Source organism: Parvimonas parva, assembly GCF_045866535.1.
Taxonomy (GTDB): domain Bacteria; phylum Bacillota; class Clostridia; order Tissierellales; family Peptoniphilaceae; genus Parvimonas; species Parvimonas parva.
Genome location: NZ_AP038371.1, coordinates 57,672 through 288,357, shown reverse-complemented (window position 1 = coordinate 288,357; position 230,686 = coordinate 57,672). Strand labels below are relative to the sequence as shown.

Genomic DNA, 230,686 nt, shown 5'->3' with positions numbered 1-230,686 from the left:
CTGTAATAAGAGATAAAATTATTCCATTGACCGCCCAAAAGAATCCTGAGCTAAGTCCTATAAATTCGTTTTTAAATTTTTTCATCTATGGCTTTACTCCATTAGGAAAAATTTCTTTATCCAATTCTCTCAAATTATAAGTATCAATTATATTAAGTAACTTTGAACCATAATTTGGGTCAGTAGCATAAGTTCCGGTTAATGCTTTTGCAGCTTGTTCCGGAGTCTTAGCAGCTACAACATTTCTATACCAGTTAGTAAGCCACTTAGTTCTAGTAAATAACTTAGCATAGTATTCAAATGCCTCATCATATCCTGAAAACTTCATAAACTTATCTGTAATATAATACTTTTTTCCATTTTTATCATATTCAGCAGTTCTTATTTCATAATATCTTTCAGGAGGTGTATCATCAGCTGCCTTAATACCGAACAAATTATATATTGGCGCCGGGGATAATCCGTCAGTTCCAAAACCAGTTTCTAAACAAGCTTGAGCGACAGCTATTGAAGGAAATAATCCCTTACCTTTAACAGCCTTTAAAACTCCAGGTGTTACTTTCTTTATAAACTCACTTCTACTACCTATAGGTTTGGATGCGCTCCTAGCAACTCCATTTTCATCTATATTATATCCATTTATTTTGGTATTTACAGCCATAGCTCCGCTTTCGCCTAAATAATATTTGTCTCCGTTATAGTTTATAAATTGACTTGATAACATCTTTCCATCTACAAAATAATACCAATAGCCGTTTACTTTTTCCCAGCCATTTTCTTTCATTTCTCCATTAGATAGTAGATAGTACCATACGCCATTATATTTTATCCACTTATTCTTATATAAGTTTCCATCTTCTCCATAATAGAACCACTTATTATTTTTTTGTTCCCAATGTTCTTCTAATTTTTTCGCTATGCCTTCTTCATCTATATAATATCCATTTATTTTGGTATTTACAGCCATAGCTCCACTTTCACCTAAATAATATTTGTCTCCGTTATAGTTTATAAATTGACTTGATAACATCTTTCCATCTACAAAATAATACCAATAGCCATTTACTTTTTCCCAGCCATTCTCTTTCATTTCTCCATTAGATAGTAGATAGTACCATACGCCATTATATTTTATCCACTTATTCTTATATAAGTTTCCATCTTCTCCATAATAGAACCACTTATTATTTTTTTGTTCCCAATGTTCTTCTAATTTTTTCGCTATGCCTTCTTCATCTATATAATATCCATTTATTTTGGTATTTACAGCCATAGCTCCACTTTCACCTAAATAATATTTGTCTCCATTATAGTTTATAAATTGACTTGATAACATCTTTCCATCTACAAAATAATACCAATAGCCGTTTACTTTTTCCCAGCCATTCTCTTTCATTTCTCCATTAGATAGTAGATAGTACCATACGCCATTATATTTTATCCACTTATTCTTATATAAGTTTCCATCTTCTCCATAATAGAACCACTTATTATTTTTTTGTTCCCAATGTTCTTCTAATTTTTTTGCTATGCCTTCTCCGTCTATATTATATCCATCTATTTTGGTATTTACAGCCATAGCTCCACTTTCGCCTAAATAATATTTGTCTCCGTTATAGTTTATAAATTGACTTGATAACATCTTTCCATCTACAAAATAATACCAATAGCCATTTACTTTTTCCCAGCCATTCTCTTTCATTTCTCCATTAGATAGTAGATAGTACCATACGCCATTATATTTTAGCCACTTATTCTTATATAAGTTTCCATCTTCTCCATAATAGAACCACTTATTATTTTTTTGTTCCCAATGCTCTTCTAATTTTTTCGCTATGCCTTCTCCGTCTATATTATATCCATTTATTTTGGTATTTACAGCCATAGCTCCGCTTTCGCCTAAATAATATTTGTCTCCGTTATAGTTTATAAATTGACTTGATAACATCTTTCCATCTACAAAATAATACCAACAGCCGTTTACTTTTTCCCAGCCATTCTCTTTCATTTCTCCATTAGATAGTAGATAGTACCATACGCCATTATATTTTAGCCACTTATTCTTATATAAGTTTCCATCTTCTCCATAATAGAACCACTTATTATTTTTTTGTTCCCAATGCTCTTCTAATTTTTTCGCTATGCCTTCTCCGTCTATATTATATCCATTTATTTTGGTATTTACAGCCATAGCTCCGCTTTCGCCTAAATAATATTTGTCTCCGTTATAGTTTATAAATTGACTTGATAACATCTTTCCATCTACAAAATAATACCAACAGCCGTTTACTTTTTCCCAGCCATTCTCTTTCATTTCTCCATTAGATAGTAGATAGTACCATACGCCTTTATATTTTGTCCACTTATTCTTATATAAGTTTCCATCTTCTCCATAATAGAACCACTTATTATTTTTTTGTTCCCAATGTTCTTCTAATTTTTTTGCTATGCCTTCTTCGTCTATATTATATCCATCTATTTTGGTATTTACAGCCATAGCTCCACTGTCGCCTAAATAATATTTGTCTCCGTTATAGTTTATAAATTGACTTGATAACATCTTTCCATCTACAAAATAATACCAATAGCCATTTACTTTTTCCCAGCCATTCTCTTTCATTTCTCCATTAGATAACAGATAGTACCAATTTTCTTTATAATCAACCCAATTTGATTTTACTCTTTTTTCATTTTGTATAAATATCCATTTACCATTATTTAACTTTTCCCAATTTCCTTCCGTATCAGCTCTCAATATATTAGAACTTAATAACGAAAATCCTAAAATTCCTAAAAGTAAAATTCTTTTTTTAGTTTTCATATTTGCCTCCTAATAATTATTCAAAAATAATTATTCACTATGGTCAATTTTAACATATTTTTTATATAATATCAACAAATAGCTAAAAATAAGGATAAAAAATTACAAAATTATTACAAAAGTGTTACAAAATTATTAAAAATTTAATTTGTTTAAAACTAAAAACAATTTTCCAAATGAAAAAGGAGAGATAACTCTCTCCTTAAAAATCAAATTTAACTAATCAATTATTTTACTTCATAATCATAATGAATATCGCCATTTAGTAAGCATTGGTTATAATCCTTCATAATAGCTTTAGCTTCAAATGATAACCAAAGAATTGCAACTAAGTTTGGTAATACCATTAAAGTATTGAAAATATCTGCTAATGACCAAACGATAGCAACTTCTCCAAGAGAACCGGCTACGATACAGATAAGAACTATAACTCTATATGGCCATAATCCAGCTTTACCAAATAAGTATTTGATATTTGATTCTCCGAAATAGTACCAACCAACGATTGTTGTAAATGCAAAGAATGATAAACAAACAGCTAAGAAAATAGCTCCACCTGATCCAAATGCAGTTCTAAATGCTTGTTGAGTTAATTGAGCTCCGGCTAAGAATTTTCCATCTGCTCCCTTTACATTGTAAGCACCTGTTACTAAAATAGAAAGTGCTGTTGCAGAACATACTAAAACTGTATCAATGAATACACCGATAATAGCTGTTAAACCTTGTTCAGCAGGGTGTTTTACGTTAGCAACCGCATGAGCATGTGGTGTAGAACCCATACCAGCTTCGTTAGAGAATAATCCTCTTGCAACCCCTTTTTGAACAGCCGCTTTAACTGCTGCCCCAGCGATACCACCTGCTACTGCTGTACCACTAAATGCACTCTTGAAAATCCATGCGAAAGTTGGTCCAATTTTGTTAGCAAACATAATTAAAATAACAATACTTCCTAAGATATAAACAGCTGCCATCACCGGAACTACTAATTCAGCAAATTTTGCAATTCTGTCGATACCACCGATGAAGATTAAAGCTGCTAAAATAGCAATAACAACACCAATAATAGCTGGGTTAATTCCTTCAAGTCCTTGAACACCTTTAATACCTGATGCTATTGAGTTTGATTGAACGGCATTTCCCATAAATCCTAAAGCTAATACGATTGCAATAGCGAAGAATCCGGCTAAACATTTCGCGAATGCTCCAGTATTTTTCATACCTTTTGATATGTAATATGCAGGTCCTCCTACGAATTCTCCATCAATTTTAGATCTATATTTTTGAGCTAAAACTGCTTCTACGAAGATTGTTCCCATTCCAAAGAATGCTGATAACCACATCCAGAAAATTGCTCCAGGTCCCCCTGCAGTAATAGCAGTTGCAACCCCTGCAACGTTACCAGTACCAACTTGAGCAGCTACTGCTGTTGCTAGTGCTTGGAATGAAGACATTGAACCTTCTTCTTTAGGTCCTTCTTTTTTCTTGAAAAGTCCACCAAAAACTAGTTTGAAAGCCTTTCCTAATTTTGTAATTTGAGGGAAGCCCAAAATAAATGAAAGGAATAGTCCCGCAAATAACAATCCATACATTAATATATTACCAGCGATAAAATCGTTTATTTTGTTGATAGTATCAACAAGTGCTGAATCGCTAAGTAATACAAAGCTTGATAATAAGTTCATATAATACCTCCTATAAAATTTATTAACTATATTATACTCTTAATTAATAAATAAGTCAATACATTTTCGGGAAAACTTTTGTTTTTTTTTATTATCATTAAAAAAAATCTCCAAAAAAATATCTATAAATATGTTATAATAAATACAGTTTTATGGTTATTGTATAAAAGTGTATTTATTTAATCATATTTGTCATTTAAAGATTATTTAAAGTGAAAATATATTATATTATTTCATATTTTTACAAAAAGTAAAAAGGCATATAACTAAATATTTCAAGTTATATACCTTTTCCTGATTAAATCTAAAAAATATTTCTATCTAACTTTATCAATATATTTTCCGTATCCTTCTTTTTCCATATCGGCTAATGGAATAAATCTCAAAGATGCTCCATTTATACAATATCTTTTTCCACCTTTATCTTTTGGGCCGTCGTCAAATATATGTCCTAAATGTGAATCTCCACCTTTACTTCTAACTTCTGTTCTTTTCATTCCATGACTTTCATCATTTTTATAATTTATATTTTCGTCAATCGGTTTTGTAAAACTCGGCCAACCACAACCTGCATCATATTTATCCCTTGAAGAGAAAAGTGGTTCTCCTGTAACTATATCCACATAAATTCCCGGCTCATCAAATTTGTCATATTCGCTTGAGAAAGGTCTTTCAGTTGCAGAATTTTGAGTAACTCTGTATTGTAAATCTGTTAGTTTGCTTTTCAATTCTTCATCACTTGGTTTTTTATATTTTCCGTCTATTCTTTTAAGTGGTTTATCTGCAAGTCCTAAATCAATATGACAATATCCACCGGGATTTTTCTTTAAATAATCTTGATGATATTCTTCTGCTACAACAAAGTTTTTAAGCTTTTCAACTTCAACAGTTATCGGTTTATCGAAATTTTTTCTTTGCCCATCAATAAATTTTTCAACAATAGCTTTGTCATTCTCATCAACAAAATATATACCGGTTCTATATTGCCTACCTGCATCATTACCTTGCCTATTCACACTTGTAGGTTCAATTATTCTGAAATAATGTTGTAAAATTTCTTCAAGAGAAATTTTATCTTTATCATAAACTATATGAACTGTTTCTGCGTGGTCGGTATGTTTAATTCTTTCATAGCTTGTTTCTGAACCACTTCCATTTGCATAACCAACAGTAGTATCTGCTATTCCTTCAATTTTTGAAAAGTATCCTTCAACACCCCAAAAACATCCACCGGCAAGATAAATTTCACCTTTATTTTTGATTAAACTAACATCAATTTTTGGTTTTTCCATAGTTTTCTCTCCTTTTTTTGCTTTTATTTTATATGTTGATACAAGTCCTATTATAAAAACACATAAAACAAAAGGTATTAAATATTTTTTCATAAAATCATCCCCTTTTTTGATTTTATGAAAATATACCCCGTAAAAAATAATTATAATCAAATTTGATTATTTTTTATTTCAAAAAAGGAAGTTGTTTCCAACTTCCTAAAAATTATTCTGAAATTATTTTTACACTTGCACTAACTCCAAGTCTTTCAGCTCCAAGTTCAATCATTCTTAAAGCTGTTGCCTTATCTCTAATTCCACCACTTGCTTTTACTTTTGCATTTTCTCCAACTGTTTTTTTCATAAGTTCAACAACATGTTCATTAGCACCTGAAGTACTAAATCCTGTTGAAGTCTTTACATATTCAGCTCCGGCTTTAACACAAAGCTTAGAAACTTTTACAATTTCTTCATCAGTTAATAGACAAGTTTCTAAAATTACTTTTAAAAGTGCCTTTGCTCTTGTAACATCAACAAGCGCCTTTATATCATTATATACAAAGTCTAAATCTCCTGATTTTAATGCTCCGACATTGATTACCATATCAATTTCAGTTGCACCGTTTTTAATTGCATTTTCAGTTTCAAAAACTTTACTTTCTGTTGTCATTGCTCCTAAAGGAAAACCTACAACAGTACAAACTTTTGTATTTGAGCCTTTTAAATTTTCAGCACATCTCTTTACATGACAGCCATTAACGCAAACAGAAAAGAAGTCGTATTTTTTAGCCTCATCACAAAGTTTGTCTATCATTTCATAAGTAGTATCTGCTTTTAAAGCAGTGTGATCCATATATCTATTTAATTCCATTATGCTATCTCCAATGCTAATTTCATCATAGTTGTAAAACTTTTTTGTCTTTCTTCAGCAGTAGTTTTTTCTTCAAAAATAAATGAATCTGAAACAGTTAAAATCGTAATTGCATTAACTCCTGCATAATTAGCATTGCAATAAAGAGCATAACTTTCCATATCTACTGCAAGAACTCCCATTTTTGCCCATTTTTTCCAATCATCAGGTGATGCATTGTAAAAAATGTCTGAACAGAATACATTTCCTACATTAATGTCAATATTTTGTTCCTTAGATGCTTCATAAGTTTTTCTTAAAAGCTCCCAAGAACAGTTCGCTGAATAAGTTCCGTCTAATTTATATTGATGAGCAAAATTTGAGTCAGTTGATGCAGCCATTGCAACAACAACATCATATAATTTTAACTTATCGCTATAAGCTCCACAAGAACCGATTCTAATTAAATTTTTAACTCCATAGAAATGGATTAATTCATAAGAATAGATACCGATTGACGGTGCTCCCATTCCGCTTCCCATAACAGAAACTCTTTTTCCGTTATATGTTCCTGTATATCCTAACATTCCTCTTACATCATTGAAAAGAGTAACATCTTCTAAAAAATTTTCTGCAATAAACTTCGCTCTTAAAGGGTCTCCCGGCATTAAGACAGTTTCTGCGATTTCTCCTTCTATTGCTCTATTATGTGGTGTCATAAAAAACCTCCTAAAATTTCATATTCGACTATAATCTTAACATAAAAATGTCAATTTTTCAAGAATTTAGATAAAAAAGCCGAATTGCAAATACAATCCGGCAAATATTAACTCTATTTCATAACTTCTCTAACTTTATTCGGTATCATTATAACTTCAGACTGAATAATTTTTACTTTAACTCTAACTAATTCAACATTTAGCATTGTTCATTTAACTCCAACAACAACTCATGAACAGTCTTTTTGAAAACAGGATGAACTTTTTCAGGACTAATTTCGTCCATTGGTTCTAAAACAAAAGACCTCTTTTGTATTTCGATATGCGGAACTTTTAAATCCTCTTCATCTATTATCAAATCTTCATAGAATAAAATATCTAAATCTATAATTCTAGGACCCCATCTAATCAATCTAACTCTACCCATTTCAAGCTCTATTCCCAAAAGTGTTTTTAAAAGTTCTCTAGGGCTAAGCTCAGTTTCAGCTATACAAACAGCATTTACAAAATTATCTTGCTCCGTATAACCGTAAGGCTCAGTTTCAATATATGTTGAAATTTTTTCAACCTTAACTCCATTTTTATTCATATTTTCAACAGCCTCATCAAGATTTTTACGACCATCTCCCATATTACTTCCTAAAGCAATCCAAACTTTACTCATCAAAACCTCCTATTTTTTATATGCATCAAAATTAATATCTTCACTCTTATCAGCCATTCTAATCGAATCACCAATCAACATTGCAGAAAAATGCTTATTAAAATCGTGAACTCTTAAAATATTCACTCCCTTAAAAGATGCGATAGCACTCAAATAAGCAGATGCTAAGTCTACATTAAACAATCCTTCTTCAGTTTTTATATCCGATTCGATATTATTTTCAGCTAAAATATTTACAACAAATCTCTTTCTTGAAACACCTAAAAATGATAAATATCCCATGTCATGAATTCTGTCTATTCCTTTAATCAATTCAAGATTTTCTCTTTTTGTAAGAGCAAAACCAATACCTGGGTCTAAACAGATTCTTTCCTTTTCAACACCTTTTTCAAGCGCAATCTTCAAAGTTTTATTAAAACTCTCTTCCATCATATCTAAAATATTTAAACTTTGTAAATATTCCAAGTCTTTGTCAGTCATAAAAGCATTCTTTCCAAACTTTGGAAAAATTTTAGAGCCGTCATGTTCAGGTCTTATGATAACAGGATTGAACATCATAACATAACCAACGTTTGAATTTGCAATTACATCAACCATTTTTTCATCTCCAAGCAAACCCGTAATATCATTTATAATATCAGCTCCAGCATCTATAACCGCCTTTGCAACTTCAGACTTCCAAGTATCAACTGAAATAATAACGTCCATTTCAGACTTTATAGCCTTTATAACCGGAACAATTCTTTCAATTTCCTCCTCTACGGAAATCAATTTACTTCCCGGTCTAGTTGATTCTCCACCTATATCCAAAATGTCCGCTCCACCACGAACAAGTTCCTTCGCTCTCTTAACAGCCATTTCAACATCAAAATATTTTCCACCGTCAGAAAAAGAATCCGGTGTAACATTTAAAATAGCACAAAGCTTCGTTCTATCTCCATTTTTAATTGACTTATCTCTAAACTTAAATTCTATATTTGCCATAAAGCACCCCCATATAAAACAATTTCCTTTTCTATTATAATAAATATGAAATAAAATATCAAGAAAAAAAGGCGAGAAAAAATCTCGCCTTTGATTAAATTTTGTATTAAATTTACTAAACTCTTTCTACAAATAATTTACCAACTTCTCCATTAAAGTCAACTTCTTCTGTATCTAAGTTCTCTACGAAGTTTAGTTCAACCCCCAATGTTTCTTTCATTATAAATTCTTTATAATTTTCAATTGCTTTTTTAAGTCTGTCTGTGCAAGTGTATTTTATTTTAATTTCATCAAGCACGTCGAAGTCGTTTGACTTTCTCATTTGTTGTACTTTTGAAACTATTTCTCTTGCAAAGCCTTCGTCAAGTAATTCATCAGTTAAAGTCGTATCTAAGATTACAAATAGATTATTTTCCATTGTAACGTCAAATCCCTCTTTTGCACTAACTTTTACATCGACATATTCTTTTAGGATTTCAGTTTCTTCTCCATTTAATTCTACTGAAACTGCGCCTTTTTCAAGTTTTTCTAAAAATTCTTTTGGATTTGTTTCATTTAAGAAATTACCAAATGCTTTTATTTTTGCACCAAGAATTTTTCCACAAACTTTGAAATCAGGTTTTAACATATAGTTCATAAATTCGGATAAATCTTTTTCAAATACAACTTTTTTAACATTAAGTTCTTCCATAATCAATTCTGTTAAGTCGCCAATTTTTTCTTCTAAAGCATAATCAACAACAATTTCAGAAAGTGGTTGTCTAACCTTTATTTTAACTTTTTCACGACTTGCACGTCCAATTGTTACAAGATTTCTAACGATATCCATTTTTTCTTCTAATTTTTCATCGATTAGTTTTTCGTTATATTCAGGAATGAAATCTAAGTGAACGCTCTTTTTGTCAGTTAGGTTACAATACATTTCTTCTGCGATAAATGGAGTTATCGGAGCGATAATTTTTGAAATTCCAAGTAAAATTTCATAAGTTGTATTGTAAACAGCCTTTTTATCATCATCAACTTCTGTTTTCCAGAATCTTCTTCTATTTCTTCTGATATACCAGTTTGAAAGGTCCTCGATTACAAAGTCGGAGATTGCACGAACAACTTTTGTAACTTCAAACTTATCCATATTTTCATTATACATTTTTAAAAGATTGTTGAAACGAGATAATATCCATCTATCAATTTCAGGTCTTTTATCATATTCAACAAAAAATTCTCTTGGGTCAATGTCGTCGGTTCCGGAATAAAGTTGGAAGAAGTTGTAAGTATTCTTAAATGACCTAAAGAATTTACTTTCAATTTCTCTAAGTCCCTCAACGTCAAACTTTGTTGGTACCCAAGGTGGTGAAACATAAAGTGAATAGAATCTTACTGCATCGGCACCGAATTTGTCAAACAATTCAATCGGGTCGATAGTATTTCCACGAGATTTACTCATCTTTTTGCCGTCTTTATCTAAAATTAAATCATTTACCAAAACATTCTTATAAGGAGATTTTCCTGTTATAAGTGTTGAAATAGCAAGTAATGAATAGAACCAACCACGAGTTTGGTCTATTCCCTCGCTGATGAAATCTGCAGGGAATAATTCATCAAAGTTTTCCTTGTTTTCAAATGGATAATGATGTTGTGCAAATGGCATTGCTCCAGAGTCAAACCAAACGTCGATAACGTCCTTTTCTCTTGTCATTGTGCCACCACATTTTTCACATTTTAAATGAACATTATCTACATAAGGTCTATGAAGTTCAATATTTTCGTCAATATCTTCAATACTTCTTTGGGCTAATTCTTTTCTTGAGCCGACACTTGTACAATGTCCACAATCACATTTCCAAACATTGAAAGGTGTTCCCCAATATCTTGAACGGCTAATTGCCCAGTCATTTAAGTTTTCAAGCCAGTTTCCAAATCTCTTTTCCCCAACAAAATCAGGATAGAAATTAACAGCCTTTGCATTTTCAATTAGTTTTTCTTTAAATTTAGTTACTTCGATGTACCAAGAAGGTTTTGAATAGTAAATTAAAGGAGTATGACATCTCCAACAATGTGGATAATTATGTTCTACTTTTTGTTTTTTAAGCGCCTTATTATTTTCAAAAAGATATGTGATAATATCTGCATCACATTCCATAACAGGTCTACCCTCATATCTTGTAGTGCTAAACTTACCTTCTTCATTAACCGGATTGATTAATGGAAGATTATATCTTCTTCCTGTTTGATAGTCATCTTCCCCAAAAGCAGGAGCAGAGTGAACGATACCTGTACCGTCATCAACAGTTACATAGTCGGCAAGTGTTACAAAGAACGCCTTTTGTTTTACTTCAATTTCAGGAATAAGTTGTTCATATTCCCAATATTCCATATCTTTTCCTAAGAATTTTTCTACAACTTCATAATCTTCACCTAAAACTTTAGTTGCTAAATTTTCAGCTAAATAGAAAAACTCATCTTTATATTTTACCTTAACATAAGTTACATTCGGATTGACAGTTAAAGCCACATTTGAAGGAAGAGTCCAAGGAGTTGTTGTCCAAGCGATGAAATAAGCATCTTCATCTTTCTTCTTAAATTTAGCATAAACTGTTGTAGTTTTAATCATTTCATAACCTTGAGCAACTTCGTGAGATGCAAGACCGGTTCCACAACGCGGACAATATGGTAAAATCTTTGCTCCCTCATACATTAAACCTTTTTTAAAAATTTCATCTAAAAGATGCCAAACAGATTCAACATAATTGTTATTAAGAGTTATATAAGGGTTGTTCATATCTGCTAAGAAAGCCATTCTTTCAGACATTTCTCTCCACTTACTTTCATAAACAAATACAGACTCTCTACATTCCTTACAGAATTTTTCTACACCATAATCTTCTATTTCTTTCTTACTTGAAAGTCCTAATTTTTTTTCAACTTCAATTTCAACAGGAAGACCATGAGTATCCCAACCGGCTTTTCTCTTAACCTTAAAGCCCTTCATTGTTTTATATCTACAAGTCATATCCTTTAAAGTACGGCTTATAACATGATGAATACCGGGTTTACCATTTGCAGTTGGTGGACCATCAAAAAATATGTAATTCTTTCCACCTTCTCTAGCATTCACAGACTCATGCAACAAATCTATTTTTTTCCAATATGCTGACGTTTTCATTTCTCTATCCTTAACGGATTCTTTTGAAAGCTCTCTAAACTTTGCCATATATACCTCCATTTTTATTAGTTTTTATAAATTCAACAAAAAAGTCCCTAAGAAAAAATCTTAGGGACGAAATATCCGTGTTACCACCCAAATTATTTAAAATCAAAAATTTTAAATCACTCATTAATCTTTAACGGAATTACCCAAAAACTCCAAGTTGATACGAATATGTTTCATAAAGCAGTTTTCACCAAACACTGCCTCTCTAAATTAATTCACAAATTCCGTCCTCTTCAACGTTTAATCTCAAAATATGTGCTATATTATACTACAAAAAAGCAAAAAAGTCAAACACTTTACATTATGGAATGAAGTATTTATTTTATACGTCATCTCGACCGTTTCTTTTTTCCGTCATTTCGACTGAAACGAATGAAGTGAGTGAAATGAATCTAGCCCTAACTTGTTTGCTTGCAAACATAGTAGGTCTGACGCAAAGATTGTCTAAATCTTCGATTTAGGTACAATCGACTGTGTAAATCTTCATATATGGTACTATCCTTAACTTTAGCCACAAAACAATACAACAATTTATCGATATTTTCCATTTTAAAATTTAACAACTATTAATTTATTTAATACTAAATTTATCATAAAAATAAATTCTTCTAAAAACAAACAACTAAATGTTTGTAAATATATTTTTTAGGGTATTAAAATAAATAGATTTTATACATAATATTGGAGGTAGAAATGAATATTTATGAATTTAAAGTAAATGACATTGACGGAAATGAAGTTTCAATGGAAAAATTCAAAAACAAAGTTTTACTTATAGTAAATACAGCCAGCGGTTGTGGTTTCACTCCCCAACTTGAAGGACTACAAAAATTATATGATGATTACAAAGATAAAGATTTTGTCGTTTTAGGTTTTCCTTGTAATCAATTTAAAAACCAAGACCCCGGAACAAACGAGGAAATTAAAACTTTTTGCAGTTTAAACTTTGGAGTAACTTTCCCAATGTTTGAAAAAATAGAAGTAAACGGAAAAGACGCTCACCCATTATATCAATTTCTAAAATCTAAAAAATCAGGAATTTTAGGAAATAAAATAAAATGGAATTTCACAAAATTTCTTATAGATAAAAATGGAAATGTCGTTTCAAGATTTGCTCCTACAACAGAGCCAAAAGATATTGAGAAACATATAGTTGAACTTTTAAAATAATTTAAAGAAAGCAAAAATGCATTGTTGAATAACAATGCATTTTTAAATTTCTTTTCTATTTAGTACAAATATAGATGTAAAAATCATCAAAATTGTAAGTAATATTGTAGTTAAAATCGAATATCTATAATCTGAAAATGATATACTTCCCTTAATTAAATTAATATTATCTGAAAATAGAAACATTGGTAAAAACTTAGCTATTTTATCATACATTCCAATTAAAAATTGTAATGCAATAGTTATAACTAAAGTTGATAAAGCACCTACAGTATTTCTAAACACAAAACCTGCAAAACATTCTAATATTATTAAAAATATTCCGAATATCCAAATTGGAATTGATGCTTTTATTGCAAGTAATATCTCAACATTTTCTTTAAATATATAATTTGTATATAAATTAAAGATTAAACAGTAAATGATAAAAGATACTGTCCACAGTATAGATGCAAAAAACATTTTAGAAATTACAATCTGAAATCTAGGTAATCCCTTTGCAACTAAATTTACTAATGTTTTTTTAGAAAACTCATTTACAATATAGTTACTGAAAATTATAGCTATAAATATAAAGCCAAGTTGAGTTACATTTTTAAAAAACTGCGCCCATGAATCTATAAAAGTAGGCTCTTGAAGTCCTTTAGCTAGTTCTTCTCCCAAAAATGATTTTAAAATTTCAGGAGAAATTTTCGCTGTAACAGGACCTAGAATTCCAAGAAAGAGAAATATAAAAAACATTATAAATAATTTTTTATTCCTAATACTTTCGAGATATTCTTTCTTTAACAATGCTATAAATACTTTCATTTTATCACCTCTATAAATAAATCTTCTAATGAAGGCTTAATTATATTATAGCTACCTATAAGCAAATCATTATCCAAAACAGTTTTAAATATTCTATTTTCAATATATTTCAAGTTTTCAAAAGAAGAAAATATTGCAGAGCAATCCTTTAATTCAACTTTAATATTATTAGTTTCAAATTTATTTAAAAATAAATCCCTATCTTCAATATTAAAAAATTCTACTGAAATTTTATCTTTTAATCCCATATTTTTGATGTCAGATATATTTCCATTTAAACAATTAACCCCATCATTCAATATCAAAAACTCATCACAAACTCTTTCAACATCTTGTAGGATATGAGTTGAGAATAAGACCGTTGTATGCTCCTTAATCTTTAATAGTATATCCAAAATTTCTTTTCTACCGATTGGATCTAAAGCTGAAGTCGGCTCATCGCAGATTAGTAATTTAGGTCTATTAAACAAAGCCTGAGCAATTCCAAGACGTTGCTTCATTCCTCTGGAAAATTTTCCTATTCTCTTATTTTCATCTTTGAGCCCAACTAAATTTAACATTTCTTCTGTTCTTTCTTTAATTTCTGATTTTGATAATCCAGTAATTTCTCCACATAAATTAAGGTATTCCTTTGGAGTCATATAGTCATAGAATTCCGGAACATCAGGCAAATATCCAATAAATCTATTTGTTTTCGTATTTCCAAAATGAACTTTTTCATCAAAAACTAAAATTTCCCCACAATCAGCCTTTAAAAAGCCTAAAATGATTTTCATAGTGGTTGTTTTTCCAGCACCATTTTTTCCTAGAAATCCAAAAATCTGTTTTTCTTTGATACTAAAAGACAAATCTTTGATAACATCATTTCCATTAAAAGTTTTTCTTAAATTATTTACAGTTAAAATATTCATCATTCTTCACTTCCAAATACAAAATATAAAATAGGTCCGATAGTTTGAATAAGAACTATCACACAAATCCATATCAATCTATTTCCACATCTATAATTTTGATGTTTTAAACAATGTCTTAATGCAACTACTAATAATGCTATATTTATAATAATAATTGGCAATAAAATTAAAAAATGTTCTCTTAAAAAGTCCATAATCTCCTCCTATTTATCCACAAAATTCTTCAACTTTTCAAAAAGCTCCTCAGTTTCTTCGATTGTTCTTTTATTTATATAGATTGTCTTTTTGTTTTTTCTGGTTATTTTTATTATTTTATCAACTTTGTTGAATCTGTAAAGTCTTATATTTCCTTCTCCCTCTAAAGAGAAATTACCATAAGCTTTTTCTTTGGTAGCACCACCGTTCATCCTAATAGCTCTTTTATTAGGAAATTTATCAAGCAATTCTATATTATCTATATCACCTGACTTTATATTTTCTTTATAAAGCATTGTTGAAATCTTAACAGTGTCTGAAATCTCAACTTTCCAGTCTTTTTCAAAAATTAGTGCTAGCCCGAATATAATTACAAATGCGAGAAGCATATTTGTAATTGCAAATAATATTTTCCCTTTTTTATTTCCTCGATTAATAACTGTACTACTACTATTCATTGGATCAGAAACTAAAATCCTTGGATCATTAGGATTTTTATAACCAAAAATATCATAGTATTCGTCTTGATCCTCAATAAATTTATCATCTTCAATATTACTGCTTATTTCCATATCAATTTTATTAACAGTAGATATAATATAAAAGATAAAAAATGTAATCAGTATTATACTTGATACAAAAGGAAGAAAAGAGTATTTATCCATTTTTTGTAAAAATACTAAACCTAAAAACAAAACAGCATACAAATTAGAAATTGTAAAAACTTTATTTTGAAGTTTTATAATTTTAATTTTATTTATATATAAATTCTTTTCTTTGTTATCGCTTATTACTGATATTTTAGTCTTTCTCCAGAAAAGTCCCATAAATACCATTGCCATTAAAGTTGTTGACAAGCAAATAAACAAAATTAACTCCATATCGGAAAAAGTTCCAAAAATAGAGAAACCAACAACAAAAACTATCAATGGAATTAACCAAAGGAAAATTGGAAGTTTTTGTTTATCTATTTCCTTTGCAACGGATAAATCCACATACTTTCTAGTAAAACTCGCAAAGTTCTTTTCCTTTTTTAGCTTTCTCATTTGTTTTATATATTTATTTGACAAAAATCCTAGAGAAATTAAATAAGCAAATATAATTCCGATAAAAAATAGAATTTCTATATCAGTTTTAGTAAGTAGTGGTAAAAATGAAATTATAAAAAACACTAAATGAAGCAATTTAAAACTCTTTAAACCTTTTTTACTAATTTCTTGCACTTCCTTACTATCTACCTCATTTATAGGAATTGTAGTAAGTAAAATTTTCCCATTATTATAAGAAAACCCCTTCTTTTGTGAAAAATAACTTATCACAAAAATCATCCACAGACATCCATTCAAAATCAAATCGTAAATCATATTAAAAACTCCTTTCTATAAGTTCAAGCAAGAACTCTTTTCCAAGATTTCTCATTTTAACCTCATTAATTAAATTTTGTAAATTCTCTTTTATGTTTTCAATATTTTTTTCCGTGCATCTAACATATACAATCGAGCCTACACGTCTGTCAATCTCTATTACATTTTCACTTTTTAAAATTCCATAAGCCTTATTCACAGTCATTGGATTTATTCCAAAATCTTTTGCAAGTTGCCTTACAGACGGTAACTCATCACCATTTTTCAAATTTCCCTCTGCAATTTCTTTTATAATTCCATTACAGATTTGAGTATAAATCGGAACTTCCGATAAAGTATCAATAAAAAACATTTTTTACCTCCTTGTATTATATATAATAATACAGTTAATACAAAAAGTCAATAGCTAATTAAAAATTTCCACAAAAAAACTGCTACAAAATGTAACAGTTTTTAAAAATTTTATTCTTCATTTAAAGCTAAATTTGCAATAATGTTTATAAATGAACAAATTCCAATCAACAACATAGCTCCCATAACACTTCCCCATATTGTATCTTGAATATCCACTATTGCATTTAACCCTGCAAGTCTTTGATGCATAAACAAATGTATCAAAATAGAAATAGAACACAAAGTCATACTAATTATAGGTATAATTTTTATTAAATTTCTATTTAGTTTATCTCTTAACAACATAGCAATTATAGGTAACAAAATCGCTATTACTCCAACTACTATACTAATTCCAGTTTCCATAATTTACCTCCTATTAAAGTTTTCAGTTTATTAACTGTTATAAGCATTTTATCATAAAATATATTTTTTTACAATGATATTAATTCTTGTATATTTTTAATTAGTAAAAAATTTTTACAATGCAAAACATCTAGTAACTAGCAAAAAAAACACAACCCGAACAAGTTGTGTTTCTTTTAACTATTTATTTCTTTTTTTATTTATAACAGTCATTGCTCCAAGTAATGCCAATGGTAATAAAGCACTTGCACCGGAAATTGAAGTCTTTGCTAATTTTGATTTTTTAACAACTTTCTTATCTTTAGTCGTTTTATCAGAATTAGATTTAACATTTTTTCCTTCATCTCTTGTATCATCTGTTACTTTAGGTGTCTTTTCATTAACAGTTTTTTCATCAGCCTTTCCATTATATACAACTGCATATACTGAGAAGTGTTCGGTTGTAAATGTAACTGTTTTTTCATTTTGTGTAAAGTTTTTGCTTGTAAGCTTTCCATTTTTATCAATATGATAAACATCTTTTACATCTTTTCCTTCATTTTTTTGAACAGTAACTTTATATATTCCATTTCCAAGTTCTACACGTTTTCCATTTTCTACAAAATAAATATCAAAAGCATCTGAATCAAAACCTTTTAAAGATTTTACTTTTTCAACTTTTAATTCAATTCCACTTCTTAAATTATCTGATTCTACCTTAACTGTCTTTTCTTTATTTTCTATAAATTTAATTTTTTCATAATTTCTCCTTAAATTTTAATTACAAAACAAATATATTTATTAAATTTCTCTTGCACACCAATTATATATGTTTACAATTTTTATCAATATTGAATACATTTACATAAAAAATTTTAATGAATAATGATTTTCTATAACTAAATCCTATTAAATAAAATAGAAATTTATAGAAAAAAAGAACAACTTTTCAGTTGTTCTATGGTTGCGGGAGCAGGATTTGAACCTACGACCTTCGGGTTATGAGCCCGACGAGCTACCAAACTGCTCCATCCCGCGATATAAAAATTTAATTGGTGCCGAGGACCGGAATCGAACCGGTACGATGAGTTAACATCGCAGGATTTTAAGTCCTGTGCGTCTGCCAGTTCCGCCACCCCGGCACAATTGGCTCCCAGGGTGGGGCTCGAACCCACAACCTACCGGTTAACAGCCGGGTGCTCCACCATTGAGCTACCTAGGAGTTTGGCTACTTTCTAATCTCCCAATACGAAATGTATTAGTACATTCGACGTTTAAGAGCTTAACTTCCGTGTTCGAGATGGGAACGGGTGTATCCTCTTAGCTATCGTAGCCATACTTTTTTTATTTTACAATATATTACGTTAAGCTCTGAGCTTTCGCAGTCGAAACTTACAATTTTTAAAAATTTCATATTTAAAAATTGAGTTTCTTTGCATCTGACCTACGACGCAATCATAGATTGCTGTTAGGTCATTAACTTCTGTGTTCGAGATGGAAACAGGTGTATCCTCTTAACCATTGTAGCCATACTTTTAATATAAAGTAAAATTTACTCTATATACTATTATAAGTTTCAAACAAAAAATCTGAAACTTAATTTAAATATTTTGTAATATATTTCTGTTGAAATCCTCAATTAAAGAGTATATATTTCTGGTCAAGCTTTCGATTTATTAGTATCAGTTAGCTTTGATGTTGCCACCTTTACACCTCTGACCTATCTACGACATTTTCTGTATCGAATCTCTCTTGTATTTCTACAACAGGAAATCTCATCTTGAGGGGGGCTTCGTGCTTAGATGCCTTCAGCACTTATCCCTTCCAGACTTAGCTATTCAGCATTACCATTGGCATGATAACTGATACACCAGCGGTCTGTCCATCCCGGTCCTCTCGTACTAAGGACAGCTCCTCTCAAATTTCCTACGCCCACGATGGATAGGGACCGAACTGTCTCACGACGTTCTGAACCCAGCTCGCGTGCCTCTTTAATGGGCGAACAGCCCAACCCTTGGGACCTACTCCAGCCCCAGGATGAGACGAGCCGACATCGAGGTGCCAAACCTCCCCGTCGATGTGAACTCTTGGGGGAGATAAGCCTGTTATCCCCGGGGTAGCTTTTATCCGTTGAGCGATGGCCCTTCCACTCGGTACCACCGGATCACTAAGTCCTAGTTTCCTATCTGCTCCACTTGTTGGTGTCGCAGTTAAGCTCCCTTTTGCCTTTGCACTCTTAGAATGATTTCCATCCATTCTGAGGGAACCTTTGAACGCCTCCGTTACTCTTTAGGAGGCGACCGCCCCAGTCAAACTGCCCAACTGACAGTGTCCCTGTACTCGATTCAGAGTACCAGGTTAGAAATTTAGTATCAAAAGGGTGGTATCCCAACAACGACTCCACGAAAACTGACGCTCTCGCTTCTTTGTCTCCCACCTATCCTGTACATTTAATACCAAATTCCAATGCCAGCCTACAGTAAAGCTCCACGGGGTCTTTCCGTCCTATCGTGGGTAAGTCGCATCTTCACGACTACTACAATTTCACCGGATCCTTTGTTGAGACAGTGCCCAAATCATTACACCTTTCGTGCGGGTCGGAACTTACCCGACAAGGAATTTCGCTACCTTAGGACCGTTATAGTTACGGCCGCCGTTTACTGGGGCTTAAGTTCTATGCTTCGATTGCTCTAACATTTCCCCTTAACCTTCCAGCACCGGGCAGGTGTCAGCTCCTATACTTCATCTTTCGATTTAGCAGAAACTTGTGTTTTTGGTAAACAGTTGCTTGGGCCTATTCTCTGCGACCACTCTATGCTCTATCTGTATAGATTTCACATCTAATGGTACCCCTTCTCCCGAAGTTACGGGGTCATTTTGCCGAGTTCCTTAACAAAGGTTCTTCCGCGCGTCTTAGGATTCTCTCCTTGCCTACCTGTGTCGGTTTTGGTACGGGTATCTTCTCACTCAATAGTACCTTTTCTTGGCAGTTTGGAATCTGTTGCTTCACTACTCATTTTTCGCTCCCCATCACATCTCGATATTAAGATTAGGGATTTGCCTCTAATCTCTATCTACTTGCTTAGACGTGCTCTACCATTCACACGCTCAACATATCCTCCTGCGTCAGTACATCTCTCAAACATTCAAAGATAGTACAGGAATCTCAACCTGTTGTCCATCGCTTACGCTTTTCAGCCTGGGCTTAGGTCCCGACTTACCCTGAGAGGACGAGCCTTCCTCAGGAATCCTTAGGCTTTCGACGGGCAGGATTCTCACCTGCCTTTTCGCTACTCATGCCAGCATTCTCTCTTCTGTAAAGTCCACTTCGTCTTACAACTTAGCTTCACCCCTTACACAATGCTCCTCTACCACTAATTTACATTAGTCCACAGCTTCGGTATTAGATTTTAGCCCCGTTCATTTTCGGCGCTCTACCACTTGACCAGTGAGCTATTACGCACTCTTTAAATGTATGGCTGCTTCTAAGCCAACATCCTGGTTGTCTAAGTAGTAAAACATCCTTTACCACTTAATCTATATTTAGGGACCTTAGCTGGTGGTCTGGGCTCTTTCCCTTTTGACTATGAAGCTTATCCCACATAGTCTGACTCCCAATCATCATTTATCAGGTATTCGGAGTTTGATAACTTTCGGTAATGTCTAACACCCCTACGGTATTCAGTGCTCTACCCCCTGTAAACTAAATTGAGGCTAGCCCTAAAGCTATTTCGAGGAGAACCAGCTATCTCCAAGTTCGATTGGCTTTTCACCCCTATCCACAAGTCATCCGATAACTTTTAAACGTTACCCGGTTCGGTCCTCCATGAAATTTTACTTTCACTTCAACCTGCTCATGGATAGATCACCTGGTTTCGGGTCTATGGCATACGACTTATCCGCCCTATTCAGACTCGGTTTCCCTACGGCTCCGTAACTTCATTACTTAACCTTGCCGCACACCATAACTCGCTGGCCCGTTCTACAAAAAGTACGATATCATCTCTCTATAAGACTCTATCTGCTTGTAGGCATAAGGTTTCAGGTTCTATTTCACTCCCCTCCCGGGGTTCTTTTCACCTTTCCCTCACGGTACTATTCTCTATCGGTCACTGAGTAGTATTTAGCCTTAGGGGGTGGTCCCCCCATATTCACACAGGATTTCTCGTGTCCCATGCTACTCTTTCTAAGTCAGATATTAATCAATTTCGTTTACAAGACTTTCACTTTCTTCGGTTGGCCTTCCCAGACCATTCTACTATCAATCTTTATCCTTAACTTATTTTGGGCTCTTTCCATTTCGCTCGCCGCTACTTTGAAAATCGAATTTTTTCTTTCTTTTCGTCTGGCTACTTAGATGTTTCAGTTCACCAACTCTCCCCTCTTATTGCTATGTATTCACAATAAGATACTTGAGGTTTGCTCAAGTAGGTTTCCCCATTCGGACATTCCCGGATTAACAGATATTTGCTCCTCCCCGAGACTTTTCGCAGCTTATCACGTCCTTCTTCGGCTCTCAGTGCCAAGGCATTCACCTTATGCCCTTGGTCGCTTGACCAGAAATATATTACTCTTTAATTTTCAGGTTTCTTGTGTTGTATTGGTGGGCCTGGGGGGACTCGAACCTCCGACCTCACGCTTATCAGGCGTGCGCTCTAACCAGCTGAGCTACAGGCCCATATAGTGATAAAAAACATTGTTTACTTTTTTGAACTGTCGTTCTTAGTACTCCTTAGAAAGGAGGTGATCCAGCCGCACCTTCCGATACGGCTACCTTGTTACGACTTCACCCCAGTCATTAACCCTACCTTCGACGCCTTCCTCCTTGCGGTTAGATCGGCGGCTTCGGGTATTGCCAACTCCCATGGTGTGACGGGCGGTGTGTACAAGACCCGGGAACGCATTCACCGCGACGTTCTGATTCGCGATTACTAGTAACTCCGACTTCATGTAGGCGAGTTGCAGCCTACAATCCGAACTGAGATTGGCTTTTAGAGTTTTGCTTCACATCACTATGTCGCTTCTCGTTGTACCAACCATTGTAGCACGTGTGTAGCCCAAGACATAAAGGGCATGATGATTTGACGTCATCCCCACCTTCCTCCGATTTATCATCGGCAGTCTCTCCAGAGTCCCCATCCAAAATGCTGGTAACTGAAGATAAGGGTTGCGCTCGTTGCGGGACTTAACCCAACATCTCACGACACGAGCTGACGACAACCATGCACCACCTGTATAGCTGTCCCGAGGGACTTATCAATTTCTCAATAACTCAACTATATGTCAAGCCTTGGTAAGGTTCTTCGCGTTGCTTCGAATTAAACCACATGCTCCGCTACTTGTGCGGGTCCCCGTCAATTCCTTTGAGTTTCAGTGTTGCCACCGTACTCCCCAGGCGGAATGCTTAATGTGTTAACTTCGGCACCGAGGTTTGACCCCCAACACCTAGCATTCATCGTTTACGGCGTGGACTACCAGGGTATCTAATCCTGTTTGCTCCCCACGCTTTCGTACCTGAGCGTCAGTAAAAGTCCAGAAAGTCGCCTTCGCCACCGGTATTCCTCCTAATATCTACGCATTTCACCGCTACACTAGGAATTCCACTTTCCTCTCCTTCACTCAAGTCTATCAGTTTCAAGTGCTTAATGAGGTTAAGCCTCACGCTTTCACACCTGACTTAATAGACCGCCTACGTACCCTTTACGCCCAATAATTCCGGACAACGCTCGCCCCATACGTATTACCGCGGCTGCTGGCACGTATTTAGCCGGGGCTTCCTCCTATGATACCGTCATTATCTTCTCATAGGACAGAGCTTTACGATTCGAAAACCTTCTTCGCTCACGCGGCGTCGCTGCATCAGGGTTTCCCCCATTGTGCAATATTCCCCACTGCTGCCTCCCGTAGGAGTTTGGACCGTGTCTCAGTTCCAATGTGGCCGTTCATCCTCTCAGACCGGCTACTGATCGTCGCCTTGGTAGGCCTTTACCCTTCCAACTAGCTAATCAGACGCGAGCCCATCTTACACCGATAAATCTTTGACCCCTTTACCATGCGGTTCTGTGGTCTCATGCGGTATTAATCGTCGTTTCCAACGGCTATCCCCCTGTGTAAGGTAGGTTGCTCACGTGTTACTCACCCGTTCGCCACTTTCATTCTATTTCCTATCCCGAAGGCTATTCCATAAAAATCACGTTCGACTTGCATGTGTTAAGCACGCCGCCAGCGTTCGTCCTGAGCCAGGATCAAACTCTCTATTAAAAGTTCGTCTGCTCTCGCTGACTTTTTTGTTACACCAAATTATTGTTTTTCTTTGTACTCTCAAAGTTTCTATCACTATATGAAATTTTTAATGTTTCACAACAACCATTACATTATACAACATTTCTGTTTGGTTGTCAACACTTTTTTGAAAGTTTTTTTAAAAAAATTTTTAATTAAATTTCCAAAAAAAGTGACCCAGCTCTCACTGGGTCTTTATTATATCAATTATTTAATTTATTGTCAACACTTTTTAAAAATTTTTTCTAATTTTTTTGGCTTTGTTAATTTTTTTATGAAATATGATTTTAATTAAAATAATGATAAATTTAATTTAAAAGATTATTCATCTATATGTTTTGTTTTCAAATTTATTTTTTTTATATTAGGTTCGTCAATTTTTATAAAGTCAGTCAAATTTTTTTCAAACTTTTTCTCATCATCAGTTATATAGAATGTATTTTTATTATCTCCCAATTCATCATTTAGCAAATCATTCTCTTCTAAATATTTTTTCATTTCAATAGCAGTTTCTTTTGCAGGATTAACAAGTTTTATTGTTTCTCCTACAACTTTTTGTATTGTCCTTTCTAATATAGGATAATGAGTACAACCCATAACGATAGTATCTACTTGTTTTTCAATTAATTCATTCAAATAGTATTTTGCCGTTTCAACTGCTATACTACTTTCAGACAATCCCTCTTCAGCTATCGGTACAAATAATGGACAAGCCTTCGAATAAACTGTATTATTTTCATCTTCTAGCTTTATACATTTTTCATAAGAGCCACTTGAAACCGTTGCATTTGTTCCGATAACTCCAATTTTTTTATTTTTAGTAATGAAACTTGCCATTTTACTACCAGGAACAATAACACCAAGTATATTCATATCAAACTTTTCTTTTAATAATTCAAGCGCAACTGCAGAAACGGTATTACAAGCAATAATTAACGCTTTTATATCTTTTTTATCTAAAAATTCAATACATTCAGTTGAAAATCGCTTTATAGTTTCTTCACTTCTATTCCCATAAGGCACCCTAGCCGTATCTCCAAAATATAATATCTTTTCATTAGGTAAAATTTTCATCAGTTCCTTAACAACAGTAAGTCCACCAATACCTGAATCAAAAACGCCTATCGCTCTATTATCCATATTATCTCTCCATCGTCTTTACTTTAAAAGTGTTCTTATAAATCTTCTTAAAATAATTATATGCAAATTCTATATCTTTATCATTTTTAAAAATACCAAATACAGTAGGCCCCGAGCCACTCATAAGCGACTTAACACAACCAAACTCATACATTTTATCCTTTATAGTTTGAATTTCAGGACAGTATGAAATAGAAACTTCTTCCATTGTATTATATAGGGACTCAAAAAACTTATCATAATCTTTCATTTTGTATATTTCAATAAGTTTATCAACATTTTTACTATTGCCGGTTGGAACAATATTTGAATATACATAAGGAGTTGAAATTTCAACTTCATTATTTACAATAAGTACATTTGTAGTTGGCAGACTCTCAAGAATTTCAAGTTCATCACCAATTCCTCTTGTTCTCGCAGTTTTTCCAACAAGCAAATAAGGAATATCTGCACCAACACTTCTTCCAATTTTTTTTCTGTCTTCCAAAGTCATATTAAGGTTCAAAAGCTCATCTATCATTTCTATAACAACGGCTGCGTTTGTACTTCCTCCAGCAATTCCGGCAGATACAGGTATGTTTTTTTCAATATGTATAGAAAATTTTTCATCAAATTTATATTTTTCCCTAATTACGTTGTAAACTTTATAGACTAAATTTTTTTCATCTAGCGGAATATTTTTAGAATTAGAAGTAATTTTAAATTCATCAGCTATTTCAACAGTAACTTCATCATACAAATCCACAATCTGCATAATTCCATCTATATTGTGATAACCATCTTCCCTCTTTTCGATTACATCTAAAGTCAAATTTATTTTTGCATAAGATTTCTTTTTCATAAAATCACCTTTATTAATTTATTAAACATAACTCATTTTAAAATATTTTACCACAAATTTAAACAAAAAACAAAATTAAAAAATATTACATAAACTGTTGACTTATTTTAAAATAAGTGTTATACTTTTGTTAAGTAAAATATTAGCACTTAGCCTTAAAAGTGTTCTACTTTAAAGAATAACATAACCTATATAACTCATTATAATTTTGACGAGTTACTCTCTCCAAATTTACGGTGTACCCCCAAATCACCGTAACACTTAAAAGAAAGCGTAAGGCTTTCTTTTTTTGCGTAAAAAAATTCCATTAAAATCTAATGGAATTTTTGTTTTTTCTATTGTAGAACAACAAAGTTACTGCTATCTCCAACCTTATGTTAATCATCTTATAAGAGTTGGAAGTATTATTTCCCCATAAGTGATGCACCTAATGCCCCTGCAAATCTTCCTAACTCGTGTGTTTCTACTTTTTTTCCTAATAATTTTTCTAAAAGTTCTACCATATAGGAATTATTTGAAAATCCTCCGGTTAAGAAATACAAATCTGCCTCATTTCTAAATTTTCTTGTCTGTCCAACAACTTTATTTGCTATTGAATGAACAACTCCACTTGCTATATCTTCTTTAGGTCGTCCTTGTCCCATAAGGGAAATAACTTCAGACTCTGCAAATACAGTACAAGTCGAACTTATCGGAACAGGATTACCTATTCTTGACAATTCAAACATTTCATTTAAAGTAACTCCAAGTCTATTGCTCATAACTTCCAAAAACTTACCGGTTCCAGCTGAACATTTATCGTTCATTATGAAATCACTAACTAGACCATTTGAAATATTTATAATCTTTGTGTCCTGCCCTCCAATGTCGATTACATCACAATCTCTTTTCAACAAAAACATCGCACCTTTTGCATGTGTTGTAATTTCTGTAACAACTCTATCAGCATAGGGAACGGATACTCTCCCATATCCTGTTGCAACGACATAGCAATTGTCAACATCAAAGCCTTTTTCTGTCAATTTTTTATAAATTTCTTCTGAAGTTTCTTTACTATTCCAACCTGACGGCATCAAAATTGTATGAACTATTTCTTGTTTATCTTTATCAAAAACAACAACTTTTGAGGCTGTTGACCCTATATCTATACCTATATTCATTATATCATCTCCAAAAACGCTTCAATTCTGGTTGAAACTTGTCCCACATCAGTCATAGAATAATCAGATTCTATATACATATATGGTTTACCTTTTTCTTCTGTAACAAATCTTTTTACCTTTGTTGATTCAACAGCAAAAGTATGGCAAGCCTGAAGTACAATTTCAATAACAGCATCAACTTGATATTCATCTATCAACATATCCAAATCTTTAAATCTCTTTTTGTTCGGAGAAATAACAGAACAACTTAAATTAAGATATTTTTTAGCTATCGCATCTATCGGATTATCCATAGTTTCATCAATAAGCTCAAGTTTTTCACGAACTCCAGAGCAATTTTCATAGACAACAATATCAGCACCTGCATTTTCTATTGTAGTCAATATTTTTTCACGAACTCCACCAACAGGACAACCTGTTACTAAAATTCTAGGCCTACTACTCTTTTTACCCTTCAATTCTTTTTCCCACATAGCATAGAGTTCTTCTGTCTTTTCAACAAGAGCCTTATTTTTTGTTTCTCTATCAAAATTAAAACCAAAAGCATCTTGAGTTCCACTCATTGTAACTCCACTTAAAGGAGATGGGTTAAGTTTCCCAAGCTCAAAAAATCTTCTCAAGTTTCTTCTTTCCTGATTTCCGATTTTTATAGCCTCCCACAATTTTTCATCAGTAATTTCAACATTAAAAGTTTCTTCTAATCTTCTTTTTAATTTATAAAGCTCATTTGTCCAAAGTTTTAAAGATAATTCATCAGTATTATTTTGTGGAAGTTGCATAACGTGAACATCTTTAAATTCGCCCATTAATTCATACATTTTTTTCTTTCCATCACAAGTAGTTTCTCCTATAACAATATCTGAAAAATAAAAATATGGGCAAGTATCACTTACAGCAAAACCATAGCTTGACTTTATAAGCGGACATAAGTTCTTTGGTAAATCTCTTTCTGCATATTTTATAGAATCTTCTGTTGTGGCACATAAACTAACCGGAATAAGTCCTCCTGCATAGATTATTTCTTGAGGAGTATATGTACAAAAAATGCCTGCAACTTTTTTACCGGATTCTTTTAATTCTTTCATCTTTAAAAATCCATTTTTTTTGGTTTCATTGAAATCGTCAAAATTACTCGGAAGTTTAATATTTTCTTCTTTCATTGAGTTTCTCCTTTCTCTATTTGAAATTTATCATAAACAAAAAAGACGAGCCACTAACGAACCCATCCTTTTTGCTTATATCGGAATATTATATGAAAACGCTAAGTTGTAAAATTTAATACGTCTAATATATGCTTTCTATGTTCGATGAATTCATCACTATTTCTATTTCTTGGATATTCCATATCAATCTTTATGTCTTCCTTAATAATACCAGGTCTTGGAGCCATAACGTTGTTCCTTTCTCCATTGTTCTTCTAAATCTTTTGCATTCAAATCAACATCGGCAATAGTCATAGTCGCTTTCTTTTCTTTTGTTTTGTTTTCTTCGCTGTATTGATATCAGCTCTCTTTGCAGTTTGTCCACAAGCAGACAAAACTAATACGGACATCAATAAAAGTCCTATACTTCTTTTTTAATAAATAACCTCCAAATAATATCTGGTCAAAAACTTTGTTAATTTATGTATTAATCTTATTTATTATTTCAAATATTTTTGACCAACTCAATTATATCATATTAATAAATTAAGTCAACATTTCATTTATATTAATTATTTATGGAAAATAAGCTATCTATTAGCAAAGTTTATGAAATAGTTTTACCTTATAACAAAAAGTATATTAATACATAAAAATTTGTATAATAAAAAAATATTATTAAATTGAAAAAGGCACTGCTTAAACAGCGCCTTTAATCTTACTTTTTCAAAACTACGATATTTTTAAATTCTTTTGAATTTTCTTTTATTTTGTTTGTATTTCCAACTACGACAAATCCATCTTGACTTAATACTTCATCAATTACTTTTCCAAGTTCTCTTAAATCTTCCAATTTTGTATTTAAAAGTTGTCCTAAATATAATTCCAATTCTTTTTCATCTGAACCGGTTATATACATAACCATTGAAGTATATCCTTTGTGTTTTGGAGTAAGCAATGGATTGAAATCTTTTACCAATGAAATTTTGAAACTTTCCAATTCTTCTTCTGTTATTTCCATTTCTGAAACATATTTTCCAACGGAATTAAATGTTTCTTTCGTAGATTTCAAGTTAGGGTCTCTGTAACTGAACATCAACATTTCACTATCACGAGTTATGCTAAGTCCTGCTCCATAAGCTCCACCAATCGCTCTAATATTATTGTGCATATGAGTTGTACTTAAAATTTTTGATAAAAGTGAAAAACTTCCGGAGTATTCAATGCCTAACTTTTTCAAATCTCCTGCAAATGTAACGTAATTTACATCAGAAGAAGTTGCAATTCCCTCTTTTAAATTTTCTCTTTCAAATGTGAAATCATAAGAAATATCCTCAAATCTTGGGAATTCTTTTACACATTCAACAAATGCTTTTTTGATTTCTTCAAAGTTTTCTTCTGTTGTGGTTATATTTACAATAGTTTCGTTTTGTTTAAACATTCTATTGTAAACAAATTCCATTTTTTCTAGAACATTATCAATTCTGTCATCAAAATTTTCAGCCAAATCTTGAATAAATTTCAAATAATCAAGCCCTTTAAATCTTTCATCATAACAAGCCTTATTTGAAAAATATGATTTTGCTCTATTTATTCCATACATATGACCTGCACCAAGAACATCTTGCTCCAATTCTCCCTTGATAGACAAAACTTCTTCTTTGATTCTGTTCTTATCTGTAAAAATTGTTTCTTTTAATAAAACTTTTAAAAGTTCAACCGTTTCTTTTAGTTTTTCACCTAAGAATTTTACACTAACAACAAATTTAGGAACAAATTTTTCCCTGTTTTTCGCATTAGTCAAAGTTGTAATAGACGTTGAAACTCCACCACAACGTAAGAATGTTTCAACTGAAAAATCTTTGTAAGTCATTGATTTTTTATCCAAAGATTTAAGTAAATTTTCAACAAGTGAAAGATATACAATTTCATCTTTTGAAATATGTTTTAAGTCGAAACAAATATCGACATAATTAATTCCTGAAGTGAAAATATTATGTTTTAAAACTGTTATATCTTCAATTTTTTCAACTTCGTTTGGAATTTTTAATGTTTCCTTATCAATATCTTCTATTTTTAGTTTTGGAATAGTCGCCTTTTGCTCTTCAGTACTTTCCGTTTGTTGATATTCAATTAAATTCTTTGTATTTTCAATTATTTTTTCGATTTGAATTTGACTTAAAGAGTCTTTATATCTCTTTAACCATTCTTTTTGGGCTAAATCTTTTTTGTCATTAAGTCCGGCACTTGGAGAAAGAACGATGAATGCTTTATGATTGTTATTCAAAATCTTTTCTTCGATAACTCTTTCCAACAATCTGTTATTCAAAATATCTTCTCTAATTTCTGATAATGCCTCATCAAAAGTAAGTGAATCCATAGGACTGCCACCATATAACCAAGTATCAAAAATACTAAAGAAATATTCAACTCCGGCAGTTGTAGAATTCAAAAGTTCTCTTATAGAAAACTCTGTTCTATTTAAAACAGCGATTAACTTTTCTTTTCCAATTCCATTTTTAACAACTTCTCTTAATACATTTTCAACAATTTCTTTAAATTTATCTAAATATTCTCTTTCAGAATTTATAACATAAACTCCAAAGCTGGAAAATTTTGTAGATTCCATTGAAATTGAAGATACATCTTCACAAATATTTGCTTTAAGTAATGCCTCTTTAAGATATGCACCTTGCATATCAACTAAAATTTCAGATAATAACTTTTCGATTATTCCGTCTTTTAGTCCGTTGCTTTCGCCGAAACAAGAAGAATAAGCTAAAAATGTTTTATTTTTAGTATCTTCATCTTTTGAAACGGAATATTCATCAAAAACATTTTTTGTATTTTCAAAAGGCTTTTGATTTCCCTCAAAATTATCTATTTTCTCTTTTTCAAAGTTTGAAAGATATTCTCTGTCTAAAAACTCAAGTCTTTCCTCCATATCACAATCGCCATATAAATAAATATATGAATTTGAAGGGTGATAATATTTTGAATGGAAATCGCAAAAATTTTCATAAGTCAAATTTGGAATTTCATAAGGTTCTCCACCTGATTCCATAGCATAAACGGTATCAGGACAAAGTGCGTTATTCACTCTGTAATAAAGAGTTGTTTCAGGGACAGAATATGCACCTTTCATTTCATTATAAACTACACCTTTTATATTAAGTTCATCTTCAGCATTTTCAAGCTCATAATGCCAACCCTCTTGCATAAATATTCTTCTATCCTTTTTCATTACAGGATAAAAAACAGCGTCCATATAAACGTCCATTAAATTTTTAAAATCTTTTTCGTTTCTACTTGAAACGGGATAAATCGTCTTATCCGGAAAAGTTAGAGCATTTAAAAATGTAGCCATACTAATCTTTACCATATCCATAAAAGGCTCTTTAGTTTGAAATTTTCTTGAGCCAGATAAAACACTATGCTCAATTATATGGCAAATTCCTGTATTATCTTTAGGAAGAGTTTTAAAACCGATCCCAAAAGTTTTATTATCATCATCGTTTTTCATCAAAAAAACTTTTGCTCCGGTTTTCTCGTGTTCAAGTAAAACACAATCAGAATTCACATCTTTAATATGTTTTTCTTGTATTAATTTATATCCTTTATACATATCGTCTCCTATTTTTTGTACTTATATTTTTACAATTAAAAAGTAAAATTATTACTTCGCAATAAACTCTAAAACTGCCTCTAAAGTTTTTTCCATATCAGCAATTACTAAATATTCTTCTATTGTATGAATCTTATACATTCCAACGCCTAAAATCACAGAATTAAATCCATTTTTCAAGTAAATATTACCGTCGCAACCTCCACCAATTTTAATTGGTCTTGATTTAACACCAACTTTTTTATAAGCGTCCAAAACTCTATTAAGCAAAATATTTCCGTCAATTTGTTTTAGTGGTGGATAATCGTATTCTATGTTAATATCGCATTTAACTTCAAAGTCTTTTGCAGTTTCTTCAAAAATATTTACATAATTATCAACATTTTCTTTTGCCTCATCTTCATTCAAACATCTAACTTCCATTCTGATTTTACAATCTTTCGGAACGACATTTGTAGGAAATTCAGAAACAATACTACCGATATTTGAAGTTGTATGGTCGTTAATTCTTCCTATCTTCATCTTTGAAATAGCATTACTCATTGCAACAATGGCACTTCTACCTTTTTCAGGCTCTATCCCTGCGTGAGAAGAAACTCCCTCATAATGCACATTTATCTTATACATACAAGGTCCTTCAACTGCGACAGTATCACAGCCACCACCGTTATCAAGAACAAGCATATCCTTTGACGGCATAAAATCTTGTGGAATTTCTTCCCATTTAATTGACTTTGCACCCAAAAGTCCAACTTCTTCAGAAGGAGTTATAACGGCAAAAACATCGCTATGTGGTAAATTGCTTTCAACCAAAGATTCAAAAGTTTCTAAAATGATAGCAACACCACCCTTGTCATCTCCTCCTAAAGTTGTAGCAGTTCTAGTTTTAACAAGTCCGTCCTCAACATAAACGTCCAAATCTTTTGAAGGCTCAACAACATCGATATGAGCAGAAAGAGAAATAGGTTTTAAACTTTTATCATCAGAATTTTTTTCAAGTTTTGCGATAATTACCGGAGTATTTCCACCATATTCACTTGAATGGTCATGTAAAATGTATTTAACCCCAAGTTTTTCTAATCTTTCTACTACATATTTCATAGCATTTATTTCATTTCTTGACGGAGAATAAATCTTTACCAAATCTAAAAATGTATCTAAAAGTCTTTCCTTATTCATCTTAAATCTCCTTTAATTTTTCAATAATTTCTTCAAGTTTCATTCCTCTACTACCTTTAACCATAATCAAAGTATCTTCTGAAATAATTTCCCTAACTTTTTCGATAACTTCGCCTTTAGTTTCAAAGTAGAAAAGATTTTTTACATTGAAATTTCTATTTGCTCCATTGTAAATTTCTTTTGCCAAATCCCCAACACAAATTACATAATCAATTCTATCTCTATCAATTTTTTCGCCTACATTAAAATGTAACTTTTCTTCATTTTCTCCAAGCTCCAACATATCGGAAAGAATTAAAATCTTATTTTTATATCCTTTCATAGTATAGACAGTTTCGATACAAGACATCAAACTTTGTGGATTTGACTTATAACAATCGTTCAAAATGTCAAAACTTGGCAAATGCATTAATTCCATTCTCATTCCTGTAAGTTTTACTTTTGAAAGTCCTTTTACAATACTTGCATAGTCCATACCCAAAAGTCCGGCAATAGTTATTGCAACCGAAACATTGTAGATTTGGTGTTTACCGATGAATGGAATACTATAAGCATATTCCCCTATTGAAAAACTACTTCCTGATTCGTCTGAACGAATTGGTCTAATGATTACGTCTGAATCTTCTCTAGTTCCAATCTTTATTACCCTTTGAGAAATTGAATATTCTCTTATAACTTCTCTTAAAATATCATCATCATTATTAAAAATGAAAATTCCGTCAGGCTTTAATCCCTCTAAAATTTCAAACTTTGCTCTTGCAATATTTTCTTTTGTTCCAAGCTCTAACAAATGACTATCGCCAATATTAGTAATAACGGCTATATCCGGATTTGCAATATTTGTAAGAACACTGATTTCTCCGAAACGTTCCATTCCCATTTCCAAAACAATAGCCTCATCGTCCAAGTCCATTTCCATAATAGTCTTTGGAACACCGATTTCATTATTAAGATTTTTTGCAGTCTTATGAACTCTAAAATTTTCTTCTAAAATTGATGCTAAAATATCTTTTGTTCCGGTTTTTCCATTTGAGCCAGTTATTCCGATAACCTTAGACTTTGTAGCCTTTAAATAGCTATTTGCAAGTTTTTGATAAGCCTTTAAAGTATCATCAACGACAATAATTCCTGCGTCAAGATAAGGAGTTGGGTGATTTTTATCCCACAAAGTTGCAATCGCACCTTTTTTTATAGCATCAAAAGCAAAAGTATGTCCGTCATACTTTGCTCCAACAAGTGGAATAAAAAGATTGTGAAGTTTTATATCACGAGTATCTGTTGAAACTCCCTCTACTATTACATCTTTCATACTTGTAGTAACTAAATTTCCGCCAACTATTTTGGCGATAGTTTCCAAAGTTGCTTTTAACATAATTACCCCCTATTTGTAGTCAAAGAATCTTTTTCTTTTTTATTTTCAATAGCAAGTTCGATTAACTCGTCCAAAAAATCGCTATAAGTTTTATCAAAAGTTTTCATATACATTGCCGGAGCCATAGAAACAGAAGTCATTCCCGGAATTGTATTAATTTCATTTACAAGCATTTTTCTGTCGCTATCTCTAACAAAAATATCAACTCTTGCAAATCCCTTACAGTTTGTAACAGCATAAGCTCTCTTTGCAACGGATTGAATTTCTTTAATTTCTTCTTCCGATAAATCCCAAGGAATAATATGATCAGTTGTTTCATCTAAATATTTTGCCTCATAGTCAAAAAACTCACGAGTAACCTTAACCCCACCTGGCAAACTTGCTTTTAAAACATTATTTCCCATAACTAAAACTTGAAGTTCATCTCCAATAACTGCCTCTTCAACTAAAACTCTATTATCATATTTAAAAGCTTCAATTAGAGCAGGTTCAATCTCTTCTTTCTTAGTTACCTTTGTAACTCCAACGCTTGATCCCGCATTACAAGGCTTTATAAAAGAAACTTCTCCAATTTTTTCTAAAATATTTTTTATTTGTGCATCTTTATCTTTATCAAACTCATACTTTGTAACCAAATAATATTCAGGTTGTAAAATTCCATTACCTGCAAAAACATCATTCGCAGTTCCCTTATCCATACAAACAGCAGAAGATAAAACATTATTTCCAACATAAGCAATATCCATTATATCGAAAAAGCCTTGAATAGTTCCGTCCTCTGAAAAAGTTCCATGCATTGCAGGGAAGAAAATTGCATTTTCATTTACAAAGTCATTTGCAAAAAACTTTGAAATAGAATCACAAACAGCCCCACTTCCTTCAAGTACAATTTCACTTTCATTTTCAATATTTTTTGTATTTTCTCCTAAATAATTCCAACGACCACATTTATCGACATAAATAGGAAATATTTTGTACTTATTTCTATCTAAATTATTTATAACGGACTTTGCTGTTAAAACAGAAATTTCGTGTTCTGCACTCTTTCCTCCATATAGTAAATATAAATTTTTCATAATAAAACTCCTTTTTAAAAATATAAAATATCACTCTATAGTATAACATAAATTGAGATTTTTTCATAATTTAAGAATTATTTTTCATTAAAAAAGTGATTTTAAAACAAATCACTTTTTTAAAATTAATATTATATTTTAAATTATCTAAACAATAATCAATAAACATCTAATTCTCAACTTTTCTATTTATTATTTTAAATTTTCCATCTCTTGATTTCATAAAGTATGAATGTACTAGGTAGAGTGAAAAATTCAATATTATCATCATAATTGATATATATGTGATTGGATGCAATCTACCAGCTACCTCTTTAAAGATTGGTGGTTCTGATAGGAATGCGTAATTGCAATTTGTAAAGTTGTTAAAGATTATTATAGCTATGTGTAAAAGATTCGTAAACACAAAAACTTCCATATATTTTTGGAATGAAATTTCTATTTCTTCAACAAAGAATATATAACAGCTTACCCAAAGCAAGAATATATGTCCGACAAAGAAACTTATCCAAGTATAATGCGGGAATATAAATTTATCCAGCTCTGGAGATAGTAATGCAACTATTGAGCCTACAAAACCTAAATAAATTCCGATTCTTTTAGCTTTGTTGCTATCAAAAAACACTCCATATATCAAGCATATAATCGCAACTCTACAATCATATAACGGTAGGCTTGTTTCTATTGAAAATGAGCCACTTGTTAGATACCATGTATATAATATAAATTGTTGTAAAAATAGTATAATAACAAAAATCTTTAAAATATTTTTATTGCTATTTTTAAATGTATCTCTATGTCTATAAATCAAAATTGCACCTATAAAGGCAATCAAGACAAGTGAAATATGTGTTGTTCCATATTTTACTATATCTCGTCCTTCAGGTTCAGACCTAAAGAAATAAACTATAAAATCTAAAAATCTTTCTAAAAAATTCAAAACTACTCTCCCTTACTAAAAGACCATGCGTTTTTTATCTGTGGTTTTAATCTTTCAAAAGTCCATGTATCATTTGTATTTTGTGGACTGTTCGGGTCATTTATTATAAAATTCCCTTGTTCATCAACCCCAACTAATACAATATAATGTCCGATTGTTGAAAAATCTCCTTTACCAACATTAACAATTATCGGTCTTCCACTTTTTAATTCGTTTTTATAAACTTGTTCATCATTTCCTACTTCTTTTACTGTTAGTCCATATTTTTTAGGAACTTCAGTAAAATATTTCCAACCGGTACCTGCTCCCTCTGCATATTCTTCATACTTTGCAAGTTCAACAGGCGTAATGGAATTATCTTTTGAAAGTCCTGAAACTACCATAGCCATACAAGTTGGGCCACAACCATTTATCGCTATATTTTCATCAGTATATTTTTTTTGTCCCCAACGTCTATCCCATTGTAAATAGTATGGAATACTTCTTTTAAAGTCAACACTTTCTCCGGTAAAATTATCTATAACTTTATTTTCTAATTTATCTTTTACAAAAAGTTTAGCAGATGGATTTCTGTAAAGCAAAGCTAAATACCCGATACTAAGTTTATTTTCGCTTTTTAAAATTTCTTTAATGTCTTTATCAGTGGTATTTTTTAACCCGTCACGAATAATCTTTTCGTTCAAAAGATTAATTTTATTTCCACCATTAACTTTAGTTGACAGCTTTTTTACATCTATTCCATTTGCATTTAAAGTTGTGTCTGTTTTGGTTGTAGTTTCTTCTTTTTTTGTTACATCAACTTTAATTTCTTTTTTAGAAAACGCAAAATTAAAAAACACAAATATCCCAAAGGTATAAAGTGCAAGAAAAACACCAAATTTTACTAACTTATTTTGTAAATTAGAATTCACTGGCTACTCCGTAATCGCAAGCATCTTCTTTGCTTGGTCGCTTGTAATTAATGCATCTATCATATCAGAAATATCTCCGTTTAAGAAACTGTCTAATTGATAAATAGTCATATTGATTCTGTGGTCTGTAACTCTTCCTTGTGGAAAGTTGTATGTTCTAATTCTTTCAGACCTATCTCCTGAACCTATTTGTGATTTTCTTGCATCAGCAATATCTTTATTTTGTTCTTCTTGGTATTTTTCATATAATCTTGACTTCAAGATTTTCATTGCTTTATCTTTATTTTTAAGTTGTGATTTTTCATCTTGACAAGTAACAACAAGTCCTGTCGGTATATGTGTAATTCTTACTGCAGAGTCTGTTGTATTTACACATTGTCCACCGTTACCACTTGCTCTATAAACGTCAATTCTAAGGTCATTTTGATTTATTACAACGTCAACATCTTCAACTTCAGGTAAAACTGCAACAGTTGCAGCAGAAGTGTGAATTCTACCACTTGATTCAGTAGCAGGAACACGTTGAACTCTGTGAACTCCACTTTCATATTTTAACTTTGAATATGCTCCTTGACCTTTAACTAAGAAAACTACTTCTTTGATACCTCCGACACCTTGTTCGGAAATACTCATTATTTCAGTTTTCCATCTTTGTTTATCAGCAAACATTCTATACATTCTTAAAAGGTCCTCAGCAAAAAGCCCTGCCTCATCTCCACCTGTACCAGCTCTAACTTCCATAAATACGTTCTTATCATCATTAGGGTCTTTAGGTAACAATAGGATTTTTAATTCTTGTTCTTCGCTTTCGATAGATTCTTCAAGCATCGAAATTTCTTCCTTAACAAGCTCTTTCATATCCTCATCTAAGCCTTCTCTTAACATTTCCTTGTTTTCTTCAAGTTCTTTTTTATGTTTAGAATATTCTTTATATTTTTCAATGATTGGTTTCATATCTCCATGCTCTTTAGCAAGTTTTTGCCAAACATTCATATCTTTCATAATTTCAGGGTCTATAATCTTTCTTTCAAGCTCCTCAAATTTTTCAATTAATAATTCTAATTTATCAAACAAAATATATCTCTCCTTTTAAACTTACAACTAATCAATTTATATTATATCACAATTTCTTTATTATAAGCAAATTAATGTAATAAAAAAGTTTTTCAACAAAAAAAGCTGTTATAAACTAATTATAAACAGCTTTTCTTTCTCTTTAATACAAAACCCTCTCCAAAAATTTGAATTAAATAATTTATCTAAAATTTAATTTAGACTTAACATTTTCAAGCATTCTTTGAACTGGAGCTTTTGAATTCATCATTCTTAATGCAGATCTAACTCCGTTAGCATCTTCTTTACTAATCGCTTTATTTTCTTCTAATTTTTGTAATAATTCTCTAACTTCTTGTTTTAAAGCAAAAAGTTCTTTATTTTGCATTTCTTTTTTAGTAAATGCATCTTCTGATTGTTTTCTGGCTCTTTCAAGAATTGCCCTAACTTTTTCAACACTTTCTGCTTTATTTACTTCGTCAGTTAATCCATTTCTTGTTTTGCTATCAAGATGAGTTTTTGAAATTGAAGTAACAACTTCATTTTTATATCTTTCTAATCTTTCAGCTTTAATTTGTTCCGGAGTTTTTACCTTAGCAGGTGTTGTTACTCTTGGAGTTTTAAGCTTATTTAATAAGTTCTTTAAAGCATATTCTGATCTCATCATCTTTGATGCGTTTTTAATTGCATTAGCATCATTTTGTGATATTTTGTGATTCTTAACCGCCTCATCGGCTTTTTGTTCAATTTCAGTTCTTAAATCTGAAATACTATAGACTTGTGCATTAGTTTGTTGTGCACCAAAAGCAAATGCAAATCCACACAATACTGATACCAATCCAACTGATAATTTTCTTGAAAGATATTTTTGTTTTGTATTTGCATTTTCTCTAGATATAATTTTCATATAATCTACCCCCTAAAATATTTTTGTCACAAAAGCGACCTTGTATATTATAAACCCATAACCTTAAAACAACCTTAAAAATATAAAAAAATTTAAAGCAAAAAAATAGCCATGTAAAAATTTTACATAGCATATCTTCCTATAAATTTTAAGTATGTGTACATTTGTAAATAATTATATAGTTGAAATATTTGACAAAATGAGATAAGCAATTATCTCATTTTTTTATAAAAAAATGAGGGCTTAGCCCTCATTAAAAATATCATATTACTATTTTTTTTCTTCTACTTTTTCTCCGTTAGCAGCTTTAACATTTTTTACATAGTTTTCAGCAGCTTTTCCTAATTTAATAACTTCAGCTTTATCCATTTTATCTTCTTTTACAGAAGAGATTAATGAAGCATATTTTTCTTCAATACTTTTCTTATCTGAGTCTTTTAAGTTAGGAATTGATAATTCAACAGCTTTTTGTTCTTCTAATGCTTTGATTGTAGCATTTTTTTCTTCATCAGAAGCCTTTTCCATTTTCTTTTCTTCTTTTTTGTCTTCTTTCTTTTCTTCTGTTTTTTTAGTTTCAGCAGGTTTTGATTGACAAGCAACCATTGAACCCATTAATAAAATAGCCATAGCAGAAATTAAATATTTTTTAATTTTCATATAAATACCTCCTAAAAATCTTCATCCATCAAGCATTATACTATAATAAAGTTTTTTTGTCAATCGTTTTTAAATTATTTCTTCAACAAGTTCTGCAATTTTATCTACTGAAAAACCTTCAGCAATTTCTTTCATATTTAACGCCATATATTCCACTCTTCTTCTATTTTTGTAGAATTTTTTTATTTCTTTTACAACAGATTCAACACCCTCTGCATAAACACCAATTTCTTCTTCAACAATGAAGTTTTTGTTTTCTTCTTCATGTCCCGGAATAAAGAAAGGAATTATAAGTGGAATATTTTTAACTATCGCCTCTGTAACTGTAAGTCCACCTGGCTTTGTAATCAAAATTTGATTTTCCTCCATAAGTCTTGCAATTTCGTTTGTATAACCTAAAACTTCAAGTCTGTTTTCATCGATAAATAAGCTATATTTTTTTTCTAATTTTTCTTTTAACTCTTCGTTTCTACCACAAACCATTGTTATCTTTACGTCTTTTGCAATATCTAAAATTGGCATAATATAATCGGAAAAATCGTCCATTCCCAAAGAGCCGAATACTGTTAAAATATTAAATCCGTCTTTTTTTTCATAATGTCTGATTTTAAAGCTATCGTCTATCGGAATTCCAAAAGCGCAAATTTTTTCTTTTTTTATTCCGTCCTCAATCATTTTATTTTTAGTAAATTCACTTGCGACTATATAATAATCTACATAATCACTAAAATACATTTTGTGAGTTACATAGTCTGTGATAACTGAAATAAACGGAACATCATAATATTCTTTTTGTTTTATATGCTCCATAACCCCTATTGCAAAAACATGAGTTCCTATAACAACATTAGGCTTTTTTTCTTCCAAAATCGGCAATATCTTAGAACTTAATATATTTAAAATCGGTTTTGAAAAGACATTTTGATGCGTAGTTAAATTTGTCCCCTTGTATATAAGTCCATAAATTTCAGGTGTCTTCGTTACAATTCCTAAATATCCTCCAACAAGCAAGCTGTCCAATTTTTCAGAAATTTCTTTTAACAAATCTATTTCTTCTACTTCAAATCCTCTTTTAACAAGTTTCTCTTTAATATTATTTGAGGCTTTATTATGTCCACCACCAAATGACGCTGTTAAAATTAATGCTTTTTTCATTTTAACCCTCACTTTATAAAAAGAGTCGGAAAAATTTTCCGACCCTTAAATTCTATTCTTCTACTGTTTCAACTTCTTTAACTTCTTCAGTTTCTTTTACTGTTTCTTCAGTTTCTTTTACTGTTTCTTCAGTTTCATTAGAATCTTCTACTTCTTCAGTTTTATTTTCTTCAAGAAGTGCCTCTTCCATAAGTCTATCTTCTTCTTCCATTGTTTCATAATCAATTTCGATTGATTTATAAACTTTCATACCTGTTCCAGCAGGGATAAGTTTACCTAAGATTACATTTTCTTTTAATCCTAATAAACCATCTGCTTTTCCTTTGATAGAGGCATCAGTTAAAACTCTAGTTGTTTCTTGGAATGATGCAGCTGATAAGAAACTTTCAGTAGCAAGAGATGCTTTTGTAATACCAAGAAGTACATTATCAAATGTAGCACCCATCTTGTCTTCATTTAACATTTCTTTGTTTACAGCCTCAACTTCTCTAAATGGAACTAAACTTCCTTCTAAGAAGTTAGTATCTCCTGAAGTATCAATTCTAACCTTTGATAGCATTTGTTTAATAATAATTTCAATATGTCTATCATCGATATCTACCCCTTGGCTACGGTAAACTTTTTGAACTTCTTTAGTGATATATTCTTGAACGCCAGTTGGTCCTTTGATAGCTAAAATATCATGTGGATTTATAGAACCTTCAGTAAGCATATCACCTGCTTTAATTTCCATTCCATCTTTAACTTTAATTCTAGCTCCATAAGGGATAGCGTAAATTCTTTCATCACCATCTTCAGCTGTTACAACTATATCATATCTCTTCTTATTGTCAACTAATTTTACAGTTCCGTCTATTTCAGTTATATATGCAAGTCCTTTTGGCTTTCTTGCCTCAAAAAGCTCTTCCACACGAGGAAGACCTTGAGTGATTCCAACGCCAGCGATACCACCAGAGTGGAATGTTCTCATTGTAAGCTGAGTACCAGGTTCCCCAATTGATTGAGCAGCAATAATACCAACAGCCTCCCCAATATCAACCGGATTTCCTGTTGCAAGGTTACGTCCATAACATTTTGCACAAACACCATGTTTTGCTTTACAACCTAAAACAGAACGAACTTTTAATTCAGTAATTCCAAGTTTTTCAACTTTTTCTGCAAGAACTTCAGTAATCATTTCATTTTTACGAATTAATATTTCTCCAGTAGTTGGATTTAATACATCTTCGAATGAATATCTCCCTACAATTCTATCTGCAAGTTTTTCAACGACAGCATTTCCGTCTTTGAAATCTTTAGCTAATACATATTCATCAGTACAACAATCATCTTCTCTAACAATCACATCTTGTGAAACATCTACAAGTCTTCTTGTTAAGTAACCGGAGTCGGCAGTTCTAAGCGCTGTATCTGAAAGTCCTTTTCTTGAACCGTGAGTTGAAATAAAGAACTCTTGAACAGAAAGACCTTCTCTAAAGTTTGCCTTGATAGGAATTTCTACGATTCTACCAGTTGCAGAACTCATAAGTCCACGCATACCGGCTAACTGTCTAATTTGGTTAATATTACCTCTGGCTCCGGAGTCCGCCATGATTGAGATACTGTTTGTAGGGTCTTGTCTTGAAACAAGTATTTTTGTAATATCTTCAGTCGCTTTTGTCCAAACGCTGATTACATATTCATATCTTTCTTGTTCAGAAACTAAACCATCTTTAAATAATTCTTCATAAGTTGCAATTTTTTCTTCTGCCTCTTTAAGAATTCCCCATTTTTCTTCCGGAACAATTACGTCATTCATTGAGATTGAAATAGCCCCAATAGTTGAGTATTTATATCCAGTTGATTTTATATAGTCTAATACTTCGGCAGTCTTGATATTTCCATGTTTTCTAAAACATTTATCTACAATTTTACCAAGCATTTTTTTATCGACAAGTTTATCAACTTCTAGTGAGAATTTATCTTTACTTCTATCAACAAAACCTAAGTCTTGTGGAATATGTTCGTTGAAGATAAATCTACCAACTGTTGATTTTACAATTTGACTTTCTCCTGTTTCTTCATCTCTATATAAAACATTAACTGTATCGTGAATTTTAACATTCTTTGTAGAATAAGCCTTAAACATTTCATCATAATCCATAAATGAACGAACAGCTTGTTCTTCAACAGTTCCACTTGTTAAATAGTATGAACCAAGTACGATATCTTGGGCAGGAGTTGTAATTGGCTTACCGTCTTTTGGAGCCAAAATATTATTTGTTGAAAGCATCAAAAGTCTTGCCTCTGCTTGTGCCTCTGTTGATAGAGGTAAATGGACAGCCATTTGGTCGCCATCAAAGTCGGCATTATATGCAGTACAAACTAATGGATGCAATTTTATAGCTTTTCCTTCAACTAAAACAGGTTCAAACGCTTGAATACCAAGTCTGTGAAGAGTCGGTGCTCTGTTTAAAAGTACAGGGTGGTCTTTGATAACTTTATCTAAGATATCCCAAACATTTGAATTTAATCTTTCAACATATTTCTTTGCACTCTTAATATTATGAACAACTCCATCTTCAACTAATTGTTTCATAATGAAAGGTTTGAATAATTCAAGTGCCATTTTCTTTGGAAGTCCACATTGGTGGAATTTCAAATCAGGCCCTACTACGATTACAGAACGTCCTGAGTAGTCAACACGTTTACCAAGTAAGTTTTGTCTGAATCTTCCTGTTTTACCTTTTAACATATCTGATAGAGATTTAAGTTCTCTATTTCCTGCTCCCGTTACAGCTTTTCCATGTCTTCCATTATCAATTAATGTATCCACAGCCTCTTGTAACATTCTCTTTTCATTTCTCATAATGATTTCCGGAGCATGAAGTTCGATAAGTTTTTTAAGTCTGTTATTTCTATTTATAACACGTCTGTATAAATCATTTAAGTCTGAAGTTGCAAATCTTCCACCTTCAAGTTGCACCATAGGTCTTAAATCCGGTGGAATTACAGGAACAACATCAATAATCATCCATTCAGGTCTGTTTCCTGATTTTCTAAATGCCTCACAAACTTCAAGTCTTCTTGAAAGTCTGATTTTCTTTTGACCTGTTGCATCTACAAGACCTTTTTTAAGTTCTTCTGAAAGCTCATCTAAATTAATATTTTCCAAAAGTTCTTTAACAGCCTCAGCACCCATTCCAACTCTGAAATTTTCAGAACCGAATTTTTCACAAGCCTCACCATATTCACCTTCAGTTAATAATTGTTTAACATAAAGGTCAGTGTCTTTTGCATCAAGTACAACATAATTTGCAAAATATAATATTTTTTCAAGTGCTCTAGGACTCATATCTAATATAAGTCCCATTCTTGAAGGTATTCCTTTGAAATACCATATATGAGAAACTGGAGCAACAAGTTCTATATGACCCATTCTTTCACGTCTAACTTTAGATTTTGTGATTTCAACTCCACATTTTTCACATACATTTCCCTTGTATTTTATTCTCTTGTATTTACCACAATTACATTCCCAGTCTTTAACCGGTCCAAAAATCTTTTCGCAGAAAAGTCCGTCTCTTTCCGGTTTTAATGTTCTATAATTTATGGTTTCAGGTTTTTTAACTTCTCCTCTTGACCAACTTCTAATCTTATCAGGTGAAGCCAATCCAATCTTCATTGCATCAAAATTATTTAATTCCAACAAGGAGTTCACTCCCTTCCTCTATGTTATTCCTCAATATCTTCTTCTATAAATATTTCTTCTTTTTCTTCTTTTGGACCGTTCTTTCCTTTTTCATCTTTATCTTCTAAAAAGCTAAGGTCAAAACCGTCAAATTCTTCTTCATTTCCACTTGATTTTTCATAGAATGAATCAAAGTCGAATTCTTCTTCCTCTTCTTCATTTTCATATTCTTCATTTAAAACAAGTTGAGCTTTTATTTCATCAGAATTTTCTCTAAGTTTAATTTCTTCGCCCTCTTCATCAATAAGTTTAACATCTAAACATAATGATTGTAATTCTTTCATAAGAACTTTAAATGATTCAGGAATACCCGGTTCAGGAATATTTACACCCTTAACGATTGATTCATAAGTCTTAACTCTACCTACAATATCATCACTCTTAACAGTAAGCATTTCTTGTAGAGTATGGCTTGCTCCGTACGCCTCTAGCGCCCAAACTTCCATTTCTCCGAATCTTTGTCCACCAAATTGTGCTTTACCACCAAGCGGTTGTTGAGTAACTAATGAGTATGGTCCGATAGACCTTGCGTGAATTTTTTCATCAACCAAGTGGTGAAGTTTTAACATATACATATAACCAACAGTTACAGGATTGTCAAACTCATCTCCAGTTCTACCATCTCTAAGTCTTATCTTTCCGGATTCAGGACAACCTGCAAGTCTTAACGCATCAAGTACATCAAAATCACTTGCTCCGTCAAATACCGGTGTAGCAACTTTCCAACCAAGTCTTTTAGCTGCAAGTCCTAAATGAACTTCAAGCACCTGTCCAATGTTCATACGAGAAGGTACCCCTAGTGGATTAAGAACTATTTGTAATGGAGTTCCGTCAGGTAAGAATGGCATATCTTCTTGAGGCATAATTCTTGAAATAACCCCTTTATTACCATGCCTACCACACATTTTATCCCCTACATTAATCTTTCTCTTTGTAGCTACATAAACTCTAACTACTTCATTTACTCCAGGTGGTAATTCATCTCCATTTTTTCTGCTATAACATTTAACATCTACAACTATACCAGTTTCTCCGTGAGGAACTCTTAAAGAAGTATCTCTAACTTCACGAGCCTTTTCTCCAAAGATTGCTCTTAAAAGTCTTTCTTCAGCACTTAACTCAGTTTCTCCCTTAGGTGATACTTTACCAACTAAAATATCTCCTGAATTAACTTCAGCACCAATTCTGATGATACCATTTTCGTCTAAGTTCTTTCTCATATCTTCACCGATATTTATAACATCTCTTGTGATTTCTTCAGAGCCTAATTTAATTTCACGAGCCTCACATTCATGTTCTTCAATATGCAATGAAGTTAAAATATCATCTATAACAAGTTGTTCATTTAACAGCATCGCATCTTCGTAGTTATAACCTTCCCAGTTCATGAATGCCATTAAAATATTTTTACCAAGTGCAATTTCTCCATTTTCAGTTGAAGGCCCATCAGCAATGATATCTCCAGCTTTAATTCTGTCATTTTCATTTACAATAGGTCTTTGGTTAATTGTTGTACCTTGGTTTGAACGTTTGAATTTAAGTAATCTATACTTATCAACAACATTATCTAAATCTCTTTTTATATGAATTTCATCACTATCAACTTTAGTAACAATTCCTGAATTTTTAGCAATAATAACAACACCACTATCTCTTGCAGCTTTATACTCAATACCAGTTCCTACAACAGGAGCCTCAGTAACAAGTAGTGGCACTGCTTGTCTTTGCATGTTAGAACCCATCAACGCACGAGTCGCATCGTCGTTTTCAAGGAAAGGAATCATTGCAGTACCTACAGATACAATTTGTTGTGGAGAAACGTCCATAAGTTGAATCATATCTCTTGGATAAATATCATTTTCGCCATTAATACCACGACCACTAACTCTTTCGTTTACAAAACGACCATTTTCATCAAGTGGCTCATTAGCTTGAGCGATAATAACTTCATCTTCTTCATCTGCAGTTAAATAAACAATATCCTTTGTAGCAATTCCGTCATTTACAACACGATATGGAGTTTCTATAAATCCATATTCATCAACTCTTGCATAAGTTGTAAGAGAAGTAATAAGACCGATATTTGGACCTTCAGGAGTTTCTATCGGACAGATTCTTCCGTAGTGGCTTTCATGAACGTCTCTAACTTCGTATCCCGCTCTATCTCTGCTAAGACCACCAGGTCCTAATGCTGATAATCTTCTCTTATGAGTAAGTTCTGCAAGTGGATTGTTTTGGTCCATAAATTGTGATAACTGTGAAGAACCGAAGAACTCTTTTAAAGACGCAACAAGAGGTCTAATATTGATTAAACCTTGCGGAGTTGCTAAGTCAGGGTCTTGAGTTGACATTCTTTCTCTAACAACTCTTTCCATTCTTGACAAACCAATTCTAAATTGATTTTGTAAAAGCTCTCCAACAGCTCTAACTCTTCTATTTCCTAAATGGTCAATATCATCACAAATTCCAAGACCATAGAATAAGTTAAATTCATAACTTACAGTAGCCTCAATATCATCACGAGTTATATGAGTTGGAGAAAGTTCTTTAACTCTATTTCTGACAGCTCTCTTAACTTGTGTTTCATATTCTTCGCCTTCATATTCTGATGCAGACTCTAAAATTTCCATCATAACAGGATAGTAAATTTTTTCTGAAAGTCCGTTACATTTGATATCAAAACCTAATTCAAACGCACTAATATCAACAAAGTGGTTACCAGTTACGATAATTTCCTTGTCCTCAACCTTAACGTGAACTCTCTTATATCCTGCATTTTCAATTTTTTCAGCAAGTTCTTCTGAAATATATTCTCCAACACTTGCAATTTTTTCCATTTCGCCAAATTTATCTGTCTTAAAAATATCTTCAGCTAAAATAGTTCCAACTAATCTATTTCTTAAAGCTAATTTCTTATTGAATTTATATCTACCAACTTTTGCAAGGTCATATCTTCTTGGGTCAAAAAGTAAATTATGTAATAAACTTTCTCCACTTTCAACAGTTGCCGGGTCTCCCGGTTTTAACTTTCTATAAATTTCAAGAATAGCCTCTTGATAACTCTTTGATATATCTTTTTCCAAAGTAGTATGAAGTTCTTTAATATCTCCGAAGTTTTCAATCATTTCTTCATTTGTTTCATATAACAACGCTCTAATCATAGTTGTTATAGGTAATTTTCTAGTTCTGTCGATACGAACACTAACAACACCATTAGTATCAGTATCATATTCTAACCAAGCACCTCTATTAGGAATAACTGTTGAAGAAAATAGTTTATTACCAGACTTATCAATTTCTTCACCATAATAAACGCCCGGACTTCTAACAAGCTGACTTACAATAACTCTTTCAGCACCATTGATGATAAAAGTTCCATTGTCAGTCATCAAAGGAATTTCACCCATAAAAACTTCTTGTTCCTTAACTTCTCCGGTATTATTATTTGTCAAACGAACATCAACCTTTAGAAGTGTAGAATAGTTCATATCCCTATCCTTACATTCTTGTTCCGAATATTTTGGAGCGTTTTCTAAACGATAATTTAAAAATTCCAACTTCATAGCCTCAGAATAATCTCTGATTGGACTAACATCGTCAAAAACATCTCTAATACCTTGCTTAATAAACCAATCATAACTCTCAGTTTGAATAGCAATTAAGTTTGGAAGATCCAAAACATTTTGAATCTTTGAGTAACTAACCCTTTCTGTGATTCCATACTTTTCAGTATGTGTCATAAAACTTCACCCCTTTGAAAAATTAAAAAAGATAAAAATACATATTATCCCACTATTACATTATTATCTTTAAATTTTACCAGATTTTCTGTAAAATGTAAAGCCTTTTTTTGAAATTTTTTCATTTTTTAGGCAGAAATTGACCTTTGAACCTGATCATTTTAATTTCATATTATGAATACTTTAATTAAATACTATATTATGGTATAATATAGTTGTAAATATATTGTTTTGATAGTTCAATAAATTACTATTTAATATTAATCTAAAGGAGGCAGTTATGAGAAAAAAATGGGTGAATTATTTAACAATCACTATAATAGTATTTTTAATTATATTCTATTATAAAGAAATTTCTCCTATGATATTTATCTGCTTTGGAATAGTATTAGCCTCTCATTTATACGATCTATTTAAAGATAAATTTTAATTTAATTTCAGAATCAAAAAAGGAAGTAATTTTTATCACTTCCTTTATTTGTTTTTTTAATATATTCTATAATTTTATAAACATAACTTAATTTTCTTTAAATAATTTAATATATGAAGTTATATCCGGAAACTTTTCATTTTTCATAAAATCTTCAATTACATATTCATGAGCATAAGCTCCCTTGATTATTTTAAAACGTACTACATTTGATAATTTATCTAAAATATTTCCAGTAAATTTAAAATATTCTTTAGGAATACAGCTATATTCTAACTCATTTTTATTTTTAATATATATTCCTTCATTTGTTATTGATATTACAAACTGACATAATGAGTCCGGATTAAATCTAAGTAACTCAGAATCATAACCATTAGCAACAAATCCGCCTATACTTCCATTTTTATATTCCATAACTATTACTCCTTTCTATACATCTTAACATACTTTAAATAATTCTTAATTATTTTCTAACTTTGACTCCAGTTCTTTTATTGTATTATTTAATTCATCTATTTTAGACAACATTTCTTTATTGTTTTTATTGATTGTTTTCTCCACACTATAAATTGAAAACACAATTGCACAACATTGTATAGATATTAATGCCAAAATTGTTATTTCTGAATTAGACATATAAACACCTCTATTCCTTATGATTTAAAATATTATTATAGATACTTTTACAACTCTTATAACTAAATTATATCCCTTTAATTTAGCGAAGTCAATACTAGATCATATATTTATATAAATAATATAAAATCAATACTCTTAGCACAAAAAACAGTGGTACTAATATTCTAAATTTTAGCTTTTTAGTTTTATGTCTAAATATTTGCATGGATAGAAAAGCACCAATAGAGCCGAACAAAAAAGCTGATAATAATAAGCTATTCTCTGAAATTCTATTCTTGCCTTTTATAGCTTTTCTTTTATCAATATAAAATATTGTAAAAGATATTAAATTCATCATAAAAATTATAGAAATCAATAATTTATAGTTATATAATAAACCACCCAAAAGTAAATATAATATAAAAAAAATTCTCATATACCCTCCTAAACAAAAAGTCGCAACTCAAAAGAGCTACGACCTTATTTAATTAGCTTCGATTATATTTTTCAATGTATGCCAAGCAAGAACTGCACATTTTACTCTTGCAGGCATTGTAGAAATATTTTGAAGAGCTATTGCATCTTTTAGCTTTCTAAGCTCATCTCCCTCAAGTCCTTCTGTAATCATAGCCAAGAATGTTTCACAAAGCTCTTTTGCCTCGTCTAAACTCTTTCCTTTTACTAAGTCAATCATAAGTGATGTTGATGCTTGAGAAATAGCACAGCCAACTCCAACATAAGAGGCATCTTTTATGATTCCGTCCTCAATGTCAAGTTGTAATGTAATTTCATCTCCACAACTAGGATTATGTCCTTTTTCTTCGTGAGTTGGGTGTTGTAAGTATCTCTTATTTTTAGTATTTCTACTTTCTTCTGTTATTATTTCCGTATAAATTTCTCTAATGTCCAAGATGTAATATTCTCCTTACTTCTTTTAGTTTTTCAATGAAATATTCTACTTCTTCTCTAGTGTTATAGAAAGAAAAACTTACTCTGCAAGTTGCATTTTCATTCAAATATCTATGCAAAGGCTCTGCACAATGATGTCCGCTTCTTATAGCTATTCCGAAACTGTCAAGTATTGAAGAAACATCATGAGGATGTGCATCTTTTACATTAAAAGCTATTACAGGACATCTATTCTCTTTTGTTGTAGTATAAGTCTTTACAAAATCCAACTTTTTCATTTCTTCAAAAGCAAAATCCATAAGTTCTTTTTCTATCTTTTCTATATTTTCAAATCCAATTTCTTCTAAATAGTCGATAGCTGTTCCAAGTGATGCAACTGCCCCAACATTTTGTGTTCCCGCCTCAAACCGACCGGCAGGTAAAAGATAAGTTGAATAATCTTCATAAACATATTCTATCATATCTCCACCAAAAAGGAATGGATTCATTTCTTTTAAAACTTCAAATTTTCCATAAAGCACACCGACTCCCATTGCACTAAGCATTTTATGTCCGGAAAAAGCTAAAAAATCTGCGTCCAATTCTTGAACATCAAGCTTTTTATGTGCAACAATTTGTGATGCGTCAAGCAATACTTTTGCTCCGTTTTTATGAGCAATTTCAACGATTTTTTTAACATCAGGCATTGTAGCAACTACATTTGATGCACAAGTTATACAAACTAATTTTACTTTTTTTGAAATTTTTTCTTCAAAAGATTTCATATCAAGTTGAAAATCTTCATCAAGATAAATATAGTTAAGTTTAGCACCTGTTTTTTCAGTTAAAAATTGCCAAGTACATAAATTACTATGATGCTCCATAATGCTAAGCATTATTTCATCATCTTTTTGTAAATTTTTAAGTCCATAAGCATAAGCGACTAAATTAAGTGCCTCACTTGCATTTTTAGTAAAAATTATTTCAGTAGTTCTCTTTGCATTAAGAAAATTTTTAACTTTCTTTCTAGTTCCCTCATAAATTTCAGTCGCAGACATACTAAGGTAATGACTACCTCTGTGAGGACTTCCATTTTGATATGAGTAATAATTTGTTATGGTATCAATAACAGCTTGTGGCTTTTGGCTTGTGGCTGCATTGTCAAGATAAATAACTTTTTTACCAACTTTTTCTTCGTTTAAATACGGAAAATCTTTTCTAATTTCAAGAACAGTTTTAGTCATATTATACCTCCGCAAGTTTTTCTGCTAAAGTTGTATAAACTCTCTTTCTTACTTCTTCATTATCTATTAAGTCGATAACTTCGGCAAATTGTGATTCTAAGATTAATCTCTTAGCATCTGACTCACTAAATCCACGACTCATAATGTAGAATAATATATCTTCATCAATTTTTCCTGCACTTGCTGCATGAAGTCCTTCAACATCATCTTCAGTACAAAGTAGGATTGGAACTGCAACATTTCTTATATCATCAGAAAGTAATGTTACATACTCTTGTTCTGATCCTTTTGACTTTGATGAGCCACGTTTGAAGTCAATAGTCGCTCTACAAATTTTTTCTGCCTTATCAGTTAAAGCTCCTTTAACAACTAAAGCGTATTTTGTAGAATTTCCTCTTTGATTTGTAATATAATTAAAATCTAATTTTTGTTCTTTCTTACCAAAATATATTGAACTGACATTAACATTTGAATCTTTTTCAACAAGGTCGCCTATATAAGAAACATAGTTTCCTCTACCGCCTAAATCTACTTGAACGAATTCAACATTTGCTCCCTCTTTAACTTTGTAGTAAACACTTTGAATACTCAAAACATCTAAAGAAAATCTTTGAGAGATACAAATTTTTACATTACTATTTTTTCCCGCCTCAACTTCAATGATTGAATGTCTAAAGCCTTCAAAATTTTCTTTTGTAAAATAGTCCAAGTTTAAATTTAAAGTTGAATTTTCACAAGCCTTTATCTTTATAATATCAACTAATTGATTATTTTCTTTATTTAATTCCAACTCAACAACTTTATTTAGAGCATTATCTTTAGTTGAAACAAAATCCATTTCTAAATTTTTAAAAACTTTTAAAGTTTCAGTTAATTCTTTAGAAAATGAAAATTCTTCATAAGAAAAATCAAGATTTTTCTTTTCACAATTCATTAATGAATAAGCCTTTGGCTCTAAATTAGGTAGTGTTACCTCTGTATTATTAACTCTCGCCTTGTTCCAAGTATTACTTGGTATAAAATTTCCTCTCATACAGACACCCCCTAACCAATAGTTCCTTCAAGTTCAAGATTAATCAAAGCATTCATTTCAACTGCATATTCCAAAGGTAATTCCTTTGCAATAGGTTCAGCAAAGCCTCTAACAATCATAGCTTTTGCCTCTTCTTCAGGAATACCACGACTCATTAGGTAGAAGATTACATCATCATCAATTCTACCAATCTTCGCCTCATGTCCTAAGTCAATATCTGAAGTTTGAATATCTATAACCGGAATTGTATCTGACTGAGATTCTTGGTCTAACATTAAAGATTCACAAGTTACAGTTGATTTACATCCCGGACAATTTGGTTTAACACTTACAAGTCCTCTGTAAATCGCAACTCCTCCGCCTTTAGAGATAGACTTTGAATTGATTGATGAGCTTGTTCTTGGAGCTGCATGAATTACTTTTGCTCCGGTGTCAAGATATTGGTCTTTACCAGCAAAAGTTATTCCTGTAAATTCACTCTTTGCGCCTTCTCCTCTTAACACGCTCATAGGGTATAACAAGCTTACCTTTGAGCCAAATGAACCTGAAACCCATTCAATAGTTCCGTTTTCATCAACAATGGCTCTCTTTGTATTTAAGTTATACATATTTCTTGACCAGTTTTCTATTGTAGAATATCTTAAAGTCGCATTTTTCTTTACAAAAAGCTCAACAGCACCGGCGTGAACATTTAATACATTGTATTTTGGTGCAGAACAGCCTTCAATGAAATGGCAATATGCACCTTCTTCAATAATAATTAAAGTATGTTCAAATTGTCCGGCTCCAGGAGCATTAAGTCTAAAATATGATTGTAATGGGATACTAACATTTACTCCCTTAGGAACGTAAACGAAAGAGCCACCACTCCAAACTGCATAGTGTAATGCAGCATATCTATGGTCCTCAGGTTTTATACAAGTCATAAAATATTCTTTTATTATGTCAGGATATTCTCTTACAGCTGTTTCAAAATCTGTATAGATAACCCCTTGATTTTTCATTTTCTCAGTTAAGCTGTGGTAAACAACTTCACTATCATATTGAGCTCCAACACCTGAAAGTTCTCTTTTGTATTCAGCCTCAGGAATACCAAGTGCATCAAAAGTCCCCTTAATATCTTCAGGTAACTCATTCCAATCTTCACTCATCTTTGCATCAGGACGAATGTAAGTTGTAATTTCATTTATATCAACAGGAGATAAATCAGGTCCCCAATTTGGATTTTTAGAATTTTCAAAAACTTCTAATGCTTTAAGTCTAAATTCCAGCATCCATTCAGGTTCATTTTTCTCCTTAGAAATTTGCATAACAATATCACGAGTCAAGCCTTTTTCAGTTTTTGAATAATATCTTACCTCGTTTTTTATATCATAGACACCTCTGTCCATTTCCTCTACTTGTGTTTTTTTTCTTTCTGATGTCATAACTACACCTCTTGTTCAATCCAAGCATAACCTTCATTTTGAATTTTATCAATCAAAGATGCGTCAGATGTTTTAACTATTTTTCCATTGTATAGAACGTGAACATAATCCGGTTTAATTCTTGATAAAATCGCTCTATGGTGAGTTATAATCAAAATAGATTTATTTTCGTTTTTAAATCTTTCAACATTTTCAGAAACAATTCTAACAGCATCAATATCAAGACCTGAATCAGTTTCATCTAACATTACAAATGAAGGATTTAACATAACCATTTGTAAAATTTCTGCCTTTTTCTTTTCTCCACCGGAAAAACCGACATTCAAATATCTTTGAGAATAAGCTGTATCCATAGTTAAGCTTTCCATCTTTTCTTCAAGTTCTCTTTGAAATTCAACAACACTTTCTTTTTCTCCTGTTATTGACATTCTTGATGCTCTAATGAAATTAGAAACAGTAACTCCGGGAACTTCTTCAGGATTTTGGAAAGACATAAACATACCAAGTTTTGCTCTTTCGTCAGCTCTTAATTCGTTTATATTTTCTCCTTTAAAGATTATATCTCCACTTGTAACTTCATACTTCGGATGTGCCATAATTGAGTTAGTAAGTGTTGATTTGCCGGCACCATTAGGTCCCATAATAACATGAACTTTTCCCTCAAAAATATCCAAGTCGATACCTTTTAAAATTTCCTTATCTCCAACATTAACATGAAGATTTTTAACCTCTAATATTTTCATATATATCTACCCCTTATAATAAGTATTTAAGCTCAGCTTATTTGTTAATACCCAAAGGGCAAGACAAATAAACTGAATATGTACAACCTTCAAATATTAAAGGTTTAAAAATTTCTAACTAATAAAATTGTCAATAGTCCGTCTTCAGAATAAGAAACAATAGCCTCATCAACCATAGAACCCAAAGTATCTATATTGGAACTATCACAACCTGTGCTACCAACCCCAACCAAAGTATCGTAATAATTTTCAAACTCCGGAAGTCTTACAGAATTTGAAATTCTGTTTAACTCTTCCAAGTCCTCAGGCTTTATCTTAACATTTCCTTCAGCAATAACAACTAAAGAATCTTTTTTTATCTTAAAATCTATTCTTAAATCTTGAACTCTTTTACTAAAATAGTAATGAACAAGTCCACTAACAATTAATTTAGCACAATTTTCTTCGTATTTTATAGTATTCAAAACAATTACTCTCCCTTTTCATCAAAAAATCTAGAATTTCTAATTGCCTCAAAAATCGGAACTAAAGTTGCGGCAACAAATCCACCGGAGAAACCATTATTATAAAGATTCAAACCTCCATGAAGAAGTCCTACACTTGAAACAATGGAAACGTGGCAAAAACCGGCAACCATTCCGGCAAATATTCCATATTCCCCTGCAACAGGAGCTAAGTTTGTAGCAAACAAAATCGTAACAGTTGCAGAAACGCTATGTGGGTCATAAATATTCAAAAAGTAGGCAATTAATGTTCCAACTAGAATTGGCAATACGTTTTTGATATGTTTACCAAAAATTCCAAACCCGAAAACAGTAAAAATTCCACCAAGAATTGGACCGTTTAAAGGCTGATTCATAAGTAAAACATAGGTAGTATATATAATTCCAAGAGTTGCCATATTAATCATACTGACACCCCTACCATAAATATTCCCAAAATCAGATGGAGCTCTACCACTATTCTTTAAAAGATTTCCTAAGTTTTTAAAACTAAAACCGTTTAAATAAAAACCTAGAGCAAAAACTATAAAGAAAAATATGTACATTATAATCGCTATTTGTAGATTTCCTTTACTAACTATATTTACATTTTTTACTTCCAAATAAAAAGATTTAAAAATACCTTGAATAAAAAGTCCTATAACACCACAAGTAAAACCGATATTATATAAACTATAACCTTGATGAAAACGTAAAAACGACGCCGAAAGAGCAGGAATAGCCATTCCAATCAAAATACCAACGGCATACGAAATTAAAAAACCTTTGGCAAAAGGCAATCCAATACCAAAACAAATATAACTTACGACAGGCCCTAGAGCAGTACCAAACAAACTGTTCATAGTCAAAGTATTAAATTTTAATCCCTCGATTTTAGCATAAAGATAAACACCAAAAGTTATAGGAATTGTGTTAAATAAATTTTTCCCAAAAAGAGAAAATCCGAAAAGTGTAAAAAGAGCAGCTATGATTGGCCCTGTTAGTAATTGCTTTCTTCTCCACAACACAAAAGATGCCAACAACATAAGCATTCCGGCATTCAAAAATGTCGCACCAATCCCCCCTACTGACATATAGTCTGTAAGCAAATGACTCGGTGATTGTAAAATTTTAATGTAACCATCTAAAATTTCTTTAGGACTATCAAAAAACAATCCAATTAACATTGCTAAAATAGAAAATATAAATATCGCATCATATCTATAATGGTTCTTTACATATATCTTTTCTCTACTCAATACTTTCCTCCAAAATTTTCTCACATATATTGTAACATATAAAAAAAGAAATGTGAACAGATAAAGCACTTAAATATAAAAAAGATTATAAATTTTAGTTACATCACAAAATTTATTTTACTTCTTGTCGATATTTATTATTAAAAATAGTCAATAAAGAACAATTATTTTCATAAAACAATAATCAATTAAATATAGTTTAGCAAGATAATTTAAAGATTTATTTATATTTAAAGACGTTTACGTCGCCAATAAAATTATACAACTTTTAATAATATTTTTCAAGAAAAAAATTATACTCTTAAAAAGATATGGTATATATTTTTTTATTAATTTATGATAAAATAAATATGAATTTACGATTATTGTGCAAAAGAATATTTATTTCATCATATTTACCTATTTAAATTTATCAAAATGGAAATATGTTCAAATAAATATGATTTTGCAATTCTTGTGCAAAATAAATAAGGAGGTAATTTTATGAATTTTTTTATAAATAAATTTTTTTCTTCTATCAAAGAAGAATTTGAAAAAGTAGATAAAGAAAACGAATCTGAAAATAAAGAAAATTTTTTCCAATCTCATCAAAGAAAAAAAGTTAAAACAAACGGCTCTGTTTTTTTACCGAGTTTGATTTTTATGATTTTAGTTTCTTCTATATATTTTTATATAGCATTACCAATAATAAATTTTAGACATATTTCTTTTTACTTTTTCCTTGGAATTATTGCAATTAGCTTTGTTATTTTTTCAAGTATGTTGGAAGATATAAAAAATATAAATGATAAATTTAGTAAAAGTCTTAGAAAAATTTTACTATATGTTTTGGGAATATCAGTAGGATTTTATGGTTTTGCATTTTTAATATCTTCTCCGGTTTTTAATGCGAAAAAATATTCTGCTCTAATAAACAAACAAGAAGGAATTTTTAAAGACGACGTAAAGCCTATAAACTTTAATCAAATTCCGGTTGTTGACAAATCAACTGCCGAAAGATTGGGCTCAAGAAAACTTGGAGAAATCGGTGGAGATTTAGTTTCACAATACGACATTGATCCGACATATCCACAAATAAATATTAAGGGCAAGCCTTTTAGAGTAACTCCTCTTACTTATTCGGGAATTGTTAAATGGTTTGTAAACCAATCAAAGGGTCTTGGACACTACGTTTCTGTTGATATGGCAAGTCAAGATACAAAACTTGTAAAACTTGAAAAGCCTATTTTTTACAGTTTTTCAGATAAATTTAACAGAAATATAAAAAGACATATTCGTCTTAAAAGACCGACTTATATAATCGGAGAAATAAATTTTGAAATAGATGATGAAGGCAATCCGTTCTGGGTTGCATCCGTTCTTAAACCTACAATTAATTTAGTAGGAGGTATGGATGTAAGTAAAGTTTTAATCGTAGATGCAAATTCAGGAGAAATTAAGGAATATGATAAAAAAGATGTTCCTGCTTGGGTGGATAGAGTTTATCCTGCAGAAATGATTGAAGAACAATTAACTTATAACGGTGTTTACAAAAATGGTTTTATAAATAAATATATAAAGCAAACAGGTGTTACAAAGCCGACTAAAGGATATAATTATCTTTCTATCGGAGAAGATATTTATTTCTATACAGGTATAACTTCCGTTCTTTCCGACAAATCAAATATAGGTTTTGTACTTGTAAATATGAGAACAAAGGAAACAAAATTCTATCCTGTTTCATCAGCAGAAGAATTTTCAGTTATGGAAAGTGCAAAGGGTAGCGTTCAAGAAAAAGGATATTCTTCAACATTCCCTATTCTAATAAACTTAAATAACAGACCGACATATTTTATGAGCTTAAAAGATGGTGCAGAACTTACAAAACTTTTTGCACTTATAGATGCACAAAAATATCAAAGCGTTGCAGTCGGTAGCGATATAAACGAAGTAGTTAAAAACTACAACAAATTAAACGCAGACTTAATCGACCCTAACGCTGATAACAATTCTGCAGTTGAAAGAACAATTAAGGAAATAAAAGCCATAAACATTGAAGGAAACACATTCTTCTACTTTACAACCAAAGAAGATAATTTAATATATATCGCTGGAGTTTCAGTTTCAAACGATTTAATCTTTGCAAAAGAAAATGATAAATTTAAAATTTCAGGCTATAAAAACGAAGACGGAACATTTAATGTTACAGGCGTAAAAAAATAAGTATTTTAAAAGGTTATGCGCGGGCATAACCTTTTAATTTAATTCCAAGTAAAATTTCTAATTGAATCTATCCAATCATACATTGTACAATTTCTTGTTTTCATAATATTTTAATCCATTATCTCTCCTCTATAAAGAGATCTATCAACATAATATGGATTTGAGCCTAGATGTTTTGCATATTTAATCAAATCAGTATCAGACAAACTTTTATCATCTAAATTGGGTTTATTCCAAAAACTCCAATATACCCATTCCATTATATCTCTAGCCCTAATATCTTTAGAAAATTCATAAGATAAAATCCTAGCACCACATAAGCTACACACCAAGGTTTATTATCTTGAGATTCTTTTGGATCCATGGGCAAAATCTTTTCTACAGGATAATTTGAAGATCTTAAAGCGGGCTTCTCGTTAATATTTCTAACCTTTATTTTTAACAAAGGCTTACTTATATCAGAATATATGGCATCTTTAAAACTTCTAAAACCTTGTTCTTCAATTTTTACAATATCAAGAGTATCAGCACCACCAGTAGAACTATACTTTGTCTCAAATCTATATTTCCCAGTTTTTTTATTTAAATCATCTATTACTTTCATGAAATCTTTATCTGTGCTCGCAGTCCATGTCAATTTCCCTGTTTTAGGATTTTCAAAAACATCAAGCACTTGTACACAATTACCTTTTACATAAATAGGAAATTTAGTAGCTATAAACTTATCTTCATCAACGCTATATATTCCATAAGGTTCCCCAACAATAATATCAGAACCTAAAAATTTTTTTAACTCATCTCTTCCAAAAAAATTTTCCCAATTATTTCTTATATAATCTAAAATCTCATCACTATACTCTCCTCTCTGAACTTGAAGAGAACATTCATTATTTTCACTAGCAAAAATTGTTTTATTACTAAAATTTAAACAAAAAGCTATTAAAATAATTAAAATATATCTTAAGAATTTTTTCATGATTTTCTCTCCTAACTTTATTCGAAATATAACTATAAAAAACTTAAAACAATAACTAATAAAATTATTTATCTCTGTTCTTATACCTCTTAGGATTATTACACTTCATAAAAATCATCCTACATAATAAATATATCAATTAATTTTATTCAAAATAACACTTTATTGTATTTTATCATATAAAATTAAATTTGTCAAATATTTAAACTTTTCCACTGCGTTAAAATATCTAATTTATTAAATTCACTATTTTAAAATTCTTATTTTAAAATTCTTATATAATTTTCCCTTCCATTAGGAAAATTCTAAAATCAATCTCCCCATTTCTTCCATTCCACAATATTTCATAATTAATCGGAGTAAATCCTGCATTTTTGAAATAATTTTCCATTTCCGCTCTTGAAAAACCATCATGTCCGTCAAAGTTTGGAAAATCTTTATGAAAATCTGGAGAAACTGTATCTAAATCCATTATAATGATTTTTCCATCATCTTTTAAATGTTCTTTTAACAATTTAAGCTCTGCATCAACATCAACAATATGATGAAAAGCAGTTAAACTATAAATAAAATCATATTTTTTATCTGAATTTTCTAAAAATTTTTCATCATTTATACTTATATTTTCTATTTTCATTTCATTGATTCTCTTTAAAGATTCCTCTCTCATCTTTAAAGACATATCCATGCAATCTACCTCTTTTAAGTCTTTAGAAAACAAAGTTGCCAAAAGTCCATCGCCTGAGCCTATTTCAAGAGCCGTTTTTTCTTTAAGATTTTCCCCTAAATACTTAAACATTTTTTCATAAATAGTAAAGGTACGATTTTCTCTTTCTTTAGTATTCCAAACCTTAGCCACTTCATCAAAATAATTATTACTCATATAACCTCCTATTTTGTATGTCTAGAAAGCCAAGGAATACATCTGTTGACTCTTTTACAATAAGCAATATATTCATCTCCAAAAATTTCTTTAAGCCATACCTCTTCCGTTTTCTTAACCAAAACAGTTAAAAGTCCCCAATAAAGCGGAATTGTAAACAAAAAATATAAATTATTTGAAATAAAACTAGCTCCCCAACAACAAAACATAAATGCAGAGTAAATTGGATTTCTAACAAAAGCAAAAACTCCAGTTGTAACTAACTTCATCTCTTTTACATTTCTTGAAATTTTTGACTGAAAAACAGCGCTGACCCAAAGTACAATCCCAACAAGCATACATACAATACCTATAATCATAAAAGGAATTTTTAAAAACGGAACAATTCCACTTTTGAAATATCCTTTATTTTGTAAAAATACCAAAATATTTGTTAAGATTATTATAATACCCACATAAATAGGTCCAATTCCTAAAATCGATAATTTTTCTCTTTTCATAACTTGCTCCTTATAATAGTAACTATAATAAATATAACACAAAGGATAAATAATATCAACAAAAAAATTACACAAAAAAAGAATGTTCATATTTCTATAAACATTCTTATTTTCAAATTTAAAAACTATTTTGCATAGTCAACAACTCTTGTTTCCCTAATTAAATTAACTTTAATTGTTCCGGGATACTCAAGTTCTTCTTGTATTTTCTTAATTATTTCTTTTGAAGTTAATAACATCTTATCTTCATCAAGAATTTCCGGTTTAACCAATACTCTTATTTCACGTCCAGCTTGAATTGCAAAAGATTTTTCAATTCCTTCGAATGAATTTGCAATAGCCTCAAGATTTTCTAAACGTTTAATATAATTTTCAACTGATTCACGTCTAGCACCAGGTTTTGCAGCTGAGATAGCATCTCCTGCTTGCACCAAAAGTGCTTCAACAGTTGAAGGTTCAACATCATTATGATGTGCTTCAATACAATGGATAACTTCACGTTTTTCTTTGTATTTCTTAGCCATCTGAACACCTAATTCTACGTGATTTCCTTCCATTTCGTGATCTATAGCCTTACCTATATCATGTAATAGACCACCTCTTTTAGCAATCTTAACATCAGCTCCTATATCAGCAGCTAACATTCCAGCCATATGAGCAACTTCTATTGAATGTTTTAAAACATTTTGTCCATAAGAAGTTCTGTATTTTAATCTTCCTAAAAGTTTTATAAGTTCAGGGTGTAATCCATGAATATTAGTTTGATCACAAGCATCTTCACCTGCGATTCTAATACTATTTTCAACTTCTTGTTTTGATTTTTCAATCATTTCCTCAATTCTAGTTGGGTGGATTCTTCCGTCATTAATTAATTTTTCAAGTGCAAGTCTTGCAATCTCTCTTCTAACAGGGTCAAAAGAAGATAAAACAACAGCTTCTGGAGTATCGTCGATAATCAAATCTACTCCTGTCAAACTTTCAAATGTTCTTATATTTCTTCCCTCTCTACCAATAATTCTACCCTTCATCTCATCGTTAGGTAAAGTTACAACACTAACCGTAGATTCTGCAACATGGTCTGCTGCATATCTTTGAATAGCAGTTCCAATAATATATCTGGCATTTCTTTCTGCATTATCTTTTGCATTTTGTTCAATCTCTCTTATGATATTTGCAGCGTCCTTTATACTTGCTTGTCTAACTTCTTCAAGTATAATTTCCTTAGCCTCTGCTGATGATATATTCGCAACCCTTTCAAGTTCTTCTTTTTGTTTTTCAACTAATTTTTCAATTTCAGTTTCTTTAACTTCTAAAGCTTTCAATTCTTTATTTAAACGTTCATTTTTCTTATCCAAATTTTCATTTTTCTTATCTAAATTTTCTTCTTTAGTAATCAAACGACGTTCTAACTTTTGAATTTCATTTCTTCTTTCTCTATTTTCCTTATCACTTTCTTGTTTAATTCTATGCGCCTCTTCCTTAGCCTCAACTAATTTTTCTTTCTTTTTAGTTTCAGCCTCCTTAACCGCATCTTCAACAATTTTCTTCGCATGATTTTCAGCACCGTTTATAAGTTTTTCAGAAGTCATTCTTCTAAAAAAATAGCCAACAACAGCACCAACAATCAAGAAAATAGGCATCATTAAAAATTCCTTTGGCATTAGTTTCACACCTCCTCATATTAAATTTTCAAGTTACAATTATCAAATTATTATTCCTTAAAATTAAACGTGATTTCTCACAATTACTATTTTACAACTTTTTTTACTTTTTGTCAATTTAAAATATTTAACAAATAAATATCCACTGTTATGATACAATTGATGTGAGACCAAGGGTACAAAAAAAAGAGAATATCCTGTATAATTATTAAAACAAAAAAATTAACTAGAAAGGAACTCTCTTTTATGAATAATATTATATCACAAAATCAAGAAAATATAAAACACAACCAACGTTATATCCCTCATTTACTTCAAACAAGATACCACGCTGTTAAAACTTACAGAAACGGCAATTCTGTTAGCTTTGTTTGTAGAAGATATAAAATATCCAAAGCCTCTCTTATGCGTTGGAATAAAAGATTTGATGGCTCTATTGAATCCCTTAAGGATAAATCTCATAGACCTTTATCTAAACACCCTAATTCTCATACCGATACTGAAATTTATTGGATTAAAAATCTCATTAGAAGAAATCCTAATATTTCTTTGATTGAACTTTACGCTAAACTTAAACTAAATAAAGGTTATACTAGACACCCTTGCTCTCTTTTTAGGTTTCTTAGAAAACTTGGATTTTTTAAAGACGTTAAACAGCCTTCCAAACCCTATGTTCCTAAACCTTATCATACTCCTACTAAAATTGGTGTTAAAATGCAACTTGATGTTAAATATGTTCCTAATTCTTGTTATGTTGGTAAATATCCCGATAAATTCTACCAATATACGATTATTGACGAAGCTACTCGCGAAAGGTTTATTTATCCTTTTAAGGAACAATCTTCTTATAGTACTGTTACTTTTGTTAAAATGGCTATTAAATACTTTGGTTATATTCCTGAAATTATTCAAACCGATAATGGCTTTGAATTTACACATTTTAAAGATACTAAAAGAGTTCATCCTTTTGACAAACTATGTAACGAATTGGGTATTAAACATCAATTAATCAGACCTAGAACGCCTAGACACAATGGAAAGGTTGAAAGAAGTCATAGAAATGACAATGAAAGATTTTATAGTAATCTATCTTTTTATTCTTATGAAGATTTGATTGTACAAATGAAAAAATATCTCTATAAATCTAATAGATTACCTATGCAAACTTTAAATTGGCTCTCACCTATTGAAAAACGTAAAGAATTATTAGAATTAAAGGAGAATTAATTCTCCTTTAATTCTAACATACAGGTTATATTTTTTTATAATTTTTGGTCTCACATCATTTACAAATGTACAAAATATTTAACAAATAAATATCCACTTAAAACAAAAACTTCGTAAAAAATAATTTTAAACGAAGTTTTATAACAAAATATTATTTATTTATCAAATCTGGTTTAAATGTTGGAACTATATCTTTTAATATATCTGTAATATCTTTTTTATCCAAAGTATTTTTAACTTTATCAAGTCTTTCAAGACCGTCTTTTAGTGCTTCTACATCATGAACTATCGGTTTTTCTATAAATATTTTTTCATACTCAGTTGCTACTGAATTTTCCAAATTTAATAGAAGTTCTTCATAAAGTTTTTCTCCCGGCCTAAGTCCGGTAATCTTTATATCAATGTCCTTATAAGGCTCAAAGCCTGAAAGCCTGATAAGATTCTTAGCCAAATCAATTATCTTAACCGGTTCACCCATATCAAGTATAAAGATTTCTCCACCTTTTGCTATCGCTCCGGCTTGTAATACAAGTTGACAAGCCTCAGGAATAGTCATAAAGTATCTTATTATATCCTCATGAGTAACCGTAACAGGTCCACCCTCTTTTATTTGATTTATGAAAAGAGGAATAACCGAACCGTTAGAGCCAAGAACATTTCCAAATCTAACTGCAACAAATTCAGTCTTTGATTTTTCATTAAAAGTTTGAACTAACATTTCACAAACTCTCTTTGTCGTTCCCATTACAGACGTTGGATTTACAGCCTTATCTGTTGAAATCAAAACAAATTTTTCAACGCCATGTCTATCACAGGCATTTAAAACATTTAGAGTTCCGAAAATATTATTCTTTATTGCAGAAGTTGAACTGTTTTCCATAAGTGGAACATGTTTATGTGCAGCTGCATGGAAAACTACATTAGGTTTATATTTTTCAAATATAATATCCATTCTAACTGCATCTCTTATAGATTCAATTTCTACAACCAAGTCCAAATCTTTATAATGTCTTAACAATTCCATTTGAATTTCGTAGGCATTATTTTCATAAATATCCAAAATTATCAATCTTTTCGGATTGAATTTTGCGATTTGCCTACAAAGTTCAGAACCAATAGAGCCTCCTCCACCGGTTACTAAAATTGTCTTATCTCCTAAGAAATCATTAAGTATCTCTTGGTCCAATTTAATTTCATCACGTCCAAGCAAATCCCCGATTTCAACATCTCTTAAATCTCTTACATTTAACTTATTATCGTCAATCAATTCATACATTCCGGGAATTATTTTTACCTTCATAGAAAGTTTTGAACAAATATCTGAAATATCCTTTTGAACTTCTCTACTAGCTGAAGGCATAGCTAAAATAACCTCATCAACCCTATATTCACTTATAGCTGAGATAATTTTTTCTTTTCCTCCGATAACAGGAATTCCCAAAAGTTCAGTTCCTATTTTATTTTTATCATCGTCAATAAATGCAACTACTTTATATCCAAGCTCTTTATGTTTTCTAAGTTCACTTAACATTAAAACTCCAGCATCTCCTGCTCCGATTATCAAAACCCTTTTAACCTTATCAACCGGAATAGAAAAAACTAAATTTTTTCTAGCTTGTGAAAGGTATCTGGTTCCTGTAACAAAAAACATATCTATTACAAATACAAGAGCTATAACGCTTCTTGGAAATCCAACATTCATTGAGATTAAAAACATTCCTGTAACTACATTTGCAACGGTTATGGCCATAAAAATTTTAAATAACTCTTTAAAATCAGCATATCTCCACATCGTTCTATAAAGTCCAAACAATACAAATATAATAATTTTTATTAAAATTATAGGAACTATCCACCTAACATACATATTCCAGTAACTAGTAGGAATTTTCCAATCAAATTTTAATAGAAAACCTAGATAGTAACAAAGATTAATTACAATTATATCCAATATCATCAAAAAAATTTTTCTAGCCATTTTACTCTCCCAATTTAAAATCTGATGCTACCAAATTTTTTAAATATTCTTTTATAGAATCTCTATTTAACTCATCTCTCAAACCATACTCAACACTTGCAATTAAAACACCGGTTTTATTCCCAACATCATAAGTTTTTCCGTCAAATCTATGTCCTAGCAATTCTCCTTTTAGAGTCAGTTCGTTTAATGAGTCGGTAAATTGTATTTCTCCATTTTTACCGGCTTTTTGATTATCTAAAATATCAAATATTTCATTTTTAACAATATATCTTCCAACCATTGCTAAATTAGAATTTGTTTCATCGATATTCGGTTTTTCTATAAGCCTTGTAGAATCAAAAATATTATCTTCTATTTCTTTTCCTTCTAATATTCCGTAGTTATGTCTTTTTTCGTCAGGAACAAATTCAACACCAACTACAGTTTTATCATATTTATTATAAATATCCACAAGCCTACTTGTACAAGATTTCCCTTTACAATCAATTATAACATCACCCAAAATGACGCAGAAATCTTCCCCATTAACAGCCTCTTTTGCACAAAGAATTGCATGACCTAATCCTTTTTGTTCTTTTTGAACAATGAATTTTATTTTGCATTTCAAAACTTCTTCTAATGTTTTTATATCTTTTTCAGAAACATTTTTTGATGCCTTAACTCTTTCATCAATCGGAACATTAAAATGTTTATCGATTGTAAAATAATCTTCATTTACAATAAGTATTACTTCATCAATTCCTGCATCTAAAGCTTCTTCAATAACATATTGCAAAGTTGGCTTATCAAAAATCGGTAGCATCGCCTTTTGAACAGCCTTTGTTGCAGGGAACATTCTTGTTGCAAGTCCGGCAGTCGGTATAACAACTTTTTTTATCTTCATAATTACACCAACGCCTTCAAATTCTCTATTACAAAGTCAACTTGCTCATCAGTTAATAAAGTATGAAGTGGTAAAGTTATTTCAGACTTATAATTTTCATAAGCATTTGGATAATCTTTTATATCAAAGCCTAAGTTTTTATAAGCAGTATGCATTGGTAATGGCTTATAATGAACATTTGTAGCAATTTCTTTTTCAGCCATTTTTGTGATTATCTCATTTCTTTCGCTTTCAGTCGCACCCTCAATATTTACGATATAAAGATGACAACAAGAATTTCTTCCGTCCTCAAAGTGAACAAAAGGTTTAACTCTAGTTCCTTCAAATCCTTTATTATACTTTTCTACAATTTCAAAACGTCTTTTCAAAAGTCCCTCATATCTCTTTAATTGAGCAAGTCCAATTCCGGAGGCGATATCTGTTAAATTACATTTGTAGTTCGGAGCGACAATGTCGTACTCCCATGCGCCAAGTTTCATTTTTGAAAGAGCATCTTTTGACTGTCCATGTAAAGATAACAGTTGAAATTCTCTATAAATTTCTTCATCATCTAAACCTAAATTTTTATTCCAAGTTACAGAGCCACCTTCGGCAACTGTAAAGTTTTTAACTGCATGGAATGAAAAACAAGTAAAGTCTGCAACACTTCCACTTGGTTGCCCTTTATATTTAGCTCCAAATGAATGGGCAGCATCAGCCATAACTATAACTCTTCCGATTTTTTCTTGTAGTTTATTATTAGGTTTAAATAAAGCTTTTTTTCTCTCTACGATTTTAAAAATTTCATCGTATTTACAAGGTTTCCCTGCCAAATCAACAGGAATGATTACCTTTGTTTTCTCAGTAATAGCATTTTCCAAAGCGCTTAAGTCCATAAACTTATCTTCTTTGTTACAGTCAACTAAAACAATCTTTGCACCAACATGGTCAATAACACTTGCAGATGCAGTATAAGTATATGCACAAGTTATAACTTCATCTCCTGCTCCAACTCCAAGTAGTCTTAAAGTAAGATCCATACAAGCAGTTGCAGAATTTAAGCAAACAGTTTTATTTGTATTTGTTAAAACTGAAAGCTCTTGTTCTAATTTTTTTGTCTTTGGTCCGGTAGTTATCCAACCTGATTTTAAAGCGTCAACAACTTCGTCAATCTCTAATTGGCTAATGTCCGGTGGAGAAAATTCTATTCTCATATATTAAATCACTATCCTATCTATTGTTATTTTTGCTGTTGTTACTATTATTTTCGTTAGAATCAGTAGTAATCTTAGCACTGTTATTATCATCTAAATCAGCACTCTTTTTACTTCTGTCAATAACAGCACCTTTACCCTCTTTAATATTTTTAATTAAAGATTCTTTATCGGACTCATCAACAACTATATATTCAACATTTGTAACTTTTTCTCCTGTTGTCTTATTATCTTCAATAACGACTTTGCCTGTATGAAAACTTTGGCAACCAACAAAAGAAAAACAAACTAAACAAAGTGCTAATAAATTTCTTTTCTTCATAAAAAGCTCCTATTCGCTATCTTTTTCAATCATAGGTTTCATTGTTGGGAAAAGTAAAACATCCCTTATAGTTTCTTGATTTGTAAGGTACATAATAAGTCTATCAATACCAATTCCCATACCACCAGTTGGAGGAAGTCCGATTTCAAGCGCATTGATAAAGTCATAGTCCATCATTTGTGCCTCATCATCTCCATTTTCTCTGGCTTCAACTTGTTTTAAAAATCTTTGCTTTTGGTCTATTGCATCATTTAATTCGCTAAATGCATTTGCAATTTCTCCACAGTTTACAAAAGCCTCAAATCTTTGAGTATATCTCTTATCTTGAGGGTCTCTCTTAGCAAGTGGACTGATTTCAACCGGGTGCTTAGTAACAAAAGTCGGTTGAACCATATATTCTTCACAGAACTCTTCGAAGAATAGAGAAATAATTTCTCCTCTTGTTGTATTTTCAGTAACTTCTATTCTCTTTTCAATAGCTATCGCTCTTGCCTCTTCGTCAGTTAAAATAGTTTCAAAGTCAATTCCTGCATATTCTTTTACAGCATCAACCATTGAAATTCTTCTCCAAGGTGGTTTAAAGTCAATTACTTTTCCTTGAAGTTCAACTTCTGATTTACCAACAACTTCCATACAAACAGTATAAACCATTTCTTCGCAAAGTCTCATCATTTCTTCATAATCAACATAAGCTTGATACAATTCTATCGCAGTGTATTCAGGATTGTGTAGTTTATCCATTCCTTCATTTCTAAACATTCTTCCCATTTCATAGACTTTATCGAAACCACCAACGATTAATCTCTTTAAGTATAATTCATTGGCAATTCTTAAATACATATCAATGTCTAAAGTGTTATGATGAGTGATGAAAGGTCTTGCATTTGCACCACCTGCAATTGTATTTAAAATTGGAGTTTCAACTTCCAAGAAGCCTCTGCTGTCAAGATATTTTCTAATAGAAGAAATAATCTTACTTCTCATAACAAAAACGTCTTTAATTTCAGGATTTACTATTAAATCAACATATCTTTGTCTATATCTTAAGTCAACGTCCTTTAATCCATGGAATTTATCCGGTAAAAGTTGAAGTGATTTTGTAAGTAAAACAACTTGTGAACTTCTAATAGAAATTTCTCCGGCATGAGTTGTGAAAACTTCCCCTTCAACACCAACAATATCCCCAAGGTCTAAAGACTTAACTTCTTCATAGCTTTCGCCTAAAACATCAAGCTTATTGAAAAGTTGGATTCTTCCTGAAAAGTCTTGCAAGTCCATAAAACAAACTTTACCATGACCTCTTTTAGTCATAATACGTCCTGCAAGTCTAACAACTTTTCCCTCATAATTTTCATAATTATCTTTTATTTCTTTAGAATAAATTATATCTTCAAACTTTTCAATTTCGTGTGGGTCTTTTCCCGCTTCTATCAATTCTTGTAGCTTTTGTCTTCTAACCAAAAGCATCTCATTTAGATTTTGTTCTTCCACTATATCACTCCTTAATTTCTCTTTATATCTTCTATTTTATAATCTACAACATTTCCATTTGGTAATTGAACTTGAACTTTAGTTCCTTTTTTCTTTCCTAAAATAGCTCTACCAACCGGAGATTCATTTGAAATTTTTCCTTCAAGAGGATTACTTTCAGCAGAACCTACAATTGTATATTCCATTTTTTTCTTAGTAGCAACTTGTACTAAACTAACAGTAGCTCCAACACTAACAGTATTGGTATCTATCTCTACCTCTTCAATTATTTTTGCATTAGCAATCATATTGTCAAGTTTTACGATTTTTTCTTCTATTTGAGCTTGTTCATTTTTAGCCTCATCATATTCAGAGTTTTCAGAAAGGTCTCCAAAATCTCTTGCAATTTTTATTTTTTCTGCTATTTCTTTTCTCTTAACAGTTTTTAATTCTTCTAATTCTAATTCTAATTTTTTTAACCCCTCAGCAGTCAAAAATATCTCTTTTTCGTCCATAACACTTCTCCTTATAAAAAATTATAATTCTATTCGTATTATTATACTAAATACAGAAGAAAAAGTCAATTTTTGACTGTTTTAAATGATAAAAAATCCACCTAACGAAACTTTTTGTGGGGAAATCATAAGCATAAAAATTCCATAAACAACTAAAAATCCCCAAAATAATAATCCTGTTTTATCCATAAAACTCTCCTAAAAAAATCTCACTCTTTCAAATGGAATATTTTATAAAAATAGCCTCTTTGGCTTTTACTATCCAGAGGCTATTAATATCACTTTAGTTAAAATAATCTTTTAACAAATTTTTCATAAAATTAATATCTGTAAATTCTTTTACCTTTTCAAAAGTATCCATATTTTTTATCAGCTTATCCTCATCAAGATATTCAAGATAAGCATTAATACACCAACTAAGTGCCCTTGAATACATATATGGCTTATATAAATTTACTCTTTCTTTAATATTTATTTTTTTATTTAAAAATCTTTCATAATTTTTGAAGAAGTTATCTTCATATTCTCTTGTTGTAATATAATCCGTTTTCCATTTTGTCGTTGTAACGACTACAAAATGTGTTATATCTTGGCAAGGGTCTGAAACAACAGCTTTCTCCCAGTCTATCAAATAACCTCTATCTCCAATTATGAAATTATTGGAATTAACTTCCGTATTATTTAAACATAAAATTCTATTTTGTTCAAAATATTTTTCATCACTTTTATTTTTTTCAAGGTAATTTAAAAATTTATCAAAAAAGTGTTTTTGTTCATCACTTACTTTTTTACTTGAAAAAACGTCTTTAAGCCAAAAGTTTGCCTCATTTATCCTATCTTGAAATAAATTTGTTTCAACGATAAATTCACTATGTGAAGAAACATCCAGCGAATGAATTTTTGCAAATATATTACTTGCAACTTCTCCGTCTTTTTCATAAATAAGTGGCCTACCCTCCAAATACTCCATTAGAATAACACCGTTTAATAACTTTTCAGAAGAATCATCAACATAATAGGCCTTTGGTGTAACGCCAGATTTTTCTAAAAACTTAAGAGTGTCGTACTCATATCTTATCTGATTTGGTAAATTCATCTGACTTCTTGAATTAAGTCTTAAGACGAATTTTCCCTTATCCGTATTTAGAAGATAATTTATATTATATTCTCCCTGTTGCAAAAAAGTAATTTCATAGTTATTAATTCCTAATTTACTTTTATTTTTTTCTATATAATCTATTACTTCTTTCAAAATTTCTCCTAATTTACTTTTTTATGTTTTTCATTGTAAATTTTCTTTATTAAGAAAACCAAAATTGAAACTGCAAATAAAATAAATAATCCTGTAACAAAAGTTTTTGAGCCACCTGTTAAAGTTCCGCCAATATATGAATAGATTATAGTTGCCGGTAATTGACCAAGTCCTGTCGCCCAGATAAAACTCCAAGCACTCATTGAAGTAAGTCCTGCTGCATAACTTATCGGGTCAAACGGAACGAATGGCAAAAGTCTTGCAATTAATATTGTATATTTTCCATATCTGTCAAAGAAAATTTCCACCTCATCAAGAGCAAATTTTGTTGCAAATTTTTCAGCAGTTTCTCTTCCTAAAAATCTTGCAATGTAAAAGCAAAGAATCGCACCTGCCATTGAGCTTGTCCAAGATAAAACTGCTCCAAATTGCCAACCGAATATAGCTGCATTTGCAAATGTTATAAAAAACGCAGGAATAGGTGCGGCGATTGATTGGAATACCATTAACATAAATGAAATGAAAATTGCCCAATTTCCATATGATAAAATATATTTCTTTACATTTTCTAAAACTTCGTCTGTACTTGAGCCTTTAAATAACAAAATAAATTCCTTTATCTTATCATTAACCGGCTTAACAAAAATACATATCAGCACAATGGCTAAAACTGTTAGTATTTTTATAATCGTAGATTTTTTTAATTTCATTTTTCCTCCTTAGAACACGTCTAACTAATTTCTCCACCTCAAGAGCTACCTGCCCCTGCAGTACAACCATAGCAATGATTTCCAAGAGCGATTTTTCTCTTTGGAAAATCACAATTTTTATAATCTGAAATATGTACTTTATCCGAATTTATCTTTAAATCTAATGCTTGATTAAAATCACAGTCAAAAATATAACCGTCATAAGATACATTAATTTCATTTCTACACATCAAAAACTCAACTGTATCTTCATTATAAGCGTTAAAAAGTTTAAGCATATAATTTTTAAGTTTATCTTTTTTATAAAGTCGCATACCAAATCTACCGATTGGATTATTAGTTATCGTAAATAAATTTGTAAAAATAATTCCGTATTCATCTAACAATTTTTTTCTATATTCAGTTTCTAAACTTTCTTGTGAATCAGGCAAAAAAGCACCATCAGGATTGTAAACTAAATTCAAAGCTAATTCTTTACCATATCCCACAGCATTTAATTTTTTCAAAACCTCTATTGAGTCCTCATACACTCCGACACCTCTTACACCGTCGGTAATTTCCTTTGTGTAAAAAGGAAGAGAGCAAAAAATTGTAACTCTATTTTTAGCATAAAAATCTATTAAATGTGAATACTTTTCATCTAATAAAATTGTTAAATTCGTTCTGACAATTACTTCTTTCGCAATCTTTCCGGACTCCTCAACTAAATATTCAAAATTAGGCATCATTTCAGGTGCACCACCTGTTATATCCATAACTTTGAAATTATGTTTTTTAAAAACATATAAGCAATCGTCCATAATATCTTTTTTCATATACTCTTTTCTATGAGGTCCTGCCTCAACATGACAATGCTTACAGGCGAGATTACAAATCTTTCCTATATTAAGTTGCATTGTATCCATACTTGAAGTATATAAAAATTTTTTATTTTCAACTTTTTCAAAAAATTTTGGAATATAATTTAAACATTCCAAAACTTTTCTCGAAAATTCTATTGTATTTGAAAATGAAATCTTTTCATCTTCCCGTTCTTGTTCTTCTTCAAAATTTCTTTTAATTAAATTAAAAATATTATCAACTCCTATAATTTAATTTCTGAAAGAGTGTTTTTCATTGTAAAACCATTTACAAGTGTTATACCTGCTTGCATTGAAGATGCAACATGTAAAACTTCTGTTAATTGTTCTTCAGTTACTCCCATTGAAATCAAAGTTTGAGTATATGCATCTATACAATATGGGCAACGTGCACTAAAAGCAACAGCTAATGCACAAAGTGCCTTTTCTCTCTTTGTTAAAGCTCCATCTGAAGTACTATCTCCATAATATTTTAAAAATTCGTCCCATAATTTTTTAGCTTCTTCACCTAAAACTCCATTTGCAAAATTGCCTAAATCTTTCTTTTCAAAATAATTGTTATTCATAAAAACACACTCCTTAAATATATATTTTCATAATAAAATTATATATCATTTTTCATCCTCTTTCAAATAAGATTTTTTTATGGATTTATGTGCAATTATAAGAACTTTTTATACAACAATGTTTTTACCAAAAATGACTTTTAATATTTCATATTTTATGTTAAAGTATATATGGTGATTTTATGAAAGAATATGCTGTTATAATTTTTACACGATTTCCGTCAAAGAATAAAGTAAAGACAAGACTTAGCAAAGATATTGACACAAATCTGGTTTTAAGCATACATAAAGCAATGGTTTTGGATACTATATCCGTTTGCAAAAATGATTTTTCCGATATTTTGTTATTCATAACGGAGTTTGAAAAATTAAATGAAGAAAATAAAAAATTTTTTGCCTTTGAAAAAAATATTTTTTCTCAAGGCGATTATCCTTTCGGAGAAAAAATGAATTTTGCATTTAAAAAAGCCTTTGAAATGGGATATAAAAAAGTTATTTTAATCGGAACTGACATTCCGACTATTTCCAAAAAAGATATAGAGACTGCACTTAAAAGCTTAGATGACTTCGATGCCTGTATAAACAAAACTTTCGACAAGGGATATTATCTAATAGGCTTAAAAAAGCTATGTAAAAATTTATTCGACGAAAAAATTTTTGAAACTAAATCAGTTTTTGAAAATACTATAAAAGTTTTAGAAAAAGAAAATTTAAGCTATACAAGTGCTAGAATTTTAAGAGATATAGACAATAAAGAAGATTTGGATTTTTTTGTAAAAAACGAAATGAATTTTTCAGAATATGAAAAACTAAAAAAACTATTAAAGGAGTGTTACAATGAGTAAGAAAAAAATTATTACCTTAATTTCAGTTATTCTTATGGTTATTATATCTTATTATATTTTCAAAATTTTCACTCCTGAAAAAATTAGAAATATAATTCAAGGATATGGTAAAAATGCATCATTCATTTACATTTTACTATTTTCAATTTTACCGATATTTTTCTTTCCCGTTCCAATTTTGGCAATCGCGGCAGGAATTTCATTCGGTCTTTTTGAAGGTGTTCTTTATACAATGATTGGTGCAATGATTAACAGCTCCATAATGTTTGTAATGGCAAAAAAATTTGCAAAAGATAAAGTCATAGAGCTATTTAAAACTAAGATAAGCGAAAAATGGTATAACAAGATGATTGCAATAGAAAAGAATAATGGATTTTTGATAATATTTTTGTTGAGATTATTGCCAATCGCTCCGTATAATGTAATAAATTATCTTTCAGGACTTACTGAAATTTCATTTTTAAGATATTCTCTTGCAACTTTTTTGGGAATCATTCCAGGAACATTTGTATTTTTAAATGTTGGAGATAAGGCGATAAATGTATATAGTGTAGAATTTGTAATTTCTCTTTTAGGCTTTTTGTTGCTAACTATATTTTCGATTATTTTGATAAAAAAAGTGGATAAAAATTAATATGAAATTAGCAGTTATAGTTCCAATTTATAATGATGATAAAATGATTGAAAATTTACTTGAGAAACTGAGTAATTTCAAAGAGATTGACGAGATAATAATTTCAAAAGCAGTTGACGATTTTAAAGAAAATAAGGTAGTCGAAAAAGAATACAAAGGGATAGAATATAAACTTTTGATTTCAAAAAAAGGCAGAAGTACGCAGATGAATACTGCCGTAAAATATACGGATTGTGATATTTTGTGGTTCATTCACGCCGATTCAGAATTTTTAAATTATGATATTGATAAAAAAATAAAAAATTTGATAGAAAATGAAAATATTAAATGTGGTGGGTTGAAAATAAAATTTAATCCAAACTCAATACTTTTGTCGATAATTGCATATCTTTCAAACCTTAGAGCAAAACTTTTTAAAATTTGTTTTGGTGACCAAAGTATTTTTATAACAAAAAAACTGTTTGAAGATATAAACGGCTTTAGAAATATTCCGATTATGGAAGATTTACAATTTTTCATAGATATAAAAAAACATATAAAAAATAAAAATTATTTTAAATTATTAAACGAAAAAATAATTTCTTCTTCCAGAAGATTCAAAAAAAATGGCACCCTAAAAACAATTTTTAAGATGCACAAATTAAAAATAATGTATTTTAAAGGTGTCGATACAAAAGAATTAAATAAAATTTACAATAATATGAAAGATAGATAGCTAAAAAGCTATCTATTTTCTATTTCTCTTATAAAATTTTAATTTCAAAGCGTTTTTAAAGTAATTTAAATCCACTTTTTCTTTAACACCCAAAATTTCACTTAGTATATGCCTAACATTTTTTACATTTGACTTTCCAAAACTTGCAGAGCAACTTGCACAATATGTATAAATATTATCCTTAATTTCCGATTTAACCTTATTCATCATTTCATCAGCCAAATCTTTCTCCTTGGACTTTGCTCCTCCACCCATTCCACAGCACATAACTTTTCTAAACTTAACTTTTCCGTTCGGAACAAAAGGCTTAATTTGTTTTAGAAGTTCATTCGTTCTTTTATCAGGACAAGGCATAAAAATTTCTGCCTCATCATCAATCACATTCAAAAGATTTTCTTCCTGCAATTTTTGATAAATTGAAATGACCTCTACATCCAATTTACTCTTAAAAAAGTAAAAACAATTCGGACACATAGTTACAATTCTTTCAACGCCTTTTTCTTTATACATTTTTTTAAGTCTTTCTAAATTTTTTTCAAAATCTGAAATAAGTCCACTATCTTCAAGCGGTTTTCCACAGCAATCAATGGAAAAGTCCATTTTACCCTCAAACAAGTCAATCAAATACTTTGTAGTTTCAGGATAATGTCCCGGAAAAGCACAACCGAACATCAAAATATCCTTTGACTTTATCTTTGAATTATTTCTAAACTTGTAGGGAGATTTCATAAACTTTACAGCCCCATAGCCACCTAAATCTTCTCTATGTGCAATGGCAACTTCTGCTCCGTCTAAATCCAAAGGACAAGCTCTAAGACAACTATCGCACATAAAACAACTCTTAGCAAGTGAAGGATTTTTCGCAAACTCTCCCAAGTCGATTTCATATTTAGTTAAAAACGAGCATTTTTTCGTACAAGCACTACAATGAATACATTCGTCAGCGACTTTGTTTAAATATTCTTTCATTATTTCCTCTTTATGTAATTATTTAACTAGAATTTACCCTTAACAAATTCAACATAAACAATTACAAATTTTCAATATGTCTAGACTTCGTATTCACCTACAAAGCACCATCTTGAAAATGATTCATCATATAATCTAACTTTAAAATTCAACATAGTTAATATTTCATAAACTATTGACGCTCTAATTCCTGTCGTACAATAGACAATAATTTCATCTTCTTTTGAAATTCCCTTATTCAAAATCAAACTTTCTATTTTTTCATTAGACAACAAATATCCCTCATCATCATACATTTTGGTATATGGAAAACTCATTGAGCCTTTTATATGTCCACCGAATTTTTCTCCAAAAATTATATGACCTTTGTACTCCTCTTCATACCTAACGTCCAAAATTTTCACATTTTCGTTTTTGTATATATTAAGCAACTCATCTGTTAAAATTGACTTTTCATATTCTAAAAATGCAGGGCTTTCCAAATCTATATTTGACTTTTGTAACATAGACTCGTCAGTTATCTCCTTAACAAATTCAGTTTTTAAAACTTCATTTACTCCACCGTCTAAAATGTAGCTTTCAATTCCACAAAAATTTAATAAAAACTTAAATCTTCCGTCCTCTCCCATACCACAATTTTTTGTAGTGTTTATATAAACTAAAACCTTAGAATCTTTATTTATTCCATATTTTGAAAATTTTTCAAGTAATAGCTCTTTTTCAAAAGGAAGTCCAACATATTTACAATCTTGTCCGTTCAAAAAAGTAAATTCTTTCCAATCCAAAACAACAGCCTTATCGTAGATAAAATCTCCAACCTTTAACATATCCCCTCTTGCATCGATTACAACAAAATTTTCACAATTTCTATTTTCTAAAATAAAATCTTTTCTTACAACAAAATCATTTTTAAACATAACAAACCCCTTATTAAATTATCAAATTTTTTAATATTACAATTAGATTTCTATATCTGCTACATTACTCCATAAAGCAAAAGATTCGTGATAAATTCTAACATTATAACCTAACATTTTAAAAATTTCAAAAATTAATGTAGCTCTTAAAGCAGTTGAACAATATAATATGATTGTATTTCTTTTTGAAATTTTCATTTCTATAATCATTTTTTCTATTTTTTTGTTATCTAATAAATACCCATCATTATCATAAATTTTTATATGAGGAAAATTTATTGCACCTTTTATATGACCTCCTACATAATCATCAAAAACCATAGTTCCATCATATTCTTCTTTATACCTTACATCTACAATTTTAATATTTTTATCTTTATAACATGAAAGTAGTTCTTTAGTTAAAATTGAACTTTCATATTCTAAAAAAGGCTTATTTATAAAATCTATACTTACATCTATAGTTTTATCATTTTTCTTATAAAATCCAGACCTTATAACTTCATCAATTCCTCCATCTAATATATAACAATCAATATTACATAAATTTAAAAGATATTTTATTCTTCCGTCTTCTCCCATAGAATTATAGTTTTTTGTATTAGTATATACTAATACAATTTTATTATTATCTATATTATATTTTAAAAATTTTTTTATTAAAACTTCTTTAGAATAAGGAACATTATCATAATAATCTCCTACATCTATTGATAAAAAAGAAAACTCTTTGTAATCTAAAATTATAGATTTATCATAAACAAAATCATTTTCTGTAAGTTTAATTCCTCTTGCATCTATAACTATAAAATTTTCATTATTTCTATTTTTTAATATAAAATCTTTTCTTACAATAAATTTATTTTTAAACATAACATTCCCTACTTTTCTAAATGTTTATAATAAACTTGAGTTCCACATTCACCATAACCTTCTTTTGAAAGTTCTTCAAACACTTTTAAAACATCTTTAAAAACTTCAAATCCTCTATCAGGTAAAAAGCTATTTGCAAGTTTTAAATCTTTTAAAAAATGTTTTGCATAAAACATAGCAGAAAAATCATTATCTAAAATAGCAGGAATATTTTTTAAAAGCTGTGTACTTGATGCAGAACCTTCTTTTACTGCATTAAAAACAGTTTTTACATCAAGACCTACAGATTTTGCATAATAAATTCCCTCACATGCTCCTGCCAAAGCCCCTGCTATCATAATTTGATTTGAAAGCTTTGCTTGTTGTCCAAATCCTTCTTTACCTTGATAAACAATATTTTTACCTAAAGCGTTAAAAATTGGTTTTGATTTTTCAAAAACATCAATATCGCCACCAACAAATATAGTAAGAGAAGCATTTTTTGCTCCAGTATCTCCACCTGTTACAGGTGCATCTAAAGCATTAATTCCTTTTTCTTTTGACAATTTATAAATTTTTTCAGAAAGTTTAGGATCACTTGTTGTCATGTCAATTATAATCGTATTTTTATTTACATTGTCAATAATTCCATCATTAAAATAAACTTCTTCTACATCTTTAGGATATCCAACAATGGTTATAACAAAATCTTTATCTTTAACACATTCTTTTATAGATGATTTACAAACAGCACCAAATTTTTCTAATTTTTTTGCTTTTTCTTGATTTCTGTTGTAAACATCAACACTAAAATTATTTTTCAATAAATTTAAAACCATATACGATCCCATTATTCCAGTTCCAATAAATCCAATTTTCATAAAAATCTCCTTTAATTTTATTTATATAAAAATTGCTTATATTTTTATACACATTAATTATAAAACATTTTAATAATTTTTTAAAGTATAAAAAATATTTTTGATATATGCTATTAAAATTTTACTGTACATTTGTAAATGATGTGAGACCAAAAATTATAAAAAAATATTTTTATGAAAAATTGTCTTCTTATGTTTTAAAAATATAATTTAAGGTATATATTAAGTGTGTGGTAGTGTTTAAAGATAATAAACTCCTCCCATAAGTTTTCCTTTTCTTCGCTACCACACTTACATACTGACAACATAAGTTTTGTTTTTACAATCCTCCCCAAAGTTTTGGTAATAAACTATTAATAACTTATTCCTTGTCGAATGTAATTAACTTTCCTATATAAAAAAGATGAGGGTATTTGCCGTCATCTTTTTTTGCTTTAATTTTTATTCTTTATATTCATTATAAAAATAATTTCACTATTCAACTCACGCATTGTAATAGTAAATTTATTTTATCGCATTAAATAAAGTTTTTAAACATATTTTTAAACTTTTTTAGATAAATTTAAAAAAGCCATAGATTTTACTCTATGACTTTTCCTTACTTATTTAACTTCTTTTAAGTCCGTTACTCTTTGTAAATTTCCTTTTATTGAATCGCTATCCATCAATGTTCTAAAGATTTTTTCGCTATCAATATTTATAACTTTTCTAACAACTTCTTTATCTTTGTTTCTATAGTTACGATTTTCGCTTCTATTTATTATAAAAGTTTTTTCTCCGTCTTTATCCTTGTACTTAACCACAAATTCAATACTTTCAGATCTACCTGCTATAACAACTTTTTTTGCTCCGTTTATGTTAATATCTGTTGTTAAAGTTCTTAAATCCAATTCAACGAAGTCTTTAACTTTTTTTACATCTACATTTACATTTGTTCTGTTATCCTCTCTATAAATTGAATTATTTCCTTCAATAGTCAACTTTTCGATTTCATCAGCAATATAATTTAATTTCTTTATTGTTGTATTTGGAATTTCAATTTTTTCATAATTTACATCTTTTATTGTAAATTCTTCAAATCTATTAAGTGAATTTTCAAATTCTCTTGTATTAAATAAATGTCTATCGTATGCACTAAAAGTCAATTCGTTTTTAAGCAAAGTTTTATCAACATCATCTTTACTATAATTAAAAGTTCTCATAAGTTCAATAGGATTTTTAACTTCTAAAACTATTTTAGTATTATCTTCATTAACAGACTCTCTACCAAAGTAATGATTAATTCTGTTATAGATTACTGCGTTTTCAACTTCTCTTTTAACTATATCAAATCTATCTCTTTCTTCAAATGGCATTCGTCTTGTTATAATATCAACTTTATTTTCATTTTTTTCGTCAATTTTTGCCTCATTATCAAAATATTTATCCTTGTAAGTAACGGTTATACGATTAAAGTTATCCTTACTTTTTTTGATTTCAACTTTATGGCCTCTATATTTACTAAGGTCTATATATTTTATTTCTTTTTCAGTTTTTAGTATTTCTTTAATTTTATAAGTGGTATTTTTCATAACTTCTCTGTCAATTCCACTTTGAATTTCGGCTAACATATAGTATGAGCCGGTAAATCCGACAACGATTAAACAAGCTGATGCTATTGCCAATACTTTTAGCTTAAAATTTTTACCTTTCATTTTCGTCCTCCTTTGTTTTACTTCCATAAACTCTTGAGTACATAAATTTTGTCTTTATCCAGTTATTATAATTCAAAACCATTCTATATATAGCTATTGAATAGTATTTAATTACAATACACATCATCATAAAAAGTCCTATTGCAAGCATTATCGGGAATATTATCCACAAAAAGCTAAGTGATAGTGATGATAGTGCTGTTAATGTTATTGGAGTTAAGAAGATTGCAACGCCAACACCTGTAACTGTAATTACAACAAAGAAAAACCAAATTCCACCTAACAATATAAGTAGCATTGCAAAAATAAGTGAAATTATCATAAGGAAAAACATTCCCTTTGAAAATATGGATATCAGAATCAGGTTTATTATCGCAAGCCAAAATGAAAAAGAAAATCCTATTTCTAAAATATCAAGCGTTCCTTTAAGTGCAAGAAACAAATAGAACATTATAAACAAAATATTTATACTTGTTAAAAATCGACCTTGTTTTGTATCAAAGCCTTTATTTGTCCTAACCAAAAATGACATTGAAATTGTAAAAATTCCAAGCATTATTGTTAAGCCAACAGAAAATCTCAATCCTAACATAATTTGAAAAACTGAAAATATTGCAAAAAACATAAATGCAAATATTCCATATTTTTCAAAAAACTTATCGGCTTTGTTTTCTAAAATTCCCATACTTCCATTTTGACTTGAAAGACCATTTTCAAACCAGTTGTCAAACTTCCTGCTAAGACCTGAAAATATTCCGTCTTTTTTTACAACTTCTCTATCTTCCATTTTAAGCTCTTGAACAATTTTTTTAGGAGAGCCTAATTCCAAAATAATTTCAGATTCAGTCTTGCCGTCTAATTTACCATTTAAGAAATATTCTTCATAATCTCTTAAAATATCCAAACTTTCTTCCTCTGAATAAGATTTTAAAAGATAGTCCTTTAATACATCTAAATATTCAATTTTATTCATTACTTTCACCTCTTTTCAAAATATTATCCATTCCTATTTTTAAAGTTTCCCAAGCCTCCAGTTGCTTTTCGTAATGCTCTATACCGGAAACAGTAATTCTGTAATACTTCCTTGCAGGTCCTTCATTCGACTCAACAATATAAGTTTCAAAAAAACCCTCTTTACTAAGACGTCTAAGGATTGGATAGATTGTTCCTTCGCTTACTTCGATAGATTTTGAAATGTTTTGTACGATTTCATAACCGTACATATCTTTGTCCCTTAAAAAACTCAAGACACAAAGGTCTAACAAACCCTTTTTAATTTGCGTATCCATTTTTACCTCCTTTTTTGATTTATATAAATGTTGATTATTTTTTCTAGCTCTAACTTTATTTAACTTTAGATATTTATGACGGACGTTGTAGAATAGTTCATGCTCCCATTTCATCAAAACCTCTTTTTTATAACTCTAATAAAGTTACGGTGTAACTATTTAGCTAAAGATAAGTAATAACCCATGCACCTATTACATCGAAACCTCTTTTTTATAACTTTAATAAAGTTACGGTGTAACTATTTAGCTAAAGATAAGTAATAACCCATGCACCTATTAGATCAAAGTTTACTTTTTTATAATTTGTTTAAGGTAAACTTTGATGAAATAATCTTAAAGTTGATACTCAACTTTAAGATTATTATAGCACACTACTATTTATAACACAATACCTTTTATAATATTTTTTTAAATTTTAATTTTTTCTTTGTAAATTTATACATTTAAACTTTTGTTGATTTTCTTTCTCACGTTATGATATAATAAATATAGAGTTATAAAATAACGTTATTCTAATTTAATAATATTAAATACATAAATTTTATATTGGAGGTATTATATGAAACTTTTTTTTGAGTATCCAAACTGTACTACTTGTAAAAGAGCTAAGAAATTTTTAAAGGAGCACGAAATCGATTTTAAAGAAATCAATCTTAAGGAAGAAACTCCTACTAAGGCTCAACTTGAACTTGTTCAAGGCTATATGGGAATAAAAAGACTTTTTAATACAAGTGGTAAAACTTACAGAGATTTGAATTTGAAAGAAAATTTCAGTTCGCTTTCTGTTGAAGATGCTATTGAAATGCTGGTTAATGATGGCTCACTTATCAAAAGACCTATCTTAATCGACGAAGAAAATGAAGTTTTTCTTATCGGATTCAAGGAAAACGAATGGCAAATTTTATTAAAAAAATAATCAATAAAGGAGATAAAAATGGAGCAACAATATTCATTAGTTGAAATTTATCCGTCCTACGATAGTGATGAATTTCAAAACGATTTTAAAAAAATAGATACTTTACTTTTAGATTTTGAAAAATTAAATTTAGAAGATAATATCGAATGTGTTAAAAAAGTTATAAAAATCTTGGAAGAAGTTAATACTACAATTTATAGAGTTTTTTCATTCATCGAGCTTAATCAAGCAATTAACACAACAGATGAAAAAACTACTTATTATAGCAATAATTTAAGCGCAAAGCTTTCAAATTATGCAAAAACTTTTACAAAAATGGATAATTTTTTAGGTGGAATTACTGTTGACATTACAAAAGACGATTATTTAAAGGAATATGAATATTTCTTTAAAACTAAAAAAGATGCTTTAAAACATATCTTACCTGAGGATATTGAAGAAGTTATCGCAAAGATGAAACTTTCAAGCTCAAATGCTTGGGAATTTATGTTTAACTTTTTAACTTCAAAGGCGTCTATCGAATTTAATGGAGAAGAAAAAACTTTAAGTGAAATTAGAAACTTGGCTTATTCTCCGGACGCAAATGTTAGAAAAGAGGCTTTTTATAAGGAATTGAAACTTTATGACAGCATAAAAGATTCAATCGCCTTTTCACTTAACAATATAAAACAAGAAGTAAATACCACTTCAAAGATGAGAGGTTTTGAATCTGCTCTTGAAGAATCTCTACACAACGCAAGATTAAAAGAAGAAACTTTAAAGGCTCTTTGGTCAAGTATTGAAGATTATCTTCCACATTTTAGAAGATTTTTCAAACATAAAGCAAAACTTTTAGGCTATGAAGGCGGATTAAAATTCTACGACTTGTTTGCAAGTATCGGAGAAAGCGACAGAACTTTCACAGTTGAAGAAGCTCAAGAATTCTTATTGAAACATTTTGCAACTTTTTCAGATGATATGGTAAAAATGGTTAAAGGAGCTTTTGACAACAATTATGTTGACTACTTCCCTAAAAAAGGAAAAGTTGGTGGAGCTTTTTGTAGCAATCTTCCATTTATAAAACAATCCAGAGTAATGATGAATTTTGATGGAAGCCTTTCTTCTGTTTTAACTCTTGCTCACGAATTAGGACATGCTTATCATGGACTTCATGTTGAAAATCATTTACCATTAAATTGGGATTATTCAATGCCAGTTGCTGAAACAGCTTCAATTTTCAACGAAAACTTGATTATGTCTGCATCACTTAAAGAGGCAAATGAAAAAGAAAAAATAACTTTAATGGAATCACAAATTTCAGACTGTGCGCAAATTACAGTTGATATTTATTCAAGATTTTTATTTGAAAAAGAAGTTTTTGAAAGAAAACTTGACCACTTTATGATGAGTGAAGAACTTGAAGAAATTATGAGAAATGCACAAAAACAAACTTATGGCGACGGACTTGACGAAGAAACTTACCACCCATTTATGTGGGCTTGTAAACCTCATTACTACTCAGCAGGTTTCTCATATTACAACTATCCATACTCATTTGGTGGACTTTTCTCAAGAGGACTTTATGCAATTTACAGAGAAAATCCAAATGGATTTGTAGAAAAATATCAAGAGCTTTTAAGAGCAACAACAATCAACACTTGTGAAGACGTTGCAAAAGTTATGGATATCGACTTAACTAAAAAAGATTTCTGGTTAAAATCATTAGAAAGCATAAAAGTTCAAATCGACGAATTTATAGAATTAACAAGTAAATAATAAACGACTAGCATTTTAAAAGGACAGCTCACAGGCTGTCCTTTTGTTTGCATTGAATATTACATTTTTTTAGTTTTCTCTTATTCCATTTGGAATTATAATTTCTTTTAACAATTTTTCTTCCTCTTTAATTCTAATATACATTACAAAAATATAAAAAGGAGAAATTACAATAGCTGTATATAACGCATGACAAAGTAAAGCAAGCCCTGTTAATTCAGGTAAAATATTTAAAAAATAGTTCGGATGCTTTACATTCCTAAAAAGCCAATGGTCAACAAATTTATGATTATTTAAAATCATAAGTTTAACTGTCCAAATATCCTTTAACAATCTTGTAACCGTATAAAGCATAAATATTGAAAAGACTATTAAACACAAGCCAAGCAAACTGATTTTATCAAAGTTTGGTTTCCTAATAATCGCCTCAATAAGACAGAATAAATAAAATAATATATGTAAGATAGTAATTCTCTTAGAATTTTCTACTCCATACTCTCTTCCACCGTCTTTAATTATTTTTTTCTCGTTTTTAATTGAAATTTTAAGAAAAAATAATCTAATAATAAAAACTGCTACAACAATAGCATAAATCATATAACTCATATTACCCCCAAATAATTGTTATATAATATTCAATGCAATTAAGAATATTTGAACATATCTCCACTTTGATAAATTTAAATGGTAAATATGATGAAATAAATATTCTTTTACACGAGAATCGTAAACTCATATTTATTTGAACATATCTCCATTTTGATAAATTTAAAAAGGTAAATATGATGAAATAAATATTCTTTTACACGAGAATCGTAAATTCATATTTATTTTAACATAAAATTGAACTTTTTACCATAATTTCAATATCTTTTTTTCGTAAAAAAAATAGAGCCCCAAAGGCTCCTATTGGCTCTATTTTTTCAATCTATTTTCTTTTTGCAATTCCAGGTGTAGTCATTGAGAACACGTCTAGGATATTGTCGATTTCTTCTTCAGTCATAATTTTTTCTGAGATTAAAACTGCTTTTACAGGTAAGTTTTGTTCAATAGCTTTATGAATAACTTCAACAGATTTTTCGTAACCGATATGTGGTGCGAATGCTGTTACTATTCCGTAGCTATTGTGTACCATATTTTTAGTTCTTTCTGCATTTGCAGTAATTCCTAAGATACAGTTGTGAACGAATGTACTTGCTGCTCTTCCGATTGTTTCTACTGATTCAAATAAGTTGTAGAAAATAACCGGTTCAAATGCGTTAAGTTCAAGTTGTCCTGCTTCTGCTGCCATTGTAACTGCAACGTCATTTCCAACACAGTTGAAAGCTACTTGTGATACAACTTCAGGGATTACCGGGTTTACTTTACCGGGCATAATTGAGCTACCTGCTTGTCTTGCAGGTAAGTTGATTTCTGCAAATCCGCAAGTTGGACCAGATGACATAAGTCTTAGGTCGTTTGCAATTTTTGACATACTGATTGCACAGCTCTTAACAAGCCCTGAAACGTGAACGAAAACGTCAATATTTTGTGTTCCGTCAATTAAGTCATCTGCTTGTACTAATTCCAAGTCTGTAACTTGTGCAAGATTTTTTACGATTTTATCCATATAGCTAACATCTGCATTAAGTCCTGTTCCGATTGCAGTTGCTCCCATATTTACAGTTCTTAAAACTCTACAAGCTGTTCTGAACAATTTAATATTTCTTGAGATAACTGTTGAATATGCTCTAAATTCTTGTCCAAGTCTAATAGGAATAGCATCTTGCATTTGTGTTCTTCCCATTTTAATAACATCGTCAAATTCTTTTGCTTTAAAAACTAAAGCCTTTTCTAATTCATATAAACTGTCGATAGTTTCTTCTAAAAGTCTGATAAGTGCAATTTTACCACTTGTTGGGTAAACGTCATTTGTAGATTGTCCCATATTTACATCATCATTTGGGTGAATAATTGAGTAATCTCCAAGTTTTCCACCTAAATGCTCGATAGCGATATTTGCAATTACTTCATTTGCATTCATATTGTGGCTTGTTCCTGCTCCCCCTTGAATCGGGTCAACGATGAATTGATCTAAATATCTTCCCCAAATAATTTCATCACAAGCATAAACTATTGCATCTTTCTTTTCTTCACTTAAAACTCCTGCCTCAAAGTTTGTAATAGCACAAGCTTTTTTAATTTCTGCAACAGATTTAATCATTTCAGGATTTGTTTTTCTTCTTGTAATCTTAAAATTTTCTGTCGCTCTTTGAGTATGAATTCCGTAATAAGCATTTTCTGGAATTAAACATTCCCCAATACAATCGTGTTCAACTCTATATCCTTGTTTTGCTTCCATAATTATCTCCTTTTATCTATATAAATTTAAAATTTAAACCATTTTCTTAGGGTCAACAATTTTATCAAATTCTGACTCTGTTAAATAACCGAAGTGTAAAACTGCCTCTTTCAAAGTGATATTTTCCTTAAAAGCATATTTTGCACATTGACTGGCTTTGTCATATCCAATATATGGATTAAGTGAAGTTACAAGCATTAAAGATTCACTCAAATACTTGTCAACAACTTCTTTATTTACCTTTATACCCTTTACACAGTTTTTAACGAATGAATCCATTGCATCTGCAAGTAAATTTACAGATTCAACAAAACTATGAATTATAATCGGCATATAAACATTAAGCTCAAAATTTCCTTGAGATGCACTAAAGCTGATAGTCGTATCATTTCCTAAAACTCTGGCACAAACCATTGTAAGAGCCTCTATTTGAGTTGGATTTACCTTACCCGGCATAATTGAACTGCCCGGTTCATTTGCAGGGATTTCAATTTCAGAAAAACCGCAACGAGGTCCACAAGCCAAAAATCTTATATCATTTCCAATCTTGATTAAATCCATTGCAAGTGCTTTAATTGCTCCATGAGAAACAACAACAGCGTCTTTCATAGTAAGTGAATGGAAGAAATTTTCAGCAGGTTTGAATTCTTTTCCTGTAATTTTAGAAACATATTTTGCAACAATGTTTTTGAAATTTTCTTTTGTATTTATTCCGGTACCAACGGCAGTTGCTCCAAGTGAAATTTCTAAAAGACCTTTTCTTGTAAATTCAATATATTCTAAACATTTTTCAATAGAATGTCTATAACCGCTAAATTCTTGAGAAATTTTTATAGGCACAGCATCTTGTAAATGTGTTCTACCAATTTTTATAATATCACTATTAGCCTCTTCAAAAACCTTAAAAGCCGAAATCAAATTTTTCATTGACGGAATAAGTTTTCTATCTATAACATCTAAACAAGCGATATGTAAAGCAGTTGGAAAAGTATCGTTTGAACTTTGAGATTTATTTACATCATCATTAGGATGAATTAAAGTTTTTCCCACCTTTTGATTTGCAAAATTTGCAATAACCTCGTTCAAATTCATATTAGTTTGAGTACCACTTCCTGTTTGAAAAATAACAAGAGGAAAATGTTCATCTAAATTCCCTGCAAAAATTTCTCTAATCGCCTCTTCTATTGCAGAAAATTTTTCCTTGTTCAAATCGCCAAGCTCATAATTTGCCATAGCACAAGCATATTTAACAGTTGCCATAGCTCTTATAACCTCTGTCGGCATTTTGTAATTTCCAATTTTGAAATTTTCAAAACTTCTTTGCGTAGTAGCCCCCCAAAATTTTTCGCTATCTACTTTTATCTCTCCGATAGAGTCTTTATAAATCTTATAACCCATTAAAAACCCTCCTACAAATTTTATTTTTAATCATACACACATATTATAACATAAAATTTTTAAAAAAACATATTTTTGTTTAGTAATTAATAAAATAACGATTTGTTATCATAATGCACAACTGTTTCATATTTGTTTGATTTCAAATTAAAATTAAACAACAAAAAAAGACTATGCTCTTAAACACAGTCCAATTTAATTTATTTTCTTTTTAAAATAGGCGAAATTCTTTTATACAACAATGTTGTTACAATTGATGTAACAAATGTTTTTACAAGATTGAAAGGTAAAATTGAAAATATCATTAATGTAAAATAACTCTTTACAAGTGGATTTATCTTTGCAACCATTCCAACAAAAGCATTTAAATCAATCTTTAAAAGCTTTGCATAAAGTGGAAATATAACAAAATAATTGCTCAAAGTTGCAACTAAAGACATTGAAATACTACCAATTAAAAGTCCTAGTAACGCTGATTTTTTGCCTTTATTTTTTTTGTAAATAAAAGCTGTTGTTAAAACGAAAGTTGATGAAACTATCAAGTTTGAAAGTTCTCCAACATAAAAAGTTTTTGTTCCGTTAATTACAATATTTAACAAAATTTTTATACACACAATCAAAAAACCTGCTAAAGGTCCCATAGCAAAGCCTCCAATTAATGCAGGTAATTCTGCAATATCCATTTCCATAAATGTAGGTGCAAAAGGTAATGGAACTTTAATAAACATCAAAAGTACACTTATTGATGCCAAAATTGAAATTTTTGTAATTTCTGAAATACCGAATTTTTTCTTATTCATAATAACCTCCTAAATTTTAGCATAAAAAAAACGCCTATCTTTAGGGCGTACAAAATTCTTCTCTCATCCAGACTTTAACTGTCGGTATTGGAATTTCACCAATTCAGCATAATGCTCGCAGACTTTACTGCCGGTGAGGAAACGACCCTCGCCCTGAAGACAAAACGAGTATAGCACAAATAATAAATATTGTCAAGAAAAAAGAGAGAATAAAAATTCTCTCTACTTTAAGTTCTTTCTTGTAAATATCATCTTACCTGCAGGTGTTTGCAATATACTTGTTACAGTTGTTTCAATAGTCTGTCCGATATAATCCTTTCCGTCCTCTACTACAATCATTGTACCGTCAGAAAGATAACCTAAACCTTGTTCCGGCTCTTTACCACGATTTATAACTTCAACTATTAGTTTTTCTCCTTGAATTACAACCGGTTTTATCGCAAGTGCAAGTTCATTTATATTCAGTATTGAAATTTTTTGCAATGACGCAACCTTATTTAGATTATAATCATTTGTAATAAGTCTGCCATGTAAATCCTCTGTCAATTTCAAAAGTTTATGGTCAACTTCCTTAATGTTTTTATAATCTTTATCCACAATTCTAACCTCAATATCTTTTTCCTTTTGGATTCTATCTAAAATATCAAGACCACGCCTACCTCTTTGTCTTCTGTTTGGGTCCTCAGAATCTGCAATATATTGTAACTCCTTAACCATAAACATAGCAATTATAATAGGCCCTTCTAAAAATCCCGTTTTTATTATATCATGAATTCTTCCATCAATAATTACAGAAGTATCCAAAATTTTTGGATATGAAGTTCCCTTTTTTACAGATTTTTCCCTTGAAAAAAGTTTAAATTTTAAAATTTCTTCCTTTTTACTTATTGCAACCTTAACCCCAATAAAACCAAATACTACATATATAAATATACTAATAGTTGCACTTAATAAATTTCCAATTACAGGAAAATTTAAATTTGAAATAGGTAAAGAAACCAAAAATGCTATAACAAGTCCAACGATAAGTCCAGCTATTGCTATCACAATATCTGAAGTTGGAGTTTTTTGTGATTTCTTCATAACATCTTCAAAATTAACAGTAAGTTTTTTTAGAATCATAGGGAATAATAAATAAAAAATAATACCAAAAATAATTGCAAAAACAGAATAAACTGAAACTAAAACAAATTTACTTAAACTTAACTCTACAACCTGACCAAGTCCATAGGCTAATAAAATTCCCAAAAGCCCCCCAAAAACAAAGGTCAAGTACCTCAAAACTTTAAACATACTCTCCTCCTAATGCTCCATAGAATACTCTATGATTTTATTAATTTTATTTTTTGAAAAACCACTAACCATAACAAACTCGGAAACCAAAATTTTCTTTGCAAGATTTAACATAAACAACTCTTTTAAAGAAAGTTTACCCTTTTCATTTCTTATAGCAAGCCCTTTTAAAACATAAGCTATATCAAAAATATCCAAAGATTTCATTCTCTTTGTATTTTCTTTATACCTTTGTACCCAATTTTTTGGCATAGGAAACTCACTCTTGTTCAAATAGTCATACACTTCATCTAAAGTATCCTCATCGACAAGCTTTCTAAACTCAAACTTATCAATATCATTCTCTTTAATAAAAATATGTAGATTTTGTTCAAAAGGAAGTTCTATAACATAAAATTTTTCAAAAACCTCTCCTATCTTTTTTTCTTCTATGCCCTTAATCATTCCTGCCCCATGCATAGGATAAAATATTTTTTCGCCAACCTCCATTATAATCTCCTAAAATTTCCGTTCACATTTAGACAACAATTCATTACAATACTATTATACAACAAAAGTCAAAAAATTTAAAGGATAATTTCAAAATTAACAAAAACAAAAAGGAGCATTTGCTCCTTAAAAATAAAATTTACAATTTTGACCTAATCTTTTCAATCTCTTCTTTAATTTCTTTTTGATTTTTTAAAACTTTATCTAATTTATACGAAAGTATACATAATATCGTAAATAAACAAAATACTATAACTGTATCCATAAAATCACCTAGAATATCCTAATTTACTTAAATCTGGAGCTGTATCACCTTCATAAGTCATGTACCCATCATAATTAAAAATATAATATTTACTTCCTATCTTACAAAGACATCCTGCTAAAGCTCCATAATCTTTCAGAACATGATACATCCATTTATCTCCATATCTTTCCCAACCATTTAACTCTTTTAACTTTCCTCCAATATTAAACCAGTACCATTTATTATTTATTGATAACCATTCTGATTCACTATACCTTGGGTCAAACATAAAAGAATCATTTCCTTGAGGGTAGAAATAATACCAACCTTTATAGTCATCATCATAAAGCCAACCCTCTCTACATTTTCCGTTGGTTTTATAATACCACATACTCATTCCATATCTACTTATTTCAATCCAACCATCTTTAACTACTTTAAGTTTTACATTGTTATATGCGTCAAAATCAAAATATCGTTTTCTAATTCTGTTTTCCTCAGGCTTTTCTTTTAATAAAAAAATTATAAGAGGTATAAACAAAATCAAAACAAAAAATATTTTTTTGTTTTTTATCTTCACAATAACACTTCCCTTATATGTTTTTATATGCTTATAATATCACTTCATCTTAAAAAAGTCAACATTCAAAAAAAAAGGAGCCTTTGCTCCTTAAAAATTGTTTTTTAGTATAACTTTAACAAAATCTTTGTTGTCTTTGGTTTTTTTTATATTTTTAACCAAGTTTTCCATAATTTCGTTAGTGTTTGTGTTTGAAAGTTTTCTTCGAATTAGATTTGCTGTTTGCATTTCTTCTTCAGTTAAAAGTAAATTATCTTTTCTTGTGCCTGATTTGTAAATATCTATTGCAGGGAAAATTCTAAGCTCGGAAAGTTTTCTACTCAAATGAATTTCCATATTTCCCGTTCCCTTAAATTCTTCATAAATCATATCGTCCATTTTACTTCCCGTATCTACAAGTGTTGTTGCAATTATGGTTAAACTTCCACCGTTTTCTACATTTCTGGCAGAGCCAAAAAATCTTTTAGGCTTATGCAATGCAAAGGGATCAAGTCCACCTGTAAGTGTCTTTCCTGAAGATGGTGTATTTACATTGTAAGCTCTTGAAAGTCTTGTTATGCTGTCAACCAAAATTACAACGTCCTCGCCAAGCTCTACAAGTCTTTTTGCTCTTTCAAGCACAAATTCTGCAAGTCTTATATGATTTTGTGGTAATTCATCAAAAGTTGATGCTATTACTTCTGCATTTGTAAATCTTTGCATCTCTGTAACTTCTTCAGGCCTTTCGTCAACAAGTAACACAAAAATTTTACTCTTTGGATAATTGACTTCTATTCCTTTTAAAATCGAACGCAACAAACTTGTCTTTCCTGCTTTTGGAGGTGCGACAATCAACGCCCTTTGTCCTTTTCCAATCGGTACTAAAAGGTCAATTATTCTTGTTGAAACTTCATCTTTTTTATTTTCTAAAATATATTTTTCATTTGGATAGATTGGAATTAAATCGTCAAAATCTTTTCTAGATTTTAAATCTGAAATTTTTATATCATTTATTTCATTTATATAGATAAGCGGAGAAAATTTTTCCGTTTCCTTTCTATCTCTCGTTAATCCCAAGATTTTATCGCCTTTTCTAAGTCTAAATCTCCTTATCTGAGTTGGAGAAACATAAGTGTCCTCCTCTCCGGAGTCGTAGCCATTTGAACGTAAAAAACCGTAGCCATCTGCTGTAATGTCGATTAAACCACAAACCGACTTTGTATTGGTCTTTGTATCATTTTCGTTTTCAATCGACTCACTAACGACAGTTTTTCTTGAATCTTCACTTTCAAATCCATTATCAGCCTTTAAAATTTCAGCAATTAACTCATCTTTTTTATATTTTGAAATATTTGCAATCCCATAAGACTTTGCAATAGTCTTTAATTCATCAAGATATTTTCCTTTTAAAAGTTCTATATTCATACTATCTCTTTATCTTTGTATATTCAGGTTTTTTAGAAATTCTGTGAGTTGCTTCAATATTTCTAACTGTTCCTGTTTCCGCTCTCATTACAACTGAGTAAGTCTTAACTTTATCGTTACCGATATGTCTAACTCCGTTTAAAAGTTCGCCGTCAGTTACACCTGTTGCAGCAAATAAAACTTCTTCACCCTTTACTAAGTCGCTCATTTCTAAAACTTTTAATGGGTCTTCAAGTCCCATAGCCTCACATCTTTTGAACTCTTCTTCATCAGCTGGAACAAGTCTGCCTTGGAAAACTCCACCTAAAGCCTTAATAGCAGCTGCAGCTAAAACTCCTTCAGGTGCTCCACCGATTCCAACCATTAAATCGCAACCACTATTTTCAATACAAGTTGCAATGGCTTGAGCAATATCTCCTGCTTCAAAAAGTTTTATTCTTGCGCCAAGTTTTCTAACTCTATCTATAATATCTTGATGTCTTTCTCTATTTAAAATACTAACTGTAACTTCGCTAACTTCTTTTCCTAAAGCTCTTGCAAGTCTTCTGATATTCATTTCTATTGGTAAATCAATATGAATACAGTCAACAGCCAAAGGGCCTGCTGCAATTTTATCCATATACATATCAGGTGCATGAAGTAAACAACCTTTAGGAGCACAAGCTGCAACAGCTATTGCATTTGGCAATCCATTTGCTACAAGAGTTGTTCCGTCAACAGGGTCAACTGCAATATCAACCTTTGTTACATCTTCTTGTCCATTCCCAACAACTTCGCCTATGTATAACATAGGAGCCTCGTCCATTTCTCCCTCTCCGATAACAACAGTTCCTTCGATAGGAAGTTCGTTGAACATTGACCTCATAGCCTCAACAGCCGCTCCGTCAGCGCCATTCTTATCACCTTTTCCTAAAAAATATGATGAACGAATTGCTGCCGCTTCTGTAACTCTAACTAAATTTAAACTTAAATTTCTATCCATAATTATCTCCTTATACGTTTAAAACTTATTTTTCTGTATTAACACTTTCCCAATCTTTTAAAAACTTTTCTATCCCAATATCTGTAAGTGGGTGTTTTAACATTTGTTTGAATACTTTATAAGGTACTGTTGCAATGTCTGCTCCACTCTTAGCAATTTGAAGAACATGCATAGGAGTTCTAACAGATGCAGCAATAATTTCAGTATCTATTGCATAGTTACTAAAAATTTCAAAAATATCTTCAATTAAAATCATTCCGTCTGAACTTATATCATCAAGTCTGCCTAAGAACGGACTAACATAAGTAGCTCCTGCCTTTGCTGCAAGTAGTGCTTGAGTCGCTGAGAAGATTAAAGTAACATTTGTTTTAATTCCGTCTTTACTCAAAATGCTAATAGCCTTTAAACCCTCTTCAGTCATTGGAATTTTTATTACAATGTTTTTATTTATCTTTACAAGTTCTCTAGCCTCTTTTACCATTTCTTCGGCTTCTAAGCTAATTACTTCTGCTGAAATAGGTCCGTCAACGATTGATGTAATTTCAGTTATAACTTCAACAAAACCCCTTCCCTCTTTTGCAATTAAAGACGGATTTGTTGTAACACCATCAAGAATTCCCCATTTACTTATTTCTCTTATCTCATCTACATTAGCAGTGTCAATAAAAAATTTCATCACTTGCCTCCTAAAAAAATTTAATCTATTCGTAATATATTTTACCACAAAACAATTCAAAATGCTATTAAATGTTAAGTATGGGTATATATTTTATAGTATGATATTTTCAAAAATGGAGGTTTTTATGAATAAGTTTTATAAAGAAATATGCAAATATTATGAAGATATTTTTCCAAAAAATGAAAATCAAATAAATTTTTTAAATAATATTTCAGATGGAAAAGATTATTTAGACATCGGTTGTGCGACAGGACTTGTTGCAAAAAATTTAAAAGATTTAGGAAAAAATTTAACTTGCATCGACTTGGAAGAAACTATGGTAACCGAGGCAAAGAAAAAAGGACTTAAAGTCTTTAAAAAAAATATGCTTGAATTAGATTTTGAAGAAAAATTTGACGTTTGCTATTGCATTGGAACAACAATCGCCCACTTGGAAGATAGAAACGAAATTTGTAGCTTTATCTTAAAAACTATGGACTTGTTAAAAGAAAACGGAAAATTAGTTTTAAGCTGGGTAAACTTTAAACCTTTCATTTTGAAAAATGATTTATTCCTTGGCGCATTGCCAACACTTGGAACAAAAGTAAAATTCACAAGAAATTATTACAGAGAAAATAGTAAAATTCGTTTTAATACAGTTTTAACAACAGAAAACGAAACATTTGAAAATACACAACTCTTAGTACCTCTATTAGTTGATGATGTAATTTCATTCATAGAAAGATTGGGATTAAAATACGAAATTTACGGAAATTTCAAAAAAGATAAATTTGACGAAGAAAACTCTCCGTCAGTTGTATTTGTAGTAAGTAAATAGTAGATAAAAAAACAGCTAGACGACTAGCTGTTTTTAATTTATTTTTTTAATTATTTTCTTGATGCTTGGAATATGCTTTCGATTGATGTATCAAGCATTTTATCAAATTCTTCTTGTGTTTGGTTTACATTTAAACCTTCTGATAAAGCTCTTGAGAAACTTGCTATAACTCCGTTATTCTTAGCTAAAAGTTCGTTTGATTCTTCTCTTGTGTATCCACCTGAAAGGGCAACAACTCTAACAACTCTCTTATGTTCAACCAATTCTTTATAGAAATTAGAAACTGTTGGTAATGTAAGTTTTAACATTACTTCTTGTCCTTCTTCCAACTTATCAAGTTCTTTTAGGATTTCTCTTTTTAAGATTTCTTCACATTTTTCTTTTTCTAAAGAATTTATATCAACTTCAGGTTCAACGATTGGAACAAGTCCCCCTGCAATTATTTGTTTTGCAAAGTCAAATTGTTGTGCTACAACTTCTTTAATAGCATCTTCGTTTGCACATTTAATTACTGAACGCATTTTTGTTCCGAAAACTCCGTATTCAACACCTTTTTTAACAATTTCTTTTAAATTTGGAATTTCTTTCATAAGTTGAACGCCGTTTTTTTCTTCCGCTAAGCCTTTATCAACTTTTAAAAATGAAACTATTCCTTTTTCATTCCATAAATAATCTGGAGTGAATTTACCATTAACTTTTCTTTCCATTGTCATTTCAAATAAAATAGCACCTAAGATACGTTCTTTAGTGAAAGCCTTTGAAGTAACAATTCTTGAACGCATTTCGTGAATTAAATCGAACATTTCAGCTTCGTTTGAATAAGCATCTTCATTTACACCATATAATCTTAATGCTTTCGGTGTACTTCCACCACTTTGGTCTAAAGCTGCTATAAAACCTTCATCATTTTTAATTCTGTTAAATTTTTGTAAATCCATATTTCCTCTCCTTAAAAATTATTAAGTATTTTTTACTTTATGTATATTTTACCATATTTGAGTTAAGTTTGCAAAGTTAGTAAATAGCTTAATTTCAATATTTGCTTAACTTAACTTTTTCTTGAAAAGTGTAAAAGAGCGACTTACAAGAGTAATACAAAGACTTTCATAAATAAACTTGCAAATATTAAAGAATTAGAAGAATTAGAAACTATAATAGAAAAAAGAAAGGAATTTTAAAAATGAATAATGTTATATCAATTTTACACGATATTGAATATGGAAGAAAATATTTATGTATAAATATAACAAATGAAATGCTTTTAAAATTAATAGATTTTTTCAAAATAAAAAAAGAGAGCTTTAGATCGTTCAGTTAGGGATTTATGGAAATCGAGTTTAACCGATAGCCTTTAAGCGGTAAAAAAAATAACGACCATACAAGAGTAGAAATACTCCTGTGTGGTCGTTTTCTTGTGTTTATTGAAACTATAATTGTTCTACAATTTTTTCTAAGTTTATTTTTTCATCTAGTTTTCTTCTCTCATTTTGCGTTTTCTCAAAGCTATAAGAACAGCTAATGCTCCACCTGATAACGCTAATAATCCTGTAAATATTCCTACATTTGAACTATCTCCTGTTTGTGGTACTTTTGTATTTACTACAGGTTTTTGTGGTTCTGGTTTTACTGGATCCTTTGGACCTGGTTTTACTGGATCCTTTGGACCTGGTTTTGCAGGTTTTTTATCATAAATAGCATAGACTTTCATATCTTTATTTACAATTGTATCTCCAGTAAATGCTGTGCCTTTTCCATCAGACTGTGTATTCCACTCTTTGAATACGTAGCCTTCTTTAGCTGGATTTTTCGGCATAGATTCTGTATCTAATGCGTCACCTGAAATAGACTTACCATTTTCTACTTTTACCTTAGCGTATTCCTTATCACCATTGATAAATGTAACGGTATTTTGTGTTGGTTCTGGTGTTGGATCTGGGTTTACTATCTTTTCTTTTACTGTAACTTTCGCTTTTGCTGTCGCAGTAGCACCCTTGGAGTCTTTTACTTCAAAGGTAACTGTGTATTCGCCAACCTTATTCTTATCAAAACCTCCCTTATCTGTAATTTTAACGTCTTTTTTTAGGTCTCCGTCTTCTTCATCAGTTGCCTTAACAACTAAACTCATAAGATCTAAATCTTCGCCTTTAGTGATTGTCTTATCCTTTACTTCAAGTTCTGGAATCTTGTTCCACTGTGCAACAAATGCATGACTATCCTTTACTGTATATGAATCCCCAGGATTGTATTGTGACCCTTTCCAATAAAGGAATTGATACCCTTCTCGCGTAGGTGCTTCTATGATTGTAATTTTATCATTTTCCTTGTGTGATTCCTGCTTGATTGATTTGCCGTCTGTGAATTTACCACCATTTGCATCATAAGTAATAAGCAATCCACCTTGGTAATTGATATCATAGTTATTAAGTAAACTCTTACTCATATACTTATCGTGTGGAACATCTGATTTTTCACTGAACAAAAGGTTATCAAACTTTTCAAAATTTATTGGAGGCTGATGTAATCCGGTTCTTGCCTCGTTACCTTTAAATAACGTCGTTGCATCTATTTTCAAATTTTGGTATTTGCTCGTATCTGCAGGATTTGAATAATCAGCTGATGCATCAAAAATTGCACCACCTAAGCCTGCTTTGTTACCAATAAATTTGCTCTCACCACTAATGTTTACATTTGCATCAACATCAACATAGAGTGCACCACCTAAGCGCTTATCCTGATCATTTTCTGGACCTTGTGTATCATTCCCATTAAATTCTGTATCTTTAATTTCAACTTTTCCAGACTGCACGGTCACTCCGGCGCCATTTGGAGCTTCATTGTTCTTTATTAAACTTTTAGAAATGACCATTTCGCTATTTATATCTTCATCCTTTAATGATAATATCGCACCACCTACGCTTGCGGCAATATTAGACTCTAATGTAGTTCCTTCAACGGACAATTTGCCTCCCATAACAAAAATTCCACCGCCAAGTTTTGCTTGATTGCCTTTGAAGATACTGTTTTTTACATTATATGTTTTATCTCCATTTACACAAAGTCCGCCGCCATAAAGGGTATAATTACCATTATTCTGAAAAGTACTGCCCTCAATAGAAATTGGTGCATTAAAAGACCAGATTGCTGCTCCTTTTTTTGTTGCCTCATTTGCAGTAAAATTACAGCCACTCATAGTGCTTTCTTCCGTAGAAGGATTAATATGAATTGCTCCGGCAAATGTTGCGCTGTTTCCAATGAATTTTGAATCTTTAACTGTCATCTTCATGTCCTTGGGTATATCAAGGGCGCCACCCGTATTAGCCTTATTCTCTCTGAACGTGCTACCCTCAATTGTCATATTCTTTTGACTGTAAATTGCGCCACCAAATTTGGATTGATTCTTTTCGAATGTTGAATTTTTTACTTTAAATTCATTTGAACCCCAAATAGCGCCACCGCCACCGTTAGAAGATGTCGTTGTATTATTTCTAAAAGTTGCATTTTCTACTGTTGCGGTAGATGTTGTGCCAATCCACAAAGCTCCTCCATACTTTCCTTGATTGTTTTCAAAAGTTCCACCTGTAATATTGAGCTTGCCGTTTGTAAAAAGAACTCCACCTCCACTTTTTGAAGAATTGTTCTTAAATGATCCGCCTTTTATGTTAATTGTAGTCTTCGCACGGGCCTGAATTACACCGCCACTTTTTTCAGCAGTATTATTTTGTAGAACAGCTCCGTCCTCAATGGTCAATATTGAATTACCCTCGGCCAAATAAAATGTCGTTCCAAGATAGTTAGGATTATCCTTAAAATTCTGAATTACAGCCCCTTTTCCCAAAATCAAGTTGGCTCCGTTTTCATCATCCCCTCCTGCAACCATACATAACTGTCCATCACCGTTTCCATCTAAAATCACATTCTCTATTCGAAGCGTACATTTTGAATAAACCGTCATAATATCACGATTGCCTATTCTTTTTAGAGTAAATGTATGACCTTCTTTGGATTTTAGTAATATATTTACACTGGATTTTCCCCAACTTTGCTCGTTCGCAGGAATGTCGTAATCCTTGTTCATAGTTACTACATACTGATTTTCTAATTTTTCTTGTTCGCAAGCTTCAATCGCTTTATAAAAAGTATCATATTCACCCACTAATGTCTCTTTGCTACTATCGGCAATTGGATACTTAGTTACTGTGAATGTTTTTGTGCTGACAGGGTCAGCCTTTAATAGTGGTGACTGTAGAGATTTCAAATTTTTATTTTGCGCCTCTTCTCCCACAGCTTTATTTTCTTCTAATAAACTTTCATTCTTAATTATCCCGTTACTTTTTTCTGTAAAGTCTTCTGCATGAACTTGCGACCCACTTGCCAGCCCTATGCCAAAACTGAAAATAATAGCTAAAAATACAGCAATACTTTTTTTCAATTTTTTATTCATTTTATACCTCCATATAATTTTTATTTTATTTCTTCCGTATAATCCCACCTATTTTATGGCAAACACCCCCTTAAAAGTGTTATCGTGAAACAAACTAGATATAAAAAAATGTGCATTTTCAGGTGCGTTACGCACAGAAAAATGCACATCAAAAGCAAGGTTATTTAAGCATATTATAACCTTGTCTTGTCTTGTCTTGTCTTGTCTTGTCTTGTCTTGTCTTGTCTTGTCTTGTCTTGTCTTGTCTTGTCTTGTCTTGTCTTGTCTTGAGCATTATAATCGCCTTCTTTTAATTTGTCAAGTCTTTTTTTATTATATACAGTTATTATATCATATTTCCATGATGAAATAAATATTATTTTACACAAGAATCGTAAATTCATGTTTATTATATCATATTTTTAAATATAAAGCTACTTATATCTTATTTTATATAAAAGTATTATGTTATGATACAATTGATGTGAGACCAAGGGTACAAAAAAAGAGAATATCCTGTATAATTAAAATAACAAAAAAAATAACTAGAAAGGAACTCTCTTTTATGAATAATATTATATCACAAAATCAAGAAAATATAAAACACAACCAACGTTATATCCCTCATTTACTTCAAACAAGATACCATGCTGTTAAAACTTACAGAAATGGTAATTCTGTTAGCTTTGTTTGTAGAAGATATAAAATATCTAAAGCCTCCCTTATGCGTTGGAATAAAAGATTTGATGGCTCTATTGACTCCCTTAGGGATAAATCTCATAGACCTTTATCTAAACACCCTAATTCTCATACTGATACTGAAATTTATTGGATTAAAAATCTCATTAGAAGAAATCCTAATATTTCTTTGATTGAACTTTATGCTAAACTTAAACTAAATAAAGGTTATACTAGACACCCTTGCTCCCTTTTTAGATTCCTTAGAAAACTTGGCTTTTTTTAAAGATATTAAACAACCTTCCAAACCCTATGTTCCTAAACCTTATCATACTCCTACTAAAATTGGTGTTAAAATGCAACTTGATGTTAAATATGTTCCTAATTCTTGTTATGTTGGTAAATATCCTGACAAATTCTACCAATATACAATTATTGATGAGGCAACTCGTGAAAGGTTTATTTATCCTTTTAAGGAACAATCTTCTTATAGTACTGTTACTTTTGTTAAAATGGCTATTAAACACTTTGGTTATACTCCTGAAATTATTCAAACAGATAATGGCTTTGAATTTACACATTTTAAAGATACTAAAAGAGTTCATCCTTTTGACAAACTATGTAATGAATTGGGTATTAAACATCAATTAATCAGACCTAGAACACCTAGACACAATGGCAAGGTTGAAAGAAGTCATAGAAATGACAATGAAAGATTTTACAGTAATTTATCTTTTTATTCTTATGAAGATTTGGTTGTACAAATGAAAAAATATCTCTATAAATCTAATAGATTACCTATGCAAACTTTAAATTGGCTTTCACCTATTGAAAAACGTAAAGAATTATTAGAATTAAAGGAGAATTAATTCTCCTTTAATTCTAACATACAGGTTATGTTTTTTTATAATTTTTGGTCTCACATCATTTACAAATGTACATATCTTATTTTATATAAAAGTATTATTGCGACCATAACAAATGAAATACTATTTGCAAAAATTAGTGCAAAATCTTTTATAAAAATTCCATGAACTAACCACAAAAAAATCCCAATAGTTTGCATAAAACACATAAGTAATGAAAGAGATTTTGTATTTTTATCCTTCATTACCTTTATAACTTGTGGTGCAAATGCAAATGTCGTAAGACAAGCTGCTACTATTCCTATCATAAAACCTCCTAACATATCATTTAATGATTTTATCACATTTTGACCATAAAAAACAACTTGACAAAAAAATATTTTTCTTATAATATAGTCTTGATAATTAAATTTATTTTGGAGGGTAATATGGAATTAAAGACACTTTTTCCTGATTTTGAATCATTTGATAAGGGATATTTAAAAGTTGATGATAGACATGAAATTTATTTTGAACAAGCTGGAAACCCAAATGGTGCTCCTGTTGTTTTCGTTCATGGAGGACCGGGTTGTGGTTGTGGAGCAAATTCAAAAAGATTTTTAGATCCTACATTTTATAGAATAGTAACAATCGACCAAAGAGGTTGTGGTAAAAGTAGGCCATTTTTAGAATTAAAAGACAACAACACAGAAAATCTTGCAAAAGATATGGAAAAGATAAGAGAACATTTAGGCATTGATAAATGGCTTGTTTATGGTGGTTCTTGGGGAACTACATTATCTTTATACTACGCAGAAAATTATCCAAAAAGGGTTGTTGGACTTATCCTTCGTGGAATATTCTTAGGAAGAGATGAAGATATTAAATGGTTATATCAAGGTGGAGCAGGAATGTTCTTTCCTGAGGCTTTTGATATTTTTAAAGCTCCTTTTACAGAGGAAGAAAGTAAAGATTATGTTCAAAGCTATTACAAATATTTAACATCTGACGATTATGAAACAAAGAAGAAATACGGAAAATCTTTTAGCGCTTTTGAAAATTCAGTTGTTGCGCTTGAACCGAGAGTAATTTCAGAAGAAATAACTGATGAGGATATTTCAATGGCGATTATGGAATGTCATTACTTTGTAAATCATTGTTTCTTCGAGGACAATTACATTTTAAATAATGTAGAAAAAATAAAAGATATTCCTACAATAATAATTCATGGAAGATATGATGTTGATTGCAGACCGGTTGGAGCGCATTTATTAAATGAAAAATTAAATAATTCAAAATTAATTTTCCCTATTTCAGGACATACTTCATTCGATCCACCTATGACACATGAACTTATCCTAGCTCAAGAGGAATTTAAAAAACTTTTTTAGATTTTCTAGGCAAAAAGGGGGAAAACTATACAAACAAAGAAAATATAACAAAAATATTATTTACAATAGGTGCATTAATGGAATTAATTTCATTAATATGTTAAATCATTTAAAACAGACCTTAGAATTTCTTTACCTTAATATGTATTCATTTGTGGTTATTTTCTACCACAAATATTAGGAGCAGTTGGAGCATATTTTACAAGATACACAAAACAAACAGCTCTATGGGTAATTTTAAATCTTGGACTAATCTGTTCTACAATGTATTTTAACATTGCACATCTTGAAGTAATAGACTAGGAGAAAATATGTTAAAGAATGACTATATAATGAGAAAAATTGAAGAATGGATAAGTATGATTTTGGAATTTGTATTTAAAATAGATAAAAATTCCTCTCCTGAAAAATTATTAAAATTCGATGAAAGCAAAGAATTTTTAAAGATTTTAAAAGAAGAAATAGATTTAGGTCATATCGATAAGGCAGAAGATAATCTGTATAAAATGTTAGAATACAAAAACGGCGACAGCCTACTTATCGGACTGCTTTTCTATTCTTACCTAAATACAAAAGATTCAAAATTCCTAAATGAACATAATTTTGAAAGAGATGAAATCAAAATAGGATTAAAGGATTTATTAAACGAATTTAATATGAACGACTTGTCAAACTTAATTTAAAAAGCAGGATTACTCCTGCTTTTCGTTTTTTATCTTTCTGTGAATTTATACATTGCTATTGCACTTGCGATTGGTAGGTTAAAGCTATCTACGTCTTTTGTTTGCTCTATGAATACCGGATTTGTTCCTTTTAAGTCAAAGTTTTCAAGTCCATGTGATTCATTTCCGAACATTAATGTAAATGGCTTTTTAATTTCTACATTTTTAAGAGAAGTTGATTTTTCATTTAATATGAATGAATAAATATTATTTTTTTCAAAATTTTTCTTGTAATCTTCAAAATTTTTAAAAATTTCTACATTCATCTTAAAGATTGCTCCCATTGATGCCCTAACTGTCTTTGGGTCAAATACATCACAACCGTCAATTATGGCAATATTTTTAAAGCCAAATCCTAAAGCTGTTCGTAAAATAGTTCCCAAATTTCCCTTATCTCTCGGCTCACATAACAATATATGATTGTCTTTTTTTATTTTTGCAAAGTTTTTTTCAAAAACACCTATCACAAGTGTATTTTCTTTGCTTTGAAGTTTGTTTACAATTTTATCATTATAAATTAAATTAACACATTTTTCAGCACAAAACTTTTCCAATTTCTCTTTATCATCATATTTTGAATGTACTAAAACTGCAATAGTTTTATACTTTTCTGACTGCAAAAGCTCAATCGTAGGAAAAGCTCCCATTGTGTATGAAAAATTCAAATCTTTTTTATATTTACAAAATTCCATATCTATCTTCTTTTTTGCTTATCACGTTTTGGCTTATCGCCTCTTCTATCTTTTTTATCCTTTTTATCTTTTTGTTTCGGAGAAAATTTTGAATAATTTTCTTTTTTATTTGCAAGTTCAACTAAGACCTTAAAGCCTTTTATATGCGCATTATTCAAGTTATTTACTGCATCTTTAAGAGCATTTTTATGAATATTTACAAAGCTGAACTTTTCAAAAATTTCAATATCTCCAATATCTCTTGCACTTAATCCTGCATCATTACAAAGAGCAGATACTATATGTCTTTGTGAAACTCCCTTTCTTGAGCCTATGTTGATATAAATTCTGCCTGAATTTTTATCTGTAACATTTGACTTTCCAAAAGTTTTATTGGAAATTGAAGTCTTATCATTTCCTTTTTTCTTATTCTTCTTAATATCAACGTCCATAAGTTCTTCGTGATTATTAAGTTTATTATTTTCGTTATAATGTTTCAAAAGACAAGCTGCAATGTCGATTGGAGAAAAATCTTCACTCATCAAAACATTGATAAGGTTCAATTCTTTTGAATGTTCATTTTTATTGATTTCTTCCTTGATATCTTCCATAAATCTTTCTTCATGTCTTTTAATCAAGTCTTTAAGAGTTGGCATATCTCTTTTTTCAATCTTAGTTTTTGTATATTTTTGAATTTGTGATAGAGTGTTCATTTCTCTTGGAGAAACAAAACTTATCGCAGTTCCCTCTCTACCTGCCCTTGCAGTTCTACCTATTCTATGAACATAATATTCCACATCTTGTGGCATATCATAATTTATAACCAAATCTACATCATCAACGTCGATACCACGAGCAGCAACATCAGTTGCAACTAAAATATCGATAGTTGAATTTCTAAACTTATTCATTACTCCATCTCTTTGAATTTGCTTTAAATCACCGTGAAGTCCGTCTGCAAAATATCCACGAGATTGAAGGCCTGCTGTTAAATCGTCAACCATTTTTTTAGTATTACAGAAAACAACTGTAAGTTTTGGATTTTGAACATCTAAAATACGAGATAGTATTTCTAACTTCATATTATGTTTAAGCGCAAAATAGTATTGAGTAACCTTTGGAACAGTCAATTCCTTAGGAACAACCTTTATAAGTCTTGGCTCACTTTGGTATCTTGCAGCAAAGTCCATAATTTCTTGGTCCATTGTAGCTGAGAAGAAAGTTGTTTGTCTTTCATAAGGTAAAAATCCTATAATCTTTTCAATATCTTCTCTAAAGCCCATATCAAACATTTCGTCCGCCTCGTCCAAAACAAATGTTCTAATATTTTCTGTTTTTAAAGTTTTTCTCTTAATATGGTCTATAACACGACCAGGAGTTCCAACTACAACTTGAACACCCATTTTTAAAGAACGGATTTGTCTTTCTATCGGTTGTCCCCCATAAATCGGAACAACAGTAACTCCCTTATACTTTGCAAGTTTTGAAATTTCTTCTGCAACTTGAATTGAAAGCTCTCTAGTCGGACAAAGTACCATTGCTTGAGTTGTCTTATTATGTCTATCTACTTTTTCTACTATTGGAATACCGAAAGACGCTGTCTTTCCTGTTCCTGTTTGTGCTTGTCCAATAATGTCCTCATTATTTAACATCGTTGGAATTGCTTGTTTTTGAATTGGAGATGGTTCTTCAAAACCCATTTCAACAATGGCTTTTAAAAGACTATCCGACAAATTAAATTCATTAAAATTTTCTATCATATTATTTCCTTTCATATTTACCGTGAATCTTAACGATAGTTACGAAAGAAAAAAGACAAAAACAAACTACACATTAAATATCACGACATATTTTTGAGTAATAACTTAAGCATTAATTATAGCATAATTAAAGAGAAAAGTAAAATTTTTAAAAGCAAAAAAGCCACAATCGTGGCTTTCGTTTTAATTAATTTTTATAAACTTTGACAATTCTTTTTTCAAAAGTGGTAAATTTTTGTCTATAAAATTTTTATTTCCGTTTGAAAAAGCAGTTTCCAATGACGGAATTAATCCCTCAATATAGGCTTGACTAAGCATTGGAACTTTATCTTTGTTCTCTTCATATAACTTTTTATATTTTTCAAAGTCTGCTTTTCTTGAATCTTCTTTTTGGTTTTCAACCTTTTCTTCAGAAATTTGAATATATTTTGATAACTCTGTCTTTAAGGCTTTTAGCTTTTCTTTAGCAAAAGATTCATTATTTTTTGTCAATGCAGTTTCTATTGCATTAATCAAACTTTCAATAAATGCTTGGTCTAAAACAGAAACTTTTTCTTTGTTTTCTTCGTACAATTTTTTATATTTTTCAAACTCTGCATTTTTATTATCTTTTTTAATTTCTTTTTCAACGGAAACTTTCTTTTCAAACTCATTTATTTTTTTGAATTTTTCATTTGTATTTTCCATTTTTTTGATTTCTTCAAATTTCTTCAATAATTCAGTTTTATTTTCTTTAGACTTGATTAAATTTTCCACTTCTGAAATTCTATGCTTAACTAATTTTGATACAATTTCTTCTGAAACTTTTAATTTTTCACTCATAGAATTAGGAAGTTCAAATGCTCCTTTTGGAAAACCGTCAATATGATAAATATTGAAATATTCTGAACCGTCTGACAAAGTAGCAACTTTATGATTAATAAAGTATCCCGTTTCATCAAAGCCGATTATTTCTGAATTATCAAACTTAAACTTAACCTTTGTCGGATTAACACTTTGAGTTCCTGCATAAGTATGAGAATGGTCGCCATGACTTATTGCATAATATTTTCCGTCATAAAAAATTACTCCGGCTGTATTTTTTTGAATATTTTCAACTTTTCCAAGCTCAGATTTAAGCGCGGGTGTGTTGGAATATTCCAAACTTGTAAGTGATTTAAATTTAATTTTATATTCCAAATTTTCAAGTAATGTTTCATTCAAATTAAGAGTCTTTATAGAGTTATTATCATTAGAAATTTTCAAACTCTTAATTGGATTTTTCCCTAATTTCAAAGTTTCAAGAAGTGGGAACAATTTAACATCTTCTAAAGAACTTATATTATTTTTTTCAGCCTCTATGAATTCAACATTTTTAAAATTAGAAAAAGCTTTCAAGCTATCAATATTATTTCCATTTGCAAAAATTGCAATAAGATTTTCTTGATTTCCAAGAGTTGAAAAATCTTTTATTCCTGTTTCAGAAACATAAAGAGTTTCAAATTTATTATTTTTTATTGGAGTCAAATCTTTAATTCTGTTACCGTCAAGACTTAAATTTTTCAACTTTGTTGTATTTTTCAAGAAATCTAAATTATCACAATTCACATAATCCATAATTAAAGTATCTAGTTTAGATAAATTAGAAATGAATGAAAAACTTTGAATATCATTTCTTGAAATATTTAATTTTTTCAAATCTTTCAGATTTTTAACAAAAGACAAATCAACATTACCAAGCTCCATAATGGATAAGCCCTCTAAATTTTTATATTCACTAATAAAGTCGAATTTTGTAATATTATTACCTGAAATATTTAAATCTTTTAAATTTTTGAACTTCTTTAAAGTTTCTATATCTGAATTAGTTGCACCTGTATATGAAATATTTAAGCTTTCAAGATTTTCCAACTTTTCAAGTCCGGACATTTTAAGTGCATCATTAAATTTATATAAATTTATCTTTTTAATGCTCTTTAAATAATTTTCCAATTCTGTATCAGAAATTTCTTTTCCCGGAAAAGCTATATCTCCCTCGGCTAACATCAAAGCATAAATCAATCTTTCGTCAAAGCCCTTTTTCTTTAAAAGTTTTTTACCAATTTCCGGCTCTCCCTTAAAAGCAGGCCCATGATTATGGTCATTTACGATAATTTTTACAGGATTTGATTCCTTTAGAAGGACGCCGTTTTTATAAACAGCAACCTTTATAATCGCTCTATTATATGTTGAATCCAATGAAAATGTTGAATTAAAACTCTTATCCTTAGACTCAAAAACTTTTTCAAAATCTTGTGCTCTTTTCTTCAAATACCATACATAGTTTACATCATTTTCATCACAATTTACCAAAAGAGATAATTTATCCTTAGTATGATAATGGTCTTTAAGACCTGTAATCACAACATCTCCAACATTTTTAGTTAAAACTTTTAAAGTTCCTTGACAAGTATCGACAACTTTTCCGTTTTTATCTAAAGCCTCAGCCTTTATAATAGCGCGATTATCTTGTTCTGTTAAAACAATCTTTAAAGTTTCAGTATTTGCATTTTCTATTTTTTCAAAATCTTTCCCATTTCTTTTAATATACCAAGAATAAGATTTTACAGACTTTTTACTACTATGAGCCCGTATCTTAGTTTCATCTCCAACAAAATAATTTTGTAACAAATCGTGGAAATGCATTTCAAAGTCTTTCTTAAAGTCACCCTCTTTTTCCATCTCTTTTTCACTAGGAAGTTCTTTCTTGCCTGCCGGGTCTTTCTTTGTTATATATTCAGTTCCGTCATCAAGTTTTACATGCCAATGGTCACCATGCTTTCTAATCTCTACTATCTTTCTTCCCTTTGTTTCCTTTTCTGTTATCTTTTCAACCACTTTTGATGATTTTTTTTCATCAATCTTATCTTTCTTTGTTGGGTTCTCATAAGTAACATACTCTGTTCCATCATCAAGTTTTACATGCCAATGGTCGCCATGCTTTCTAATCCCTACTATCTTTCTTCCCTTTTTTTCTTTTTCTGTTATCTTCTTAACTACTTTTGATGATTTTTTTTCTTCAACTACGGTTTTCTTTGACGGGTCTTCATAAGTAACATACTCTTTTCCGTCAGCAGTTCTAACATGCCAGTGGTCACCATGTTTATAATAACTAACTATTCTTTTAGAATTCAATTCTTTTTTACTTATAGTCTTTATAGAATTTTCTTTTAATTGTGAAATATTTTTTATCTTACTTGGGTCCTCATGAGTTATAAATTCTCCATGCTTTGTTTTCACGTGCCAATGGTCGCCATGCTTATAATATGAAATAATTTCATCAGGAGAAATATCTTTTAAACTCTTTTCCATATTTTCACTTTCAAGAACAATTTTATTATCTTTTTTAAAAAGCTCTTCATATTTTTCTTTATCTAAGCTATATTTCTTTCCATTATAAATAATATGATAATGATCGCCATGAGATTGGACATCTATTTTAACTTTTTCTCCATTAATATAGACTTCCTCAACAGTATATCCCTTATACTTACTCCTTTTTGAATCATTTTCTTCAAAAAGACTCACATCTATCTTTTCTTTTTCTTTAACTTCTTTTTTGCTACCACAAGCACTTAAAACTAAAGCACTAAGTAACAACATAGCTATCGTTCTTTTTTTCATAAACCCTCCTAAACCCTATTATTAATAGGAATAAATTGCATTTGCGTTTATGATACCATTTTATCATAATTTTGTCAACATAATAAAAAAATATTGATTTTTAAAGCATTTTATAAAATTTCTGTGGATAAATTTATTTTTTATACACTTTAAAAAATATATTTTTCCACAATTTTATTAACTTATCCACAGATATATACAACTTATCCACAAAAATTGTGGATAAGTTTGTGAATTAGCTAAAAAAATATATTATTCTATTATTTATTTTTTTCTTTTGGATAAATATATTACAGATTCTTAGAATTTAAGGAGGTATTTATGCACTACGATTACCAAAATTATAGATTAGCTCCTGAGGCAAAAAATCCTACCCTTCAAGTAACACATGGCTATTCTTACAATAAAAATTAAAACAATAGCAAAAAAGACGAGGAAATCCTCGTCTTTTTGAATTTTAAACCATTATTAGAAATCTACTTCTCTATCATAGAAACAACAAGTTAATAATTTTTCCATTTCAGCAGGTGTAATTGCTCTTGGGTTTGAACCAGTACAAGCATCTCCTACTGCAAGTTCTGCAACTTTTGGAAGTTTTTCATTGAATTCTTTTTCGTCAATGATTCCACCTTCATATTCTTTAATACAAGTTGGAATTTCTAATTCTTTATTCATTCTTAATAATTCGTTAATTAAGTTTTGTGTGCTTTCAGTATCATTTGCTCCTTCAAGTCCTAAAAATTTTGCAATTTCTGCATATCTTACTTCTGCTGATTTTTCTTTTGCGTTAAATTTAATTACTTTTGGAAGATACATTGCATTTGCACAACCATGAACAATATGTCCACCACTATAAGCTGCACCTGTTTTATGAGCCATTGAGTGAACGATTCCTAATAAAGCATTTGAAAATGCCATTCCTGCAAGACATTGTGCATTATGCATTTTTGCTCTTGCGTCCATATCTCCATTGAATGAATTAATTAAGTTTTCTCTAATCATTTTGATTGCATGAAGAGCAAGTCCGTCTGTATAATCGCAATGAAGAGTTGATACATAAGCTTCAATAGCATGAGTCATAGCATCCATTCCTGTATGAGCAACTAATTTCTTTGGCATTGTTTCTGCTAAGTCTGAATCTACGATTGCAATGTCAGGAGTGATATTAAAGTCAGCTAAAGGATATTTAATTCCTTTATCATAGTCAGTAATAACTGAGAAAGCAGTAACTTCTGTTGCAGTTCCTGATGTAGATGGGATAGCACAGAATAAAGCTTTTGTTCTTAATGTTGGGAAGTTGAAAGGAATACACAAGTCTTCAAAAGTAACTTCCGGATATTCATAAAATGCCCACATTGCCTTTGCAGCATCTATTGGAGAGCCTCCACCTACTGCAACAATCCAATCAGGCTCAAAGTTTTTCATAACCTCTGCACCTCTCATTACAGTTGTTACGCTTGGGTCAGGTTCAATACCTTCAAATACTTCCACTTCCATTCCGGCTTCTTTTAAGTTATTAACTATTTTATCCAAGAAACCGAAACGTTTCATCGCACTTCCGCCCACTGCTACAAAAGCACGTTTTCCTTTTAAATTTTTTAATTCTTCAATGGACCCTTTACCATGATATAAATCTCTAGGTAATGTAAATCTTGCCATTTCAAATTCCTCCTATGTAAATAATAATATGTACAGTTTTTTAATAAAAAAACCTTATCATTAGTATATCACTTTAGTTTTCAATGTTCAATAGTAAAAAATAAAGGATTTTGTCTTTTTTTTAAATAAGTTAAATTTTTTCACAAGCAATAAATAAAAATGTCATAAATTGTTTTTTTAGTAAAGTTTTCTTCAAATATTAAATTAAAAAATAATGATTAAGTAAAAAATAAATACTATTTCAAAATACTTTTACACAAAATTTATTAAAAAAATTAACTAAATACTTAAAAAATTTATATAACAAAAAAAGTTATGAAAATACTTTCATAACCTTTTTCGCATTTATTTATTTTTACGGAGGATTTATAAAAAAATCTCTACTAATATGCTAATTAATTGTTGTTGTTACTGTTGTTATCATCATTTCCATCAAAATCTTCTTCATTTTCATTGTAATTACCATTACGATTACGGTTTGGATTAAAACTGTTTTGATTTTGATTTTGTTTTATCTTATTCTCAACTTTATTTAAGTCAAATTGTGAGAATTTAACTTCTATTGTAGTTGTCTTTCCATCTCTGTAAACTTCAATTTTAACTTTATCGCCAATCTTATAGTTCAATAAGGCAGCTTTTAAAGTTGAGTTTGAACTAACAGCCATATCTCCAACTTTTGTAATAATGTCCTTTGGTTTAAGTCCTGCAGAATCTGCCGGAGAACCGGATAGGACTTCATGAACATATACACCTGAGTCAACAGGTAATTTTTCTTGTCCTAATACATTATATCTGGAAACATCTATACCTCTAATACCAAGTGATACACTTTCAAACTTACCGTTTTTAATTATTTGTTCTAAAATAGGTTTAGCTAAATTTGAAGGAATTGAAAATCCGATTCCGTCACTATTTCCAGCTTTTGCCGTATTTATTCCGATAAGTTGTCCTTTATCATTAAATAATCCACCACCACTATTTCCAGGATTTATTGCCGCATCAGTTTGGAATAAACCTTCCATAGTTGAGCCATCTTGTAATGTAATCACTCTATCTTTTCCTGAAATATATCCGGAAGTTAAAGTTGATTTTAAATTTATACCAAGCGGATTTCCGATTGCTATAGCTTTATCTCCTATTGAAACTTTTGAACTGTCTCCAAATTCAACAGGTTTTAAATCTAGTCCTTTAGGATCTATTTTAATAACAGCTAAGTCTAAAGTTTTATCACTCCATAAAACTTTTGCCTCATGCTTTGTTCCGTCACTTAAAATTACTGTTACGGATTTTGTTTTTGAAGGGTCAACAACGTGATTATTAGTTAAAATATAACCTTCTTTACTTACGATAACCCCTGAACCAAGCCCGCTTGTTTGTTTTTGAACAGAAAACATATCTTCAGAAACTCCAACAGTTGTTATACCTACAACAGATTGCATAGCTTTTTTTGCAACGGCTTTTTCTACAGTTGTATTTCCTGATGTATCTGCATTTGTTGTATTTGCATTTTGATCGGTTGGAGCTTGATTTAAGACAGATTTTTCAGTGTTATTATTTTTTAGATAATAACTTGTTCCACCTATACTTATTGAACTAGCTAAAACAACCGCTAAAAGAAATTTTGAAAAAGATTTAACCTTATTGCTTTTATTTCTCTTTTCAAACTCTTTTTCAACAACATTATCTATATATGAAGATAATCTTTCCTTGGCTTTTTGTTTCCTTTCAGCCATATCTTCTTCATAACTTTCAACATTTTCTGTTGTTTCAACATCTTCTGTTGTTTCAACATTTTCTGTTGGTTCAATATTTTCTTTTGCTTCAACATTTTCTTTTGTTTCAACATTTTCTTTTGTTTCAATATCTTCTGTTTTTTCTTCTTCAAAGACATTATCTCTTTCATTATCCATAACAAATCACCTCATCTATGTAAATCATTTATTATCTTGAATATATTTTAAACCACTAACCTTAAAGTAAACTTAAATTAAAAAAATTTTTAACAAAAACTTTTAATAAAAATATATTCTCAACAATATAATTTATTTCATTAATATAAATACACTAAAATATGAATTTATATGTATTTTAATAATTTCTTAACTAATGTAATATTATTATAGTATTAAAAACTTAAATGAAATTTAAAAAAATCAAAACTAAATAAAAAAATAAAAAAAGTGTTGGATTTCCAACACTTTAAAATTATTAGTCCTATCTCTTTGAGAATTGTGGGCTTCTTCTTGCTTTTTTAAGACCATATTTCTTTCTTTCTTTCTTACGAGGGTCTCTTGTTAAGAAACCGGCTCTTTTTAATACAGGTCTTAATTCAGCAGAAACTTCTAATAAAGCTCTTGCAATACCATGTCTGATTGCTCCGGCTTGTCCTGTAAATCCGCCACCTTTTACATTTACATAAACGTCGAATTTTCCAAGACTTTCAGTTACTTCTAAAGGTGATTTTGCAGTTACCTTTAAAGTATCATAGTCAAAATATTCATCTATATCTTGTTTATTAATAACAAATTTTCCATTTCCAGGTGTTAAGAAAACTCTAGCTACAGAAGTTTTTCTTCTTCCTGTTCCTACATATTGAGTTGCCATATGTTAAATCTCCTTTCTATTCCTATTTATTTAATGTTAAAACTTCTGGTTGTTGAGCTTCATGATTATGTTCTGGACCAGCATAAACCTTTAATTTTTTGAACATTTGTCTTCCTAAAACATTCTTTGGAAGCATACCTTTAACGGCTAGTTCAATAACTTTTTCAGGTTTAGTTTGTAACATTTTTTCATAAGAAATAGCTTTTAAACCATTTGAATATCCAGTATAGTATCTATGTTCTTTTTGTTGTAATTTGTTTCCAGTTAATTTAACTTTTTCAGCATTAACAACAATAACATAATCTCCCATATCGAATGATGGTTGGAATCTAACATTTCTCTTTCCTCTTAAGATTGAAGCAACTTCAGTTGCAAGTCTTCCTAAAACAACGTCTTTTGCATCAACTACATACCATTTACGATTAACATCGCAAGGTTTTGCTACGTAACTTTTCATTTCATTCCTCCTTAATTCTTTTTACAATATTGGGTTATTTAGACATCGCTACCCAGCGATTTTGTAGGCGAGGACTTATTAATCGCAACCTCGACTGCTATGCGATTGATATTGTAAAAAGACAAGGCTTTTTAAATATCACAATGCCATAAAACGGCACTCAAATATTATATCACAAGATATGAATAATTACAAGACTTTTAAAGATTTTTTTATAAATTATTCAAAACTTTTGAAGTTAAATCAGGGAAATTTCCAATAATAGCATCAACTCCCATTTCAATTAAATATCTCATATAATTTTCATCATTTACTGTCCAAGTATTTATCTCAAGTCCCATTTTTTTAAACTCAGACACCCAAGACGGCTTTTGTAAAAGCATATAATATCCAGGGTGTACTGCCTCATGTTTAATTCCTCTCATATACTCAACAGTATTCATAAGAGGACTTTCAAAAAGCAATCCAGTTTTAAAACTTGGGTCAATTTTTTTACAAAGCTCCATTGATTCGTGATTGAATGAAGATAGAATTACATCATCTTTTAGTCCGAATTCATTTACCATATTCATAACAGCCTCTTCTAAACCCTCATAAAAAACATAATTGTTCTTTAACTCTAAATTTACAAAAAGTTTATTATCCTTTACAATTTGTAAAAGTTCATCTAAAAAAATAATTTTTTCACCTAAAAATTCACTTCCCTTATGTGAACCGAATTCCATTTGTAAAAGCTCAGTTGAAGTCAAATCCTTTATAAAACCACTCCCATTAGAGCAAGTCCTATCAACCATATCATCATGAATTATTACAAGTTTTTTATCCTTAGTCATGTGAACATCTGTTTCAAAACCATCACAATTTCCGTGTTCTATCGCTTTTAAAAAAGCAATTTTAGTATTTTCAGGATACTTTCCAGAAAAACCCCTATGTGCCAAATTTAATATTTTTTTCATAATTTTCTCCTTAAAATAAATTAATATACATAAATAAAGTATATCACTTTTGTAAAATTTACTCAATAATTTATTTACATAATAAACTAAAGATAAGTAATTTATGTTTAAACTTAAATTAAATGGGTAACAAAAAGAGGTATGCTAATACAAAAATATTTTTATTCACTAGGGGTGCTATTAAGCTGAGAAATACCCTTTTTACCTGATTCAGACAATGCTGACGTAGGGAAGTTGAATAGTCTTTTTTATGTGACTTTCTAGTGAATATCTTAGGAGGTTTTTTTTATGGAAAATTTTGGAAAATTTTTTGGGAGTGTAGAAGGAAAAACAACTTTAATTTTATTAATTTCCTTTGCATTTTTATTTTTCGTCTTTTATTTTAGAAGAGATGAAAAAATATTTTCTACAAAAGCACTAACTTACTCTGCCATCTTATTGGCACTTGGAATTTGTGCAAAACAAATAAAGTTTTTTAGTTTACCACAAGGAGGTAGCATCACTTTATTTTCAATGATTTTTATAGTCTTCATCGGCTATATGTTCGGACTTAGAGTTGGACTTATAGCAGGAATAACTTTCGGACTTTTAAACTTATTGATAAAGCCGGATGTTTATACACCAACCCAAGCAATCATTGATTACATTTTAGCATTTGGCTCACTTGGACTTGGAGGAATATTTGCAAAGAAAAAAGACAAGCTAATACCCGCTTATCTAATTTCAATTTTTGGAAGATTTATATTTGCAGTATTTTCAGGCTATGTATTCTTCGGCTCTTATGCTCCAAAAGGTTGGAATCCGTTAATTTATTCAATCTGGTACAATTTTTCATACATTGGAACAGAAGGATTTTTAACAATTTTATTACTTTCAATTCCAATCGTTAGAACAACATTAGAAAAAATAAAATCAAGCAATTTTAAAACAAACTAAAAGGAACGGTTTTTACACTGTTCCTTTTTAATATCTATTTTTCTATATCAACTTCTAATACTAGCACTAAAAAAACAGCCCTAAAGCTGTTTTAATTAAAGTTTCTTAGCGACAACTACAATATGTTCTTTCTTATCTAAATGATATTCAGCTGAAAATCCTAAATTTTCTAATATTTTAACCAATGTATCTCCATTATAGACTTCAAATCCAAGCATATCAGCCCATTTTTTTATATTTTTATGTTCTCTTTCACTTCCTTCATTACAAATCAAAAATGTTCCATTTTTAACAAGTACTCTGGAAATTTCCTTAAAAACTTTTTCAATATCTTCCCAAAAATATATAGTTTCAAAGGCTGTTACGATATTTATACTTTCATCTTCAAAAGGAATTTTTGAAACATCTCCCTCAAAAATCTCACATCTTCCTTCTTTTATTTCTTTTTCATTTAATTCTTTTGAAACCTTAACACTCATCTTTGAGTAGTCGATTCCATAGGCGAACTTTGCTTTAGTTAAAAAGTATTGAACATTTCTTCCTCCACCACATCCTAGGTCAATTATCTTATCATCTTCTTTAATATTCAAAAAAGATCTTCCCCAAATTGCAAGTTTTTCGTGCCCCTTATTCATTCCTTTAACCATAACTTTACCACCAAAATTTTCCTTTGGCTTTATAACATTTTCAAAAAATTTTTTAAACATACTATCCTCCTATAACTTATTCATAAAATGGATTGTTTTCTTCATACTTTTCATTAAAATCTACTTTATGGCCATTTATTTCATAACCTAAAAGTAAATTTATATTTACATTTTCTCCGGCTCTAAAGATTGAACTGTCAACATTTTTAAAATCTTTTTTCAAATTTTCGATTAAATCTTTAATTTGATACCTTTTATTTCCGATTTTTTTCGCAGCAACCATACAAGCGCAGTTTAAAGGCATAAGACCAGTTGATTTCATCCATCTTATTATGTATTCTTCCTCTATTAGATACAAAGGTCTTATTATTTCCATATTCTCAAAATTTTTAGCCTTTAACTTCGGTGGCATTGTTTTAAAACTTCCTGCACAAAGTAAATTTAACATTGTCGTTTCAATAACATCATTAAAATGATGTCCCAATGCCAATTTATTACAGCCAAGCTCCTTTGCCTTTGCATAAAGCGAGCCTCTTCTCATTCTCGCACACATATAACAAGGATAATCTCCTGCAATTTTATCTGCAACAGCAAAAATATCTGCCGGATAGTAAGTCAAAGGAATTTCCAAATACTTTGCATTTTCTAAAAGCAATTCCTTTATCGACGGATGATAACCAGGGTCCATTGCGATAAATTCCAATTCAAAATTATCTTTTCCATTCTTCTTTAACTCCTGAAAAAGTTTAGCCATAATCAGACTGTCCTTTCCTCCGGAAATTGCAACAGCAATCTTATCTCCATCCTCTATTAAATTATATTCCTTAATAGCCTTAACAAACTTTGACCAAATATGCTTTCTATATCTTTTTATAAGCGACCTTTCAATATCGGAAAGACTTGCTCTTTCATTTTCCGGAAATAGAACAGGACAAGTTGCCTGTAAATTATTTTCTCTATTTTCCATTATTTCCTTTATTTTTTTGTTTTCCATATTTCTCCTACTATAAATAAAAATCATCAAAAATATAAGTAATAACCGGTTTTACTCCTAGCTCATATTTTGCAACAAGCTCGGCTATTCTTTTCCCATTAATCAAAGTAATAACTCTTGTACCAACTCTTGATGTTTCTATTGCTCCTTTTGAAAAATCAGAAGTAGTTATAAAAATTCCAAATTCAGCATTAAATTTATCCATAGCACCTCTAAATTTATCAATTTCAGGTGCCTGAACAATATCTTTCCAACGTTTTGCTTGAATTGCAACTCTTGCGGTTCTAAATTCATCAGATGTGATATATCCAAATCCATCAAGTCCTCCATCATTTGTTACAGAAATACCGATTTTATCATCAATATTAACTCCCATTTCTCTAACAAGTCGTCTTGCAAACTTTTCAAATTTTTCTGGACTAAAATTCATAAGCCTTTCGTTTAATTCATCTTTCCAATCATCAAAGATTTTTTCTTCTTTATCATCTGTATGTCTTTCTTGTTCAATGTCTATGTTATTATTTAATTTTTTTTCTTTAAAATCTTTTTCTATTTTTTTATATTCTGTTAAAAAATCAAAATTTTCATAATCTAAATTAGCCCCTAAGTCTGTTAAAATAACTTTTTTATTTTCTCTGATAATAAATTTTAATCTTATTAAATAATTAATAGCAAAATTAAAATCAAACTTAAAAGGCATATATTCTTTTTTTGTTTTTTTAGATTTTTTTATAAAATCAACATATCCTTCGGGTATTTCATCGCAGTTTAATCTTATATAATTTTCAATATCTTCCTTTGTAGCAATCCCACCTTGCTTTTTCAAAGCTTTTATAATATATTTTGATAATATATAATCGCGTCTTTTTGCCTTATAAGTTTTAATATCTATACTCATAATACCTCCTAAAATTTAAGTCTAAGTTTCTCCTATTTGTGATAAATTTGATTGTTCATTATTTTAAAAGCTCTGTAAATTTGTTCAAGCAAAACAACTCTAAACAGTTGGTGTGGGAGTGTAAATTTAGAAAAAGATAGTTTAAAATTACTTCTTTTCTTGATTTCATCTCCAAGGCCAAAACTTCCACCGATTACAAATGTGAATTTTGAATTACCGTCATTCATTTTATCTTCTAAAAATTTAGAAAAAGTTTCGCTGTCGATTGATTTTCCTAAAATTTCAAGAGTTATAACAAATTCACTATCTGAAATTTTACCCAAAATTCTACTTTCTTCCTTTTTTAACACATTTTCAATTTCTGCTTTACTTGGCGTTTGTGTTAAAATTTTCTCCTCTGCAATTTCAACAATTTCAATTTTTGAAAAGGCGGAAATTCTTTTTTTATATTCCTCACATGCATCTTTGAAAAATTTTTCCGATAATTTCCCAACGCATAAAATTTTTATATTCATATTACACTTCCGTTACACTACTATTTTCAAATCTTTTAGAAACTTCAAGATTTGTATATTGACTTACATTTTCCTCATTCAAAATCTTATATACCTCATCATAGGCAAGTTTTTCTTCATTATTTGTTTCACTTAAATGTCCAAGATAAACTTTTTTGCACTTGTCGGTTACTACCTCGGACAATACATTTCCACTTGTAACATTTGAAATATGTCCAAACTCTCCCAAAATTCTTTGCTTTAAATTATAATCATAAGGACCTCTTTTAAGCATTTCCAAATCGTGATTCGCCTCAAAATAAAAAATCTTTGAGCCATAAATTTTTTCCTTCATATGATTTGTAACAATTCCTGTATCTGTTAAAAGCGTAATTTTACCATAATCAGTATTAAAGACAAAACCCATTCCCCTTGCACAATCGTGCGAAATTTCCAAAGTATATAAATCAAAAAGAGAAAACTTGTGTTTCTTTTCAGTACCGATAACGACAATATTTTCATCTTTAATTTTACCAAGCTTAGATGCACCGGCAGTTAAAGTTTCAACATTACTACAAATCTTAATATCGTAACGCCTTGAAAGTACACCAGCGCCTCTAATATGGTCAATATGCTCATGAGTTAAAAAAATCAAGTCAATCGTACTTGGGTCAACACCCAATTGTTTTAAATTACATTCAATTTTCTTTCCACTAAAACCTGCATCTATCAAATATCTTCTATTGTCAATCTCTAAAAATGAGCAATTACCGTCGCTCCCACTAAAAAGTGGACAAAATCTTAAACCCATATTTCCTCCATTCATACAACTATTTATTGTATCACATTTTTACGAAAAACAAAAGAAAATATAATTTTTTTAATTGTCATTGTAATAATATAAAACTTTGTTTTTATTTTCATAATATGTTATAATTACCAGATGAATATATATTTAATTAAGGAGTAACTATGAACGAAAAGATTAGTGTAATAGTTCCGGTATATAATGTAGAAAAATATTTAGAAAAATGTGTTAAATCTATATTAAATCAAACTTATTCAAATTTTGAAATTTTATTAATAAATGATGGATCAACAGATAATAGTGATATTATTTGTGATAAAATTAAAAACTTAGATGATAGAATAAAAGTTTTTCATAGAGAAAACAGTGGAGTTTCTGCTACTAGAAACTTTGGATTAGAAAATTCAACTGGAAATTTAATAACTTTTATAGATTCAGATGATTTTATAAAAGAAGATATGTTGGAAATATTATATAATAATTTAGAAAAATTTAACGCTGATATTTCCATAGGAAAAGTTGTAGATACATTTGATGAAAATTATATTTTTAAAGAAATTCAAGAAAGTGTTTCTAATTGGGATAATGAAAATGCAATGAAAGAAATTTTAAAAGCTAAGAAAACTTCCTTTTTCCCGGTTGCAAAACTTTTTAGAAAAAATCTTTTTGAAAAAATAAAATTTAATGATAACTACAAACTAGCTGAAGATGCTTTGCTTATAACTGAAATATTATTGTCAAAAAAATTAAATGTAGTATGTTCAAACCGAGAAGTTTACGCCTATCTTCATCATAAAAACAGCGCTACAACAAATATAGTAAAAGATTCAGTATTTGATACAATTAAAGTTCACTCAAAAATTTTTGATATGATAATCGAAAAATTTCCAAAATTAAAAATAGATCTTATGGAACGAAAATATTGGTCATATTTTACAGTTTTTGATAAAATTATTTTGGCTAAAAACGATGATTTTTTAGGGGAAAAAGAGTCTTTAAGAAAAAAAATAAAGAAAAACTTTTTTAATATACTAAAAATAAAGGGGTTCACAAAATTTAGAAAATTATCATTATGTCTATTGATGATTTCAGAAAAACTATATGTGAAATGTATAAAATACAAAAATAGAAATTTATAATCAGGAGAGTAAAATGAATAAAAAAATAGAAAATCTGGAAATTTATATAAAATTGGGATTCATATTTATATCAATTTTAAGTATGAGTTCTTTGATATACAATAAAGTTGAAATTTTTTATAAAGTTTTAACTTTAGGAACTATTCTTATGACTTTTGTAGTTTTCTTTAAAAATTACAAAAAAAACATTTTTGATAAACCATTTATTTTATTGATATTCGGTTTATTTGCAACACAAACAATAACAGCATTAGTTAATAGATCAGGAAATTTTTTTGGAAATATAATTGAAATAGCTTTTATGTTTGCATATTGTTTAATTATGGCGATTTTTGATGATAATACAAAGGAAAAAATATTTAAAATTACTGCTTATATGGTTCAATTCTTTTCTTTTGTATTAGCAATGTTTACTATAATCTTACTTTTATTTAGAACATCATTTGTTTGGGCTATATCCAAGGAAATAAATTATTTTTACGGAGTATTCGGCGGAAGAATTTGGGGCTTTATAAATCCAAATGCTGCTGCTATTTTCTCATATATAAGTATTTTCACAGCCTTATCATTGATAAATAGATATAGAGATAAAAACTTTTTTGTATTAAAATTAAATATAATTTTACAAATCATATATTTTTCTTTACAACAGAGTAGAGGTGCTATATTAAGCCTTATATTTACAATTATCCTATATTGTGCCTTTGTAACAAGAGAAACGAAAATCCACAGAAGAATCATAAAGGGATTTGTTTATTGTGCATTGTTATTTGCAATAATTTTCTCAGTAAATGCCATTACCATTTTATACAACAATAATTTTAAATCAGAAATAATATTTTTAGATAAAAATTTTAATATAATTCCAAAAGAAAATAAAATGATAGCAGAAAGCGAACTTTTAAAAGACGAAAATTTAAAAGGAAGAATAACTGATTCAACTCCTAGTGGTAGGACTTACATTTGGAAAAATGCAATTAATATGGCTAAGGAAAAACCTATTTTTGGATATGGAGTTAGAAATGTTCCAGAAAACTATGAAAGATTTTTTAATAAATATTCTATAAGTAATTCACTAAAAGGAGGAAACTTCCATAATATATTTATAACTGTTTTAGTTTCCGGTGGAATTTTGAATTTGATTTCATTTTCAGCTATAATTTTATATTTAAATTATAGATTCTTAAAATATTTAATAAAAGGTACAAATTCATATACAAAAATTTTCATTTTAATATTTTTTACAATAATGTTAGGACAGTTGTTTGAAAGTACAATTATATACTCCACAAACTTTATAAATATTTTCTTCTGGTTTATTTGTGGATATGGATTGTCTCTTTGCAATGACGAAAAAAATATGGACAACAAAAAAAATGAAATAACTTCATTAGATGAGTTAAAAAGTTTAGAAGTTGAAATTTTAGACTATATTGTAGAAATTTGTAATAAATTAAATTTAAAATATTGGTTAGCCTATGGCACTTTGATTGGTGCAATTAGACATAAAGGATTTATCCCTTGGGATGATGATATAGATATTTGTATGCTTAGAGAAGATTATGAAAAATTACAAGACTATTTAATTCAAAATCCTGATAAAAAATTTGAATTAATGTCTTACAAAAACAATAAAAATTATGTATATCCTTTCATGAAAGTTATAAATAATGAAACTTACCTTTTAGAATCTGATATTTTAACTGATTCAAAAATGGGAATTTATGTTGATATTTTTCCAATAGATGGTCATAATGACGATGAAAATATAAGAAACAAAATGACTAAACTAATAAAGAAAAGACAATTAAGTTGCTATACATTCTATGGAATATATAATGAAAACAGCATTATAAGTACAATCATAAGAAATTTATGTGTTATTGTTTTTTCTCTTACTAATACTAGAAAATATGTTGAAAAAATTGATAAACTTGCTATGTCAAGAAAAGTTGAAAATTCTGAATTTGCAGATTATGTAATATGTAAAGATATGAAAAAGCCTGTTATGAAAAAAGAATGGTTTGACAAAACTATGAACCATGAATTTTGTGGAAAAATGTATAAAGTGCCGGTTGAGTATGATAAAATCTTAAGAACAGATTATGGTGATTATATGCAACTACCACCTTTAGACAAACAAGTTACACATCATAGCTTTAAAGTTTGGAAAAAATAATCCTATAAGGAGGCTTGTTAAAGCGTGAAAGATATAAAATTAAATGCTCTTACAAATATGATGGTTCGTATTTTAAATATTGTTTTTCCTTTGATTACAGCTCCATATATTTCAAGAGTATTAGACAAAACTGCTTATGGTAATTTTAATGTATCAAACACTTTAATTAATGTATTTATCCCTTTTGCAACACTAGGTGTATATAATTATGGTATTCGAGAAATCAGTAGAGTAAAAGACCGAAAAGACGCTTTGAATAAAGTTTTTTCTGAATTATTTTACATTTCAATAATATGTACCGTAATTACGACAGGAATATACTATTTATATATTTTTAATCAAAGTCTTGGTAGCCTTAATCTACTTTATGCGATTATGGGTATTCAGATTTTTTCTCAAGTTTTCTACATTGAATGGTTAAATGAAGCTTTTGAAAATTATAAATTTATACTATATAAAACATTAATTATAAGAGTAATAATGCTAGTATCCATATTCCTATTTGTAAAAACCGAAAATGATATAATACCTTATACATTGATTATGTCTATTACGACTCTATTAAACTACTTAATGAGTTTCTTTTGGATAAAAAAAGATGTTAGTTTTGTAAGGATACAAGTTAAAAATTTAAAAAGATTAATCCGACCTCTTTTTGCGACTCTATTAATAGCAAATGCAAATATGTTATATACAACTTTAGACCAAATATTTTTATCTAAAATATCTTTGCCGGAACATGTAACATACTATGTTCAAGGATATAATTTAGCTACATTACTCGCAAGAGTTGTAAGTGGTGCAGTTAGTGTTAGTGTCCCAAGACTCGGATATTATCTAGGAATAGGAGACAAAGATGCTTATGAAGATTTAGTAAATAAAGGAAGTAGAGCTTTTAACTTTTTCCTAGTTCCTATAGGAATAGGATTAGCAGTTGTAGGAACACAAGCTACACTTATATATGGTGGCGAAAAATATGCAATGGCAGGAATATGTACGACACTATTTGCCATAAGGACTATTGGTTGGGCAAGTGAAATTATTTTTGGAACTCAGATAATAATGGTAAATAGGTATGAACAAAACTTAACTATTTTGTATTTTTTAGGTGGTGGAACAAACTTTTTATTAAATATGATTTTATATTATAATAGAGTTACTTCACCGGAATACTATATAATTACTACAATAATAGCAGAGTTAGTTCTTTTAATATTAGAATATTTATTTATAAAAAGATTACATCTTATGAATATGAAAATAATATTTAAAAATTTAATAAAATATGTAAGTATATCTTTAGGTTTTGTTCCTATATCATTTGTAGTTACAAAATTTTTCCCTTACAAAATGATTGTAAACAAAGCATTATTATTAAATTCATTTGTTACAATCATAATTTGTGTAATTTACTATATAGTTGCATTAGTTTTATTAAAAGACGATTTAATGATTTACGTTTTAAATGCATTTTTAAAACCATTCAAAAAAATATTTAACAGAAAAAGGAGTGTTTAACCATGAGCAAAAGAATCTTATCTATAAAAGAAGTACAAGATATAGAATTAGATATTTTAGAATATGTTCATAATATTTGTATAAAAAATGATATAAAATATTTCGTAGACTTTGGAACTCTATTAGGAGCAGTAAGACATAAGGGATTTATCCCTTGGGATGATGACTTGGACATATCTTTAGCAAGAGATGAATATGAAAAACTTTATAGCGTATTAGAAAAGGAGAATCATCCACATTATAAAATTATTTCTTATAAAAATTGTAAAGAATATCCTTTCCCTTATTTTAGAGTTTTTGATAATAGAACATATAGAGAACACAATTTAAGATATCAAAACTTACAATTAGGTACTTGTATCGATGTTTTTCCTTATGACGGATATGTAGAAAAAACAGAAGATAAAAACAATATTATAGCCTTAAATAGAAAAAGAAAATTATCTGTATATAATTTTACAGGAATAAAAAACAAAAATTACTTTTTAAAAAATATTCCAAGATTTTTAGGATTACTTTTATACAAAACAACAAAAGTATCAGATTGGAATAAAAAAATTGATGAAAAATCAAAAAAAGTTAATTTAAAAAATTCAGAATATTGTTGTTGTAGCGTTATTCATGAATTCAAAAAAGATGCTACATTAAAAACAGAATGGTTATACGATTTAACTGATGTAGAAATAAATGGAAAAATCTTCAAAGCTCCTAGCCATTACAAAGAATTTTTGACTTATGAGTTTGGAGATACATACATGCAATTACCACCCGAAGACCAAAGACATGCTGGTGGAGAAAAAAATTATATCGAAGAATAATTACAAAATAACTAAATTTTAAATAAAAAATGTAATTAAATAAATTATGTTGAGGAGAAAAACTCCTCAACTTTTTTTGTTCAAAAAAATTACACTTATTAAAAGTAACAACTAAAAAATATAACTTTAATAAGTGCATAATAATGGTATAATAATTAAATTCTCTAAATTATTTTATTATTCTTTTCCATTTTAAATTTTTCCAATTCGCTAATTGTATTCAAATTTTCAAATATGTTTTGTTTGTCAAATTTTTTCCAATCTTCGTAAGGTATAGTTTTAAATTTATTGTCCTCGATGAATTTTACAAATTTTCGGTGGTCTTTGAGTAATTCTTCACGCAAATTTTCTTTTAGAGAATTTTTGTAGATTGCATTCATAGGAAGTAATTTATTCTCCTTTGAAACGCAAATCACTCCGTCAAAGTTTTTATCCAGCTTAGAAATTAAAAATCTTATAAAATCCTCATTTATATTCGGCATATCACAAGCAGTCAAAAATGAAAATTCACTTTCAGAATAGCAAAGCCCACTATGAAGTCCTGCCATAGGTCCTTTTTTGTAAAAAATATCTCTAACGACTTTAACTTTTAAATCTTTGTAATGCTCTTTATTATTTGAAACCACAATTATATCCTCAAAAATATTTTTTAAAATTTCTATTGAATTGTGCACCAGATATTTTTCGTCAATTTCTATAAATTCCTTAGGAAAGGTCATTCTTCTGGAATTTCCTCCTGCAAGTATAATACAATTTATCATCACTCTACTACCAAATCTGTAAAATCTGCATCACAAAACAACGCAAATTCAATCGGATTTACGACAAGGGAATTTCTAACTTTTCCGGCACTAATCAAAAATTTTTCCATAGTCTTTGCTCTTTTGTCAAAAACCGTTTTAAATTTTGTTTTCATTCCAACCGGACTACAACCACCATGAACATATCCAGTAAGTGGCTCAAGTTCCTTTTGAGAAATCATTTTAATACTTTTTATTCCAAAGTATTTACTTGCCTTTTTCAAATCCAAATGCTCATCAATAGGAATGACACAGACATAATGATTTTTATCACTTCCCTCTAAGACAAGTGTTTTAAAACAAATATTCCTGTCAATTCCTATTTCTTCAAATTCTTCAGTTTCTTCTCTAACAACAAAATCATATTTTATTTTTTTGCTATCTAAAATTCTACATACATTTGTTTTGCTATTTTTTTTCATTTTTATTTAAAAAAGTCTTTAAATGTTGCACCAACATTTTTATTGCAGGAGCATTTTCTCCGCCACGAGGAATGATTATATCGGCGTGTTTTTTGCTTGGCTCGATAAATTCTTCGTGCATTGGTTTAACTGTATTTTGATATTGAGTCAAAATACTTTCAAGACTTCTCCCTCTCTCTTTTGTATCTCTTAAAATTCTTCTGATTAGTCTTTCGTCTGCATCTGTATCCACATAAACCTTTAAGTCCATAAGCTCTCTAAGTCTTGCATCTTCCAAAATCAAAATCCCTTCAACGATTATTACAGGTCTTGGATATGCTCTTAGAGTTTCTTTTTTTCTTGTATGAATCGTAAAGTCATAAATCGGAAGATCAACTTCTTTTCCAGATTTTAAAACTTTTAAATCTTCAATAAGTTTTTCAGTTTCAAATGATTTTGGGTGGTCGTAATTCAACTTAACTCTTTCTTCCATTGTCTTATCATCATTTGCCCAGTAATAAAAATCGTGGCTAATCATTACAATTTCATCTTTAAATTGTTTTTTTAATTTTTCAATAATTGTAGTCTTACCGGAGGCAGAACCTCCGGCAATTCCTACAACATATATATCTTCATTTTTCATCAAAAACTCCTATAAAACAATTACTCTGTGATATACTTTTTTACCTTTTTTAATAACAATTTCTTCCAAGTTAAGAGAAACTTTTGTATTTGTATCTGTAATTTTTTCTCCGTTTAAAGAAATTCCACCTTGTTCTATAAGTCTTCTAGCCTCTCCATTTGATTTTGAAAGACCACAAATTCTAATTAAATCCAAAATTCCAATTTCTTCATTTTCAAAATTGCATTTTTTAATTTCAGTTGAAGGCATATTTTCATCTAAAAGCTCGCCACTAAATAATGCTCTTGCAGTTTCTAATGCTTTTTGAGCTTTTTCTTCGCCATGAATAATTTTTGTTACTTCAAAAGCTAAAATTTCTTTTGCCTCATTAATCTTTTCATCTTTATATTGACCTAATTCCTTGCATTTTTCAGTTGGCAAGAATGTTAGCATAAGTAAGAATTTTTCAACATCTCTATCATCAACATTTCTCATATATTGGAAAAGTTCATAAGGAGAAGTCTTTTCTTCATCTAGCCAAATAGCGCCCTTTTGAGATTTACCCATCTTAACACCGTCAGCAGTTGTCAAAAGTTTGAAAGTCATAGCATAAACTTTATCTTGTTCAATCTTTCTAACTAAGTCATATCCACCAAGAATATTACTCCATTGGTCGCTACCACCTAGTTGTAATTTACAACCATGTTTTCTGTAAAGATGTAAGAAATCATAACTTTGCATTAACATATATGAAAATTCGAAGAATGTAAGTCCTCTTTCCATTCTATTTTTGTAAGCATCACAAGTAAGCATTTTATTTACACTAAAATGCACTCCAATTTCTTTCATAAATTTTACAAAATTCAAATCTAAAAGCCAATCTTTGTTGTTTTCAATAATTGCATTTCCATCTGAAAAGTCGATAAATCTTGAAAGTTGTTCAAAAAATCTTTGAGCATTGTGATTGATTTTTTCTTCAGTCATTACCATTCTCATATCACTTCTTCCTGAAGGGTCGCCTATCATTGTAGTTCCCCCTCCTAAAAGAGCAATTGGAATATGTCCGTAGTTTTGCATTCTCTTCATAACCATTATTTGAATGAAATGTCCGATTGTTAAACTATCTGCTGTCGCATCAAAACCGATATAAAATTTAACTCTTTCTTTAGATAACAATTCTTTTAACTCTTCTTCATAAGTTGCTTGTTCAAAATATCCTCTGTCAACAAGCTCTTCAAAAACATTTTTGTATTCCATAAAAACCTCCCTATAAAAAAAGACCTATAACTTTGAAAGGACGACTTATCGTGGTACCACCTTTCTTCGCATAGGCCTTATAATGTTTAAGCACAATCACTTCTGAGCTCCTGTGTTGTATGCACAATCAACACTCAATATTAAATATATTCATAATTATATAGAAAAAAGTTAAAAATGTCAATACATTTCTATTTTTCTAACTCTTTCATCATCAAAAATTAAATCTTCCAAATGCTCCCTTTCAAAATCAATCGGAACAAAGGTATAAAACTTTACAGTTACAGTTGCTCTCTTTTTTAGAATTTCGATATTTTGAATTTCTAATTTCAACCTCTCTAAACATTCTCTAATTTCTCTAATTTGATTAAAACTGTCTTCAATCGTAACTTCAAATGTAACTGTTAAATGGTCTTTGCTTAGAAAAGTATCTTTATGCATTAAAATTTGAACTATTACAATCAAAATTGTTCCAAAAATTCCAACTGCATAAAGACCTGCACCCATAGCAAGTCCGATTCCTGCCGTAGCCCAAACTCCGGCTGCTGTTGTAAGTCCATTTACTGAATTATTTTTTATAAAAATAAGTCCTGCGCCTAAAAACCCAATTCCCGTTACAACTTGTGATGCAATACGAGAGGCATCAATTCTTTCAACATCAAAAAAACCATATTTAGAAACTATCATCATAAGTGCAGATGCCAAACAAACTATTGCATGAGTCCTAATACCCGCCTCTTTATTTCGACTTTTTCTTTCAAAACCGATTATAGCACCCATAAAAGTTGCAAGTAAAATTTTCAGTAAAAATTCTAAATTTGTGTAAATAACTTCAATATCGATATTCATATAATACTCCTAATTTTACTTCTATAAAATATCACTTTATTTCAATTAAATTATATAAATTAATAAATAAAAAGTCAAGTCGATTTTTATACAAAAAGCAACAACAGCTTTATATTTTTATAAAATTAATATTTTTAGTACAATTATTATATAAACATATTCCTGTAAATTCATCAAAATTTACTAAAATAGAGCCAAAAAACTTTATATTATCCTCAGAATAATTTTTATAAAAAAAATTATAATATGTATGTAATAAACTGAAATCACTTTTTGAAAAGTGTAAAGCATTTATGAATATATGATTATGAATTATAATAATATATTCGTTTTTTTCTCTTACTTTTTTAAATAACCATTTAACGTACTTAGGTTCTAACGAAGTATAAAGTTCATTATTAGTTTTTGCTTCATTTGGGACTTGTTCAAATTTTGTTGCAACAAATCTATCGTTACAATATTTCAAAAAAACAAATGTAATATCTTCTAAATTAGAATTTTTATAATATCTTTCAATTTTTTCTAATATTTCATTACTAAAAAATACATCAACGTGTGAATTGAAAGTATACATTTGAAAGTTCATTTATATTTCTCCTAATACATTTTTCAACTTTTTCATCTGATATTAAATTTATAAAATAATTAAGACTTTCATAATAATTATTAAAATTATACTTACAACTATTTTTAATAGATGAATTAACGTATTTATCAAACATACACTGTTTACATGTAGGTTTAATAAAACAATTTTTACATAACCTAAGATTTTTCTTATTATTTTTTTCTATGTAATTAATTATAAATTCACTATTAATATCTCCATTAAAAACATCTCCTACTTTAAAATTTTTCAATGAATTGTCAATATTAGATGCAATAAACATTTGACACGGATAAATACTACCATATGGATCAATGGCAATTTGTCCTAAAAACGCATCACAAAAATAACCACTATAAAATGTTGCATAAATAGAATTTAAAAAAGATAATAATCTAGAGTTAGAAATACCATATTTTATAAAAACATCTATATCTCTATTTAATGAATTATCAATCGATGAACCTTTAATAAGTTTTATTAACCTATCATTCCCATTTTCATTCTGGATAATATTTAATTTAATTTTATATCTTTTATAATTTTCTAACATTATATCTGTATAAGAAACATTATTTTTTACATGCTCTTCTGTATAAGTAGATTCAATAACAATTTTATTAGATGTGTTTTTTTGTAATTTTATTATATTCTTATCTATAACGTCAAATGTTCCACTACCATCTTTAAATTTTCTATTCGAATCATTTATATTTCTATTTGTAGAATCTAAACTAATTATTATATGGATATTATATTTATTTATTAAATATAACATCCTCTCACTCAAATTAGTTCCATTAGTTACCATGGAAAATGTAGGAGTTTTAAATTTATATTTTTTATCAAAATATTTACATATATACTCTATAGCATCTACATTTAAAGTAGGTTCTCCCCCAAAAAAATTTACTTCTCCTATACTTTTATATTTTTTTCCCAAATATTCACAAACTTTAGAATAAGTATTAAAGTTCATATAACAACATTTTTCACCATAGCTTCCAGCGTTAGCATAACAATATTTACAATTTAAATTACACTGATTTGTAACCAAAATTCTAACCATATTCAAATTTTCTTTGTTGATAATATATTCACTAAAATAACTTTCTTTATACAATTTATTGGATAAAAACTTATATAATTCATAAGATTCTTCATTTTTTCTAAATAAAACTAAAGCAGTGTTCTTACCAATATTAAAAAATTTCTTAGAAAAAATATCATATACTAAAAATTTTTCAGATTTTTTTCTTTCAATATCAGAAACTATAAATCTCCCTATTTTCATAACTAACCTCCAAGTAAAATAGGTGCAACAAAAAGATTGCACCTATTCTTGTAATTTTTTCTAATTACCTCCTCCGTCAGGACCTCCATTACCACCACAACAAATTCCACACCAAGCTAATAACTCATTAGCCAATGTTTCAAACTCTTCTGTTGAAATTTCTTCAAGTTCCCAACTTTCAACATTTCTTTCCACTAATTCTTTCATAGCTTTTCCTCCTAAAATTAATTATTTTCAACTTCAGAAATCGTGTATAATTTCTTGAAGTATGAATCAAAATTCATAAGCTCTTCAAAATTACCTTTTTCTTCTATCTTTCCATCTTTTAATACCAATATTTGGTCATATTGTTTTAAATTTTCCTTTATTAATCTATGTGTTACAGAAATCAATGTTATATTTTCAAGTTCAAGTAGTCCCTTTTCTATTGAAAATGCAATTTCATTATCCAAACTTGATAATATTTCGTCAGCAAGTATTATCTTTGTATCCTTTATCAAAGATCTTGCAATTGAAATTCTCTGTTTTTCGCCTCCAGATAAGTTATTTGCATTTTCAGAAATCAATTCCTTATCATACAATCTATCCAAATATTTACCAAGTTCTGCTTTCAATATAACATCTTTTACCTTTTCTTCCGAATAATCTTTACTAAATAATGTTATATTATCATAAATACTTCCTTTGAATAAAAATACATTTTGATTAATTGTTGAAATTAAATTTATAATAGAATTTCTTGAAATTTCATCCAAATCAGTCCCATCTATACAAATTTTCCCCTCATTTGCTTTAATTCTTTTTGAAATTAGCTTCATCAAAGTTGATTTTCCACTTCCTGATAAACCTACTAAAGCATATTTTTTGCCTTTTTCAAAATCAAAACTTATATTTTCCAAAACTTTTTTATCATCATATTTAAAGCTAACATCCTCTAAAGAAATCTTATTATTAAAGTCTTTAATTTCTGTTGTTTCAACATTTTCTTCTGAAATTAAAGTATTTTCGATTTTATTTAATATTTTATCAACAGACTTAAATTTACCATAAGATTCTATTGCAAACATCAAAGGATTCACAATGTGATTTGTTAGTTGAACACAAACAATCATTTGTCCAAGTGTTATAAATCCTTTATATGCTAAATATCCACCACAAACAAAACCCCCTAAAAATGTAAAACCTCCAAAAAAGTATGAAATCATAGTTACTAAACTATACCTTTTTTGATATGCAAGTCCTTTATCATAAACATTTTTTGAGTTATTATAAAACACTTTTGAAATAAATTTTTCTAGTCCAAATACTTTTATTGTTTCATAACCATTAAAATATTCACTTGTTCTTGCAGTATATTCACTTTGAGAATTTGAAAATTTCTCTTTAAAAGTTTTTAAATTTTTCATCGGAATATTTCCAAAAACAAATGAAATTATAGACAATATCATTAAAGCAATTGTCATTTGATAGGAAACATAGAAAATTGTACCAAATGCAAACACAAACAAAAATCCGGATTTAACCAAATTTAAAAATGTTCTAAAATACTCTGTTTCTATTGTATTAATATCATTAGTAAGAATTGAAATCTTATCCCCTACATCATTATTATAAAAACTTTCAATATCTTGTTTTATTAAATTATTAAATATGTAAATTTTTGTATCTAAAGACATTTTAGCTACAAACTTATAACTCATAACTTCATAAATCCATTTAAAAACGCTCTCTGTAATAAGTAAAGCAAAAGTATAAATCATAACCTTAGAAAATTTCATATTTATTGCTCCACTAGCGGAATCTATAACGTACCCAAAAAACATTGCAACGCCTATTTCCAATAAAATATAAATAAACATAACTACAAAAAGTGGCAACAAAATGTTCAAATTGTTTTTCCATATTTTCTTCAAAAATATCCCCCTCCTAAAAACATTTTCACTAACTTATATGTTAATTATATATCTAAGATAAAAAAAAGTCAATAATCTTATTATATTAATTTCTTATGTGATTATTATTAATTATAAATATTTCTTATAATAAGTGAATTCTAAATTGCAAAAACACTCCAAATATGCATATTAAAAAAAAAAGGAAAAGTAACTAAAGACAAGAAGTTTATTACTCAAAATCCTTAGTTATTTAACCATTTTTTTATTTTAAAATTCTATTTTGTTTTTATCTTGCAATCATATCTTTTGATATGTCAACACTTTTAATATTATCTCTTGTAATTGTTCTTGTTGTAAAGCCCCAAATGTTACAGAACCAATTTTTCTTTTCTTTATCAAAAATAAAATGGAATCCAACTTTTGACTCAACAGGTGTTATTGAAGATAATTGAGGTGGCTTTTCATTTTTTCCGTAAGTAGTTTCTTGGACTAACAAATGTCCACCGATATACATTTCGTAAGTATCCCCTTGTTCTCTTATTTCAAAAGAATTAAGGTCAAACTCTACTGACGGATAACCTCCAACATATTCTCTACCACTATTTATTAAAGAATCTACTCTGTTCTTTTCTATCTGTAAAGACGGGTCTCTCATTATAGTCAATAAAGAGGAATCTTTTTTACCTCTTGACTGAACATCTTCTCTTAACATTTCAACAGTTCTTGAAATTGCAAAGTCCAAAAGTCTTTTATCTGAAAGAGAAGTGCTAACATTTATTGAACTTTCTCCGGAATAAGTAACTCCATCAGAAATTGTATATCCCCAAGGCATCTTTGTTACAACTTTTAAAACATCACCTTTCTTTATATTTGTTCCTGATAATTTATTGAACTCTCTTACAGTAAGCTCTGTATTCTTATCATTTACAAATAAAATACTATCTTCATCTCTTGTTACAATCTTGAAAGAGCTTTCTTTTGAATTTGTATCAAGCTTTATAACTTCATTTGCAAGTTTGTAGTCGGTTCCCTCCCCATAAGAAACAGTTTTAACCTCTGCTTTTTCAGTATAGAAAAGAGAAACTTCATCTTTTAATTTTACATTATTGTCATAGTAGAAAATAGTATATTTTCCAGGAAATAAATCATATTCTTTATCAGAAATTTGTTCTTCCTTTTCATTTAATAAAATAGTTGTTTCTACCTTATCACTTTTTTCAACCTTTAACTTTACAGGGTCTAAACAAATTTTATAATCATCAAAAATACCTAAAATTTTCCCACTCTTTTGAAGTCTAACAGGTCTTTCACTCTTATAATTTTCATCTTTTTTCAAATTCTCAGCATCTTCTCTAAGCCATTTATTAATAGTTGTAAGCCTTAACTCATCTTCTTCTAACAATGCTATAAAAGATTCTGCCTTATTTTTATCAATAGTTTTACCATTAAAAACCATATTTGTAGTGTAAAAACCAATTTTTTTAGACTCTACCCCTGATAAAATATTTGGTAGCTTAACACCTAAAGAATGATATGCCTTTAGTCCAAAGAATCCAACAATAGAAAGAGCAAAAATAATGGTAAATGCAAAAATCATCTTTAACATTTTTGGAACTTTTGGCATTTCATATTTATTTACGTCTTTTTCTTTCTTTGCTTTTACTTCTTTAGGCTTAACATTTTCTTTCTTTTCAATTTCTATCGGTTTTTCAATATTTTCTACCGGAGTTTCTTCAACTTCCTCAATTACATTTTTAACTTTTTGTTTCTTTTCTTTATTTTTCTTTTTCTTATCATAGGAATTATTTCCCCTACGACGTCTTTCGTGTAGAGGAACTACATTTCCATAAATAAGTTTAAGTCTTTGTGTTTCTGTTAAAATTTCATCTTCTTCATTATTTTCTTCAACATTTTCAACTTTTTTTTCAGAATTTATTTCTTTATTTTCTTTATCAGTTGAAAATGTATGCTCTTCTATTTCTGAATTGATAAGATTTGATTTAAAATCTAAATCATCAATTTTATTGACCTCTTTAGAAACTTCTTTTTCAATTTCTTCAGAAATAACTTCTTCCAAAACTTCCTCTTTGGGAATTTCTTTTTCAGAGTATTCTTCTCTCCATTGAGAATAGTTCGATAAAATTGACTTATCAAATCCTCCTTCTGAAAAATTTGAAGAATTTTTTTCAATTTTATCCTTTTTCTTATTTTTTTTAGACACGAAAAAAACCCTCCTTAAATATTTCTACGCTTCTAATTCTTTTTCTAATTCATCAACTAGACCTTTGAAAATTTCAAGAGCTTTAGCGATTGAATTTTTATCTTCCATATCTATACCGGCCATTCTTAATTGGTCTATTGGATGATGTCTGCAACCATCTTTTAAGAAGTTTCTATAACTCTTTAGCGCTTCCTTATCTCCACTAACAACTCTATTGGATAAGAAACTTGCAGCACAGAAACTTGTTGCATACTTATATACATAGAAATTGTTGTAGAAATGAGGAATTCTAGCCCATAAGTAATCAGCTAAATCACTTCTTTCAACATTTTCTCCGTAGTATTTATCATTTAATTTGCCCATAATTCTTGTGAAATCATCAGCCGTTAAAGCATTTCCAGCTTCAACTTCTAAATGTGTATTCTTTTCAAACTCACCAAACATAGTTTGTCTAAATACAGTTCCAATGAACATATTAATATAATAATTTAAAATGTAAATCTTTTCGTTTTTATCCTTAACATTCTTTAACATATAGTCTAAAAGAGTTAATTCGTTGAAAGTTGATGCAACTTCTGCAACAAAAATCTTATATTGAGAATAAAGGAATTCATTGTCAAGTCTTGAATAATAACTGTGCATTGAATGTCCGAACTCGTGAGCTAATGTAAACATACTGTTTAAATCATCAGTATAGTTCATTAAGATATATGGTTCTGTATCGTAACTTCCCCAAGAATAAGCTCCACCCGCTTTTCCTTCTCTTGGATAAACGTCAACCCAACGTTCATCAAAACCTCTATTTAAAACTTCAACATAATCATCTCCAAGTGGTTTAAGACCTTTTAAGATTAATTCTCTAGCTTTTTCATAAGGATATTTTTGATTAAAATTTTTATCCAAATTTACAGAAACGTCCCACATATATTGTTTATCTTTCTTTAACGCCTTCTTTCTAAGTCCATAATATTTATGAAGAGAAGGCAAATATTCTTCAATACTTTCGATTAATGAATCATAAACTTTTTCAGGAACAGCATCTTGGAATAATTCCATATATCTTGCTGAAGGATAATTTTTAACCTTAGCTAAAATAGTCAAATTCTTAATGGCACTGTATAAAGTTGTCGCATAAGTATTTTTAAAATTAGAAATAGTTCCATACATTTTTTCAAAAGCTTCTTTTCTTACTTCTTCATTTTCATCTAAAAGGAAATTATTATAATTAGCTGGAGTTAATTTTTCTCCGTCTTTATTTTCAATCTTACCATAATCCATATCTGCATAACTTAACATATAGAATGAATTTTGACCTGTTCCAACCATTTCTCCACAATTAGCAAGTAATTTTTCTTCCTTTTCACTTAAAGTATGAGGTTTAAATCTTAAAATATTTTCAAAATGTACTCTATACTTTTCGTTATCCCCCTCTTTATAAAAGTTTTCCAACTCTTCATTAGATAAACTCATAAGGAATGGGTCAAAAAACGCCATAGCTGAACTAAATCTTGTTCCTAGTGAATTTACTTCTAAAGCTAACTTTTGAGATTCAGGAACTCTACTGTCCTCATCTCTTTTCATATATGAATAACAATACAACTTTTCAACAAGTCTAGATGACTTTTCAGATAATTCCATAATATGCTTTAAATTCTTAACAGATTTTTCCGCTTTTATAATTTCTTCAATAATTTCATCACAAATTTTGATTTCAGCCCTAGCCTCATCTACATTTTTGTAAATCTTTTCCAAAGACCAATTATATTTTTCCATCATACCCTCCAAACCAAAAAATTAAAATTTCACACATTAATTCTAACATTTTTTTAACTTTTTATCAATATATATGATAATTTATTAAAGTTATTTAAAAAATTTTACCGTGATACAATTTATATGTAACTATATCAAAAAAGATAGCATCCTATATAATTTTAAAAAACGAGTGATAAATAACTATCTTCCATGAATCTCAATCCAACATCATTTACAAATGTATAACCATAAAAAAAAGAATGTTTGCACATTCTTTTTAAAATAAATTTTAATCTATTGTATATTCAATCCAGCCTTCTGCTTTTCTTTTTATAATCTCACCAATTCCGGCAGATACTATTTGAATATTTTTTTGTTCATATTTTGGTTTCAAGCCGTTTAAGGCATTTTTGCAAAGTCTAACTTGTAAGCTTTCGTCTTTAAAAAAATCATCTTCTTCTAAGAAATGTGTAACTACATTCCCTGCGCAAACAATTTCTATTTCACAAGTATCTCCCAGTTCTTCGCAATATCTTCTGTAATTTACAATTTTTGCCTTTAGCTTATCTATGAGTTTTAATCTTTCAATTCTAAATAGTACTTTGTAATTCATATCTTCTCCTAATATCCAAGTTCTACGGCTTTGTTTACAAGTTTTTTTACAAGTGGAATCATTTCGTAAGCAACTTTGTTTTCTTCTTCAAAAAAGGCCGTACAAACAATAGTCGGATTATCTACCGGATAAAAGACAGTTACCCAAGAGTGTATCTTGTCCTTTGTCTTTTCGGCAGTACCCGTTTTTCCTGCAACTTTTTTTCCTCTTATAAAGCCTATAAAGTTTGCATCACCGGAAGATTTTAAATAATCTTTCATAGTATCCATTGTTTTTTTATCTGAAACTCTTGTTAAAATTTCCGGAGAAATTTTTTCAATTATCTTTCCTTTAGGGTCTAAGATTTCTCCAACGATATAAGGTTTCATCATATTTCCACCATTTGCAACTGCACTTGTAAATAATGCAACTTGTAATGGTGTTACCAAGTCTTTACCTTGTCCGAATGCTCCCGTTCCAAGCTCTAATGCCGTTGTTTTTTCATTAAATGGAATCAGCGAGATTGCAGTTTTTAATTCAAAAGGAATTTCCTGACCGAACATAAATCTCTTATTTACATCAATCATAGCATCAACGCCAATTTTTTGAACTTGGTCTGCAAAGTAAGTATTTGAAGATTTTACTATGGCTTTTCTCAAATCAATATTTCCATTATATTCATTTGCATAGTTATTTATTTTGTAATTCTCAATAATAGTTGAGCCTTTGTCATTGTATTTTAAATCTTCTGCGCTTAACTTTTCAAGTAAAGCAGTTCCGGTTACAATTTTATAAACAGAGCCTGGAGGAAAAAGTCCTGCAATACTTCTTGCCAAAAGTGGCGCATTTTCTTCATCAGCAATTATATTAGACCAATTAGCCTCTATTGTATTCGGGTCAAAAGTCGGTCTGTCTGCCATTGTGATTATTGCCCCTGTTTGTGGATTCATCAAAATCATTGAACCCTTATGTCCCTCTAAAAGTGAAGAAGCATATTTTTGCAATTCAGAATTTGTAGTCAATTTTACTGAATTACCCTCTTTTTGATCAATCAAAATTTTCTTTAATTCTCCTATAGGAGTTTTATCCTGTTTGTTTAAAAGAGTTGTATTAAATTTTTTCTCAATTCCCGTTTTTCCATATTTTTTGCTGTTATATCCAACGATATGCGCATAAGCACTTCCATAAGGAAAATGTCTATACTTTTCTCCTTTTTCGTCCTCTTTTGTTTCAGCTAAGATATTTCCATTAGAATCGAGGATATTTCCTCTCTTTAATTTATTGTCATCAACCCAATTTCTTTTATTGTTTTCATCATTTTTAAGTTTATCAGCTTTTATAACTTGAAAATAGGTCATATATCCAAGAATTAAAATGAATAACAAACTTATAAATGTTAAAACCCTTTTATATCTTTTAATTTCAACCATATTATCCTCCTATATATTTTCTTCAGAGGCATACTGTAAAATCCCCAAAGCAATGAAACTTGAAAGAATTGAAGAACCTCCATAGCTGACAAAAGGAATGGTAATTCCTGTAAGTGGAATAAGTTTTAAAATCCCACCGAACATTATTAATGCTTGAAAAGCGAAAATTAATGAAAGACAAAAAGCTACATACTTATAGAATTTATTATGTTGTTCCATAGAAGTTTTTATTCCCCTATAAGTTAGGATTAAAAACAACATAACTACTCCCATTCCCATTAAAATTCCCATTTCTTCACAAATACTTGCAAAAATATAATCACTTTCTGCAAAAGGAATATAATCAGGTCTGCCAAGTCCAAGTCCGGTTCCAAAGAAACCGCCACTTGCTATTGCATAAAAACCTTGAATAATTTGGTAACCCATTCCGTCGGCATATTTAAAAGGGTCTAACCAAATTTTTACTCTTACCTTAACATGAGTAAATAAAATGTATCCTAAAATTGCTCCAAAGCTAAGGATTAAAAAGTTTACAATCATATATTTTCTATGTGGCTCATACATATATTGTGCAAATATGAATACTCCTGAAAACACAAGTACTGAGCCTAAGTCTTTTTGTAAAAACAAAAATCCTACAAATGTATAGAAAAAGAAATGCAAACTATGTCTTTTAAAAAATGATTTTTCAAACTTATCCCTATTCTTATAAAAGGCAGCGATAAGAAAAACAAATGCAATCTTTATAAGCTCTGACGGTTGAAACGCAAAATTTTCACCAAGTCTTATCCAGTTTTTTGCACCATTAATATTTTTACCAAATAAAATAGTTGCAATAAATAAAATATAAGAAACTCCTGCATAAAAATAATATATTTTATTCCAAATTTTTATATATTTTAAAATCAAATATACAACCCAAAAAGCTATAATTCCAATACAAAACCATATAATTTGTCTAAAAGCCATTTTGTTATTCAGCCTGTAAATTTCCAAAATTCCAATAGAAAAAAGCATATTTGCAATAAGCATTATATAATAATCGCCTCTTGTAAACTTTTGCACCAATTTCCCTGAAATATATACAAAACTAATCAAACCAACCATAAAATAAAGTTTAGTTCTATCAAAATTAGCAAAATCTCTTGCCATAATCAAAAACAAACCTAAAATTTGAAAAAATAACAAAAGACCTTGAATACTCTTTGTACTGACATAGGAATCTACTGTTAAAGTCCTAAGCCTTGACAACAATCTTTTCTTAATCATCATAAACTTCCTCATTTACAAATAAAAATTCAATTCTTCCAACGTCGATTAAATCCTTATCTTTAAGCTCAATAGCCTCGGTAATCGGCTCTCCATTTAATAGAGTTCCGTTTGCAGAACCCAAATCTTCGATATAAAAAATACCGTCGTCTTTAATAATTCTCATATGATTTTTAGAAATGAATTTATCATTTATTACAATATCATTGGAATCTCCACGACCAAGAGTAGTTTCATCAGCAATATAGTAATGCTCATGCACCTTAAAAGGCAAACTCTCTTTTCTGTTTATAAGTTTTAGATAAGTATTAGAAACGTCAGTCATTTCACTTGTAGTACTAATATCCAAATAAATCATCTTTATTATATTGTAAATAAAGTAATAAATAATAATTACAAAAATATATTTAAAAATGATTGCCATTAAATCATATAACTTTAGACTACCAAAAGTTTCAACTGAAAAAACTTTCTCTAAAATTTCAAAAATTTTATCCATATTTCCTCCGTATTCCTATGTTAAAAATATTTTTCATTAAATTTTATTTTACCATAAATACACTAAGTAGTCAAAATATTTGATAAATAAAACAAATCCAATCCGTTTTTTGTCAATTCATACACTCTATCACAGACTTCATAAATATACTTCTTATCGTGTGAAACGGAAATAATCGCCCCTTTATATGACTTCAAAAGTTTTCTAATCTCAACCGATGAAAAAGGAGATAAATTTCTTGTCGGCTCATCCAAGATTAAAACTTCCGGATTTTCCAAAATCATCTTTAAAAAATAAATTTTAGCTTTTTGTCCTCCGGAAAGAGATTTTAAATTATGTAGCATTTCATCTGCAGTAAACTTCATTGAACCCAAAAATGTTCTAATCTTTGTAGTTTCCTCTTTTTCATAAGTTTTGCTAAGATAGTCTATAATGCTCATATCAATATTCATCTTATCATCATAATTTTGTGGCATATAAGAAATCTTAACATTTTTCTTTATATTTTCCAAAATTATTTTTAAAAGTGTAGTTTTTCCTATCCCATTTTCTCCGATTATACAGATTTTATCATTTCCAAAGACCTTTAATTCGATATTTTCACTTAAAATTCTATCTCCTATAACAAGTTTTTCCAAATTTAAATCCAAAACTTCCTTTTTTGTAGAATATTTTATATCTTCATCAAATTTCACAAAAATGGATTCTTCATAATCCGGAAAATCAAGTAAATTTTCTTTTTCTTTTTCAAGCCTTTTTCCGATAGACTTTACAGTATGCATTTTTATTTTTAACTCCGTTCCCAAAAAATCATTTTTTGTATTTCTTATTTCGTGTTGCACTCTTTCATAAATTTTTTGATACTTTCTTTGCTTTTTGTCAAACTCTTCTCTTTGCTTTTTAGCGATTCTTTCCTGTTTTTCAATCCTATTTTCTCTATTTTCAACATAATCATCATAATCCAGTCTTTCAATATAAATTTTAGATTTTTTCTTTCTCATAAGCTGTTCAATGTGAATAATTGTATTTGCACAATTTTCAATTAAATCCTCATCGTGAGAAATAAAAATTATTGGAATATCAATGTTTTTTATGAAATTCTTAAGCCATTCAATAGAATTTATATCCAAATCGTTACTAGGTTCGTCCAATAAAAGACAAGTAGGCTCTTTCATAAGTTCGCAAAGTAAAATAAATTTAATTCTTTCTCCACCTGATAATTCACTTATCCTTTGCTTTTCATTTATTAAATTTTCATCAAAATTCAACTCCTTTAACAATTTATAAAATAAATTATAGTCAAAATAATCCTCTTTAACTTTATTTTCAAGATATTCCTTTGTTGAAAAATCTAAAATCTTTGCTTCTAAAATCTGTGGTAAATATCCTATAACTTCATTTTTCTTATTTATCTCTCCACTTATTTCAGCATATTCTTTTAAGCCCTCATCATCTACTATCGCCTTTAAAATGCCGGACTTTCCATTTCCCTCTTCTCCGATTATACAAACTTTCATATCTTGCTCTAAAGAAAAATTAAAATCTTCAATTACAGTTCTTAAATCATTCACTAAATATATTGATAAATTTTTTATACTAAGCATATATCCTCCTAAATTAAGCCACAAAAAAATGGCTAATAATTCACTTATTGCCATTTTAAAATTCAAAATTATGTACTAAAAAAAGGAGTCTAAAAAATAAGCACACAAAAAGGAATGTATAACTAAAAATGGCAACAAAAAACTAAGCTTTAAAAAGCTATTAAATTTTCGTTTCATAATTAGTTATCTAATAATCATTCCTTCCTCCTAAATTTTTTATTAATTTTTGATATATTTCTACATCACTTAAATTCTAACACAAACAAATTAAAATGTCAAAATTTGTAAACTATTATAACATACATTTCTATAATATAATTTTTGTGATATAGTTAATATGGAATACATGATAAAGCAAATTTTATTTTTCATAAACAACTCCATTAATTTTTTATCAATTTTAGAATTTTTTCTAAAACAAAATCTTTGTTTTTTTCATAATCTAATATTGTTTGCTTTATAAAAATATCAGGACTTATAACATTTTCAAATATTTCCTTTTTTGTAAAAAATCTTTTATCTATAGAGTTTATAAACCTTTGACCATATGAAAAAATTAATTTACTATTAGGCAATATATCAGTAGTTATATCTCCTGAAGCATAAATTCCTCCAGACAATTCTTCCCCATATGATTTTACATTTTTAAACTTAGTTTTAAATTGGTAAAAAGCATCCGCTCCCGCAGAAAATGTATTTCTGCCAATAATAACCGATAATCTAATATCTTGATTCATTTTTAAATAGTTTTCTAAATCAATTAAAAATGGTAAGATAACAAGAGAACTTCCTCCAGAATTATACCTTAGGTCCACTATAATGTTTTTTATTCTAAAAATTTTTTTATTAGATTCTATATAGTCAAAAAATTTTTTTGAAAAACTTTTTAAATTTTCATTTTCTTCATCTTCACATTTATTATACTGAAAGACTACCGCATCACTTTCAGGAAAAAATTTAAAATCGTAAGCTTTATTTCTATCTAAGTTATATGGAATATCTCCAAGTTTCAAAAATACTCCTGAAGTAGTATAATAGCTAATATAATCAAACTTTTCGATTCCATTCAATAACTGCTCAAGATTTAAATTATACTTCTTTAGTTTTTCATCATCTAAATTTTCAAAAATATCCAGAACTTTTTGTTTCATTTTTAATTTTATATTATTATAATCTTCAATTTCAGAAAATACTTCTTTTTTGACTTCTATGTCTCTATTAATTTTAGTTTTAAAAACAACATCTATCACTTCTCCATTTTTTTCTATACTTAATTTAACATTATTTATATTCTTTACTATCCCAAGCCCTAAAAGATAGTCAACATTATTAATATATTTATCTACCCCATACTTTAAACACTTTGAACTATCCCCAGAAACTATATTTTCAATTTTTTTCAAAACTGTATTGATATCAATATCATTTATAGCCAATATTTTATAATAAATATATTTCTCATACTCCTTCTCTGTTCTAATAATATATATACCATCATCAAAAACTTTACTTTCAAACGGTAATAATGCTTGATTCAAAATATTAAAACTTAAATGTCCTTCTCTAAACATCGACATTATTCTTTGAATCTCTACTACAAACTCATTATCAGTTAAGTTATCTAGTTTTAATCTTAAATTATTTATTTCTTTTTTAAAATTATCATCAGAAATATTTCTATGTTCTCTTTGATACTTTTTTAACATAACATTCTCAAAATATTCTAAATCTTCCTCTAATTTTTTTTCCTAATTTCTCTAGATTCACCTTTAAAAAATATCAATTCATTTTTACTAGTATTAATATGGACATACATTAAAAATAAACTTAAAAATACTACTAAAAAAATAAAATAAACTCTTTTCATAATCCATCCCTCTATATTTAAAGCACAAGTCACAACTGGACTCATGCTTTAAAGAAAAAATCATATAATTCTTTGTCAATTATTCACTCCATTTTAATCTATGTAAATTTCCAAATTTTTCAAGTTCTGAAAAATCTTGTTGTCTTAAAGCCTCGTACAAAATTATTGATGCAGAGTTTGAAAGGTTAAGTGAACGAATCTCTCCCCACATCGGTATTCTTACACAATGTTCTTCATTTTTAACCAAAATTTCTTCAGGGATTCCCTTGCTCTCTTTTCCAAACATTATATAATCATTTGGAGAATATTTAACTTCATCATAAGTTTTCCTTGCCTTTGTAGTTGCAAAATACACATTTGCATTTGGATTTTTTTCGTAAAAATCTTCAATATTTTCATAAACAAAAAGTTTTAACTTATCCCAATAATCAAGTCCTGATCTTTTTACCATTTTATCATCAAGTGAAAAACCTAACGGTTTTATCAAATGTAATTTAGTGTCTGTCGCAACACAAGTTCTTCCAATCGCTCCGGTATTAAACGGAATTTCCGGCTCCAATAAAACTATATTAAACAAAATTTACTACCTCTTTTCTTTTTCTCTATCTATAAACATAATAATCGTGCAGATTGTAAGTGAAATTGTACTTAATAAAATAGTCTTTAGCCCTAAGATTTCACTAAATTTACTACCAATTATCGCACCCACAACAAAACAAAATATAACAATAAAATACATTAAACTATGCTCTAAAAATTTTTTATTTTTTGTATAAAAATACTCCGACAAATTATGAGTTGCCCCTCTTAAATTGCCAATACACATTGTAGTTGAAAAATCTATTCCACAAAGTTTTTTAAAACTTTGAACTTGAATTCCACAAGCAAAAGACGTTAAGGCATTTGCAAGTGCATTCATATTTTGAGGAATAAATCCAACTATAAAAAGCAAAATAATTTCAAAGATAACAGCATTTTGTCGCCAATGCAATTTAAAACTATCCTTTTTTCTAAATAAATCTGCTAAAAAAATTCCAAAAGCAAAAAATGCTATTGGAAAAGCATATTTCAAACACATTTCTAAATTTCCTTTAGAGGCATAAACTCCAAAGAGTAACATATTTCCGGTTTGAGCATTTGCAAAAACTTCGCCTCTTAAAAGATATGAATATGCGTCCATCAGCCCACCACTTAAGGCTAAAAAAATTGCAACTTCAATGGACTCAGACATTTGTAATGCTTTTTTCATATACAAAACTCCTTTTAAAACATTCATAAGATAGTATATACCAAACAAAAATTTTTTACAAGTTTTAATTTTTATAAAAAAAAGAATGGTTAAAAAATTAACCATTCTTAAAAAATTTTATCTAAGCCAGCATTTCCAGGAATTTGGCAACCCCAATTCCGAAGAATGTTCCTGTAATAACTCCGATTAAAGCCATTAATACAGCAATTGGAACTAATGATTGTGAATAAGCAGCTGCAAGTACCGGTGATGATGCAACTCCACCGATATTTGAAAGTGATGCTATACCACAAGTGAATAAATCAAGTTTGAATAGTTTTCCAATTATTGCCATTAAAATTCCATGAATTCCAAGAATTACAAAACCTGCTAAAATATAATAAGGAGCCTCTGTAAGTTCTAAGAAGTTTGCATTTGATGCAATTAAACCGATTAGCATATATAATAAAACATTTGAAACTTCAGGTGAACCAGGTATTCTTGCAAGTGGAGTCATCGCACATATAACACCAAGAATTGTAGTTATAATGATTGTCCAACCTGTTGCTCCCATAAATGCAAGTGCAGGAATTTTAACCATTTCATTTCCGATTATTCCTGTAACTGCAGTAACAGCAAGTGAAATACTTAATAAGAAAAATATATCTTGGAAAGTTATTTCTTTACTTATTTTTGAGAATTTTGCAGTTAAATGTTCGTTGATATTGTCAATTTTTGAAGTGTCGGCCTTTGTCCATTTATTAAATTTATTTGCAAATGGAACCAAGAACAACAAGAACATTATCCAAATTGAATAATCTATTGAGTCAATCAACAAAGTATAACCCATTCCGGAGCCTTCAAGACCCACTGCTTGTTGAACTGCAACCATATTTTGAGTTCCGCCAACCCAACTTCCTGCTAATGCTCCAAAAGTTAAAGGTGCATTAGGAGCTAATTTTCCTTTGAAAATCAAAAATGCAACAATAAAGCCAACCATAATAGTTAAAGTCGCAGTGAAAAATGAAATTATCATTCTTGGACCCAACTTTGCAATATCTCTAAGGTCTGCTCTTAATAACATTAAAAATATCATTGAAGGCAAAATTGCATCTTTCAAAACTCCTCTCGCTGCGGAAACGCTTTTAACACTCATATCCCATACGCCCAATGTTGATAAAATCATTGAACCAAAATAGATTATAACTAATGCCGGAATATATTTAAAAAATTTTCCGTTTTTGAATTTCTTTTCCAAGTAAATCACTATACCTGAAACGAAAAACAATAAAGCTATAAACTGAAATCCATCTTTAATCATAAAAAACCTCCTAAAATAAATTTTTAAGTAAGAAAAACATTTTCTTATTTATTATATTTTAGCACTGTATGAAATTATTGTCAATATTTTTGATAATAAATATCTAACTTTATAAAAAAATGATTAGTCTAATAGGCTAATCATTTTTTAACTACTTATTTAAATATAATACAATCGAAGTTTCATATTCTCCATTCGGATACTCAAATGGGTTTATCAAATCTTTAAATCCTAATTTATGATAAAAATTAATTACTTTTTCATTTTCAAATTTTTTTGTAGATAACAAAATTTTATCTCCTTTAAAATTTTCAATTAAACATTTCATTAATTCTTTTCCATAACCCTTTGATTGATATTTTTCAAGAACAGCAAGTTCATTTAATTCAAAAGTATTTTTATACCAATCAGTTCCTTTTGGTAATTTTTCATCTATCTGCATAGCCCACCAATTTTCTTTTAAAAAATCAAGTCCATACACAAATCCAATAAGTTTTTCCTCTTCAAAAGCTCCGCATATAATAATATTTAATCCTAAACTTTCATCAATTCGAGTAACCAAAAAATCTGCAGTAGAATCATCTGTTTTAAAAACTTCTTTATATATTTTTGCAATTTCATATTTTTTATTTTTAATTTCTTCCAAAGTTAAAAGTTTAATCATAATTTTTTCTCCTAATTATTTTGACAAATTTTTTGTAGCTCATTGAATGTATCAAACAATTTATTTTCTCCAACAAGTATATTTATAACGTCGCCGTTTATTATTGTTGTTTCTCCATTTGGAATTATCTCTTCAACACCTCTGTCAATATTTATAATTAACATACCTTTTGGAAATTTCACTTCTTTTATTTTCTTGTTTTCTATTTCACTTCCGATTTCAACAACTATACTCATAGTCATTTTTTCGCCATCTTTTGAAGATGCAATATTTTCTCTTTCCATCAATCTTTCTAAAAGATATTCATAAATTGGTAGTGATTTTAAATAGTTCGGTAATGCGTAAGTTATAAGACAAACTATTGAAAGTGGCAATAAATATGAAAGATTACCTGTCATTTCAAAAATCAAAATTATCGAAGTAAGTGGCGCCCTAACGATTGCTGTCAAGTACCCTGCCATTCCAAGAATAATAAAACTGTTTATATATATCGGGTCGATTATTTTTCCAAAAATTGTTCCGATTGTTGCCCCTAAAACTAATATAGGGAAAAATATTCCTCCCGGAACTCCTGAACTAAAACAAATTATTGAAAATAATAATTTTACTATAAAAATTAAAACTAAAGTATAAATCGGAAAATTAGCGCTTTGTAATTCTTTCATCAAGAATCCGCCACCACCTAATAAATTTGGCATAAATGCTAAAATTAAAATAGGTAATAAAAAGTATGGTATCATTTTATATTCTTGCTTTAGTTTTAATTTATCTTGAACTTTCATAAAAACATCCATTAAAAAAATGTAAAGCACTCCCAAAAGAGATAGAACAATAGCAAACAAAATCAATGTCCAATAGTTAATCAAAGGCAATTTTTCCGTTAAGCTAAAACTAAATACAGTTTCTGTTCCATATAGAATTTTTGAAACTAAATCTGCAGTAATCGTAGCTCCCATACAAACAACAAGAAGTTTTTTGCTAATATGTCTATGTATCTCTTCAACGGCAAACAAAATTCCGGCAACCGGTGCATTAAAAGCGGCAGAAAGTCCTGCACTTGCTCCACAAGTTATTAAAAACTTTTCAACAGTTTTATTTTTCTTCAGTTTCCTTGAAACTAATTTACCACTCATAGCTCCAATTTGGATTGACGGACCTTCACGACCAACAGAAAAACCGGCTAATGCAGTTAAAGCGCCACCAAAAATTTTTGCAAACAAAACTTTAGTAGGATTCGGATTGATATAACCCTTTATTTCAGCCTCAACCTGTGGTATCCCTGAGCCACCACAAAGTTTTGAGAATTTTTTAAATTTCGTTACTAAAAAAGAAATTAAAACAAGTAAAGCAATAATAATAGGATAAGCATAAAAATTAGTTCTAGTAAAATTTATTATAATTTCTAAAATATGTTCTATTCCATGAATTATATAACGATAAAAACTTGAAAGTCCCCCTGCAACAATTCCTACTAAAATCCCATAAAAAAGTAATTTCACATCTTCAATTCTCTGATTATCACTAAGATTTTCTAAATTTTTCATAAAAACTCCTATTCTCTATAAATTAAATAATTATATAATTATTTTATCACAAAAAGAGCAATAAAAAAAGTTTTGACAATCATCAAAACTATCAAAACTTTATCTAATTTATTTAATTTTAAAAATTTTCTTATTATCTAAAATAGATAATTTAATATCTTTTGGAATCTGCTCTTTACATTCATCAAACCTTATATATAACTTGTTAAAATCTAAGTTTTTTAACCTATTCTTACAGTCATCACCCTGAATTTTTAAAAACATACTTTTAAATTTTTTATCCCCTGTTACGGAAAATAATTTATATAAATTATTTTTATTATTAATTCCTAATGCATAGACTAATTCATCTTCAAAATTTTGATTTTGAATAAAAACAAATTTTTTAGTTGCATTTATCTTTTTATAATTTTCTTTAAAAATACCCCAATTGGCTGAACTGAAAATATCAGAATCAAGTATTATATATACATTATCGTACCTTTCTCCAAAAATTCTATTATTTTTCTTACTATTTTGGAACAAATTACAACATTTAATTAAAGATTGTTTTTTCAATAAATCTTTGTAAATTCTAAAAAATTTTTCTTCAGTTTCACCTTCAACAATTATTAAATTACTCAAAATTTAATCCTCCCAAATACCATCCAAATTAGGATATATATCAAAATAATCATTTTGAACATAATTTTTTAATTTTCTATCATTTTTTATAATATATTTTTCAGGATTTACCACAAAAACACCTTCGTTATTTCTAGCTAAAAATGTATATGAATGATTTGGAATATTCAAATCCAATGAATTTTCATTATGAGTTGTAATAAAAAGTTGACTGTTTTCTTCAAGATTATAAATTATCTGTAAAATCAATGAATTTGATAATTTTGTATGCATATAAGCCATCTGTTCATCAAGATATATTAGTCCATTATAGTTTTCTATTTTTGAAATAAAATTAGCTAAAAAAATCGCCTCAACAGTCCCTCTGGATAATCTTTCTCTTACTGATGATGAAGTATTTCTATTTATTAATATTTTTTCTCCATTTTTAAATTTTATATAAAATCCTTCCTCAACTTCTTCATCAATCTTATCAATTCCGGTAGATTTTGCATTTCTAATTTCAACTATAGAATCATCTATAACTTTTAAATATTTTTCTACAGTCTTTATTGAATCAACATCTAATATATTTCTAACTTTTTCCTTTTCTTCTAAATCCTTGTCAAAACTATAGTAAAAAGATGCGTTATCCCAAAAATAATTTTTCAAAGTATATATAAACTTTGAATAATATTCTTCAGTATTATAATTCGGCTCAAACTCTTCATTTATAACATCAGAAACAAAAACTTCCTTTGTATCTAAATTAAGTATTCTTTCTTTTTCTAAAAAATTTTTACTATTTAATAAATTTATATTTTCTTTATAATTAAAGGAACTATTTAATTTTATAAATCTTATTTTCTCACTGATAAGATAATTTTTAGCATCTTTTGGTTCCGTTGATAAAATAAATTCAAATAATCTATCTTCAACTGTAAAAATTATTTCAAAATTACTTTTTTTATCAGAATAAAATCTATTTATTAATTTATTTCCATTTCCTCCACATAAAAAATTTTCAAAATTACACAACAACTTGCCAAAAGTAGTTTTTCCGGAAGCATTTGACCCCATAATTATATTTACTTTTTTATACCTTATTTTTGGTGCATATTTTAAAGTTTCATCTTTTAATATTGAATTACTAACTTTTCTTGGAAAAGTAAAATTCACTTCAAAATCTTTAAACATATATAAATTGTCAATTTTAACATTTAAAACTATCATATATCTTCACCCCTATTTATATTATACTATAAATATATTTAAAGTCAATATATTCCGTTTTTTGGAATTTAAAAAAGTTTTGACATTAATCAAAACTTTATCTAAATATTTTTTCTATTTCGTTATTTGTAATTTCTCTATAATCTCCAAGTTCAAGCTCTTCATCTAAATTCAAGTTTCCGATGCTGACTCTTTTAAGTTCTAAAACTTCGTTTCCTACATATTCCAACATTCTTTTTACTTGGTGAAATTTCCCTTCAGAAATTGTAAGGTAAATTTCTTTTTTTGAAAGCTCTTTCACTTTTGCATTTTCAGTTGTAAAGTCCTCTTTTTCAAAGTAAATTCCATTTTCTATTTTTTCTTTTTGCTCTTTTGTAAGTTCATCTCTTAACTTAACAAAATATTTTTTATTTACTTTTTTCTTTGGATTTGTTACATTGTAGGAAAACTTGCCGTCATTTGTTAAAATCAGAAATCCTGTCGTATCTATATCAAGTCGTCCAACCGGAAATAGATCCATATTTGAATATGGAAACTTAAGTAAATCTAAAACCGTTGAAAGTTTCGGATCAAAGGTTGCACTGATATAGTCCTTTGGCTTATTTAACATTAGATAGGTAAATTCTTTATAAATCACTATTTCATCGTCAAACAAAATTTCATCTTTTTCAGTATCAACTTGTGTATTTGAACTTTTTGGGGGCTTTCCATTTACTTTAACTCTACAAGTTTTCAAAAACTTTTTAATTTCACTTCTTGAGCCAATCCCCATGTGACAAAGAAATCTATCAATTCTAATCTTCATTACTTTGTTATTAACTTGTTGCTATCTGTTAAGTTTTTGTATTTTAATGAATATTTTTCGAAAAGTCCATTTACAAAAGCCTCTCTGATTTCATGATATATAGCAATTTCCATATCAAATTCGTTGAAATATTGTTTGTGTATATCGTTATAAAGTACAAATTCCAATTCATTTTCTTCTTCTCTAACAACTGAAATTGAAACGTCGCAAGGAAGTCCGTCAAGCAATGTATCCATTAGTAATTCGTAAGCATCTTTCAAGCTTGAAATTTCATAACAAGGAAAACTTGTTCCATATTCAAAACAGGCTTTCTTTATCTCTTCAAGTGAAACTCCCTTATCCAAAAGTTTTTTCACAGTATAAGCAAATCTAATCTCAACATTTGAAACGGCTGTATGTAACCAGCCATGAATATTACTTTGGTCGATTACTTCTTCCAAATCTTCTGAAACTAAAGCAGGAAATAAACTTTCTACCTCGTTTTTTTCTTCTTCATTCAAAAATTTTTCTTCAACTGCAAAAGTCAATCTTTGTGCAATCAAAATTTTATCATACATCCAAAAATGTATAGGTGCTAAAAATGCGCTCATTATTTTTTTCTCCTTCTAACATCATTATTTAAAGATAACAGTAAAACTGCCAATACAATCAATCCACAACCAATAAGTTTAAAAATTGTTAAAGATTCATTAAGAAATATTATACCCAAAATTACACTTGTAATCGGCTCAAAAGTACAAAGTATTGATGCTGTTGTTGCACCACAATATTTAACTCCAAGTTGCAAAAATGCATTACCGAAAATTGAAGTTAAAAATGAAATCAATATTGTAAGTCCCCAAGCTATTGGAGTAAGTGAAAAAGTTAATTGTCCTGTAACTTTTCCAAGCACAAAAAGTCCTGCAATATTGAATAAACTGATATACAAAGTACATTTGAATGGGTCCATATGTTTAAAACCACTCTTATCAAGATAAACCAAAAACAAACTATATGTTATACCTGATAAGGCAGCAAGAAATATCCCAAAAGCACTTCCTCCGGTAACCTCATCAACCAACATCACAATACCTATCATTGAAAAAACAAGAGCTGACATCTTCTTTAAAGTAATTTTTTCTTTAAAGAACAAAATACAAATAAAATAAACAACACATGGATAGATAAAATGTATTGTTGTAGCCATTCCGACTGAAATGTAATTATATGAACCATAAAGTGCTGTTGTTGTAATTCCTATACCTAAAAAAGAAAGACCAATAAAATGTAAAAATTCTCTTTTAGTAATCTTCATAGGAGTTTGATTTTTCCTCATACCTGCATACAAAAACGGAATGCCAAACAATGCCCTTAAAAAAGTAAGAGTAATTGCATTATTCCCTCCATCGTAAGTAAACTTTGCAAGTATTGGCGTAAAACCAAAAACAAATGCAGAAATAATTGTAAAAATAATTCCCTTAATAAAATTCATCGCTACCTCCTAAAAAAATTCTTCTGTTTCAACTTCATCATTTTTATTCCACTTTACGATTAATTCGCTATAATCATCATTTAAAAACAAATCTAAAATCTTATCTATGCTGTAACTCTTCCCGTTGGCATTTCTAAACTCATCAATCCCAAACCAAGACAAAGTTCCCTCGACATTGTTTTCGATTAATTCTCCAGAAAAATCTTCAGTATAGTATAGAAAACCTAATTCTCTTTTATCTTTAATTTCATCAATCCAACTAACAGTTCCCTTTAGCTTTAAATTTTTTACAGTTAAACCCGTTTCTTCAAAAACCTCTCTAACACAAGAATCATACAAAACTTCTCCATCTTCAACATGACCCCCAACAAAAGTAAGACCTTCCCAGCCATGTTTTTTAACCTTATCTAAAACCAAAATTTTATCATTCTCTTTATCATAAATCATACACATATTTTGTAAAACAGTATTCATAAATCCTCCGATATATTAAAAAATTAATACATTATTATAATTATATCATTTAAAGCATTGAATACACAATACACAACTTTACTGAGATAATAAACAACTTGCTAAAAATACAAAAAAATTCGACCTTTAAGTCGAATTTTTATCTATGGTAATATTGTATCTACTACTTCAAATATTTTTTTGAAGAATCTTCCTATTCTTTTTACAAAACCTGCTTTTGAATAATTTTCTTTTGCTACTAAGTCAATCGTTGCGATAACTTCTTGTGAGTTTTTAACTTTTATCTCGCCAACCTTATCGCCTTGTTTTAAAGGTAATTTAACTTCTCCAACATTTACTTCCGTATCGTAGTTAATTCCCTTCATTGAAACTCTTTCAACATCTTGTGCCGGAACTAATTCAACAAAACCATTGCTTGCTGATTTAACTTCTACTTTTTTTACAAATTTTTGAGCGTCTATAAGTTTTCTAGTTTCTATATTTTCCTTTGCATAGTTAAGCATATCTTTCATATATTGGGCTCTATCTGCCTGTGTTTTTGCTCCCATTAAAACAGAAATTATTCTAAATTCACTTTGTCCTTTTTTTATCTTCATCGTAGAAACTAAACAATATCCTGCCTCATCTGTATGTCCAGTTTTTAGTCCGTCAACTCCTTCAACCACTCCAACTAGTGGAATTGTACTTTCTTTTTTGAATTTTCTTGCAGGTTGTTCCAACACAGTAGTCTTTGCATATTCTAAAACTTCAGGATATTTTTCTATAATTGCTTTTGCCATTATAAAAATATCTCTTGATGACATTTTATTATCTTGTCCATTTTTCATAAGACCTGATGCATTTGAAAAAGTTGCATTTTGAAGCCCAAGTTCTTTTGCCTTTTCATTCATAATAGTAACAAATTTACTTTCACTTCCTGCAACTGTCTCTGCAAGAGCAACAGCTGAGTCATTTCCTGAAACAATCATAAGTCCGTCAAGTAAGTCCTTAATGCTAATTTCTTCTCCGGGAGCTAAATCTAAACTTGAGCCTTGTTCCGAACCAGCTGTTAAGGAAACTTTAACTTTATCTTCCATTTTAAGCTTTCCTTCAGCAATTTTTTCCTTTACAATATAGAAAGTCATAAGTTTTGAAATACTTGCTATTGACACAGGTTCATCTATATTTTCAGCAACGAATAAAGCTCCTGAATCGGCATCACCGATTAAAGACGCAGTAGTTTTCTTTTCAATTCCAAATATTGCATAAGATTTACTTGCTCCTGCAAAAAGAATTGAAAAAATTAACGCTAAACTAAGTATTGATTTTTTAAATTTCATAACACTCTCCTATTTTTTTATCTCATCTACTCCCATATACTTTCTTAAAACTTCAGGAATTTCTATGCTACCATCTGCTCTTTGATAATTTTCTAAAACGGCTGCAAAAGTTCTTCCAACTGCAAGTCCTGAACCGTTTAAAGTGTGAACAAATTTAACTTTTCCGTCATTATCTCTAAATCTGATATTTGCACGTCTTGCTTGGAAATCTTCAAAGTTTGAACAAGAAGAAATTTCTACATATCTTCCATAACTTGGCATCCAAACTTCTATATCGTAAGTCTTTGCACTTGAAAAACCGATATCTCCGGTACATAGGCAAACAACTCTATAAGGAATTTTTAAAAGTCTTAAAACTTCTTCTGCATCATTTGTAAGTTTTTCCAATTCATCATAACTATTTTCAGGATTTACAAATTTAACCATTTCAACTTTATCGAATTGATGATTTCTTATTAAGCCTCTCGTATCTCTTCCTGCTGAGCCGGCCTCTTGTCTAAAACAATAAGTGTAAGCTGTATAGTAAGTTGGAATTTTTTCAACTTCTAAAATTTCATTTGATAAAAGATTTGTAACAGGAACTTCAGCAGTTGGTGCCAAGAACATATCTTTTGATGGTACATAGAACATATCTTCTTCAAACTTAGGTAGTTGTCCTGTTCCATACATTGAATTTCTGTTAATTAAAACAGGAACTCCAACTTCTTCGTAACCTTGTTCACTATGTAAATCTAACATAAAGTTTGTAAGTGCTCTTTCAAGTCTTGCACCCAATCCTTTAAAAACTGAAAATCTTGAGCCGGCAATCTTAACAGCTCTTTCAAAATCTAAAATATCTAAGTCAACCCCTAAATCCCAATGTGCTTTAACTTCGAAATCAAATTCTTTAGGCTCTAAAAATTTTCTGATTTCCACATTGTCTTCATCACTCTTTCCGATAGGAATTTCTTTGTTGGGAGTGTTTGGAATACTTAAAAGTTCTTTTCTAATTTCTTCATCTAAATCTTTTACTTTAACATCAAGTTCTTTTATTTCATCAGAAAGAGCCTTCATTTCTTTAAAAAGTCCTGAAACATCTGCACCTTCTTTTTTTAACTTTGGAACTTGTTTTGAAACTTCATTTTGTCTTGCTTTTTTATTTTCAACTTCAAAAATTATTTCTCTTCTCTTTTCATCTAATTCAAGAACTCTATCTATATTATAATTTCCAAATCTTGAATTTAATCTTTCTATTACTTCCTCTTTATTCGCTCTAATTCTCTTTATATCTAACATTACTAAACCTCTTCCTTTTCAAAATCTTCTGCGGGATTTTTTATTGAATATCCCTTTTTTTCTAATCTAATTTCCACATATTCTTTTAATGTCGTATAAATTACAACAAAAATAGGTACTGAAAGTAAAAATCCTATAACTCCAAATAAACTTCCTCCAAGCACGAGTGCAAAAATAACCCAAAACGAGCTTATTCCCAAACTTTTGCCTGAAACTCTTGGCGAAATTACATTTGCATCTATCATAGCAACAATAACGACAATAAATAAGAACCATAAAGCCATTTTAAAAGTTGCTGTGAAAAGTAAAACTATAAAAATCGGTATTGCTCCAAGATAGCAACCAAACCATGGTATCAAATTTGTAAAACCAAGTATGAATGCAAACAAAAGAGCGTAATCAACTTTCATAAACAATAGAATTATGTAGAAAATAATTCCAACGATTATAGCTCCAATTCCCTTTGCTAAAAGATAAGACTTCAAAGTGTAATCAAATCTTTTTACAATCTTAAAAGTTATTTTATTTGCCTTTTTAGGGAAAATTGCTATCATAAATTTTTTCAATAGTCTTGAAAAATTTTCCTTATCATATAGTAAATACATCGATATTATTATAGCTAAAATTATATTTAAAAACAAGGAGATGACTCTAGTTGCAAAATTGGCAACCCAAGGAATCATATTAGCTAAAAACTTTGTTGAAAAATTTGTAAACTCATTTAACTTTCCATTAATTACAACCCTAACCTCCGGACTTATTTCAATATTTTGTAAAATATTTTTTGCCTTTTCTACTCCGCCCTCAATAAAATATGGCGTTTGATTTACAAACATCTTTATATTTGAATAAAATTGTGGAATTATATATCTTAAAAGCAAAATTGCAAAAGTAAAAAATATAAAATAAGTTATAAGCATCGACATCATTCTGACATATTTATATTTTACTTTTTTAAAAAATTCAAAACTCAAAAAACAATTTTCAAAAAACTTTACAAAAAAGTTTAAAATATATGCGATTGAACCCCCTAATATAAAAGGAGTTAAAACATATCTGATATTTGTAGTATATGAAATTATAGATTTCATATTTAAAAATATGAAATAAAAAAGTATTGAAATAGTAAATATTAAAACCCCGGTTATAACATTAACTGTATTTTTCTTTTCCCAATCAAATCTCATAACTACCTCCTACAATTTTATATTTTTTCCAATTTTATCTCTTAAATCAAAAGGCGGAAAGACAAAAAACTTAAAATTCCCTCTTATTCTACTTGCAACTCTTGAATCATAATTTTCAGCCAAATCATATTCTCCAAAATTTGAAGTTATAACAGTATTCAATCCCTTTTCAACCCTATAATCTAAAAGAGAACTTAAAAAGCTATTATTATTTTTGCTTAAAATTTCATTTCCAAGGTCATCTAAAACTAAAAAATCAACATTTCTTATAAAATCAATCCTATCTTGTAATTCTTTTTTATCCCTATAAAAACTGTAACTGTAATTTGCCATAAGTTCAAAAAATTCAGTCGCAGTTATAAAACAGGCACACTTTCCTTTATCAAGCATATAGTTTACCATTGCTGATGCGAAATATGTTTTTCCTGCACCACTTTTGCCATGGAAAAAAAGTCCGTAATCTTTTGATTTTAAATTATCGCAGTAATCTTTAGCAAATGCTACAAGTTTTTCAACATAAATTCTCGAATCAACAAGTCTATTTCCAAGTTCAAAATTTCCTTCAAAAAGTGAAAAATCAAAATTAGAAAAGTTTTGTTCTCTCTTTTTGTTTGAAAAACCACTTTCTAAAACTCTGTCCTCAACTAAGTCCTTCATTATACAAGCACAAACTTTTCCGTTTACATATCCTGTATCTCTACATTTTTCACAACAATAAAATTTGCTAAAATAGTCTTTCGAAAAGCCGTTTTTCAAAAGCAAGTCTGAAATGCTCTTTTCAATTTTTTCAAACTCTTTTCTATCAGAAGAACAATCAATGTTTGAAAGTGTAGCTTTCATAATTTTTGTAGCCAAACTATTTTTTTTAGATATTAAATTTTCAATATTATCAATCGAAGAAAAAACTTTTTTTCTTCGATCTTCTTTAATCTTTTCTCTAATCAAAGGTCTTTTACTAAGACTTTTTAAAACTAAATCTTCTAAATTCATAATTAATACCTATCAAACAATTCAGACATCGCAGAATTTTTGTCATTTTTAATCTTTTCTCTCTTCTCTTCTTCTGTTAAAATATCTTCTTTTTCAATATATTTTTTAGTATTTCTACTATATCTCTTAATTTTATTCTTATCTTTGTTTTCAAGATGATTTTTTAAATCTTCAATAGTAGAAATATTATTATCCCTCTTCCAAGCTCTTAAAATACCGATAATATAATCTGCCGACATACTTTTCCCAAGGCTTTTAGCATACTCATAAGCCTTATAAACCAAGTCCATACTATGCCCTGTTTCTTCGATATGCTCCATAATTTTAGTTATCTCATGAGGTTTTAAACTTAAGCCGGTAATATCTTCAATCTTTTTAAAATATTCCTTATTGTCTATCATAGGTTTTTCTTTTGGAATTTCTTCGCCGTCATCATAAACTCCCCCTGCATAGAGAGCAAAATTATTTACAAATTCGATTCTTTCAACATTGCCATTATTATCCAAAGTGAAATCCAAAAGTTGATTGTTTTTCCAATATTTTAAAGCATTCATAACTTGAACATTTGAAAATCTCAACTCTTTTGCAATAAAATCTATCGACAATTCACTTTTATATGAGCCAAAAAGTCTTTTGTATAAAAACAAATAAACCTTAAGTGAAATCTCATCTACGATTGGCAAATAATTATCCAAAAACATATTTTCAATAGGAGTTACTCCCGGTTGAATAATTGACTTTTTAAAACTTATTTCCACTCCTATCCCACCTTTTCTAAAAATTTTAATCTATCTAATTTCATCGTAAAAATTTTTGAATAAATTATTCCATTTTTTTCTTCAAAATATTCTTTACTTTCTTCATATCTCTTTAATTTTTGCATTTTTTGAACTTCGAAATCTCCTAAAAATTCACTTATCTTCTCAAAGCCAATTTTTTCATAGAGTTTTATCGCTCTTTGATTAAAAGCATTTACGTTTAACCAAATTGAATATTTGTCAAAATTTTCAAAGTAATATTCTAAAAACAATCTTAAAGCTTTAAAGCCATATCCTTTTGAGGAATACTTAGCATCTAAGCTAAGAGATAATTCAAAATTGCTGTTAAAAAAACTAACCCTACTAATCGACACATATCCAATTAAAATATCTTTCAAAAAAATTGCAAAATAATTATTTTTCTTCGACTTTATCCTCTTTTCCCAATTTTTTATTTCCGAGTCTGTCAAAAAACAAAGATTGTAGTCGGTCAGTAAAATATCTTCGTAGGGGGAAAAGTTTTTAAAACTTTTCAAATCACTCTTTTCAAATTTTTTAATCTTAATATCTTCATCTTCAATTAAAAAATTATCCATTAAAAAGCTCCTTATCCCTATCAGTTTGAATATCTCCAAACCTCGTGCATTCCTTAATAAAGTTAAGCTCAACACTTCCGGTTTCACCATTTCTGTGCTTTGCAATAATCAATTCAATTTGATTTTTTATTTCAGCCTCTTCATTTTGATAATCTTCTCTATAAAGTAAAATTACAACGTCAGCATCTTGTTCGATTGCCCCTGATTCTCTAAGGTCGCTAAGTTTCGGTTTTCTTCCACTCTTTTCGCTATCACGAGATAACTGACTTAGTGCTAAAATCGGAACGTTCAATTCCTTTGCTAATGCCTTTAAATTTCTTGAAATTGTAGAAATTTCTTGTTGTCTATTTTCATTTCTTCCCTCGGAAGTCATAAGTTGTAAATAGTCTATCATAATAAAATCAAGACCACCATCTGCCTTAAGTCTTCTACATTTACTTCTAAGCTCAGTTATAGATATTCCTGCTGTATCGTCCATATAGATTGATTTAGTTGCTATAATGGAACTTGCCTCAAAAATATCGTCCCACTCATTTATATCTCCACTTATTAATTGTTTTAAATTCACAAGAGAAAGAGCGCTTAACATTCTTTGTGCAAGTTGCGATTTACTCATTTCCAAAGAAAATATCGCAACTTTATAATCGCTCTTAGCTGCATTTAAAGCAATATTAACAGCTAATGCAGTTTTCCCAACAGAAGGTCTTGCTGCAAGTAAGATTAAATCTTTTCTTTGCATACCAAGTAAAATTCTATCCAAATCCACAAAGCCGGTCGGTATTCCTGTTACTGAGCCTTTGCTTTCACTTCTTTCAGAAAGAATCTCTATAAGCTCTTTTAATGTATCCTTTATATGAGTAAGCCCTGTTCTATTTTCGTTTTGTGATAATTCAAAGACTTGACTTTCAATAGACTCCAAAACTTTATCATAATCTTCGTTTTTATATGCTTTATCTTTTACATTATCAAGAATAAAAAGCAAATTTCTAGTATCGGCTTTATCCTTTACGATTTTACAATAACTTTCCATATTTGAAGAAAAAGCTACGGTATTAATAACTTCAACAACGCCTAGAACACCATTATTACTTTCTGTATCTAAACCCATTTGCTCCATTTTACTTGTTATCGTAAGCGGGTCAATATTTTTATTTTCTCTTGATAACTCTAAGATAGAACTAAAAATATCCTTGTGCCAAGTAGAGAAGAAATCTTTTCTTTTTAACTTTTCAAAAGCGTATTCTCTCTTTGTTGGCTCAGTAATCATAATCGACAAGACGCACTTTTCAGCATCTAAGTCGTAAATATTATGCATAAATTACTCCTTTTCAACAGAAACCTTAACAGTTGCAACTATTTCCGGATAAACTCTAACCGGAACTGTTATAGCACAAAGTGATTTTATATTTTCCTTTAATTCAATCTTTCTCTTATCTATTTCAATTTTATGTTGTTTTTTCAAAGCATCACTAATGTCTTGAGAAGTTATTGACCCGAAAAGTTTATCTCCATTTCCTGTTTTAGTTTTTATAACTACTTCTAATTTTTCTAAAACTTCCTTTAATTCTTTTGCATTTTTTATATTTTCAGCCTCAATTCTTTTTAATTCAGCTTGTTCTTCTTCCCAAATTGCTAAATTTTCTTTAGTTGCCTCTTTAGCCAATCCATTAGGAATTAAAAAATTTCTGGCATAACCTGTCTTTGCATTAACAAGTTCTCCTGCCTTTCCAAAACTCTTTACATCTTTAATTAAAATTACTTTCATCTATATTTTCCTCCATTAAATATTCATCAATCGCGCTCTTTAATTTTTCTATTGCCTCTTCCATCGAACAATTAAGTCTTGCTCCGGCAGAAGTATAATGACCTCCACCACCAAGTTTTTCTAAAATTAATTGAACGGAAATTTTTCCAAGACTTCTTCCACTGATATGAATTTGTCCTGAAACGATAGTTAAAACAAAACTACATTCTATATCCAAAACACCAAGTAAATCGTCAGCAGATTGTGCTGCGATTAACATCGACTCTTCAAGTTCTTCAGGGAAAACTCCAATACAAATATAATTTCTGTATGAAATTGCATTTGACAATACATTTGATTTTAATTTTATCGTATTGAAATTATCTTTGAAAAGGTGTTTTACTGCTATACTATCTGCTCCAAAACGCTTTAAGTAAGATGCCATTTCAAAAGTTCTTACACCTGTTTGGTAGTAGAAATTTTTTGTATCGACAACAATTCCTGCAAGTAGAGCCTCTGCAATTAATTTATTTACATCGAATTTTTCAAACATATAATAAATTATTTCCGTTACAAGCTCGCAAGCAGATGACGCATAAGGTTCAAGATAAGTAAGCATTGGGTTTTCAACAAAATCTTTTCCCATTCTATGGTGGTCGATAACCACTATTTTAGAAGTTACATCTAAAAGATATGGTGCCTCTGTCGATAATTTTCTTGAATTGTCAACAAGAATAACCAAACTTGTATCTTTACAAATATCATAAGCCTTTTCCGGAGAAATCATCATATTGATATAAGACGGCTCTCCAACTCTAACTCTATCATAAACATTTTTAATTGTAACGGGAACATCTTCTAATACCATATAGCAATCTTTTTTTAATTCCTTACAAATCGCCATAACTCCAAGACCTGCACCAAAACAATCCATATCCGGATTCTTATGTCCCATTACAAAAACTTCTGAAGATTCTTTAATCATCTTTTCAAGTGCTTGTGAAATAACTCTTGCCTTAACCTTATTTCTTTCAACACCCTTGCTATTTTTACCACCGTAAAATTCTAATTCCTCTCCATTTTTGAAAACCACTTGAGCCCCGCCACGACCTAAAGCCATATCAAGCGCCGTTTGTGATTCTTTATATCTTTCAAAAGGATTTTTCCCTCCAATACCAACACCAACGCTTAAAGTCGGCTTGATATTTCCGGAGATTTTTATTTCCTTTAATTTATCAACTATACTGAATTTATCATCTTTAACTTTTTGCAAAATAAAATTATTTAGTATTACAATATATTTTCCTGAATCATATTTCCTAACAATCGCACCGAAACTTGAAAAATAATTTATAATCATTTTGTCCATTTCAGCAACTAACAATGTTCTAAAGTCCTCGCTGGTATTACTTCTAACGTCCTCATAATTGTCAATATATATAAGAGCAGAGCTCAAAGTTTCATCGTCATATTTCTTTTTTAAGTTTGAAAATTCCAAATTATCCAAAAGATATATAACTACATTAACATCTCCGTTATCTTCATCTTTTACAACATTATAATAAACTATATAATCAAACTTTTCAGTTTTCCAAGCTACACTTCCCGAACTTTTTTCTAAAACTTTTGAAATATCAAAGCTTGAAATTCTGGCGTTAATATCTATCCCAACAATGTCTTGCCCTGCAAAAAGTTTTGAAAACTTTGGACTATACCATTTAACACGACCCTTATTATTAAGCACGGCAATAGGAAATGGCATCTTATATACAACTTCACTTGCAATATTATTTAAAGAATCTCTATATTTTTTTACGTCTTCTTCATATTCACTATTTTTACTCTTTATATAATACAAAATTAGAATAAAAGAAATGAATGTTAATATAAATGACAAAATCCCAAATATGAATTGAAAATAAAGCAAAAATGCTGAAATTACAATCATAAACAAAAACAAAATATAAAAATCTGATAATTTAATTAATTTCTTTTCCATTTCGACCCTCTCATAACAGAACTATAAATTCCTAAAACAAAATAAATCAGATAAATGATTATAAAAAATATCGACACTATACTGATAATATTTGCAACTATTTTGCCTAAATGTTTCTTTAAAAATACATTAAATTTGGCAAAACCTTGAACTAACATAATCTCTATAAAAATTAAAATCAAATTGTAACAAATTAGAGAAATCTTATAAAAATTCTCCCCTTTGTTTCCGCTTGAAATAACCATCAAAAAAATAGTAATAACACTAAAAACAAAAAATTTAAAATCAAATGGTAAAATTATATCATCAGAATTTCTGTTGAATCCGTAAATTCTTTTAGTCAAGAAAGTGTAACCTAAAGTACAAAAAGCATAACTCAATCCAAAAGAAATAGCCGGATAAACATTTAACATTTGACTAACAAGCTCTTTTGCATCTTTTATATTTAAAACTTCCTTATATCCCTCAAGACCATTCAAAACCTCATTCATCGTATTCAAAAGAGTTTCATAAGACTTTGCGTCAAGTTTAATAATTAAGAAATCACTAACAAGTAACACCGTCATAACAAATGCACTACCAAGTAAAACCTTATATCCATCTTTTGAATTGTCCATTCCCTTTATGATTACAAATGAAATCAAAATAGGAATAAGCGAAGTGAAATTTCCTAAAATAACAAGAGAGACTGCGACAAATAAACCAGATGAAATAAAATATGTTTTTAAATCTGATTTCTTATACAAAATCACCATTGGAACAAAACTCAACATATTAAGCATTGGAAACAAAACCATTGCCATACTTAAAAAATAGTATAAAAATATTTTTCTATCTTTCATTTCTTACCTCTATATCAAAAAGATTACTTACAAAAGTAAACTCCTATCCAGTTTTTTATTAATAGCTTAATTATATCACATTTTAAATTATAAATAAATGTATTCAGCCATTAATTTAAAATTGATGTATATCGTCCTTTTATCAAAAATAATATTTTGTATTTTTTTTATTTTTGTATTATAATTAAATTGTAAATTTTTTATTTAAGGAGGCAATATGAAAAGTATAAAAATTGATGAATTTAAAAACTTTAAATTTTTAGGAAATTTGCATTTAAGTAAAAATGAAAAAAATCTATTTTACACTGTTTCTAATATGAATTTAGAAAAAAATTCTTATGAGCATAGAATTTACAAAATGGATTTAGAAACTAAAAAATCTTTTGTTTTTACTAATGGCGCTAGGGAAAGTTCTTTTGTTGAGCTTTCAGACGGTTCTATCCTTTTTGCAGGGGACAGAGAAAATAAAAAAGACGATTCAGATACAACTAAATTTTATAGAATATGCCCTTGTGGTGGTGAGGCAGTTTTGGATTTTACGGTTCCTGCTTTAGTAAATAAAATAAAACAAATTAATGATGATGAATTTTTAGTTTTAGCTAATTTCAACAGAACAAAAGAATTAGAAAAAATTGAAAAGGAAACTAAAAAAGAAGAAAAAAATAAAGAAAACTTATATGACGATTCTAAGGACTATCTTGTTGCAACGGAAATTCCTTTCTGGGGAAATAATATCGGTTTTACAAACGAAGATAGAAGTAGGCTTTATCTTTTCAACAAAAAAACTTCCGAACTTATCCCTTTAAGTGATGATATTACTGATATTTACGGTTTAGAACTAAATGAAGATAAAACTAAGGCCGTTTTTATAGCAACAAGTTTTACGGGCAGAATGCCACTTGTAAATGAAGTAAAAATTTTAGATATTAAATCTAAAGCTGTTGAAGTTTTAGCTAAAGATTATTCTTTCGCTTATGCAAACTTTATCGATTCTGAAAACATCATAACTATAGCAACAGATATGAAGGAATACGGCTTAAATGAAAATTCAAATATCTATATTATAAATATTAAAGAAAAATCTTTTGAAAAAATTGTAAATGACAATTTTGATATGTGTATGAACAACTCTGTTGGAACTGATATGAGATTAACAGGCGGAAAAAGCATTTTAGTTAAAGACAGCTTTATGTATTTTATAAATACTGAAGTAAACAGTTCATACATTTACAGAATTGACAAAGAAGGAAATCTTGAAAGACTAAATGAAAAATCAGGCTCTATCGATTGTATCGATATTTCAAAAGACGGAAAAATTTATGCTATTGCTCTAAAAGATTCTAATTTACAAGATATTTACGAAATTTCTAAAGAAGAAGAAAATAGAATTTCATTCCACAACGATACAACTGAATATTCCATTTCAGAAGTTGAAGAAATCAACTTTACAAATGATGGAATAGGCTTTATCGGATATGTAATGAAACCTACAGACTATGACCCAAATAAAAAATATCCGGGCGTACTTCATGTTCATGGTGGTCCAAAAACAGTTTTTGGAAAAGTATTCCACCACGAAATGCAATTTTTAGCAAATAACGGATACTTTGTATTCTTTACAAATCCTCGTGGCTCAGACGGTCGTGGAAAAGAATTTGCAGATATTCGTGGAAAATATGGAGAAATTGATTTTGACGATTTGATGAAATTTACAGATGCAGTAATCAAAAATTATCCTGCACTTGATGAAGAAAGACTTGCAATCATGGGTGGAAGTTACGGTGGTTTTATGACTAACTGGGCAATCGGACATACAAACAGATTTAAAGCTGCTTGTTCTCAACGTTCAATCGCCAACATGACTACTGAATTTTTACTTACAGACATTGGATATTATTTCATTGACGACCAAATTTCTGCGACTCCTTGGAATAATTACGAAAAGTTATGGTACCATTCACCACTTAAATATGCAAACAAAGCGCAAACACCTACACTTTTCATACATTCAGATGAAGATTATAGATGCTGGATTCCTGAGGGTATTCAAATGTTCACAGCATTAAAATATCATGACGTACCGGCAAGACTTGTAATGTTTAAAGGTGAAAATCACGAACTTTCAAGAAGTGGCAGACCAATGCACAGAATAAGAAGATTAAAAGAAATTTTCGATTGGTTTGAAAATTATTTGAAGTAATTTAAAAATTAAACAAAAAGAGCTATGTTCTATTTTCATAACATAGCTCTTTTTTTAAATTATAATTTTAATTAAAGTCCTATTTTTTTCAAATTTTCAATAGAAATTGTATCCATTTTGTAGTCAAAGTCTGTTGTCGTTTCAAAATACTCCCCATTTGTAAGTGGATCATATACTAAAACTGTTTTTATTCCTTTTTTATTTGCAGTTTTTAGAGGCGCTTTAGTATCATCAAAAAATATAATTTCTTCAACATTTTCATTATGTTTTTTTATCGCCCAGTCATAATATCTTTCATCATCTTTTAAATATCCACAATCATCACAAGTTTGTATGTAATCAAAATATTTCATAAGTCCTGTTCTCTCTAAACAATTTCTACAAAGTCCGATATTTGTAGCAGTATTTAAAGAAATTTTATATCCTTTTTCTTTCAGATAATCAAGAGCCTCAATCACATTTTCTTTTGCATCAAAAAGTTTATCATATCCGTCTTTTACATATTTTAAATTTCTAGCATAAATTTCATCAGCAGTTAAATCAAGATTAAAATATTTTCCAATAGCAATTCCTCTTGCATAAAGTTTTTTCCCTTTAAACATTTCTTTTAGTTCGTCAGTTTCTTCCAAATTCATCTCTTTAAGAAAATAAGAACAACTTCCAAACCAACCCCCAATTGAATCTATCAAAGTCCCGTCCATATCAAACATTATACACTTCATACTTTCCTCCTAATAAATATAATATTATGGTAAAATTTATTTGCCATAAAAAATGAAGTTGCTTATATTTTATCATATTTCAATTAACATCTCAAATAAGCAATTATTATATTGACTATATATTACTATTTTCTTATATTAAACCCATATTGTAAAATTAAGTTAGCCAGTAAGGGTTAAAAATTTCAAAAATAAAATAATTTATAATAATAAAAAATATGTTAGTATAAAATATAAATAATTATATTATTAATAAGAAAATCTTATAACTATTATAAATAAAAATTATAAATAAAATTATATATATATTTTATTATAGCTATTGACAATCAAAATTTACTATTATATAATATGTATGAAATAAAAATATAATTATTTTTTATTTTAACTATAAATGCTATTTATAGTTTAAGTCGTGCTGGCTAAAAATTGTATATAGGAGGTATTTTAAAATGGCACAAACATACGATATTGTAATTAAAGGAACTGGTATGGGAGAAGGGGAAAAAGTCTTAACAGATAATTTAATGAACGCTTTTGTTCATACTGTTGCTCAAAGAGAAAATTTACCATCTCATATTATTTTTTATGGAGAAGGCGTAAAATTAGCTACAAAAGGTTCAGAATGCTTAGATGATTTAAAAGCAATGTCTGATAAGGGAGTTGAAGTTTTATCTTGTGGAATTTGCTTAGATTACTATGAATTATTAGATAAACTTGAAGTTGGAAGTTCAACTACAATGGGTGCTGTTGTTGAAATACTATCAAATAGCAATTTAGTAGTTGAACCATAGTTTATTTTGTAAAATATTAATAATAGGCAAGAATTTATTCTTGCCTATTTATTATAATTTTTTTATTTAAAAATATATCGGAAATTTATGGAGGAAATATGAAAAGTTTTAAACCTTTTTCAACAACTTTAATCGGAAGTATGCCAAGGTCAAATGAATTACTTAGCTTAAAGCAAAAACTACAAAAAGATTCATCTTTAAAAGAAGAATATGATAAAATGGTATTTGACGAAACTAAATTTGTTGTAAATATGCTTGATAAAGTAGGTATAGATGTTGTAATAAGTGGAGAAATTTCTCGTGATAATTACATGAGTTATGTTGCAGAACATGTTGATGGAATTAAACTTATGGCAACAGATCAAATTTTAAGTTTAACAGAAAATAAAGGTGATTTTAATAAAAGTTTAGAAGAAATGGATGCTTCTGATAATTCGATGAATAGTCCAATTTGTGTTGATCGAATAAAAACAGATGTTGAACTTGATATTGATGAAGTAAGGATGATAAAAAAAATTACAGATTCTGATTTTAAAATGACTTTGCCAAGTCCCTATCTTCTTACAAGGTCTATGTGGCTTAAAGAAGTAACTGGAAAAGTTTATGAAAATCGTAATGAGTTAGGTAATGATGTTGTAAAACTTTTGATAAATGAAATTAAAAGATTAGTTTCTCTAGGAGTTAAAGTTATACAAATTGATGAACCGATTTTATCTGAAGTAGTTTTTACAAATACAAATTCTTCTAATTCTTTTTACTGAGGGGCGTTATCTGCTAAGGTCAAGGTTGATCGAGAATTAAAATTTGCAGGGCAATTACTTTCAGAAATTTTTGCTGAAATTAGAAAATATGATAATGTATTATCAGTTATGCACGTTTGTCGTGGAAATTGGACTTGTGATGAAAGTGTATTACTTGAAGGGGCCTATGATAAATTAAGTAAATTTTTTGACTCATTGGATGTAGATATGTTAGCACTTGAATTTTCAACTCCACGTGCTGGAGAAATAAGTCAATTATTTAAAAATAATGATTTAAATAAGAAAATTATGTTAGGACTAGGATGCGTTAATCCGAGAATACCAAGAGTGGAAACTGTTGATGAAATTGTAGGAAAAGTAGAAAAAGCTTTAGAATTTTTACCACCTGAAAAAATCTGGTTAAATCCAGATTGTGGATTTGCAACATTTGCTAAAAGACCGTTAAATCCTTATAACATTATTGAAGAAAAATTATCTAATATGGTTAAAGCTTCCCATATTTTAAGAGAAAAATATTGTAAATAAATATAAACTAAAACGCACCATTTTTTTAAATGGTGCATTTGTTTTATAAAATAAAATTTAGAATATATTATTACTTTTCCTTAATTTCTTTTAAGATATCTTTAATTTCTGTAAAAATTTCTTCTTGAGTTTTCTTTTTAACTTCTTCTTTAGGTTTTTTTCTAGTTAACTTATTCATAGTTTTTACCATAAGAAATATAGAAAATGCAATTATTAAAAACTCTATTATATTTTGTATAAATATGCCATAGTTAAGGGAAACTTCCGCTAAGTGTTTTGCATTGTTAGAAAATATGAAAATAGATTATATAAAAAGTAAAGATAATATTTCTTTTAATAAAAATTATTTTGACCATCCAGATATAAGTTTATTTTATTTTGAAAAAACATTATATGTAGAAAATAGTGTTTTTTCATATTATAAAAATAAGTTAAAAAATGTAAACATAGAAAGTGTAAATTCTATTTTTTTAAAAAATAAAGAAAACGTTAAATTAATTTTCCCTAAAGATACAAATTTTGTTGATTTAGGGGGAATTATTTCTTTGATTTGAAATAAAAACTGTAAATTAGTCAGTCAATTTCATGAAAGAAAAATGACGCATAATATTGACAAAAAAAACGGAAGGTATATAATAAATATATAATATATTATTTTAATTTTATATTGATATTTTAGTAATAAGTTATTAAAAAATTAGGAGAATATTATGAAAAAACGATTTTTAAGCTTGGTGTGTATTGTATCTTTGTTAGTAAATATTAATATTGGGAATTTTAAAACTTATGCTACTGATAAAACTACATTTTCTATAAATGAAGATAATGTTTTTTTGAAGATGTATATTGTACTTGAGCTAGAGGATGTGAGTAGAAATGACTTATAAAGAAAAACGAAGATATACAATAAGCTGTATCATTTTATTTATTGTTATACATTTAATAGTGAATCAATCAATTAGAATAAGTATACTAAAGACATCGTGTTCTAATTTTGCAGGTTTTATAGTACGCCATAGAGATTTTTCTGGTTGGGTTAAAAAATCTGTAAAATCTTGTGATAATAAAGAAAAAGAAAATAGATGGTATTATATAGGAAATAACAGAAAATTAGTTAAAGGTAAATATAAATTAATAGATAAAAAGATTTATGAATTTGATGAATATGGTAGGCTTGTTGAAAATGTAGGTTTTAAAGAATTGAAAAATGGAAAGAAAATGTATTTTAAAAATGAAACATTTGGAGCTTATGTTTCTACTGCGGTTAAGATAGATTCTAAGATATGTTATTTTAATAGTGAAGGATATTTAATTTATGAAGACGAAAAAGATAATAGGTAGAACTGTTTGTATAATATTTTTTATATTTTTCATTTCACAAACATTTATGCAAATAAGAGTTTTAAAGACACAAAATTCTAATTTTGCTGGACTTATAGTAAAACATAGAGATTTCTGTGGTTGGATAAATAAAACTATAAAAGAAAATGGAAAATTAAAAGATTATTGGTACTATATGGATAGACAACAATATACTTTGGATTTTAAAAATAAAAATTTGATTAAAGATAAAAGTTTTACAATAGATGGAAAAATTTATTATTTTGATAAATATGCTAGACTTATTGAAAATGAAGGATTTAAGTTTTTGGATAATGGAGAAAAAATGTACTTTGTTCCTGGAAATTTTGGAGCTTACCAATCTACTTATGAAAAAATAGATGGGAAAATTTATCATTTTGATAAAAATGGATATGCTAAAATTTTAAAATTTAAGTAAAATTAATAAAAAATTATATCAGAGTGCAGATAAAGCATTAGTTTTGTCTGTGCTCTGAACGCACCATTTTTTAAAATGGTGCATTTGTTTTATAAAATAAAACAATATGAGTTAAAATATTTTTTAACAAAATTATTAAAAAATTGTTGACTTTAAATTTTTGATGTGCTATAATTTATCAACAATATTAAATAACACTTATCCAGAGTGGTGGAGGGACTGGCCCTATGAAGCCCGGCAACCTGTTTTTACAAGGTGCTAATTCCAGCGATTATTCGGAAGATAAGAATTTTTTTGCAAAATCTCTTATCAGAGATTTTTTTTATTTTGTAAATATTTTGTAAAAATAAAATTTCCGAAAATACTTTTAAGGAGGTTTATATGATAAAAATTGAAAATTTAGTAAAAGTTTACGAAAATGGATTTAAAGCTGTTAATGATATTAGTTTAGAAGTTAAAAAGGGAGAAATTTTTGGTATAATCGGTCTTAGTGGTGCCGGAAAATCATCTTTAATCAGGTGTATCAATCGTCTTGAAGAGCCTACAAGTGGTAATATTTTTATAGACGGTAAAGATATTGTAAAGATGAACGATAAGGAGCTTAAAGATGCAAGAAAAAATATGTCGATGATTTTTCAATCTTTTAATCTATTTTATCAAAAAAATGTTTTTGAAAATATCGCCTATCCGTTAAAAATTAATGGCTGGAAAAAGGAAGATATTGAAAAAAGAGTAAAAACTCTTTTGGAATATGTAAATTTAAGTGAAAAAATATTTGAATATCCTGCAAATCTTTCTGGTGGACAAAAGCAAAGAGTTGCAATCGCAAGAGCTTTGGCTATTCAACCTAAAATTTTACTTTGTGATGAGGCAACTTCTGCTCTTGATCCACAAAGTACAAAATCTATTTTAGAATTGCTTTTGAGAATTAGAGATGAATTTAATCTTACAATAATTTTGATAACTCATCAAATGGAGGTTGTAAAGGCAATTTGTGATAGAGCAGGTGTTATAGAAAATGGAGAGATTATAGAGCAAGATACGGTTTTAAAACTTTTTACTTCTCCAAAGACTCAAACAACAAAAAATTTCATAGAAAATCTTCCTGAGTTTACAGATTATGAAAAATTTCTCAGCGAAGATTATTCGGTTTTTCTTTTAAGACTCGGTTTTACGAAAGAAAGTTCTACAAAGCCCGTTATTTCAGAACTTATAAGGCAAAAAAATATTGACGTCAATATAATTAGTGGAAATATTGATAAGATAAAAGAGGGAAAGGTCGGACATTTAATTGTCGAAGTTTTTGAAAAAGACAGAATTGACGAGATAAAAACTTTCCTTGAAGAAAGAAAAATTTTAGTTGAGGAGGTAATTTAAGATGCAAAGTTTATTGATAAAAGCTACTTTTGAAACAATTTATATGGTATTTTTTTCATCTTTACTTTCAACTATAATCGGTGGAATTTTAGGAGTTATTTTAGTTACAACAGATAAAAACGGAATAAATAGTAATAAAGTGATTTACTCTATTTTAAATTTTATTGTAAATATTTTTAGGTCAGTTCCTTTTCTTATCCTAATTATTTACATTTTGCCGGTTTCTAAAATATTAACAGGAAAGATGATAGGCTCTACTGCAGCAATCATTCCCCTAACTGTTTCTGCAATTCCTTTTGTAGCAAGAATTTTTGAAAATTCACTAAAAGAAGTTGACAACGGAATTGTTGAGGCAAGTATTTCAATGGGCTCAAGCAATTTTCAAATCATAAAAATTATGCTTTCAGAATGTTTACCTGCACTTATAAACGGAATAACTTTAACTGTTATAAATTTAATCGGTTATTCAGCAATGGCAGGTGCAATTGGAGCAAAAGGTCTTGGCGACTTGGCAATTACTTATGGTTACCATAGATTTCAATACTTAACGATGACTATCCCGGTTGTTATAATTATATTATTAGTACAAATCGTTCAAGTTTTAGGAGATTTCATCTCTAAAAAAATTAATAAAAAAATAAATGCGTAGGAGGAAAATTATGAAAAAGAAATTATTAGCATTAGCTCTTGGCTTGGTTGTAGTTTTAACAACTGCTTGTGGAGCAAAAAATTCAGATAACAAAAATACAGAAAACAAAGAAGGTGTTAAGGTTGTAAAAATCGGAGTTTCTCCTGAACCACACCAAAAATTAGTTGAGTTAGTTAAAGAAGATTTAGAAAAAGAAGGCATCAAATTAGACATTGTAACTTTCACAGATTATATTCAACCAAATTTAGCTTTAGACACAAAAGAATTGGATTTAAACTTCTTCCAACATAAACCATATTTAGACGAATTTAACAACAAAAAGAACACAAAACTTTCAGTACTTGGAAATGTTCACGTTGAACCAATGGGATTATATCTAAACAATGCAAGTGAAATAAAAGACGGCGCTGAAATTGCAATTCCAAATGACCCGTCAAACGGAGCAAGAGCATTAATTTTACTTGATAAAAATGGAATCATAAAATTAAAAGACAATACAAATATTCTATCAAGTGTTAATGATATAACAGAAAATCCTAAAAAAATTAAATTTACAGAAGTTGAGGCAGCTCAATTACCAAGAATTATAAAGGATATTGACGGAGCCGTTATAAATGGAAACTATGCAATCGAGGCAGGACTTTCTCCAACAAAAGATGCAAAGTTAATCGAAGGAAAAGACTCTCCTTATGCAAATATTATCACAGTTAGAACAGGAGAAGAAAACAACGAAACTTACAAAAAAGTTTTAAAAGCTTTACAAAGCGAAAAAGTAAAAGATTATATAAATAAAACATATAACGGAGGAATTGTTCCTGCATTTTAGACAAAAAAAGAGCTGAAGGGTCTGTAAATAATTTTGTGTATCAACCTAAATCCTGACACAAGGGTAAGGGTTGATACATTTTTATATGTATCAATGTTTGTCCATTCCTATAGGAATGGAGCTTGTCTTAATTTAACACAACTTTAATAAACTGTCAAATTTTTTAAAAATTTGCAGCTAATTTTATACTCTATTTTTAACTTATCTAAAACCTCCCCTCAAAAAATATTGATAATTGCGATAAGATTTGATCCCAACCACGAATTCTACTTGTCCACTTGCTTGAGGCATCTACCATTGCCAAATACAGACTTTTTTGTAGGGCATAGTCATTTGGAAATATGGTTTTATTTTTCGTTACTTTTCTTAGTTGCCTATTGAAGTTTTCCATGGCGTTTGTTGTGTATATTAGCTTTCTTATTCCTTCTGGATACTTGAAATATGTTGATAATTCTGTCCAGTTGTTTTTCCAAGAACTTACACACATTGGGTATTTTTTACCCCATTTTTCTTCAAAGATTCCTAGATTTGTTAATGCTAAGTCTTCGGTTGGTGCTTTGTATACTGCTTTTAGGTCTTTCATCAGCTCTTTGATGTCTTTGTATGACACATATTTAGTTGAGTTTCTTATTTGGTGGATTATACATTTTTGAATTTCTGCTTTTGGGTATACTGCTTCTATAGCCTGGCTAAATCCTGGTAGGTTATCTGTTGAAACTATTAGGATATCTTCAAGACCTCTTTCTTTTAGTTGATTTAATACTAAGAGCCAGTATTTGCTTGATTCATTTTCTCCTACCCACATTCCTAGTATTTCTTTAAAGCCTTCTAGATTGTAGCCTAGGGCAATGTATACTGCCTTTTTGACTACTATGTTGTTTTCTCTTACATGATAGTGTATAGCGTCTAAGAACACCATAGGATAGACTTTTTCTAATGGTCTATTTTGCCACTCTTCTATTGTTGGTAGAATTTTATTTGTTATTTTTGACACCATTGTTTCTGATATCCCAAAACCATAAATATCTTTTATGTGACTTGATATATCTCTTGTTGTCATACCTTTTCCATACATTGATATTATTTGATTTTCTATGTTTGATATGTCTTTTTCGTATTTTTTTAATGCCTGAGGCTCAAAGGATCCTTCTCTATCTCTAGGAATATTTAAATCTATATTTCCATATGATGATTTAACTGTTTTTTTACTTGAACCATTTCTAGTATTTAATGATAGTGGTTTTTCTCCATATTCATAATCTAAATGCTCATCTAATTCTGCTTTTAATAATTGCTCCATTGTATCACCTAAAAGGTCTTTTAAAGCATCTTGTAGATCTTGAACTGTTTCCGGTTGATATTCTTCGATTAACATCTTAGAAATTTTGTTTAATTTTGTTTCTGATCTCTTTCTTGGCATAAAAATTCCTCCTGATTAGTTTTTCTTTACCCTAATCAGGAGGTTTCTATACACAAAATTTTACACAGTCTCGAGCTGAAATTTCAGCTCTTTTCATTTATTCACTTTTTGTTTCTATTACTTTTTTTAAATCACTTAAACTTTTTTCTCTGGTGATATACATATCTTCTTTTCCGTCAAGAGAATTAAATTTAATTATAGTGTAGTCATTATATAGATACTCTAAAGTTCCTCCGTCTTTATACATTTTACTTTTACATTTGTTGCTTTCTTTATCTTTTTCAATCTTATCAAAAAGTTTATTTTCATCTAAAAGTCCGTTTGAAATTGCATCTGCAACGGAATATTCTTTTTTGTCTAATTTTATTTTAAAATCCATTCCAACAGCATAGATATTAAAAGAAATTTTATCATTTTTCTTAACTACAGTTTTTACTTCATTATTTTTTAAATCTGTAACTGAAAAATTCAATCCTTTTTCATCTTTGTTCTCATCTTGTTTATCATTTTCTTTTTCTTTATTTTCTTTTACTTCTTTTTGTGTAACAGTTACTTTAGGTTCTTCTTCCTTCTTCATTTCTTTTGCTTTACAAGAAATTAAAAGTCCTCCAAAACAAAATACCATAGCTAATACTAAAAATCTTTTTTTCATAATCGTCCTCCTTTAGTATTTCATTAAATTAAGTTTATCAAATAAAACGAATAAAGTCAACTAAAAAGGAGCCTAAGCTCCTATTAATGACTTATTTAATTAAAAAAATAATACAAAATTAAAATTACACCAAGTACAATTCTATAATATCCAAATACTTTGAAATCGTGCTTTTTAATGTATTTCATTAACATTTTGATTGCCATAATTGAAACTACAAAGGCAACGAACATTCCAAGCAATAGAATGAAGAATTGAAAAAAGCTAAAAGCAAAGCCAAATTTTCTAAGTTTTAAAAGACTTGCTCCAAACATTACAGGAATTGACATAAAGAATGAAAATTCTGCTGCTAAACTTCTTGAAAGTCCAAGTATTAAAGCTCCAAGTATTGTTGCTCCTGACCTTGATGTTCCCGGAATTAAACTTAAAACTTGAAAACAACCAACATAAAAAGCTAATGAATAACTTAAATCTTCAAACCTTCTAACATTTTGTTTTTTGAAATTTGGATTGTTTTCAACAATTATAAATAAAATACCATATAAAACTAAAGTGAATGCAACAGTTGGAAAATTGTAAAAATATTTTTCTAATACCTTATCAAACAAAACTCCTAAAACTCCTGCAGGAATTACCCCCACAACTACCTTTAGCCACATATTGATTGTATTTTTTTGTTGTTCTTTGGTTTTCTTTTTAGAAAATGGATTTAATTTATTAAAATACATAATAACAACTGCAAGGATTGCTCCAAGTTGTATAACAACTAAAAACATTTCTTTAAATTCTGCAGATTGATTCAATTTCAAAAATTCATCGACTAAAATCATATGTCCCGTACTACTTACAGGTAACCATTCAGTAATACCTTCTACGATTCCTAGAATAATAACTTTAATTATATCTAATAACCACATTTTATCATCTCCTTATATTTTCGTTTTTTATGAAAAAAACCCTAGACAAAGTTTATCACATTTTGATAAATTTGAAAAGGGTTTTAAAAGAGGATTTTCAATTAATTATAAAGTAAAAGATTGTAATTGAACTATTTTATAATTCTAACTCTGTTTGAAATTTTTTCTTTTTCTCTTGGAACTTTTCCACCAAAAGCGTCAAAAATCTTATCCCAAAGTTCATTTTGTTTTTCTCCTAAAGCTATAAACTCTTGCACTTTTCATATTAAAAGCATCGTGGAAGGGTGGGGTTCTTATTGTAAAGCAACAAGGTTCCCGGGCACCCACCCGATGCAAAGCATCCATGAATGCAAACTAAATATTAATGTGTCCAGTTTTCTGGGTACACATCATATTCACACCGATTTTTTTGTTTATCTAATTTCTTTTTTAAATTCTAACGCTTTTGTAAAAGCTTTATTTTTACATAATATGTAGAAAATTGGAACTCCTACTACATATATTACTAAAAATTCTGAAAGCATTAATTCTCCTAATAAAACCCAAAATCCTACAGGATTTGGCATCATAAAGTAAATTTCCAATGCTATTGGTAACATTCCTACAACTACCGGTACTAAACAAGCTAGATAGAAATTTTTAATCTTAGTCATAATCAATGCTACAACTAAAGTTGCAAGTGTCCCTACAACCATATCGACTATTCCAACTGTACTTGCAATATTAGCCAGAAAACAACCTAATGTTACACCTATTGTGTATTCCGGATTAAAAAATGGTAAAATTGCTAAAGTTTCAGAAAGTCTAAATTGTAAACTTCCATATCCTAATCCAAATGATTCTGAAAGAATTGTAAGCACTACATAAATCCCTGCTATTAATCCTTGTCTTGTAATTTTTTTTACGTTCATATTTTCCTCCTTTTTGGAGTGCTTTGTTCAACAAAAAAAAGGGCACAGTGCCCTAAGCACTTGATTTTTAAAGTGGGTGCCAAGCAAAACACTTTTTTAAATTTAATTCTTGTAAAAATTACCGTATAATTTTACCACAAAAATATTATTTTTTCAACTAAAACATAATATGGTTGAAAAAAAGTGTTTTTTCGTAAAATACTCGACTAAGTTATATTAAAGTGATATAATTATAGTGTGCAATATATGTACTAATTTATTTAAGGTGATTTTATGAAAAAATTGAAATTTGTTCTTATGATAATAATTTCAACCTTTATGTTGTCGTCTTGTGCTACAAAGAGCAATGAAGTGGAACAACTTTATGGAAAAAGATATGGAGCTGTAGGTTCAGGAATTAGTGTAATTAAAAAGAGTAAATTATATTCAGTTTTGTACTTCACATTACCTGAAAATGCAACTTTTAAAAGTAATATTGAAGAACGTATTTCGGGTGGAAATTTTGACTATCCTAAAGTTATAAGAAAAAACGGAAAAAAATATTTAACTGCTGATGGTTTACCTGATGACAGATTTGAAATTGTTTCGGAAAATGCAATTGTAGATAACTATACAGGATATGAATTTACTCATTATGATAGAGTTCCAGATAAAGAAATGGAAAAATATTACGGTAATGTATATGAAGGACCTAAGGGCGGAACTGTTGAAATAGTTAAGAAGACTGAAGATTATTCTTTTGTAAGTTTTAAATTACCTATGAATGAGGAATTTGAATATAAAGGAGAAGGTCCAAAAATCATGGGTGGATTTTATGATAATCCAAGTATTGTAAAAATTGGAGATAAAAGGTATATAAGAGCAGAAAATTTAGAAGAACAAAGACTTGAAATTGTAAATGACAATGTCATTTTAGACACTAAAACAGGTTATGAATTCGGTCTTAAAAATCTTATCAAAAAATAATTTTAAAGGTTCAGTAATTAAATTTAGTTACTGAACCTTTTTCATATAATGCAAATTATTTAAATTTAATTCTTGTAAAAATTACCGTGTAATTTTAACATAAAAATATTATTTTTTCAACAAAAAAGTGGAGAAAAAATCTCCACTTAAAAAAATATTTATTATGGGTCTGTAAATAATTTTGTGTATCAACCTAAATCCTGACACAAGGGTAAGGGTTGATACATTTTTATATGTATCAATGTTTGTCCATTCCTATAGGAATGGAGCTTGTCTTAATTTAACACAACTTTAATAAACTGTCAAATTTTTTAAAAATTTGCAGCTAATTTTATACTCTATTTTTAACTTATCTAAAACCTCCCCTCAAAAAATATTGATAATTGCGATAAGATTTGATCCCAACCACGAATTCTACTTGTCCACTTGCTTGAGGCATCTACCATTGCCAAATACAGACTTTTTTGTAGGGCATAGTCATTTGGAAATATGGTTTTATTTTTCGTTACTTTTCTTAGTTGCCTATTGAAGTTTTCCATGGCGTTTGTTGTGTATATTAGCTTTCTTATTCCTTCTGGATACTTGAAATATGTTGATAATTCTGTCCAGTTGTTTTTCCAAGAACTTACACACATTGGGTATTTTTTACCCCATTTTTCTTCAAAGATTCCTAGATTTGTTAATGCTAAGTCTTCGGTTGGTGCTTTGTATACTGCTTTTAGGTCTTTCATCAGCTCTTTGATGTCTTTGTATGACACATATTTAGTTGAGTTTCTTATTTGGTGGATTATACATTTTTGAATTTCTGCTTTTGGGTATACTGCTTCTATAGCCTGGCTAAATCCTGGTAGGTTATCTGTTGAAACTATTAGGATATCTTCAAGACCTCTTTCTTTTAGTTGATTTAATACTAAGAGCCAGTATTTGCTTGATTCATTTTCTCCTACCCACATTCCTAGTATTTCTTTAAAGCCTTCTAGATTGTAGCCTAGGGCAATGTATACTGCCTTTTTGACTACTATGTTGTTTTCTCTTACATGATAGTGTATAGCGTCTAAGAACACCATAGGATAGACTTTTTCTAATGGTCTATTTTGCCACTCTTCTATTGTTGGTAGAATTTTATTTGTTATTTTTGACACCATTGTTTCTGATATCCCAAAACCATAAATATCTTTTATGTGACTTGATATATCTCTTGTTGTCATACCTTTTCCATACATTGATATTATTTGATTTTCTATGTTTGATATGTCTTTTTCGTATTTTTTTAATGCCTGAGGCTCAAAGGATCCTTCTCTATCTCTAGGAATATTTAAATCTATATTTCCATATGATGATTTAACTGTTTTTTTACTTGAACCATTTCTAGTATTTAATGATAGTGGTTTTTCTCCATATTCATAATCTAAATGCTCATCTAATTCTGCTTTTAATAATTGCTCCATTGTATCACCTAAAAGGTCTTTTAAAGCATCTTGTAGATCTTGAACTGTTTCCGGTTGATATTCTTCGATTAACATCTTAGAAATTTTGTTTAATTTTGTTTCTGATCTCTTTCTTGGCATAAAAATTCCTCCTGATTAGTTTTTCTTTACCCTAATCAGGAGGTTTCTATACACAAAATTTTACACAGTCTCTTTATTATTAATATTTGTATTAGTTATTATTTTGATAATTGGTCAAAAGCCTCTAAAGCCTTTCCTCCATAAATTGTTGAAGGACCACCACCCATAAGAACTGCAACTGAAATTGTTTCAGCAACTTCCTCTCTTGTAGCTTTTAAATTAACAAGATTGTTAATATGTGCCTCTATACAACCTTCACAACGAACTGCAACAGCAATTCCAAGTGCCACAAATTCTTTTTCCTTTACAGTTAAAGCTCCATCTTTCAAAACTTCTCCACAAAGTCCACCAAAAGCCTTCATTTCATTAGGTATAGCAGAACCTAATTTTTTTGAATTTTCCACAACATTTTCTAAACCTTTTACATGATCCATATTAAAGACCTCCTTATATTTTTTTATACTATATACCCATTTTTGTCAATCTTAATTATCAAACTGTAATTTAATTTTTTATAATTACTAAAATTCACAAAAAAACAGAGAATAAAAAATTCTCTGTTAGTATCAATTATTTATTTTTTAATTCTTCTATTTCTTTTTCTACAAATTCTTTTGCTTTTTGATTTAATTTTTCATAAAATTTTATCAATTCTCTTGCCTCTGGTGTTAATGTTGAACCTCCTCCTCCTTTACCTCCAATTCTTCCTACTAAAAGTTCACAATTCAAGTCTGCCTCGGCACGATTTATCATCTTAAAGGCTTTTGAATAAGCCATTCTCATCTCTTTACAAGCTCTATTTATAGACTTATATTCATCTATTAACAAAAGCAATTTACATATCCCGTTACCAAATGAATAATCGTTATTATATAGAGTGATTTTTATATTAACATTTTCTGGAATTTTAAGCATATTTACCTCTAATCTCTATAAGCAAAATAGTAACAAGTTGCTACTATACAGCCACCAATTATATTTCCTATTGTAACAGTAATTAAACTGTATAAAAACGCTCCTGCACTTATATCAGAAACTATAAAAGACATTGAAAGATAGAACATATTCGCGATGCTATGCTCAAAACCACAAACTAAGAACAATATAACAGATATTGCACAGGCAAAGAATTTTGAAACTCCGTCTTTACAAGCATAAGCCATCCAAACGCCTAAGCAAACAAAGATATTACAACCAATTCCTTTAAATAACAGACTTAAAAAACTTCCACTTACCTTTGCAACAGTTATTTTATGTAAAAATCCAAACATTTCCGGAGACATTCCCATTGCTAAATAAACAAGTAAAGCTGTAAATATAGCTCCAACGAAATTAAATATATACACAAATACCCAATTTCTAAACATTTTTGGAAATGTAATTCTCTTTGCAAGTGCCGGTGCGAGCATCAAAATATTTCCTGTAAACAAGTCTGCTCCCGCAACAACTACTGCAAAAAGTCCAAAAGAGAAACAAATTCCTGAAATAAATTTCCCATAAGTCGCATTTAAACTTGCCATTCCTGTATTTACAACAACATAAGAAAAACCACTCAAAGCAATAAACATTCCGGCTAAGAAAGCTAAAACAAACATTCTATGCAATTTGTAATTTGCCTTTCCTTCTCCAATTTTGTATAACGATTCCAACAATTCTGATTTTCCTATAACGCCCATAGTATCCTCCTAATACAAAAATAGAGATTAGTAAAAGCTAATCTCTATCAAAATTATCTTTTCCTAAAATAAGATTTAATAGTTTCGATAATATTCATAATCATATCTACCTTATCAACTACCATATCAATATTTTCTCTTATATCCATAGTAGTATCTACAACTTGTTCAGCAACAAATCTGGTAGAAGTTGTAATATCCTCAGTAATATCTTTAACATTTTCAAGTGTTAAGCTAACATTTTCAACGCTATCTGTTATATCTTTCTTTGTGTCAGCTAAAATTTCATCACTCTTTTTAAGAATTTCATTTGCATTAGCAATAGCCTTATCAGTATTTTCAATTAAGCCGGGTAATTTTTCAACACTTGAAACTAAACTTTCTTCACTCTTTTCAAGCATAGAATTTACTTTACTAAAAAATTTTATCAACTTAACAAAAAAGCAAACACAAGATGCTAAGCAAATTATCGCTACTAAATAAAGAATAACCCTTAAAGTTAAATCTAAATCTATTGTTACCATTTTATCCTCACTATTCTTCTATTTTTTAACTTCAACTTCAACTTCAACTTCAGGAGTAATTTCAGTCATATTTCTATTAGAAAAATTATCGTACTTTTCTACAGCTACTTCTTTAACTTCTTTAGCTTTATCTGCAACAATTTTAACTGCATTATTTACATTTTCATTAACATATTCAACGCCGTCTTTAGTTGCCTTAACAATATCTTCTCTAGTTTCTTTACCGGATTTAGGAGCGAACAAAATACCAACTCCAGCACCAACAGTAGCTCCTGCTACAACCTTCGCAACAGTAGATAATCTTTCTTTTCTTATCTTTCTTCTAACTTCTCTTTCTCTCTCAATACGTTTTTGTTCAATATACTTCACTAAGCTCATAATAACAACCTCCTAATCATTTTTTAAAAATCTAAGTTTTCCCTGCCATTTTATAGACCTTCGTAATTGAAGGTGGGCAAACTGTCTTAAATCTCACGGTTTCCAAAAACAAGGCTGCCATCAAAGTAAGAACTCCGTAATCCCTTATTAAAAATGTAGGTATAATTAAGCAGGGAACTCTTAGACAATATTATTATAGCACACTTTAGCCTAAAAGTGTAGTATTAAACAAAAAATTTGTAAGCAAAAAAAGAAATGCCTAAACATTTCTTTTACACAAGTGTAGAATCCATAAGATATTTTGTATAATCATCTTTAGGTTTTTCAAAAAGATCTTCACTTTCGACTTTTTATTATGTCTTGTTTTAATATCTTCTTTTCTTGATTTTTTAGTTGCCTAATCTTTCTTCTGTACCTTCCTATTTTATCTTTTATTTCTTTTGACCCTTGTCTTAGTTGATCTAATTTTTCATATAAAACACTTTTCTTGTATTAAAAAAAGAGATAACATTTCTGCTATCCCTTTCAAAGTTTCATTATTAGTGCAAAGTATAAATTTACGATTACCACCATCTTCTTTATTTAATTCCATAACAACTTGTCCTGTAGTGCCTGATCCAGGTGTAAAATCGTATAGTGATATCAACGCCTTTAAATGTAAATAATCTATCTATTTATGTGGATTACTAGTACTACAAACTGGGATTTAATTATTTATCAATTCTTGCAGTTCATTGACAAATCGGCAGATATGAAATCCATCACACACTGCATGATGCACTTGGATGGCGAGAGGAAGTATGATTTTTTCATCATCTCTGTAATATTTCCCCATCGTAAAAATAGGAATCAAATAATCATATCCTTTCTGCAAATTCAGATTAAAGCCATCGAAGGTTGACCATGGTATCATCGATACATTAAAAACATTTTCGGGTACATCTGGTTTTCCTATCATTCCATAATTGCTTCCATACCGTTGTATATCATTCGCATACGCCATAGAAAATGCTTCAAAATCTGGTATGTATGGTGTCCAAAGGTTGGAAAATGTCTCTGTGTCCTCATGGAATATGGTATAGCTGGGTATCATCTCGTCATATATTCCCAGTTCACCCTCCTGATTAATTGCCGTTCTAAACTCTGAATGACGGTTTACAATCGTTGCAAGATAATAAAGCATCGCAGGGTATAATTTCATTCGTTTCTTTTTTATTTGTGTAATATCCAATTTAACAGTCATACTGTATGTGCAAGGTATATTCGTAAAGTAATGTTCAAAATACTCATTTCGTTTCCAACTATTTTTATCAATTTTTTCAAAAAACATTTTTGCGTCCTCACAAATTTAAATTTATTTATTCAATTACAAACTAACAGTTATTATTACTTTCCTTCTAATCTTTTAATGCCACTATCACCAAGTTTTTGCAGTGACATTAATTGTGTTCTAGCAAGTTTTCTAAGTTCCATCATTCTTTCTTTTTGCTCCATACCTTTTCCAATAAGAATTGCATTATAGCTTTCCATATTGGCAAGTACAAGTAACTCATTCAGACTTGCATAGTCTCTCATATTACCCTTTAACTCAGGATTTTCTTCACGCCACTGTTTTGCCGGACATTTCCATATTTTTCCATTGTTGACTACATAATCATATGTAGTTTCAGGTCCTGGATCTTTTGGTTTTTGTAAGCTGACTGTTTGATATTTTCCTCTACCATCATTATCATTAAATTTGAATAATTTTTGTGAAGCAATAGATAAAGGTTTATATGCTGGTTTTAACTTAAATTGTAGAGTTTTAGAATAGAGTAACACATATTCTGTATTTATAGTAAACTTATCTTTTTCTGTCTTTACACTTGAGTTCCTTTCCCAAATAAAAGAATTTATGAAATTGCTTTCACCAAAAATTTCATCCATTAAAAGTTTAAGTTGTGCATACTCATTATCATCAATAGATATAAAGATTAACCCTTTCTCATTTAGCAATTTTTTCACTATAATCAGCCTTTCACTCATAAATGAGATCCATTTAGAATGCCTATATTTGTCATCTTCTCCAATTCTTGTATCGTTATAAATAAATTCTTTATTATTTGTATTGTAAGGTGGATCAATATAGATTACATCAATTTTCCCTTTGTGAGTCTTTTCTAATAATTTAAGAGAATGTAAATTATCTCCTTCTAAGAGAAAGTTAAAATCTCCATTTTCATCGGCTACGATTTTTCTTTCTTCAACTTCTTTAAACACTGGTATGTTATGAACGAACTTTTTATCTACTTCTTCTTCGTGTTCTTCCCAAACGAGTCCATATTTTTTCTCAGTTAAAGCTGTCTCAATCTTTTCAAATGCAATCCTACTTTCATCGTCTGTATGAATTTCTTTAAGACGATTTAGGTATTCAAGCATTTAATCTCTTCTTTTTTATGATAGGTTGCCCAATTTTATTCCACCTCATTTCTATGAATTTCTATAACATCTTCAATTCTGCAATCTAATGCCAAGCAAATCTTTTCTAATGACTCTAAGTTCACATAAGAGTTTTTGCTCATTCTTGAAATGATGTTGCTTGTTATGTTTGCGGTTCTTTTTAAGTCTTCTTTGTTCATTTCTCTTTCTACCAATAAGTGCCATAATGGTTTATAAGAAATTGCCATATTATTACCCCTTATTCGTTTTATTGTTAAGATATATTATATCATATTTCCAATTTAGATAATCTTTAAATGGTAAATATGATGAAATAAATAGGCTGATAATTCATTTTAGTCTGTTTTATACTTGTGCTTGCGTTAGTATTTTTTAGATAGTCCTATTTTCAATACTTCTCGTCTTACCCGCCAAACTGTTCAACACGAGTTCATACCGGGAACCTTATTGCTTATGTTAATATGATATCAAATATATATATAAAATAAAAAATCGGAGTTTCCTCCGACTTTTTATTATTTTTGTTTCTTATAAATTTCTGGAATTTTAATGTCGTTTCCAACTTTATTGTCAATTCCATCAATTTCCTTAGCTTTCTTTAACCAATCTTTAAAACTAATACCTATAGGGAATTTTTCATCGATTTTATCTTCTTTTGTAAAATCACTGAAGGATTCTATTCCTGATTCTTTAACAAAGTTAAGATTTACAAATTCATTTAGTTTATCAGTTCTTGGTCTAAACTTTTTATCAATCTTGTATTCATCGTATTCTTTTACAAAGTTATCAATATTTTCTTGATTAAATTCCCAAGTAAGTGTTCTACCTTCTGCAATAGTCTTCATATAGATTGTCATAAGACCAACTTCAGGAGCTGTACCAAATCCATCGGCAAACATCATTGCAGCGTTATATGGATGGTCGTATAAGTATTTAAGTGACATTGCATGTGCTACTAGAAGTCTTTGTGCAACTTCTGGATGTTCCTTTTTGAAGTTTTCATTCATTGCATATATACAGCACATTCCCCAACCATGTTTATGATCATGTTCTTTCTTAGTTTCATCAATTAGTCCGCCCCAACCAACAGCAACAACTTTTCCAAGTCCTTGATATTCACATTGTGATGCAAACGGGTCACAACATGAGAAAGCTGAAATTTTCCCAGATTTAAGTGCCATTGGGCAATCTTTTTGTGACATCTTGATGATTTCATAATTATCCTTTTCAATTGGTAAGCCAAGCTTTGTTGCCCATTTAATCCATTGAGGATTGTTTTCGGGATTTGCAGTTATAGCTAACTTTTTACCAACTAAATCCTTAGGATCTTTAATATCATTTGCAACAACTAAGTAACTAGATCCTCCAAGGTGATTAGCAGCAGCCATAATTATTGGAGCTCCTTTAGATCTTGCATTTAGTGCACCTTCAATACCCATGTACCCAACATGCATTTTGCCTGTTGTCATGGCCTGTGCTATGTTTGTATTATTTGTCTTTGTAACTGTAACATTTAATCCTAAAGCTTTATAAATTCCCGCTTTTTCCCCGATGATAGCTCCTACCATGTGGTCACAGTCATTGTATCCCATTTGAACCTTTAAATTTTTGTCGGCCTCAGGGATTTCTGGCAAGTTATACTTTGCCACTACAGCCTTTGCATCATAAGCTACTTTTTCAACATTTCCACCTGAACCACCTTTACATGCTGTAAATGGAAATAGCATAGATGAAATAAGTAAAATAGATAAAATCTTTCTTTTCATTTTAAATCCTCCTTTTATTTGATATATCTATATTTTTATTATAAACCTTGAACTAAACTTAAGTGTCAAGATTTATTCATCTAATCCTTCAATATAATGACAAAAATGTCCTTTACAACAACTTACTGTATCTCCTTCTAAAAGATGCTCTATTAAAAGTTTCTTTTCTTGCTTTAATCTATTTATCTCTTTATCAATATCCTCAATCTTTCTTCGCATATGGCTAGTTACATAGCTACAAGTTGAATTCCCACTTCTCTTAAGCATAATAATATCTTTTATTTCATCCAGACTAAAACCTAAATTTCTTGCTTTTTTTATAAAATTTAAATTTTCCACATGGGACTCATCATAATCTCTATAACCATTATCCAATCTTTTAACATCCATTAGTAACCCCTGTTTTTCATAATATCTTATTGCAGAGTCACTAAGTTCCGTTAATTCGCATACCTCTTTAACTTTCATAATATCTCCTTACTTGACCCAAGTAAAAAAAAACCTATCAGCATATGCCCATGCCTTCTGAAAATAAATTGTGAAGATGTTTGCCTTCAATTCTAAAGACACCATAACCATATTGTCCCCTTTTTGAACCACTTACAACAAATTCATTTGGCGGACTATTATCTATGTCTTTAATTTCAATTTTTTGATTTTCATAAGGTGCTTTACTTTCTTCTGAAAAATAGATTTCTTTTCCTGAATTTATAGCTACTACTAAATGATTTAGCTCTTTAGTCTTTCTAAAAATAATAATTAGGTCATCTTTGCCGTTGCCTGATACATCTCCAAGCTTACATTTTACAACTTCTTTTCCTGGAAATTTATCATAAAACGCCTGCAACAAGTAATGATCTTTTTCAACTCCAAAGTCAACCTTTTTATATTTTATATTGTTCCTGTATCCAAAATAACCTAAAAGCAAAGCAAGAATTATAATTGAAACCTTTATTAAAATTATGCTTTTGTTTTTTTTTGACTCCATTTTAATTTTCCTTTTTCCTATAATAGTAATTTCTTAATTTAAAGAATGCAGATTTTAAGAAAAAATAAAAAACAATGGCCGAACAAACATACTTAAACCATTCCGGGAATGATAACATCATCTTGTTCGCGTAGTTTATAGCATTTGTAACTTCATCATATTTCATCTGCCTTTGAAAACCCGGCATTAATAACTTATTAGTCATAAATCCGATAAACATAGCGTATGCAGAAATAACCACAGTATAAATCGTTGCCGTTCTCTTTCCAATCATTTTACCAATACTTATTATTTCGGGAATATTTGTTGCTGCTCCTGCCATTAGGAATGTTATTGCCGCCCCGGGAGATGCTCCAGATGCAATTAGTGCTGCAATTAAAGGTATATGACCAACTGCACACACATACATTAAGGACGCAAGTACTGCAACATTCCAAAGCGATAACAGTCCCGGGTCACCTAGATATTTTTGTATAAATGACTCTGGGAAAATTGTTAATACAAAACCTCCAAACAACATTCCATATACAACATACTTACTAAGTGTTATGGCAAAGTCGTTTCTTACCCATTCCATTCCTTCTGATATTTTTGTCTTAATGCTTTTTTTCTTTTCTTCTTCTAAATCTATATGGCTTATCTCTTCTGCAACCATTTCATTTCTAAGCTCTTTACCTGCAACTAAATTGCCTATAATTCCAATTATTATAGGTAATGTAATTCCTGCAAAAATATTGATTAGAGCTAGTTGCTTTCCCAGTAGTCCAAAGCTAAGTATTAATGCCGCAGGGTTTAACACCGGTGACGAAGCTAAAAATGCTAAAGTTGGTCCAGCGTACGCTCCCGAATAGTAAAGACTTATTCCTATGGGAACAGAACCACAGCTACATACTGGAAGTAGCAATGAATATCCAGTTATTTTAAATATTGAGGATATCTTTTTATTTCCCAGTGACTTTTGCAGTCTTACTGGTGAAATTATATTTCTCATTAGACCTGCTATGAATAAACTAATTACAAGCCATGTTGAGGCTCCGTTAAGTAACTCCACAGATCTTAAAATTATCTCTTTAATATAATCAAACATATATTTCTCCAAATTCTAAATCTAAAATATAATCAAACATCTATCTCTCAAAACTCTGAAGTTGACTTCAATGTTGTTTAGAATTAAAAACCGTACCACCGGTTTTAATTCTGTCAAGCTCTTATATAGTTATAACTTGATCTAAATTTGCATCCTTCAAAAGTCCATATAACATAGGGAAACAACCTATATGTGCTCCTTTGATTAGCTTGTCTTCAATTTCTCTTTCATAGACACATTGATCACATGCTAATACTACCATGTCCTTCTCATCAATTAACTTTTGAATTCTTTCTCCCAAGTCGGTGTTGTCTAACAACATAAATGTATTGTCAAAAACAAAGAACATTCCTACGACTTCTGCAACATGTTCTCCAGCTTCCATTTGAGGAATAATCATATCCCTTAAAATCTTTCTGGAATTGCTTGAACTAACAACATAAGCTACTCTCATTTCAATACCTCACTATAAAATATTTTTTTGCCTACTTTAAAAGCCTCATCTAGACTTAATCCATAGGTTATTTCATTGTCTAATTCATTGTCTACAAAGTAACCCTTCATCTTTTTTTCATCCAGAAAAAAGTTCATTACGTTTCAGCAAGATGCTGACCAATCATCAAACTTGTTTAAATCCACATGGATACAATGAATATCTGGACTGCTTTTATAAACAATCTTCCCATTTTTTACCACTACTTTAATCGGTTCTCCACTGGTGGAACATACGGAATCAATTTCCAAGTCCTGCCAGAATGTAAAATAGGATCCAAGGGAGTCTATGGCACACATTGAGTAGTACTCTCTTCCATCTTTCAATGTAATGTGATGTGATGTTAGGAGCCCTGAAACTGGATATGCAAATTGTATCTCTTTGTCTTCCTCGTCTAATATTAGCTTCCTCTTTTTTATCAAACTGTCCAGCGTTTTAAACTTTGAACATTTTGAAATCGGAAGTGTTCCTCCTTCATCCACCATAAGATTTAAAACACCAATTCTGTCTTTGCGTTCTTCAGGTGTTAAAATATCTTCATTACATTCAACGTCTTTTATATCAATAGATGTTTTCATTATTTATTTTCAAAATTCACCTCCGTTTCTTTCTTTTTTCTACTACCTGCTTCAATAAATTTATTAGATAAAAGCCCTACATATTCTTTGAATTTTTCATCCTCTGGATTTCTCGGGCTATCTAACTCTATTTTTTCATTAAGAATAATCTCTCCATGGTTTGTAGACATTAAAATTACTCTATCAGATAAATAAATCGCTTCACTTACATCATGAGTTACTATTATAACAGTAAGATTTTCTTTTCTAAATATATCAAGCAACTCATTTTGTAGGCTTTGTCTCATTTCAATGTCCAGAGCTCCTAGAGGCTCGTCCATTAAAAGTATTTCCGGTCTAACTGCCAAAGCTCTTACTAAAGCAGTTCTCTGCTTCATACCTCCAGACATTTGATGAGGGTAAAGATTTTTATACTCTTTAAGTCTAGAGATTTCCAGTAGGTAATCCAGTCTTTTTCTCTGTTCTTCTACACTCATCTTCGCCTGTTTCATTGGGAAGAGAATATTTTTTTCAACGGTCTTCCAAGGATATAGTGCATAATTTTGAAACATAAATGCCTTGTCTGGACCAGCTTTTGTAACCGGTTCTCCATTTAAGAGGATAACCCCGCTGTCTTGCTTTTTAAAACCCGCAATTGTGGTTAACATTGTTGTCTTACCACATCCTGAAGGGCCAAGTAATGTTACTATTTCTCCCTCTTTAACATTAAAACTTATATTGTCTAAAACTATTCTTGTTCCTTGATCTTCTTCAAATCCCTTACATATGTTTTTTACTTCTAGTTTCAACTTATGTACCTCCATGCGGTAAGTTTTTTATTTAATAAAAGTAAAAACCTATCCAAAATAAATCCAATTAATGCTGATAACATCATAAGCGCCAATAACCTATTGGTCTGCATCATTGACTGTGCTTGCATCATTTCATAACCGATACCTGCACTTGTCGCGATGAACTCAGCTCAGATAACGGACATCCAGCCAGCGCCTATGGCAAGTCTTGCTCCTACTAGAATATGAGGCGTGGACGCTGGAACAACTACATTTATAAATGTACTTCCCTTTGAAGCACCCATACTCTTTGCCGCATTATAATAATCCTTATCTATTGATGCAACTCCTGAAGATGTATTCATAATAACTTGAAACACCCCATTAAGTGCAATCATAAATAGTGTTGGGCCCTCTCCAATTCCTAACCAAATAATTGAAAGCGGAACCCACGCCATCATGGGTATTTGCCTTAGAGAGTTTACAACTCCACCCAAGATTCCTTCAAATATTTTTGATAGGCCCATGGCCATTCCTATTGGAACTCCTACAAGAACTGCTATAAGCCATCCTTTAACTACCCTTGACATTGTTATTCCTATATTTGTCATAACTTGTGAATTTGTAATGTTAGAGTAAAATTCTGTAAAGGTAGATTTTGGTGTTGGCAATAACAGTGGTATGCCTACTTTGGTTGAGGCAATTTGCCAAACTATAAGTAACAGAATTACAAAGCCAAATGTATATAATTTTTGTTTAAAATCATCTGACTTCATCATTTTTTTAAATCTATTTCCTTTAATTTTACCTTCCATATTTCATCCCTCCTTTCATCTTTCCCAAACTTAAACTCAAAATAATCTGGATTTGGATTTTTATTATATTCTAAAACCATTTTATTATAAGCTTTTAAAAACTTTTCAAATTTTTTATCCTTAAGAATTTTTCTATTTGCTATTATTACATTTGAACCATAATCACTGTCCGATACATTTTCAATTTTACCTTCCAAATAGGAATTAATCAGTGCAATATCAATTACATATCCATCTATTTGACCACTTTCATAGGCGTAACCAAAACTATGTGGACTCATATATTCAATTTCTGCATCAGCATATTTTTCTTTAATAAAATCTGAAAGATAATTTTTATTGCTCGTCAGTCCTATTTTTTTTAAGTTGTTATCTTTTTTAATTAACACATCTGTATTTTCAGTTACGGTTCCAAGCAAAACAAAATCATCGCTAGCTTCTATGAATTTATCTGCAGCGTCAGTACATATTATCGCCACATCATAAACATTTGATTTCAATGACCATTGAGCTGTTGGTGCTCAGCAGTCCTTTAAGTAGTACGGCTCAATTTCAAAATCAAATCTGTTTTGACTTATAACTTTTTTTAAAATTGATCCTGCCATATCATCTCCAGCGCCAATCCTTAAAGTTCCCGTCTCTTCTCTCTTAGGAAAAATAAATATTAGAGCTACAATTCCGACTATTGAAATGATTAATAAAAAATTAATTAAAAATCCACTATTTTTTTTATTCATTTAAATCATCAACCGCCTGAGCAATCTCTTTTCTTATGTTCTTTACACTCAATCTAGTTACTTTCTTTTTTTCGTTAATAATCATGGTTCCTTGAAATACCATTCCATATTTTTTTAAAGCCTCTATGTCCTTGCCTTGACTATAAAGTTTTACTTCAACTTTATCCCCAAATTCTTTTGCCACATCCTTGACGTTTCTCCCTATGGAGTCGCAACTTGGTCAAGTATTAATAAATTCAACAAGTACCTTATTCAATTACTCACTCCTTCTAATAACAATAATTTTCTATTTAACAAATATACCATTAAAAATAAGAAAAATCAATATAAAAATAACTTTAATTTGTAGGTCAACAATATATGTGAAAAATAGAATATCCTGTATAATTAAAACAGCAAATAAATTAACTAGAAAGGAACTCTCTTTTGAAGATATTACAGAATATAATATAAATAAGGAAGTAAAATATTATACCGAAAAATCTACTCAGTTTGCTATTGAATGCATAATTGAAATATAAACTGATTATGATGATATAAAACATATTTATAGTCATTGGTTTTCAAAGTCAGCTCTTATTGAAAAAAAATAAATCTATTAATAAAAAACTTAAAAAAAGGCAATATATTATATTTTAAATCCAGATAAAACAAACAATAAATTTTTATCATCGACTTTTATGTGTAGTAAAGATTTTGAAAGTTAAGAAATGTTACAAACAATAAATTTTTATCATCGACTTTTATGTATAGTAAAGATTTTGAAAGTTAAGAAATGTTACAAACAATAAAAGAATCTAACTCAAAAGCAACAGTTTTAGCTAGGCATTTAATTAAGTCTTTTGCTCCAGGAGAGGTTAATCCTATAAAAGCTCACAAAATAGGAATGGAATTATGTAAGAAAATTTTAAAAGAAGATTATGAGTTTGTACTTGCAACTCATATCGATAGAGGGCATATTCATAATCATATAATTTTTAATAATGTTAATTACAAGACTGGTAAATGCTACCAATCTAACAAAAAACTTACCATAAAATCAGGTATCAAAGTGACGAATTATGTAAAGAAAATAAGCTTTCAGTCATTGATGAATATTATGAAGCCTACAAAAGAAAATATAAAACTGCTGGTAAATCTTGGTACGAATATTACCAAAACAAGAAAGGAAATTCTTGGAAGTTTAAACTGCATTTTGACATAGATAGAACGGTTAATAATTCTAACTCTTGGGAAGAATTTTTAGAAAATATGAAATCTCTTGATTATGAAATTAAGTTTGGTAAACACATTGCTTTTCGCCATAAAGATAAGCAAAGATTTACAAGAGAAAAGACTATCGGATAAGATTATACTGAGGAAAAAATCAAAGAAAGAATAGATTTAGCTATCAAAAATAAAGCTAATCCTACTAAAAAGCGAGTAGGAAATGTTATTGATATATCTACTAATAAAAAAGCTCAATCCTCAAAAGGTTATGAAGTTTGGGCAAGAAAACACAATATTAAAACAATGGCTGATTCAATAATTAAATTAAGAGAACAAGGAATTAATTCAATTACTCAACTAGATGACCTGATCAAAAAATCTGCTGATAATAGACAAGACTTGTTAGACAAAATAAAGAAAATTGAAACTGAAATAAAGAGTTTGTCTCAAGATATGGAAAATATAAATACTATAAATAAGTATCGTGAAATCTATAAATACCACAAGAAAAATTCTGAAGATAAGCAATTTGCAGAAGAATATTATAGTGAACTTTCCGTCTATAAAATAGCTGTTAAAGAAATTTTAGAAAACTATAAAAAACTACCGAATACAAAAGAAATACTATCCAAACTAGATAAACTACAAGAAAAAAAGAACACACTTATGCAAGAGTATTCTTTAAATAAAGAGCGATTTTCCGACCTTTTTCAGTATAGGAAAAACTATGAAAATTACTATGGAAAGGAAGTTGAGAGATAATATATAATTTTTATTATAATAATAGATAATTTAATATTTATTCTATACTATATTTGAAATTGTCTAACTATAATATTACTAATATTTTGTAAAATTTAATAAGTAACATTAAATATATGTTAAATTAAAGATTTCTATTAATTGTTTATTATGCCATCATTTTATTTTGATTATTTTAACAACTATAATAATTTACAACAAAATTTTTTGAGTAATAAATTTTCACAAAAATAATTACTAAATTTATACGATTATTGCATAATATTAATACGTTGACTTTAAGTAACATTTGTGCTATATTATATTGTGTATTAAGGAGGAATTTTATTTTGAAACCAATAATAAAATGGCCAGGCGGCAAATCTAGAGAATTTGATAAAATTAAGGATTTAATTCCACAATATTCAAGATACATTGAGCCTTTCTTTGGTGGCGGAGCAGTTTTTTTTGAATTAATGCCTTCTAAAGCAAAAATCAATGATATTTCTTCTTCTTTGATGTGTTTCTATGAGCTTGTTAGAAACCAAAATGAAGAATTTAAAAATATATTATTAGAATACGATGATTCTTTTATAGCTCTAATTAATACATGCGATTTATATAGCGATAAAATTCTTGAAGCTTATTTAGATGATGATAATAATAAATCAATTGATATTGTTAGATTTATATTATCGGAGACAAAAGTATCAAAGGATTTTGTTTTAGATTTAGAATCATATACAAAAACAATAATATCAAGTGTATTAGATAAATTTAAAAGGACTAAACAAAATAATTTAAAAAGAAAATTTAGTGATAAAGATTTATTAGAAAATTTAATAACAGGCTTCACAAGTGGATTTTATTTACATTTTAGGAATATATATAATGATATAAACCTAAATAGATTAGACACCTCTAAAGAATTTGAAATTGCAAACTTCTACTTCATCAGAGAATACTGTTATGGTTCAATGTTTAGATACAATAAAAAAGGTGAGTTTAATATACCGTACGGCGGTATGAGTTATAATAGAAAACAATTTACAAAAAAAATTGTTTCTCTTTTTAATGTAGAAACTAAAAATGTATTTAAAAACACTGAAATATACAATTTAGATTTTGAAATTTTCTTAGATAAAATAAAACTATCAAATGATGATTTTATTTTTTTAGATCCTCCGTATGATACTGACTTTTCTGATTATGAAGGTAAATCTTTTGATTTATACGACCAGGTAAGATTATGTAATTATTTAAAAAAAGTTCCATCTAAATTTATCTTGATAATTAAAAACACAGACTTTATATATAATTTATATAAATCTGATTTTAACATTCTATCTTTTGAAAAAAATTATACCTATAATGTTAGGAGCAGAAACGAAAGAAGCGTAACTCATTTAATCATTAAAAACTTCTAATTATAATAATGTTCTTTGATTTTTTAAATAGAGTACCTCTGATTTAAAATGCAGTAAATTAAGCAAGAGGTACTCTATTATTATATAAATTTTTTACATGATATCTATAAGTTCCTATTCACATATTCTAATTTTTTTATATGTTCCTTAATTCTTTTTTCTGCTGCATAAAAAAAATCTTTATCTATTTCTACTCCTATAAACTTCCTGTTTGTCTCTATTGCGGCGACACATGTTGTTCCTACTCCCATAAAAGGATCATAAACAATATCGCCTTCATTACTTCCAATAGTCATTAAGTGTTTAATTAATTTTAATGGTTTTTGAGCAGGATGCTTTGGGTTTTTAAGTCTTTCTTGCCCCATACATATAGGACTTTCAAAAAAATTGTGCATATCTTTTTGACTTGTAAAGTTCCACTTATGCCCTTTATTCCACAAACAAATAATCATCTCACAGCTGTTTAAAAATCCATTTTTATATATTTTGGGCATTGGATTTGTTTTGTGCCAAATAAAATATTGAAATGTACCAAATTCTTTATCAAATGCTTCATGCCATTTACCAATTAAATTATAGCTAGTAAATATAAAGATATTCCCCTCTGGTTTAAGCACTCTTTTGAATTCATCTACAAATTCAAATGGATTAATTTCATTATAGTCCCATGCACCCAAATCATTATTCACCTCTGATCTGTTCGGCAATTTAATGTTTCCTCTTGAATACTGTGCTATATTGTATGGAGGATCTGTTAAGATTAAATCAATTGAATGATTTGGTAGATTACGTATTTGATTTAAACAATCATCATTAAATATTATACCATATCTCATTCCAGAGCACTCCTAATCATAGACTTGATTCTTTCATTTAAATCTATTTCTTCTAAAGCAATTTTATAAAGTTCTGTAAATCTTTCATAGCTAATTTCTCTAGGCAAGATTTTATTCCATAAATCTTTTCCTATCAAAAACATTTCTGGATATGCCATATGTTTCTTTACAGCTCCTGTCCATGTATTACCTTCTCCATCTTTATTATAAAGTGTTGCAAAATATACTTTTGCATTTTCTACATTCACGCCTGCATAAATTGAAAGTAATTTCTCTATATTTGACGGTGCATTAGAACTATCCAAATCTCCTCCAGCTTTTAACTCTAAAATATTCCAATTTTCACCATCAAAAAAAGCTAAGTCTACAGGTTTGATTTTTAGTGCATCTATCTTATACTCTTGTCCTATTGGTATTAATTCTTTAATGCTTTCTTGAGTAACTCCACTTTCTTTCCTATTTTTCCCTCTTCCACTTGCGACGTTACTAGCTCTAAATTTTGCAATCTCTCCTTTTAAAGCTCCATGGTCTAAATCTATATCAGTTACAATAATCTGACCATTTACAACTTCTGCTTGAATATCGTGTTCTAGACCTCTAGGGTTAATAATTGAAGGTACATTTTCTTCTCCATACCTTACTCTTGCTACCCTCTCTGCTACTCTCTCTATTGCAAAACCACTTTTTGATTCAAAGCTACTTACAAACACCATAGTGGCAGTAACAAGCTCATCAAGTTGTGATAGTAAAAAATTGTACCTTTTCTTATTATAATTAACAACAAAATCATCCTCTATAGTATCGATTAGTCTTGAAAATTCAGCAAAGACTATGTCTTTAACAATTATTTCCATTTCGTTTAAATTTTCTGTTTTATCAGATACATTTAAATTATCATCATCAACTATGTCCAGATTTTCAATTTCTTGTTCATCGAAGTCGTTATCTACTAATGTCTCTTTTTCTTTATTTTTTTCATAGCTTTTTCTAGTAACTTCATTTTGTTTAATTATCTTAATTTCATCATTTGCGTCATTTATATATATTTTATCTTCTTTTTCTAAATTTCTAACTTCATAGTTTTTATCTAATTTATAATCTTTTTTGTTTTTTCTCATTTTCTACTCCTTCAAATAATTCCGATATAGACATGTCAAAACCATCTGCAATTTTTTCAATATTTCTTAAGGAAATATTCCTGTTACCTGCTTCAACTGAAGCTAAATAAGTTCTATCCATATTGATTTTTAGTGCAAATTTTTCTTGACTTAGACCTATATTTTTTCTTAAATCTTTTACTCTTTCCCCAAATGCCTCTAACAAATAGATCACCACCTTTTTACAATTATTTCAATAATATCCTATATTCTATGTGGCGTATTAGTCAACGGTATATAAGTAACAATTTGGTTTCTTTAAAAAAATAAAGGCAGTCCGAGGACTGCCGATATTTATCTCTCTGTACCTTTGCTATGTTCTTTTTTCTTTGACTTAGCTTTGTCATCTGCCTTAAAGCTTTTTATTTGCCCTAATATGGATTTTTTATCCTTATCTTGACTCTTTTTTAAGAGCTTAGAAGACAAAATACGGACATTTTTATATTCCTTTCCGTTGTTGTCAATTTTTGTTTTTACTTGACCAAATATTTTAACAAAATCTCCTATCCTCAATATAAAGAAGTTAACAAGATATTTGCTTGTTTCGGTTTAATTGCAATATCCTACCTATTTTCTACCAATGAACAACATTGAACCTGCAAGGCTTAAAAACTTAGCTTCTCTATGTCCGACAAACATTCCGTTTGTCGTGTCTATTAGTTTTATATCTTTGTATCCTTCTTTTTTAAGTTCTTCGATAAATTTATCCATATCTCCATATCTTGACTTACTCATCAAGTCATGAATAACAAAAACGCCACCTTTTTTAAGTACGCGAAAAGTTTCTAGTAAAAGTTTTTGTTTGTTTTTCCCTGTAATATTGTGATAAACGTAGTTGCTTGTAACAACATCAAAACTTTCATCTTCAAAAGGAAGCTTGAGCGCATTTCCAACTTCAAATCTCGCGTTTGAAACACCTTCCGCCTTTGCGTTGTCTTCACAAATCTTTTTAGAAAACTCCCCTTTATATGATCCGCTCCAAATATCGCAACCCACCATGGTCGCTTTTGGATTTCTTTTTGCACATGCTATGGTGAGTGCACCGCTACCACATCCTACATCAAGTCCAACTCCACCGTTCGGTATCTCAACATATTCTGCGACTCCTTCTGTAATAGTTTTGGCGAGTTTCCTCTTGCCCCTATAGTCGAAGGCTCGATACATAAAGGAAAGCATAATTGAGAAAAATAGAAATATTAAGACTCCAATTCCTAAAATAATTTCACAGATAATCCTAGCAGTTCCGCTAAGAACAAGGTCTGTCCCCGCAAAAATTATAAAAAGAATAAAAGTAATTACGGTTCCTACGATAAAATTTCTAAGTAAACTTACAGGAACCCAGTTTCTATAATCAGGCTTTGTTTTCTTGTTATCAATAAAATTTAATTGTTTCATAAACATTTCTCCTTTAAATAATAAATTTTATAAAATTCCCCTTTATCAACTAAAATAATGATTCTAACCCTTTACTTTATAATCTTATAAATTCATATTAGTATGGTTTATCAATAAAGATAAGTAGTAAATAAAGTATATTATGTTAAGCCAACCTCCACGAATAATCATATGTAGTCCTTTTGGCAATCTACCAGCAAGAGGAGTAAAAACTAAAAGAAATATGGGTGTAAATAAGGCCTGCCTCCTTTTTTATGTTAAGCAATATTAATTATCAACTCAATTATAGCATATAATACAGATTCCTTTCAATCACACGATTTACTGCGTTAAAACGAGCAAAAAAATAATCTTCCAGTCCTAAGGCGGGTTTAACAGACTCTATTTTAAAATACACAGTTGATATACTCTCTACCTTTTCCATATCCTTTCGAAAGAGCAAAATTTACAACTTGAACCTCTTCATCACTTCTTGTAAAAGTTCCAAAAGTAGATTCTTTTAACAGGTTGGCGTTAATATTAATCATTTATTTATCCATGTTTTCATTCCTTTTGTCAATAAAAAAAGAGAAGTATCAGCATTTCTACCTTTACTTCTCTAATACATATTATTAAATTTCCCAAACATCATCTGGAATTTTAAATCCTTATTCAAAAGTTATATTTTCTTTTAACCGATTTTCAATATCTCTTTTGCCATAGATAATATGATATATTTTCACAAGTTTCTTTTCTTCATCCGGTATATAAAACACTAAATAATTATCTACCGTCAAAAATCTAAGTCCTAATGATTTCCAATCGTTATGCTCACATAAACGACACCTCATTGGCATTTCATCAAGAGTTTTAATTGCTGATAATATTCGGTTTGATTGTTTTTCAATAATTCATCAGGAGAATCATATACGCCAAAATCCTGCTTAATTCCCTCGCTTTGTATATATGTGTTGTTTCTATCAAAATCAATGATAGGATGCTGAAAGTCTTTTACCGCCACCCCGTAACCGCAAAACACACCTGTGCAGTTTGCAAATTTTTTCTGCAAATTAGATAGGTATTTTTGATCCAGTATAAACGCCTCTAATTCGTACCATTTATCTTCAAAAAAACACTTCAACCCAACTGTGTAATATATTTCGAGGGGCGTTTTTGTAGATGAAACCACTCATTGCACCTTTTTGCAGTTGTTTATCTATCGTAAATCCATGCACCCGGCAAGGAATTTCGCAGGCACGGAGCAATGCCATGAAAAGAGTTCCTTTTGTGTTGCACTGACCATAGCCGTCTTTAAGAACTTTGGATGCAGGTATATTGTCATCAGCATTGTATCCAAATTCAACATCGTCTCTTACAAAGTTATAAATAGATCTAAGGCGGTCAAATTTATCTTGTTCTTTCCAACGCTTTACCTCTATTAGTTTTTGAATACTCGGATCTGAAAAATCCAGCATTGGTGATTCTTTTAAGTATCGATTCATTTTTCTGCTCCTTAGCAAATTCTTAATTCATTATCTTATTTCACTCGATTCATATATCAAATCATACATATGAAAATCATCCCCACAATTACGCATTCTGTCTAATTTCATTTCAAAATGTTGGTATTTTAGATTTTTATCCATATCATCTGTGTCAAGTATAACCGGCACATTTTTTTCTTTAGCAAGTGCATAAACAAAAGACATCATTTTTCTCATATATCCCTGCCCCTGAAATTCCGATCTAACCGCTAATACTTCTATTTTTACAAATTTTCGCTTTGCTTTACGCATTCTATATTCGATAGTACCACCATCAGAAAAACATGCGTATATGAAGGATTTCATGTTTCTCCATCCACCAAGAGCTTTTTTTTCAGCCAATATCATCTTAATGCCATCGCAAAAACTAATTCTTCCGACACCTTCTCCTGATAATATAAGATAGCCCTCTCTATTTTTTGATGTGGTATAAAGCAATCCACTATTGTATGATGCCTGAACAATTGCATTAATATATGTGAACATATCATCTCGATTCGGGATATATTTGAGCAATCCCTTATCATTGATGCTATACTTATAATCAATAAATGCATTTGCAATATGTGTTGATATGATTTCAATTTCTTTTTTTGATAATTTATCTAACTTTTGCACTAATAATCATCTCCTTCTTATTCCTCATATTCATCATCAAAAGAGAATACATCGTTGAGTGTACAGTCAAGTGCTTTACATATTCTCTCCAAATTTTTAAGTGTTATAGGCTTATTCTTCCCCATACCTGCCATAACATTAGTTGTAAGCTCTGCCATAGCTATAACATCTGTTTTCTTTCTACCGCCTTTCGCAAGTCTTATAGCTATTCATTGAATAACGCTTTACCATTTACATATTAAAGTTTCAAATTCTTATTGTTCAGCATTCCGCCAAACATTGTATGATACATATCCTTGGAAGATTCCTCTATCTTTGTAATACTTGATATTTTATTTCCTGCATCTTTTGATGAAGCTCCGCAAAGATAAAAGGCTTCATTTTCTGTTCCATAGTCAATGGCAATATATCTATCGTGATACTTTTTACCTGCGACTTTCAGCTTAAGATTGATATTAGGGTAATCTTTTCTAAAATCGTTAAGGATATTTTTTGTAAGCATATCCTTGTTCTTCACATTGTCGCTAAAAACTATAATTTCAACATTGTCTTTTGTGGCTCTAAGAAGTTCTAATGTTTTTAGACCGATATAGTTATCTATCACATAAATACTTTTCTTTGCAGACTTATATATTTTGGTATAGGCAACATCTGCTTCAATCTTATCTCCGTTCATTAAAAGGAAATGCTTGTAAGTGTCTGGATCTATAAAATTATCCATCACCTTTTTCAAATCTTCTTTTGTAGCCATTTGCGACTTTATTTCAGCTATATCCTTTGTATTTTGATTTGTCTGTACTGCTATTTGAACTAATTCTTTTGAACCGATAAAATCTTGGTTTTCAACTATAAAATCTTTCATCTGCTTAAACATTCGTATTAAAGCCTTGCTTTGCTTGACAGCAAGTTCTCCTCTTAATACAGTCATCAGCATATAAATACCTTGTTCTGTAAAGGCATAAGGCATATATCTTCTACCGCCTGAACCTTCATCTGATTTTGAGGTCAAAAATTTTGACCTCAAAAATTCCCATTCATTTTTGGTAAGTTGAAATCTAAAATCTTCATCAAATTTTTCTATGTTATTCTTAACTTGCTGATTAAATGTTTTTGTTTCATACCCATATATTTCAGCAAGTTCAAAGTCAAGCATAACCTTTTGACCTCGTATATAGTAAATCTTGCTTTTCATTGTAGTTTCATCTATCACTACAATTTCTTTATTTTCTTCTGCCATGAATGCACCTCCAACATTATCTAAATTCTTTTCCAATTCGCCACGCACTGAGTAGCTTTTTGAATAAGTCTTATATTTTTTTGTATTTTTCCACTCCGCCTTCAGCTTTTCCGATGTGTTCCACATTTTTTACAAGTCTCTTATTTACATTTTCATAAAACCATCTACCAATCAATGCTGGAGGTGTTGCGATTAACTCTCTCAAAACAAATTCTTTGCCTTTCGGTAAAGATCTAATTTTGTTTAATAAGGTAGTATATAGGTCGGCATAGCTTGTATTTTCTTGTAAACTGCTACACTTACAATATTCAGTAACGCTTGGGAAACCTCCCTCTATTGCTTTTTTAGTTAAAATTTCAAGTTCTTCATCGGTTACAGTAAATTGAATTCGCATTTATATATCCTCTCCTTATAACTAAGTTTATTACCATGTCATTGTCATTTTATCATAAATACGATATTTTTTCCATACTGCAATTTTAAGCCCTATTTTATCATTAAATCTCTAAAACACCTTTCCACCGTCTTATACGAGGTCTACAAGTGTTCACCCTTGTCATAATCTTCAAAGGTATATACTTTTGATTTACTGTTTTCCTTTAATTTCCCTTTGTCCTGTTCATACCAATGAACTAAGGTCGCATAATGGTCTTTGTAGTTTCTTTCTGTGCTTTGCATATAGGTTGACAGCTTCTCTATCATTTCTTCCCTATGACCTTGCATTTTATCCTTTAATTTTCCATATTCTTCATCAGTTAAGGAAACATTTTTGTATTCTCCGTAAAAGATGGGGTGGACTTTTTATCTTTTTCTATCTCTACATCTTTTTTGCAACAGTAATTATTACACACCTTGCCATTAATCTTAAGATATTTTGTTTGTATAGCCCTAAATTAGCACATGTCTATTCCGTTGTCTGCACCATAGCAATAAATATTGTTCTCTTTATTAAAATTAAAAGTGGTACTTGCAAATTGTATTTTCAAATACTTCCAAAATTTGATTTGGAAAAATGGGAGGCTTTATAAAAAAAAGTACCAGAGTGAGCTTTAATGCTAACTCCGGTATCGGTCCAATTTTAGGTTTCAGATTTATGATTGAAAAATCATTCAATCTTTTTTATTTATCTATAGATAAGATTAACATCATCTTAAATTTTGTAATTGCAGTTACGTTGTGGATTACATTTTCCGGAAATACTATTTGTTCTCCTGATTCAATCTCAACTTCTTTATCTCCAACAAGAAGCTTTGCCTTGCCCTCAAGTGCTACGACAAGAGCATCCCCGGGAGCCTTGTGTGGTTTTAGACCCTCACCTGCATCAAAAGCTAGTAGAACAACCTTAAATCCGTCTTTTGATACAAGGTCAATGTTTGCGATTCCTCCATCCACATAATCTAAATAGTCAACTAGTTTAATTTTTTTTCCTTTGTCAATGTTTTTCATTTCTTCCTCCTCTAAGTTAATTGCGATTTCTAAAAATATACTTTTTTCCCTTGTCTCTATGTCAAAAAGTTTATTTTTTTCAAAAAGTATTAGTTCGTTATTTAAAAGTCTTTCATTATTAAATTTAAGCTCGCCTTTTAAAACAAAATATAATCTTTCTTCAGCATAAAATTCAGGGGAAATACCGGTGTTTTGATCAAGACTCATAAGTAAGATGTGAAGATTATATAAATCTACAAGTTTCTTGCTTATAGTTTGATTGTCTTTTATGGGTATGACCTCTTCTAGTGTCAATATTTTTCCCTTACTGATATTTTTCATTTTAATCACCTACTATGCTAATTGGTATTACAGTATTATATTCTTTCTTATCTTTTTTTATTTTTTCAAGTATAACCTCTACGCTAAATGCTTCTTTCATATTTCCCTTACAGATAATATCGGATATTTTGCCTATTTTATGTCTGCCATTGTGCATTAACATCAAACATTTATCTGCTACTTCAAGAGCGTGGGTCGGGTAATGAGTATTTATAATAACACTGATATTGTCTATTTTGGATAGTTTTTTGATTAATGAAATTATTTTTAGCTGATTTTTAAAATCAAGCCCACTTTCCGGCTCATCTAATATGATTAATCTCGGATCTGAAATTAAGGCTCTGGCTATGAGAACCATCTGGAGTTCTCCTCCACTCATCACTGAACATGACTTATCTTTAAGATTTTCTATAGCTAAGCTTTTCATAAGATTTTCTGCCTTTTCATATTCTCTTGCACCCGGTTTTGCAAATGGTCCAATCTTGCTGGAAAGCCCTAACACTACCATATCTATTCCTGAATATTCAAAAGAAAATGACCTTTTTTGTGGAACATATGATATCTTAGACCATAATTCCCTTCTACTATAACTTGAAACATCCTTTTCATCTATAAAACTCTTGCCTAATTTCCATTTTTCAAAATCACATATACATCTTATAAGACTTGTTTTGCCAACTCCATTAGGCCCCAGAATAGATAAAACTTCACCTTGTTCAAGGACGAATGACAAATCTTTAAATAATATTTGATTTTCGTAAAAATAAAATCCTGCATCTTTTAATTCTAACTTAATTGAAACCACCCCCAGTTTTTCTAATTAAACTTATAAAAATTGGAGCTCCAATTATTGCTGTAAGAACTGATATAGGTAATTCTATTACAGAAACGGTTCTTGATAAAGCTTCTATTAGTACCATAAGACTTGCTCCTAAAGATAAACTAATAGGTAGGGTATGAGTGTTGTTTGCTCCCACCATCATCCTTGCCATATGAGGAATTATTAAACCAACCCATCCGACTTGACCACACATTGATATAGATGAGGCTGTAATTAGTGTTGATGCAAATATGAAAATAAGTCTGGTTTTTTTAACATTAACTCCTAAACTTTTTGCTTCATCTTCTGATAAACTCATAATATTTAGCTTAAATATCAAAAGTCTTATTAAAATTATCCCAAAAATTATTAGGGGTGCTGAAAGTATCAAGTTTTTATAAGATGATCTTGCAAAAGAGCCCATAAGCCAATAACTGATGGCTGGCAACTTGTCTGTCGGGTCTGCCGTATATTTTAATAAGGATGCTAAGGCATTTGACAATGACGAAACGACAAGACCTGCTAAAATAAGCATTATTGTCGATGACTTAGTCCTAGTCTTTCCTATATATAGGGTTAATACAACTCCAATTAATCCAAAAACTAAAGCTAAGGCTTGAATGGATAGGTTTGAAAATGATAGGAGTATGCCGATTACGGCTCCAAGACTTGAGGCTGAACTTACGCCTAAAATGTCCGGAGTTGCCAAGGGGTTTGAAAAAACCCCTTGAAAAGAAAGACCGGCTGCGGAAAGACCCGCTCCTACTACTAAACCTGTAATAATTCTTGGTAATCTTACATTTATTATTACTGATTCGAGCATGGGATCAAATTCTCTCCCACCTAGATAAGCGTTGAAAAAATTTACAATTTGTCCAATGCTTAAAGGCATTCTCCCAATAGCAAGTGCAAAAATGCTAATTAATATGGGTAAACTTATGAGAATTATATGTGCGCTTGCTTTTATTTTTTTATCCTTAATAAAGATTCTTTTAATCATATACTAAACATATCCTCAATTTGTTCATCATTTAATTCATAATTATACCATTTTTGATAATATTCTTTAATCATAGACTTAAGGTCATAGTCCTTAAATTCATCTGGATAAGTTGATTTTGCAAGCCAAGCTAGTACAAGCGGACCATCCGGATTTGGTGTAAACCAATTCCACATACCAAGCTTAGTGTTATAAACTTTTTTATCCTTGACTGCTTTCATATTTGAAAAATCAATACCTTCTACTGAATTTGCAAATACATCTTTTGTTGTAATGTCAAGAAGACCTGGACCGTCAAGATACAGTATATCCGGATTCCATTTATAAATTTGTTCTACAGTAACTTTAGCAAAACCTTTTGCTTCGTCAGCCAGATTTTTAACACCTATTCTCTTTAGCCAAAAATCTCCAAACACTCCCTTACCGGCAACCATTGGTACACCTTGAGTATATTTCCATAAAATCATGCCGGTTGGTTTTTTGCTATCATCTATTTTTGCAATTCTTTCTTCAACATCTTTTACAATTTCTTGACCTGCTTTTATAAAGTCATTTGTTTTTCCACTTTCACCAAAAACATCTTCAAGAAGTTTTAACCATTGTGTGTATCTATCTATTGGATCAGCCGGACCATTTGTACCAACAGTAGCAAAGCCTACACATGGTATGCCCGTTTTAGATAAGGCTTCATAATGTCCTTTATTTGATGCGTTGTAGAAAATAACATCCGGTTTAAGTTTCATTATTTCCTCAATATTTATGTCAGATTGAGCTTTAACAGTATTTTGACTATCAAGAAGTTCCGGAGCTATATCCTTTAATACTGTATTTGAAATTACTTGCTTAAGTGAACCGGCATATCCCACTATATTTGGAGCCTTTCCATGATGATAAGCCATGTAAGTTGATAAAATAGGAATCTGATCTATTACTATTCTTTCGATTTTTTCCGGAACTTCTACCTTATTACCTGCATGGTCTGTGATTGTTCTAGTTTTTTTCTTTTTCTCAGTTTGAGTCGCGTTCTTGTTTTCTGATTTTTGTTCAGTTTTCTTATTGCTACAAGCAGTCATACCTGTTGAGGCAAGCAATGTCAAACATAAAATTAATGATATTTTTTTAATAGCTTTCATCTAATCCTCCTTTTTACTTGCTGAAACTATATAAGAATTTTTTGTACCTTTAGATCTCTCTAACATTTTTGTAAATCTATCCCTATTTTCTTCTGAATAAGCTTTTTTATAAAAATTCGCAGCCCCAATCGGTCCCTCATCTTTTATGATTGTATCTCTATCTAAGAGAATCATCTTGCCGGTTCTTTGTGAAAAAGGTCTAAAAGAATTTTCTATAAACAGTTTATTCCAATTTTCTACTGTTAGAGGATACACATCCATGTTTGTAAATTTTGAAAGTTGTCTTCTTATATCTTCACTTTGATTTTCCACTGCTACATCATGAGTTAATAAGTATCCTCCTTTTTTTAAAACCCTGTGATAATTTTTAAGAGCTTTTGCTTTTTCTTCATTTGGAAGCATGGTAAGCATTGCCTCATTAATTATTAAATCAAATGTTTCATCCTCAAACTCCAAATTCAAGGCATTCATATTCATAACTTCAATTTCTTTGTCTAAACCTAAAAGCTTTATATTCTCTAAGGCTTGGTCTATGGCAATTTGGTCGATGTCTATGCCTATTATTTTGCATTTATATTTAGTATAAAGTCTTATGAGATTATCCCCTCTATTGCAAGCAACTTCCAAAATGCGCATATCTTTATCGATTTGAACCTGATCAAGTAACCAATCGGTCATAATACCGCCACCCGGTCTAAGTCTTGTTCTACCAAGCATTTTTAAAAAATCATGTCCAAATATAATTTTGTTTTGTTCCATATCATTTCCTCCTTATTGACAATAATATTCATTACGTATATAATTATAACATAAATACTTATTATTACAGTTGCTAAAGCAACGGGAAGGGCTATTATGGACGAAATTATTTTAAAAAGCGAATTATTTTATGGCTTAGAGGAATCTACTATAGAGCACATACTTTCTTGTATCGACAATAAGATCTTAAATTTTACTAAAGATGAGTATCTATATGATTTTTCAGAAGGTTTTAAGGCCGGTATTGTTTTAAACGGAAGAATTGATTTATTAACAATAGATAATGATAGAGAGATTATAGATAGGATTTATAATATTTCCGATTCTTTTTCTATAAATTTTTCCTCCCTAACTGATAGATTTATGGTTGCAAAAAAAGATTCCAAAGTTTTAGTCCTTGATATTAGCAAAATCTTTGAAAAAAATAAAAAGTCCTGTTCAAGCAGACCGATTTTTATGGAAAATATTATAAAATTGTATAATGAACAAATTTCATACTTAACTTACAAGTTAGATATATATTCTAAACCTAAGATTAGGGAAAAAATTAATAAATATATAGACAGATATGGTAAAGACTCCCTATTTTCTAATAAATTATCCAGAGAGGATTTGGCGAAATTTTTAGCTTGTAATAGACCCGCCCTTTCGAGAGAGTTATCTCTTATGAAAAAAGAGGGATTAATATAAAAGTATTGCTTATAGGACTGACTAAATATAAACAAAAATTACAAAAAATCAGTCCTAAGAAGCTATTGTCTTATTTTAAACCTATGCTATCTTTAGCTCTTCCATAAACAAATCTCAATATTGCATTAGGTTCTTTTGTCCAAGACTTTTACCCTTAAATTTTTATATTCTTTGCTTATTTCTTGTTTATCACGTTTTATCTTCTTTGTTTGAATTAAAAAAAGAAAGTATAGGCTTTAATTTTTCTATACTTCCCTTTGCTTGTTTTTATTTGATTTTCATATAACTAACCAAAAATAAATATTAGTTGTTACATTTAAACACTTCCTGCCCGCCATATTCAAAACCACATTTTATTGCAATTTTTTTGGTAGCAATTTGTCTTTTATCACATTCAATAATCACACTTTTTCCGACAGACTTGGCTTTTTCTAATCCTTAAATTCATCTCTTTTTACTCATTATCAACCAAAATCATTTTTTCTCTTTCGTATCCAATCTTTACTCTGTAATAGCCTTTTAGTTTTTTGTCGATTTCTTCGTCCATTGTGTAGGCTACTAAATGTCCTGAGGTTATACTTTGTAATTTTCCGTTTGTTGCAATGATGATAATATCTTTTTTATCTATCTTTCTTAATACATTTGCACTTAGTTGTTGATTACCACGTCCAAAAACATAGCCTTGTCCACCCATTGGAGTTACAACTAAGATTGCTCTTTCATCTCCGATTGTGTCAAGTATATCTTTTTCGTTACAGTCTTTCTTAACAAGTTTTTTATTTTTTATTATGTCAACACCAAGAACTGTATATGGCAAATTCAATTCCTTCATAATATACATAGGTGTCGTTCCTGATCCGATTATATAAAAAACATCGTCCTTCATATCATCAATTATATCACAGGCGATTGAAACTTGTGCATCATTATCAGATTGTGGCGTTTGTGATTTTTTATTTTGTAAATATCTTTGGTCGAACGGAACTTTTAAATATCCGTAAAGCCTAACCTCTACTCTATCATCTCTAAAAGCATCTTCGTCAATATCAACAACATCTTTTTCTATAACAGGAAGAGGGGCTCCGTTTATAACTTCAAAAAGCAAACTTCCGGCTTGTTCGGGTGTATTTCCATAAACAGGAGAATGTATCTTAACTCCGGCAGGAACTCCAATTACGGCAATCTTATCTTCAATAACAGAGTAAATATCTCTTGCCGTTCCATCTCCTCCAACAAAGAAGATTAATTCAATATCATTTTCTAAAAAATATTTTAAAAGTTCTTTAGAATCTGTAACGGAGGATTTTTCAGATGCGTTATAAACAACTTCATAATTTAGTCCAAGCTCCTCACATTCACTCTCGCCCATAAGCCCACTTGCTGTATATATTTTAAATTTATCTTTAAGTTCAACAACTTTGTTCAATGCTTTTTTTGCTTTTTCCGGCGCCTCTTGAACTGCACCAAGAGAGATTGCTTTTTCCAAAACATCTCTTCCGTCAGTTCCTTTAAGACCAACTCTACCACCCATTCCGGCAATAGGATTTACCAAAAGTCCAATTTTTTTCATAATTTTCTCCTTTAACTTTATTTTTGTTTCTAATGGCTTTATACCCCAAAAACAGCTGTGAAAATATTTTTATCATTTTGATTTTGTTTATTCATATAATTTTTTACAAAAAAATTCCTTTAAATTAAGTATTTACAATTATTTTATCATATTCTAAATATATTTAACAGTTATATTTTATAAAAATTTAATTTTTTTGTATTTTTTTGACCAACGTTTTTATAATTTTGAAAAATGCAAAAAAATTTTTATTAAGAAAAAAGTATTTTCTATACAAAATTTATATAGATTGACAATTAGTCATTATTTTTAAGTAATTTCAATGTTTATAACATATTTTTTGTAAAATTAAAAAATCTTTATAAAAAAATCAATATTTTTTATTTTTTTTGTAAAATATTTTTTAAAAATTAATATTTTTTATTTTTTTATTAGTAGTTATATTACTTATTGTCAATTATATCCATATAATTAAAGTACTTTAAAAATTTTTAAAAAAAGTATTTTAAATTTTAATTAATTAATAAATTTTTGGGGTATATTTTTTATATATTATAAATCTATAAGTTAAAATTAAAACGTTTTTATTTTAAAAAATTTGTTTTTTGTTAATTTCATTAAAATAAATTTTAGTTTAATAAAATACTTTTTATAATTTTGTAAAAAGACTATTGTAATTTTTATTTTTTTATAATATAATTACATTAAAGAAAAATATTATCTTTTATAAGTTAGATAATTGGTTTCTATTAAAATTTAAGGAGGAATTTGATATGGCACAAAAAACACCATTATACGAAAAACACGTTTCATACGGAGGAGAAATTGTTGACTATGCAGGTTGGTTATTACCTGTTAAGTATGAAGGATTAGCACCTGAACATTACGCTGTTAGAAATAATGCAGGTTTATTTGATGTTTCACATATGGGCGAAGTTACTGTTAAAGGAAAAGACGCTTTCGACTATGTAAATCATTTAATTACTAACGATTTAACAACTATCGGTGATGGACAAGTTATTTACTCTTTGCTATGTAACGAAAAAGGTGGAGTTGTTGATGACTTACTTGTTTACAGAAAAGGTCAAGATGATATGTATATCGTAGTAAATGCTGCAAATACAGATAAAGACTTTGCTTGGTTTTTAGCTCAAAAAGGAAATTATGATGTAGAAATCAAAAACATTTCAGCTGAAACTGCACAAATTGCATTACAAGGTCCAAAAGCTGAAAAAGTATTGCAAAAATTAGCAAAAAATGTTGATTTAGCAAATGACATTAAATTCTTCACTTTTAAAGAAAATGTAACTCTTGGCGATTGTGGAGATAAATTCTTAGTTTCTCGTACTGGTTATACAGGTGAAGACGGATTTGAAATCTACGGTTGTGGAGAATGTATGAATAAATTATGGGACGCTATCCTTGAAATCGGTAAAGAAGACGGAGTTAAACCTTGTGGTTTAGGTTGTAGAGACACTTTAAGATTCGAAGCCGCTCTTCCTCTTTATGGAAATGAAATGGACGATGTTATCACTCCTCTTGAAGCAAGTCTTGGATATTTCGTTAAATTAAAACAAGAAGCTGACTTCATAGGTAAAGAAGCATTATCTAAAATGAAAGAAGCCGGTGTTCCAAGAAAATTAATCGGTCTTGAATTAAAAGGTAAAGGTATTGCAAGACATGGAGCAAAAGTATTCAAAGGTGACGAAGAAATCGGATTTGTTACAACTGGTTACCTTTCTCCAACACTTGGAAAAACTATCGCAAATGTAATAGTTAAAACTGAATATGCAGAAGTAGGAAACGAAGTTGAAGTTGAACTTAGAAACAAGAGAGTTCCTGCTGTATTAATTAGCAAAAAATTTCTTAAAAAATAATTAAAAACAATTTAAAAATAGGAGGTAAATTCTATATGTATCCTTATATTTCTCTAACAGAACAAGATGTTAAAGAGATGTTAGATAGCCTTGGTGTTAATTCTGTTGAAGATTTATTTTCAGATATTCCTGAAGAATTAAAATTAAAAAGAGAATTAAATATTCCAAAAGCAAAAAGCGAATTAGAAGTTTCTAACTATCTAACAAAATTAGCAAAAAAGAACGCATCTTCAAGTGATTATACAACATTTTTAGGTGCAGGTGCTTATGACCACTATATTCCTGCTGTTATTCCAACAATAATTGGTAGAAGTGAATTTTTAACTTCATACACTCCTTACCAACCGGAAATCAGCCAAGGAACTCTACAATATATTTTTGAATTCCAAACTATGATTTCAAACTTAACTGGTATGGATTATGCGAACGCATCATTATATGACCAAGGAACTGGTTTAGCAGAGGCAGCTATTATGACTGCTCATCACGCTAAAAAGAAAAAAGTTTTGGTTTCTGAGGCTATTGCTCCATGGTCAAGAGAAGTTTTAAAAACTTATCTTCATGCTCAACATTTAGAAATGGAAGTTGTTAAAACTTGTAACGGTGTAACTTGCATCGAAGATTTAAAAGAAAAATTAAATGATGAAGTGGGTGCTGTTTTAGTTCAAAATCCTAACTTCTTCGGTAATATCGAAGATGTAACTAAGATTTCTGAACTTGCTCACGGAATTAAAAAATGTTATTCAGTAGTTTCTGTTGACCCTTCTTCTTTAGGAGCTTTAAAGAAACCATCTGAATGTAATGTTGATGTAGTTGTTGGTGAAGCTCAATCATTAGGTATTCCTGTTTCATTCGGTGGACCATACTTAGGATTTATGGCTGTAAATAAAGATTTCTTAAGAAAGATTCCTGGAAGAATAGTTGGACAAACTGTTGATAGAGACGGAAATAGATGTTGGGTTCTTACACTATCAGCCAGAGAACAACATATAAAGAGAGATAAAGCTACTTCAAATATCTGTTCTAACCAAGGTATTAATGTTTTAACTGCTACTATTTATATGGAACTTTTAGGTAAAACTGGACTTAAAGAACTTTCTAGACAATGTATAAAGAAATCTCATTATCTTTATGAAAAACTTTTAGCAACTGGAAAATTTGAAAAAGTTTTTGATGCTCCATTCTATAAAGAATTTGCATTAAAGGCTAAGAAACCTGTTTGTGAATTAAATAAAAAATTATTTGAAAACGGAATAATCGGTGGTTTCGACCTTGGAAAGCACTATCCAGAATTAGAAAATGTAATTATGTTTGCAGTTACTGAAAAACGTACTAAGGAAGAAATTGACAAACTATGTAAGGTATTGGAGGAAGCATAATATGAAATACGATAAATTAATATTTGAACTATCAAAGCCTGGCAAAATTGGTCATAAATTACCAGAACTAGATGTTGAAGATGTATGTATTAAAGAGCTAATTCCAGCTGAACTTTTAAATGACGGCGAAATTGATTTACCTGAAGTTGCTGAACCTGAAGTTGTTAGACACTTTGTAAATCTTTCAAATAAAAACTTTGGTGTTGATACAGGATTCTATCCATTAGGTTCTTGTACAATGAAATATAATCCAAAAATTAATGAAGCTATGTGTGCTCTTCCTGGTTTTGCTAATCTTCATCCAAATATTTGTGAATGTGGCGCTCAAGGTGCTCTACAATTAATTTACGAACTTGGAGAAGCATTAAACGAAACTTCAGGTATGGATGCTTGCACATTGCAACCCGCAGCTGGAGCTCATGGAGAAATCACTGGTATTATGCTATTTAAAGCATATCACGAAGATAACAAAGATTTCCAAAGAGATAAAATTATAGTTCCTGACTCAGCACATGGAACAAACCCTGCAACTGCAACAATGGCAGGATATAAAATTATAGAAATTAAATCTTGTGAAAGTGGATTAGTTGATATTGAAGCCTTAAAAGCTGCTGTTGGCGATGACACTGCAGGTCTTATGCTTACTAACCCTAACACATTAGGTTTATTCGAAAAAGAAATTCAAGAAATCACAAAAATCGTTCACGAAGCTGGTGGTTTAGTTTATTATGACGGAGCAAATGCAAATGCAATTTTAGGTCATGTTCGTCCTGGAGATATGGGATTTGATGCAATCCATTACAATCTTCATAAGACATTCTCTACTCCTCACGGTGGTGGAGGTCCAGGTGCAGGATATGTTGGCTGTAAAGATTTCTTAAAAGACTTCTTGCCAGTTCCTATTGTTGTTAAAAATGGAGAAAAATACAACTTCTCTTATGATGTTCCAAAGACATTAGGAAAGATGAAAGATTTTTACGGACACTTTGGTGTTCTTGTTAGAGCTTATGCTTATATCTTAGCTTTGGGCGCTGACGGACTTAAAAAATCAAGTGATTATGCAGTATTAAATTCTAACTACTTAGCAAATCAACTAAAAGATTACTACAATTTACCTGAAAATGTTAAATTCAAACACGAATTTGTACTTGGAGGACTTAAAAATCCTAACGGACTTGTAACTCTTGATGTTGCTAAGAGATTGATAGATATGGGATATCACCCACCAACTGTATATTTCCCATTGATTGTTGATGAAGCGTTGATGATTGAACCTACTGAAAGTGAATCAAAAGAAACTCTTGACGGTTTTGCAAAGGCTTTAATTGAAATAGCAAAAGAAGCTGAAACAAATCCTGAAATAGTTCATGCGGCACCTCATAATACAGATATTAAACGTCCTGATGAAACATTAGCCGCTAAAGATTTAGTATTAAAATATGTAAAATAAAATAATAAATATTAAAAAAGCTGTTGTGATTTTACAACAGCTTTTTAATTTGCAAAAAAACATTGGAATACAAGACCTCCCCCAAACGGATTTAGGAAACGAATTATATTCCAATATGTCTATTTTAAAGAATATTTTTGATTAAATAATTTTGGACTTTTTTACTATCTATTTTTACTTTCCTTAAAATAAATTTAAATCACGAGTATTAATGAAGATTTTTTGAATTATATTGAATTATATTGAATTATATTGAAAAAAATACAGTATCAAAAAATGTTTATTAATCACTCTTGTTTTTACATCTTAATTTTAACTGACAAACCTTTAATCAAACTTAAAAATATATCGATAATTAATAAACAAAAAATTATTTTTTATTCTTTTTATATCAAAGTTATGCATTCTTTGAAAAAAATAAGTAAATTATTTTAAAATAAAAAATTTTAGGGTATAGATTAAACATAAAAATTTAGGAGGTATTTATGAGTAAACTTTTAAGTCCTATGAAAATAGGTAGAAATATATTTAAAAATAGAGTTGTTATGGCTCCAATGTGTATGTTCCATTCAAAAACAGTTGAGGGAGTCTTAACTAAAGAACATTTTGACCACTATGTTGCAAGAGCGTTGGGTGGTGTTTCAGGAATAATCGTTGAGGCAACAATGGTAAATAATAAAGGTGGTATCAGAAAAGTAGATTTAGGTTTATACAACGAAACTCAAATGAAAGCTTTTAAAGAACTTGTGGATAGAGTTCATGGCTACGACTGTAAAATAGGTATCCAATTAAACCACGCAGGAAGAAAAGCTGATTCATCTTATGAAGAAATAATTGCACCAAGTCCTATTTCTTTCTCCAACGAAAAAGCACCAAGAGAATTGACTAAAGAAGAAATAAAATCCTTACAAAAAGATTTTGTAAACAGCGTAAAACTTGCTAAAGAATCAGGTTTTGATTTTGTAGAAATCCACGGAGCGCATGGATATTTAATCAGTCAATTTTTATCTCCACTTTCAAATCAAAGAACAGATGAATATGGTGGAAGTGTAGAAAATAGATATAGATTTTTGGGAGAAATTTTAGAAGAAATCAAAGAAATGGACATTGATATTCATCTTAGAATTTCTGCAAATGAATATGACGAAAACGGAAATAGCATAGATGATATTATAAAAATTTTACAATTTGCAAAAAAAGACGGAGTTGTATTCAACAGCATTTCAAGTGGCGGTCTTGTTCCAAGCAGTCCATTGGTTTATCCGGGTTATCAAGCAGAATTAAGTAGAGAAATCAAAAGGTGCGGTCTTGTAGTTTCCGCTGTTGGACTTTTGGAAGATTATGGACTTTGCGAATACTTACTTCAAAGCGATGCTTGTGATATGATTTACCAAGGAAGAGCCTTACTAAAAAATCCTAACTGGGTTTATTGTGCCGGCGCTTACTTTAAAGAAAATGACAAAATAGAATATCCACTATACTCCTATTCAGTTATAAAATAATTTTTTAAATCTCTTGATTTACTTCAAGAGATTTTTTTATGGAAAATATACTTGTTTTTTCGTGTAAAATCAGTTCAACTAATTATCATAATAAATCCAATTATATGAAAATAATTCGCATTAAAAATTCAATTTTTACACTTTATTTATACTTTTAATTCATCAATATTTACAAAACTATTTTCTCATTATGTCCCTATTTTTAAGAGCTAAAGTTGTATAATATATTTAAAGGAAACATTAGTACGTTATAGTGTTTCAAAAAATTTTATTTGAGGAGAATTTTATGGAATCATTTATTTCAGTATTATCAAAATTTGCCAGTTGGCTTTGGGGACCACCTCTTATGATTTTGTTAGTAGGTGGAGGAATTTTCTTGAGCTTAAGACTTGGATTTTTCCAACTTCGTTATTTCCCATATATTATGAGTCAGACATTTGGAAAAATGTTTAGTAAAAAGAAAGATGGAGAAGGAACTGTTTCTCCATTCCAAGCAGCAACTGCTGCTCTTGCATCATCAATCGGTGCTGCGAACATTGTAGTTGTCCCTTCCATTATTTTTATCGCAGGTCCGGGTTCAATTTTCTGGATGTGGCTTACAGCAATAGTTGGTCAAGCAACAAAATTTGGAGAAATTGTTCTTGGTATTCTTTACAGACAAAAGAATGAAGAAGGCGAATATGTTGGTGGAGCTTGTTACTACTTACAACATGGTATTGGTGGAAAAGCGGGTAAAATTTTAGGCTCACTTGTAGCGTTTTTCTTTATGATTGAAATTTTACCTTCAATTACATTACAGACACTTTCTGCCAGTGGCCCATTAGAACAATTGGGCATTCACAAATATATAGCGATTGGACTTGTATTTGCTTTAGTAGTTTTGGTTGTATATGGTGGAATCAAAAGGATTGGTCAAGTAACTGAAATGTTAGTTCCATTTATGGCTCTAATATACCTAATTTTTGGAATTATCGTTCTTGCAATAAATATAACAAAAGTTCCTGAGGCTTTTAAAATGATATTTGTTGGTGCTTTCAATCCAACAGCAATAGCCGGTGGTACTGCAGGTTGGGCAATAAAAAAAGCCATAACAAACGGAGTTGCTCGTGGAGTTTATTCAAACGAATCAGGTATGGGTTCTGCCCCTTATGCACATTCAACAGCTGTTACAGACCACCCTGCAAGACAAGGAATGTGGGGAATTTTCGAAGTATTTGTTGATACAATCATAGTTTGTACTATGTCTGCTCTTATAGTTTTAACAACTGACATCTGGAAAAATCCGGAATACAAATCAATAGCCGTAGAAAGAGCATTTAATTCAATTTTTGGAAGTCTAGGTAGTGCCATAGTTTCTATATCATTATTCTTATTTGTACTTTCAACAATTATCGTAATTGTATTCTATGTTGAAAAACTTGCAGAATACTTATTTGGAACAAAAGTCGGTAAAATTATGAGATTTGTTGCAACAGCTATGATAATATTGGCAGGTGTTCTATCTTTCGAAAAAGCAGGAGTATTTTTAGATTTAACACTAGGTCTTGTAGTTATACCTAATATGATTGGAATAATACTTATGAGTGGCAAAATAAAAAAAGCAAAAGAAGAGTTTTTCCATACAGAAGGGAAATTTTATCTCAAGGATAAAGTAAAATAACTTCCTTAAAATTTATTAAAAAGAAAAAATCCAAGTAAAAGTTGGATTTTTTTCTTTTTAATATAAAAACTTCTAAAGTCTTTTTTCAAAATAATTACTCGCTATAATCAAAAATATTGGAGCAAATACAAGAAGTCCTCCTGTAAAAATAGCGGGAATATAGTAATCATAAGCTATAAATATAACTGTAATAATTCCAAGCAAATACATATATATTTTAAGAACTTCATTTCCCACTTTTTCTTTTATTCTTACATTTCTTTCATCTTCTATATTAATTTTATAAAATTTATCTGTTTTTAAAAGTTTATTATGATATAAATTAGCAATAGATATACTTGTAATAGAGGAAAAGCACATTATTAAAACAGTTTGTAATGGTTTGTTTTCTCTCAAGACAAAAGAAATTACAAGCATAACAAGTCCAAACAAAATTCCTAAGTAACAAAATTTATTTTTCATCATCTTCCTCCTTATAAATAAAAATCTCCTCTATGCTCATTTCAAAAAAATTGGCAATTTTAAATGCTAATATAATTGACGGATTGTAACGTCCGTTTTCTATTGCTCCTATGGTCTGCCTACTAACTCCTACAGCTCTACCAAAATCTTCTTGATTTATCCCTCTTTCTTTTCTAAGAAATTCCAATTTATTTTCCAAACAAAACCTCCTTATGTAAAGGAAACTTTCCTTTTTTATTTATTATACTATCTGATTACAAAAATGTCAAGTAAACTTTACATTAAAAAAATCTCGCCAATCACAAATGAAAAGCCGAGATTTTTTTTGAAATCAAACATGAGGTTATTTGTTATTTGTAAGTCCAAATTTGTTTAAGAAGTGGAATGTTAAACTTAAAATTACTGCAACCATACTTGCAAGTACCATTCCTTTTAATTGTATTCCAAAGAAGTTGATGCCTATTCCACTAAGTCCCGTTATGAATACAACTGAAGTCAAAATTAAATTTTGACTGTTTGAATAGTCAACCCTTGAATCTACTAAAAGTCTTATCCCTGAAGTTCCTATCATTCCGTAAAGTAAGAATGTTACTCCTCCGATTACATTTCCCGGGATACTTTGTATTAACATACTAAGTGGCCCGATAAATGCCATACAGATTGATATTACAGCTGCCCCTGCGATTACATAAACAGAGTAAACTTTTGTAACTGCCATAACTCCGATATTTTCTCCGTAAGTTGTTGTTGGAACTCCACCTACAAGAGCTGATAACATAGTTGAGAAGTTATCTGCAAAGATACTTCTGTGTAACCCCGGGTCCTCTAAAAGATTTTGTCCTATTATATTACTTGTTACAACTTGGTGGCTAATATGTTCTGAAGTTATTACAAGTAGTGCAGGTAACATTATCAAAGATGCTTTCAAATCAAAAATTGGAAATTGAAATTGTGGAACTGTAAATAATGTTGTAGTTGTAACAGAACTAAAATCAATCATTCCATAAGCTAAAGCCGAAATATATCCAACGATAATTGCAATAAGAATTGGAATGGTTCCTAAAAATTTTCTAAATACAACAGAGCCTAAAATCGCAGTTATAATAGTAATCAAAAATACACAAACATCAGCACTTGTTGAATTTTGAGTTAATATATTAGCCCCTATTTTCCCGCCGTTAATTGTTGCTCCTGCAAGTTCAAGTCCTATAAGTGAAACAACAGCGCCCATTGCAGCCGGTGGAAGAACAATATTTATCCAATCCGTTCTAAATTTATAAATCAAATAAGCTAAGACACAACCTAAAAGTCCTGTCGTAGCAAATGCCCCAAGAGCATATCTATAACCCATTGTATTTATAATTACAGTTCCAACTCCAAGAAAAGCAAAACTTGAGCCAAGATAAGCCGGCGCCTTTCCTTTTGTAATAAAAATAAATAATAGTGTTCCTATACCGTTCATCAAAAGAACAATACCGGGATTTACATTAAAAAGAATTGGAACTAAAACTGACGCTCCAAACATTGCGAAAGTGTGTTGCAAACTAAGAGGCAACAACATAGCCGTAGGCACCTTGTCCCTTACACCGATAATACCTTTATTATTCATAATTCCTCCTTTGACCTTGCTCTTTAAAAACATAAAAAAAATGAAATAACAAAAGTTATTTCATTAATAATTGAAAAAAATATTTTTAAAGACAAAAAGTTCATTTTTAAAGTTCAAAAAAGAAGTCGTTAAAACGGGATTAGAAAAGTTATATATTTTTTCTTTAAAAAACTTAACTAAATTTGTCATAACATACCTCCTTAAATTTATCTTGATAATTATATAAGATAAATGATAAAAAGTAAAGTCTTAAATTACATAAATTTTAAGTTTTTAATTAAATTTTTCTTCTTTTACTATCTTCTTACTTTCCTTATCCAAAATCAACACCTCATCTGAAATATACTTTATCACCCTCATATCGTGGCTAATGAAGATTATAATTTTGTCTCCCATACTAATAAGTCATAGATAAAAAATAAAAAAATGTAAAAAACTATTGACAATATATATATATACATATAATTTAAATATATGACAAAATGTAAAAATAAAAAATGGAGGTAAAATGAAAATGAAAAGGATAATGGGATTTTTTCTTGCTCTAGTGATGTTTATAGGTTGTCTGCCACTTAACACCATAGAAACCCATGCAGCAGAAGGTGATGTCGCCATTGATGAAGCACACTTTCCGAATGAAAATTTTAGAAATTATGTAAGTCGTGAGTTTGATATAAATAAAGATGGCAAGTTAAGTAGGGACGAGTTAGATAAGGTTGAAGAGATTAAGATAGCCAACACTTCTTTAGTTTATTCTTTAAAAGGAATTGAATATTTTAAAAATCTTATTAAATTGATTTTTTATGGAAACTATCTAACAGAGTTAGATGTAAGTAAAAACATAAATCTTACTACATTGCATTGTTATGGAAACAGACTAACAAGTTTAGATGTAACTAAAAACACAAAGCTTACTGAATTAAATTGTTGTTGCAACAATCTAAAAAGTTTAGATGTAACTAAAAACACAAAGCTTACTGAATTATATTGTTCTGACAACAATCTAAAAAGTTTAGATGTAACTAAAAACACAAAGCTTGCTACATTGTATTGTAATAACAACAATCTAAAAAGTTTAGATGTAAGTAAAAATAAAAATCTTACTGTATTGCATTGTGAATACAACAAGCTAACAAGTTTAGATTTAAGTAAAAACACAAATCTTACTTACTTGGATTGTCATAGAAACGAGCTAACAAGTTTAAATGTAAGTAAAAACACAAAGCTTAATTACTTGGATTGTAATGTAAACAATCTAACAAGTTTAGATGTAACTAAAAACACAAATCTTACTTACTTGGATTGTTTTAACAACAAGCTAACAAGTTTAGATGTAACTAAAAACACAAAGCTTACTGACTTGGAGTGTCGTTTTCAACAATACAATATAACAGTAATTAAGGGTATAAGAGAATTTAAATATAGTAAGTTTCCAGGACAATTTAAAAAAGATAAAGTTATTTCACCAGTTGGAGCAAGTTTTGGCGATGATGCTCTTACAGTTGATAATGATACTATAAAAGAAGTAACTTACAAGTATAAAGTTAAAGACAATGAAGAGATGAATGTCATATTAGCGATTACCTATAAAGTATTTGACCCGAAACATGTAGAAAGTATGAAAGTAAAAGAACAACCTAAACTAGTCTACACAGAAGGAGAAAAACTAGATTTGTCAGGACTTGTAGTAACATTAAAAGATAATCAAGACTTAGAAAAAGACGTAGCATTTAAAGACTTTGAAACATATAAAATCACAACAAATCCAAAAAATGGAGCTGATTTAACATTAGCAGACAACGACCAGCCTGTAACAATAAGTAAAGGAAGCTTACAAGACGATACAAAAAATCTAACAGTAAATGAAAAAGTATTTGACCCAGAACATGTAGAAAGTATGGTAGTAAAAGAACAACCAAAACTAATCTACACAGAAGGAGAAAAACTAGATTTATCAGGACTTGTAGTAACATTAACAGACAAGCAAGGCTTAACAAAAGACGTAGCATTTAAAAACTTTGAAGCTAATGGAATCAAAACAAATCCAAAAAATGGAGCTGATTTAACATTAGCAGACGACAACAAGCCTGTAACAATAAGTAAAGGAAGTTTGCAAGATGAAACAAAAAATCTAACAGTAAATGCAAAAGTATTTGACCAAAAACATATAGAAAAGATGGTAGTAAAAACACAACCAAAACTAATCTACACAGAAGGAGAAAAACTAGATTTATCAGGACTTGTAGTAACATTAAAAGATAACCAAGGCTTAGAAAAAGACGTAGCATTTAAAGACTTTGAAACATATAAAATTACAACAAATCCAAAAAATGGAACTGATTTAACATCAGAAGACAATGGAAAGAAAGTTAGCTTAACAAAAGAAAACTCTACAGAAGAAACAGAAGCCTTAACAAAAGACGTAGCATTTAGAGCCTTTGCATCTAATGTAATTACAACAAATCTTATAGATGATACAGCTTTAACATTAGCAAACAATGGAAAAGCTTTAAAATTAACAAACGGTTTGTTAACTGCACAAAAAAATACATTAACTGCACAAACAGAAGCCTTAACAGTAAATAAAAAAGAAACACCTCCGCCTACACCAACACCAGATCCACCAGTAGTAGGACCAGTAGATCCAACACCAAACGATCCACCAGTAGTAGGACCGGTAGATCCAACACCAAACGATCCACCAGTAGTAGGACCGGTAGATCCAACACCAAATGATCCACCAGTAGTAGGACCGGTAGATCCAACACCAAACGATCCACCAGTAGTAGGACCAGTAGATCCAACACAACCAGGTGAAAAGCCACAAGTAGCTAACAATGGGAAACTTCCAAAGACAGCTAATAATATGAACATAGAATTGTACAATTTTCTTATGATACTTTCAGCAGGACTACTTGTTGTAGCATTTAAAAGAAAAAAGAGAGTTAATAGATAGCTCAAATAAAAAAAATCGACCTTTAAGGGCCGATTTTTTTATTTATTCTTTCATCTAAGATATTTTTAATAAAATTTCGTTAAATTATTTTATAATCAAATGCTAATAGATGTAAAATAGAAAATAAAAAATTTTTATTAACTTTTTGATTTATTCTTGCAATTTAGGGTTTGCTTTTCAACCTTTTTTTCTGCAGGTTTTTCTGCTGTTTTACCACAAGCAGTTGCAGTTAAGCAAAAAGCCATTAAAAGAGCTAATTTTAAATTTCTCTTCATAAAAATCTCCCTTTATATTTCTTTACATTCTTCCCATTCTATATCTTCCTTTTCTAAAAGTTCTAAAAGCTGGGGTTTTAAAATGGGATTGCACTCCCATGCAATCCCACAACCTGCTGATAAAACTCTTGGTACAGGGACAAGTTTTCCTAAAAGATTATTTTCTTTACATACACTTTCAGTCGCCATTGCCTCTGCAGAAGTATAAAATGTTATATACAGCTTAATTTCTTTCATTATTCTACAATAATTTCAAAGTCTAAGCCAACTTCTTTAACGGAAGTTTTCTTTCCTTGACTACAAGCGAAATGTTCGATATTTCTTACAACATGAGCCTCACTAGCTAATACTTTATATGTTTCGTTCTTATTTTCTTTAAGGGCATCTTGTAAAATTAAAACTGGTTCTGGACAAGATAATCCTCTAACGTCTAATTCTTTCATATCTATCTCCTTAAATTAATTTTTTTCCTTTTTTAATCCATAAAAAGCTACTATGAATAAAGTGATTATTGAAATAATAACAAATATTTGTCCATTTATTCCAGGGCCACCTGCTGCTGCTTTAATTCCTTTAGCTGCATTTTCAACAGCTGCTGCACCTGCTGCAATTTTGAAGTTATGAGCAAATGCTGCACCAACGAACATACCAAGAACAGTTACAACTGAATCTGATGAACCAGTTCCTGCAAGAACTAATTGTCTTAATGGACAACCACCAAGTAATACTGCACAGAATCCAACTGCATACATTGATAAAATATTCCAAATAGTTTGAGCATGAGCGATTGGTCCAAAAGCAACGAATTTAAAGTTGTTAGTAGCTAAGTTATATCCTAACATAACGATGAAGATTCCAGCAATTACTGAGAATAATCTAAAGTCTTTTAGTAAGATAATATCTCTGATTGAACCGGCAAAACACATTCTGCTCTTTTGAGCGATGATACCGAATACAAGTCCAACAGCTAAAGCTACATACCAAATAGCTCTCATACTACCGGGTCCTTTTTTACTGAAAACGAAAAGTGCGGGAACAGCGATAGATAGAGCGAAAAGTACAAGTACAACTATTGGTAAAGCATATCCATTTTCTTTTTTGATTGTATAAGCTCTTCCTAAACTGAATCCTTTTCTTAAGAAGAATGCACCTGTTGCAACCCCTGCTATAAAGCCTACAAGTCCAACGTATGAACTAATATCTCCGGCAGACATTCTTAAAATCATTCTTAAAGGACAACCTAAGAATACTAAAGCACAACACATCATTATTACACCAAGGAAAAATCTGATAACCGGTGAAGAACCGGCAGTTGATCTATATTCTTTAGTGAATAATGAAATTAAAAATGAACCTAGAATAATACCTACAATTTCGGGTCTAAAATATTGAACCACTTCTGCATTGTGGAACTTCATAGAACCTGAAGTATCTCTAATAAAACAAGCTATACAAAAAGCCATATTTTTCGGATTGCCTAAATATGCAAGTAAAGCAGCGCCAAGACCTGCAATAATTCCTAAAGTCAACAATCCCTTTTTAGTGTTAAAAAAACGCATTTGACTACCTCCTATCATCTATAATTTTTTTAATTGCGTTTATAGCAAGCCTTACCTCATCAATAGAATTTGTATGAGAAAAGCTAAATCTAACCATACCCTGCTCAACAGTACCAAGCGCCTTATGTATAAGCGGAGCACAATGTGCACCCGGTCTTGTTGAAATTTTAAAATCTTCATATAAAATATTACTAACCTCTGAAGAATCCATATCTGAAATATTTAAAGAAACTATCGGAGCTCTAAAATCCGTTTCAAAATCTCCATAAACCTTAACCTCAGGAAATTTTATAACGCCGTCATAAAATTCTTTTGCCAAACCAGTAGAAATTTTTGTCAAATTTTCCATTCCATTTCTTAAAATATAGTCGATAGATGCGTGAAGTCCTGCAATCCCATGTGCATTAAGAGTTCCAGCCTCAAGTCTTGTCGGCATCTTGTCAGGTTGAAATTCGTCATAACTGTGAGTACCACTACCTCCGACGATAAAAGGTCTTATGTAAACACCCTCTCTAACACAAAGAGCTCCCGTTCCTTGTGGTGCAAGCATTGACTTATGCCCCGTAAAACAAAGCACATCAATATTCATCTCTTGTATATCGATATTAAAAGCACCAGCAGTTTGAGAGGCGTCAACTACAAAAAGCATTGCATTACTCTTACAAAAATCTCCAACCTTTTTTAAGTCGGTAATATTTCCTGTAACATTTGATGCGTGAGTTAAGATGATCGCCTTTGTATTTGGCTTAACAAAGCTTGGAATATCGTCAAGCTTAAGCACTCCATTTTCAAAAACATCAATATAACTAACAGTAACACCTCTTTGTTTCAAATAATTTATAGGACGTAAAACTGAATTATGTTCAGAAACAGAAGTGATAATATGGTCGTTTTCCGAAAACAAACCATTTATAGCAATGTTTAAACTCTCAGTTGCATTTTTTGTAAAAACAACTTGACGAGAATTTCCCACATTAAACATCTTTGCAATTTTCTTTCTAGTTTCAAAAATAATTCTGTCCGCACTCAAACTCTCCTCATGAACACCACGAGAAGAATTTCCAAAATATTTAATCGCATTTACAACTGCATCGATAACTTCCTTAGGCTTGTTCTTAGTAGTAGCCGAATTATCAAAATAAATCAAAATTACACCCCTATCATAATCACAAAACATTTCATAAATATATTAATATATTATAATTATATATCAAACCGTTAATATTGTCAAATTTTATACATATTTCCATAAAAATATCTATATTGATTATATTTACTAATTAATTTTTATAATCAAAAATTATAACTCTTATAAACATTGAAATAACTTGATTTTAAAAATTTATTTTTTATTTAAAATTAAATTAAAATTACTTTTTCTTATTAAAACTAAAATATCTTAACAAAAATTCCTATTTAATCCTATTTTGTTTAAAAAATATGATAAAACATTCTTTAAAAATTACTCTGTTTGTGTTATACTATATTTAATTACTTATATATCTTGAAAAACGATTTTTCTATTATATATTTTTATATGTATGAGATTTTAAGTAATTAAATTTTTATTCAAGGAGGAAAATATGCAAAATTATTTAGTTTTAATCGGTATTGTAATTATTGTTGTTGGTTTTGTATTAAAACTTGATGTAATTTCTGTAGTTTTAATCGCAGGTTTCGCAACAGGTCTTGCCGGAGGAAAAGGAATTGTAGAAATTTTGGATATTATAGGCAAAGGTTTTGTATCCAACAGATATATGAGTTTGTTCTTTACAACTCTTATAGTTATCGGTATTATGGAAAGATATGGTCTTAAAGAAAAGGCCGCAGATGGAATCAAAAAAATTAGAGGTGCAAGTGCCGGTTTGGTTATTTGGTTGTATTTATTCATTCGTTGGATTGCAGCAATATTCTCATTACGTCTTGGTGGACATATTCAATTTGTTAGACCTTTAATTTTACCTATGGCAGAAGGTGCCGCTACTAAAACAGTTGACCTTACAGAAACTAAACTGGAAGACTTAAAAGGTTTAGCGGGTGCTGTTGAAAACTACGGTAACTTTTTCGGTCAAAATATATTCCCTGTTTCTTCAGGTGTTTTACTTATAGTTTCTACACTTAGCGATAAAGGACATGCTGTAACAGGTGCTCAAATAGCTTACTATTCTTTATTTATAGGTATTGCAATGATAATTTTATCAGTTATTCAATGCTTCTTATTTGAAATGAAACTTAGAAAGGTTGGTGGAAAAGATGTTAAAATGGATAAGTAGTAATACATTTTTTATTGACGAATTTATTTACATTCTTTGCGGATTGATTTCAATTTTAACAGCTTTTAGAGGTTTGAAAAATAAAGAAGCAAGAATTGGTACATTTTTATTCTGGTTTTTAGTTGGAATTATCTTTGCATTCGGAGGATTCTTAGTTAAATATCTTCCAAATCAAGGCGGTGTTATTGTTGGAGCAATGCTTGTTGTTTGTGGAGCTCTTACTCTTACAAAACAAGTTAAAATCGGTGAATTTACTCCTCCATCAGATGAAGAAAGAAGAAAAAATGCAAATAAAATCGGTTGGAAAATATTTATTCCTGCATTAATTATGGCATTTCTTGGATTTTTAATGTCACAATTCAAATCTTTTAAATTCATAATTGGAACTAATGATAAAGGTAAAGATATAATTTTCGGTTTTTCAACTGCTCAAGTTTTAGGTTTCTCAGCAATTATCGCTTTTATAATCGCGATACTAATTGTAAAACCTAAAGTTGAAGAAATGAAAGAAGACACTACAAGACTTTTAATGCAAGTAGGTGCGTCAAGTCTTTTACCACAACTTTTAGGTGCTCTTGGTATTGTATTTACAGCAGCAGGTGTTGGAAATATAATTGGAGAATTTGCAGGAAGCATCGTTGGTGGTGGCGGAAGAGTTGCCGGTGTTGTAGCATACTGTTTAGGTATGGTAATCTTCACTATGATTATGGGTAATGCATTTGCTGCTTTTACTGTAATCACAATCGGTGTTGGTATTCCTTTCGTAATCGCTCAAGGTGGAAACCCAGCAGTAGTTGGAGCACTTGGTATGACTTGCGGTTACTGTGGAACTCTATTAACTCCAATGGCTGCAAACTTCAACATAGTTCCGGGAGCAATTCTTGAAACAAAAGATAAATATACGATTATAAAAACTCAGGCACCTATGGCAATAGCTATGATTTTAGTTCATATTGTGCTTATGTTAGTAATGGCATTTTAGGAGGTTATAAATGAAAATTTTAGTTAGTGGATTTGATCCATTTGGAGGAGAAAAAATAAATCCTGCAATTGAATCTGTAAAATTATTACCAGATGAAATTAAGGGAGCAAAAATAATAAAAGTTGAAATTCCAACAGTTGCAAGAAAAAGTCTAAAAAAACTTGAAGAAGTTATTGAAATTGAAAAACCAGATGTAGTTTTAAGTATAGGACAAGCTGGTGGAAGACCTGATATTACAGTTGAAAGAGTTGGAATTAATATGGACGACTTCAGAATAAAAGATAATGAAGGAAATCAACCTATTGATGAAAAAATTGCTGAAGATGGACCTGATGCATATCTTGTTACAATTCCTATCAAAGCAATGGTTCAAAAAATGATTGAAAACAAAATCCCTGCATCTATTTCAAACACAGCCGGAACATTTGTTTGTAACCATGTTTGCTATGGAATGGCTCATCTTGCAAAAACAAAATATCCTAATATGAAGACAGGATTTGTTCACATTCCATTTTTACCAGAGCAAGTTGTAGATAAGAGAAATATGCCATCAATGCCTTTAGAAATGATTGCAAAAGGATTAGAATATGCAATCGAAGCTATCGTTGAAAACAAAGAAGATATAAAAATTGAAGGTGGAGCAACACATTAATACAAAACAAAAAGGTTAGAGAACTGAAAACTCTAACCTTTTTTACTTTTATTTTTATATATGTATAACTTCATCAAAATATGAATAATCATTTATGCTATGATCCACAACTATAACGGAAATATCCAATTTTTTTATATATTCCATAATCAATTCTCTTGAAGATGATTCTAAATCATTTAGAGGCTCATCAAAAATTATTAAATCAGGAGATTTTATTAATTCCCTTATCAAGCAAATTTTACAAATTTCTCCTCCAGATAAATTTTTTCCATCTTTATCTACAAGATGATTTAATGAATATTTCAAATTAAGAAGTTTTAATAAACTATTTATTTTTTCAATAATTTTATCATCTATACTTTCATTAAACAAAGTTATATTTTCTAAAATAGTTCCTTCAAAAATATATCTTTCTTGAGGAATATATGAAATACTACAACCATTATTAAAAATCTCTCCGGAAG

Annotated in this window: 224 protein-coding genes, 4 tRNA genes, 3 rRNA genes, 5 pseudogenes and 3 riboswitches (2 of these 239 only partly in view); of the genes and pseudogenes, 42 read left to right on the top strand and 194 right to left on the bottom strand. The window is 29.6% G+C overall.

Annotation, left to right across the window (positions count from 1 at the left end):
- The 9 genes from ACKTSI_RS01435 to ileS form a co-directional block, all read right to left on the bottom strand.
- Positions 1-85, bottom strand: partial view of a DMT family transporter gene (locus ACKTSI_RS01435; RefSeq protein ID WP_407862955.1) — the beginning only. It extends 845 nt beyond the left edge of the window; only the first 85 of its 930 coding nucleotides appear in the window; it begins with the start codon at positions 83-85; its stop codon lies beyond the left edge, outside the window.
- Complete coding sequence (locus ACKTSI_RS01430) at positions 86-2,821, bottom strand: glucosaminidase domain-containing protein (protein ID WP_407862954.1); 2,736 nt, start codon at positions 2,819-2,821, stop codon at positions 86-88.
- 227 nt (positions 2,822-3,048) lie between these two features.
- Positions 3,049-4,503 carry an alanine/glycine:cation symporter family protein gene (locus tag ACKTSI_RS01425; protein ID WP_407862953.1) on the bottom strand — a complete coding sequence of 485 codons (1,455 nt, stop codon included), beginning with the start codon at positions 4,501-4,503 and terminating at the stop codon, positions 3,049-3,051.
- A 317-nt stretch (positions 4,504-4,820) separates the two neighbouring features.
- Positions 4,821-5,888, bottom strand: coding sequence for a peptide-methionine (R)-S-oxide reductase MsrB (gene msrB, locus ACKTSI_RS01420; protein WP_407862952.1), 1,068 nt, complete (start codon positions 5,886-5,888; stop codon positions 4,821-4,823).
- Positions 5,889-6,000: 112 nt separating this feature from the next.
- Positions 6,001-6,645 (bottom strand): deoxyribose-phosphate aldolase, encoded by a 645-nt coding sequence (gene deoC / locus ACKTSI_RS01415; protein ID WP_407862951.1) that lies wholly within the window; start codon positions 6,643-6,645, stop codon positions 6,001-6,003.
- Positions 6,645-7,343: a purine-nucleoside phosphorylase gene (gene deoD / locus ACKTSI_RS01410; protein ID WP_068471777.1), complete on the bottom strand. Its 699-nt coding sequence runs from the start codon at positions 7,341-7,343 to the stop codon at positions 6,645-6,647. Before deoD ends, deoC begins: the two co-directional genes overlap by 1 nt.
- A 199-nt stretch (positions 7,344-7,542) precedes the next feature.
- Positions 7,543-8,007, bottom strand: coding sequence for a 2-amino-4-hydroxy-6-hydroxymethyldihydropteridine diphosphokinase (gene folK, locus ACKTSI_RS01405; protein ID WP_407862950.1), 465 nt, complete (start codon positions 8,005-8,007; stop codon positions 7,543-7,545).
- A 9-nt stretch (positions 8,008-8,016) separates the two neighbouring features.
- Positions 8,017-8,991, bottom strand: coding sequence for a dihydropteroate synthase (folP, locus tag ACKTSI_RS01400; protein WP_407862949.1), 975 nt, complete (start codon positions 8,989-8,991; stop codon positions 8,017-8,019).
- Between the two features lie 115 nt (positions 8,992-9,106).
- Complete coding sequence (ileS, locus tag ACKTSI_RS01395) at positions 9,107-12,202, bottom strand: isoleucine--tRNA ligase (protein WP_407862948.1); 3,096 nt, start codon at positions 12,200-12,202, stop codon at positions 9,107-9,109.
- A gap of 693 nt (positions 12,203-12,895) precedes the next feature.
- Here ileS and ACKTSI_RS01390 point away from each other — a divergent pair.
- Positions 12,896-13,372, top strand: coding sequence for a glutathione peroxidase (locus tag ACKTSI_RS01390; protein WP_068471786.1), 477 nt, complete (start codon positions 12,896-12,898; stop codon positions 13,370-13,372).
- A 42-nt stretch (positions 13,373-13,414) separates the two neighbouring features.
- On the opposite strand, the gene ACKTSI_RS01385 is transcribed toward ACKTSI_RS01390, so the two are convergent.
- The 30 genes from ACKTSI_RS01385 to ACKTSI_RS01240 all read right to left on the bottom strand — a co-directional run bounded on the left by ACKTSI_RS01385 (position 13,415) and on the right by ACKTSI_RS01240 (position 48,306).
- Positions 13,415-14,182: an ABC transporter permease gene (locus ACKTSI_RS01385; RefSeq protein WP_068471788.1), complete on the bottom strand. Its 768-nt coding sequence runs from the start codon at positions 14,180-14,182 to the stop codon at positions 13,415-13,417.
- The gene (locus ACKTSI_RS01380; RefSeq protein ID WP_407863116.1) at positions 14,179-15,093 is read right to left on the bottom strand and encodes an ABC transporter ATP-binding protein; all 915 of its coding nucleotides are present in this window, start codon (positions 15,091-15,093) and stop codon (positions 14,179-14,181) included. Before ACKTSI_RS01380 ends, ACKTSI_RS01385 begins: the two co-directional genes overlap by 4 nt.
- The gene (locus ACKTSI_RS01375) at positions 15,093-15,290 is read right to left on the bottom strand and encodes a PLD nuclease N-terminal domain-containing protein (RefSeq protein WP_407862947.1); all 198 of its coding nucleotides are present in this window, start codon (positions 15,288-15,290) and stop codon (positions 15,093-15,095) included. The genes ACKTSI_RS01380 and ACKTSI_RS01375 overlap by 1 nt, the downstream gene beginning before the upstream one ends.
- Positions 15,291-15,299: 9 nt before the next feature.
- On the bottom strand, positions 15,300-16,655 hold the full coding sequence (locus ACKTSI_RS01370) for a hypothetical protein (RefSeq protein ID WP_407862946.1): 1,356 nt from the start codon (positions 16,653-16,655) through the stop codon (positions 15,300-15,302).
- A 1-nt stretch (position 16,656) separates the two neighbouring features.
- Positions 16,657-17,007 (bottom strand): GntR family transcriptional regulator, encoded by a 351-nt coding sequence (locus ACKTSI_RS01365; RefSeq protein WP_407862945.1) that lies wholly within the window; start codon positions 17,005-17,007, stop codon positions 16,657-16,659.
- A gap of 110 nt (positions 17,008-17,117) precedes the next feature.
- Complete coding sequence (locus ACKTSI_RS01360; RefSeq protein WP_068471798.1) at positions 17,118-17,414, bottom strand: hypothetical protein; 297 nt, start codon at positions 17,412-17,414, stop codon at positions 17,118-17,120.
- A 940-nt stretch (positions 17,415-18,354) separates the two neighbouring features.
- Positions 18,355-18,431 (bottom strand) — tRNA-Met (locus tag ACKTSI_RS01355).
- 15 nt (positions 18,432-18,446) lie between these two features.
- Positions 18,447-18,535, bottom strand: a tRNA-Leu gene (locus ACKTSI_RS01350).
- Between the two features lie 5 nt (positions 18,536-18,540).
- A tRNA-Asn gene (locus tag ACKTSI_RS01345) sits at positions 18,541-18,615 on the bottom strand.
- Positions 18,616-18,731 (bottom strand): 5S ribosomal RNA (gene rrf / locus ACKTSI_RS01340).
- A 318-nt stretch (positions 18,732-19,049) separates the two neighbouring features.
- A 23S ribosomal RNA gene (locus ACKTSI_RS01335) occupies positions 19,050-21,951 on the bottom strand.
- 43 nt (positions 21,952-21,994) lie between these two features.
- Positions 21,995-22,071: transfer RNA gene (locus ACKTSI_RS01330), tRNA-Ile, on the bottom strand.
- Positions 22,072-22,129: 58 nt separating this feature from the next.
- A 16S ribosomal RNA gene (locus tag ACKTSI_RS01325) occupies positions 22,130-23,654 on the bottom strand.
- Together the 16S, 23S and 5S rRNA genes with 4 tRNA genes alongside form the textbook arrangement of a ribosomal RNA operon.
- A gap of 342 nt (positions 23,655-23,996) precedes the next feature.
- A complete protein-coding gene (gene murI, locus ACKTSI_RS01320) occupies positions 23,997-24,815 on the bottom strand; it encodes a glutamate racemase (protein WP_407862944.1) in 819 nt (272 codons plus the stop codon).
- Position 24,816: 1 nt separating this feature from the next.
- Positions 24,817-25,656: a 4-(cytidine 5'-diphospho)-2-C-methyl-D-erythritol kinase gene (ispE, locus tag ACKTSI_RS01315; RefSeq protein WP_407862943.1), complete on the bottom strand. Its 840-nt coding sequence runs from the start codon at positions 25,654-25,656 to the stop codon at positions 24,817-24,819.
- Positions 25,657-26,060: 404 nt separating this feature from the next.
- Positions 26,061-26,816 (bottom strand): acyl-CoA dehydratase activase, encoded by a 756-nt coding sequence (locus ACKTSI_RS01310; protein WP_068475147.1) that lies wholly within the window; start codon positions 26,814-26,816, stop codon positions 26,061-26,063.
- Positions 26,816-27,979 carry a double-cubane-cluster-containing anaerobic reductase gene (locus ACKTSI_RS01305; RefSeq protein WP_407862942.1) on the bottom strand — a complete coding sequence of 388 codons (1,164 nt, stop codon included), beginning with the start codon at positions 27,977-27,979 and terminating at the stop codon, positions 26,816-26,818. Before ACKTSI_RS01305 ends, ACKTSI_RS01310 begins: the two co-directional genes overlap by 1 nt.
- A gap of 101 nt (positions 27,980-28,080) precedes the next feature.
- Positions 28,081-28,209 (bottom strand): hypothetical protein, encoded by a 129-nt coding sequence (locus tag ACKTSI_RS01300; RefSeq protein ID WP_255353745.1) that lies wholly within the window; start codon positions 28,207-28,209, stop codon positions 28,081-28,083.
- A 470-nt stretch (positions 28,210-28,679) separates the two neighbouring features.
- Positions 28,680-31,586, bottom strand: coding sequence for an insulinase family protein (locus ACKTSI_RS01295; RefSeq protein WP_407862941.1), 2,907 nt, complete (start codon positions 31,584-31,586; stop codon positions 28,680-28,682).
- Positions 31,587-31,637: 51 nt separating this feature from the next.
- Positions 31,638-32,765, bottom strand: coding sequence for a M20/M25/M40 family metallo-hydrolase (locus ACKTSI_RS01290; protein ID WP_407862940.1), 1,128 nt, complete (start codon positions 32,763-32,765; stop codon positions 31,638-31,640).
- 1 nt (position 32,766) lies between these two features.
- Positions 32,767-34,137, bottom strand: a complete 1,371-nt coding sequence (gene murF, locus ACKTSI_RS01285) for a UDP-N-acetylmuramoyl-tripeptide--D-alanyl-D-alanine ligase (protein WP_407862939.1) — start codon at positions 34,135-34,137, stop codon at positions 32,767-32,769.
- 2 nt (positions 34,138-34,139) lie between these two features.
- The gene (locus tag ACKTSI_RS01280; RefSeq protein WP_407862938.1) at positions 34,140-35,213 is read right to left on the bottom strand and encodes a D-alanine--D-alanine ligase family protein; all 1,074 of its coding nucleotides are present in this window, start codon (positions 35,211-35,213) and stop codon (positions 34,140-34,142) included.
- 169 nt (positions 35,214-35,382) lie between these two features.
- The gene (locus ACKTSI_RS01275) at positions 35,383-36,153 is read right to left on the bottom strand and encodes a TIGR02206 family membrane protein (RefSeq protein WP_407862937.1); all 771 of its coding nucleotides are present in this window, start codon (positions 36,151-36,153) and stop codon (positions 35,383-35,385) included.
- Positions 36,154-36,155: 2 nt separating this feature from the next.
- On the bottom strand, positions 36,156-37,064 hold the full coding sequence (locus ACKTSI_RS01270; protein ID WP_201275507.1) for a C39 family peptidase: 909 nt from the start codon (positions 37,062-37,064) through the stop codon (positions 36,156-36,158).
- A gap of 3 nt (positions 37,065-37,067) precedes the next feature.
- Complete coding sequence (gene prfA / locus ACKTSI_RS01265; RefSeq protein ID WP_068475125.1) at positions 37,068-38,138, bottom strand: peptide chain release factor 1; 1,071 nt, start codon at positions 38,136-38,138, stop codon at positions 37,068-37,070.
- 181 nt (positions 38,139-38,319) lie between these two features.
- Positions 38,320-39,024, bottom strand: coding sequence for a YSIRK-type signal peptide-containing protein (locus ACKTSI_RS01260; RefSeq protein WP_407862936.1), 705 nt, complete (start codon positions 39,022-39,024; stop codon positions 38,320-38,322).
- 270 nt (positions 39,025-39,294) lie between these two features.
- Complete coding sequence (locus ACKTSI_RS01255) at positions 39,295-39,681, bottom strand: hypothetical protein (RefSeq protein ID WP_068475102.1); 387 nt, start codon at positions 39,679-39,681, stop codon at positions 39,295-39,297.
- A 69-nt stretch (positions 39,682-39,750) separates the two neighbouring features.
- Positions 39,751-40,836 carry an MGDG synthase family glycosyltransferase gene (locus tag ACKTSI_RS01250; protein ID WP_407862935.1) on the bottom strand — a complete coding sequence of 362 codons (1,086 nt, stop codon included), beginning with the start codon at positions 40,834-40,836 and terminating at the stop codon, positions 39,751-39,753.
- Positions 40,837-40,888: 52 nt separating this feature from the next.
- Positions 40,889-44,527, bottom strand: coding sequence for a DNA-directed RNA polymerase subunit beta' (gene rpoC / locus ACKTSI_RS01245; RefSeq protein ID WP_407862934.1), 3,639 nt, complete (start codon positions 44,525-44,527; stop codon positions 40,889-40,891).
- 23 nt (positions 44,528-44,550) lie between these two features.
- Positions 44,551-48,306 carry a DNA-directed RNA polymerase subunit beta gene (locus ACKTSI_RS01240; RefSeq protein ID WP_407862933.1) on the bottom strand — a complete coding sequence of 1,252 codons (3,756 nt, stop codon included), beginning with the start codon at positions 48,304-48,306 and terminating at the stop codon, positions 44,551-44,553.
- A 280-nt stretch (positions 48,307-48,586) separates the two neighbouring features.
- Here ACKTSI_RS01240 and ACKTSI_RS01235 point away from each other — a divergent pair, with 280 nt between their 5' ends.
- Positions 48,587-48,736: a hypothetical protein gene (locus ACKTSI_RS01235; RefSeq protein ID WP_288868722.1), complete on the top strand. Its 150-nt coding sequence runs from the start codon at positions 48,587-48,589 to the stop codon at positions 48,734-48,736.
- A gap of 87 nt (positions 48,737-48,823) precedes the next feature.
- Here ACKTSI_RS01235 and ACKTSI_RS01230 read toward each other — a convergent pair whose 3' ends face one another.
- The 10 genes from ACKTSI_RS01230 to ACKTSI_RS01185 all read right to left on the bottom strand — a co-directional run bounded on the left by ACKTSI_RS01230 (position 48,824) and on the right by ACKTSI_RS01185 (position 56,433).
- The gene (locus ACKTSI_RS01230; RefSeq protein WP_308576951.1) at positions 48,824-49,153 is read right to left on the bottom strand and encodes a hypothetical protein; all 330 of its coding nucleotides are present in this window, start codon (positions 49,151-49,153) and stop codon (positions 48,824-48,826) included.
- Between the two features lie 45 nt (positions 49,154-49,198).
- Positions 49,199-49,375: a hypothetical protein gene (locus tag ACKTSI_RS01225; RefSeq protein ID WP_288868723.1), complete on the bottom strand. Its 177-nt coding sequence runs from the start codon at positions 49,373-49,375 to the stop codon at positions 49,199-49,201.
- A gap of 97 nt (positions 49,376-49,472) precedes the next feature.
- Positions 49,473-49,793, bottom strand: coding sequence for a DUF1294 domain-containing protein (locus ACKTSI_RS01220; protein ID WP_407862932.1), 321 nt, complete (start codon positions 49,791-49,793; stop codon positions 49,473-49,475).
- 48 nt (positions 49,794-49,841) lie between these two features.
- Complete coding sequence (sufU, locus tag ACKTSI_RS01215) at positions 49,842-50,267, bottom strand: Fe-S cluster assembly sulfur transfer protein SufU (protein WP_068475087.1); 426 nt, start codon at positions 50,265-50,267, stop codon at positions 49,842-49,844.
- Positions 50,257-51,489 (bottom strand): SufS family cysteine desulfurase, encoded by a 1,233-nt coding sequence (locus ACKTSI_RS01210; RefSeq protein WP_288979883.1) that lies wholly within the window; start codon positions 51,487-51,489, stop codon positions 50,257-50,259. Before ACKTSI_RS01210 ends, sufU begins: the two co-directional genes overlap by 11 nt.
- Before the next feature lies 1 nt (position 51,490).
- Positions 51,491-52,522, bottom strand: coding sequence for a SufD family Fe-S cluster assembly protein (locus ACKTSI_RS01205; protein WP_068475080.1), 1,032 nt, complete (start codon positions 52,520-52,522; stop codon positions 51,491-51,493).
- Between the two features lie 11 nt (positions 52,523-52,533).
- On the bottom strand, positions 52,534-53,949 hold the full coding sequence (gene sufB / locus ACKTSI_RS01200) for a Fe-S cluster assembly protein SufB (RefSeq protein WP_068475078.1): 1,416 nt from the start codon (positions 53,947-53,949) through the stop codon (positions 52,534-52,536).
- A 2-nt stretch (positions 53,950-53,951) separates the two neighbouring features.
- Positions 53,952-54,692, bottom strand: coding sequence for a Fe-S cluster assembly ATPase SufC (gene sufC, locus ACKTSI_RS01195; protein WP_068475075.1), 741 nt, complete (start codon positions 54,690-54,692; stop codon positions 53,952-53,954).
- A gap of 104 nt (positions 54,693-54,796) precedes the next feature.
- On the bottom strand, positions 54,797-55,156 hold the full coding sequence (locus ACKTSI_RS01190; RefSeq protein ID WP_201275530.1) for a hypothetical protein: 360 nt from the start codon (positions 55,154-55,156) through the stop codon (positions 54,797-54,799).
- 5 nt (positions 55,157-55,161) lie between these two features.
- Positions 55,162-56,433 carry a DUF1576 domain-containing protein gene (locus tag ACKTSI_RS01185; RefSeq protein WP_407862931.1) on the bottom strand — a complete coding sequence of 424 codons (1,272 nt, stop codon included), beginning with the start codon at positions 56,431-56,433 and terminating at the stop codon, positions 55,162-55,164.
- A 483-nt stretch (positions 56,434-56,916) separates the two neighbouring features.
- Between ACKTSI_RS01185 and ACKTSI_RS01180 the strand changes: the two genes are divergently transcribed.
- On the top strand, positions 56,917-58,635 hold the full coding sequence (locus ACKTSI_RS01180) for a hypothetical protein (protein ID WP_407862930.1): 1,719 nt from the start codon (positions 56,917-56,919) through the stop codon (positions 58,633-58,635).
- A gap of 110 nt (positions 58,636-58,745) precedes the next feature.
- Here ACKTSI_RS01180 and ACKTSI_RS01175 read toward each other — a convergent pair whose 3' ends face one another.
- The 5 genes from ACKTSI_RS01175 to rny form a co-directional block, all read right to left on the bottom strand.
- Positions 58,746-58,895, bottom strand: a complete 150-nt coding sequence (locus tag ACKTSI_RS01175) for a hypothetical protein (protein WP_407862929.1) — start codon at positions 58,893-58,895, stop codon at positions 58,746-58,748.
- Positions 58,895-59,611 carry a hypothetical protein gene (locus tag ACKTSI_RS01170; RefSeq protein ID WP_407862928.1) on the bottom strand — a complete coding sequence of 239 codons (717 nt, stop codon included), beginning with the start codon at positions 59,609-59,611 and terminating at the stop codon, positions 58,895-58,897. Before ACKTSI_RS01170 ends, ACKTSI_RS01175 begins: the two co-directional genes overlap by 1 nt.
- Before the next feature lie 274 nt (positions 59,612-59,885).
- Positions 59,886-60,494 carry a class I SAM-dependent methyltransferase gene (locus tag ACKTSI_RS01165; protein WP_288979896.1) on the bottom strand — a complete coding sequence of 203 codons (609 nt, stop codon included), beginning with the start codon at positions 60,492-60,494 and terminating at the stop codon, positions 59,886-59,888.
- Positions 60,495-60,502: 8 nt separating this feature from the next.
- Positions 60,503-60,994: an isoprenylcysteine carboxylmethyltransferase family protein gene (locus ACKTSI_RS01160; protein ID WP_068475057.1), complete on the bottom strand. Its 492-nt coding sequence runs from the start codon at positions 60,992-60,994 to the stop codon at positions 60,503-60,505.
- 125 nt (positions 60,995-61,119) lie between these two features.
- A complete protein-coding gene (gene rny, locus ACKTSI_RS01155) occupies positions 61,120-62,655 on the bottom strand; it encodes a ribonuclease Y (RefSeq protein ID WP_407862927.1) in 1,536 nt (511 codons plus the stop codon).
- A 246-nt stretch (positions 62,656-62,901) separates the two neighbouring features.
- On the opposite strand from rny, the gene ACKTSI_RS01150 reads away from it, so the two are divergent.
- A complete protein-coding gene (locus ACKTSI_RS01150; protein WP_407862668.1) occupies positions 62,902-63,882 on the top strand; it encodes a DDE-type integrase/transposase/recombinase in 981 nt (326 codons plus the stop codon).
- A gap of 151 nt (positions 63,883-64,033) precedes the next feature.
- On the opposite strand, the gene ACKTSI_RS01145 is transcribed toward ACKTSI_RS01150, so the two are convergent.
- The 10 genes from ACKTSI_RS01145 to ACKTSI_RS01100 form a co-directional block, all read right to left on the bottom strand.
- A complete protein-coding gene (locus ACKTSI_RS01145; protein ID WP_407862926.1) occupies positions 64,034-65,860 on the bottom strand; it encodes a polysaccharide biosynthesis protein in 1,827 nt (608 codons plus the stop codon).
- A gap of 1 nt (position 65,861) precedes the next feature.
- A complete protein-coding gene (locus ACKTSI_RS01140) occupies positions 65,862-66,746 on the bottom strand; it encodes a UTP--glucose-1-phosphate uridylyltransferase (protein WP_068475049.1) in 885 nt (294 codons plus the stop codon).
- 2 nt (positions 66,747-66,748) lie between these two features.
- Positions 66,749-67,939, bottom strand: a complete 1,191-nt coding sequence (locus tag ACKTSI_RS01135; RefSeq protein WP_201275536.1) for a DegT/DnrJ/EryC1/StrS aminotransferase family protein — start codon at positions 67,937-67,939, stop codon at positions 66,749-66,751.
- A gap of 16 nt (positions 67,940-67,955) precedes the next feature.
- The gene (locus ACKTSI_RS01130; protein WP_068475043.1) at positions 67,956-68,261 is read right to left on the bottom strand and encodes a hypothetical protein; all 306 of its coding nucleotides are present in this window, start codon (positions 68,259-68,261) and stop codon (positions 67,956-67,958) included.
- Between the two features lie 9 nt (positions 68,262-68,270).
- The gene (gene lysS, locus ACKTSI_RS01125) at positions 68,271-69,728 is read right to left on the bottom strand and encodes a lysine--tRNA ligase (protein WP_231698865.1); all 1,458 of its coding nucleotides are present in this window, start codon (positions 69,726-69,728) and stop codon (positions 68,271-68,273) included.
- 35 nt (positions 69,729-69,763) lie between these two features.
- On the bottom strand, positions 69,764-70,246 hold the full coding sequence (gene greA / locus ACKTSI_RS01120; protein WP_068475035.1) for a transcription elongation factor GreA: 483 nt from the start codon (positions 70,244-70,246) through the stop codon (positions 69,764-69,766).
- Between the two features lie 283 nt (positions 70,247-70,529).
- Positions 70,530-71,498: an aminoglycoside phosphotransferase family protein gene (locus ACKTSI_RS01115; protein WP_288868165.1), complete on the bottom strand. Its 969-nt coding sequence runs from the start codon at positions 71,496-71,498 to the stop codon at positions 70,530-70,532.
- 8 nt (positions 71,499-71,506) lie between these two features.
- A complete protein-coding gene (locus tag ACKTSI_RS01110; RefSeq protein WP_407862925.1) occupies positions 71,507-72,208 on the bottom strand; it encodes a TVP38/TMEM64 family protein in 702 nt (233 codons plus the stop codon).
- Between the two features lie 38 nt (positions 72,209-72,246).
- Positions 72,247-73,185 (bottom strand): arsenosugar biosynthesis radical SAM (seleno)protein ArsS, encoded by a 939-nt coding sequence (arsS, locus tag ACKTSI_RS01105; protein WP_407862924.1) that lies wholly within the window; start codon positions 73,183-73,185, stop codon positions 72,247-72,249.
- Between the two features lie 107 nt (positions 73,186-73,292).
- Entirely contained in the window at positions 73,293-73,634 is a 342-nt protein-coding gene (locus tag ACKTSI_RS01100) for an arsenosugar biosynthesis-associated peroxidase-like protein (RefSeq protein ID WP_407862923.1), read from the bottom strand.
- A 182-nt stretch (positions 73,635-73,816) separates the two neighbouring features.
- Here ACKTSI_RS01100 and ACKTSI_RS01095 point away from each other — a divergent pair, with 182 nt between their 5' ends.
- From ACKTSI_RS01095 to ACKTSI_RS01085, 3 genes are read left to right on the top strand one after another with little or no spacing between them, the layout of a single operon-like run.
- On the top strand, positions 73,817-74,479 hold the full coding sequence (locus ACKTSI_RS01095; protein WP_407862922.1) for a TIGR04282 family arsenosugar biosynthesis glycosyltransferase: 663 nt from the start codon (positions 73,817-73,819) through the stop codon (positions 74,477-74,479).
- On the top strand, positions 74,472-75,113 hold the full coding sequence (locus ACKTSI_RS01090; RefSeq protein WP_068475017.1) for a TVP38/TMEM64 family protein: 642 nt from the start codon (positions 74,472-74,474) through the stop codon (positions 75,111-75,113). Before ACKTSI_RS01095 ends, ACKTSI_RS01090 begins: the two co-directional genes overlap by 8 nt.
- A gap of 1 nt (position 75,114) precedes the next feature.
- Entirely contained in the window at positions 75,115-75,828 is a 714-nt protein-coding gene (locus tag ACKTSI_RS01085) for a TIGR04283 family arsenosugar biosynthesis glycosyltransferase (protein ID WP_407862921.1), read from the top strand.
- Between the two features lie 12 nt (positions 75,829-75,840).
- On the opposite strand, the gene ACKTSI_RS01080 is transcribed toward ACKTSI_RS01085, so the two are convergent.
- From ACKTSI_RS01080 to ACKTSI_RS01050, 7 genes are all read right to left on the bottom strand, one after another.
- Complete coding sequence (locus ACKTSI_RS01080) at positions 75,841-76,797, bottom strand: heterodisulfide reductase-related iron-sulfur binding cluster (protein ID WP_407862920.1); 957 nt, start codon at positions 76,795-76,797, stop codon at positions 75,841-75,843.
- 80 nt (positions 76,798-76,877) lie between these two features.
- Positions 76,878-77,714 (bottom strand): sulfurtransferase, encoded by an 837-nt coding sequence (locus ACKTSI_RS01075; protein WP_407862919.1) that lies wholly within the window; start codon positions 77,712-77,714, stop codon positions 76,878-76,880.
- A 42-nt stretch (positions 77,715-77,756) separates the two neighbouring features.
- Positions 77,757-78,587, bottom strand: coding sequence for a sulfurtransferase (locus tag ACKTSI_RS01070; RefSeq protein ID WP_288868157.1), 831 nt, complete (start codon positions 78,585-78,587; stop codon positions 77,757-77,759).
- Between the two features lie 8 nt (positions 78,588-78,595).
- Complete coding sequence (locus ACKTSI_RS01065; protein WP_407862918.1) at positions 78,596-79,447, bottom strand: NAD(P)-dependent oxidoreductase; 852 nt, start codon at positions 79,445-79,447, stop codon at positions 78,596-78,598.
- A 602-nt stretch (positions 79,448-80,049) separates the two neighbouring features.
- Positions 80,050-81,141 carry a hypothetical protein gene (locus ACKTSI_RS01060; protein WP_407862917.1) on the bottom strand — a complete coding sequence of 364 codons (1,092 nt, stop codon included), beginning with the start codon at positions 81,139-81,141 and terminating at the stop codon, positions 80,050-80,052.
- Positions 81,131-82,114 carry a DUF1700 domain-containing protein gene (locus tag ACKTSI_RS01055; RefSeq protein WP_201275551.1) on the bottom strand — a complete coding sequence of 328 codons (984 nt, stop codon included), beginning with the start codon at positions 82,112-82,114 and terminating at the stop codon, positions 81,131-81,133. The genes ACKTSI_RS01060 and ACKTSI_RS01055 overlap by 11 nt, the downstream gene beginning before the upstream one ends.
- A complete protein-coding gene (locus tag ACKTSI_RS01050; RefSeq protein ID WP_068474993.1) occupies positions 82,107-82,430 on the bottom strand; it encodes a PadR family transcriptional regulator in 324 nt (107 codons plus the stop codon). Before ACKTSI_RS01050 ends, ACKTSI_RS01055 begins: the two co-directional genes overlap by 8 nt.
- 559 nt (positions 82,431-82,989) lie before the next feature.
- Between ACKTSI_RS01050 and ACKTSI_RS01045 the strand changes: the two genes are divergently transcribed.
- Both ACKTSI_RS01045 and ACKTSI_RS01040 read left to right on the top strand, forming a co-directional pair.
- Entirely contained in the window at positions 82,990-83,346 is a 357-nt protein-coding gene (locus tag ACKTSI_RS01045; protein WP_068474990.1) for a Spx/MgsR family RNA polymerase-binding regulatory protein, read from the top strand.
- Positions 83,347-83,364: 18 nt separating this feature from the next.
- Complete coding sequence (locus ACKTSI_RS01040) at positions 83,365-85,101, top strand: M3 family oligoendopeptidase (RefSeq protein WP_068474987.1); 1,737 nt, start codon at positions 83,365-83,367, stop codon at positions 85,099-85,101.
- A 69-nt stretch (positions 85,102-85,170) separates the two neighbouring features.
- Here ACKTSI_RS01040 and ACKTSI_RS01035 read toward each other — a convergent pair whose 3' ends face one another.
- From ACKTSI_RS01035 to fsa, 11 genes are all read right to left on the bottom strand, one after another.
- Positions 85,171-85,707, bottom strand: a complete 537-nt coding sequence (locus tag ACKTSI_RS01035) for an isoprenylcysteine carboxyl methyltransferase family protein (RefSeq protein WP_068474985.1) — start codon at positions 85,705-85,707, stop codon at positions 85,171-85,173.
- A 322-nt stretch (positions 85,708-86,029) separates the two neighbouring features.
- A complete protein-coding gene (locus ACKTSI_RS01030; RefSeq protein WP_068474983.1) occupies positions 86,030-87,442 on the bottom strand; it encodes an aspartate ammonia-lyase in 1,413 nt (470 codons plus the stop codon).
- 33 nt (positions 87,443-87,475) lie between these two features.
- Positions 87,476-88,840 carry a class II fumarate hydratase gene (gene fumC, locus ACKTSI_RS01025; RefSeq protein ID WP_288868936.1) on the bottom strand — a complete coding sequence of 455 codons (1,365 nt, stop codon included), beginning with the start codon at positions 88,838-88,840 and terminating at the stop codon, positions 87,476-87,478.
- Positions 88,841-89,040: 200 nt separating this feature from the next.
- Positions 89,041-89,640, bottom strand: a complete 600-nt coding sequence (locus tag ACKTSI_RS01020) for an ECF transporter S component (protein ID WP_311525654.1) — start codon at positions 89,638-89,640, stop codon at positions 89,041-89,043.
- A gap of 51 nt (positions 89,641-89,691) precedes the next feature.
- A riboswitch (FMN riboswitch) is annotated at positions 89,692-89,805 on the bottom strand.
- A gap of 57 nt (positions 89,806-89,862) precedes the next feature.
- Positions 89,863-90,933, bottom strand: a complete 1,071-nt coding sequence (locus ACKTSI_RS01015) for a PIN domain-containing protein (protein ID WP_311525655.1) — start codon at positions 90,931-90,933, stop codon at positions 89,863-89,865.
- Between the two features lie 9 nt (positions 90,934-90,942).
- On the bottom strand, positions 90,943-91,422 hold the full coding sequence (locus tag ACKTSI_RS01010; protein ID WP_308576916.1) for a CarD family transcriptional regulator: 480 nt from the start codon (positions 91,420-91,422) through the stop codon (positions 90,943-90,945).
- Positions 91,423-91,561: 139 nt separating this feature from the next.
- Positions 91,562-91,687 (bottom strand): hypothetical protein, encoded by a 126-nt coding sequence (locus ACKTSI_RS01005; protein ID WP_269902530.1) that lies wholly within the window; start codon positions 91,685-91,687, stop codon positions 91,562-91,564.
- 4 nt (positions 91,688-91,691) lie between these two features.
- Positions 91,692-92,249 (bottom strand): hypothetical protein, encoded by a 558-nt coding sequence (locus ACKTSI_RS01000; RefSeq protein WP_407862916.1) that lies wholly within the window; start codon positions 92,247-92,249, stop codon positions 91,692-91,694.
- 90 nt (positions 92,250-92,339) lie between these two features.
- A complete protein-coding gene (gene rho / locus ACKTSI_RS00995) occupies positions 92,340-93,653 on the bottom strand; it encodes a transcription termination factor Rho (protein WP_407862915.1) in 1,314 nt (437 codons plus the stop codon).
- Position 93,654: 1 nt separating this feature from the next.
- A complete protein-coding gene (gene glpX, locus ACKTSI_RS00990; protein WP_201276059.1) occupies positions 93,655-94,635 on the bottom strand; it encodes a class II fructose-bisphosphatase in 981 nt (326 codons plus the stop codon).
- A gap of 25 nt (positions 94,636-94,660) precedes the next feature.
- Entirely contained in the window at positions 94,661-95,311 is a 651-nt protein-coding gene (gene fsa, locus ACKTSI_RS00985) for a fructose-6-phosphate aldolase (RefSeq protein ID WP_407862914.1), read from the bottom strand.
- Between the two features lie 127 nt (positions 95,312-95,438).
- Between fsa and ACKTSI_RS00980 the strand changes: the two genes are divergently transcribed.
- Positions 95,439-96,131 carry a bifunctional 2-polyprenyl-6-hydroxyphenol methylase/3-demethylubiquinol 3-O-methyltransferase UbiG gene (locus tag ACKTSI_RS00980; protein WP_231723281.1) on the top strand — a complete coding sequence of 231 codons (693 nt, stop codon included), beginning with the start codon at positions 95,439-95,441 and terminating at the stop codon, positions 96,129-96,131.
- 50 nt (positions 96,132-96,181) lie between these two features.
- On the opposite strand, the gene ACKTSI_RS00975 is transcribed toward ACKTSI_RS00980, so the two are convergent.
- Positions 96,182-97,069: a fructose bisphosphate aldolase gene (locus ACKTSI_RS00975; protein ID WP_068474955.1), complete on the bottom strand. Its 888-nt coding sequence runs from the start codon at positions 97,067-97,069 to the stop codon at positions 96,182-96,184.
- Between the two features lie 242 nt (positions 97,070-97,311).
- Between ACKTSI_RS00975 and ACKTSI_RS00970 the strand changes: the two genes are divergently transcribed.
- The gene (locus tag ACKTSI_RS00970; RefSeq protein ID WP_288980369.1) at positions 97,312-97,449 is read left to right on the top strand and encodes a hypothetical protein; all 138 of its coding nucleotides are present in this window, start codon (positions 97,312-97,314) and stop codon (positions 97,447-97,449) included.
- A 150-nt stretch (positions 97,450-97,599) separates the two neighbouring features.
- On the opposite strand, the gene ACKTSI_RS00965 is transcribed toward ACKTSI_RS00970, so the two are convergent.
- The gene (locus ACKTSI_RS00965) at positions 97,600-100,572 is read right to left on the bottom strand and encodes an InlB B-repeat-containing protein (protein ID WP_407862913.1); all 2,973 of its coding nucleotides are present in this window, start codon (positions 100,570-100,572) and stop codon (positions 97,600-97,602) included.
- Between the two features lie 173 nt (positions 100,573-100,745).
- Positions 100,746-100,955, bottom strand: coding sequence for a hypothetical protein (locus tag ACKTSI_RS00960; protein ID WP_407862912.1), 210 nt, complete (start codon positions 100,953-100,955; stop codon positions 100,746-100,748).
- Positions 100,956-101,116: 161 nt separating this feature from the next.
- Between ACKTSI_RS00960 and ACKTSI_RS00955 the strand changes: the two are divergent.
- A pseudogene (locus ACKTSI_RS00955) lies at positions 101,117-102,098 on the top strand (DDE-type integrase/transposase/recombinase).
- 59 nt (positions 102,099-102,157) lie between these two features.
- On the opposite strand, the gene ACKTSI_RS00950 reads toward ACKTSI_RS00955, so the two are convergent.
- Complete coding sequence (locus tag ACKTSI_RS00950) at positions 102,158-102,403, bottom strand: SemiSWEET transporter (RefSeq protein ID WP_407862911.1); 246 nt, start codon at positions 102,401-102,403, stop codon at positions 102,158-102,160.
- A gap of 120 nt (positions 102,404-102,523) precedes the next feature.
- Between ACKTSI_RS00950 and pip the strand changes: the two genes are divergently transcribed.
- Both pip and ACKTSI_RS00940 read left to right on the top strand, forming a co-directional pair.
- On the top strand, positions 102,524-103,465 hold the full coding sequence (gene pip, locus ACKTSI_RS00945; protein WP_407862910.1) for a prolyl aminopeptidase: 942 nt from the start codon (positions 102,524-102,526) through the stop codon (positions 103,463-103,465).
- A gap of 311 nt (positions 103,466-103,776) precedes the next feature.
- A complete protein-coding gene (locus ACKTSI_RS00940; RefSeq protein WP_407862909.1) occupies positions 103,777-104,148 on the top strand; it encodes a DUF6483 family protein in 372 nt (123 codons plus the stop codon).
- A gap of 29 nt (positions 104,149-104,177) precedes the next feature.
- On the opposite strand, the gene ACKTSI_RS00935 is transcribed toward ACKTSI_RS00940, so the two are convergent.
- The 8 genes from ACKTSI_RS00935 to ACKTSI_RS00900 all read right to left on the bottom strand — a co-directional run bounded on the left by ACKTSI_RS00935 (position 104,178) and on the right by ACKTSI_RS00900 (position 115,936).
- Entirely contained in the window at positions 104,178-104,879 is a 702-nt protein-coding gene (locus ACKTSI_RS00935) for a TrmH family RNA methyltransferase (RefSeq protein ID WP_407862908.1), read from the bottom strand.
- Between the two features lie 2 nt (positions 104,880-104,881).
- On the bottom strand, positions 104,882-106,618 hold the full coding sequence (locus ACKTSI_RS00930; RefSeq protein WP_407862907.1) for a DEAD/DEAH box helicase: 1,737 nt from the start codon (positions 106,616-106,618) through the stop codon (positions 104,882-104,884).
- 183 nt (positions 106,619-106,801) lie between these two features.
- Positions 106,802-110,260, bottom strand: coding sequence for a hypothetical protein (locus tag ACKTSI_RS00925; RefSeq protein WP_407862906.1), 3,459 nt, complete (start codon positions 110,258-110,260; stop codon positions 106,802-106,804).
- Positions 110,261-110,728: 468 nt separating this feature from the next.
- Positions 110,729-111,919, bottom strand: coding sequence for an iron-containing alcohol dehydrogenase (locus ACKTSI_RS00920; protein WP_201275672.1), 1,191 nt, complete (start codon positions 111,917-111,919; stop codon positions 110,729-110,731).
- Positions 111,920-112,314: 395 nt separating this feature from the next.
- Positions 112,315-113,829 (bottom strand): S1C family serine protease, encoded by a 1,515-nt coding sequence (locus ACKTSI_RS00915; RefSeq protein ID WP_407862905.1) that lies wholly within the window; start codon positions 113,827-113,829, stop codon positions 112,315-112,317.
- Positions 113,830-114,133: 304 nt separating this feature from the next.
- Positions 114,134-114,523 carry a 30S ribosomal protein S9 gene (rpsI, locus tag ACKTSI_RS00910; protein ID WP_068474899.1) on the bottom strand — a complete coding sequence of 130 codons (390 nt, stop codon included), beginning with the start codon at positions 114,521-114,523 and terminating at the stop codon, positions 114,134-114,136.
- A 22-nt stretch (positions 114,524-114,545) separates the two neighbouring features.
- Positions 114,546-114,980, bottom strand: coding sequence for a 50S ribosomal protein L13 (gene rplM / locus ACKTSI_RS00905; RefSeq protein ID WP_068474896.1), 435 nt, complete (start codon positions 114,978-114,980; stop codon positions 114,546-114,548).
- Between the two features lie 212 nt (positions 114,981-115,192).
- Positions 115,193-115,936 (bottom strand): glycerophosphodiester phosphodiesterase, encoded by a 744-nt coding sequence (locus ACKTSI_RS00900; RefSeq protein ID WP_068474893.1) that lies wholly within the window; start codon positions 115,934-115,936, stop codon positions 115,193-115,195.
- Positions 115,937-116,096: 160 nt separating this feature from the next.
- Positions 116,097-116,185, top strand: a riboswitch (TPP riboswitch).
- 39 nt (positions 116,186-116,224) lie between these two features.
- Here ACKTSI_RS00900 and thiT point away from each other — a divergent pair.
- Positions 116,225-116,872 carry an energy-coupled thiamine transporter ThiT gene (gene thiT / locus ACKTSI_RS00895; RefSeq protein ID WP_068474890.1) on the top strand — a complete coding sequence of 216 codons (648 nt, stop codon included), beginning with the start codon at positions 116,225-116,227 and terminating at the stop codon, positions 116,870-116,872.
- 95 nt (positions 116,873-116,967) lie between these two features.
- On the opposite strand, the gene ACKTSI_RS00890 is transcribed toward thiT, so the two are convergent.
- From ACKTSI_RS00890 to ACKTSI_RS00870, 5 genes are read right to left on the bottom strand one after another with little or no spacing between them, the layout of a single operon-like run.
- The gene (locus ACKTSI_RS00890; protein ID WP_068474887.1) at positions 116,968-117,579 is read right to left on the bottom strand and encodes a class I SAM-dependent methyltransferase; all 612 of its coding nucleotides are present in this window, start codon (positions 117,577-117,579) and stop codon (positions 116,968-116,970) included.
- Positions 117,580-117,595: 16 nt separating this feature from the next.
- A complete protein-coding gene (locus ACKTSI_RS00885) occupies positions 117,596-118,513 on the bottom strand; it encodes an ATP-binding protein (protein WP_201275668.1) in 918 nt (305 codons plus the stop codon).
- A gap of 10 nt (positions 118,514-118,523) precedes the next feature.
- A complete protein-coding gene (locus tag ACKTSI_RS00880) occupies positions 118,524-119,411 on the bottom strand; it encodes a restriction endonuclease (protein ID WP_407862904.1) in 888 nt (295 codons plus the stop codon).
- A 32-nt stretch (positions 119,412-119,443) separates the two neighbouring features.
- Entirely contained in the window at positions 119,444-119,926 is a 483-nt protein-coding gene (gene rlmH, locus ACKTSI_RS00875; RefSeq protein WP_068474882.1) for a 23S rRNA (pseudouridine(1915)-N(3))-methyltransferase RlmH, read from the bottom strand.
- A 1-nt stretch (position 119,927) separates the two neighbouring features.
- Positions 119,928-120,716: an MBL fold metallo-hydrolase gene (locus ACKTSI_RS00870; RefSeq protein ID WP_407862903.1), complete on the bottom strand. Its 789-nt coding sequence runs from the start codon at positions 120,714-120,716 to the stop codon at positions 119,928-119,930.
- Positions 120,717-120,877: 161 nt separating this feature from the next.
- Here ACKTSI_RS00870 and ACKTSI_RS00865 point away from each other — a divergent pair, with 161 nt between their 5' ends.
- Genes ACKTSI_RS00865 through ACKTSI_RS00850 form a run of 4 tightly spaced genes read left to right on the top strand, consistent with a single transcriptional unit; the run spans position 120,878 to position 126,367 of the window.
- A complete protein-coding gene (locus ACKTSI_RS00865; protein ID WP_407862902.1) occupies positions 120,878-121,852 on the top strand; it encodes a glycosyltransferase family 2 protein in 975 nt (324 codons plus the stop codon).
- Between the two features lie 13 nt (positions 121,853-121,865).
- Positions 121,866-124,031, top strand: coding sequence for a LicD family protein (locus tag ACKTSI_RS00860; RefSeq protein ID WP_308577535.1), 2,166 nt, complete (start codon positions 121,866-121,868; stop codon positions 124,029-124,031).
- 24 nt (positions 124,032-124,055) lie between these two features.
- Positions 124,056-125,549 carry an oligosaccharide flippase family protein gene (locus ACKTSI_RS00855; RefSeq protein ID WP_407862901.1) on the top strand — a complete coding sequence of 498 codons (1,494 nt, stop codon included), beginning with the start codon at positions 124,056-124,058 and terminating at the stop codon, positions 125,547-125,549.
- A 2-nt stretch (positions 125,550-125,551) separates the two neighbouring features.
- Positions 125,552-126,367: a phosphorylcholine transferase LicD gene (locus tag ACKTSI_RS00850; RefSeq protein ID WP_407862900.1), complete on the top strand. Its 816-nt coding sequence runs from the start codon at positions 125,552-125,554 to the stop codon at positions 126,365-126,367.
- Between the two features lie 164 nt (positions 126,368-126,531).
- Here ACKTSI_RS00850 and ACKTSI_RS00845 read toward each other — a convergent pair whose 3' ends face one another.
- The 38 genes from ACKTSI_RS00845 to ACKTSI_RS00660 all read right to left on the bottom strand — a co-directional run bounded on the left by ACKTSI_RS00845 (position 126,532) and on the right by ACKTSI_RS00660 (position 165,382).
- On the bottom strand, positions 126,532-127,128 hold the full coding sequence (locus ACKTSI_RS00845) for a molybdenum cofactor guanylyltransferase (protein ID WP_407862899.1): 597 nt from the start codon (positions 127,126-127,128) through the stop codon (positions 126,532-126,534).
- On the bottom strand, positions 127,128-127,589 hold the full coding sequence (locus tag ACKTSI_RS00840) for a YbaK/EbsC family protein (RefSeq protein ID WP_231723279.1): 462 nt from the start codon (positions 127,587-127,589) through the stop codon (positions 127,128-127,130). Before ACKTSI_RS00840 ends, ACKTSI_RS00845 begins: the two co-directional genes overlap by 1 nt.
- Positions 127,576-128,211: a uridine kinase gene (gene udk, locus ACKTSI_RS00835; RefSeq protein WP_068474876.1), complete on the bottom strand. Its 636-nt coding sequence runs from the start codon at positions 128,209-128,211 to the stop codon at positions 127,576-127,578. The genes ACKTSI_RS00840 and udk overlap by 14 nt, the downstream gene beginning before the upstream one ends.
- A gap of 9 nt (positions 128,212-128,220) precedes the next feature.
- Positions 128,221-129,447, bottom strand: coding sequence for a tyrosine--tRNA ligase (tyrS, locus tag ACKTSI_RS00830; RefSeq protein ID WP_407862898.1), 1,227 nt, complete (start codon positions 129,445-129,447; stop codon positions 128,221-128,223).
- A gap of 180 nt (positions 129,448-129,627) precedes the next feature.
- Positions 129,628-130,296 carry an MgtC/SapB family protein gene (locus ACKTSI_RS00825; RefSeq protein ID WP_407862897.1) on the bottom strand — a complete coding sequence of 223 codons (669 nt, stop codon included), beginning with the start codon at positions 130,294-130,296 and terminating at the stop codon, positions 129,628-129,630.
- 109 nt (positions 130,297-130,405) lie between these two features.
- On the bottom strand, positions 130,406-130,882 hold the full coding sequence (locus tag ACKTSI_RS00820) for a hypothetical protein (RefSeq protein ID WP_407862896.1): 477 nt from the start codon (positions 130,880-130,882) through the stop codon (positions 130,406-130,408).
- Positions 130,845-132,197 carry a radical SAM/SPASM domain-containing protein gene (locus tag ACKTSI_RS00815; RefSeq protein ID WP_311525675.1) on the bottom strand — a complete coding sequence of 451 codons (1,353 nt, stop codon included), beginning with the start codon at positions 132,195-132,197 and terminating at the stop codon, positions 130,845-130,847. Before ACKTSI_RS00815 ends, ACKTSI_RS00820 begins: the two co-directional genes overlap by 38 nt.
- Positions 132,198-132,257: 60 nt before the next feature.
- Positions 132,258-132,404 (bottom strand): hypothetical protein, encoded by a 147-nt coding sequence (locus ACKTSI_RS00810; RefSeq protein WP_201275659.1) that lies wholly within the window; start codon positions 132,402-132,404, stop codon positions 132,258-132,260.
- Positions 132,405-132,421: 17 nt separating this feature from the next.
- Positions 132,422-134,110 carry an ABC transporter ATP-binding protein gene (locus tag ACKTSI_RS00805; RefSeq protein WP_407862895.1) on the bottom strand — a complete coding sequence of 563 codons (1,689 nt, stop codon included), beginning with the start codon at positions 134,108-134,110 and terminating at the stop codon, positions 132,422-132,424.
- A 268-nt stretch (positions 134,111-134,378) separates the two neighbouring features.
- On the bottom strand, positions 134,379-136,313 hold the full coding sequence (locus ACKTSI_RS00800) for a TcaA second domain-containing protein (protein WP_407862894.1): 1,935 nt from the start codon (positions 136,311-136,313) through the stop codon (positions 134,379-134,381).
- Between the two features lie 24 nt (positions 136,314-136,337).
- Entirely contained in the window at positions 136,338-138,086 is a 1,749-nt protein-coding gene (gene pepF, locus ACKTSI_RS00795) for an oligoendopeptidase F (protein WP_407862893.1), read from the bottom strand.
- Between the two features lie 271 nt (positions 138,087-138,357).
- Positions 138,358-138,681 carry a hypothetical protein gene (locus ACKTSI_RS00790; RefSeq protein ID WP_407862892.1) on the bottom strand — a complete coding sequence of 108 codons (324 nt, stop codon included), beginning with the start codon at positions 138,679-138,681 and terminating at the stop codon, positions 138,358-138,360.
- 8 nt (positions 138,682-138,689) lie between these two features.
- Entirely contained in the window at positions 138,690-140,090 is a 1,401-nt protein-coding gene (locus tag ACKTSI_RS00785; RefSeq protein ID WP_407862891.1) for a peptidoglycan D,D-transpeptidase FtsI family protein, read from the bottom strand.
- A gap of 9 nt (positions 140,091-140,099) precedes the next feature.
- A complete protein-coding gene (locus ACKTSI_RS00780) occupies positions 140,100-141,362 on the bottom strand; it encodes an FtsW/RodA/SpoVE family cell cycle protein (RefSeq protein WP_407862890.1) in 1,263 nt (420 codons plus the stop codon).
- Positions 141,352-141,858, bottom strand: a complete 507-nt coding sequence (locus tag ACKTSI_RS00775) for an FHA domain-containing protein (RefSeq protein ID WP_068474856.1) — start codon at positions 141,856-141,858, stop codon at positions 141,352-141,354. The genes ACKTSI_RS00780 and ACKTSI_RS00775 overlap by 11 nt, the downstream gene beginning before the upstream one ends.
- 62 nt (positions 141,859-141,920) lie before the next feature.
- On the bottom strand, positions 141,921-143,462 hold the full coding sequence (locus ACKTSI_RS00770; RefSeq protein WP_407862889.1) for an ATP-binding cassette domain-containing protein: 1,542 nt from the start codon (positions 143,460-143,462) through the stop codon (positions 141,921-141,923).
- 383 nt (positions 143,463-143,845) lie between these two features.
- Positions 143,846-145,168, bottom strand: a complete 1,323-nt coding sequence (locus tag ACKTSI_RS00765; protein ID WP_407862888.1) for a hypothetical protein — start codon at positions 145,166-145,168, stop codon at positions 143,846-143,848.
- A gap of 240 nt (positions 145,169-145,408) precedes the next feature.
- The gene (locus tag ACKTSI_RS00760) at positions 145,409-145,906 is read right to left on the bottom strand and encodes a tRNA (cytidine(34)-2'-O)-methyltransferase (RefSeq protein ID WP_201275650.1); all 498 of its coding nucleotides are present in this window, start codon (positions 145,904-145,906) and stop codon (positions 145,409-145,411) included.
- Between the two features lie 6 nt (positions 145,907-145,912).
- Positions 145,913-146,578, bottom strand: coding sequence for a YoaK family protein (locus tag ACKTSI_RS00755; protein ID WP_201275649.1), 666 nt, complete (start codon positions 146,576-146,578; stop codon positions 145,913-145,915).
- 121 nt (positions 146,579-146,699) lie between these two features.
- Positions 146,700-147,878, bottom strand: a complete 1,179-nt coding sequence (locus ACKTSI_RS00750; RefSeq protein WP_407862887.1) for a DUF819 domain-containing protein — start codon at positions 147,876-147,878, stop codon at positions 146,700-146,702.
- A gap of 151 nt (positions 147,879-148,029) precedes the next feature.
- Positions 148,030-148,542 (bottom strand): GNAT family N-acetyltransferase, encoded by a 513-nt coding sequence (locus ACKTSI_RS00745; RefSeq protein WP_288867751.1) that lies wholly within the window; start codon positions 148,540-148,542, stop codon positions 148,030-148,032.
- An 11-nt stretch (positions 148,543-148,553) separates the two neighbouring features.
- Positions 148,554-150,086 carry a ClC family H(+)/Cl(-) exchange transporter gene (locus ACKTSI_RS00740; RefSeq protein WP_407862886.1) on the bottom strand — a complete coding sequence of 511 codons (1,533 nt, stop codon included), beginning with the start codon at positions 150,084-150,086 and terminating at the stop codon, positions 148,554-148,556.
- A 108-nt stretch (positions 150,087-150,194) separates the two neighbouring features.
- Entirely contained in the window at positions 150,195-150,710 is a 516-nt protein-coding gene (locus ACKTSI_RS00735; RefSeq protein WP_068474832.1) for a hypothetical protein, read from the bottom strand.
- Between the two features lie 3 nt (positions 150,711-150,713).
- Positions 150,714-151,922, bottom strand: a complete 1,209-nt coding sequence (locus tag ACKTSI_RS00730) for an ATP/GTP-binding protein (RefSeq protein WP_068474828.1) — start codon at positions 151,920-151,922, stop codon at positions 150,714-150,716.
- A 97-nt stretch (positions 151,923-152,019) separates the two neighbouring features.
- Positions 152,020-152,727, bottom strand: a complete 708-nt coding sequence (locus ACKTSI_RS00725) for a pseudouridine synthase (RefSeq protein WP_068474825.1) — start codon at positions 152,725-152,727, stop codon at positions 152,020-152,022.
- Entirely contained in the window at positions 152,727-153,317 is a 591-nt protein-coding gene (locus ACKTSI_RS00720; RefSeq protein WP_407862885.1) for a hypothetical protein, read from the bottom strand. The genes ACKTSI_RS00725 and ACKTSI_RS00720 overlap by 1 nt, the downstream gene beginning before the upstream one ends.
- Positions 153,317-154,198: a DMT family transporter gene (locus tag ACKTSI_RS00715; protein WP_288867756.1), complete on the bottom strand. Its 882-nt coding sequence runs from the start codon at positions 154,196-154,198 to the stop codon at positions 153,317-153,319. Before ACKTSI_RS00715 ends, ACKTSI_RS00720 begins: the two co-directional genes overlap by 1 nt.
- 9 nt (positions 154,199-154,207) lie before the next feature.
- Positions 154,208-154,672 carry an 8-oxo-dGTP diphosphatase gene (locus ACKTSI_RS00710; protein WP_407862884.1) on the bottom strand — a complete coding sequence of 155 codons (465 nt, stop codon included), beginning with the start codon at positions 154,670-154,672 and terminating at the stop codon, positions 154,208-154,210.
- Positions 154,673-154,815: 143 nt separating this feature from the next.
- On the bottom strand, positions 154,816-155,991 hold the full coding sequence (locus ACKTSI_RS00705) for a D-alanyl-D-alanine carboxypeptidase family protein (RefSeq protein WP_407862883.1): 1,176 nt from the start codon (positions 155,989-155,991) through the stop codon (positions 154,816-154,818).
- A 9-nt stretch (positions 155,992-156,000) separates the two neighbouring features.
- Entirely contained in the window at positions 156,001-157,266 is a 1,266-nt protein-coding gene (gene serS, locus ACKTSI_RS00700) for a serine--tRNA ligase (protein WP_407862882.1), read from the bottom strand.
- A 2-nt stretch (positions 157,267-157,268) separates the two neighbouring features.
- Positions 157,269-158,453 (bottom strand): AI-2E family transporter, encoded by a 1,185-nt coding sequence (locus tag ACKTSI_RS00695; protein WP_407862881.1) that lies wholly within the window; start codon positions 158,451-158,453, stop codon positions 157,269-157,271.
- Between the two features lie 9 nt (positions 158,454-158,462).
- Entirely contained in the window at positions 158,463-159,443 is a 981-nt protein-coding gene (locus ACKTSI_RS00690) for an ATP-binding protein (protein ID WP_407862880.1), read from the bottom strand.
- A 2-nt stretch (positions 159,444-159,445) separates the two neighbouring features.
- Positions 159,446-160,201: a DnaD domain protein gene (locus ACKTSI_RS00685; protein ID WP_308577151.1), complete on the bottom strand. Its 756-nt coding sequence runs from the start codon at positions 160,199-160,201 to the stop codon at positions 159,446-159,448.
- 2 nt (positions 160,202-160,203) lie between these two features.
- Entirely contained in the window at positions 160,204-160,797 is a 594-nt protein-coding gene (locus ACKTSI_RS00680) for a GNAT family N-acetyltransferase (RefSeq protein ID WP_407862879.1), read from the bottom strand.
- Complete coding sequence (dnaB, locus tag ACKTSI_RS00675; protein ID WP_407862878.1) at positions 160,790-162,112, bottom strand: replicative DNA helicase; 1,323 nt, start codon at positions 162,110-162,112, stop codon at positions 160,790-160,792. Before dnaB ends, ACKTSI_RS00680 begins: the two co-directional genes overlap by 8 nt.
- A gap of 3 nt (positions 162,113-162,115) precedes the next feature.
- Positions 162,116-162,562, bottom strand: coding sequence for a 50S ribosomal protein L9 (gene rplI, locus ACKTSI_RS00670; RefSeq protein WP_407862877.1), 447 nt, complete (start codon positions 162,560-162,562; stop codon positions 162,116-162,118).
- A complete protein-coding gene (locus ACKTSI_RS00665; protein WP_407862876.1) occupies positions 162,543-164,540 on the bottom strand; it encodes a DHH family phosphoesterase in 1,998 nt (665 codons plus the stop codon). The genes rplI and ACKTSI_RS00665 overlap by 20 nt, the downstream gene beginning before the upstream one ends.
- Positions 164,525-165,382, bottom strand: coding sequence for a DUF2232 domain-containing protein (locus ACKTSI_RS00660; protein WP_407862875.1), 858 nt, complete (start codon positions 165,380-165,382; stop codon positions 164,525-164,527). Before ACKTSI_RS00660 ends, ACKTSI_RS00665 begins: the two co-directional genes overlap by 16 nt.
- 217 nt (positions 165,383-165,599) lie before the next feature.
- Between ACKTSI_RS00660 and ACKTSI_RS00655 the strand changes: the two genes are divergently transcribed.
- A complete protein-coding gene (locus ACKTSI_RS00655; protein WP_407862874.1) occupies positions 165,600-167,582 on the top strand; it encodes an alpha/beta hydrolase family protein in 1,983 nt (660 codons plus the stop codon).
- A gap of 71 nt (positions 167,583-167,653) precedes the next feature.
- Here ACKTSI_RS00655 and ACKTSI_RS00650 read toward each other — a convergent pair whose 3' ends face one another.
- On the bottom strand, positions 167,654-168,304 hold the full coding sequence (locus ACKTSI_RS00650; RefSeq protein ID WP_311525695.1) for an HAD family phosphatase: 651 nt from the start codon (positions 168,302-168,304) through the stop codon (positions 167,654-167,656).
- Between the two features lie 452 nt (positions 168,305-168,756).
- Between ACKTSI_RS00650 and yedF the strand changes: the two genes are divergently transcribed.
- Complete coding sequence (gene yedF / locus ACKTSI_RS00645; RefSeq protein WP_068474780.1) at positions 168,757-169,098, top strand: sulfurtransferase-like selenium metabolism protein YedF; 342 nt, start codon at positions 168,757-168,759, stop codon at positions 169,096-169,098.
- A 98-nt stretch (positions 169,099-169,196) separates the two neighbouring features.
- Positions 169,197-170,384 carry a cobalamin-independent methionine synthase II family protein gene (locus ACKTSI_RS00640; protein WP_333473018.1) on the top strand — a complete coding sequence of 396 codons (1,188 nt, stop codon included), beginning with the start codon at positions 169,197-169,199 and terminating at the stop codon, positions 170,382-170,384.
- A gap of 70 nt (positions 170,385-170,454) precedes the next feature.
- Here ACKTSI_RS00640 and ACKTSI_RS00635 read toward each other — a convergent pair whose 3' ends face one another.
- Positions 170,455-170,679, bottom strand: a complete 225-nt coding sequence (locus ACKTSI_RS00635) for an MscL family protein (protein WP_288868336.1) — start codon at positions 170,677-170,679, stop codon at positions 170,455-170,457.
- Between ACKTSI_RS00635 and ACKTSI_RS00630 the strand changes: the two genes are divergently transcribed.
- The 7 genes from ACKTSI_RS00630 (at position 170,666) to ACKTSI_RS00600 (ending at position 175,016) form a co-directional block, all read left to right on the top strand.
- Positions 170,666-170,938, top strand: a complete 273-nt coding sequence (locus ACKTSI_RS00630) for a DUF6873 family GME fold protein (RefSeq protein WP_407862873.1) — start codon at positions 170,666-170,668, stop codon at positions 170,936-170,938. The genes ACKTSI_RS00635 and ACKTSI_RS00630 overlap by 14 nt on opposite strands.
- A 156-nt stretch (positions 170,939-171,094) precedes the next feature.
- Positions 171,095-171,271: a hypothetical protein gene (locus tag ACKTSI_RS00625; protein ID WP_407862872.1), complete on the top strand. Its 177-nt coding sequence runs from the start codon at positions 171,095-171,097 to the stop codon at positions 171,269-171,271.
- Positions 171,261-171,725: a hypothetical protein gene (locus ACKTSI_RS00620; protein ID WP_407862871.1), complete on the top strand. Its 465-nt coding sequence runs from the start codon at positions 171,261-171,263 to the stop codon at positions 171,723-171,725. Before ACKTSI_RS00625 ends, ACKTSI_RS00620 begins: the two co-directional genes overlap by 11 nt.
- Positions 171,700-172,164 (top strand): hypothetical protein, encoded by a 465-nt coding sequence (locus ACKTSI_RS00615; protein ID WP_288981683.1) that lies wholly within the window; start codon positions 171,700-171,702, stop codon positions 172,162-172,164. The genes ACKTSI_RS00620 and ACKTSI_RS00615 overlap by 26 nt, the downstream gene beginning before the upstream one ends.
- 195 nt (positions 172,165-172,359) lie before the next feature.
- Positions 172,360-172,453, top strand: a riboswitch (SAM riboswitch).
- A gap of 92 nt (positions 172,454-172,545) precedes the next feature.
- Entirely contained in the window at positions 172,546-173,541 is a 996-nt protein-coding gene (locus ACKTSI_RS00610; RefSeq protein ID WP_407862870.1) for a methionine ABC transporter ATP-binding protein, read from the top strand.
- A gap of 1 nt (position 173,542) precedes the next feature.
- Complete coding sequence (locus ACKTSI_RS00605; protein WP_288981460.1) at positions 173,543-174,190, top strand: methionine ABC transporter permease; 648 nt, start codon at positions 173,543-173,545, stop codon at positions 174,188-174,190.
- Between the two features lie 10 nt (positions 174,191-174,200).
- Complete coding sequence (locus ACKTSI_RS00600) at positions 174,201-175,016, top strand: MetQ/NlpA family ABC transporter substrate-binding protein (RefSeq protein WP_288981463.1); 816 nt, start codon at positions 174,201-174,203, stop codon at positions 175,014-175,016.
- A 205-nt stretch (positions 175,017-175,221) separates the two neighbouring features.
- Here the strand turns inward: ACKTSI_RS00600 and ACKTSI_RS00595 are convergent, their stop codons facing one another.
- The 5 genes from ACKTSI_RS00595 to ACKTSI_RS00575 all read right to left on the bottom strand — a co-directional run bounded on the left by ACKTSI_RS00595 (position 175,222) and on the right by ACKTSI_RS00575 (position 178,916).
- Positions 175,222-176,436 carry an IS256 family transposase gene (locus tag ACKTSI_RS00595; RefSeq protein ID WP_407862556.1) on the bottom strand — a complete coding sequence of 405 codons (1,215 nt, stop codon included), beginning with the start codon at positions 176,434-176,436 and terminating at the stop codon, positions 175,222-175,224.
- Positions 176,437-176,533: 97 nt separating this feature from the next.
- On the bottom strand, positions 176,534-177,088 hold the full coding sequence (locus ACKTSI_RS00590) for a hypothetical protein (protein ID WP_407862869.1): 555 nt from the start codon (positions 177,086-177,088) through the stop codon (positions 176,534-176,536).
- A 95-nt stretch (positions 177,089-177,183) separates the two neighbouring features.
- On the bottom strand, positions 177,184-178,005 hold the full coding sequence (locus tag ACKTSI_RS00585; protein WP_201275584.1) for an undecaprenyl-diphosphate phosphatase: 822 nt from the start codon (positions 178,003-178,005) through the stop codon (positions 177,184-177,186).
- A gap of 131 nt (positions 178,006-178,136) precedes the next feature.
- Positions 178,137-178,262 carry a hypothetical protein gene (locus tag ACKTSI_RS00580; protein ID WP_255353742.1) on the bottom strand — a complete coding sequence of 42 codons (126 nt, stop codon included), beginning with the start codon at positions 178,260-178,262 and terminating at the stop codon, positions 178,137-178,139.
- A gap of 156 nt (positions 178,263-178,418) precedes the next feature.
- Entirely contained in the window at positions 178,419-178,916 is a 498-nt protein-coding gene (locus ACKTSI_RS00575) for a QueT transporter family protein (protein WP_407862868.1), read from the bottom strand.
- Positions 178,917-179,189: 273 nt separating this feature from the next.
- Between ACKTSI_RS00575 and ACKTSI_RS00570 the strand changes: the two genes are divergently transcribed.
- Complete coding sequence (locus tag ACKTSI_RS00570) at positions 179,190-179,882, top strand: hypothetical protein (RefSeq protein WP_407862867.1); 693 nt, start codon at positions 179,190-179,192, stop codon at positions 179,880-179,882.
- Positions 179,883-180,235: 353 nt separating this feature from the next.
- On the opposite strand, the gene ACKTSI_RS00565 is transcribed toward ACKTSI_RS00570, so the two are convergent.
- The 20 genes from ACKTSI_RS00565 to saoT form a co-directional block, all read right to left on the bottom strand.
- Positions 180,236-181,450, bottom strand: coding sequence for an IS256 family transposase (locus ACKTSI_RS00565; RefSeq protein ID WP_407862556.1), 1,215 nt, complete (start codon positions 181,448-181,450; stop codon positions 180,236-180,238).
- A 98-nt stretch (positions 181,451-181,548) separates the two neighbouring features.
- Positions 181,549-181,884 carry a carboxymuconolactone decarboxylase family protein gene (locus ACKTSI_RS00560; protein ID WP_068474748.1) on the bottom strand — a complete coding sequence of 112 codons (336 nt, stop codon included), beginning with the start codon at positions 181,882-181,884 and terminating at the stop codon, positions 181,549-181,551.
- A gap of 136 nt (positions 181,885-182,020) precedes the next feature.
- Entirely contained in the window at positions 182,021-182,365 is a 345-nt protein-coding gene (locus ACKTSI_RS00555) for a winged helix-turn-helix domain-containing protein (protein WP_407862866.1), read from the bottom strand.
- An 8-nt stretch (positions 182,366-182,373) separates the two neighbouring features.
- Positions 182,374-183,126 carry a formate/nitrite transporter family protein gene (locus ACKTSI_RS00550; RefSeq protein WP_068474742.1) on the bottom strand — a complete coding sequence of 251 codons (753 nt, stop codon included), beginning with the start codon at positions 183,124-183,126 and terminating at the stop codon, positions 182,374-182,376.
- A gap of 53 nt (positions 183,127-183,179) precedes the next feature.
- Positions 183,180-183,650 (bottom strand): hypothetical protein, encoded by a 471-nt coding sequence (locus tag ACKTSI_RS00545; RefSeq protein WP_407862865.1) that lies wholly within the window; start codon positions 183,648-183,650, stop codon positions 183,180-183,182.
- A gap of 18 nt (positions 183,651-183,668) precedes the next feature.
- Positions 183,669-184,028 (bottom strand): YtxH domain-containing protein, encoded by a 360-nt coding sequence (locus ACKTSI_RS00540; protein WP_407862864.1) that lies wholly within the window; start codon positions 184,026-184,028, stop codon positions 183,669-183,671.
- A 706-nt stretch (positions 184,029-184,734) separates the two neighbouring features.
- Positions 184,735-185,358 carry a type A chloramphenicol O-acetyltransferase gene (catA, locus tag ACKTSI_RS00535; RefSeq protein WP_308577112.1) on the bottom strand — a complete coding sequence of 208 codons (624 nt, stop codon included), beginning with the start codon at positions 185,356-185,358 and terminating at the stop codon, positions 184,735-184,737.
- Between the two features lie 56 nt (positions 185,359-185,414).
- Complete coding sequence (locus ACKTSI_RS00530) at positions 185,415-186,446, bottom strand: site-specific DNA-methyltransferase (protein ID WP_407862863.1); 1,032 nt, start codon at positions 186,444-186,446, stop codon at positions 185,415-185,417.
- A gap of 35 nt (positions 186,447-186,481) precedes the next feature.
- On the bottom strand, positions 186,482-186,694 hold the full coding sequence (locus tag ACKTSI_RS00525) for a helix-turn-helix transcriptional regulator (RefSeq protein ID WP_308577108.1): 213 nt from the start codon (positions 186,692-186,694) through the stop codon (positions 186,482-186,484).
- Positions 186,695-186,982: 288 nt separating this feature from the next.
- A complete protein-coding gene (gene saoX / locus ACKTSI_RS00520; protein WP_407862862.1) occupies positions 186,983-188,233 on the bottom strand; it encodes an ABC transporter substrate-binding subunit SaoX in 1,251 nt (416 codons plus the stop codon).
- Between the two features lie 72 nt (positions 188,234-188,305).
- Positions 188,306-188,701, bottom strand: coding sequence for a MerR family transcriptional regulator (locus tag ACKTSI_RS00515; RefSeq protein WP_068474727.1), 396 nt, complete (start codon positions 188,699-188,701; stop codon positions 188,306-188,308).
- A gap of 37 nt (positions 188,702-188,738) precedes the next feature.
- A complete protein-coding gene (gene saoC / locus ACKTSI_RS00510; RefSeq protein ID WP_068474724.1) occupies positions 188,739-189,221 on the bottom strand; it encodes a Cys-Cys-COOH (seleno)protein SaoC in 483 nt (160 codons plus the stop codon).
- Position 189,222: 1 nt separating this feature from the next.
- A complete protein-coding gene (saoE, locus tag ACKTSI_RS00505; protein ID WP_201275740.1) occupies positions 189,223-190,308 on the bottom strand; it encodes an efflux transporter SaoE in 1,086 nt (361 codons plus the stop codon).
- 121 nt (positions 190,309-190,429) lie between these two features.
- Positions 190,430-190,762 carry a DsrE-related protein SaoD gene (saoD, locus tag ACKTSI_RS00500; RefSeq protein ID WP_002840428.1) on the bottom strand — a complete coding sequence of 111 codons (333 nt, stop codon included), beginning with the start codon at positions 190,760-190,762 and terminating at the stop codon, positions 190,430-190,432.
- Positions 190,759-191,379: a MerB-like organometallic lyase SaoL gene (gene saoL, locus ACKTSI_RS00495; protein ID WP_374044722.1), complete on the bottom strand. Its 621-nt coding sequence runs from the start codon at positions 191,377-191,379 to the stop codon at positions 190,759-190,761. The genes saoD and saoL overlap by 4 nt, the downstream gene beginning before the upstream one ends.
- Entirely contained in the window at positions 191,379-192,167 is a 789-nt protein-coding gene (saoA, locus tag ACKTSI_RS00490; RefSeq protein WP_156436002.1) for an ABC transporter ATP-binding protein SaoA, read from the bottom strand. The genes saoL and saoA overlap by 1 nt, the downstream gene beginning before the upstream one ends.
- Positions 192,164-192,964, bottom strand: a complete 801-nt coding sequence (gene saoP, locus ACKTSI_RS00485; RefSeq protein WP_369817074.1) for an ABC transporter permease subunit SaoP — start codon at positions 192,962-192,964, stop codon at positions 192,164-192,166. The genes saoA and saoP overlap by 4 nt, the downstream gene beginning before the upstream one ends.
- A complete protein-coding gene (locus tag ACKTSI_RS00480) occupies positions 192,925-193,464 on the bottom strand; it encodes a hypothetical protein (protein ID WP_201275742.1) in 540 nt (179 codons plus the stop codon). Before ACKTSI_RS00480 ends, saoP begins: the two co-directional genes overlap by 40 nt.
- 21 nt (positions 193,465-193,485) lie before the next feature.
- Positions 193,486-193,701: a hypothetical protein gene (locus ACKTSI_RS00475; RefSeq protein ID WP_068474711.1), complete on the bottom strand. Its 216-nt coding sequence runs from the start codon at positions 193,699-193,701 to the stop codon at positions 193,486-193,488.
- Positions 193,694-193,957 carry a thioredoxin-like (seleno)protein SaoT gene (gene saoT / locus ACKTSI_RS00470; RefSeq protein WP_308577102.1) on the bottom strand — a complete coding sequence of 88 codons (264 nt, stop codon included), beginning with the start codon at positions 193,955-193,957 and terminating at the stop codon, positions 193,694-193,696. The genes ACKTSI_RS00475 and saoT overlap by 8 nt, the downstream gene beginning before the upstream one ends.
- Positions 193,958-194,506: 549 nt before the next feature.
- Between saoT and ACKTSI_RS00465 the strand changes: the two are divergent.
- Together ACKTSI_RS00465 and ACKTSI_RS00460 are read left to right on the top strand one after the other, a co-directional pair.
- Positions 194,507-195,672 (top strand): annotated as a pseudogene (locus ACKTSI_RS00465) (relaxase/mobilization nuclease domain-containing protein); the annotation flags it as partial.
- A gap of 329 nt (positions 195,673-196,001) precedes the next feature.
- Positions 196,002-197,078 carry a DNA adenine methylase gene (locus ACKTSI_RS00460; RefSeq protein ID WP_407862861.1) on the top strand — a complete coding sequence of 359 codons (1,077 nt, stop codon included), beginning with the start codon at positions 196,002-196,004 and terminating at the stop codon, positions 197,076-197,078.
- Between the two features lie 104 nt (positions 197,079-197,182).
- On the opposite strand, the gene ACKTSI_RS00455 is transcribed toward ACKTSI_RS00460, so the two are convergent.
- The 18 genes and pseudogenes from ACKTSI_RS00455 to ACKTSI_RS00370 form a co-directional block, all read right to left on the bottom strand.
- Positions 197,183-197,914, bottom strand: a complete 732-nt coding sequence (locus ACKTSI_RS00455) for a DNA-methyltransferase (protein ID WP_407862860.1) — start codon at positions 197,912-197,914, stop codon at positions 197,183-197,185.
- Complete coding sequence (locus ACKTSI_RS00450) at positions 197,911-199,032, bottom strand: hypothetical protein (RefSeq protein WP_407862859.1); 1,122 nt, start codon at positions 199,030-199,032, stop codon at positions 197,911-197,913. Before ACKTSI_RS00450 ends, ACKTSI_RS00455 begins: the two co-directional genes overlap by 4 nt.
- Entirely contained in the window at positions 199,007-199,237 is a 231-nt protein-coding gene (locus ACKTSI_RS00445; protein WP_407862858.1) for a helix-turn-helix domain-containing protein, read from the bottom strand. Before ACKTSI_RS00445 ends, ACKTSI_RS00450 begins: the two co-directional genes overlap by 26 nt.
- A gap of 128 nt (positions 199,238-199,365) precedes the next feature.
- Positions 199,366-199,584, bottom strand: a pseudogene (locus ACKTSI_RS00440) (hypothetical protein); the annotation flags it as partial.
- 54 nt (positions 199,585-199,638) lie between these two features.
- A complete protein-coding gene (locus ACKTSI_RS00435) occupies positions 199,639-200,466 on the bottom strand; it encodes a class I SAM-dependent methyltransferase (protein ID WP_288980274.1) in 828 nt (275 codons plus the stop codon).
- Positions 200,467-200,861: 395 nt separating this feature from the next.
- A pseudogene (locus ACKTSI_RS00430) lies at positions 200,862-200,993 on the bottom strand (single-stranded DNA-binding protein); the annotation flags it as partial.
- Between the two features lie 120 nt (positions 200,994-201,113).
- Positions 201,114-201,296 carry a type II toxin-antitoxin system RelE/ParE family toxin gene (locus ACKTSI_RS00425; RefSeq protein ID WP_288980214.1) on the bottom strand — a complete coding sequence of 61 codons (183 nt, stop codon included), beginning with the start codon at positions 201,294-201,296 and terminating at the stop codon, positions 201,114-201,116.
- A 273-nt stretch (positions 201,297-201,569) separates the two neighbouring features.
- Positions 201,570-201,947 (bottom strand): transglutaminase-like domain-containing protein, encoded by a 378-nt coding sequence (locus ACKTSI_RS00420; protein WP_407862857.1) that lies wholly within the window; start codon positions 201,945-201,947, stop codon positions 201,570-201,572.
- Positions 201,948-201,977: 30 nt separating this feature from the next.
- On the bottom strand, positions 201,978-202,607 hold the full coding sequence (locus ACKTSI_RS00415; RefSeq protein WP_288980210.1) for a GNAT family N-acetyltransferase: 630 nt from the start codon (positions 202,605-202,607) through the stop codon (positions 201,978-201,980).
- Between the two features lie 17 nt (positions 202,608-202,624).
- Entirely contained in the window at positions 202,625-202,816 is a 192-nt protein-coding gene (locus ACKTSI_RS00410) for a helix-turn-helix domain-containing protein (RefSeq protein ID WP_407863115.1), read from the bottom strand.
- 29 nt (positions 202,817-202,845) lie between these two features.
- Entirely contained in the window at positions 202,846-203,844 is a 999-nt protein-coding gene (locus ACKTSI_RS00405) for an ORF6N domain-containing protein (protein ID WP_407862856.1), read from the bottom strand.
- Between the two features lie 70 nt (positions 203,845-203,914).
- Entirely contained in the window at positions 203,915-204,238 is a 324-nt protein-coding gene (locus ACKTSI_RS00400) for a hypothetical protein (RefSeq protein WP_407862855.1), read from the bottom strand.
- A gap of 143 nt (positions 204,239-204,381) precedes the next feature.
- Positions 204,382-204,645, bottom strand: a pseudogene (locus ACKTSI_RS00395) (replisome organizer); the annotation flags it as partial.
- A 318-nt stretch (positions 204,646-204,963) separates the two neighbouring features.
- A complete protein-coding gene (locus ACKTSI_RS00390) occupies positions 204,964-205,611 on the bottom strand; it encodes a cupin domain-containing protein (RefSeq protein ID WP_407862854.1) in 648 nt (215 codons plus the stop codon).
- 1 nt (position 205,612) lies between these two features.
- Positions 205,613-206,416 (bottom strand): ABC transporter ATP-binding protein, encoded by an 804-nt coding sequence (locus tag ACKTSI_RS00385; protein ID WP_407862853.1) that lies wholly within the window; start codon positions 206,414-206,416, stop codon positions 205,613-205,615.
- On the bottom strand, positions 206,403-207,431 hold the full coding sequence (locus ACKTSI_RS00380; RefSeq protein WP_407862852.1) for a FecCD family ABC transporter permease: 1,029 nt from the start codon (positions 207,429-207,431) through the stop codon (positions 206,403-206,405). Before ACKTSI_RS00380 ends, ACKTSI_RS00385 begins: the two co-directional genes overlap by 14 nt.
- Positions 207,428-208,564 carry an ABC transporter substrate-binding protein gene (locus ACKTSI_RS00375; protein WP_407862851.1) on the bottom strand — a complete coding sequence of 379 codons (1,137 nt, stop codon included), beginning with the start codon at positions 208,562-208,564 and terminating at the stop codon, positions 207,428-207,430. Before ACKTSI_RS00375 ends, ACKTSI_RS00380 begins: the two co-directional genes overlap by 4 nt.
- Positions 208,565-209,323: a class I SAM-dependent methyltransferase gene (locus ACKTSI_RS00370; RefSeq protein ID WP_407862850.1), complete on the bottom strand. Its 759-nt coding sequence runs from the start codon at positions 209,321-209,323 to the stop codon at positions 208,565-208,567.
- Positions 209,324-209,419: 96 nt separating this feature from the next.
- Here ACKTSI_RS00370 and ACKTSI_RS00365 point away from each other — a divergent pair, with 96 nt between their 5' ends.
- A complete protein-coding gene (locus ACKTSI_RS00365; protein WP_201275574.1) occupies positions 209,420-210,013 on the top strand; it encodes a Crp/Fnr family transcriptional regulator in 594 nt (197 codons plus the stop codon).
- A 454-nt stretch (positions 210,014-210,467) separates the two neighbouring features.
- On the opposite strand, the gene ACKTSI_RS00360 is transcribed toward ACKTSI_RS00365, so the two are convergent.
- On the bottom strand, positions 210,468-211,583 hold the full coding sequence (locus tag ACKTSI_RS00360; protein WP_201275748.1) for an ATP-NAD kinase family protein: 1,116 nt from the start codon (positions 211,581-211,583) through the stop codon (positions 210,468-210,470).
- 773 nt (positions 211,584-212,356) lie between these two features.
- Here ACKTSI_RS00360 and gcvT point away from each other — a divergent pair.
- The 5 genes from gcvT to ACKTSI_RS00335 all read left to right on the top strand — a co-directional run bounded on the left by gcvT (position 212,357) and on the right by ACKTSI_RS00335 (position 219,451).
- Positions 212,357-213,460, top strand: coding sequence for a glycine cleavage system aminomethyltransferase GcvT (gene gcvT / locus ACKTSI_RS00355; RefSeq protein ID WP_068474669.1), 1,104 nt, complete (start codon positions 212,357-212,359; stop codon positions 213,458-213,460).
- A 35-nt stretch (positions 213,461-213,495) separates the two neighbouring features.
- Positions 213,496-214,839, top strand: a complete 1,344-nt coding sequence (gene gcvPA / locus ACKTSI_RS00350) for an aminomethyl-transferring glycine dehydrogenase subunit GcvPA (protein WP_407862849.1) — start codon at positions 213,496-213,498, stop codon at positions 214,837-214,839.
- A 1-nt stretch (position 214,840) separates the two neighbouring features.
- A complete protein-coding gene (gene gcvPB / locus ACKTSI_RS00345) occupies positions 214,841-216,289 on the top strand; it encodes an aminomethyl-transferring glycine dehydrogenase subunit GcvPB (RefSeq protein ID WP_068474663.1) in 1,449 nt (482 codons plus the stop codon).
- 485 nt (positions 216,290-216,774) lie between these two features.
- The gene (locus ACKTSI_RS00340; RefSeq protein ID WP_407862848.1) at positions 216,775-217,791 is read left to right on the top strand and encodes an NADPH dehydrogenase; all 1,017 of its coding nucleotides are present in this window, start codon (positions 216,775-216,777) and stop codon (positions 217,789-217,791) included.
- A 286-nt stretch (positions 217,792-218,077) separates the two neighbouring features.
- Positions 218,078-219,451 (top strand): amino acid carrier protein, encoded by a 1,374-nt coding sequence (locus tag ACKTSI_RS00335; protein WP_308577466.1) that lies wholly within the window; start codon positions 218,078-218,080, stop codon positions 219,449-219,451.
- 72 nt (positions 219,452-219,523) lie between these two features.
- Here ACKTSI_RS00335 and ACKTSI_RS00330 read toward each other — a convergent pair whose 3' ends face one another.
- The 5 genes from ACKTSI_RS00330 to ACKTSI_RS00310 form a co-directional block, all read right to left on the bottom strand.
- A complete protein-coding gene (locus ACKTSI_RS00330) occupies positions 219,524-219,913 on the bottom strand; it encodes a DUF2178 domain-containing protein (RefSeq protein WP_407862847.1) in 390 nt (129 codons plus the stop codon).
- Positions 219,903-220,112 carry a helix-turn-helix transcriptional regulator gene (locus tag ACKTSI_RS00325; RefSeq protein WP_201275754.1) on the bottom strand — a complete coding sequence of 70 codons (210 nt, stop codon included), beginning with the start codon at positions 220,110-220,112 and terminating at the stop codon, positions 219,903-219,905. The genes ACKTSI_RS00330 and ACKTSI_RS00325 overlap by 11 nt, the downstream gene beginning before the upstream one ends.
- A gap of 144 nt (positions 220,113-220,256) precedes the next feature.
- The gene (uraA, locus tag ACKTSI_RS00320) at positions 220,257-221,522 is read right to left on the bottom strand and encodes a uracil permease (RefSeq protein ID WP_311526138.1); all 1,266 of its coding nucleotides are present in this window, start codon (positions 221,520-221,522) and stop codon (positions 220,257-220,259) included.
- Positions 221,523-221,585: 63 nt separating this feature from the next.
- A complete protein-coding gene (locus ACKTSI_RS00315) occupies positions 221,586-221,711 on the bottom strand; it encodes a hypothetical protein (protein ID WP_255353741.1) in 126 nt (41 codons plus the stop codon).
- Positions 221,712-221,795: 84 nt separating this feature from the next.
- Positions 221,796-221,918, bottom strand: coding sequence for a hypothetical protein (locus tag ACKTSI_RS00310; protein WP_255353740.1), 123 nt, complete (start codon positions 221,916-221,918; stop codon positions 221,796-221,798).
- Positions 221,919-222,030: 112 nt separating this feature from the next.
- On the opposite strand from ACKTSI_RS00310, the gene ACKTSI_RS00305 reads away from it, so the two are divergent.
- The gene (locus ACKTSI_RS00305) at positions 222,031-224,478 is read left to right on the top strand and encodes a bacterial Ig-like domain-containing protein (protein ID WP_407862846.1); all 2,448 of its coding nucleotides are present in this window, start codon (positions 222,031-222,033) and stop codon (positions 224,476-224,478) included.
- Between the two features lie 137 nt (positions 224,479-224,615).
- Here the strand turns inward: ACKTSI_RS00305 and ACKTSI_RS00300 are convergent, their stop codons facing one another.
- The 5 genes from ACKTSI_RS00300 to ACKTSI_RS00280 are packed head-to-tail and all read right to left on the bottom strand — an operon-like array spanning position 224,616 to position 227,459.
- Entirely contained in the window at positions 224,616-224,753 is a 138-nt protein-coding gene (locus ACKTSI_RS00300) for a hypothetical protein (RefSeq protein ID WP_407862845.1), read from the bottom strand.
- Between the two features lie 12 nt (positions 224,754-224,765).
- Positions 224,766-224,990 (bottom strand): DUF3343 domain-containing protein, encoded by a 225-nt coding sequence (locus tag ACKTSI_RS00295; protein WP_407862844.1) that lies wholly within the window; start codon positions 224,988-224,990, stop codon positions 224,766-224,768.
- Complete coding sequence (locus ACKTSI_RS00290) at positions 224,990-225,196, bottom strand: sulfurtransferase TusA family protein (RefSeq protein WP_201275756.1); 207 nt, start codon at positions 225,194-225,196, stop codon at positions 224,990-224,992. The genes ACKTSI_RS00295 and ACKTSI_RS00290 overlap by 1 nt, the downstream gene beginning before the upstream one ends.
- A 15-nt stretch (positions 225,197-225,211) precedes the next feature.
- Complete coding sequence (gene yedE / locus ACKTSI_RS00285) at positions 225,212-226,312, bottom strand: YedE family putative selenium transporter (protein WP_407862843.1); 1,101 nt, start codon at positions 226,310-226,312, stop codon at positions 225,212-225,214.
- 4 nt (positions 226,313-226,316) lie between these two features.
- The gene (locus tag ACKTSI_RS00280) at positions 226,317-227,459 is read right to left on the bottom strand and encodes an aminotransferase class V-fold PLP-dependent enzyme (protein WP_407862842.1); all 1,143 of its coding nucleotides are present in this window, start codon (positions 227,457-227,459) and stop codon (positions 226,317-226,319) included.
- Positions 227,460-227,895: 436 nt separating this feature from the next.
- Here ACKTSI_RS00280 and ACKTSI_RS00275 point away from each other — a divergent pair, with 436 nt between their 5' ends.
- Genes ACKTSI_RS00275 through pcp form a run of 3 tightly spaced genes read left to right on the top strand, consistent with a single transcriptional unit; the run spans position 227,896 to position 230,219 of the window.
- Complete coding sequence (locus tag ACKTSI_RS00275) at positions 227,896-228,585, top strand: DUF969 domain-containing protein (RefSeq protein WP_068474633.1); 690 nt, start codon at positions 227,896-227,898, stop codon at positions 228,583-228,585.
- A complete protein-coding gene (locus tag ACKTSI_RS00270; RefSeq protein ID WP_407862841.1) occupies positions 228,566-229,567 on the top strand; it encodes a DUF979 domain-containing protein in 1,002 nt (333 codons plus the stop codon). The genes ACKTSI_RS00275 and ACKTSI_RS00270 overlap by 20 nt, the downstream gene beginning before the upstream one ends.
- A 10-nt stretch (positions 229,568-229,577) precedes the next feature.
- Complete coding sequence (gene pcp, locus ACKTSI_RS00265) at positions 229,578-230,219, top strand: pyroglutamyl-peptidase I (RefSeq protein ID WP_407862840.1); 642 nt, start codon at positions 229,578-229,580, stop codon at positions 230,217-230,219.
- A gap of 54 nt (positions 230,220-230,273) precedes the next feature.
- Here the strand turns inward: pcp and ACKTSI_RS00260 are convergent, their stop codons facing one another.
- A protein-coding gene (locus ACKTSI_RS00260) for an ATP-binding cassette domain-containing protein (protein WP_407862839.1) crosses the window boundary here: on the bottom strand, positions 230,274-230,686 show its 3' portion. The gene runs 1,168 nt beyond the window's last position; 413 of the gene's 1,581 nt are visible here — the last part of the coding sequence; the start codon falls outside the window, past its right edge; the stop codon is at positions 230,274-230,276.

Excerpts from the sequence above, each read along its gene's own strand:
- ACKTSI_RS01110 (WP_407862925.1), bottom strand. The coding sequence starts at position 72,208 with ATGAAATTAAAAAAATCTACGATTATAAAAATACTAACAGTTTTAGCC.
- folK (WP_407862950.1), bottom strand. The coding sequence starts at position 8,007 with ATGAGTAAAGTTTGGATTGCTTTAGGAAGTAATATGGGAGATGGTCGT.
- ACKTSI_RS01080 (WP_407862920.1), bottom strand. The coding sequence starts at position 76,797 with ATGAAAGAATATTTAAACAAAGTCGCTGACGAATGTATTCATTGTAGT.
- ACKTSI_RS01005 (WP_269902530.1), bottom strand. The coding sequence starts at position 91,687 with ATGGATACAGTTATAGTATTTTGTTTATTTACGATATTATGTATACTT.
- ACKTSI_RS00615 (WP_288981683.1), top strand. The coding sequence starts at position 171,700 with ATGAAGACGAAAAAGATAATAGGTAGAACTGTTTGTATAATATTTTTT.
- ACKTSI_RS00555 (WP_407862866.1), bottom strand. The coding sequence starts at position 182,365 with ATGCTTAAAATTCCAGAAAATGTTAATATAAAAATCACTCTATATAAT.
- sufB (WP_068475078.1), bottom strand. The coding sequence starts at position 53,949 with ATGACATCAGAAAGAAAAAAAACACAAGTAGAGGAAATGGACAGAGGT.
- ACKTSI_RS01130 (WP_068475043.1), bottom strand. The coding sequence starts at position 68,261 with ATGAAGAAAAGAAATTTATTAGCACTTTGTTTAGTTTGTTTTTCTTTT.
- uraA (WP_311526138.1), bottom strand. The coding sequence starts at position 221,522 with ATGAATAATAAAGGTATTATCGGTGTAAGGGACAAGGTGCCTACGGCT.
- ACKTSI_RS00540 (WP_407862864.1), bottom strand. The coding sequence starts at position 184,028 with ATGAGCTTAGTGAAGTATATTGAACAAAAACGTATTGAGAGAGAAAGA.
- folP (WP_407862949.1), bottom strand. The coding sequence starts at position 8,991 with ATGGCAAATATAGAATTTAAGTTTAGAGATAAGTCAATTAAAAATGGA.
- saoD (WP_002840428.1), bottom strand. The coding sequence starts at position 190,762 with ATGAGAGTAGCTTATGTTGTTAGTTCAAGCAATTCCAGAAAGATTTTA.
- ACKTSI_RS00915 (WP_407862905.1), bottom strand. The coding sequence starts at position 113,829 with ATGGATAATGAAAGAGATAATGTCTTTGAAGAAGAAAAAACAGAAGAT.
- tyrS (WP_407862898.1), bottom strand. The coding sequence starts at position 129,447 with ATGGAATACAAAAATGTTTTTGAAGAGCTTGTTGACAGAGGATATTTT.
- deoD (WP_068471777.1), bottom strand. The coding sequence starts at position 7,343 with ATGACACCACATAATAGAGCAATAGAAGGAGAAATCGCAGAAACTGTC.
- serS (WP_407862882.1), bottom strand. The coding sequence starts at position 157,266 with ATGTTAGATATAAAGAGAATTAGAGCGAATAAAGAGGAAGTAATAGAA.
- ACKTSI_RS00610 (WP_407862870.1), top strand. The coding sequence starts at position 172,546 with ATGATAAAAATTGAAAATTTAGTAAAAGTTTACGAAAATGGATTTAAA.
- ACKTSI_RS01020 (WP_311525654.1), bottom strand. The coding sequence starts at position 89,640 with ATGAATAAGAAAAAATTCGGTATTTCAGAAATTACAAAAATTTCAATT.
- ACKTSI_RS01045 (WP_068474990.1), top strand. The coding sequence starts at position 82,990 with ATGAAACTTTTTTTTGAGTATCCAAACTGTACTACTTGTAAAAGAGCT.
- ACKTSI_RS00815 (WP_311525675.1), bottom strand. The coding sequence starts at position 132,197 with ATGAAAATAGGGAGATTTATAGTTTCTGATATTGAAAGAAAAAAATCT.
- ACKTSI_RS00375 (WP_407862851.1), bottom strand. The coding sequence starts at position 208,564 with ATGAAAGCTATTAAAAAAATATCATTAATTTTATGTTTGACATTGCTT.
- ACKTSI_RS01235 (WP_288868722.1), top strand. The coding sequence starts at position 48,587 with ATGAGAAAAAAATGGGTGAATTATTTAACAATCACTATAATAGTATTT.
- ACKTSI_RS00810 (WP_201275659.1), bottom strand. The coding sequence starts at position 132,404 with ATGAAAGAATTAGTGGAAAGAAATGTTGAAAGTTGGGAACTTGAAGAA.
- murF (WP_407862939.1), bottom strand. The coding sequence starts at position 34,137 with ATGTTAAAAGCAACTTTGGAAACTATCGCCAAAATAGTTGGCGGAAAT.
- sufC (WP_068475075.1), bottom strand. The coding sequence starts at position 54,692 with ATGAAAATATTAGAGGTTAAAAATCTTCATGTTAATGTTGGAGATAAG.
- glpX (WP_201276059.1), bottom strand. The coding sequence starts at position 94,635 with ATGGATAGAAATTTAAGTTTAAATTTAGTTAGAGTTACAGAAGCGGCA.
- ACKTSI_RS01300 (WP_255353745.1), bottom strand. The coding sequence starts at position 28,209 with ATGGCTCCAAGACCTGGTATTATTAAGGAAGACATAAAGATTGATATG.
- ACKTSI_RS00785 (WP_407862891.1), bottom strand. The coding sequence starts at position 140,090 with ATGGTTGAAATTAAAAGATATAAAAGGGTTTTAACATTTATAAGTTTG.
- ACKTSI_RS00625 (WP_407862872.1), top strand. The coding sequence starts at position 171,095 with ATGAAAAAACGATTTTTAAGCTTGGTGTGTATTGTATCTTTGTTAGTA.
- ACKTSI_RS00595 (WP_407862556.1), bottom strand. The coding sequence starts at position 176,436 with ATGCCAAGAAAGAGATCAGAAACAAAATTAAACAAAATTTCTAAGATG.
- murI (WP_407862944.1), bottom strand. The coding sequence starts at position 24,815 with ATGGATAATAGAGCGATAGGCGTTTTTGATTCAGGTATTGGTGGACTT.
- yedE (WP_407862843.1), bottom strand. The coding sequence starts at position 226,312 with ATGCGTTTTTTTAACACTAAAAAGGGATTGTTGACTTTAGGAATTATT.
- ACKTSI_RS00975 (WP_068474955.1), bottom strand. The coding sequence starts at position 97,069 with ATGGATTTACAAAAATTTAACAGAATTAAAAATGATGAAGGTTTTATA.
- ACKTSI_RS01085 (WP_407862921.1), top strand. The coding sequence starts at position 75,115 with ATGAAATTAGCAGTTATAGTTCCAATTTATAATGATGATAAAATGATT.
- ACKTSI_RS01095 (WP_407862922.1), top strand. The coding sequence starts at position 73,817 with ATGAAAGAATATGCTGTTATAATTTTTACACGATTTCCGTCAAAGAAT.
- ACKTSI_RS00780 (WP_407862890.1), bottom strand. The coding sequence starts at position 141,362 with ATGATGATTAAGAAAAGATTGTTGTCAAGGCTTAGGACTTTAACAGTA.
- ACKTSI_RS00605 (WP_288981460.1), top strand. The coding sequence starts at position 173,543 with ATGCAAAGTTTATTGATAAAAGCTACTTTTGAAACAATTTATATGGTA.
- ACKTSI_RS00845 (WP_407862899.1), bottom strand. The coding sequence starts at position 127,128 with ATGATAAATTGTATTATACTTGCAGGAGGAAATTCCAGAAGAATGACC.
- ACKTSI_RS01150 (WP_407862668.1), top strand. The coding sequence starts at position 62,902 with ATGAATAATATTATATCACAAAATCAAGAAAATATAAAACACAACCAA.
- lysS (WP_231698865.1), bottom strand. The coding sequence starts at position 69,728 with ATGCTTTTGGTTAGAAGACAAAAGCTACAAGAATTGATAGAAGCGGGA.
- ACKTSI_RS01055 (WP_201275551.1), bottom strand. The coding sequence starts at position 82,114 with ATGAATAAAATTGAATATTTAGATGTATTAAAGGACTATCTTTTAAAA.
- greA (WP_068475035.1), bottom strand. The coding sequence starts at position 70,246 with ATGGACGAAAAAGAGATATTTTTGACTGCTGAGGGGTTAAAAAAATTA.
- ACKTSI_RS00755 (WP_201275649.1), bottom strand. The coding sequence starts at position 146,578 with ATGAAAAAAGCATTACAAATGTCTGAGTCCATTGAAGTTGCAATTTTT.
- ACKTSI_RS00275 (WP_068474633.1), top strand. The coding sequence starts at position 227,896 with ATGCAAAATTATTTAGTTTTAATCGGTATTGTAATTATTGTTGTTGGT.
- ACKTSI_RS01230 (WP_308576951.1), bottom strand. The coding sequence starts at position 49,153 with ATGGAATATAAAAATGGAAGTATAGGCGGATTTGTTGCTAATGGTTAT.
- ACKTSI_RS00770 (WP_407862889.1), bottom strand. The coding sequence starts at position 143,462 with ATGCTTAGTATAAAAAATTTATCAATATATTTAGTGAATGATTTAAGA.
- ACKTSI_RS00750 (WP_407862887.1), bottom strand. The coding sequence starts at position 147,878 with ATGATTAAAGATGGATTTCAGTTTATAGCTTTATTGTTTTTCGTTTCA.
- ACKTSI_RS00710 (WP_407862884.1), bottom strand. The coding sequence starts at position 154,672 with ATGAATACTGTTTTACAAAATATGTGTATGATTTATGATAAAGAGAAT.
- ACKTSI_RS01360 (WP_068471798.1), bottom strand. The coding sequence starts at position 17,414 with ATGGAAACTGGAATTAGTATAGTAGTTGGAGTAATAGCGATTTTGTTA.
- ACKTSI_RS00730 (WP_068474828.1), bottom strand. The coding sequence starts at position 151,922 with ATGATAGTTTTAAATGTTAAAATTGACAATTTATATATGTTTAAAGAT.
- ACKTSI_RS00680 (WP_407862879.1), bottom strand. The coding sequence starts at position 160,797 with ATGGATAATTTTTTAATTGAAGATGAAGATATTAAGATTAAAAAATTT.
- ACKTSI_RS01250 (WP_407862935.1), bottom strand. The coding sequence starts at position 40,836 with ATGAAAAAAGCATTAATTTTAACAGCGTCATTTGGTGGTGGACATAAT.
- ACKTSI_RS00575 (WP_407862868.1), bottom strand. The coding sequence starts at position 178,916 with ATGAACGTAAAAAAAATTACAAGACAAGGATTAATAGCAGGGATTTAT.
- saoE (WP_201275740.1), bottom strand. The coding sequence starts at position 190,308 with ATGTTTGATTATATTAAAGAGATAATTTTAAGATCTGTGGAGTTACTT.
- ACKTSI_RS01290 (WP_407862940.1), bottom strand. The coding sequence starts at position 32,765 with ATGAATAAGGAAAGACTTTTAGATACATTTTTAGATTTGGTAAAGATT.
- ACKTSI_RS00335 (WP_308577466.1), top strand. The coding sequence starts at position 218,078 with ATGGAATCATTTATTTCAGTATTATCAAAATTTGCCAGTTGGCTTTGG.
- ACKTSI_RS01295 (WP_407862941.1), bottom strand. The coding sequence starts at position 31,586 with ATGTATAAAGGATATAAATTAATACAAGAAAAACATATTAAAGATGTG.
- ACKTSI_RS00935 (WP_407862908.1), bottom strand. The coding sequence starts at position 104,879 with ATGGAATTTTGTAAATATAAAAAAGATTTGAATTTTTCATACACAATG.
- ACKTSI_RS00270 (WP_407862841.1), top strand. The coding sequence starts at position 228,566 with ATGTTAAAATGGATAAGTAGTAATACATTTTTTATTGACGAATTTATT.
- rplI (WP_407862877.1), bottom strand. The coding sequence starts at position 162,562 with ATGAAAGTAATTTTAATTAAAGATGTAAAGAGTTTTGGAAAGGCAGGA.
- ACKTSI_RS00740 (WP_407862886.1), bottom strand. The coding sequence starts at position 150,086 with ATGAAAAATTTAGAAAATCTTAGTGATAATCAGAGAATTGAAGATGTG.
- udk (WP_068474876.1), bottom strand. The coding sequence starts at position 128,211 with ATGAAAAATGAAGATATATATGTTGTAGGAATTGCCGGAGGTTCTGCC.
- ACKTSI_RS00660 (WP_407862875.1), bottom strand. The coding sequence starts at position 165,382 with ATGAAAGATAGAAAAATATTTTTATACTATTTTTTAAGTATGGCAATG.
- ACKTSI_RS00565 (WP_407862556.1), bottom strand. The coding sequence starts at position 181,450 with ATGCCAAGAAAGAGATCAGAAACAAAATTAAACAAAATTTCTAAGATG.
- ACKTSI_RS01035 (WP_068474985.1), bottom strand. The coding sequence starts at position 85,707 with ATGAGTTATATGATTTATGCTATTGTTGTAGCAGTTTTTATTATTAGA.
- ACKTSI_RS01385 (WP_068471788.1), bottom strand. The coding sequence starts at position 14,182 with ATGAAAGTATTTATAGCATTGTTAAAGAAAGAATATCTCGAAAGTATT.
- ACKTSI_RS01180 (WP_407862930.1), top strand. The coding sequence starts at position 56,917 with ATGAATTTTTTTATAAATAAATTTTTTTCTTCTATCAAAGAAGAATTT.
- ACKTSI_RS01175 (WP_407862929.1), bottom strand. The coding sequence starts at position 58,895 with ATGGAATGGGTATATTGGAGTTTTTGGAATAAACCCAATTTAGATGAT.
- ACKTSI_RS00920 (WP_201275672.1), bottom strand. The coding sequence starts at position 111,919 with ATGGCAAGATTTACATTACCTAGAGATTTATATCATGGTAAAGGGTCC.
- ACKTSI_RS00390 (WP_407862854.1), bottom strand. The coding sequence starts at position 205,611 with ATGAAAAATATCAGTAAGGGAAAAATATTGACACTAGAAGAGGTCATA.
- pcp (WP_407862840.1), top strand. The coding sequence starts at position 229,578 with ATGAAAATTTTAGTTAGTGGATTTGATCCATTTGGAGGAGAAAAAATA.
- ACKTSI_RS01430 (WP_407862954.1), bottom strand. The coding sequence starts at position 2,821 with ATGAAAACTAAAAAAAGAATTTTACTTTTAGGAATTTTAGGATTTTCG.
- ACKTSI_RS01075 (WP_407862919.1), bottom strand. The coding sequence starts at position 77,714 with ATGTTTAAAAATGATTTTGTTGTAAGAAAAGATTTTATTTTAGAAAAT.
- ACKTSI_RS00745 (WP_288867751.1), bottom strand. The coding sequence starts at position 148,542 with ATGATTAAACTTTTAACTTTGGAAGAAATTAAAAATAAAAAATATGAA.
- gcvPA (WP_407862849.1), top strand. The coding sequence starts at position 213,496 with ATGTATCCTTATATTTCTCTAACAGAACAAGATGTTAAAGAGATGTTA.
- ACKTSI_RS00880 (WP_407862904.1), bottom strand. The coding sequence starts at position 119,411 with ATGAGTATAGATATTAAAACTTATAAGGCAAAAAGACGCGATTATATA.
- ACKTSI_RS00330 (WP_407862847.1), bottom strand. The coding sequence starts at position 219,913 with ATGAAAAATAAATTTTGTTACTTAGGAATTTTGTTTGGACTTGTTATG.
- ACKTSI_RS01305 (WP_407862942.1), bottom strand. The coding sequence starts at position 27,979 with ATGAAAGAAGAAAATATTAAACTTCCGAGTAATTTTGACGATTTCAAT.
- ispE (WP_407862943.1), bottom strand. The coding sequence starts at position 25,656 with ATGAAAAAGAAATCTTATGCAAAAATAAATTTGACTTTAGATGTAATC.
- ACKTSI_RS01030 (WP_068474983.1), bottom strand. The coding sequence starts at position 87,442 with ATGGAAGCAAAACAAGGATATAGAGTTGAACACGATTGTATTGGGGAA.
- ACKTSI_RS00310 (WP_255353740.1), bottom strand. The coding sequence starts at position 221,918 with ATGGGAGACAAAATTATAATCTTCATTAGCCACGATATGAGGGTGATA.
- ACKTSI_RS01050 (WP_068474993.1), bottom strand. The coding sequence starts at position 82,430 with ATGGATACGCAAATTAAAAAGGGTTTGTTAGACCTTTGTGTCTTGAGT.
- rplM (WP_068474896.1), bottom strand. The coding sequence starts at position 114,980 with ATGAAAAGTTACGTAGCAAAACCTTGCGATGTTAATCGTAAATGGTAT.
- ACKTSI_RS00940 (WP_407862909.1), top strand. The coding sequence starts at position 103,777 with ATGTTAAAGAATGACTATATAATGAGAAAAATTGAAGAATGGATAAGT.
- ACKTSI_RS00820 (WP_407862896.1), bottom strand. The coding sequence starts at position 130,882 with ATGAACTTTCAAATGTATACTTTCAATTCACACGTTGATGTATTTTTT.
- ACKTSI_RS01310 (WP_068475147.1), bottom strand. The coding sequence starts at position 26,816 with ATGAATATAGGTATAGATATAGGGTCAACAGCCTCAAAAGTTGTTGTT.
- ACKTSI_RS01065 (WP_407862918.1), bottom strand. The coding sequence starts at position 79,447 with ATGAAAATTGGATTTATTGGAACTGGAATAATGGGATCGTATATGGTT.
- yedF (WP_068474780.1), top strand. The coding sequence starts at position 168,757 with ATGGCACAAACATACGATATTGTAATTAAAGGAACTGGTATGGGAGAA.
- ACKTSI_RS00295 (WP_407862844.1), bottom strand. The coding sequence starts at position 224,990 with ATGAAAGAAATTAAGCTGTATATAACATTTTATACTTCTGCAGAGGCA.
- ACKTSI_RS00655 (WP_407862874.1), top strand. The coding sequence starts at position 165,600 with ATGAAAAGTATAAAAATTGATGAATTTAAAAACTTTAAATTTTTAGGA.
- ACKTSI_RS00405 (WP_407862856.1), bottom strand. The coding sequence starts at position 203,844 with ATGGCAGAAGAAAATAAAGAAATTGTAGTGATAGATGAAACTACAATG.
- ACKTSI_RS00560 (WP_068474748.1), bottom strand. The coding sequence starts at position 181,884 with ATGGATCATGTAAAAGGTTTAGAAAATGTTGTGGAAAATTCAAAAAAA.
- ACKTSI_RS00930 (WP_407862907.1), bottom strand. The coding sequence starts at position 106,618 with ATGATAGAAAATTTTAATGAATTTAATTTGTCGGATAGTCTTTTAAAA.
- ACKTSI_RS00850 (WP_407862900.1), top strand. The coding sequence starts at position 125,552 with ATGAGCAAAAGAATCTTATCTATAAAAGAAGTACAAGATATAGAATTA.
- ACKTSI_RS01365 (WP_407862945.1), bottom strand. The coding sequence starts at position 17,007 with ATGTTTTTTATTGATACTTTATCGGAAGTTCCGATTTATACTCAAATC.
- ACKTSI_RS00690 (WP_407862880.1), bottom strand. The coding sequence starts at position 159,443 with ATGAATTTAGAAGATTTAGTTTTAAAAAGTCTTAGTAAAAGACCTTTG.
- ACKTSI_RS01240 (WP_407862933.1), bottom strand. The coding sequence starts at position 48,306 with ATGACACATACTGAAAAGTATGGAATCACAGAAAGGGTTAGTTACTCA.
- ACKTSI_RS00455 (WP_407862860.1), bottom strand. The coding sequence starts at position 197,914 with ATGAGATATGGTATAATATTTAATGATGATTGTTTAAATCAAATACGT.
- ACKTSI_RS00650 (WP_311525695.1), bottom strand. The coding sequence starts at position 168,304 with ATGAAGTGTATAATGTTTGATATGGACGGGACTTTGATAGATTCAATT.
- ACKTSI_RS01170 (WP_407862928.1), bottom strand. The coding sequence starts at position 59,611 with ATGAAAAAATTCTTAAGATATATTTTAATTATTTTAATAGCTTTTTGT.
- ACKTSI_RS00305 (WP_407862846.1), top strand. The coding sequence starts at position 222,031 with ATGAAAATGAAAAGGATAATGGGATTTTTTCTTGCTCTAGTGATGTTT.
- ACKTSI_RS00925 (WP_407862906.1), bottom strand. The coding sequence starts at position 110,260 with ATGAAAAAAAGAACGATAGCTATGTTGTTACTTAGTGCTTTAGTTTTA.
- ACKTSI_RS00840 (WP_231723279.1), bottom strand. The coding sequence starts at position 127,589 with ATGAAAAAAAATAGCAAAACAAATGTATGTAGAATTTTAGATAGCAAA.
- ACKTSI_RS00365 (WP_201275574.1), top strand. The coding sequence starts at position 209,420 with ATGGACGAAATTATTTTAAAAAGCGAATTATTTTATGGCTTAGAGGAA.
- ACKTSI_RS01255 (WP_068475102.1), bottom strand. The coding sequence starts at position 39,681 with ATGAAAATTAAAAAATATTTAATTTCTGCTATGGCTATTTTATTAATG.
- ACKTSI_RS00600 (WP_288981463.1), top strand. The coding sequence starts at position 174,201 with ATGAAAAAGAAATTATTAGCATTAGCTCTTGGCTTGGTTGTAGTTTTA.
- ACKTSI_RS01010 (WP_308576916.1), bottom strand. The coding sequence starts at position 91,422 with ATGGAGGTTGGCGAAAAAATATTTTATCCTATGCATGGGGCAGGAATG.
- ACKTSI_RS00450 (WP_407862859.1), bottom strand. The coding sequence starts at position 199,032 with ATGAGAAAAAACAAAAAAGATTATAAATTAGATAAAAACTATGAAGTT.
- msrB (WP_407862952.1), bottom strand. The coding sequence starts at position 5,888 with ATGAAAAAATATTTAATACCTTTTGTTTTATGTGTTTTTATAATAGGA.
- rny (WP_407862927.1), bottom strand. The coding sequence starts at position 62,655 with ATGCCAAAGGAATTTTTAATGATGCCTATTTTCTTGATTGTTGGTGCT.
- ACKTSI_RS00885 (WP_201275668.1), bottom strand. The coding sequence starts at position 118,513 with ATGGAAAACAAAAAAATAAAGGAAATAATGGAAAATAGAGAAAATAAT.
- ACKTSI_RS01140 (WP_068475049.1), bottom strand. The coding sequence starts at position 66,746 with ATGAAGATAAAAAAAGTTGTTATACCGACTGCCGGACTTGCAACAAGA.
- ACKTSI_RS00570 (WP_407862867.1), top strand. The coding sequence starts at position 179,190 with ATGAAAAAATTGAAATTTGTTCTTATGATAATAATTTCAACCTTTATG.
- ACKTSI_RS01425 (WP_407862953.1), bottom strand. The coding sequence starts at position 4,503 with ATGAACTTATTATCAAGCTTTGTATTACTTAGCGATTCAGCACTTGTT.
- ACKTSI_RS00705 (WP_407862883.1), bottom strand. The coding sequence starts at position 155,991 with ATGAAATTTAAAAAATCAATACTTAGTTTAGCGTTAATTTTTTCAATT.
- ACKTSI_RS00290 (WP_201275756.1), bottom strand. The coding sequence starts at position 225,196 with ATGAAAGAATTAGACGTTAGAGGATTATCTTGTCCAGAACCAGTTTTA.
- ACKTSI_RS00790 (WP_407862892.1), bottom strand. The coding sequence starts at position 138,681 with ATGAATTACAAAGTACTATTTAGAATTGAAAGATTAAAACTCATAGAT.
- ACKTSI_RS01040 (WP_068474987.1), top strand. The coding sequence starts at position 83,365 with ATGGAGCAACAATATTCATTAGTTGAAATTTATCCGTCCTACGATAGT.
- ACKTSI_RS01375 (WP_407862947.1), bottom strand. The coding sequence starts at position 15,290 with ATGGACTTTTTAAGAGAACATTTTTTAATTTTATTGCCAATTATTATT.
- ACKTSI_RS00590 (WP_407862869.1), bottom strand. The coding sequence starts at position 177,088 with ATGAAAAAAAGATTTTTAGTATTAGCTATGGTATTTTGTTTTGGAGGA.
- ACKTSI_RS00620 (WP_407862871.1), top strand. The coding sequence starts at position 171,261 with ATGACTTATAAAGAAAAACGAAGATATACAATAAGCTGTATCATTTTA.
- gcvPB (WP_068474663.1), top strand. The coding sequence starts at position 214,841 with ATGAAATACGATAAATTAATATTTGAACTATCAAAGCCTGGCAAAATT.
- ACKTSI_RS01370 (WP_407862946.1), bottom strand. The coding sequence starts at position 16,655 with ATGATTTACGATTTGATTTTGAATGGATGTCTGTGGATGATTTTTGTG.
- ACKTSI_RS00420 (WP_407862857.1), bottom strand. The coding sequence starts at position 201,947 with ATGAATCGATACTTAAAAGAATCACCAATGCTGGATTTTTCAGATCCG.
- gcvT (WP_068474669.1), top strand. The coding sequence starts at position 212,357 with ATGGCACAAAAAACACCATTATACGAAAAACACGTTTCATACGGAGGA.
- ACKTSI_RS00400 (WP_407862855.1), bottom strand. The coding sequence starts at position 204,238 with ATGCGAATTCAATTTACTGTAACCGATGAAGAACTTGAAATTTTAACT.
- ACKTSI_RS00585 (WP_201275584.1), bottom strand. The coding sequence starts at position 178,005 with ATGTGGTTATTAGATATAATTAAAGTTATTATTCTAGGAATCGTAGAA.
- ACKTSI_RS00475 (WP_068474711.1), bottom strand. The coding sequence starts at position 193,701 with ATGAATAAAAAAAATAGTGGATTTTTAATTAATTTTTTATTAATCATT.
- ACKTSI_RS01210 (WP_288979883.1), bottom strand. The coding sequence starts at position 51,489 with ATGACTAAAACTGTTCTTGAAATTAGAAAAGATTTTCCGTATTTAAAC.
- ACKTSI_RS01205 (WP_068475080.1), bottom strand. The coding sequence starts at position 52,522 with ATGAGAGGAAATTTTATACCAAGTAATACTTGGAACAAGGCGAGAGTT.
- pepF (WP_407862893.1), bottom strand. The coding sequence starts at position 138,086 with ATGGAAAAATATAATTGGTCTTTGGAAAAGATTTACAAAAATGTAGAT.
- ACKTSI_RS00550 (WP_068474742.1), bottom strand. The coding sequence starts at position 183,126 with ATGGGCGTTATAGGAAAATCAGAATTGTTGGAATCGTTATACAAAATT.
- ACKTSI_RS01220 (WP_407862932.1), bottom strand. The coding sequence starts at position 49,793 with ATGAGAATTTTTTTTATATTATATTTACTTTTGGGTGGTTTATTATAT.
- ACKTSI_RS00370 (WP_407862850.1), bottom strand. The coding sequence starts at position 209,323 with ATGGAACAAAACAAAATTATATTTGGACATGATTTTTTAAAAATGCTT.
- ACKTSI_RS00340 (WP_407862848.1), top strand. The coding sequence starts at position 216,775 with ATGAGTAAACTTTTAAGTCCTATGAAAATAGGTAGAAATATATTTAAA.
- dnaB (WP_407862878.1), bottom strand. The coding sequence starts at position 162,112 with ATGCATAATATTTACGACTTAGATGCTGAAAAGTGCGTCTTGTCGATT.
- ACKTSI_RS01070 (WP_288868157.1), bottom strand. The coding sequence starts at position 78,587 with ATGTTTAAAAATAAATTTATTGTAAGAAAAGATTTTATATTAAAAAAT.
- ACKTSI_RS01060 (WP_407862917.1), bottom strand. The coding sequence starts at position 81,141 with ATGAAAGGTAAAAATTTTAAGCTAAAAGTATTGGCAATAGCATCAGCT.
- ACKTSI_RS00950 (WP_407862911.1), bottom strand. The coding sequence starts at position 102,403 with ATGATAGGAATAGTAGCAGCTTGTCTTACGACATTTGCATTTGCACCA.
- ACKTSI_RS01390 (WP_068471786.1), top strand. The coding sequence starts at position 12,896 with ATGAATATTTATGAATTTAAAGTAAATGACATTGACGGAAATGAAGTT.
- ACKTSI_RS01165 (WP_288979896.1), bottom strand. The coding sequence starts at position 60,494 with ATGAGTAATAATTATTTTGATGAAGTGGCTAAGGTTTGGAATACTAAA.
- saoC (WP_068474724.1), bottom strand. The coding sequence starts at position 189,221 with ATGGAGTCAAAAAAAAACAAAAGCATAATTTTAATAAAGGTTTCAATT.
- rho (WP_407862915.1), bottom strand. The coding sequence starts at position 93,653 with ATGAATATAGAACTTTTAAAAGGAAAATATCTTGATGAATTAAAGACT.
- catA (WP_308577112.1), bottom strand. The coding sequence starts at position 185,358 with ATGTTTTTTGAAAAAATTGATAAAAATAGTTGGAAACGAAATGAGTAT.
- ACKTSI_RS01380 (WP_407863116.1), bottom strand. The coding sequence starts at position 15,093 with ATGAATATTTTAACTGTAAATAATTTAAGAAAAACTTTTAATGGAAAT.
- ACKTSI_RS00665 (WP_407862876.1), bottom strand. The coding sequence starts at position 164,540 with ATGGAAAAGAAATTAATTAAATTATCAGATTTTTATATTTTGTTTTTG.
- ACKTSI_RS00900 (WP_068474893.1), bottom strand. The coding sequence starts at position 115,936 with ATGAAAAAAATATTAAATTTGGCACATAGGGGTTTTTCTGGAAAGTAT.
- ACKTSI_RS00765 (WP_407862888.1), bottom strand. The coding sequence starts at position 145,168 with ATGTTAAAAAAGTATCAAAGAGAACATAGAAATATTTCTGATGATAAT.
- ACKTSI_RS00860 (WP_308577535.1), top strand. The coding sequence starts at position 121,866 with ATGAATAAAAAAATAGAAAATCTGGAAATTTATATAAAATTGGGATTC.
- ACKTSI_RS00825 (WP_407862897.1), bottom strand. The coding sequence starts at position 130,296 with ATGAATATCGATATTGAAGTTATTTACACAAATTTAGAATTTTTACTG.
- ACKTSI_RS00870 (WP_407862903.1), bottom strand. The coding sequence starts at position 120,716 with ATGGGTTTAAGATTTTGTCCACTTTTTAGTGGGAGCGACGGTAATTGC.
- fumC (WP_288868936.1), bottom strand. The coding sequence starts at position 88,840 with ATGGGTTATAAGATTTATAAAGACTCTATCGGAGAGATAAAAGTAGAT.
- ACKTSI_RS00695 (WP_407862881.1), bottom strand. The coding sequence starts at position 158,453 with ATGAGATTTGATTGGGAAAAGAAAAATACAGTTAATGTTATAACCGGG.
- fsa (WP_407862914.1), bottom strand. The coding sequence starts at position 95,311 with ATGAAATTTTTTATTGACACTGCTAATGTAGATGAGATAAGAGAAATA.
- saoX (WP_407862862.1), bottom strand. The coding sequence starts at position 188,233 with ATGAAAAGAAAGATTTTATCTATTTTACTTATTTCATCTATGCTATTT.
- ACKTSI_RS01015 (WP_311525655.1), bottom strand. The coding sequence starts at position 90,933 with ATGTTTAAAGTTTTGAGGTACTTGACCTTTGTTTTTGGGGGGCTTTTG.
- ACKTSI_RS00970 (WP_288980369.1), top strand. The coding sequence starts at position 97,312 with ATGAATAATGTTATATCAATTTTACACGATATTGAATATGGAAGAAAA.
- ACKTSI_RS01135 (WP_201275536.1), bottom strand. The coding sequence starts at position 67,939 with ATGAGAATAGAATTTTCTCCACCGGACATTAGCCAATTAGAGATTGAC.
- ACKTSI_RS00435 (WP_288980274.1), bottom strand. The coding sequence starts at position 200,466 with ATGAAACAATTAAATTTTATTGATAACAAGAAAACAAAGCCTGATTAT.
- ileS (WP_407862948.1), bottom strand. The coding sequence starts at position 12,202 with ATGGCAAAGTTTAGAGAGCTTTCAAAAGAATCCGTTAAGGATAGAGAA.
- ACKTSI_RS00725 (WP_068474825.1), bottom strand. The coding sequence starts at position 152,727 with ATGAAGATTAGAATTGATAGATTTCTTTGTCACATGGGGATTGGCTCA.
- ACKTSI_RS01260 (WP_407862936.1), bottom strand. The coding sequence starts at position 39,024 with ATGAAAATTATATCTAGAGAAAATGCAAATACAAAACAAAAATATCTT.
- rlmH (WP_068474882.1), bottom strand. The coding sequence starts at position 119,926 with ATGAATATAAAAATTTTATGCGTTGGGAAATTATCGGAAAAATTTTTC.
- deoC (WP_407862951.1), bottom strand. The coding sequence starts at position 6,645 with ATGGAATTAAATAGATATATGGATCACACTGCTTTAAAAGCAGATACT.
- ACKTSI_RS01145 (WP_407862926.1), bottom strand. The coding sequence starts at position 65,860 with ATGGCTAGAAAAATTTTTTTGATGATATTGGATATAATTGTAATTAAT.
- ACKTSI_RS00720 (WP_407862885.1), bottom strand. The coding sequence starts at position 153,317 with ATGAGCGCATTTTTAGCACCTATACATTTTTGGATGTATGATAAAATT.
- ACKTSI_RS00360 (WP_201275748.1), bottom strand. The coding sequence starts at position 211,583 with ATGAAAAAAATTGGACTTTTGGTAAATCCTATTGCCGGAATGGGTGGT.
- ACKTSI_RS00865 (WP_407862902.1), top strand. The coding sequence starts at position 120,878 with ATGAACGAAAAGATTAGTGTAATAGTTCCGGTATATAATGTAGAAAAA.
- ACKTSI_RS00775 (WP_068474856.1), bottom strand. The coding sequence starts at position 141,858 with ATGGATAAAATTTTTGAAATTTTAGAGAAAGTTTTTTCAGTTGAAACT.
- ACKTSI_RS00890 (WP_068474887.1), bottom strand. The coding sequence starts at position 117,579 with ATGTTTAAAAAATTTTTTGAAAATGTTATAAAGCCAAAGGAAAATTTT.
- ACKTSI_RS00515 (WP_068474727.1), bottom strand. The coding sequence starts at position 188,701 with ATGAAAGTTAAAGAGGTATGCGAATTAACGGAACTTAGTGACTCTGCA.
- ACKTSI_RS00300 (WP_407862845.1), bottom strand. The coding sequence starts at position 224,753 with ATGAAGAGAAATTTAAAATTAGCTCTTTTAATGGCTTTTTGCTTAACT.
- ACKTSI_RS01225 (WP_288868723.1), bottom strand. The coding sequence starts at position 49,375 with ATGTCTAATTCAGAAATAACAATTTTGGCATTAATATCTATACAATGT.
- ACKTSI_RS00380 (WP_407862852.1), bottom strand. The coding sequence starts at position 207,431 with ATGATTAAAAGAATCTTTATTAAGGATAAAAAAATAAAAGCAAGCGCA.
- ACKTSI_RS00715 (WP_288867756.1), bottom strand. The coding sequence starts at position 154,198 with ATGAATTTTATTAAGGGAATTATTTTTACAATTATTTCTGCATTTGTT.
- ACKTSI_RS01160 (WP_068475057.1), bottom strand. The coding sequence starts at position 60,994 with ATGAAAAGAGAAAAATTATCGATTTTAGGAATTGGACCTATTTATGTG.
- ACKTSI_RS00980 (WP_231723281.1), top strand. The coding sequence starts at position 95,439 with ATGAATAAGTTTTATAAAGAAATATGCAAATATTATGAAGATATTTTT.
- thiT (WP_068474890.1), top strand. The coding sequence starts at position 116,225 with ATGGAAAATTTTGGAAAATTTTTTGGGAGTGTAGAAGGAAAAACAACT.
- ACKTSI_RS00425 (WP_288980214.1), bottom strand. The coding sequence starts at position 201,296 with ATGAGGTGTCGTTTATGTGAGCATAACGATTGGAAATCATTAGGACTT.
- ACKTSI_RS00530 (WP_407862863.1), bottom strand. The coding sequence starts at position 186,446 with ATGCTTGAATACCTAAATCGTCTTAAAGAAATTCATACAGACGATGAA.
- ACKTSI_RS00315 (WP_255353741.1), bottom strand. The coding sequence starts at position 221,711 with ATGACAAATTTAGTTAAGTTTTTTAAAGAAAAAATATATAACTTTTCT.
- ACKTSI_RS00960 (WP_407862912.1), bottom strand. The coding sequence starts at position 100,955 with ATGAATTTACGATTCTTGTGTAAAATAATATTTATTTCATCATGGAAA.
- rpsI (WP_068474899.1), bottom strand. The coding sequence starts at position 114,523 with ATGGCAACTCAATATGTAGGAACAGGAAGAAGAAAAACTTCTGTAGCT.
- ACKTSI_RS01100 (WP_407862923.1), bottom strand. The coding sequence starts at position 73,634 with ATGAATAACAATTATTTTGAAAAGAAAGATTTAGGCAATTTTGCAAAT.
- ACKTSI_RS00545 (WP_407862865.1), bottom strand. The coding sequence starts at position 183,650 with ATGGTAACAATAGATTTAGATTTAACTTTAAGGGTTATTCTTTATTTA.
- ACKTSI_RS00525 (WP_308577108.1), bottom strand. The coding sequence starts at position 186,694 with ATGGCAATTTCTTATAAACCATTATGGCACTTATTGGTAGAAAGAGAA.
- pip (WP_407862910.1), top strand. The coding sequence starts at position 102,524 with ATGGAATTAAAGACACTTTTTCCTGATTTTGAATCATTTGATAAGGGA.
- ACKTSI_RS01090 (WP_068475017.1), top strand. The coding sequence starts at position 74,472 with ATGAGTAAGAAAAAAATTATTACCTTAATTTCAGTTATTCTTATGGTT.
- ACKTSI_RS00965 (WP_407862913.1), bottom strand. The coding sequence starts at position 100,572 with ATGAATAAAAAATTGAAAAAAAGTATTGCTGTATTTTTAGCTATTATT.
- ACKTSI_RS01280 (WP_407862938.1), bottom strand. The coding sequence starts at position 35,213 with ATGAAAAATTTATATTTACTATATGGAGGAAAGAGTGCAGAACACGAA.